The 230,686-nt window shown below is 50.9% G+C and carries 209 protein-coding genes, 1 tRNA gene, 1 other RNA gene, 1 pseudogene and 1 other annotated feature (2 of these 213 running past the window's edge); of the genes and pseudogenes, 34 read left to right on the top strand and 178 right to left on the bottom strand.

Going from position 1 to position 230,686, the window contains the following annotated elements; all coding sequences use genetic code 11:
• Positions 1 to 337: the 3' portion of a S8 family peptidase gene (locus DFP94_RS01885; protein WP_114494744.1), read on the top strand. Its footprint begins 1,541 nt before the window's first position; only the last 337 of its 1,878 coding nucleotides appear in the window; the start codon falls outside the window, past its left edge; it ends in the stop codon at positions 335 to 337.
• A gap of 100 nt (positions 338 to 437) precedes the next feature.
• Here DFP94_RS01885 and rnpB read toward each other — a convergent pair.
• The 34 genes from rnpB to DFP94_RS01720 all read right to left on the bottom strand — a co-directional run bounded on the left by rnpB (position 438) and on the right by DFP94_RS01720 (position 41,076).
• Positions 438 to 843, bottom strand: an RNA gene (gene rnpB / locus DFP94_RS01880) — RNase P RNA component class A.
• Positions 844 to 897: 54 nt separating this feature from the next.
• The gene (locus tag DFP94_RS01875) at positions 898 to 2,013 is read right to left on the bottom strand and encodes a Nif3-like dinuclear metal center hexameric protein (protein ID WP_114494743.1); all 1,116 of its coding nucleotides are present in this window, start codon (positions 2,011 to 2,013) and stop codon (positions 898 to 900) included.
• Complete coding sequence (locus tag DFP94_RS01870; RefSeq protein ID WP_114494742.1) at positions 1,989 to 2,750, bottom strand: tRNA (adenine(22)-N(1))-methyltransferase; 762 nt, start codon at positions 2,748 to 2,750, stop codon at positions 1,989 to 1,991. The genes DFP94_RS01875 and DFP94_RS01870 overlap by 25 nt, the downstream gene beginning before the upstream one ends.
• A complete protein-coding gene (locus DFP94_RS01865) occupies positions 2,747 to 3,571 on the bottom strand; it encodes a hypothetical protein (RefSeq protein WP_114494741.1) in 825 nt (274 codons plus the stop codon). Before DFP94_RS01865 ends, DFP94_RS01870 begins: the two co-directional genes overlap by 4 nt.
• A gap of 68 nt (positions 3,572 to 3,639) precedes the next feature.
• Entirely contained in the window at positions 3,640 to 4,770 is a 1,131-nt protein-coding gene (gene rpoD, locus DFP94_RS01860; protein ID WP_114494740.1) for an RNA polymerase sigma factor RpoD, read from the bottom strand.
• A gap of 82 nt (positions 4,771 to 4,852) precedes the next feature.
• The gene (gene dnaG / locus DFP94_RS01855) at positions 4,853 to 6,676 is read right to left on the bottom strand and encodes a DNA primase (RefSeq protein WP_114494739.1); all 1,824 of its coding nucleotides are present in this window, start codon (positions 6,674 to 6,676) and stop codon (positions 4,853 to 4,855) included.
• Positions 6,677 to 6,727: 51 nt separating this feature from the next.
• Positions 6,728 to 7,189 carry a YaiI/YqxD family protein gene (locus DFP94_RS01850; protein ID WP_114494738.1) on the bottom strand — a complete coding sequence of 154 codons (462 nt, stop codon included), beginning with the start codon at positions 7,187 to 7,189 and terminating at the stop codon, positions 6,728 to 6,730.
• A 424-nt stretch (positions 7,190 to 7,613) separates the two neighbouring features.
• The gene (glyS, locus tag DFP94_RS01845) at positions 7,614 to 9,692 is read right to left on the bottom strand and encodes a glycine--tRNA ligase subunit beta (protein WP_114494737.1); all 2,079 of its coding nucleotides are present in this window, start codon (positions 9,690 to 9,692) and stop codon (positions 7,614 to 7,616) included.
• Positions 9,685 to 10,572 (bottom strand): glycine--tRNA ligase subunit alpha, encoded by an 888-nt coding sequence (glyQ, locus tag DFP94_RS01840; RefSeq protein ID WP_114494736.1) that lies wholly within the window; start codon positions 10,570 to 10,572, stop codon positions 9,685 to 9,687. The genes glyS and glyQ overlap by 8 nt, the downstream gene beginning before the upstream one ends.
• Before the next feature lie 29 nt (positions 10,573 to 10,601).
• Positions 10,602 to 10,763 (bottom strand): hypothetical protein, encoded by a 162-nt coding sequence (locus DFP94_RS25320; RefSeq protein WP_181872991.1) that lies wholly within the window; start codon positions 10,761 to 10,763, stop codon positions 10,602 to 10,604.
• A gap of 165 nt (positions 10,764 to 10,928) precedes the next feature.
• Positions 10,929 to 11,678: a DNA repair protein RecO gene (gene recO / locus DFP94_RS01835; RefSeq protein WP_114494735.1), complete on the bottom strand. Its 750-nt coding sequence runs from the start codon at positions 11,676 to 11,678 to the stop codon at positions 10,929 to 10,931.
• 51 nt (positions 11,679 to 11,729) lie between these two features.
• Positions 11,730 to 11,870 (bottom strand): YqzL family protein, encoded by a 141-nt coding sequence (locus tag DFP94_RS01830; protein WP_114494734.1) that lies wholly within the window; start codon positions 11,868 to 11,870, stop codon positions 11,730 to 11,732.
• A gap of 139 nt (positions 11,871 to 12,009) precedes the next feature.
• On the bottom strand, positions 12,010 to 12,912 hold the full coding sequence (gene era / locus DFP94_RS01825) for a GTPase Era (RefSeq protein ID WP_114494733.1): 903 nt from the start codon (positions 12,910 to 12,912) through the stop codon (positions 12,010 to 12,012).
• Between the two features lie 41 nt (positions 12,913 to 12,953).
• A complete protein-coding gene (locus DFP94_RS01820) occupies positions 12,954 to 13,364 on the bottom strand; it encodes a cytidine deaminase (protein WP_114494732.1) in 411 nt (136 codons plus the stop codon).
• Positions 13,365 to 13,377: 13 nt separating this feature from the next.
• Positions 13,378 to 13,767: a diacylglycerol kinase family protein gene (locus tag DFP94_RS01815; RefSeq protein ID WP_114494731.1), complete on the bottom strand. Its 390-nt coding sequence runs from the start codon at positions 13,765 to 13,767 to the stop codon at positions 13,378 to 13,380.
• Positions 13,767 to 14,264, bottom strand: a complete 498-nt coding sequence (gene ybeY, locus DFP94_RS01810) for an rRNA maturation RNase YbeY (protein WP_114494730.1) — start codon at positions 14,262 to 14,264, stop codon at positions 13,767 to 13,769. The genes DFP94_RS01815 and ybeY overlap by 1 nt, the downstream gene beginning before the upstream one ends.
• A complete protein-coding gene (locus DFP94_RS01805; RefSeq protein ID WP_114494729.1) occupies positions 14,236 to 16,533 on the bottom strand; it encodes an HD family phosphohydrolase in 2,298 nt (765 codons plus the stop codon). The genes ybeY and DFP94_RS01805 overlap by 29 nt, the downstream gene beginning before the upstream one ends.
• Positions 16,534 to 16,653: 120 nt before the next feature.
• The gene (locus tag DFP94_RS01800; protein WP_114494728.1) at positions 16,654 to 17,625 is read right to left on the bottom strand and encodes a PhoH family protein; all 972 of its coding nucleotides are present in this window, start codon (positions 17,623 to 17,625) and stop codon (positions 16,654 to 16,656) included.
• 6 nt (positions 17,626 to 17,631) lie between these two features.
• Positions 17,632 to 18,813 carry a sporulation protein YqfD gene (gene yqfD / locus DFP94_RS01795; protein WP_114494727.1) on the bottom strand — a complete coding sequence of 394 codons (1,182 nt, stop codon included), beginning with the start codon at positions 18,811 to 18,813 and terminating at the stop codon, positions 17,632 to 17,634.
• Entirely contained in the window at positions 18,810 to 19,103 is a 294-nt protein-coding gene (gene yqfC / locus DFP94_RS01790; RefSeq protein WP_114494726.1) for a sporulation protein YqfC, read from the bottom strand. Before yqfC ends, yqfD begins: the two co-directional genes overlap by 4 nt.
• 110 nt (positions 19,104 to 19,213) lie before the next feature.
• Entirely contained in the window at positions 19,214 to 19,657 is a 444-nt protein-coding gene (locus tag DFP94_RS01785) for a GatB/YqeY domain-containing protein (protein WP_114494725.1), read from the bottom strand.
• A gap of 15 nt (positions 19,658 to 19,672) precedes the next feature.
• Complete coding sequence (rpsU, locus tag DFP94_RS01780) at positions 19,673 to 19,846, bottom strand: 30S ribosomal protein S21 (RefSeq protein WP_005547957.1); 174 nt, start codon at positions 19,844 to 19,846, stop codon at positions 19,673 to 19,675.
• Between the two features lie 132 nt (positions 19,847 to 19,978).
• A complete protein-coding gene (locus DFP94_RS01775) occupies positions 19,979 to 20,341 on the bottom strand; it encodes a histidine triad nucleotide-binding protein (RefSeq protein ID WP_114494724.1) in 363 nt (120 codons plus the stop codon).
• Positions 20,342 to 20,653: 312 nt separating this feature from the next.
• Positions 20,654 to 21,805: an ABC transporter permease gene (locus tag DFP94_RS01770; RefSeq protein ID WP_114494723.1), complete on the bottom strand. Its 1,152-nt coding sequence runs from the start codon at positions 21,803 to 21,805 to the stop codon at positions 20,654 to 20,656.
• A gap of 1 nt (position 21,806) precedes the next feature.
• Positions 21,807 to 22,943: an ABC transporter permease gene (locus DFP94_RS01765; protein WP_181872990.1), complete on the bottom strand. Its 1,137-nt coding sequence runs from the start codon at positions 22,941 to 22,943 to the stop codon at positions 21,807 to 21,809.
• A 59-nt stretch (positions 22,944 to 23,002) separates the two neighbouring features.
• Positions 23,003 to 23,938, bottom strand: coding sequence for an ABC transporter ATP-binding protein (locus DFP94_RS01760; protein WP_114494721.1), 936 nt, complete (start codon positions 23,936 to 23,938; stop codon positions 23,003 to 23,005).
• A 149-nt stretch (positions 23,939 to 24,087) separates the two neighbouring features.
• Entirely contained in the window at positions 24,088 to 25,200 is a 1,113-nt protein-coding gene (locus DFP94_RS01755) for a sensor histidine kinase (RefSeq protein ID WP_114494720.1), read from the bottom strand.
• Between the two features lie 4 nt (positions 25,201 to 25,204).
• Complete coding sequence (locus tag DFP94_RS01750; protein ID WP_114494719.1) at positions 25,205 to 25,846, bottom strand: response regulator transcription factor; 642 nt, start codon at positions 25,844 to 25,846, stop codon at positions 25,205 to 25,207.
• Between the two features lie 38 nt (positions 25,847 to 25,884).
• Positions 25,885 to 29,322: an AAA family ATPase gene (locus DFP94_RS01745; RefSeq protein WP_114494718.1), complete on the bottom strand. Its 3,438-nt coding sequence runs from the start codon at positions 29,320 to 29,322 to the stop codon at positions 25,885 to 25,887.
• Positions 29,319 to 30,500 carry an exonuclease SbcCD subunit D gene (locus DFP94_RS01740; RefSeq protein ID WP_114494717.1) on the bottom strand — a complete coding sequence of 394 codons (1,182 nt, stop codon included), beginning with the start codon at positions 30,498 to 30,500 and terminating at the stop codon, positions 29,319 to 29,321. The genes DFP94_RS01745 and DFP94_RS01740 overlap by 4 nt, the downstream gene beginning before the upstream one ends.
• Before the next feature lie 650 nt (positions 30,501 to 31,150).
• Positions 31,151 to 31,450 carry a hypothetical protein gene (locus tag DFP94_RS01735; RefSeq protein ID WP_114494716.1) on the bottom strand — a complete coding sequence of 100 codons (300 nt, stop codon included), beginning with the start codon at positions 31,448 to 31,450 and terminating at the stop codon, positions 31,151 to 31,153.
• A 130-nt stretch (positions 31,451 to 31,580) separates the two neighbouring features.
• Entirely contained in the window at positions 31,581 to 35,588 is a 4,008-nt protein-coding gene (gene addA / locus DFP94_RS01730) for a helicase-exonuclease AddAB subunit AddA (RefSeq protein WP_114494715.1), read from the bottom strand.
• Entirely contained in the window at positions 35,582 to 39,115 is a 3,534-nt protein-coding gene (gene addB, locus DFP94_RS01725; protein ID WP_114494714.1) for a helicase-exonuclease AddAB subunit AddB, read from the bottom strand. The genes addA and addB overlap by 7 nt, the downstream gene beginning before the upstream one ends.
• Positions 39,116 to 39,699: 584 nt before the next feature.
• Entirely contained in the window at positions 39,700 to 41,076 is a 1,377-nt protein-coding gene (locus DFP94_RS01720; RefSeq protein ID WP_114494713.1) for a class I SAM-dependent rRNA methyltransferase, read from the bottom strand.
• A 325-nt stretch (positions 41,077 to 41,401) separates the two neighbouring features.
• Here DFP94_RS01720 and DFP94_RS01715 point away from each other — a divergent pair, with 325 nt between their 5' ends.
• Positions 41,402 to 42,424, top strand: a complete 1,023-nt coding sequence (locus DFP94_RS01715) for a Na/Pi cotransporter family protein (protein WP_114494712.1) — start codon at positions 41,402 to 41,404, stop codon at positions 42,422 to 42,424.
• Here DFP94_RS01715 and DFP94_RS01710 read toward each other — a convergent pair.
• The 8 genes from DFP94_RS01710 to DFP94_RS01675 all read right to left on the bottom strand — a co-directional run bounded on the left by DFP94_RS01710 (position 42,421) and on the right by DFP94_RS01675 (position 48,146).
• Positions 42,421 to 42,852, bottom strand: a complete 432-nt coding sequence (locus DFP94_RS01710; protein ID WP_114494711.1) for an NUDIX hydrolase — start codon at positions 42,850 to 42,852, stop codon at positions 42,421 to 42,423. The two genes, DFP94_RS01715 and DFP94_RS01710, sit on opposite strands and share 4 nt — an antisense overlap.
• A gap of 130 nt (positions 42,853 to 42,982) precedes the next feature.
• Positions 42,983 to 44,323: a tRNA (N(6)-L-threonylcarbamoyladenosine(37)-C(2))-methylthiotransferase MtaB gene (gene mtaB / locus DFP94_RS01705; RefSeq protein WP_114494710.1), complete on the bottom strand. Its 1,341-nt coding sequence runs from the start codon at positions 44,321 to 44,323 to the stop codon at positions 42,983 to 42,985.
• Positions 44,324 to 44,325: 2 nt separating this feature from the next.
• On the bottom strand, positions 44,326 to 45,090 hold the full coding sequence (locus DFP94_RS01700) for a 16S rRNA (uracil(1498)-N(3))-methyltransferase (protein ID WP_114494709.1): 765 nt from the start codon (positions 45,088 to 45,090) through the stop codon (positions 44,326 to 44,328).
• A 122-nt stretch (positions 45,091 to 45,212) separates the two neighbouring features.
• Positions 45,213 to 45,899, bottom strand: a complete 687-nt coding sequence (locus tag DFP94_RS01695; protein ID WP_114494708.1) for a site-2 protease family protein — start codon at positions 45,897 to 45,899, stop codon at positions 45,213 to 45,215.
• Between the two features lie 4 nt (positions 45,900 to 45,903).
• Positions 45,904 to 46,872, bottom strand: coding sequence for a 50S ribosomal protein L11 methyltransferase (gene prmA, locus DFP94_RS01690; RefSeq protein WP_114494707.1), 969 nt, complete (start codon positions 46,870 to 46,872; stop codon positions 45,904 to 45,906).
• A gap of 205 nt (positions 46,873 to 47,077) precedes the next feature.
• Positions 47,078 to 47,407 (bottom strand): hypothetical protein, encoded by a 330-nt coding sequence (locus tag DFP94_RS01685; protein ID WP_181872989.1) that lies wholly within the window; start codon positions 47,405 to 47,407, stop codon positions 47,078 to 47,080.
• A gap of 148 nt (positions 47,408 to 47,555) precedes the next feature.
• Positions 47,556 to 47,735 carry a YfhD family protein gene (locus tag DFP94_RS01680; RefSeq protein ID WP_114494706.1) on the bottom strand — a complete coding sequence of 60 codons (180 nt, stop codon included), beginning with the start codon at positions 47,733 to 47,735 and terminating at the stop codon, positions 47,556 to 47,558.
• Positions 47,736 to 47,777: 42 nt separating this feature from the next.
• Entirely contained in the window at positions 47,778 to 48,146 is a 369-nt protein-coding gene (locus DFP94_RS01675; RefSeq protein ID WP_114494705.1) for a hypothetical protein, read from the bottom strand.
• 191 nt (positions 48,147 to 48,337) lie between these two features.
• Between DFP94_RS01675 and DFP94_RS01670 the strand changes: the two genes are divergently transcribed.
• The gene (locus DFP94_RS01670; protein ID WP_114494704.1) at positions 48,338 to 48,781 is read left to right on the top strand and encodes a hypothetical protein; all 444 of its coding nucleotides are present in this window, start codon (positions 48,338 to 48,340) and stop codon (positions 48,779 to 48,781) included.
• 3 nt (positions 48,782 to 48,784) lie between these two features.
• Positions 48,785 to 49,063, top strand: coding sequence for a DUF2653 family protein (locus DFP94_RS01665; protein ID WP_114494703.1), 279 nt, complete (start codon positions 48,785 to 48,787; stop codon positions 49,061 to 49,063).
• A 128-nt stretch (positions 49,064 to 49,191) separates the two neighbouring features.
• On the opposite strand, the gene DFP94_RS01660 is transcribed toward DFP94_RS01665, so the two are convergent.
• The 9 genes from DFP94_RS01660 to DFP94_RS01620 all read right to left on the bottom strand — a co-directional run bounded on the left by DFP94_RS01660 (position 49,192) and on the right by DFP94_RS01620 (position 60,158).
• Positions 49,192 to 50,550: an MFS transporter gene (locus DFP94_RS01660; protein ID WP_114494702.1), complete on the bottom strand. Its 1,359-nt coding sequence runs from the start codon at positions 50,548 to 50,550 to the stop codon at positions 49,192 to 49,194.
• A gap of 268 nt (positions 50,551 to 50,818) precedes the next feature.
• On the bottom strand, positions 50,819 to 51,943 hold the full coding sequence (gene dnaJ / locus DFP94_RS01655; RefSeq protein ID WP_114494701.1) for a molecular chaperone DnaJ: 1,125 nt from the start codon (positions 51,941 to 51,943) through the stop codon (positions 50,819 to 50,821).
• A 153-nt stretch (positions 51,944 to 52,096) separates the two neighbouring features.
• Positions 52,097 to 53,941: a molecular chaperone DnaK gene (gene dnaK, locus DFP94_RS01650; protein WP_114494700.1), complete on the bottom strand. Its 1,845-nt coding sequence runs from the start codon at positions 53,939 to 53,941 to the stop codon at positions 52,097 to 52,099.
• Positions 53,942 to 53,993: 52 nt separating this feature from the next.
• Entirely contained in the window at positions 53,994 to 54,593 is a 600-nt protein-coding gene (grpE, locus tag DFP94_RS01645; protein ID WP_114494699.1) for a nucleotide exchange factor GrpE, read from the bottom strand.
• Between the two features lie 120 nt (positions 54,594 to 54,713).
• Entirely contained in the window at positions 54,714 to 55,745 is a 1,032-nt protein-coding gene (gene hrcA, locus DFP94_RS01640) for a heat-inducible transcriptional repressor HrcA (RefSeq protein ID WP_114494698.1), read from the bottom strand.
• A 104-nt stretch (positions 55,746 to 55,849) separates the two neighbouring features.
• Entirely contained in the window at positions 55,850 to 56,317 is a 468-nt protein-coding gene (locus DFP94_RS01635) for an N-acetyltransferase (RefSeq protein ID WP_114494697.1), read from the bottom strand.
• Between the two features lie 112 nt (positions 56,318 to 56,429).
• Positions 56,430 to 57,608 carry a radical SAM family heme chaperone HemW gene (hemW, locus tag DFP94_RS01630; protein WP_114495734.1) on the bottom strand — a complete coding sequence of 393 codons (1,179 nt, stop codon included), beginning with the start codon at positions 57,606 to 57,608 and terminating at the stop codon, positions 56,430 to 56,432.
• 339 nt (positions 57,609 to 57,947) lie between these two features.
• Complete coding sequence (gene lepA / locus DFP94_RS01625; protein WP_114494696.1) at positions 57,948 to 59,765, bottom strand: translation elongation factor 4; 1,818 nt, start codon at positions 59,763 to 59,765, stop codon at positions 57,948 to 57,950.
• 168 nt (positions 59,766 to 59,933) lie between these two features.
• Entirely contained in the window at positions 59,934 to 60,158 is a 225-nt protein-coding gene (locus tag DFP94_RS01620; protein WP_245954415.1) for a substrate-binding domain-containing protein, read from the bottom strand.
• A 275-nt stretch (positions 60,159 to 60,433) separates the two neighbouring features.
• Between DFP94_RS01620 and DFP94_RS01615 the strand changes: the two genes are divergently transcribed.
• The 3 genes from DFP94_RS01615 (at position 60,434) to DFP94_RS01605 (ending at position 63,869) form a co-directional block, all read left to right on the top strand.
• Complete coding sequence (locus DFP94_RS01615) at positions 60,434 to 61,390, top strand: glycoside hydrolase family 113 (protein WP_114494694.1); 957 nt, start codon at positions 60,434 to 60,436, stop codon at positions 61,388 to 61,390.
• Positions 61,391 to 61,405: 15 nt separating this feature from the next.
• Complete coding sequence (locus DFP94_RS01610; protein ID WP_114494693.1) at positions 61,406 to 62,599, top strand: AGE family epimerase/isomerase; 1,194 nt, start codon at positions 61,406 to 61,408, stop codon at positions 62,597 to 62,599.
• Positions 62,600 to 62,699: 100 nt separating this feature from the next.
• A complete protein-coding gene (locus tag DFP94_RS01605; RefSeq protein WP_114494692.1) occupies positions 62,700 to 63,869 on the top strand; it encodes a glycoside hydrolase family 130 protein in 1,170 nt (389 codons plus the stop codon).
• Positions 63,870 to 64,322: 453 nt separating this feature from the next.
• On the opposite strand, the gene DFP94_RS01595 is transcribed toward DFP94_RS01605, so the two are convergent.
• From DFP94_RS01595 to gpr, 4 genes are all read right to left on the bottom strand, one after another.
• Positions 64,323 to 65,384, bottom strand: a complete 1,062-nt coding sequence (locus DFP94_RS01595) for a LacI family DNA-binding transcriptional regulator (protein ID WP_245954414.1) — start codon at positions 65,382 to 65,384, stop codon at positions 64,323 to 64,325.
• A gap of 104 nt (positions 65,385 to 65,488) precedes the next feature.
• Positions 65,489 to 66,031 carry a hypothetical protein gene (locus DFP94_RS01590; RefSeq protein WP_114494691.1) on the bottom strand — a complete coding sequence of 181 codons (543 nt, stop codon included), beginning with the start codon at positions 66,029 to 66,031 and terminating at the stop codon, positions 65,489 to 65,491.
• 44 nt (positions 66,032 to 66,075) lie between these two features.
• Complete coding sequence (locus DFP94_RS01585) at positions 66,076 to 67,398, bottom strand: stage II sporulation protein P (RefSeq protein ID WP_114494690.1); 1,323 nt, start codon at positions 67,396 to 67,398, stop codon at positions 66,076 to 66,078.
• Positions 67,399 to 67,552: 154 nt separating this feature from the next.
• Positions 67,553 to 68,569, bottom strand: a complete 1,017-nt coding sequence (gpr, locus tag DFP94_RS01580; RefSeq protein ID WP_114494689.1) for a GPR endopeptidase — start codon at positions 68,567 to 68,569, stop codon at positions 67,553 to 67,555.
• Positions 68,570 to 68,740: 171 nt separating this feature from the next.
• On the opposite strand from gpr, the gene rpsT reads away from it, so the two are divergent.
• Entirely contained in the window at positions 68,741 to 69,013 is a 273-nt protein-coding gene (gene rpsT / locus DFP94_RS01575) for a 30S ribosomal protein S20 (RefSeq protein WP_114494688.1), read from the top strand.
• 827 nt (positions 69,014 to 69,840) lie between these two features.
• On the opposite strand, the gene holA is transcribed toward rpsT, so the two are convergent.
• The 13 genes from holA to DFP94_RS01510 all read right to left on the bottom strand — a co-directional run bounded on the left by holA (position 69,841) and on the right by DFP94_RS01510 (position 83,948).
• Positions 69,841 to 70,860: a DNA polymerase III subunit delta gene (gene holA, locus DFP94_RS01570; RefSeq protein WP_114494687.1), complete on the bottom strand. Its 1,020-nt coding sequence runs from the start codon at positions 70,858 to 70,860 to the stop codon at positions 69,841 to 69,843.
• 320 nt (positions 70,861 to 71,180) lie between these two features.
• On the bottom strand, positions 71,181 to 72,386 hold the full coding sequence (locus DFP94_RS01565) for an anti-sigma factor family protein (protein ID WP_114494686.1): 1,206 nt from the start codon (positions 72,384 to 72,386) through the stop codon (positions 71,181 to 71,183).
• A complete protein-coding gene (locus DFP94_RS01560) occupies positions 72,383 to 72,931 on the bottom strand; it encodes an RNA polymerase sigma factor (protein ID WP_114494685.1) in 549 nt (182 codons plus the stop codon). The genes DFP94_RS01565 and DFP94_RS01560 overlap by 4 nt, the downstream gene beginning before the upstream one ends.
• Before the next feature lie 251 nt (positions 72,932 to 73,182).
• Positions 73,183 to 74,202 (bottom strand): LacI family DNA-binding transcriptional regulator, encoded by a 1,020-nt coding sequence (locus DFP94_RS01555; RefSeq protein WP_245954413.1) that lies wholly within the window; start codon positions 74,200 to 74,202, stop codon positions 73,183 to 73,185.
• Positions 74,203 to 74,275: 73 nt separating this feature from the next.
• Positions 74,276 to 74,974: an MgtC/SapB family protein gene (locus DFP94_RS01550; RefSeq protein WP_114494684.1), complete on the bottom strand. Its 699-nt coding sequence runs from the start codon at positions 74,972 to 74,974 to the stop codon at positions 74,276 to 74,278.
• A gap of 90 nt (positions 74,975 to 75,064) precedes the next feature.
• Positions 75,065 to 75,907: a sugar ABC transporter permease gene (locus tag DFP94_RS01545; RefSeq protein ID WP_114494683.1), complete on the bottom strand. Its 843-nt coding sequence runs from the start codon at positions 75,905 to 75,907 to the stop codon at positions 75,065 to 75,067.
• The gene (locus DFP94_RS01540; protein WP_281269461.1) at positions 75,904 to 77,202 is read right to left on the bottom strand and encodes a sugar ABC transporter permease; all 1,299 of its coding nucleotides are present in this window, start codon (positions 77,200 to 77,202) and stop codon (positions 75,904 to 75,906) included. Before DFP94_RS01540 ends, DFP94_RS01545 begins: the two co-directional genes overlap by 4 nt.
• Before the next feature lie 75 nt (positions 77,203 to 77,277).
• Positions 77,278 to 78,561 carry an extracellular solute-binding protein gene (locus DFP94_RS01535; RefSeq protein ID WP_114494682.1) on the bottom strand — a complete coding sequence of 428 codons (1,284 nt, stop codon included), beginning with the start codon at positions 78,559 to 78,561 and terminating at the stop codon, positions 77,278 to 77,280.
• A 22-nt stretch (positions 78,562 to 78,583) separates the two neighbouring features.
• Positions 78,584 to 79,207 carry a histidine phosphatase family protein gene (locus tag DFP94_RS01530; RefSeq protein ID WP_114494681.1) on the bottom strand — a complete coding sequence of 208 codons (624 nt, stop codon included), beginning with the start codon at positions 79,205 to 79,207 and terminating at the stop codon, positions 78,584 to 78,586.
• Between the two features lie 55 nt (positions 79,208 to 79,262).
• Complete coding sequence (locus DFP94_RS01525; RefSeq protein ID WP_114494680.1) at positions 79,263 to 79,868, bottom strand: histidine phosphatase family protein; 606 nt, start codon at positions 79,866 to 79,868, stop codon at positions 79,263 to 79,265.
• Positions 79,869 to 80,068: 200 nt separating this feature from the next.
• Positions 80,069 to 82,708 (bottom strand): DNA internalization-related competence protein ComEC/Rec2, encoded by a 2,640-nt coding sequence (locus tag DFP94_RS01520; protein WP_114494679.1) that lies wholly within the window; start codon positions 82,706 to 82,708, stop codon positions 80,069 to 80,071.
• Between the two features lie 99 nt (positions 82,709 to 82,807).
• Positions 82,808 to 83,326, bottom strand: coding sequence for a deoxycytidylate deaminase (locus DFP94_RS01515; protein WP_114494678.1), 519 nt, complete (start codon positions 83,324 to 83,326; stop codon positions 82,808 to 82,810).
• 19 nt (positions 83,327 to 83,345) lie between these two features.
• Positions 83,346 to 83,948 (bottom strand): ComEA family DNA-binding protein, encoded by a 603-nt coding sequence (locus tag DFP94_RS01510; RefSeq protein WP_245954412.1) that lies wholly within the window; start codon positions 83,946 to 83,948, stop codon positions 83,346 to 83,348.
• 119 nt (positions 83,949 to 84,067) lie between these two features.
• On the opposite strand from DFP94_RS01510, the gene comER reads away from it, so the two are divergent.
• On the top strand, positions 84,068 to 84,925 hold the full coding sequence (comER, locus tag DFP94_RS01505) for a late competence protein ComER (RefSeq protein ID WP_114494676.1): 858 nt from the start codon (positions 84,068 to 84,070) through the stop codon (positions 84,923 to 84,925).
• On the opposite strand, the gene leuS is transcribed toward comER, so the two are convergent.
• On the bottom strand, positions 84,922 to 87,363 hold the full coding sequence (leuS, locus tag DFP94_RS01500) for a leucine--tRNA ligase (RefSeq protein WP_114494675.1): 2,442 nt from the start codon (positions 87,361 to 87,363) through the stop codon (positions 84,922 to 84,924). The two genes, comER and leuS, sit on opposite strands and share 4 nt — an antisense overlap.
• A gap of 76 nt (positions 87,364 to 87,439) precedes the next feature.
• Positions 87,440 to 87,656, bottom strand: a binding site (T-box leader).
• Between the two features lie 156 nt (positions 87,657 to 87,812).
• Between leuS and DFP94_RS01495 the strand changes: the two genes are divergently transcribed.
• Positions 87,813 to 87,886: transfer RNA gene (locus DFP94_RS01495), tRNA-Pro, on the top strand.
• A 516-nt stretch (positions 87,887 to 88,402) separates the two neighbouring features.
• On the opposite strand, the gene DFP94_RS01480 is transcribed toward DFP94_RS01495, so the two are convergent.
• The 6 genes from DFP94_RS01480 to DFP94_RS01455 form a co-directional block, all read right to left on the bottom strand.
• Positions 88,403 to 89,527 (bottom strand): DUF4432 family protein, encoded by a 1,125-nt coding sequence (locus tag DFP94_RS01480; RefSeq protein WP_114494673.1) that lies wholly within the window; start codon positions 89,525 to 89,527, stop codon positions 88,403 to 88,405.
• Positions 89,517 to 90,224 (bottom strand): beta-phosphoglucomutase, encoded by a 708-nt coding sequence (gene pgmB / locus DFP94_RS01475; protein ID WP_181872988.1) that lies wholly within the window; start codon positions 90,222 to 90,224, stop codon positions 89,517 to 89,519. Before pgmB ends, DFP94_RS01480 begins: the two co-directional genes overlap by 11 nt.
• Positions 90,205 to 92,463, bottom strand: coding sequence for a glycoside hydrolase family 65 protein (locus tag DFP94_RS01470; protein ID WP_114495730.1), 2,259 nt, complete (start codon positions 92,461 to 92,463; stop codon positions 90,205 to 90,207). The genes pgmB and DFP94_RS01470 overlap by 20 nt, the downstream gene beginning before the upstream one ends.
• 52 nt (positions 92,464 to 92,515) lie before the next feature.
• On the bottom strand, positions 92,516 to 93,346 hold the full coding sequence (locus DFP94_RS01465) for a carbohydrate ABC transporter permease (protein ID WP_220270884.1): 831 nt from the start codon (positions 93,344 to 93,346) through the stop codon (positions 92,516 to 92,518).
• A gap of 14 nt (positions 93,347 to 93,360) precedes the next feature.
• Positions 93,361 to 94,236: a carbohydrate ABC transporter permease gene (locus DFP94_RS01460; RefSeq protein ID WP_114494671.1), complete on the bottom strand. Its 876-nt coding sequence runs from the start codon at positions 94,234 to 94,236 to the stop codon at positions 93,361 to 93,363.
• An 87-nt stretch (positions 94,237 to 94,323) separates the two neighbouring features.
• Positions 94,324 to 95,685, bottom strand: a complete 1,362-nt coding sequence (locus DFP94_RS01455; RefSeq protein ID WP_220270883.1) for an ABC transporter substrate-binding protein — start codon at positions 95,683 to 95,685, stop codon at positions 94,324 to 94,326.
• Positions 95,686 to 95,955: 270 nt separating this feature from the next.
• Between DFP94_RS01455 and DFP94_RS01450 the strand changes: the two genes are divergently transcribed.
• The 3 genes from DFP94_RS01450 (at position 95,956) to DFP94_RS01440 (ending at position 100,220) form a co-directional block, all read left to right on the top strand.
• Entirely contained in the window at positions 95,956 to 97,755 is a 1,800-nt protein-coding gene (locus tag DFP94_RS01450; RefSeq protein WP_114494669.1) for a sensor histidine kinase, read from the top strand.
• Complete coding sequence (locus tag DFP94_RS01445; protein WP_114494668.1) at positions 97,748 to 99,355, top strand: response regulator; 1,608 nt, start codon at positions 97,748 to 97,750, stop codon at positions 99,353 to 99,355. The genes DFP94_RS01450 and DFP94_RS01445 overlap by 8 nt, the downstream gene beginning before the upstream one ends.
• Before the next feature lie 487 nt (positions 99,356 to 99,842).
• Positions 99,843 to 100,220 (top strand): protease inhibitor I42 family protein, encoded by a 378-nt coding sequence (locus DFP94_RS01440; RefSeq protein WP_147273825.1) that lies wholly within the window; start codon positions 99,843 to 99,845, stop codon positions 100,218 to 100,220.
• A 70-nt stretch (positions 100,221 to 100,290) separates the two neighbouring features.
• Here DFP94_RS01440 and DFP94_RS25840 read toward each other — a convergent pair whose 3' ends face one another.
• Positions 100,291 to 101,085 carry a helix-turn-helix transcriptional regulator gene (locus tag DFP94_RS25840; protein WP_245954411.1) on the bottom strand — a complete coding sequence of 265 codons (795 nt, stop codon included), beginning with the start codon at positions 101,083 to 101,085 and terminating at the stop codon, positions 100,291 to 100,293.
• A gap of 144 nt (positions 101,086 to 101,229) precedes the next feature.
• Positions 101,230 to 101,739 carry a DinB family protein gene (locus DFP94_RS01430; RefSeq protein ID WP_147273824.1) on the bottom strand — a complete coding sequence of 170 codons (510 nt, stop codon included), beginning with the start codon at positions 101,737 to 101,739 and terminating at the stop codon, positions 101,230 to 101,232.
• Positions 101,740 to 102,010: 271 nt separating this feature from the next.
• Between DFP94_RS01430 and DFP94_RS01425 the strand changes: the two genes are divergently transcribed.
• Positions 102,011 to 102,244 carry a ferredoxin gene (locus tag DFP94_RS01425; RefSeq protein ID WP_114494664.1) on the top strand — a complete coding sequence of 78 codons (234 nt, stop codon included), beginning with the start codon at positions 102,011 to 102,013 and terminating at the stop codon, positions 102,242 to 102,244.
• 93 nt (positions 102,245 to 102,337) lie between these two features.
• Here the strand turns inward: DFP94_RS01425 and DFP94_RS01420 are convergent, their stop codons facing one another.
• The 4 genes from DFP94_RS01420 to DFP94_RS01405 all read right to left on the bottom strand — a co-directional run bounded on the left by DFP94_RS01420 (position 102,338) and on the right by DFP94_RS01405 (position 108,768).
• The gene (locus DFP94_RS01420; protein ID WP_114494663.1) at positions 102,338 to 103,495 is read right to left on the bottom strand and encodes a hypothetical protein; all 1,158 of its coding nucleotides are present in this window, start codon (positions 103,493 to 103,495) and stop codon (positions 102,338 to 102,340) included.
• Between the two features lie 181 nt (positions 103,496 to 103,676).
• Positions 103,677 to 104,930, bottom strand: coding sequence for a helix-turn-helix domain-containing protein (locus DFP94_RS01415; RefSeq protein WP_114494662.1), 1,254 nt, complete (start codon positions 104,928 to 104,930; stop codon positions 103,677 to 103,679).
• 15 nt (positions 104,931 to 104,945) lie between these two features.
• Positions 104,946 to 107,834, bottom strand: coding sequence for an excinuclease ABC subunit UvrA (gene uvrA, locus DFP94_RS01410; protein WP_114494661.1), 2,889 nt, complete (start codon positions 107,832 to 107,834; stop codon positions 104,946 to 104,948).
• A 19-nt stretch (positions 107,835 to 107,853) separates the two neighbouring features.
• The gene (locus tag DFP94_RS01405; RefSeq protein ID WP_114494660.1) at positions 107,854 to 108,768 is read right to left on the bottom strand and encodes a nucleotidyltransferase; all 915 of its coding nucleotides are present in this window, start codon (positions 108,766 to 108,768) and stop codon (positions 107,854 to 107,856) included.
• 133 nt (positions 108,769 to 108,901) lie between these two features.
• On the opposite strand from DFP94_RS01405, the gene DFP94_RS01400 reads away from it, so the two are divergent.
• The 3 genes from DFP94_RS01400 to DFP94_RS01390 all read left to right on the top strand — a co-directional run bounded on the left by DFP94_RS01400 (position 108,902) and on the right by DFP94_RS01390 (position 111,620).
• Positions 108,902 to 109,792, top strand: a complete 891-nt coding sequence (locus DFP94_RS01400; RefSeq protein WP_114494659.1) for a helix-turn-helix domain-containing protein — start codon at positions 108,902 to 108,904, stop codon at positions 109,790 to 109,792.
• Positions 109,793 to 109,888: 96 nt separating this feature from the next.
• Complete coding sequence (locus tag DFP94_RS01395) at positions 109,889 to 110,353, top strand: MarR family winged helix-turn-helix transcriptional regulator (protein WP_114494658.1); 465 nt, start codon at positions 109,889 to 109,891, stop codon at positions 110,351 to 110,353.
• Positions 110,354 to 110,540: 187 nt separating this feature from the next.
• The gene (locus DFP94_RS01390) at positions 110,541 to 111,620 is read left to right on the top strand and encodes a saccharopine dehydrogenase family protein (RefSeq protein WP_114494657.1); all 1,080 of its coding nucleotides are present in this window, start codon (positions 110,541 to 110,543) and stop codon (positions 111,618 to 111,620) included.
• Between the two features lie 104 nt (positions 111,621 to 111,724).
• On the opposite strand, the gene DFP94_RS01385 is transcribed toward DFP94_RS01390, so the two are convergent.
• Entirely contained in the window at positions 111,725 to 112,141 is a 417-nt protein-coding gene (locus DFP94_RS01385) for a hypothetical protein (RefSeq protein WP_114494656.1), read from the bottom strand.
• A 115-nt stretch (positions 112,142 to 112,256) separates the two neighbouring features.
• Positions 112,257 to 112,490 (bottom strand): hypothetical protein, encoded by a 234-nt coding sequence (locus DFP94_RS01380; RefSeq protein ID WP_114494655.1) that lies wholly within the window; start codon positions 112,488 to 112,490, stop codon positions 112,257 to 112,259.
• Positions 112,491 to 112,749: 259 nt separating this feature from the next.
• Between DFP94_RS01380 and DFP94_RS01375 the strand changes: the two genes are divergently transcribed.
• On the top strand, positions 112,750 to 113,124 hold the full coding sequence (locus tag DFP94_RS01375) for a VOC family protein (RefSeq protein ID WP_114494654.1): 375 nt from the start codon (positions 112,750 to 112,752) through the stop codon (positions 113,122 to 113,124).
• Between the two features lie 107 nt (positions 113,125 to 113,231).
• Here the strand turns inward: DFP94_RS01375 and ahbB are convergent, their stop codons facing one another.
• The 4 genes from ahbB to DFP94_RS01355 are packed head-to-tail and all read right to left on the bottom strand — an operon-like array spanning position 113,232 to position 116,391.
• On the bottom strand, positions 113,232 to 113,690 hold the full coding sequence (gene ahbB / locus DFP94_RS01370) for a siroheme decarboxylase subunit beta (protein ID WP_114494653.1): 459 nt from the start codon (positions 113,688 to 113,690) through the stop codon (positions 113,232 to 113,234).
• Positions 113,677 to 114,171 (bottom strand): siroheme decarboxylase subunit alpha, encoded by a 495-nt coding sequence (gene ahbA, locus DFP94_RS01365; protein ID WP_181872987.1) that lies wholly within the window; start codon positions 114,169 to 114,171, stop codon positions 113,677 to 113,679. The genes ahbB and ahbA overlap by 14 nt, the downstream gene beginning before the upstream one ends.
• A gap of 2 nt (positions 114,172 to 114,173) precedes the next feature.
• Positions 114,174 to 115,190 carry a radical SAM/SPASM domain-containing protein gene (locus tag DFP94_RS01360; RefSeq protein WP_114494651.1) on the bottom strand — a complete coding sequence of 339 codons (1,017 nt, stop codon included), beginning with the start codon at positions 115,188 to 115,190 and terminating at the stop codon, positions 114,174 to 114,176.
• Between the two features lie 25 nt (positions 115,191 to 115,215).
• Complete coding sequence (locus DFP94_RS01355) at positions 115,216 to 116,391, bottom strand: radical SAM/SPASM domain-containing protein (protein WP_114494650.1); 1,176 nt, start codon at positions 116,389 to 116,391, stop codon at positions 115,216 to 115,218.
• A gap of 147 nt (positions 116,392 to 116,538) precedes the next feature.
• Here DFP94_RS01355 and DFP94_RS01350 point away from each other — a divergent pair, with 147 nt between their 5' ends.
• Positions 116,539 to 117,555 (top strand): hypothetical protein, encoded by a 1,017-nt coding sequence (locus tag DFP94_RS01350; protein ID WP_114494649.1) that lies wholly within the window; start codon positions 116,539 to 116,541, stop codon positions 117,553 to 117,555.
• A gap of 31 nt (positions 117,556 to 117,586) precedes the next feature.
• Here DFP94_RS01350 and DFP94_RS01345 read toward each other — a convergent pair.
• Positions 117,587 to 117,745, bottom strand: a pseudogene (locus DFP94_RS01345) (VOC family protein); the annotation flags it as partial.
• Between the two features lie 108 nt (positions 117,746 to 117,853).
• Here DFP94_RS01345 and DFP94_RS26255 point away from each other — a divergent pair.
• Positions 117,854 to 117,943 carry a putative holin-like toxin gene (locus DFP94_RS26255; protein ID WP_281269460.1) on the top strand — a complete coding sequence of 30 codons (90 nt, stop codon included), beginning with the start codon at positions 117,854 to 117,856 and terminating at the stop codon, positions 117,941 to 117,943.
• 260 nt (positions 117,944 to 118,203) lie between these two features.
• Here the strand turns inward: DFP94_RS26255 and DFP94_RS01340 are convergent, their stop codons facing one another.
• From DFP94_RS01340 to DFP94_RS01320, 5 genes are all read right to left on the bottom strand, one after another.
• Complete coding sequence (locus DFP94_RS01340; protein ID WP_114494648.1) at positions 118,204 to 119,175, bottom strand: glycosyl hydrolase; 972 nt, start codon at positions 119,173 to 119,175, stop codon at positions 118,204 to 118,206.
• 262 nt (positions 119,176 to 119,437) lie between these two features.
• Entirely contained in the window at positions 119,438 to 120,475 is a 1,038-nt protein-coding gene (locus DFP94_RS01335; protein ID WP_114494647.1) for a LacI family DNA-binding transcriptional regulator, read from the bottom strand.
• Positions 120,476 to 120,588: 113 nt separating this feature from the next.
• Positions 120,589 to 121,410, bottom strand: coding sequence for an ABC transporter permease (locus tag DFP94_RS01330; RefSeq protein WP_114494646.1), 822 nt, complete (start codon positions 121,408 to 121,410; stop codon positions 120,589 to 120,591).
• Positions 121,411 to 121,414: 4 nt separating this feature from the next.
• On the bottom strand, positions 121,415 to 122,224 hold the full coding sequence (locus DFP94_RS01325; protein WP_114494645.1) for an ABC transporter permease: 810 nt from the start codon (positions 122,222 to 122,224) through the stop codon (positions 121,415 to 121,417).
• A gap of 4 nt (positions 122,225 to 122,228) precedes the next feature.
• Positions 122,229 to 123,314 carry an ABC transporter ATP-binding protein gene (locus tag DFP94_RS01320; protein ID WP_181872986.1) on the bottom strand — a complete coding sequence of 362 codons (1,086 nt, stop codon included), beginning with the start codon at positions 123,312 to 123,314 and terminating at the stop codon, positions 122,229 to 122,231.
• A 177-nt stretch (positions 123,315 to 123,491) separates the two neighbouring features.
• Between DFP94_RS01320 and DFP94_RS01315 the strand changes: the two genes are divergently transcribed.
• The 4 genes from DFP94_RS01315 to DFP94_RS01300 all read left to right on the top strand — a co-directional run bounded on the left by DFP94_RS01315 (position 123,492) and on the right by DFP94_RS01300 (position 127,533).
• Positions 123,492 to 124,319 (top strand): AraC family transcriptional regulator, encoded by an 828-nt coding sequence (locus DFP94_RS01315; protein WP_114494644.1) that lies wholly within the window; start codon positions 123,492 to 123,494, stop codon positions 124,317 to 124,319.
• 132 nt (positions 124,320 to 124,451) lie between these two features.
• Positions 124,452 to 125,618, top strand: a complete 1,167-nt coding sequence (locus DFP94_RS01310) for a Gfo/Idh/MocA family protein (protein WP_114494643.1) — start codon at positions 124,452 to 124,454, stop codon at positions 125,616 to 125,618.
• Between the two features lie 51 nt (positions 125,619 to 125,669).
• Positions 125,670 to 126,413: a ThuA domain-containing protein gene (locus DFP94_RS01305; protein ID WP_114494642.1), complete on the top strand. Its 744-nt coding sequence runs from the start codon at positions 125,670 to 125,672 to the stop codon at positions 126,411 to 126,413.
• Positions 126,414 to 126,429: 16 nt separating this feature from the next.
• Positions 126,430 to 127,533 carry a Gfo/Idh/MocA family protein gene (locus DFP94_RS01300; RefSeq protein WP_114495727.1) on the top strand — a complete coding sequence of 368 codons (1,104 nt, stop codon included), beginning with the start codon at positions 126,430 to 126,432 and terminating at the stop codon, positions 127,531 to 127,533.
• 125 nt (positions 127,534 to 127,658) lie between these two features.
• Here the strand turns inward: DFP94_RS01300 and DFP94_RS01295 are convergent, their stop codons facing one another.
• Complete coding sequence (locus DFP94_RS01295; RefSeq protein ID WP_114494641.1) at positions 127,659 to 128,336, bottom strand: bifunctional 2-keto-4-hydroxyglutarate aldolase/2-keto-3-deoxy-6-phosphogluconate aldolase; 678 nt, start codon at positions 128,334 to 128,336, stop codon at positions 127,659 to 127,661.
• A gap of 293 nt (positions 128,337 to 128,629) precedes the next feature.
• On the opposite strand from DFP94_RS01295, the gene kduI reads away from it, so the two are divergent.
• Genes kduI through kduD form a run of 3 tightly spaced genes read left to right on the top strand, consistent with a single transcriptional unit; the run spans position 128,630 to position 131,050 of the window.
• Positions 128,630 to 129,463, top strand: coding sequence for a 5-dehydro-4-deoxy-D-glucuronate isomerase (gene kduI / locus DFP94_RS01290; protein WP_114494640.1), 834 nt, complete (start codon positions 128,630 to 128,632; stop codon positions 129,461 to 129,463).
• A 34-nt stretch (positions 129,464 to 129,497) separates the two neighbouring features.
• On the top strand, positions 129,498 to 130,247 hold the full coding sequence (locus DFP94_RS01285) for a DeoR/GlpR family DNA-binding transcription regulator (protein ID WP_114494639.1): 750 nt from the start codon (positions 129,498 to 129,500) through the stop codon (positions 130,245 to 130,247).
• A 50-nt stretch (positions 130,248 to 130,297) separates the two neighbouring features.
• Positions 130,298 to 131,050: a 2-dehydro-3-deoxy-D-gluconate 5-dehydrogenase KduD gene (gene kduD, locus DFP94_RS01280; protein ID WP_114494638.1), complete on the top strand. Its 753-nt coding sequence runs from the start codon at positions 130,298 to 130,300 to the stop codon at positions 131,048 to 131,050.
• Positions 131,051 to 131,219: 169 nt separating this feature from the next.
• Here the strand turns inward: kduD and DFP94_RS01275 are convergent, their stop codons facing one another.
• From DFP94_RS01275 to spoVAC, 18 genes are all read right to left on the bottom strand, one after another.
• Positions 131,220 to 134,057, bottom strand: coding sequence for a starch-binding protein (locus tag DFP94_RS01275; protein ID WP_114494637.1), 2,838 nt, complete (start codon positions 134,055 to 134,057; stop codon positions 131,220 to 131,222).
• A gap of 655 nt (positions 134,058 to 134,712) precedes the next feature.
• On the bottom strand, positions 134,713 to 136,428 hold the full coding sequence (rnjA, locus tag DFP94_RS01270; RefSeq protein ID WP_114494636.1) for a ribonuclease J1: 1,716 nt from the start codon (positions 136,426 to 136,428) through the stop codon (positions 134,713 to 134,715).
• Positions 136,429 to 136,788: 360 nt separating this feature from the next.
• The gene (locus tag DFP94_RS01265; protein ID WP_114494635.1) at positions 136,789 to 137,436 is read right to left on the bottom strand and encodes an SGNH/GDSL hydrolase family protein; all 648 of its coding nucleotides are present in this window, start codon (positions 137,434 to 137,436) and stop codon (positions 136,789 to 136,791) included.
• Positions 137,437 to 137,996: 560 nt separating this feature from the next.
• Positions 137,997 to 138,770, bottom strand: coding sequence for a class I SAM-dependent DNA methyltransferase (locus DFP94_RS01260; protein ID WP_114494634.1), 774 nt, complete (start codon positions 138,768 to 138,770; stop codon positions 137,997 to 137,999).
• Between the two features lie 96 nt (positions 138,771 to 138,866).
• Complete coding sequence (locus tag DFP94_RS01255) at positions 138,867 to 139,775, bottom strand: CvfB family protein (RefSeq protein ID WP_114494633.1); 909 nt, start codon at positions 139,773 to 139,775, stop codon at positions 138,867 to 138,869.
• On the bottom strand, positions 139,772 to 140,119 hold the full coding sequence (rsfS, locus tag DFP94_RS01250; protein ID WP_114494632.1) for a ribosome silencing factor: 348 nt from the start codon (positions 140,117 to 140,119) through the stop codon (positions 139,772 to 139,774). Before rsfS ends, DFP94_RS01255 begins: the two co-directional genes overlap by 4 nt.
• Positions 140,120 to 140,153: 34 nt before the next feature.
• Positions 140,154 to 140,732 carry a bis(5'-nucleosyl)-tetraphosphatase (symmetrical) YqeK gene (yqeK, locus tag DFP94_RS01245; protein ID WP_114494631.1) on the bottom strand — a complete coding sequence of 193 codons (579 nt, stop codon included), beginning with the start codon at positions 140,730 to 140,732 and terminating at the stop codon, positions 140,154 to 140,156.
• A complete protein-coding gene (locus tag DFP94_RS01240) occupies positions 140,716 to 141,309 on the bottom strand; it encodes a nicotinate-nucleotide adenylyltransferase (protein ID WP_114494630.1) in 594 nt (197 codons plus the stop codon). Before DFP94_RS01240 ends, yqeK begins: the two co-directional genes overlap by 17 nt.
• A 21-nt stretch (positions 141,310 to 141,330) precedes the next feature.
• Positions 141,331 to 141,621, bottom strand: coding sequence for a ribosome assembly RNA-binding protein YhbY (yhbY, locus tag DFP94_RS01235; RefSeq protein ID WP_114494629.1), 291 nt, complete (start codon positions 141,619 to 141,621; stop codon positions 141,331 to 141,333).
• Between the two features lie 358 nt (positions 141,622 to 141,979).
• On the bottom strand, positions 141,980 to 142,846 hold the full coding sequence (aroE, locus tag DFP94_RS01230; RefSeq protein ID WP_114494628.1) for a shikimate dehydrogenase: 867 nt from the start codon (positions 142,844 to 142,846) through the stop codon (positions 141,980 to 141,982).
• A gap of 40 nt (positions 142,847 to 142,886) precedes the next feature.
• Positions 142,887 to 144,014, bottom strand: a complete 1,128-nt coding sequence (gene yqeH / locus DFP94_RS01225) for a ribosome biogenesis GTPase YqeH (protein ID WP_114494627.1) — start codon at positions 144,012 to 144,014, stop codon at positions 142,887 to 142,889.
• Complete coding sequence (locus DFP94_RS01220) at positions 144,011 to 144,538, bottom strand: YqeG family HAD IIIA-type phosphatase (protein ID WP_114494626.1); 528 nt, start codon at positions 144,536 to 144,538, stop codon at positions 144,011 to 144,013. The genes yqeH and DFP94_RS01220 overlap by 4 nt, the downstream gene beginning before the upstream one ends.
• Positions 144,539 to 144,656: 118 nt before the next feature.
• Complete coding sequence (locus DFP94_RS01215) at positions 144,657 to 146,924, bottom strand: DUF4129 domain-containing transglutaminase family protein (RefSeq protein WP_114494625.1); 2,268 nt, start codon at positions 146,922 to 146,924, stop codon at positions 144,657 to 144,659.
• Positions 146,921 to 148,168, bottom strand: a complete 1,248-nt coding sequence (locus DFP94_RS01210) for a DUF58 domain-containing protein (protein ID WP_114494624.1) — start codon at positions 148,166 to 148,168, stop codon at positions 146,921 to 146,923. Before DFP94_RS01210 ends, DFP94_RS01215 begins: the two co-directional genes overlap by 4 nt.
• A 3-nt stretch (positions 148,169 to 148,171) precedes the next feature.
• Positions 148,172 to 149,107 (bottom strand): AAA family ATPase, encoded by a 936-nt coding sequence (locus DFP94_RS01205; RefSeq protein ID WP_425459236.1) that lies wholly within the window; start codon positions 149,105 to 149,107, stop codon positions 148,172 to 148,174.
• Positions 149,108 to 149,361: 254 nt separating this feature from the next.
• Positions 149,362 to 149,712: a stage V sporulation protein AE gene (gene spoVAE / locus DFP94_RS01200; protein WP_114494622.1), complete on the bottom strand. Its 351-nt coding sequence runs from the start codon at positions 149,710 to 149,712 to the stop codon at positions 149,362 to 149,364.
• Entirely contained in the window at positions 149,709 to 150,734 is a 1,026-nt protein-coding gene (gene spoVAD / locus DFP94_RS01195) for a stage V sporulation protein AD (protein WP_114494621.1), read from the bottom strand. Before spoVAD ends, spoVAE begins: the two co-directional genes overlap by 4 nt.
• Entirely contained in the window at positions 150,734 to 151,234 is a 501-nt protein-coding gene (spoVAC, locus tag DFP94_RS01190; RefSeq protein WP_425459222.1) for a stage V sporulation protein AC, read from the bottom strand. Before spoVAC ends, spoVAD begins: the two co-directional genes overlap by 1 nt.
• Before the next feature lie 446 nt (positions 151,235 to 151,680).
• Between spoVAC and DFP94_RS01185 the strand changes: the two genes are divergently transcribed.
• Positions 151,681 to 152,754: a M42 family metallopeptidase gene (locus DFP94_RS01185; protein WP_114494620.1), complete on the top strand. Its 1,074-nt coding sequence runs from the start codon at positions 151,681 to 151,683 to the stop codon at positions 152,752 to 152,754.
• A gap of 108 nt (positions 152,755 to 152,862) precedes the next feature.
• On the opposite strand, the gene DFP94_RS01180 is transcribed toward DFP94_RS01185, so the two are convergent.
• Both DFP94_RS01180 and DFP94_RS01175 read right to left on the bottom strand, forming a co-directional pair.
• Positions 152,863 to 153,837, bottom strand: a complete 975-nt coding sequence (locus tag DFP94_RS01180) for a phosphotransferase family protein (RefSeq protein ID WP_181872985.1) — start codon at positions 153,835 to 153,837, stop codon at positions 152,863 to 152,865.
• A 107-nt stretch (positions 153,838 to 153,944) separates the two neighbouring features.
• Positions 153,945 to 155,978 carry a beta-galactosidase gene (locus tag DFP94_RS01175; protein ID WP_114494618.1) on the bottom strand — a complete coding sequence of 678 codons (2,034 nt, stop codon included), beginning with the start codon at positions 155,976 to 155,978 and terminating at the stop codon, positions 153,945 to 153,947.
• Between the two features lie 123 nt (positions 155,979 to 156,101).
• On the opposite strand from DFP94_RS01175, the gene DFP94_RS01170 reads away from it, so the two are divergent.
• The gene (locus DFP94_RS01170; protein WP_114494617.1) at positions 156,102 to 156,935 is read left to right on the top strand and encodes an AraC family transcriptional regulator; all 834 of its coding nucleotides are present in this window, start codon (positions 156,102 to 156,104) and stop codon (positions 156,933 to 156,935) included.
• A 123-nt stretch (positions 156,936 to 157,058) separates the two neighbouring features.
• On the opposite strand, the gene DFP94_RS01165 is transcribed toward DFP94_RS01170, so the two are convergent.
• From DFP94_RS01165 to yicI, 6 genes are all read right to left on the bottom strand, one after another.
• Entirely contained in the window at positions 157,059 to 159,434 is a 2,376-nt protein-coding gene (locus DFP94_RS01165) for a glycoside hydrolase family 95 protein (RefSeq protein ID WP_114494616.1), read from the bottom strand.
• Positions 159,435 to 159,528: 94 nt separating this feature from the next.
• Entirely contained in the window at positions 159,529 to 161,271 is a 1,743-nt protein-coding gene (locus DFP94_RS01160; protein ID WP_114494615.1) for an ABC transporter substrate-binding protein, read from the bottom strand.
• A 208-nt stretch (positions 161,272 to 161,479) separates the two neighbouring features.
• Positions 161,480 to 162,379 (bottom strand): carbohydrate ABC transporter permease, encoded by a 900-nt coding sequence (locus DFP94_RS01155; protein WP_114494614.1) that lies wholly within the window; start codon positions 162,377 to 162,379, stop codon positions 161,480 to 161,482.
• A 14-nt stretch (positions 162,380 to 162,393) separates the two neighbouring features.
• Entirely contained in the window at positions 162,394 to 163,374 is a 981-nt protein-coding gene (locus DFP94_RS01150; protein ID WP_114494613.1) for an ABC transporter permease, read from the bottom strand.
• A 93-nt stretch (positions 163,375 to 163,467) separates the two neighbouring features.
• Positions 163,468 to 165,246 (bottom strand): cache domain-containing sensor histidine kinase, encoded by a 1,779-nt coding sequence (locus tag DFP94_RS01145; RefSeq protein WP_114494612.1) that lies wholly within the window; start codon positions 165,244 to 165,246, stop codon positions 163,468 to 163,470.
• A gap of 160 nt (positions 165,247 to 165,406) precedes the next feature.
• On the bottom strand, positions 165,407 to 167,725 hold the full coding sequence (gene yicI, locus DFP94_RS01140; protein WP_114494611.1) for an alpha-xylosidase: 2,319 nt from the start codon (positions 167,723 to 167,725) through the stop codon (positions 165,407 to 165,409).
• A 156-nt stretch (positions 167,726 to 167,881) separates the two neighbouring features.
• Between yicI and DFP94_RS01135 the strand changes: the two genes are divergently transcribed.
• On the top strand, positions 167,882 to 168,784 hold the full coding sequence (locus DFP94_RS01135) for an AraC family transcriptional regulator (RefSeq protein ID WP_114494610.1): 903 nt from the start codon (positions 167,882 to 167,884) through the stop codon (positions 168,782 to 168,784).
• Between the two features lie 572 nt (positions 168,785 to 169,356).
• On the opposite strand, the gene DFP94_RS01130 is transcribed toward DFP94_RS01135, so the two are convergent.
• The 9 genes from DFP94_RS01130 to arfA form a co-directional block, all read right to left on the bottom strand.
• Positions 169,357 to 170,901: a response regulator transcription factor gene (locus tag DFP94_RS01130; RefSeq protein WP_114494609.1), complete on the bottom strand. Its 1,545-nt coding sequence runs from the start codon at positions 170,899 to 170,901 to the stop codon at positions 169,357 to 169,359.
• A gap of 292 nt (positions 170,902 to 171,193) precedes the next feature.
• Positions 171,194 to 173,092: an ABC transporter ATP-binding protein gene (locus tag DFP94_RS01120; protein WP_114494607.1), complete on the bottom strand. Its 1,899-nt coding sequence runs from the start codon at positions 173,090 to 173,092 to the stop codon at positions 171,194 to 171,196.
• Positions 173,089 to 174,903 (bottom strand): ABC transporter ATP-binding protein, encoded by a 1,815-nt coding sequence (locus DFP94_RS01115; RefSeq protein WP_114494606.1) that lies wholly within the window; start codon positions 174,901 to 174,903, stop codon positions 173,089 to 173,091. Before DFP94_RS01115 ends, DFP94_RS01120 begins: the two co-directional genes overlap by 4 nt.
• A gap of 55 nt (positions 174,904 to 174,958) precedes the next feature.
• The gene (locus tag DFP94_RS01110; protein WP_114494605.1) at positions 174,959 to 176,050 is read right to left on the bottom strand and encodes an ArsR/SmtB family transcription factor; all 1,092 of its coding nucleotides are present in this window, start codon (positions 176,048 to 176,050) and stop codon (positions 174,959 to 174,961) included.
• A 243-nt stretch (positions 176,051 to 176,293) separates the two neighbouring features.
• On the bottom strand, positions 176,294 to 177,262 hold the full coding sequence (locus tag DFP94_RS01105; protein ID WP_114494604.1) for a glycoside hydrolase family 43 protein: 969 nt from the start codon (positions 177,260 to 177,262) through the stop codon (positions 176,294 to 176,296).
• A 73-nt stretch (positions 177,263 to 177,335) separates the two neighbouring features.
• Positions 177,336 to 178,172 carry a carbohydrate ABC transporter permease gene (locus DFP94_RS01100; RefSeq protein WP_181872984.1) on the bottom strand — a complete coding sequence of 279 codons (837 nt, stop codon included), beginning with the start codon at positions 178,170 to 178,172 and terminating at the stop codon, positions 177,336 to 177,338.
• A complete protein-coding gene (locus tag DFP94_RS01095; protein WP_114494603.1) occupies positions 178,172 to 179,068 on the bottom strand; it encodes a carbohydrate ABC transporter permease in 897 nt (298 codons plus the stop codon). The genes DFP94_RS01100 and DFP94_RS01095 overlap by 1 nt, the downstream gene beginning before the upstream one ends.
• A gap of 69 nt (positions 179,069 to 179,137) precedes the next feature.
• The gene (locus tag DFP94_RS01090; protein ID WP_114494602.1) at positions 179,138 to 180,472 is read right to left on the bottom strand and encodes an ABC transporter substrate-binding protein; all 1,335 of its coding nucleotides are present in this window, start codon (positions 180,470 to 180,472) and stop codon (positions 179,138 to 179,140) included.
• A 32-nt stretch (positions 180,473 to 180,504) separates the two neighbouring features.
• Positions 180,505 to 181,992, bottom strand: a complete 1,488-nt coding sequence (arfA, locus tag DFP94_RS01085; RefSeq protein ID WP_114494601.1) for an arabinosylfuranosidase ArfA — start codon at positions 181,990 to 181,992, stop codon at positions 180,505 to 180,507.
• Positions 181,993 to 182,393: 401 nt separating this feature from the next.
• Here arfA and DFP94_RS01080 point away from each other — a divergent pair, with 401 nt between their 5' ends.
• The gene (locus DFP94_RS01080) at positions 182,394 to 183,308 is read left to right on the top strand and encodes an ArsR/SmtB family transcription factor (RefSeq protein ID WP_114494600.1); all 915 of its coding nucleotides are present in this window, start codon (positions 182,394 to 182,396) and stop codon (positions 183,306 to 183,308) included.
• 431 nt (positions 183,309 to 183,739) lie between these two features.
• On the opposite strand, the gene DFP94_RS01075 is transcribed toward DFP94_RS01080, so the two are convergent.
• From DFP94_RS01075 to DFP94_RS01005, 15 genes are all read right to left on the bottom strand, one after another.
• Positions 183,740 to 186,055, bottom strand: coding sequence for a glycoside hydrolase family 3 N-terminal domain-containing protein (locus tag DFP94_RS01075; RefSeq protein ID WP_114494599.1), 2,316 nt, complete (start codon positions 186,053 to 186,055; stop codon positions 183,740 to 183,742).
• Between the two features lie 39 nt (positions 186,056 to 186,094).
• Positions 186,095 to 187,690, bottom strand: a complete 1,596-nt coding sequence (locus tag DFP94_RS01070) for a response regulator (RefSeq protein WP_114495724.1) — start codon at positions 187,688 to 187,690, stop codon at positions 186,095 to 186,097.
• Positions 187,680 to 189,485 (bottom strand): cache domain-containing sensor histidine kinase, encoded by a 1,806-nt coding sequence (locus DFP94_RS01065; protein WP_114494598.1) that lies wholly within the window; start codon positions 189,483 to 189,485, stop codon positions 187,680 to 187,682. Before DFP94_RS01065 ends, DFP94_RS01070 begins: the two co-directional genes overlap by 11 nt.
• Before the next feature lie 32 nt (positions 189,486 to 189,517).
• Entirely contained in the window at positions 189,518 to 190,348 is an 831-nt protein-coding gene (locus DFP94_RS01060) for a carbohydrate ABC transporter permease (protein WP_114494597.1), read from the bottom strand.
• Between the two features lie 18 nt (positions 190,349 to 190,366).
• A complete protein-coding gene (locus DFP94_RS01055; RefSeq protein ID WP_114494596.1) occupies positions 190,367 to 191,242 on the bottom strand; it encodes a carbohydrate ABC transporter permease in 876 nt (291 codons plus the stop codon).
• A gap of 125 nt (positions 191,243 to 191,367) precedes the next feature.
• The gene (locus DFP94_RS01050) at positions 191,368 to 192,678 is read right to left on the bottom strand and encodes an extracellular solute-binding protein (protein WP_114494595.1); all 1,311 of its coding nucleotides are present in this window, start codon (positions 192,676 to 192,678) and stop codon (positions 191,368 to 191,370) included.
• 307 nt (positions 192,679 to 192,985) lie between these two features.
• Positions 192,986 to 194,005 (bottom strand): glycoside hydrolase family 130 protein, encoded by a 1,020-nt coding sequence (locus DFP94_RS01045; protein WP_114494594.1) that lies wholly within the window; start codon positions 194,003 to 194,005, stop codon positions 192,986 to 192,988.
• A gap of 1,078 nt (positions 194,006 to 195,083) precedes the next feature.
• Positions 195,084 to 195,800 (bottom strand): GntR family transcriptional regulator, encoded by a 717-nt coding sequence (locus tag DFP94_RS01040; RefSeq protein WP_114495723.1) that lies wholly within the window; start codon positions 195,798 to 195,800, stop codon positions 195,084 to 195,086.
• Positions 195,801 to 195,811: 11 nt separating this feature from the next.
• Positions 195,812 to 196,834: a sugar kinase gene (locus DFP94_RS01035; RefSeq protein ID WP_114494593.1), complete on the bottom strand. Its 1,023-nt coding sequence runs from the start codon at positions 196,832 to 196,834 to the stop codon at positions 195,812 to 195,814.
• Positions 196,827 to 197,582, bottom strand: a complete 756-nt coding sequence (gene dagF / locus DFP94_RS01030) for a 2-dehydro-3-deoxy-phosphogluconate aldolase (RefSeq protein WP_114494592.1) — start codon at positions 197,580 to 197,582, stop codon at positions 196,827 to 196,829. The genes DFP94_RS01035 and dagF overlap by 8 nt, the downstream gene beginning before the upstream one ends.
• A 1-nt stretch (position 197,583) precedes the next feature.
• Entirely contained in the window at positions 197,584 to 198,690 is a 1,107-nt protein-coding gene (locus DFP94_RS01025) for a DgaE family pyridoxal phosphate-dependent ammonia lyase (RefSeq protein ID WP_114494591.1), read from the bottom strand.
• The gene (locus tag DFP94_RS01020; RefSeq protein ID WP_114494590.1) at positions 198,656 to 199,768 is read right to left on the bottom strand and encodes an amidohydrolase/deacetylase family metallohydrolase; all 1,113 of its coding nucleotides are present in this window, start codon (positions 199,766 to 199,768) and stop codon (positions 198,656 to 198,658) included. The genes DFP94_RS01025 and DFP94_RS01020 overlap by 35 nt, the downstream gene beginning before the upstream one ends.
• A gap of 109 nt (positions 199,769 to 199,877) precedes the next feature.
• Positions 199,878 to 201,452 carry a DUF4127 family protein gene (locus DFP94_RS01015; RefSeq protein ID WP_114494589.1) on the bottom strand — a complete coding sequence of 525 codons (1,575 nt, stop codon included), beginning with the start codon at positions 201,450 to 201,452 and terminating at the stop codon, positions 199,878 to 199,880.
• A gap of 142 nt (positions 201,453 to 201,594) precedes the next feature.
• Positions 201,595 to 201,822 carry a hypothetical protein gene (locus DFP94_RS01010; protein ID WP_114494588.1) on the bottom strand — a complete coding sequence of 76 codons (228 nt, stop codon included), beginning with the start codon at positions 201,820 to 201,822 and terminating at the stop codon, positions 201,595 to 201,597.
• On the bottom strand, positions 201,812 to 202,024 hold the full coding sequence (locus tag DFP94_RS01005; RefSeq protein ID WP_425459235.1) for a hypothetical protein: 213 nt from the start codon (positions 202,022 to 202,024) through the stop codon (positions 201,812 to 201,814). The genes DFP94_RS01010 and DFP94_RS01005 overlap by 11 nt, the downstream gene beginning before the upstream one ends.
• Positions 202,025 to 202,365: 341 nt before the next feature.
• Here DFP94_RS01005 and DFP94_RS26250 point away from each other — a divergent pair, with 341 nt between their 5' ends.
• Positions 202,366 to 202,491: a hypothetical protein gene (locus DFP94_RS26250; protein ID WP_281269459.1), complete on the top strand. Its 126-nt coding sequence runs from the start codon at positions 202,366 to 202,368 to the stop codon at positions 202,489 to 202,491.
• Positions 202,492 to 202,576: 85 nt separating this feature from the next.
• On the opposite strand, the gene DFP94_RS01000 is transcribed toward DFP94_RS26250, so the two are convergent.
• The 34 genes from DFP94_RS01000 to DFP94_RS00835 form a co-directional block, all read right to left on the bottom strand.
• On the bottom strand, positions 202,577 to 203,416 hold the full coding sequence (locus tag DFP94_RS01000) for a glycoside hydrolase family 25 protein (protein ID WP_114494587.1): 840 nt from the start codon (positions 203,414 to 203,416) through the stop codon (positions 202,577 to 202,579).
• Positions 203,394 to 203,837 carry a phage holin family protein gene (locus DFP94_RS00995; protein WP_114494586.1) on the bottom strand — a complete coding sequence of 148 codons (444 nt, stop codon included), beginning with the start codon at positions 203,835 to 203,837 and terminating at the stop codon, positions 203,394 to 203,396. Before DFP94_RS00995 ends, DFP94_RS01000 begins: the two co-directional genes overlap by 23 nt.
• A 407-nt stretch (positions 203,838 to 204,244) precedes the next feature.
• Positions 204,245 to 205,276, bottom strand: a complete 1,032-nt coding sequence (locus DFP94_RS00990; protein WP_114494585.1) for a pyocin knob domain-containing protein — start codon at positions 205,274 to 205,276, stop codon at positions 204,245 to 204,247.
• Entirely contained in the window at positions 205,269 to 205,886 is a 618-nt protein-coding gene (locus DFP94_RS00985; protein WP_425459221.1) for a YmfQ family protein, read from the bottom strand. Before DFP94_RS00985 ends, DFP94_RS00990 begins: the two co-directional genes overlap by 8 nt.
• Entirely contained in the window at positions 205,879 to 206,997 is a 1,119-nt protein-coding gene (locus DFP94_RS00980; RefSeq protein WP_114494584.1) for a baseplate J/gp47 family protein, read from the bottom strand. Before DFP94_RS00980 ends, DFP94_RS00985 begins: the two co-directional genes overlap by 8 nt.
• Entirely contained in the window at positions 206,997 to 207,452 is a 456-nt protein-coding gene (locus DFP94_RS00975) for a DUF2634 domain-containing protein (RefSeq protein WP_114494583.1), read from the bottom strand. Before DFP94_RS00975 ends, DFP94_RS00980 begins: the two co-directional genes overlap by 1 nt.
• A complete protein-coding gene (locus DFP94_RS00970) occupies positions 207,445 to 207,846 on the bottom strand; it encodes a hypothetical protein (RefSeq protein WP_114494582.1) in 402 nt (133 codons plus the stop codon). The genes DFP94_RS00975 and DFP94_RS00970 overlap by 8 nt, the downstream gene beginning before the upstream one ends.
• Complete coding sequence (locus DFP94_RS00965; RefSeq protein WP_114494581.1) at positions 207,836 to 208,807, bottom strand: XkdQ/YqbQ family protein; 972 nt, start codon at positions 208,805 to 208,807, stop codon at positions 207,836 to 207,838. Before DFP94_RS00965 ends, DFP94_RS00970 begins: the two co-directional genes overlap by 11 nt.
• Positions 208,804 to 209,436 carry a LysM peptidoglycan-binding domain-containing protein gene (locus DFP94_RS00960; RefSeq protein ID WP_114494580.1) on the bottom strand — a complete coding sequence of 211 codons (633 nt, stop codon included), beginning with the start codon at positions 209,434 to 209,436 and terminating at the stop codon, positions 208,804 to 208,806. Before DFP94_RS00960 ends, DFP94_RS00965 begins: the two co-directional genes overlap by 4 nt.
• Positions 209,437 to 209,448: 12 nt before the next feature.
• Positions 209,449 to 211,137 carry a hypothetical protein gene (locus DFP94_RS00955; RefSeq protein ID WP_114494579.1) on the bottom strand — a complete coding sequence of 563 codons (1,689 nt, stop codon included), beginning with the start codon at positions 211,135 to 211,137 and terminating at the stop codon, positions 209,449 to 209,451.
• A gap of 202 nt (positions 211,138 to 211,339) precedes the next feature.
• Positions 211,340 to 211,798: a phage tail assembly chaperone gene (locus DFP94_RS00950; protein ID WP_114494578.1), complete on the bottom strand. Its 459-nt coding sequence runs from the start codon at positions 211,796 to 211,798 to the stop codon at positions 211,340 to 211,342.
• Positions 211,799 to 211,833: 35 nt separating this feature from the next.
• Complete coding sequence (locus tag DFP94_RS00945; protein ID WP_114494577.1) at positions 211,834 to 212,250, bottom strand: phage tail tube protein; 417 nt, start codon at positions 212,248 to 212,250, stop codon at positions 211,834 to 211,836.
• A gap of 19 nt (positions 212,251 to 212,269) precedes the next feature.
• Positions 212,270 to 213,733 (bottom strand): phage tail sheath family protein, encoded by a 1,464-nt coding sequence (locus DFP94_RS00940; protein ID WP_114494576.1) that lies wholly within the window; start codon positions 213,731 to 213,733, stop codon positions 212,270 to 212,272.
• 1 nt (position 213,734) lies between these two features.
• A complete protein-coding gene (locus DFP94_RS00935; protein ID WP_114494575.1) occupies positions 213,735 to 213,938 on the bottom strand; it encodes a YqzN/YkzM domain-containing protein in 204 nt (67 codons plus the stop codon).
• An 11-nt stretch (positions 213,939 to 213,949) separates the two neighbouring features.
• Complete coding sequence (locus DFP94_RS00930) at positions 213,950 to 214,774, bottom strand: hypothetical protein (protein WP_114494574.1); 825 nt, start codon at positions 214,772 to 214,774, stop codon at positions 213,950 to 213,952.
• A gap of 317 nt (positions 214,775 to 215,091) precedes the next feature.
• On the bottom strand, positions 215,092 to 215,229 hold the full coding sequence (locus DFP94_RS00925) for an XkdX family protein (RefSeq protein WP_114494573.1): 138 nt from the start codon (positions 215,227 to 215,229) through the stop codon (positions 215,092 to 215,094).
• On the bottom strand, positions 215,222 to 215,680 hold the full coding sequence (locus tag DFP94_RS00920) for a hypothetical protein (RefSeq protein ID WP_114494572.1): 459 nt from the start codon (positions 215,678 to 215,680) through the stop codon (positions 215,222 to 215,224). Before DFP94_RS00920 ends, DFP94_RS00925 begins: the two co-directional genes overlap by 8 nt.
• Before the next feature lie 16 nt (positions 215,681 to 215,696).
• Positions 215,697 to 218,429, bottom strand: a complete 2,733-nt coding sequence (locus DFP94_RS00915; RefSeq protein WP_114494571.1) for a hypothetical protein — start codon at positions 218,427 to 218,429, stop codon at positions 215,697 to 215,699.
• Positions 218,430 to 218,717 carry a ketopantoate hydroxymethyltransferase gene (locus tag DFP94_RS00910; RefSeq protein ID WP_114494570.1) on the bottom strand — a complete coding sequence of 96 codons (288 nt, stop codon included), beginning with the start codon at positions 218,715 to 218,717 and terminating at the stop codon, positions 218,430 to 218,432. It lies immediately after the preceding gene.
• Positions 218,714 to 219,298 carry a putative phage tail protein gene (locus DFP94_RS00905; protein ID WP_245954409.1) on the bottom strand — a complete coding sequence of 195 codons (585 nt, stop codon included), beginning with the start codon at positions 219,296 to 219,298 and terminating at the stop codon, positions 218,714 to 218,716. Before DFP94_RS00905 ends, DFP94_RS00910 begins: the two co-directional genes overlap by 4 nt.
• Positions 219,291 to 220,370, bottom strand: coding sequence for a baseplate J/gp47 family protein (locus tag DFP94_RS00900; protein WP_114494569.1), 1,080 nt, complete (start codon positions 220,368 to 220,370; stop codon positions 219,291 to 219,293). The genes DFP94_RS00905 and DFP94_RS00900 overlap by 8 nt, the downstream gene beginning before the upstream one ends.
• Positions 220,363 to 220,761, bottom strand: coding sequence for a DUF2634 domain-containing protein (locus DFP94_RS00895; RefSeq protein ID WP_114494568.1), 399 nt, complete (start codon positions 220,759 to 220,761; stop codon positions 220,363 to 220,365). Before DFP94_RS00895 ends, DFP94_RS00900 begins: the two co-directional genes overlap by 8 nt.
• Complete coding sequence (locus tag DFP94_RS00890) at positions 220,758 to 221,105, bottom strand: DUF2577 domain-containing protein (protein ID WP_114494567.1); 348 nt, start codon at positions 221,103 to 221,105, stop codon at positions 220,758 to 220,760. Before DFP94_RS00890 ends, DFP94_RS00895 begins: the two co-directional genes overlap by 4 nt.
• The gene (locus DFP94_RS00885) at positions 221,102 to 222,052 is read right to left on the bottom strand and encodes an XkdQ/YqbQ family protein (protein ID WP_114494566.1); all 951 of its coding nucleotides are present in this window, start codon (positions 222,050 to 222,052) and stop codon (positions 221,102 to 221,104) included. Before DFP94_RS00885 ends, DFP94_RS00890 begins: the two co-directional genes overlap by 4 nt.
• 15 nt (positions 222,053 to 222,067) lie before the next feature.
• The gene (locus DFP94_RS00880; protein WP_114494565.1) at positions 222,068 to 222,769 is read right to left on the bottom strand and encodes a LysM peptidoglycan-binding domain-containing protein; all 702 of its coding nucleotides are present in this window, start codon (positions 222,767 to 222,769) and stop codon (positions 222,068 to 222,070) included.
• The gene (locus DFP94_RS00875) at positions 222,766 to 224,889 is read right to left on the bottom strand and encodes a tape measure protein (protein WP_114494564.1); all 2,124 of its coding nucleotides are present in this window, start codon (positions 224,887 to 224,889) and stop codon (positions 222,766 to 222,768) included. Before DFP94_RS00875 ends, DFP94_RS00880 begins: the two co-directional genes overlap by 4 nt.
• 63 nt (positions 224,890 to 224,952) lie before the next feature.
• Positions 224,953 to 225,465: a hypothetical protein gene (locus tag DFP94_RS00870; RefSeq protein WP_114494563.1), complete on the bottom strand. Its 513-nt coding sequence runs from the start codon at positions 225,463 to 225,465 to the stop codon at positions 224,953 to 224,955.
• Between the two features lie 222 nt (positions 225,466 to 225,687).
• Positions 225,688 to 226,107 carry a phage tail assembly chaperone gene (locus DFP94_RS00865; protein WP_114494562.1) on the bottom strand — a complete coding sequence of 140 codons (420 nt, stop codon included), beginning with the start codon at positions 226,105 to 226,107 and terminating at the stop codon, positions 225,688 to 225,690.
• A gap of 18 nt (positions 226,108 to 226,125) precedes the next feature.
• On the bottom strand, positions 226,126 to 226,593 hold the full coding sequence (locus DFP94_RS00860) for a phage tail tube protein (protein WP_114494561.1): 468 nt from the start codon (positions 226,591 to 226,593) through the stop codon (positions 226,126 to 226,128).
• A 12-nt stretch (positions 226,594 to 226,605) separates the two neighbouring features.
• Positions 226,606 to 227,934, bottom strand: coding sequence for a phage tail sheath family protein (locus tag DFP94_RS00855; RefSeq protein WP_114494560.1), 1,329 nt, complete (start codon positions 227,932 to 227,934; stop codon positions 226,606 to 226,608).
• A 2-nt stretch (positions 227,935 to 227,936) separates the two neighbouring features.
• Positions 227,937 to 228,134, bottom strand: a complete 198-nt coding sequence (locus tag DFP94_RS00850; RefSeq protein ID WP_114494559.1) for a hypothetical protein — start codon at positions 228,132 to 228,134, stop codon at positions 227,937 to 227,939.
• Positions 228,124 to 228,573 (bottom strand): phage tail terminator family protein, encoded by a 450-nt coding sequence (locus DFP94_RS00845; protein ID WP_114494558.1) that lies wholly within the window; start codon positions 228,571 to 228,573, stop codon positions 228,124 to 228,126. The genes DFP94_RS00850 and DFP94_RS00845 overlap by 11 nt, the downstream gene beginning before the upstream one ends.
• Positions 228,570 to 228,752, bottom strand: a complete 183-nt coding sequence (locus tag DFP94_RS00840) for a hypothetical protein (protein WP_114494557.1) — start codon at positions 228,750 to 228,752, stop codon at positions 228,570 to 228,572. Before DFP94_RS00840 ends, DFP94_RS00845 begins: the two co-directional genes overlap by 4 nt.
• 251 nt (positions 228,753 to 229,003) lie before the next feature.
• Entirely contained in the window at positions 229,004 to 229,531 is a 528-nt protein-coding gene (locus DFP94_RS00835; RefSeq protein WP_181872983.1) for an ArpU family phage packaging/lysis transcriptional regulator, read from the bottom strand.
• A gap of 290 nt (positions 229,532 to 229,821) precedes the next feature.
• On the opposite strand from DFP94_RS00835, the gene DFP94_RS00830 reads away from it, so the two are divergent.
• The gene (locus tag DFP94_RS00830) at positions 229,822 to 230,178 is read left to right on the top strand and encodes a helix-turn-helix domain-containing protein (RefSeq protein ID WP_114494556.1); all 357 of its coding nucleotides are present in this window, start codon (positions 229,822 to 229,824) and stop codon (positions 230,176 to 230,178) included.
• A 146-nt stretch (positions 230,179 to 230,324) separates the two neighbouring features.
• Positions 230,325 to 230,686, top strand: the 5' portion of a protein-coding gene (locus tag DFP94_RS00825) for an ImmA/IrrE family metallo-endopeptidase (RefSeq protein ID WP_114494555.1). Its footprint extends 241 nt past the window's final position; the window shows 362 of its 603 coding nt (coding positions 1-362); it begins with the start codon at positions 230,325 to 230,327; its stop codon lies beyond the right edge, outside the window.

Genomic DNA, 230,686 nt, shown 5'->3' with positions numbered 1-230,686 from the left:
CGTCGACGTGATGGCGCCGGGCGAAAGTATCGCCAGCACCTATCCCGACAACCAGTATGCCGCCTTGTCCGGCACATCGATGGCAAGTCCCCATGTATCGGCCCTGGCGGCCCTAATCCGTTCAGTGAATCCGGACCTGAAAAATACGGAGGTCATGGATATTATCCGTTCCAACGTTATCGATCTCGGGGATTCGGGTCATGACAAATATTTCGGATACGGGCAAATCGACGTATTTTCGGCGCTGGAAGCCGCGAGAGGCAATCAAGCTCCGCTGCAATTCTGGCCCCAGGCCATGCAGCGTAAAATGAACGGGATTTTGGATAAAGCCAAATAAAAAAACGGTTGGATGGAGGAAAGTCCTCATCCAACCGTTTTTACGATTTCTCAAGAAATAACATTTCAAGGTTCATTGCAAACATGACAAAAGTTGCAGTGAAGAAAGTTTGCCGTAAGCCGGGTTCTGTACTCTTTGCGGTAATGACGGGAACTACCCTCCCGCTTTTGAGCGACAATCATCTATCTAGGCCGCACATTACTGGGCGGCTCCAGCGACCAACCCGGACGCGCCTCGGGCTAAGGCTGCTTCGCGAAGAAGCTGCGTCCCATTAGGTCTTGCTCCAGATGGGGTTTACCAGGAACGAAGTCACCAGCGTTCCTCGGGGTCTCTTACACCTCGGTTCCATCCTTGCCTGTGCACGCTTTGCAGCGGCCATCGGCGGTCCATTTCTGTGGCACTATCCTTCGGCTCGCGCCGACTGGACGTTATCCAGCACCCTGCCCTATGGAGCCCGGACTTTCCTCCCGCGGCATAAAGCCGCCGGCGATTGTCTGTCAAACTTTCGAAGGCAACACTTGATAGTATACAGCGATTAGCTCGTAATCACAAGTAGGAATCTACAGGAAGGTAAACGGCTCTGTGTGGACTTCGGAAGGAAAAACCTTCGTGTCGTACCTGCTTTCCTGGAGTTTTTCCCGGAGCCAGTCGGCCACGCGGGACTTCATGATTTTTTCGGCGTTGTGGCCGGGATCGATTAGTGTTAATCCCGCCATTTCTGCATCCTGGGCGGTATGGTAATCAATATCGCCAGTGACCAATACATCCGCCCCTTTGAACATAGCCGCTCTCCAGTAACCGCCTCCCGAGCCGCCGATCACCGCCGCCTTTTTGATCTGGCGGCTCAAATCCCCGACAACCCGCACGGCAGGCACATCAAGTTTTTCTTTCACTCGCTGCACGAACTGTTCAAGCGTAACAGACTCTTGCAGCTTACCCACTCTTCCCAATCCAAAGGTCCGGCCCTTCAGATCCATGGGGTACAAATCATAGGCTACCTCTTCATACGGATGGCTTTTTAGCATCGCCTGGATCACTTTGCTGCGAATACTTTGCGGTACGACCGTTTCGATCCGTATTTCTTCCGCTTTCTCCATCCGTCCTTCCTTTCCAATATATGGTTCAGTGCCTTCACCGGGAACGAAGGTGCCGTAGCCCTCGATATTAAAACTGCAATGGCTGTAGTTGCCGATAGCACCCGCCCCAGCATTCAAAACCGCGTCCAGCACACGCTGATGATGATCCTTCGGCACGAATACAACCAACTTGTACAAATTGTCGGTATGAATATCTTCCACAGGCGCACTGCTCTCGATCCCGAGCACTTCCGCCATCCAATCGTTCATTCCACCCTCGGTCACATCAAGATTCGTATGCGCCACATAGACAGCGATATCATGCTTGATCAGCTTTTCGTATACTTTGCCCATCGGCGAATCGCTTTGCAGATTCCGGAGCGGACGATAAATGATCGCATGGTGGGCGATAATGAGATTCGCCCCGCGGGCGATGGCCTCGTCGGCCACCTGCTCGTTCACGTCAAGCGCCGTCAGAACGCCCGTAATTTCTTTTTGCAAACTGCCGAGCTGAAGGCCGATCTTGTCATCCTCCATCGCTACATGCTTGGGGGCAAGCTGCTCCATGTACTGAATTACGGTTTGGCCTTTTGCAAGCATGCCAGCACCTCCTTATACTGATTGGAAAGATTAAATAGCACCTCTTCTTTTTCACGGGCTGCCTCTTGTTTGGAAGCCGCCACCGAAAATATGATCTTATCCAGTTTCTCGATCTCCGATTCCCATTTGGCAAACCATGCTTCATTTGGCTGTTGCGTCAAGCGGGGCCCCATCAGCAGGAGCAATTCCTTGGTAAAAGAATTCGTGCTGCCGGGAATGGGACGTTCTTCATACAGCTTATCGTTTAAATCGCTTGCGGACGGGCTTCTCTCCGCCGTCAGAATCTCGTAAATTTTACCGTCTTCCTCCAAAATGACTTCTTCCGTCAAATACCAGCCATTAGAAAACAGCCAGCGCCGCACGAGGTCTTCACCGACATTAGGCTGAAGCACCAGACGGGTAACTCCCTCCAATTTATCGATTCCAGCCGACAGGATGGAGACGATCAAAGCTCCGCCCATGCCGGCAATTGTGACGGCATCCACTTCTCCCGGCGCGATGACGGCGAGACCGTTCCCTTTTCGGACAGACACCCGCTTGCCCTCTCCCGCTTCGGCAACCTGCCGCTTCGCAGCCTCCAAAGGACCCTCGTTCACTTCGCCTGCCACGGCAAAGCAAGCCTGTCCGCTTTGTACTGCATATACGGGAAGTAAAGCATGATCGGAGCCGATATCCGCAAACCTGCACCCCGACGGAAGCCGGTCCGCTATATGCTGTAATCTAGCTGAAAGTTTCATGATGACAACCACACCACCCATTTTTTTCTAAGTAGAAACAATAATGCAAATGCTGCAATAATTTTCAGCAAAATCAACAGTTCCATCCCTTGCGCAGATTGCTGCCTCAATAGAAGTGCATCAGCCTCAGGCATAAACCACAGCGTAAGCGATGCCGCAAAACAAACTCTGGCCAGCCGTTTTAGTCGATGATGGCTTAGCCACGTCAACCAAAATAACCCGAGGCTTAGCGGCAACCAAAGCAACTGGAGCATCCCCCACGACGCCTGCGGATGCAAACGCCCAAAGAAAAAGGCATACAGTAAAATCACGCATGCAAAGCCGCAATAATCCAAAATGCCGAATTGGAGAAATACTCCCGACAATAACCAAATGGTACCGCACCCGGCAATCAGCAAGATAGTCGCCGCATCTCCCGTCCAGCCCTGCAGGTTTATAATCCAGCTTCCCATACCCAACAGCAGCAGGCTTCCCGCTCCTGCCATTACCAGAGAAAAAGTCGGTCGTTTATGGCGGTAATAGCCCGAAGCGGCATAACAGCTTGAAGTAACAAGCAGTGCCGTTCCCATTTGCAATGGCCAGGGAAAAAAGCTAAAATAAAAAACAATAAAGAAAAAGAAGGAAATTAATCCAAAAGAAAGAAGCCATACTTTCCAGCTTCCCTGCTGTAATGATCCCAGGGAGAATAAGCTGCGCGGGGGCTCGGCCTTTTCGTCCCGGTACAAATTTTCAAGGAAATCGCAGTAATGTTCCGGCAGCAGCCGGCTTCGCCGCCATTGGCCGATTTCTCGTAATATGATTTCCCTTTTGTCACGTTCCAAGGCTTCACCTTCTTTCTGTGAAAAAAAAGACCTTGCTGCTTGGCTGCAGAAGGTCGGGAGTCTTTCGCTTATTCGAGGAAGTCCTTCAGCCGTTTGCTGCGGCTCGGATGCCGTAACTTGCGGAGCGCCTTCGCCTCGATCTGGCGAATTCTCTCCCTCGTTACGCCGAACACCTTGCCGACTTCCTCCAGCGTCCTCGTTCGGCCGTCATCCAACCCGAAACGCAGGCGAAGCACATTCTCTTCGCGTTCCGTAAGCGTATCAAGGACATCCTCCAGTTGTTCTTTCAGAAGTTCGTACGCAGCAGCATCGGCAGGCGCCAAAGCTTCCTGGTCTTCGATAAAGTCGCCGAGGTGGGAGTCGTCTTCTTCCCCGATCGGAGTTTCAAGCGATACCGGCTCTTGAGCAATTTTCATAATTTCTCGTACTTTTTCAACGCTGAGTTCCATCTCCGCCGCAATTTCTTCCGGCGTCGGTTCGCGCCCCAACTCCTGCAGGAGCTGACGGGAAACCCGAATCAGCTTATTGATCGTTTCGACCATATGCACCGGAATCCGGATCGTTCTTGCCTGATCGGCAATGGCGCGCGTAATGGCTTGGCGAATCCACCAGGTGGCATAAGTACTGAATTTAAAGCCCTTTTTGTGGTCAAATTTCTCAACCGCTTTAATAAGGCCCATATTGCCTTCCTGAATCAAATCGAGAAACAGCATACCGCGGCCCACGTACCGTTTGGCAATGCTGACCACAAGGCGCAGATTCGCTTCGGCCAGACGGCGTTTGGCTTCCTCGTCCCCGTTCTCGATTCGTTTGGCCAGCTCCATTTCGTCATCAGCCGATAGCAATGGCACACGACCAATTTCCTTCAAATACATCCGAACCGGGTCATTGATTTTAATGCCGGGAGGCAGTGTGAGATCATCTTCAAATGTGAACTCATCGCCGCCTTCGCGCCCCTCCTCTTCATTATTCCGTCTCGTCAGCTCTTCATCACTGTCATTGGTGATGTCAATGCCCATATCAGCTAAATGTTCAAAAAACTCGTCCATCTGCTCTGGATCCTGCTCGAAAGGGGAGAGCTTCTCCATGATTTCTTTATAGGTTAATGAAGACCTCTTTTTTCCTTGCTCAATCAGACGATCCTTCACCTGATCCAGGGTTAGTTCCGATTCTAGTTCCGTATGCTGATCATTCGTCATTTCCTGGCTCCCTCCTCCCTAGAAACATCCGAAAGTCCATCCTTCTCGAGGTTGTTCAAAAGCAGCTTTTGAACACGCACTTCTACTGTCTCTCTAGGGCAATAATCTCACTTGCAATTTGTGCCGCACGCAAAAAATCCCCGGCCCGCTCAGCCGATACCATTTCTTCTTTCTTGCGTTTGATTTGAACTTGTAGCGGTACCTTTTGGATTTCCCGGATACAATCATCCAGCTCCTGCGTGCTCCACTCTACAGGCGTATCCATCATGGCGATGGAAATGACGGTTTGCTCCAACCGTTCATCCTGAAGCGATGAAATGAACCGGCTGGCATCCGGGTCTTTTCCCTGCGCATAATAGGCGTATAGATAAGCAGCAATCGCTGCATGTTCATCGATATTAAAGCTGTCCCCGAGACGATCGCCCACATACCGGGCGACTTCGTCATCTTGTAGCATAAAGGAAAGCAGCCTACGTTCCGCAACATGATAAGCGGGCAGCAGAACCGGCATGGACGCCTGCCCCTTTTTATGCCTACCATTATTCCACCTTTTGGCCGTATTATCCCCCATAGGTATGTTTTTTTGCATAGCCTGGCGCATTTCGTTGCATTCCTGCTTCAAGCTGTCAAAAGACACCTGAAGGTCGGCAGACATTTCCTTCAAATAAATCTCCCGCTCCGTTGGCGACGGCAAGGGTGCTATCACTTCGAGCGCATCTTTGATGTAAGCGACCTTTCCGTCTTCCTCTAGCAGTATATGGTTTTTTTTCAGATATATAAGCTTAAATTTGACGGATGAAACAGCCCCATCCAACACTTGATGCCTGAACCGTTCAGCTCCGTACTTCTGAATAAATTCATCCGGGTCCAGCCCTTCGCTTAGCAGGGCAATTTTGGTGTTAAAGCCGATGGATTCCAGAATCGGAATGCTCTTGAGAGCAGCGGCTTGTCCTGCATTATCCCCGTCGTAACAGACGATAATCTCGTCAGCGAGTCCCCTCATCATGGCCGCATGGCTTTCGGTCAATGCCGTCCCCATCGTGGCCACTCCGTTGTGAACGCCAGCTTCCCATGCGCTGATGACGTCTCCGTACCCTTCAAACAGAATAATCTGCCGGGATTTTCTGATCTCCGACTTTGCCTGATGAAGATTGTACAGCGTCCGGCTTTTGCTGAACAGCTTACTTTCGGGAGAATTCAAATACTTGGGTTGGCCTTCCCCGAGCACCCTTCCGGCCAAAGCGATGACCTTGCCGTTCCGATTGTGCAACGGAAATATCACCCGATCGCGGAAACGATCAACGTAGCCGGTACCATCCTGCTTTGCGGACAATAAACCGCCCTTCTCCATCGTTCCGAGATCAAAGGATCGCTTCTCCAAAAACTGAACGAGCGTATCCCATCGTGCCGGCGCATAGCCGATTTGGAACGTGTCGATGGCTTTGTCGGTAAACCCTCTGGATTTTAGATAGTCCATGGCCGGTTTGCCGTGTTCCGTATTTTTTAGCAGGAAATGATACAGCTTGGAAGTCCATTCGTGAGCCTGCAGCTGTTGTTCCAACTCCAGATTGCGCGGCGAGTCTCCCGAACTTCCCATACCGAAATCGTACGGGATATGCGCTTCTTCAGCCATCATTCTTACCGCTTCGGGAAAAGTAAGCCCCTCGATTTCCATCCGAAACTTAATGGCGTTTCCACCTTTGCCGCAGCCGTAACAATGAAAAATTTGCCGTTCGGGCGTCACCGTGAACGAAGGGGTCTTCTCCGAATGAAACGGACATAACCCTTTCATATATTTGCCCTGTTTAGTCAGATGAACGTGCTTGCCGACCGTGTCGACGATATCATGCTGCCGCAAGACTGCTTCGATGACTTCCTCCGGAATGCTTCCTCGTCCGGTACTCATCTAAACCACCTTCATCTTTCTTAAGACGCATTACACGTAAATAATAATTCGCTAAAATTGTACATTCTCCTGCATATCTCGCAAAAGTTTTAACAAGACTCCTGTAAAATGCAGCCGATCCTCGTCGGTAAAAGGCTTCGGGCCTTTGAAATATCGGCCCCCGCGCCGTGCCTTGGCATGATGATGGCGGCGTTCCAACAAATAATCAATATTCCCCGGGTGAAAGATTTCGCCCCGGGGAGACAAAGTTCTGCATGATTTGGCAATCGCCAATGCCGCAAGTCCATAATCCTGCGTGACGACAATGTCGCCCCTGGCGATATGATTGGCAATATACAGATCGGCGCTCTGCTGGCTCCTGTCCACTTGAACGATCTCTACCCCCTCGCTCCCGCGAAGGACATGATCGTACGATGAAACCATGAGGACCCCGACATCGTAACGACGAGCCGCTTCCATAATTTCCGTCTTAACGGGACAGGAGTCGCCGTCAACGACTATTCGCGAATTCAAGAGACTCCCACTCCCTTTCGCCGGACTCCCGGCTTTATAAGATGAACGACTCCCGCCGCTCTCTGCCTCATTAAATAACTGGAAAAGCTCCAGCTATTTCGGCCTTTTCCCCTCAACATCCCATATTAACTGGAAAACCTCCCGTTAATTCGAGCCCTAATGCCAAATTCCCGCCGAAAGAACAGAATTAGCTGGAGGTTTTCCATCAAATTGCTTCATGCGGCCATACAAGCTTGAATTAGCTGGAGGTTTTCCAGCTAATTCATTCATCCAGTTCCGTATTTAACGGCTGCTAACTACTTCGCGATCACAAATACGCTCCTCCGAATTACATTGCGATCAAACCCCGGATTTTGAACTACCTCATCTTAATTAGGTTTAAAAACCGGCTTTTCAGCACCGAGAAGGTGAACTTCCTCATATATTATGCCCAAACTAGTTTGCTGAAATCGGCGAATGCCTTCAAATCCTGATCGATCGCTGCCAGCAAGGCAAGACGATTCGTACGGATTTCCTCATCCTCAGCCATAACCATGACCGCATCAAAAAATACCGTGATGGTTTCTTTCAACTCACCAAGCTGCCGCAATGCCTCTGCCCCGTTCCGGCTATCCAGCAATTTCCGGTATTCATCCGCAACCCTGCGCCATGTATCATAAAGCACTCGTTCTGCCGGATCGCCGAGCAGATCGGACCGTACTTTGGCCGCTGAAGCCTTCGCCGCCAAATTGCTGACCCGTCCGAAAGATTCGACGGTCGTTTTGAAGTCGTCCCGCTCTTGGACAGCGGCCATCAAAGCGGCGCCGCGGTCTACAACGGAAACGACATCATCATAACCGGCAGCCATAACGGCATCGACTACGTCATAACGGAAACTGTCGGACAGTGTCTTTCGGACGCGCAGGCCAAAGAACTCCATCAAGTCTTTCATGATTTCTTCCTTGGTCCGTTTCAGCTCATGGAAATGCTGATGCGTATCTAGGGCAATAGCGAAAATATCGCTAAGCCGGACTGAAAGTTTATGTTCCAGAATAATCTGGGCAATACCGGCAGCCTGGCGGCGAAGTCCGTAAGGATCCTGCGAGCCGGTCGGAATAATACCGATGGAGAAGCAGCCCGCAATCGTATCGATTTTATCCGCGATGCTAACGATGGAGCCAACATCCGAGCTTGGTGCGTCATCTCCGGAGAAGCGAGGCTGGTAGTGTTCAAAGATCCCTTTTGCCACCGCCTCGGATTCTCCAGCTTTATGCGCATAATCTTCTCCCATGACGCCTTGCAGTTCAGGGAATTCATAAACCATTTGTGTAACCAGGTCGAATTTGCAAATTTCCGCGGTGCGGCTGATTGCTTCAGCAGTTCCCGTGTCAATGCGCAGCAGGTCGGACAATTTTTCCGCATTGCGGCGAATCCGGCGAACCTTGTCTCCGACGGTTCCAAGCTCTTCGTGGAACACGATGCTCTCCAGCTTCGAAAGCGCGTCCTTAATGGCCAGCTTCTGGTCTTCCTCATAGAAAAATTTAGCGTCGGACAGACGGGCGCGAAGCACCTTTTCATTTCCTCTGGCGATGACGTCGAGCGAATGCGCATCCCCGTTCCGTACGGTTACAAAGAATGGCAGTAAAGCACCTTGTTCGTTTAATACCGGGAAATAACGCTGATGCTCACGCATCGAGGTAATTAGCACTTCCTGGGGAATATTCAGGAACGACTCCTCGAATTTGCCGAACAACGCAGTAGGCGTTTCGACCAGGAACAGAACTTCTTCCAGCAAATCATCCTTAACCGCAATATTCCAGCCCTTTTCCTCGGCCAATGCTTTGATCTGTTCACTGATCATCCGTTCCCGTTCGTTAACGTCCGCGATTACATGCTGAGCACGCAAAGATTCCACATATGCCGATGGTTCGGAGATGGCCGTATCCTGGCCGAGAAAACGATGTCCTCTCGTCACGTTACCCGATTTTACACCGGCGACTTCCAGGTCGATGATTTGATCTCCGAACAGAGCCACCATCCAGCGGATCGGACGCACGAATTTAAAATCGTAGCTGCCCCAGCGCATATTCTTCGGAAAATTCATCGCATGCAGGATGTCTTGCAGTCCTTCTGCAATGATGGATTTCGTCTCAACGCCTGCATGGCTTTTGCTGACATAAATGTACTCCGTGCCAGCCAGTTCCCTGAACGTAAACAGTGCCGGATCGACTCCTTGGCTGCGCGCAAACCCAAGCGCGGCTTTGCTCCATTCCCCATTCTCGTCTAAAGCGATTTTGCGGGAGGGTCCTTTCACTTCCTCATGAACGTCTTCCTGTTTTTCCGCCACGTCTTTTACCAGTACAGCCAAACGGCGAGGCGTTGCGTAGCTCGCAACCGCACCATGCCGAATCACTGATTCCTCCAGCCATTTTTCCAGCCGCTGCTTCAATTGCTCCATGGCAGCGCGAATAAAGCGTGCCGGCATTTCTTCCATCCCGATTTCAAACAACAGATCCTTAGTCACGGACAGCACCTCCTTTCAGCAGCATCGGAAGTCCGAGCTTTTCGCGTTCTTCCAAATACGTAGCCGCCACCTGACGCGCCAAATTCCGCACCCGGGTAATGTAACCCGTCCGTTCCGTCACACTGATCGCCCCGCGGGCGTCAAGCAGGTTGAAGGTATGCGAACACTTCAGAACATAATCGTAAGCCGGGAAAACGAGATGCTGTTCCATTGCTTTGCCGGCTTCCTGCTCATACATATTGAACAGGGTAAACAGCATTTTTACATCGGAAATTTCAAATGTATATTTCGAATGTTCATACTCAGCCTGATGAAATACATCCCCATAACTTATACCTTCGACCCATTCCAGATCGAATACATTTTCTTTATCCTGAATATATGAAGCAAGGCGTTCCATTCCATAGGTAATTTCCACGGCGACCGGATGGGTCTCGATCCCGCCAACTTGCTGAAAATAGGTGAACTGCGTAATTTCCATCCCGTCGAGCCAAACTTCCCAACCCAATCCCCAGGCACCAAGCCCCGGATGTTCCCAGTTATCTTCGACAAAGCGGATGTCGTGCTCCAAAGGATTAATGCCAAGCCGCTTCAGGCTCTCAAGATAAATCTCCTGAATATTATCGGGCGACGGCTTTAAAATCACCTGAAACTGGTGATGCTGATACAGGCGGTTCGGGTTCTCCCCGTAACGGCCGTCCGCCGGACGGCGGGAAGGCTCCACATAAGCCACATTCCAAGGTTCAGGCCCGATCGAGCGCAAGAATGTCATCGGATTTAGCGTACCCGCGCCCTTCTCCACGTCATAAGGCTGAACCACGATGCAGTTTTGTTCCGCCCAGAACTGCTGCAGAGTCAAAATCATATTTTGAAAATTCATGAACCATATCTCCTTTACCGTTGTATGTGTCAGCTCAGCGAAAAGACGATACGAAGACACAAAAAAGCCCCGCCGCCTACGCCTGCTGCCAGACGTAGGGACGAGAGCGATGTCCCGCGGTTCCACCCTACTTGATTTGTTAAACACCGGTCAAGACCGGCATAAACGCAAATCCGCTTTTCACGATTCATTTTCCCACGCTCCCGAGGTGCCGTTTCATGTGTTCTTCACTCCGGGCTTCCACTTTCCCCGGATCGCTGAGTTTCGGTTAAGAACTCACTACTTTTCCCGTTCAACGCATGGGTCTCCTTGTAAGGAGAAATTATGATCTATGATAAATGAATTTAGGACGTTCGTCAAATCTCATACTTGTCCAGTTGGTCTAAAAATTGACGGGATTTAAGCTTAAGTCCAAGCTGCATATCTATAAAGGCGCGCATCACGGCTTTCAGTTCCCCCTTTGTGGCATCCTTCACTTCGATATTGCCCAGTCTTCTCAGATCCATTTTTTCAAAAAGGGTCAATAGTTTAAGACTTCCCGGCGAAAGTTGCAGCGCTGCGGGATCGTGATGCCGACAAGCTCGGCATAACCTGCCCCCCAAGCGGGGGCTGACTGCGCCCGAATCGTCTACCCGCCCGCAAGAGATACAGCTTTCAAATGAAGGTCCGTAGCCAGCCGCCTGCAGGATCTTCATTTCAAACAGATGAATGACAACCTGCGGATCTTTTCCGGCAGTCAGTCCCTCCAGGCAAGCCTTCAGTTGCGTGAACCAAAAGCTTCCTACCTCTTCATCCTGCAGCGTCTTGTCAAGCAACTCGCATGCATAGGAAGCATAGGCGGCCAGATACAGATCCTCACGTAAAGAAAAGTGAGATTCGATAATCTCACCTGAATTCAACGTACCCAGACCGCTGTTTTGACGAAAAAAAGCAAATTCCCCAAAAGTAAAAAGCTGGGTAAGCGCCGCATGACGGCTTTTCACTTTCTTCGCTCCGCGCACCAGCACCCCGATTTTCCCATGGGACTCCGTGCAAAGCGTAATGATTTTGTTGCCCTCGCCGTAGTCCATGCTGCGGATGACGATTCCCTCCACCCTGTATAGCATGTCTCTTCCCCCAAGCCTCGCCTATTTCATTCGAGGTATTTCATAAAATGCTCACTCCGCTTGCTCCTCCTGAATAAGCAGTTCTTCGGCCGCTGCGGCCTCTTCGTCGGAATTGCCGGCGGCTTCTTTGTACAACAAATAAGCATCGACATCTCCAGTCATTGCAAAATACTTCCACGAAAAATCTCGCATTCGTATTCACCCTTTCTTCGGAAATGACGCGTGCATCTTCAAAGAATAGGATGTGCGGGTGAACCCGAACTATGCGTTGCAATAACTCCCAGTATAAAAACGGCTGATCTTGCGATTCTTTCGCAGGCCCACACTCAAATCAGAAATCTTTGTGGAAACCCAAGTCCTTTAAAATCCGCTCTTGATTGCGCCAGTCTTTCTTTACTTTGACCCAAAGCTCCAGGAATATCTTGGAGCCCAGCAAATTTTCAATGTCATGTCTGGCCAGCTTCCCGATTTCTTTGAGCAGGGACCCCTGTTTTCCGATGATGATTCCTTTCTGCGAATCTCGCTCCACGAATATAACAGCCGATATATAAACGACTCCATTATCCTCCACCCGCATATCTTCGATGGTTACGGCAATGGAATGCGGTACTTCTTCCCGGGTCAGATGCAAAATTTTCTCGCGAATGAGCTCCGCGCAGACGAACTGCTCCGGATGATCCGTAACTTGATCTTCGGGGTAATATTGCGGGCCTTCCGGCAAATATTTGCCGATTTGTTCCAGCAGCGTATTCACGTTATTTCCCAGCTTTGCCGAAATCGGGACGATTTCCGCAAAGTCGTATAGTTTCCGGTACTCCTCGATAATCGGCAGCAATTCTTCCGGCTGAATGCGGTCGATTTTGTTCAGCACAAGAATTACGGGAGTACGAATATCCTTCAGCCGTTCGATAATAAAACGGTCGCCGCCGCCCAGCCCCTCTGCCGTATCCACCAAAAAGAGTACCGCTTCGACTTCTCCCAGCGTGTTGAATGCCGTTGTGTTCATGTAATCGCCGAGCTTGGACTGGCGTTTATGGATGCCTGGCGTATCCAGGAAAACTACCTGCATCTCCTCTGAGGTATATACGCCGTGAATTTTATTCCGCGTCGTTTGCGGTTTGTCCGACATAATCGCGATTTTCTGACCGATAATCTGATTCATCAAAGTGGATTTACCGACATTCGGCCGGCCGACGATCGCTACAAAGCCGGATTTAAATTTGTTTTTTGCCATGTTGTTAGTCCTTTCCGTACAGATGGTTTCTCCAGCCAATCTTATTTTTTCTCGTTTAAATTAGAGGAACTGAAATAATGAGGTAGCAGTTTCCCTACGGTCGTTTCAAGGATATCGCCCTTCAGATTGCCGAGAATAACCGGCATCTCCGGGCCGCACAATTCGAGCATTACCTGACGGCAAACGCCGCATGGTGCTATCGGCCCTTCCGTGTCGCCGACCACCGCCAACGCCTTGAAGGTTCCTGGCTGCAAGCCATCCGCAATCGCCCGGAACATCGCCGTCCGTTCGGCGCAGTTAGTCGGCGCATAAGCCGCATTTTCTATGTTGCAACCGTGATGCACATGCCCGTCCTGATCCAGCAAGGCTGCACCGACCCCAAAACCGGAATAAGGAATGTAGGCCGCCGCCCGGGCTTTAATTGCTTCCTGAAGCAAAACGCTATTTTCCATTTTATCATCTCCTCTAAAACTTCATAAACCTTTCCCAGCCCAGCCATGATAAGACCGGTCCGTAAAACAATAAAATCCCGATTAGAACGGCAAAAGCCGCGGCGATCAGAACAGCACCGGCTGCGGCATCCTTGGCGACTTTGGCCAGCCTGTGCCATTCCGGAGTCACAAGATCGACTGCAGCTTCAATAGCGGTATTCAACAATTCTGCCGTAATCACTAGAGATATAACGAGCAAGAGCAGCGCAATATCCCGGAACGGAAGACCAAAGAAGAACGCGGCCAGGAGAACGATTATGGCTGCCGCAACATGGATCCGCATATTTCGTTCGGTTTTCAGCGAATTCCATATCCCGTTCCAGGCATTTCGAAAAGTCGCACTCCAACTACGCCGGGATTCCATTATCGGACAAGCCCGACCTGGGCCAGAACGGCTTCCTGTTTTCCCATCATCACTTTCTCGCTTGCTACGTCCTGATGATCGTATCCAAGCAAATGCAAAAATCCGTGAACAAACAAAAAACCGATTTCGCGATTCAGCGAGTGTCCATATTCCTCCGCTTGAGCCTCGGCGCGTTCCACGGAAATAATGATATCCCCGAGCACATCGGTCAGTTCATCCAGTTCCTCATCCTCTTCGAGTTCATACACGATGTCCATTTCTTCGTCCAGCGACTCGTTCATGGCGAAAGACAATACATCTGTCGGCCGGTCGATGCCGCGATATTCCCGGTTTAATTCATGAATGGCATCATCGGTAACGAAGGTCAACGCCACTTCCCCTTCCGTAACGCCTTCAGCCTCGCCTGCCTTTTGAAGCAGCTTGTCCAGCAGTTCAATGAATTGTTCGTCAATATCCAGTTTATCCTGTTCATTGTTCCAAACCAGACTTAGACTCATTAACATCATGCCCCCTATCCTTTTCTTGCGTTGCTTTAGTCTTTTTGATCTGTTCCGGATATTCAATCCGTGAATGGAAGATTCCCATCACGGTTTCCTTTAACGTTTGGGCAATCAGATCAAGCTCGCGCATCGTCAAATCACATTCGTTGAACTGGTGATCATCCAGACGGCTCTTGATAATTTTCTCGATCATCGTCTCGACCTGTTCCACCGTCGGTTTGCGCAGCGAGCGAACCGCAGCTTCTACACTGTCCGCGATCCCTACCACCGCTGCCTCCTTGGACTGGGCTTTAGGGCCGTGATAGCGGAAATCCTCTTCCGTAAAATCCGGCTCCACGCCTTGTTCCTCAGCCAATGAGAGGGCCTTGTGATAGAAGTAATGCAGAAAGGTCGTTCCGTGGTGCTGCTCCGCAATGTCCCGGATCGGCTTGGGCAGTTTATATTCCTTCTGCATTTCAACCCCGTCACGGGCATGTGCAATAATAATCGACTTGCTCAATTTCGGATCGATGAAATCATGCGGGTTCTCCATATTGTTCTGATTCTCGATAAAGTAACTCGGACGTTTCGTTTTGCCGATGTCGTGATAATACGAACCGACACGGCATAACAGCCCGTCCGCTCCGATCGCTTCCGCTGCGGCCTCCGACAAATTGCCTACCATGACGCTGTGATGGTATGTTCCCGGTGTTTCGGTTAGCAATTTGCGAAGCAACGGATGATTCGGGTTGGATAATTCCACGAGCTTCAGCGCCGACAGGATTCCGAACGTGACTTCAAAGAACGGCATCAGTCCGATGACCAGGATCGTCGTCAACAAGCCGCCGGCAATGGCAAACCCGATCGCGTACAACGCGTTGGACTCCGTCCAGCCGTTATTGTTGATCACGATCAGCGTAAAGACGGCTGCGGAGCCGAACAGGCAGATCATGATGCCGGCCTTCAGGAGCGTAGACCTCTGGCTGGCACGGTGTATCGCAAAGATTGAAGCAAACGAGATCACGAACGCAAAAAATCCGAATTGAAAATCAAATATTTGTCCCTGATGGACATTTAGAATCACGCTTGCAAGTATACTAAACAGGATGGAACAAATATAAGCCAAAGAGAGGTCGATCAGCAGCGTAATCAACATGGCCCCGGTAGCCACAGGCGCCAGATAACCGATATAAGGACGCTGCTCGTTCTGCACGATGCCCGTAACATGCATGGAAATGATCGTAATCAAAATGATCATCAGCAGCATGACAAATTGAGAGTTGTTATATTTAAATCGGCTGACTCCTTCCGATTGGCGCATGAACATAATCAGTCCGAGCGCCAACAAGCATGACAGCAGCACCAGTCCGAACTGAGGCCAATAATTGACTTCGTCCTTAAGCAACCCGTTTTTTTCGAGTAGCGTATACATTTCCTGGGTAATTTTCTCGCCCTTTTCGACCAGAACATCCCCCTGCTTGATGAACACTGTCGGCGTATTCTCCCGGGCTTCCACCTTCGCCGTTTTCGTCGCTTCTTCGTCATAAAACTTGTTGGCGGTAATGGACAGCCGCGCCAGTTCTTGCACCACTTCGCGGGAAATCCGCTTGCTTAGCGAACTGGTGCTGACCATTTCCGCTACCTTTGCCCGTGCCGTTTGTGCGTCGATGATCTGATCGGTCATCAGACGGGCAACGATATCGGCGGCCACCGGCTTCATCTCATTGATATCCTCAGCCGTCAGTTTCGGAATCTTAATAAATGTTTCTTCCGAAATATGATATTGCTGTTCGTCTACCTTCTGCGTCACTTCCTGAAAAAGTGTCGATGAATAAGTACTCGAGCTACGATTATTCATAATGAAATTCTGGACGTGGTCCTTCAAGCGTTGCGGCAATTCTTCACGGTAAATATTAATCTTGTCTTCCGTCGCCACCTGATCATCCTGATTCAGCCGAAAAATCCGGTCAAGCAACTGCGAAACCAAAGCTTCGTTGCGAAGCGGCAGAATGGTATAGACTTGTCCCACCTTCTCTGCGGCTTCTTCCTGCGCCTTCAATGTTGCCTTCGTATTCGGAATTTCCATCGGAGCCAAGATCTCTTTATCGCTTGGCAACCCTACTGCAATATCATAAGTTTCAGGCAACAGTTTGGGAGACATGCTCACATAAAGCATAGCGATTAACAGCACATACAGTACGTAACGTACCGATGCGCTGTGTTTCCACCCTGCCGTTCTGGAATGAAATTTACTTTTTTCTTGGCGATACTTTGGGTTTGAGTCCATGGGGACAGCCCTCCTGAAAAATTTAAAGCCCTGCGAACCCTGTTACGCATTACTATAAACGCTGGAACGCGAATGTAATGCTAGATGAATCCTTTTCGGGAGGGTCCGGGGGCTGGATGATTAACCCTGATTTTCAGCAGCACGGTCATAAGCAACAATAATTTTCTGAACGAGCGAATGCCTTACGACATCCGACTCCGTAAAAAACACAAATCCGATTTCTTCAATGGATTCCAAAATCTTTTTGGCCTCGACCAATCCGGATTTTTTCCCTTTTGGCAAATCGATCTGCGTAACATCGCCGGTAATGACCATTTTTGAACCGAAACCGAGCCGGGTCAGAAACATCTTCATCTGCTCAGGCGTCGTATTCTGAGCCTCGTCCAAAATGATAAAAGAATCGTCAAGCGTCCGTCCGCGCATGTAGGCGAGCGGAGCAATTTCAATCAGTCCGCGTTCCAATGCCTTCGCCGTTTGGTCGGGACCCATAACATCGTATAAAGCGTCGTACAGCGGCCGCAGATACGGATCCACTTTTTCCTGCAAATCGCCCGGAAGAAATCCAAGGCTTTCGCCGGCTTCCACGGCAGGTCGGGTCAAAATGATTCGTTTTACCGCGCCTTCCTTCAAAGCCGTAATGGCCAAAACAACGGCCAGATAGGTCTTGCCCGTACCTGCCGGCCCGATTCCGAATACGATGTCACGCTTCCGGATCGTAGTTACGTAATGTTTCTGTCCGATCGTTTTGACTCTGAGCGGTTTCCCGCGATAGGTAACGGCAATTTCACCTTTATATAAATCAAGCAGTTGATCTGCGCGAAAATCCTTGGCGAGATCGATGGCATACTGTACATCTCTTTCGGTAAGGATATAGCCGTTGCGGACCAGTTCCAGCAACACCTCAAACAATTGTTGAACACGCTCTACTTCACGCTCTTCTCCGCGTATGGATATTTCGGACTCTCTTAAGACGATGCTTGCGTTCAGATGCTGCTCAACCAGTTTAAGGAATACATCCTGGGGCCCAAATAAGGACAATCCTTCCGCGGCGTTTTGAAGACTTATTTTCGCATTGTGTAGTTGTTCTGACAAATAGACTCATTCTCCTTGGTCGTATACTATCGGAAGTTCTTCCGCAATATTTTGTTCCACTTCAAAAAGCACTTTCATATAAACTTTACCATTGTCTGTCTTCTCATGCAAAATTTTTTGATTCAAAATAACGCTATTCGCCCCGTGCTTAGCCAAAATATCTCTTCTGGCGCGTTCGATCCCGTCATTCACGGCCTGGTTCTTGGACAGCTTGATTTCCAATTCGGTCGTTTCAAGTATTTTCTCACTCATCCAGCCGATCGGCAGCTTGATGGATCTCCAGGTCAATGGATTAAACTCCGTCAGCATTTGGGAGTGATCAAAGTTCACTTTGCCGTACCCGGAAAGCTGGATCGCCGTTTTTCCGAAAAAGAGATATCCGCGCTCCTTCTTTTCCCCGGTGTAGGCCTTTTGCCTCCGGAGTAGCGGTACCTCGATATTATACTCATGCCATACGTTGCCTTTAACCTCGCCTTTGGAAACAACCGCTTTACCGCCCTGAATACCGGATACAAGTATCTGCCCCTTCCGGACGCGGTCGTTCTTATTTACTTCAGGCTGGCCTTTTTCCGCATAAATGTATGTAATAATCGCATCAGCCTTGCTAACCAGGTGCCGCGGACTCGCGAGCCCTTGCTCCTTCGGCTGCGTCGCCTCGACGATCTGAATGGAAATTTTCGTGCCCGTACGGGATACTCCGACCCAAGAGGTTCCCGGCAGCTTCCGGTTCAGCTCAGCGGAAAGCTTGTCCTGCTCGGGCAAAGAGAAAATCCATTGAAAAGGATACAGTCTTTCCTCGCGGGCAACCTTCAGCACGTCTTCATCCAGTATTTTTACATTTCCTTTGATTTCAATATCCCATACTAGCTGGGACAAGCTGAAAACAACGGCCAAGAAGACGGCAAAACCGATACCGAACCATTTCCTTTGCCAGAGCCGGGCTAAAGTAAAGGGCAATCCGGAACGTTTCTTAATCCGTAAGCGGCAGCCTGTCCTTTTCAGAAGCGGACGCAAAGAAAAAAAGTCCGCCACCTGCAAATTCATTTCCATTTTACCGTCAGGTAATGCTACCAAATCCCAAATCCGGATGCCCTGCCGGTAGAGTTCGTTAATAAATGATTCAATTGCCTCGCCTCGCACGACCACGGTCACTGTTCCACGCCATTGGGAAAATACCGGTGATTTCACTTGGATTCCTCCGTTCCGCGATATTTAATACCAAAGATCCGCCCTTCGATCACAACTTCCTCAGGCATTATCTCTTTAATGACCAATCCGGCTCCTTCAACCTCCAACTTGCCATGGCTAAGTTCCAAATGTAACGATTCGGGGGTAAAATGCACCACGCCCCGATGGTTCTCTATGTAAAGCTGCTTATTTCCGATCAAGGTGAGCCTGGGTAAATCGAGTACGAGATCACCCGGCAGGCCGAGCGCGTCGACCGTCCATTTGCGGAATTTGCGGACAAACCGGCTCATATGAGGCAATCCTCCTTCCTCTACTTTACAAAGTATGCGGAAGAAACATCATTTATGAGAAACAGAAAAAACACCTCCTACAAAATGTAGAAGGTGTTGCTTTGTCTCACCTATTGCAAAAGCTGTTGAACTGCCTCATTGACAAGCTTGCCGTCTGCCCGGCCTTTGACCTTAGGCATAAGCGCACTCATCACTTTCCCGATATCGGCTTTCGAAGTAGCCCCGGTTTCCTGGATGGTCTGCTGTACAATAACTTTAATTTCTTCTTCGTTCAGCTGTTCGGGAAGGTATTCGGCAATAATCTCGGCTTCCGCTCTGACGTTTGCGGCAAGATCGTCTCGACCCGCTTTTTCAAATTCTTGGAGGGCATCTTTGCGCTGTTTGATTTCACGACTTAGGATATCAAGCACTTCATTATCGTTCAAAGGTCTTTTCAAATCTATCTCAAGATTCTTAATCGTAGCACGAACCATTCGAATGGTGGAGAGTTTGAACTTGTCTTGACTCTTCATCGCCTGCTTCATATCTTCGTTCAATCGCTCGCTAAGATTCATGGTAGCATAATCCTCCTAAAACTTTCTTTTACGAGCAGCCTCAGACTTTTTCTTGCGCTTTACGCTTGGCTTTTCATAATGCTTGCGTTTCTTCACCTCAGCCAATACGCCATCTTTAGCAATAGAGCGTTTAAAGCGACGAAGTGCAGCATCAATTGTCTCGTTTTTGCGAACTTTAGTTTCAGACACCAGTTTTCCCTCCCTCCGACCAGACCGTCCAAGAGCATAACACGGTTCATCAAACTTCATTATAGGGGAAAAATAAATAGGGTGTCAACCTGAGCACCCATTTTAATATATGGAAGACTTAAAATCCCCGGTTCAAGCATGGGAATCGGAATTCTGTACCAATGCGCCCAAAGGTGCCCCGCCAAGTAAATGGTAATGGATATGGTATACTGCTTGTCCGCTGTCTTTGCCGCAATTATTGATCAGTCTGTAGCCGCTCTCGGCTACTCCAAGCTTCTTGGCCGCTTCTTGGGCAATGCGGTGCATCTCCCCGATCAGGGCAAAATCTTCCGGACCGACGTCATTCATCGTAGCGATATGTTTCTTCGGAATGATCAGCACATGACTCGGTGCCGCCGGTTGAATATCATGAAATACGAGAAATTGCTCGTCTTCGTAAACTTTGTTCGATGGGATCGAACCTTCCGCAATTTTGCAAAACAAACAGTTTTCCACCTATAAACCCTCCTAAATTATCGCGAATAGAATACGTAACTTCGATTCATGCTCAAAAAATGTATATTTGAATAGCTTCTACATGTTATCATACCGGAAAAAAAGGGCAAAAAAAAGAAGCACCCTGCTCACTCAGCGAGTTCGCTTCTCGGACGAACGTATTGGACCGAAATACGATAATCAGATCTCTGTCCCAATACGTCCATCGGGGTGCTTCACAAAATTGATGTCGGCTAACTGTAGTATAACAGCCAGGTGATACTGTATCTGTGATCTGTGTCACGTTATAAATCAAATGAGAAAAAATGGTTTTTAAATAAACTTACGGGTGTCATTGTTATGTCCGAATTTATAAGCGGCGATCAAAAAGAACACGATGGCGAATACGAACAGGGTGGACAGATTGAGCCAAATGCCGCCGAATCCGCTGCCGTCCTGCAATTCCTCGACCGCTAGCAGCACCCAGCGCTGCGGCATAAAGTCAGCGATCCGTCGCACGGCAACAGGCATAATCTCAACCGGAAAGAAGCAGCCGGCAAGCAGGCAGGTCGGCGTGACGATCAGGTTTTGCAAAGAGTCGGATACGCCCCTGTTTTTGGAAAAGGCGACGATCACCAGTGAGATACCGACGGAAGCAAGGGCAAACAGTCCAAGCAGGCCCGCGAGTGCCGTGATCGGAATGCCGGGGTCCAGCTTAAATACGTACCGCAAAAAGAACAGCGTCACTATGATTTGCAGCAGCATCACGATCATATTGACGATTATATTGGAAATCACGTAGGCTCTGGAACTGACCGGCGAAGAGATAATCCTGTAGAACGTCCGGTCCTCTCTGTGTTTAAGAATCAGTTCCGTCAGATTAACCGAAGACATCATCATGAACAAGATCAGGAACCCGAGCGATTGATAGGTCATATCCTTCGTTACCGATTTATCGTTTACGGTTTCCGCTTGCAGCTTAAATACCGTATTCCTGTATTCCTCGAATAGCTCCTGATACCTTGCAGGGTCCCCCTCGGCTGCCCTGCCTAGCGCCGTCATATTATCGATATAGTTATACAGCAACGCTTTTAAATAAGCCGTAACCTCTGCGCCTTTGATGGACGAGATAACGATATGATCCGGCTGACCGGCAAGCACGCTTTGGGAATAACCTTCTTCCAGCACGACCCCGCTGTCCAACTTGCCCGCCGCAAGCAGAGTCGCTAATTCCTCTTCCGTTACATTCTCGGCCTTCACCTGACCCATTTCCGAGATAAACCGAACCGTCTCGGCGGCAACGGTTTCCGCCCCGTCCCCGTTGACCACACCGACCCGAAGTACGCTTTGTCCGGCATTCGCGTAGATAAATGTCGATATCAGAACACCTGCAAGCGGCAATCCGAAATAGATGAGAATGTTGCCGCGTTTGCGGAACTCCTTCCGCAGCGAGGATAAAACAAGCCACCATATATTTTTCCCCATATCAAATTCCCTCCTTTCGGCGCATTAACACGGCCGACGCCATCAGCATCAATACGGCCAGACCGATATTCAGTCCAATGACGGGCCACATGGCTGCCGTTTCACCGCTATAGACGATTTTGGTCAAAGCGACATTTCCCCAGCGGATCGGAGACAGCCCGGCGATCCAACCGACTACGCCCAAATCCCCGTCTACGCTCATCGGAAAGTATGCCCCGCCAAAGAAAGCCGCCAGTTGCGTTATGATCATAAGTACGTTGCGGCTTGCCGTTCCATTGAATAGATAACCAACCGCGAGGCCCAGGCTCACCGCCAGAATGACTTCGGTGAACAATACGGCAACCACGGCAAGCAGGTGATCGCCCCAATAGGCCTTGAACAGAAATTTGCTAATGATAATGATCAAGAATACGCAGAGCATGTTCGAGCCGATGCTGCCGAGTATTTTTCCGGCAAAAATGGATCCCTTTGAAACCGGAGCGGCCACGAGACGCATCGACGTCCCTTGCCTGACCTCGGAGGTGATCAACCGGCTTGCCGACCACGCCCCCCACAGGGCAACCATACAGGTCATAGCCAGGGCATAATAATCAACGGCTCCTGGTTTCCGGTCGGCGACGATAGAGGTCTCTTTTATATAGTTTGCTTCTTTCCCTTCCCCCGTGCCCTCCGCCTGCATGACAGCTGTATCCTTCCCCGCCTGGGCTAAGACGGAACCGGCTTTGTATTTATCCGTAAACGCGGCAAGCATGCCTTGAACGATCGAGCTTTCAATCGCGCTGCGGCTGCTGCCGTACAAGGAAATGCCGCTCTCGGTCAACTCGACATAGTCGTCGTACCGATGCTGCTCCACTTCCTTCCGCCCGTCCATCCCTTCACTCCAGGACTCGAACTTTACGCCGGACTCCTCCACCGCCTTCGCGAAGGCATCAAAACTTTGCGTTAAAGGTCCGCCCCCGGTCTTATCTTGGACCAGTACGCGGATTTCACCGAGCTCCGGGGTGCTCGAGAAGCTGTTGCTCAAAGCTACCCCTAATATCAGGATCAGCAAGATCGGAAAAACGAGCATAAAGATCAAGGTCCACCGATCGCGAATATCACGTTTAATTTCTTTTAGCGCTATATTCAAAAAATTCAATCCACTAACCTCCCGTCGCTTTGATCTATCCAAACGGATAGGTCTAGGCCGATTTTGACTTAATCTCTCAGGTTACGGCCCGTCAGCGTCAGAAACACCGTTTCCAAATTGGGTTCCTGCTCCTCCACGGACCTGATGTCAGCGCCGCTATCGATGAGAACCTTCAGGATTTGGCTCAAATTATCGACCGCCATGTCGCTGCTGATGCGGAGCATATTATCCTCCACGCTGACGTCTCTAACCCCGGGAATATTTTTTAACGAGAGGGCAAGATCGGGCTCGCCCCTCTTCAGTTCAATTCGAATATCCTTCAGATCCGTAATCGTCGCGATAAGCTGCTCCTTTGTGCCGTCGGCGATAATTTTGCCGTGATCGATGATTGCGATGCGCGAACAGATTTCCTCTACTTCCTCCATATAATGGCTGGTGTAAATGATGGTACAGCCCATCTCGTTCAATTTGCGCACCGACGCAAGGATGTAAATCCGCGATTGGGGGTCGATGCCGACGGTCGGCTCATCCATGATGATCAACTTGGGACGATGGGCGATGGCACAGGCGATATTCAGCCGCCGCTTCATGCCTCCGGAGAAATTTTTCGGGAAACTTTTCGCCTTGTCCTCCAGGCCAACAAACTTCAGCGCTTCTTCCGTTCTTTCCTTCAGTTCTTCACCCCGCAGGCCATATAACCCGGCAAAAAACTTCACATTCTCGAAAGCGGTCATATCTTCATAGATGGCTAAATCCTGCGGCACGATGCCGAGGTTCATTTTGGCAAAACGGCTATGCTTTGCGATATTCTTATCCAGGATATTAATTTCGCCGCTGCTCGGCCTTAGTAAGGAGGCGACAAGATTGATCGTCGTGCTCTTTCCCGCCCCATTAGAACCAAGAAAGCCGAAAATCTCGCCTTCGCCCACAGTCAGCGACATATTGTCAACCGCTATGAAATCGCCGAATTTTTTGCTTAATCCGCGAATATCCAATACGTTCATCCTATCCACTCCGTTCGGGTTTCTCATTTGATTCATAGATTCATTGTAAAAAAAAGGATGACCTTATGACAGTGCATAAGTTCATCCTTTGAACATGAAGATATTCACAACTATTCATAGCCTGAGTCAACTTAGAAGGATGAGATTTCTCATGCATCTTCAAGGGGCATCAGCGTCGTCACGCTGAATCCCCGGGTTCCGTCGGCGATAATCGTCCCGTTTACCGCGGCCGTCCGCTCCTCCATCCCCAACAGCCCGAGCCCTTTCACAATTTTCGCCTCTCCCCGCCCATCATCGGAAACCACGGCTTTAATCAGCTTGCCTAGCACCCTTACCTCCACGTGAACGGCGCTTGCCGAGGCGTATTTAGCCGTATTGGTCAGCGCTTCGGTCACGTTGTCCTGAATGATTTTCCACTGCAGGGGAGTGATCCGCTCCATTTCTCCGTCATGGACCACTGTGGTGCGCAGCCCGGATTTGCTGCCGAAAGCTTCGACACCTGCCTTCAACCGATGAATGCCCAACTGTTGCACCGGGGGTTTGATATTTTTGAGCGTGAGCCTGATCTGCTCGATCGCCTCTTTAGAGATGCCGATCGCATTTTGCAGCAGGGTCTCGGCCGCTCCGAGATCGGAACGAAGCATCACTTTCGCCGCCTCCATCTGGATGAGCGCCCCCGTCATGGAATGTCCTACGCCGTCATGCAGCACCTGAGACAGGCGATTGCGTTCTTCCAGCTTATACGTATATTCCGAAGCACGGATAAATTCCTGATTTTCATGCAGTCTTTTCGTCAGTTTTTCCTGATCGTTCCGCATCTTGTCGAGCTGCTGATCCTGACGCAGTATCTTATTCGTATACCGGTGGGCATAGTTTCCGTTAAAAAAAACCAGCAGCGCAATGAAAGCATATAAAGGGAACAGGTTTTGCTGATCAATAATCAGTAAGGGAACTGCCATAACGACCAATACGGGAATCCGTTTGCGAAAATAAGCCGAGGCCAGCTCATATAAGCTAAGCGCCAGAAGCAACACAAAATCCGACTGGACATAAAAAGTACAAAATAATAGATAAGCAATTAAGGTAATCACGGCAGCTCGTTTGAGATAGATCGGCTTTAAAAGCGGTTCAATCAGGTTCAGTGCTACGTAAATCAAAAAAAACACCACGAACCAAGGTGACGGATCGGCGGTTCTAAAATAGGCGGCTACCACAACAAATAACAACAGGATCAGCTTATTCCCCAGATTCCACAGCTCCATAGCTTCAGCGGGTCCTTCCCGTCAAATAATAAATGGCGATTTGCGTCCGGTGCTCCAGTGCCGTCTTGTTCAAAATCGAAGTGATATAATTGGCTACCGTTCCTTCGGAAATGAACAATTCTTTGGATATTTCCTTGTTGGACAGGCCTTTGGCGATCCGTGACATCACATCCAGCTCGCGCTCCGTAAATAAGGCTGCATTAATCGGCGGTGCAGGGGGAATCCGGCTTTCGCCGAGGCTGCTTTTAAGCTTGTCCAGTATGACATTTTGCAGCACGTTATGACCGTGGTATACACTTTTGATCGCATCGCAAATCCGCTCCGGATCGTTATTTTTCAGCAAATATCCTTTCGCACCGTAGCGGATGGCGTCCAAGATATATTCATCGTCGTCAAACGTGGTCAAGATCAGCGGCTTGGTCTTCGTCTCTTCCACCAGCAGCCGTGTAGCCTCCACGCCATTCATATTGGGCATGCGAACGTCCAGCAGGGCCACATCCACCTCGTGCTCCTTGCAGTAATCGACGGCCTCGCGGCCGTCTCCCACCGTCGCAAGCACTTCAAATTCTTCAAAAGTATTCAAAATGATGCGCATGCCTTCCCTGATAAAGGAATTGTCATCCGCGATCAACACCGAGATCTTCATCGTCAGCCTCATTTCCCCACATAGTCCAGCTTCCGTTGTTACATCCGCTCCAGCATCACTTTCGAGCCTTCGCCTCCGTTTTCCGCCGGAATCACGATGAGCTTGCGGGCCAAACGTTCACGCAGCTCCGCGACATGCGTAATAATCCCTACGGCAAGATGATCATGATGCAGATGCTCCAGCGAAGTAATAACTGTATCCAATAATTCCGGATCCAAGGTGCCAAATCCTTCGTCCAGGAAAAAGAATTGCAGCGGATACTGTCCCCGCAGTTGAATTTGTGCGGATAAAGCCAATGCCAACGCCAAGGAGGTCAGGAAGGTTTCGCCTCCCGACAGTGTGAAGACCGGCCGCTTCACGCCCCCGTTGGCATCGTCGCAAATGACGAAGCCCCCGCCCGAGTCCGTCTCCAGAGCATAACGCTGCTTGGTCAGGGAGCGTAGTCGCTGGGAAGCCGCATGGCTGACATTCATCAGTTGTTCTTCGGCGACATATTCCACGAAGGCATTGCCGCGCAGCGAGGACTGGAGTTTGCCCAGCAATCCCGATTGATGCTCCAGCTTTAGCCTTTCCGTCTCCAGTTCCTTCCAACGGACATGCCTTGCTTCCAGATCCTCCAGGTCGCGCTCCGCCCGGGCTTTGCCCTGAAGCGCAGCTTCATCCTGCGCCTTAGCCAGTTCCAGGGCTTGCCGGCAAGTCTCCCACTCCGCTTCCGTCACCATGTTTCCGCCCAGCTTGGCATCGAGCTCCTTCAGGTTGATCTCATGCTCGCGTTCCTGGTCTCGGTGATCTTTTACGGTTCTCGCATCATGTTCGCTTTGTTCAGGGTCCATAAAGGACTCCACCACCTCCGCCTCCGTATTAAACGGAGAGGAAACCAGCCCTTCTTCCCAGCGTACTAGGTATTCCTGCTCCTGCTCACGCGCGGATTGCAGCGCCTGCCGGGCTAAGGCATCCCCCTGCGCCGCTTCGCGGTTCGAGGCCTCGCATTCCGCAAGCTTCTTGCGGCTGTCCTCGGCGGTCTGGCGAAGTGCCTGTAACCGCCGCTCCGTCTCGGGCAGCAGTTCCTCCACGGCACCTTCGCCGATCCAGGCCGCAAGCCGTTCATGCTTCTCCCGGAGCAAGGAATCTTTACCCTGTTCCTGTACTTCCCATTGCAGCAGCAACTTGTCCAGTTCTACGGCTTTCTGGGTCAGCGTGGAAATACTCGCCGATTTCTCTTCGATAAACGGGATGCTTACTTTCAGCCGCTGCTTGATATCTTCCCCGTGCCGGTCCTTCTCATCGATATGCAGCTGCAGCCGTTCAACCTCATCGAGATTCAAATCGGGATATTCCGCGGTCCACTCGGCCTGTTTGGCGGAGAGCGCCAACCGGCAGTCGCGGTTCCGCTCTGCAGCCAGCTCCAACAAGCTTGCAACCGAGGCCGCTTCCGCCCGGACAGCGGCAAGCTCGGGAGTCAGCGCCGAGAGCGAGGCTTTCGCTTCCCGCGCGTGCCGCTGAAGCCGCTCCAGCTCCTGCCGGTACATTGCGGCCTGCTCCTCCAGCTTGGCTGTGTGATGCCGGAAAGTCTCGAGGTCATCTGATGATTTCACCGAAGAAATGTCGACTTCAGCTTTCGCATCCCCGGCAGCCGCCGTTTCCAATTGCGCGGACTGACGGCCGGCAAACTCCTCCCCATCCTTCGTGCCCAGCATATCAAGCAGGTCACGGCATCCATCGGCATAGCGAGGCACGCTGTATTTCAGTTCGCGTACCGAGGCCAGCAGGGTCGGCAATTCCTCCAACTCCGATTCGCTTCCGGCACCTTCCTCATGTAGCGAGGCTGCCCCGGGGTGATGCAGCGAACCGCAAACCGGACAGGGTTGACCATCTTGCAGTCGCTCTGCCAGAGTAAGCGACCAGAGCTGAGTCTCCTTATCCTTTATCATGGCGCGAAGCTCGGCTTCCCGCGATAACAAGGCATTTTCAAAGCCCGGAATTTCCTCTTGCAGCACATTCAGATGAAACAGCTGTTCCAGGACTGAAGCGGTAAGTTCCCGGCATTTTGCCTCCGCCGATTGTTCGCGGGCCCCGATCTCCCCCATCCTGCCGGCGGCCTGTTCCGCTTTTGCCTTCAAAGACGACTCTTCCACTCCGGCTTTATCCGCTTCCTCCCGCAATCGGAGAATTTCCTGCCTGCGGTTTACCGCGAGCTGAACCCGCTGCCGTTCGGACGGTTTCACTTCGCTCTCGGTCAGCAGCCGGTCCAGCTCCTGCTGGCGCTGCTTTGCTTTGGCGAGGAGCTGCTCTTCTTTCAGCAGCTCCTCGGTGAGGTTCCGGCGCTGCCGAGTCCCTTGCTCGAGGGAAGCCCTCAGCTCCCGCAGCCCGGCGGCCAGCTCGTCGCATTCACGCTGGAGCGCTCTTGCCTGCTCCAACTGATCCAGGCGCAGCAGCAGCGCCGGCTCCTCGCGGCTGAGCGCTTCTCCGGCCGCCCCGGCTTCGGCGGCTGCCTGAGCAGCGGCGGCCGCAGCATAGGCGGCCGCTTCACCGGCGCGGACGGCGGCGGCTTCGCGCTCCGCCGCCAGCTGGCGCGCCGCTTTCCAGGCCGTGAGCACCGGCCTGATGCCGGCTGCGGCGGCCGCCTTGGCAAGCCGCGCCTCCAGCTCGCGGATCGCGACGTCCTGCCCGCGCAGCGCTTCCAGGAACGCCGCCCGGCGCGTGCGCTCCTCGCTCAGTTCGCGCACCTTGGCGAGCGACTCCGCGCGCTGCTGCGCAGCGCCGAGCTCCCTGCGACGCGCCTCCGCCAGCTCCGCGACGGCCTTCAGCGCCGCCTCAGCTTCCCTTAGCGCCTCTTCGGAGGCGCTGCCGAGCCCTTGCTGTTCAGCGGCGAGCTCTTTGATCGTCTGCTCCGTTCCCTTCACCTTGCGGGCGAGTTTCTGCCCGAGCAAATCCCCGTATTTCTCCAAATGGAACAACCGCTGCAACATCTGTCTGCGATCTACGCCCTTCAGGGACAAGAATTCGGCGAATTTGCCCTGAGGCAGCACGACGGCCCGGGTGAAGTCGTCCATCTTCAGGCCGATCTTCTCCTCCACCTGGCGCGTTACTTCCGCCAGCTTGTCGGCAAGCACCTTTTCGCCCTCCGGAGAGATCTCAATGAACCGGCTGATCGTATTGCTCACCGACTGTTCGCCTTGCCGTTTGAAGCGGCGTTCCACCCTGTACCGTTCCGGTCCCTGCGCGGAAACCAGCTCAAACGTAAAGGCGACAAACAGGCTATCCTCGGAATGATTCATAATTCCTTGAGTACCATTCGTTGCGCGGCCTACTTTTCCGTACATAGCCAGGGTTATAGCATCCAGCAAGGTTGATTTCCCGCTGCCGGTCGGCCCGAAAATCCCGAACAAGCCCGTATCGCAAAGACTCGTAAAATCGATCTCCTGCGTCTCGCGATAGCTTTGAAGGCCGGATAGTTTAAGCGATACCGGTTTCATGCTTCCGCCTCCCCGTCTTTCGGCTCTTCCTCTTCGGATACCAGCGACATGAACAATTCGACCAATTCTTCCTCGGGTTCCGCCCCTCCGCTCTGCCGCTGGTAGAACTTGCGGAACAGCTCATGGACCGGCATTTGGGAGCGCGAGGAAACCAACTCCTCGGCATCCCGTCCGGGATAGACGGGACGGATATGTACGATACCCTCATGCGCCCTTCGCAGCCTCTGAATATCGCCAAGCGACATCGCTTCGCCAAGATGGATTTCCAAATCGATAAATGCGCTGCGGTCCCGGCCCTCGTCCAAATAGCGCCAGACCTCCTCCAGTCCGCCCCTGCAGCTCCAGCGTACAAGCGGTTTCCCGCTGGTCAAAAACAGCTCCTCTACCTGCGGAACCCCGCCCGGCGCCAGATCCAGCTGAATCACCGACTTGGCCTGCCCCGCTTCCGAGAAGCTGTAAGCTAGCGGCGACCCGCTGTACCGGATCATTCCGCTGCCTTTGACGGCCTGCGGCCGATGCAGATGCCCCAGCGCCGTGTACTGAGCTCCGATATCCAAGGCGGACGGGTCCACCGTATACGCCCCGCCGACCTGAATCGGCCGCTCCGAATCGCATTCCAACCCGCCGAGCACGTAAATATGACTCATGGCCAAATTTACGGTATCCGGGCGGAAAGCGCCGGCCAGTTGCCGCATTAATTTGCCCACCTTGGCGCTGTAGGCGGTGCGCAGTTCCAACTCGTCGCCGTCTCCAGCCAGCAGTTCGGCTAGCCGGGACTCCGAAGGATAAGGAAGCGCCGCAATCACGGCGGTCTCCCCGCTCCGGGGCACCTGCAATGTAACGCTCGCCGCCGTCGGCAGACCGATCAGCGAGATGCCGCGGCGCGAAACTAGCGGAGCCACGGCGGATACCCGCTCCGGCTGGTCATGGTTGCCGGAGATGACCACAAGCTGCCGCCCGTTCTCCGTCAGGCGGGCTGCCGCCTCGTAAAACAACGACTCCGCCGCAGCCGGCGGGTTGACGCTGTCATAGACGTCACCGGCCATAAGGATGACGTCCGCTCGCTGCTCATCCGCCATCCGGACGAGTTCGTCCATAAACTGGGCCTGTTCCGGCAACCGGCTTCTTCCTTCCAGCGTCCGGCCCAAATGCCAATCGCCCGTGTGTAATATCCGCATGTTTTTTCCTCCACATCTGATGCTCCGGTATTGAGCCCGGTGCTCTGTTGTCCGTCGGCTTTCCGCATTGCTATCGCAATCGGACGCGTACTCCCAAAGGAGCCCCGGTCCCATATCCTCCGCAAGGTAACTGATTAATGCCTTTCGCTCACTGATCGCGAGCGCAGTGCTTAACCCGTACCGCTGGGAACGCAGGATTTGCCCCCGGCGCTCTGTTGTCCGTCGGCTTTCCGTATTGCTACCGCAATCGAACGCGTACTCCCAAAGGAGCCCCGGTCCCATATCCTTCGCAAGGTAACTGATTAATGCCTTTCGCTCACTGATCGCGAGCGCAGTGCTTAACCCTTACGCTGGGGGCGCAGGCTATGCGCCCGGTGCTCTGTTGTCCGTCGGCTTTCCGTATTGCTACCGCAATCGGACGCGTACTCCCAAAGGAGCCCCGGTCTCATATCCTCCGCAAGGTAACTGATTAATGCCTTTCGCTCACTGATCGCGAGCGCAGTGCTTAACCCTTACGCTGGGGGCGCAGGCTATGCGCCCGGTGCTCTGTTGTCCGTCGGCTTTCCGTATTGCTACCGCAATCGGACGCGTACTCCCAAAGGAGCCCCGGTCTCATATCCTCCGCAAGGTAACTGATTAATGCCTTTCGCTCACTGATCGCGAGCGCAGTGCTTAACCCTTACGCTGGGGGCGCAGGCTATGCGCCCGGTGCTCTGTTGTCCGTCGCTTTCCGTATTGCTACCGCAATCGGACGCGTACTCCCAAAGGAGCCCCGGTCCCATATCCTCCGCAAGGTAACTGATTAATGCCTTTCGCTCACTGATCGCGAGCGCAGTGCTTAACCCGTACCGCTGGGGGCGCAGGCTATACGCCCGGTGCTCTGTTGTCCGTCGGCTTTCCGTATTGCTACCGCAATCGAACGCGTACTCCCAAAGGAGCCCCGGTCTCATATCCTCCGCAAGGGTACTGTTTGTTCCTATTCGCTCACGGGTTTGCGAGCCGCAGTGCTTGAGCCCTACCGTGGGGCGGAGGCACTATGCGCCTGGTGCTCTGTTGTCTAGCGAGCTTCGGATCAAGTTCTTATAACTTGACGGCATCGCCGCTGTCGAAGAAGTAAAGCCATTTTTCCTCGACGGGGGTGCCGGTAATTTGTTTCACTGCGGTGGCGTAAAGTTCGAGTTGGAAGCGGTAGGTTTCTCTCAGGGCAGGGACGCCGCCGCGATGAGGGAGTACCTTGTCGCTTTTGTAATCGAGCAAAATTTGTCTGCCGTCCACGTAGAACAGGCAGTCCACGACCCCCTGGATCAGCACGGTTTCCTGATCAAGAATTTGAGCGATCCGGATACCGGATACCTCGGCTTCCGCAAGGGGGCCGTTCACGGGCGGCGCCAGCAGCGGAAACGCGTCGGCTGCAGACAATCCGTAGCTGAACGGCATTTCCCGGCGAACCCAGTCCGCTTTTTGGAGCATCTGTCCCAATGGGCTGCTCAGGAAATCCGCAATTCTGGCCACATCCATTTCCGCGGTTTGTTCCGGCGTCATAATCTGACGTTCAACCAGCATGGTTAAAGTATCTTGTACCGTTTTCTCGCATGGTTCCTTGTGAAAAGGCAAATGCTGCATCACTGTATGATAAGCCGTCCCCCGCTCGGTAGGCGTCATTTTGGCCTGCTCCATAAATTTAGGGCGGCGGAGATGGAGCTTGAAATCAACTTGATCCGCCGACTGCTCCAACTCTCTCCGGAGTTCATTTGCCCCAAAAAGATCAATAGGTGGTTCCTCCTGATCGGACAGCAGCGATTTCATTTCGGTGACCGAGGTTTTTGCCGAGATCCGGGTCGATATTTCAAAAGGATAAGACCAGCTCAGTTTGAAATTCACCTGGTCCTCAAGTTCGTGGTCACGGTGTTCCAAAACACTTACAGGTCCTCCGGATAGGAGTGCCCTTAGCCGGGCAGGGTCTGCAGGGTCTGTTCCTGAATCCGGACTTCCTCCCTGTTCCGAGACATCAAGCTCCTGGGCTGCCGCAGCCGCGGCTGTCGCAGACAGAACGATCTCACGGGCGGGCATAAAGCCGATCATCCAATCCGAAGCGCTATCTCCGAAAATAGCCGGAGAAACCTCGGGAAGGCCTCCGAAACGGCGCAGTTCAGCCGCAGCGGGATGCCGGATAAGGGACGGTCCGATCCAATCGAGATAGGATCTTCCCCGGGCCAACAGATAGTCGGGGAGCTTTTCTTCCTCTGTTTCCAGCGCTCCACCCCAGGTCTCCACGGTCCCAGCCAAGTCTTTAACCGACGAAATCAGGATCAGCTTGTCTTTCGGACGGGTGAGCGCCACGTAAAGTACCCGCATTTCCTCCGCCAGTAGTTCCATTTGCGCCCGCCTCCGAATCGCCAGGTTCGGCAGCGTTGGATAGCTAACCCGCAAGGCGCCGTCGACGAATTTTGGCCCGAAGCCCATCTCCTTGTGCATGAGAAAATTGGCGTTCAAATCTTGACGGTTGAACACTTTGGACAAGCCCGCGACAAAGACGACCGGAAATTCCAAGCCTTTGCTTTTGTGGATTGTCATGATCTGCACCGCGTCTTCCTGCGCGCCGGCAGATGCTGCTGCGCCCAGGTCTCCGCCGTTTTCCCGGAGCCGGTTTACATACCGAAGAAAGCGGAACAGCCCTCTCGAAGAGGTTGTCAGTTCATATTGTCTGGCCCGGTCATGCAGGGCGCGCAGATTGCCTTGCCGTAAGGCGCCTCCCGGCAGTCCGCCAACCCAGTCGAGATAACCGGTATTCCGGTAAATTCCCCAGATCAGGGTGCTGAGTTCGCCTTCTCTGGCGAGATTCCGCCAGGCGTCCAACTGCTTCAGAAAAACTTGCAATTTGGATGCCAGAGAAGTCTGATCCTGAGAAACCGCGGAATCATTTCCGGACTCAGATTCGAACTCCGATTCATGTCCCCCTTCCGCAGCGGCCAAAAGCGCCTCAAAGAAACTGCCTGTCCCGGCAGCCAGACGGACTTCCGCCAATTCTTCCTCGGAAAGTCCGTACATGGGCGACCGCAGCACGGCGGCCAGCGGAATATCCTGAAGCGGGTTATCTATAATTTGCAGCAGCGACAGCATCGTTTCTACTTCCGAAGCCTGAAAATACCCTTTGCTGAGTTCGCCGAACGCCGGAATGCCTTCCATGCGAAGCTCCTCGATCATAACGGGGGCCCAGGACAGGGTCGAGCGAAGCAGGATGACCATATCCCGGTATTCCACGGGCCGGGTTTCTTTCAAATGCTTATCGAAAATCTCCAGCGGCGGTTTTCCGCTGTCTCCCGTCAACTCGCGAATCCGGGCCGCAATCCCCCGCGCTTCCAGTCGGACGGCCTCAAGTTCGGCCGCGGTCTCCTCGTCACTTCCCGGTTCACCTCCGACCTCTTCGGTCGAGACAGACTCCCCGCCGGAGACTGACGACGCATCCGCGCTGCGGTCAATCAACAATAATTCCGGGCGATAGTCGCTACCTTCGGACAATTCCGGGAAACCATCGCCATAAACGAGCTCGGCCCTGGAATCGTAGGCAATCTCGGCAACGCCTTCGTTCATGATCTGTCTGAACAAGAAGTTGACCGCATTGACAACCTCGCTTCGACTGCGGAAATTGCGGGCCAAATTGATTCTTAACCCGCCATTATCAAAGCTGTTGCCGTAACTGCGATATTTCTCCAGGAATAGTCCCGGCTCAGCCAATCGGAACCGGTAGATGCTTTGCTTGACGTCACCAACCATAAACCGGTTCCCCGGCTCCTGCCGGGAAATGAGGCGGACAATGTCCTCTTGAACGGTATTCGTATCCTGATACTCGTCGAGCAGGACTTCATCGTACTGTGCCTGATATTCCAGCGCGGCATCCGAAGGCACGGCCATTTCAGGGGTAGAATCGGTACGACGCAAAATCTGCAGGCAATAGTGCTCCAAATCGGAAAAATCAAGCCAACCCTTGGCTGTCTTTTCCGACTTGTAACGCTCGCCGAATTCGATAACCAATTCTGCCAGTTCTTCCATCAGCGGAGCCGCCAGATGAAGCTCGTTCAAGAACGCCTCCGCCGGACGGCCGAACAACTGATTCCGCAGGTCGGTAACCATTTTCTTGGCTTCTTCCCGCAAACTTTTAACCCGCTCCTGCACCGCCGGATCTGTCTGATCCTTTTTGCAAGGCTTTAATTTGCCGAATCCGGCAGTCTGAAATGTCTCATGCAACCCGGACCAAGCGTTCTCCAGTACGGCTGACTTCAAACCGAGAACCGTCCCCAAGTCCTCTTCCAATGTCACGGAATAAGGCTCGGGACCCCCAGGGGAAACTGCCAGCGTTTTCGCCTGGCGCAGCAATTCTGCGGCACCATCCAACGTAATCGACGTATCGGCTAAAATACTTGCCACCCATAAGCTGCCTTCCAGCGCCGTAGGGTCGGGAGCCCGGAAGGCGGATGCCGCCTGGCGCAGCCAATGTTCGGGCCAGGAATGGCTTCGGGAGAAATCATACAGTTTTTGAATGAGAACAAAAACCGCATCATCGCTCCGTTCGCCGCTAAACCAGTCGATAAGCGCCAAAAAGGAGCTCCCATCCTGCTCCGAAGCATACTTCTCCTCAAACAGGTCCTCCAGTACCTCTTGCCGAAGCAAAGAGGTCTCGCTCTCCGAGGCGATGCGGAATCCGGGATCGAGCGGAATCAATGTGTAATAGCGCTGGATGACCTCCATGCAAAAAGAATGCAGCGTCGTAATCGACGCCCGTCCCAGCATGGCGAGCTGCCTGGTAAGATGCTCGCTTTCGGGATCGCGGGCCAGTTCTTTTTCCAGCGCCTCGCGGATCCGCTGCCTCATTTCGGAGGCTGCCGCCTTGGTAAAGGTGGCGACAAGCAGCCTGTCCACGCTGAGTGGGGCTTCGGCGGAGGACAGCTTGCGAATGATCCGCTCCACCAGTACCGCCGTTTTGCCGGAACCCGCCGCAGCAGCCACAAGTATATCTCCGCCGGACAGCGATATTGCCTTCCACTGGTCATCGCTCCAATAGCTTCCCTCCGGCTTGGGTATTATCAACATGGCTCATCCTTCTTTCCTTCCGGTCTCTCCAGCAGTTCCCACAGACGTTCCTTGCCCGGCTTGTTCAGCACCTGATAGGCGCTGCCGTCAAGCGCTTCCTCGAACCGACACACCGGTTTATAGGCACAATGGGTACAGGCTGTCTCGGTTCCAAGACGGTAGGGCGCTATTTTTACGTCCCCATCCGTAATTCTTGTTCCGATGTCCACGATCGTACGGCGCACCGAGCCCAGCAACGTCTGCCACTGCTCGGGCGTCGCTACGGAAGCGCTGCTGTAAAAGCCTCCATCCGCTTTGACCGCTACCGGCAATATTTCCGAATATCCTTTTTCCAGCTCACCGTCCATTTTGGCTATGACATCCCTGTCCGCCAGCAGGAGGCCCTTCATTTTAAACCGTTTGAGCAGTTCAAGCCGGGCTTCTTCAGCTCCAAGTCCATTTGCGCTTTGAAGCAGCGGGTTATGCACATGAAAATACAGCGTGCCTGCCGGAAGGGCAAACTGACCCAGCCACGATTCCGCCGAGCGCAGCAGAACATCCAGATAAGTTAACATCTGAAGCGACAATCCGTAGTACACTTCATGCAGCTTTAAATCGGTTTGGCTTGATTTATAATCAATAACGCGCAGCAAAACGCCCTCTTCGCCTTCCGCCATGTCGACCCGGTCGATCCGGCCGACGATTTCCATGACGCAGCCGTTCGGAAGCTCGAAGGTCAACGGAGACAGCGGCCGACCCGGTCCGAAGTCCAGTTCAAGGCCGACCGGTTCAAAGCTTCCCCGCCGGGACTGTTCTCCCAGGATAACGGAAGCGCGGCCGACGATATTTTTCAGTTTGCGCGAGATGTATCCATACCGCTTCGTACTGAGCAGAATTTCCCCCTGGAGTTTCGGTGCGAGCTTATCCACCGCGGCGTCCGCTTCCCTAACGCACTCTTCCGGAGTCAGGCTGCCCCAACTGCGGTTCTGTTCCTTGAAGGTAACCGCCATCTGGCTCAGCGCCGCATGGAACAACTGGCCGATGTCCGGCGCCTTAAGCCGGTACAATTGGCGTTCCTTCAATTTGAGCCCATGCGAGGCGAAATGCGAAAAAGGACACGCCGAAAATTTCTCCATCCGCGAGACACTGGTGCGCAGCCGTTTGCCGTACAATTTGCGGCTGGTTGCCGGAGTTAGTCCGCTAACCCGGTTGCGGTAATCCAGCGAGCCCAGCAGCGAATCGACGCGAAGTTCCCATTGCGGCTGCTCTTTATACCATCCCAGCACGCTCCACCAAAGAGGAGATATGGCCTGCCCCGACTTCCAAGCCCGAAGCTGGCCAATCAGCCGCGGCAATGTAGGCTCCGGACGGCTGACGAATTCAAGCTGGTAGGCCAGGGGATCGGAAACTAACGGTGCTTCGCTGATCTGTTGTTCTTGCAGCATACCTGCAGGAAAAATCCGTTTCATATGCCGGATGACTTCGGATGGGAGCAAGCCTTTCCCGTCCTCATCCGCGGTCGGATAACTAAGCCACAACGAGCGGCTTGCCGCGGAGAGCGCTCCATAAATCAGGAACCTCTCGTCAAGCAGCCTGCGCGTAATGCCGGGTGCCAGTTCCAACCCGATCTCGTCCAAACGGAGGCGCTCCTGATCACTCAGCAATCCTTCCTCCTGAAGGTTTGCCGGCATAACCCCCTCATTGATGCCCAGCAGGAAGGCGTGTTTGACGTGACGGGTCCGCGTACGGTCCGTACTGCCGACCAGAACCTGGTCCATGGCCGGCGGAACGAGTCCCAGCTTCAAATCCTTAAGGCCCGTCTCCAGAATGCCGGCGAACAGTTCGGCGGAGAGTTTTTCTTCGCCCATCATTTCCACGATTTGATCCAGCAGGCCTAAGATCGAATTCCACAACTGCCGATGTTCCATCGCCTGCTGTGGTTGTCCGCCCTGCAAGACCCGGTGGGCCATAAGATCCAGGCGCTGCGGCGCTTCAATCTCTTCAAGCAGCCGATAAACGGCCGCACACATATCCTGGACCGTATTAGCCCGCTTCAGCCGCTTTTCAAATCCCGACAACGGTACGGTCACTGCCGCACGGCACCGCTCGAGCAGTTGGAGCCTTTCGCTATCGGTCCGGTTCCGCGAAGCCTCGTCGCCTTCCAGCGACAGGCTGGGCGTCCCCTTCCACGGGCGCCCGTCGGTCCACCGGTATCCTTGAATCCCGCTGGCCAACGCGTAATTTTCCAGCAAATCCATATTTGCTCGCGTCAGGCTTCCGTCCAGCGGAAGCAGAAACTCGCTCTTTACGCAGCGGAACACATCCTCGTACTTCCAATATCTCAGCGCGACGTCCAGCGCCCCGCGGATGAATTCGATTAGCGGGTGGTGAAGAACGCTTGCTTTCTGGTCCATAAAAACCGGGATCCCGTAATCCTCGAACACAGGCCGGATGATATGTTCATAGTCACCGAGATTCCGCACAAACAGCGCCATATCCCGAAAACGGGCACCTTGTTCGCGGGCCAGCCTCAGCATTTCTCTGGCAGCTCCCTCCACCTCGATCCGGCGGTTTCCCGCGGCATAAAGGGATAAAGACCCGGCTAGGTCAGCGGGAGGCAAGCTGCCTGCCCAAGGTGTCCGCCGTTCGTAGGCCGATTCTAGATAGGACAGCGTTTCGCTGTTTCCAAATCTCCGAAAGGGGCGGGCGTCCAGAAGCTTGTTCGGTTTCACTTCCACGCCGAGCGACTCGGCCAGCTCCTGCAGCTTTATATAAGTCATTGCCGTCGGATGGAACAGGTTTAGCTCATGCGGAGCCATCCCGCCGTCATAAGGACGGTCCAGCGTCAGCGCGACAGTAACGGAAGACGCTACTTGCATCAATACGCCCAGCGCTTTATACTCCTGCGGCGTGAACGTATGAAACCCGTCGATCCACAAGTCGGCTCCCCGCAGGTAGGACGAATCGGGGGCTCCTTCTGCCAGTTTGACAACATGGTCTTCCGCATCGATATAGAGACGGGCCAGTTCCGCGTCAAATTCCCGGTACAAAATATTCAAATCATGCAGCTTGTCTTTAAGCAGCGGGGATTCTCCTGATACGGCTTCCAGCGCTTGAAGCTGCTCGTCCAGCCGGGTAAAATCGGCATTGTACTTTTTCATTTCCGTATACAGCGCATTGAGCTCATCAATCAGTCCAAGCTGATCGCTGCCATGGCTGTACAGCTTCAAGTCCTCCTTATGCCGTCTGAGGATTTTGTACAGCAGCATTTTTTTGCCTTCTTCGCTGATCGGAACAAGGGCGGACCCGCCCGTTTCCTGCATAACGCGCAAAGCCAGCCGGCGGAAGCCGAGCACCTGAACGCGTACGGTCCCCCGCAGTCCTGGAGCACTGACGAGCGCCTGTTCGATCTGGAAGGTCCCCTGTTCCGGAGCCAGCAAAATCATCGGAGGGCCCAAGGGGTCTTCCTTAAGCTTCGAGGTGATCTGTTCCAGTACCAAACTGCTCTTGCCGCTTCCCGAGCGGCCGATAATAAATTGTAATGACATGAAGGTACCTCCTAACCGCGAAGGCATTCATCCCTCGCCAAATTGCGACATTTTTTCTCCAGTTCAACTTCAAGTTATTACCCAGTATACCATATCGAGTCGAAACAGGAATGTACGTTCCCAGCCTAACAACAAAAACAATCCCTTCCAAAACATCCGGAAAGGATTGTCAATTTCATAGTAATCATAAGGTTTGCTAGATACATACTTTCGGCTTGAAACCCGCTTGAAGCCCACCTGAAACCTAGAAATCTGCTAGGGATCTGCCCTGGGAGGCCGGCAAAAAGCACACCAACAGCAGCAGAAATCAATCTAGAATCGTAGTACTTGCTCATCCATCAGGCCTCATCATAATTAACGGGAAAACCTACAGTTAATTCTATCCATTTGCCAGGTCCACCACAATTAACTGGAAAACCTACAGTTAATTTAGCGCTTCATGCGCAGATCCGCTCAAACCGGGTGAATTAGATGGAGGTTTCCCAGTTATTTTCTCCAAGTAAGCCGATTTATGAAAATTAACTGTAGAAAATCCATCTACTCAGAATAGTGCCACTTGGTTATTTAACCAAAGGTCATGCTATTTAGAAGTTTTTGCTGCGGACTTCAAAAATCGCAAATTTCAAATAATGGCCTTCGTCTACGCCCAAGATTTGGGGATGATCCTTCCCGGCGGCGCGCCATTCGACGAGGCGGAGGATTTTCCCGGCATCGGCCGCGGCTTCCTGGATCGTCTCCAGGAAAAGGTCGGGGCGCATATGGTACGAACAACTGGCGGTTACCAGATACCCGCCTTCATTGACCAGCTTCATCCCGTGCAGATTGATGTCCTTGTACCCCCGGCATGCGCCCTTAACGGCGCTCCGGGTTTTGGCGAAAGCCGGCGGGTCCAGAATGACGACGTCCCAGGTCCGTCCGCCTCCGGCCGTCATCGGCACCGAGGTGTCGGTTTTGCCCTCGTTGCCCGCGGCCGCCCGGTTACTGCGCTCGGACAGCCCCTTGACCTGGCTGCGGAGATAATCGAAAGCATCGGCGACTACAAACTCAACGCGATCCTCAAAACCGTTCAACTCCACATTGCTTTTGGCACTCTCTATTGCATGCTCGGAAATGTCCAGGCAGGTGACTTTTTTGGCTCCGTATTGGCACGCATGAAGCGTAAAGCTGCCCGTATGGGAAAAACACTCCAACACAGTCGCCCCGTCCCAATACGGAAAAGTAACTTCCTTGCCTTTCCGGTTGACGGGAACCTGTCTGGTTCCTTCCCCCTCAACCTCAATTTCCTGCAGCTCGATGCCGCTTCTGTCTCCCCATCCGGTCATAAGCGGCTTGATCGAAGCCCGGTTTTCCCGCTGGTCGAAAAAATACCCTGTCTTCTGTCCTTGCTCGATATCGACCAATATTTTCAGCCCGTTCTCCGTTACGGTCACATGCCGCAGCGGGTTGCCGTACAGCGGACCCTTAACCTGCTCGAGCCCTTCCATCTCGCGGATCGAAACATCGCTGCGTTCATAAATGCCTGTCGGCTGCAGCACGGTAACCAACGCCTTGACGACGGCTTCCCTGCAAAGATCCATCCCGAGCGTCAGCAACTGGATCACCAGCACCTCGCCAAAACGGTCCACGATCAACCCCGGCAAGAAATCGGCCTCACCGTAAACGAAACGATAGGCGTCCTCCCGGACAAAGCGCTCGCGAAGCTTCAAGCATTCCCGGAAACGTTCCTCGAAAAAGGCGGCATCCATCTCTTCCAATTCCACGAAAGAAACGACCCGAACGGTAATTTGCGAAGCCGGATTATAGTAGCCCGTAGCGAGAAAGCGGCGCCGGTGATCGAAGATCTGAACCAGACTTCCCGGTGCCGGCTCCCCCTCTACACTTTCAATTTCACTTTTATAAACCCAAGGATGACCTTGTTCCAGCCGCTTCTTGCGGCTGCGCGATAATATAACGGATCCCACGATTGTTCAACTCCTAAAAGTTTGTGAGCATTGCTACTCCGTATTACTTCATACAAAACTGCTTCGTAAACTCAAGTCTTGTGTTGTGAACGTTACCCTATGTCCAAGCTTCGTACTAAACTTCTCCGTAAGTGTAATCCAGCTTAGTGGACGTAAGCATAATTCTCGCTTCCATCCTGTTCAGTGCAGCAGCCTTTTTCCGGGCATGGGCCATACCCCGCCTCACTTCCCGGGCTGTATTCCCCGTCCGCTGCTGACATGGACTCCGGACAGGAAGCATATATGTAACTTGTACACTTTGCAAAAAAAAGGAGGTCATTGCCCGATGATTCACGATATCCTGGTTCCTGTAACGTTCGGACTGGCCCTCTTTCTGTTCGGCATGAAGCTGATGGAGGCCTCGCTTCATGCCTGGGCCGGCCCCAAACTGATCCGGGTGCTGCATGCCACGACGCGGACGCCTTGGACCGGTCTGGTGTCCAGCACGGTCATTTCCGCGGCGCTCCAGAGCAGCACCGCCGTCACGGTGATGACGATCGGGCTGGTCAACGCCGGGCTGCTATCCTACGCCCGGACGCTGGGCGTCATTCTGGGCGGCAACATTGGGACCTGTTTGACGACGGAATTAATCGCTCTGGATATTTCAAGTATAGGCGTTCCTCTGCTCATTATATCCCTGCTCTTTTGGGCGGCTGCCGTAACGGCTCAGGAGATGATTCCCGGAAGGAGAAACTCCAAATGGTTCTCCTTGCTTACCCCGGTGCAATTCGGTTCCTTCGCCACGGCGGGGTTCAGCTTGATCATAATCGCCATCCGCTGGATGCAATCGATCGGCCCCGGTCTCAAAGCTTACGGCATCATCGACTGGCTGCTGGATCACGCCGGGGACAGTCTGCTCTGGGGAGCCGTCGCGGGAGCGATATTGACCGCGCTCGTTCACAGCAGCGCAGCTACTATCGCGATGACTATGGGGCTGGTCGCTACAGGAGCCTTGCCCGTCCACCTTGGCATCGCCGTGGTCATCGGCTCCAATGTCGGCACATGCGTCACCGCGCTGATCGCTTCCATCGGCGGAACCCGGGCCGGAGTCTTTGTCGCCTGGTCTCATGTTGCGCTGAATGTAATTGGGGCGGCGCTGTTTCTCCCGCTGACATCCCAGCTCGGAACCGTATCCGCCTGGCTGTCCTCCGACCTCTCCTCGCAAATCGCCCATGCGCAAAGCATTTTTAACATCGTTTGTTCACTTCTGGCTCTGCCATTATGCTATCTTCCGGTTTGGTCTCGATTGGAACGGCCTCCGGTAACCACCACCGGACCAGCCGCTTACATGCGCAGCCGAAAGAGCTAAAGCTCCAATCCCAGCATCAAAAGCCCTTTTTCCAAAATAAAATCATTATTGTCATACCCCGATTTGAGCTGTTTTTCCCAGGCATCCATTGGCTCATACCAGGCTACGCCGCGGATCTCCTCAAGCTGGGGCCGGAGTTGGCCGCCCCGGCTTTCCACCAGATAGTAATGGACCTCTTTATCAACAGGTCCGTGGACAGGATGATTATACGTATAGGCTATGATATCGATCAGCGCATCAATCTTGCCGGTAATCCCGGTCTCTTCCCGTATTTCCCGAAGCGCCGTTTCCTCCACCGTCTCCCCCGGCTCGCTTTTTCCCTTGGCAAAAGAAAGCCTGCCGTACCGGTCCGTAATGAGCTGTATCTGCAACTGCCCGCCCTCATTCCGGTAAACAACGCCTCCTGCGGATATTTCCTTGTCCGGCATGATTCTCGTCTCCTTACACCGTATTACCCCGATTCAAAACAAGGACTTCAGCCCCGGCGGAGTGAAATCCCTGTTCAGTCCAAACGTTTATAGTTCATTAGGTTAGCCCCAAAACAGGCCCTTCCAGAAATTACGCCAAAGCCTGTGCCGTGCCATCCATTACGCGGACCAATTGTCCTTCGCTTGTGTTGGCATCGGCCTTCGTCATTTTGACGCGGCATATTTTGCCCGCCATATCGTGAGAACCGTCGAACTTGATCTGCAGGTAGTTATCGCTAAATCCAGTGACGAAGCCATTGCCCCATACGCCTTTTTCATCGCGTTCAGGAATTACGTCCAGCACCTGGCCGACAAACTTCTCGGCATAAGCGAGCTGCATTTGCTCGGACAAGTCGATCAGTTCCTGCACTCTGGCATGTTTGATTTCCTCGTCGATCTGATCCTCCATGCGTGCGGCCGGAGTACCGGTCCGTTTGGAGTAAGGGAAAACGTGCATCTCCGAAAAGCCGATCCGTTTAATCGCTTCAAATCCCTCGCGGTATAGCTCATCGGTTTCTCCGGGGAATCCGACGATCAAGTCGGTCGTAATCGCCACGTCCGGCATAAATTCACGGATCATCTTGATTTTTCCTTCAAATTCTTCGATCGTGTATTTCCGTCTCATGCGCTTAAGCACTTCATTGCTACCGGCTTGGAGCGGAATATGAAAATGACGGCACATCTTCGAAGAGCCTTTCAGCACTTCAAGCATGCGGTCATCAATTTGGCTCGCCTCAATCGAACTAATCCGGATGCGGCCCAGCCCTTCCACCTTATCCAGCTCCCAAAGCAGGTCGGACAAGCGATAGTTCTCCAGGTCGTCCCCATAGCCGCCGGTGTGGATCCCGGTCAGCACGATTTCGTTATAACCTGCCGCCACCAATTGGCGCGCCTGGGCCACGACGCTCTGCGGTTCCCGGCTGCGGGAAAGTCCGCGGGACCAAGGAATGATGCAGAAGGTGCAGAAGTTGTTGCAGCCCTCCTGGATTTTGAGGAAAGCACGCGTATGGTCCGCAAAATCAGGAACGTCAAGTTCTTCAAATTGGCGGGTTTTCATAATATTCCGCACCGCATTGATCGGTTGGCGCTGTGCCTGAATTTCCTTAACATAAGGAATGATCTTCTCGCGGTCCTGCGTCCCGATCACCAGATCGACGCCGGGAATGTCCAAAATTTCCGCCGGAGAAGTTTGGGCATAACAGCCCGTCACCGCTACGATGGCGTCCGGATTGCGCCGAATGGCTCGCCGGATAATTTGCCGGCTCTTTTTATCGCCCGTATTGGTTACGGTGCAGGTATTAATCAGATACACATCAGCCGTCTGTTCGAAATCGACCTGTTCATATCCTTCATTTTTAAACAACTGCCAGATCGCTTCCGTATCATAAAAGTTCACTTTGCAGCCGAGCGTGTAAAATGCAACGGATGGCATCCTCACATTCCCCCCATTTCTCCAGATTCATACATGATGCAAGTCAGGGCGGCCATGGCGGCCGTCTCCGTCCGCAGTACGCGCCGTCCCAAGCCGACCGATAGAGCTCCGGCCATCTCGGCTTCCGATACTTCGCGCTCGGAAAAACCGCCTTCGGGACCGACGATCACAGCTACGCTGCAGGACTGACCCGCCGCGAGCCGGCTCACGAAAGGCTTAAGCACGTCGCGAAGCTGCTGGCCGTGTTCTTTTTCGTAACATAAGCATACCAGATCGAAAGCGGATAAACTTTCAAGCATCTCCCGCCAGGAGACGGGGGCTTCAACAACGGGAATCCGGCTGCGGTGCGCCTGCTCCGCGGCTTCTTTGGCGATCTTGCGCCAGCGGGCCGTGCGTTTCTCTTCTTTTTTGCCATCGTACTGAACCACCGTTCGTTCCGATAAGAAAGGCAAAAACGAAGCCGCTCCGATCTCCGTGCATTTCTGGATCACGGTCTCCATCTTGTCGCCCTTAGGCAGGCTCTGCGCCACCGTGACCTGAAGCCACGACTCGCCCGACGGCTCCAGAGTCTCTATGATTTCCGCAGTCACTTCCTGCGGATCTATGCTTACGATCTCTGCAAGCACTTCGCGGGATTCCCCGTCGCTGACGATCAGCTTATCCCCCGGTTTGGAACGCATGACTTTGCCGATATGGCGGGCGTCCTCACCGGTAATGACAACGGTCTCTTCCCCGAACTGCTCCTGATCAATAAAATAGCGCTGCATTCTCATCATTCCTTGCCCTAAAATCACCAAAGTACATCATACAACTTTTATTTTGAGCTTTCCAGTACCTGTTCATTGACACTATCCCGGTAAAGTCCGGAAAATCTATAATTTTCATTTCGTCAAGCTCCGAACAACACGCGGAAGAAGACCAGGAAATGCTGCGACAAAGAATGTGCAGCTCCATACAATGGCCCGATTGTGTAAGCCTGCAAGCCCGGAACGATCAGGATCACGAGAAAGATCAGAATCGACCATTGCTCAAATTGCTGAAGCTTTCCAAGCACCCGACGCGGAACGACATCCTCAAGAATCCGGTATCCGTCAAGTGGAGGAAGCGGGATCAAGTTGAATAAGCATAAGAAAAAGTTCATGACGATAAACAGGCTGAAGAAGATATGAATGGCTTGGGAAAGCTTATCTTCTCCCATATAAGGCGAAACGACGCCAAATTGCAGCAACGCCGCAAAAATGGCCGCCCCGGCGATAGCCAACAGCAGATTGCTTAAAGGACCGGCCACGGATACGATCACGCCCATCAGGCGGGGTTTGCTGAAATTATCCCGGTTGACCGGGACCGGCCGCGCCCAGCCAAACCCGGCGATCAACAGCAGAATAATCCCCAGCAGATCGAAATGAACCGTAGGATTAAGTGTGACTCGTCCGAGCAGCTTGGCGGTCGGGTCTCCGAATTTGTTCGCGAAATAAGCATGGGAAAACTCGTGAACCGTAAACGCGATGACCAGCGTAATTAAATAAAACGGCAACTGGCTTAACGGAACGCGCAGTATTTGGTCAAGAAAATCCATCGAATTACCTCTTTCTCGCTACGAAAGCGACCCAGTCTTCTTCCCGGGCCGTCTGTGCAATTTCAAATCCCGCGGCAGTTAATACTTCTTCTACGGCCTGTTCCTTATTCATATAAATTCCGGACGCGATATAATACCCTCCCGGCTGCAATGCCTCGTAAACATCTTCAATAAACAGCAAAATGATCTCGGCCAATATGTTAGCTACGACGACCCGAACCGGAAGCTGTACATTTACAGTGTCATCGGCTCCTTTTTTCAGCACCGATAGCAGATCGCTTTCCACCACTTGGATCTGCTCTTCCAACCGGTTCAACCTGGTGTTCTCCGTCGCGCTGGACACCGCAACCGGATCCAGATCAAGCGCCAACACGCGGGAGGCACCCAGGCGGCAAGCGCCGATCGCCAAAATGCCGGAACCGGTACCGACGTCGATTACTTCGTCTCCTTCTTGAATAATTCCTTCGAGAGTCCGAAGGCACAATGAAGTCGTCGGGTGCGTCCCTGTTCCGAAAGCCATGCCGGGATCCAGTTCAATAATGCGCTCCTCCGGGGATGCAGGGGCATATTCTTCCCAAGTCGGCTTAATCGTTAGACGCGGTGACACGCGCAAGGGCTTGAAGTACTGCTTCCAGTTATTCGCCCAATCATCCTCGCTAACGTCTCTTACCGTAATGACCGGATTTCCGGGATCAATGTCATACTCCCGAAGCTCTTCGGTTCGCTCCGTGACCTGCCGGATCACTTCCTCCATATCGATACCCTCGGGGAAATATCCGCTGATCTTCGCTTCGCCCTCGGGAATATCGTTCGGCGGAATTTCGAACCACTGTCCCAGAGAAGTGTCGCGTGGCTTGTCATTATCCACATGCTCATCAATGGTTACGCCCCCCGCTCCCGCTTCATGCAGGAAATTGGAGATCATTTCCACCGCTTCCTCAGTTGTATGTATAGTCAACTCTTTCCATATCATCGTAAGTTTTCCTCCTCGAATGAGTACATGAAATCTATTGTACTATAGAATGAAAAGAGTGACAAAAGCAACTCATTCACGCAGGGCTTATGCCATTCTTTTAATACTAAAATGCAAAAAACGATTGAGCCTGGATGCCATCCATGCCCAATCGCTTCCGAATAAAATTCTTTAGTTAACGCTTAATTTTCGGTAGCACAGTCCCTTAATCGACCAGCACCATCCGTAACATTTGCCCTTCACTGTTCATCATCGTATTTAAAGCGATCCGCGCGGTCGACAGCAGCGGAACCTGGCCTGACAAAGCGGCGATCCAATGATGCTGCGAAGAGGCATAGGCATCCGGATACGGACTTAGGCGCCGGTGGCGTAAGGCCGCCAGTTCGAGGGTTACCGTACAGTCCATGTCAAAGTCCGCGATCGTCGTATGGTAGCAGAACCGTTTGGGCTCCGGCTGGTGCAGATTGTTATGCAGGCAAACATCTAAGACAACTAAGTCTTCCTGCCCCAGCAATTCTCGAAAATCATTCAACATAATACGTTGCTTTTTGATGTCAAATTTCTTGTGTCGGTGTTTCTCTGCCTGTACGGTGCATTCCAAAAAAAAGCAAGCCGCCGGAATGGATCCGGCAGCCTGCCGATAATATTCTGCTACACGTAGGATTAGTGTTTCAGGTTTTTGACTACAACCTATGCTGTCCCTGCTGACGTGCATCTGCCCGTTCGCTTCGTTCCAAAGCTTCCCAATCTTCCTGATCGGCAAATTCCTCCGCAAATTCGATGTCCTTATTGTGCCCGATGTCCATCCCCGGCGTTTTTGAGAACTGTCTTTTCGTTACGCGGTCCGGATATGATTTACTCATTTGCTTTCTCCTTTCGCTTGTCCCAATTCAAAGGTTACCCTGTTATGTCAGCCCGCCGGCTTCCTCAACGATCCGCAAAGCCTGATGATGAATGCTTTCATCCACAACAGCCGTAAGCAATATATCATGGCCGGTTGGTCCGCCTTGACCGCCATGGCTCATTCCGCTGGCCGCCGGATCCGCCGCGGTCAAAATACCGGCCGAAGTATTGGTGATCGCCGCATCCTGCGTTATCGCCGATAAACTGCTTATTTTTCCGGCAACCGGATTCATCGGATCATAGCCTTCGCCGGCATACCGGCTAAACCGGTCCACCGATACTTCGAGCGCCCGCAGCGCATTCAGTTTTCTGGCTACGCCTTCGGCTTCCTCCGGGCTTTTGAAATACGCCAGTATATTTTTCTCACTCATTTCAGAACCCTGCCTTTCCCTAGTTGAAGCGTAAATAAGAAACCACTTTGAACGGTTCTTTCGATTAGAATGACATTTATCCTTCACGTTTATTCCGCAATCTTTAAAATTTGAAACGCTTTTATCGTTATCCCGTATTACCTGTATTGCATAAGAACATACTTTAAACCATAGGAGGGTATCTACTTCAAATGCTAAAGAAATTAACGATGATCGTGATGGCGTTTACGCTGATGTTCGCCTTCACAACTCCGGATTTGGCGGATGCCAAGCGCGGAGGGGGATTTAAATCCGGCCCTCGGTCTTATACGCCGGCGCCAAAAAAATCAACAAACAGCGATTATCAAAAATCGGGCGATACTTCGAACACCAGAAAATCTGGAGCAACTACAGGGACTAATACCGGCCGCGGTTTCTTTAGCGGCGGAGGCTTTATGAAAGGCTTGATGCTCGGCGGACTGGCCGGCATGCTCTTCGGCGGATTGTTCGGAGGAATGGGCTTTTTGGGCAACCTGCTCGGACTCGCAGTAAACCTGCTTGCGATATATGCAATCATAGCCGTCGTGGTCTGGCTGTTCCGCCGCTTCAAACGCCGACCGCAGCATGACGATTATCACCGCGGAGGAAAATACTAAGCGATGGTCCTCAGTATGGACGAAATCATTAACGCGATCTGTATTCATACGGCTGAACGGGCCGGTCTCCGTCCCACCGATGTACAGGTCGAGCTGAGTTGGGACGAAGAGACCGGTTATACCGGGGAGATTTGGGCAGGCGGCAGAAGCAGATATATCGTGGAGTCCAACATCATGGAAGCGATCATGCAGTACGTTTACAAGGAATACGGCATCCGGGCTTTCCGGGATGACATTACCCTGGATTTGGGCGAGGAAATCATCGCACATATCCGGTCGTGAAATTCAGCCATATAAAAAAGCAAGCACCGGGCGTAAGCCTACGTGCTTGTTTTTTTACATTAAATCATCTGACCAGGTAACGGGGTTCGCGAGACTTCGCTTTTTTTCTGTATCCAGTGCCCTTCTGCCTAGCGATCACGCTTATGCAGCATGACGAAGAGAAAGCCTCCAAATGCCACGAGCCCAATTAACATCAGCATCATATTGCTGTAACGCACTGCCGCTGGATTCGTTACTGTCCCCACAAGAGGAAAATCCAGCCACGGCTTCGTCAGCAGTCCGCCTACGCCAGCAATGCCAATCCCTTCCGCCAGAAAGCAGACGAAATTGAGCATTCCCATGCCAGAACCCGCTTCATCCGGTTCCAACGTACTGGCAACACTTGCGGAAACAACGGTTTTTACGAACGACAAGCCGCCAAACGTCAATATCATCGATCCCGTAACCAACCATGGCGTCCGGTCCGTATAAAGCAGGATGATTAGAAACCCCACAGCAATCATGCTTAATCCGGACAGCATCGCGGTAGTATGGCCCCGGCGGTCGGTCAGCATCCCGCCAAGCATCCCGAACAGGATAACGCTCAACGTGCCTGGAAACAGAATAGCGCCTCCGATAAGGCCCGTCAGCATATGGTACACAGCTCTCATCAGATAAGGCACCATGGATATAAAACCGGCGACTGTGCCAAGAAGCAAGCCGCCCAGGAACACGCCGGCCAGATACCTTTTCTTACGAAACAGGAATGGTTCCAGGAACGGCTCCCGGTGCCGCCGGAGATGAAAGGCCAGCAGCGCAAACAGAACCAGACTGGCAATCAGGCAAATCCAATGGTACAGCGTCGTAAATAGCGCAAACGACAAAATGCCCGCAGACAGTAACACCGCGCCAATCTTATCGAATGCTTTCCTTACTGTAGTTTCGTCGGGCAGCGTCCGAAGTACGAACGGCAGGGCCGGCAGCGACAAGAGTGGCAGCGCAAATAACACCGACCAATGCATATATCCGGAAACAGCTCCACCGATGACCGGACCGAGCCCCTCGCCAAATGCGACGACGGATCCGATCAGACCGAAAGCCTTCCCTTGTTTTCCCGGTTCGACAATCTTGACAATCATCACCATGATCAACGACGGAATGGCCGATGCTCCTGCCCCCTGCAACAAACGCGCAGCCAGCACGCCCGGATACCAGGCATGACCCAACAGACCGAGAACCGAACCGAAGCCGTAGGTCAACATACCGAATAACAACAGCTTTCTTAGGCCGGCATGTTCCAATATTTTGCCGTACACGGCTACGCCAATAGCAAATGAAAGAGAAAAGCAGGTACTGGTCCAATTGGCCGCCGACGGCGGAATATGGAAATAAGCGGCGATGTCCGGCAGCGAGACGGAAAACATCGTTTCGTTCATTACGCTGAAAAACGTCAAAACGCTGAGCCACAGGATGAAACGTGATGCCTGAACTTCATTTCGGTATTGCACTTGAATTTACCCCTTAGAATGAAGGGGAATCGCTGGTTATAGGGTCATTGATGCGCCTTCCCCTAAATGTTGTACCCTTACCACATTATTTTGCCGCATGATGGGCTACGCCTCCCAATTTTGAAATGGATGAATAATCCAACCCGATTATATCATAAACCCGGTAAAAGCCCGAGACAGGCAACAAAAAAAGGTGTCCCCGACCATTTTCCAATGATCTTAAGGACACCTCTTTTACGATCTGACCTATTCATTTGTATCAAAAATTTCAGTCTCCGCGGAAGGCCCGCTTCATCCGGTCGAAGAACGACTGCTCATGTTCATGCGTATGCTCGCCGTCAAGCGCCGCAAATTGCCGCATCAGTTCTTTTTGCTCGTCATTGAGCTTGCTCGGCGTCACGACTACGACTTTGATGTGCTGGTCGCCTTGGCCGATGCCGCGAAGCTTCGGCACCCCTTTGCCTTTCAACCGGAAATAAGTTCCGGTTTGCGTACCGGCAGGAATTTTTAGCTTTACTTTTTCCGTCAGGGTCGGGATTTCAATCTCATCGCCAAGCGCCGCTTGAGCAAACGTCAGAGGCACTTCGCAGTAAATATCGTCGCCTTCGCGCTCGAAGAAATCATGCGGCTTCACGCGGATAACGATATATAGGTCGCCCGCAGGTCCCCCGCGCAATCCGCCTTCTCCTTCGCCGGACATCCGGAGTTGTGCGCCGTCATCCACGCCGGCAGGAATGCGGACATGAATTTTCCGTTGTTTCTTCACTTTGCCGCTGCCTGAACAGGTCGGGCATTTTTCTTTGATGATTTGTCCTTTGCCGCCGCAATTGCTGCACGCACGGCGGTTTACCATCCGGCCGAACGGCGTGTTCTGCACGACTTCCTGTTGTCCGGAGCCGTGGCAGACGGAGCAGGTTTCCGGCTTGGTGCCAGGTTTGGCTCCCGATCCAAAGCAGGTATCGCAATTTTCGGTTCTCGGAATCGTAATATCCGTCTCTTTGCCGAATACCGCTTCCTTAAACTCAACCGTCATCGTATACTGCAAATCATTTCCCCGTTGCGGGGCATTCGGATCGCGTCGGCCACCGCCCCCGCCACCGAAGAACATATCGAAAATATCGCCGAAACCGCCGAAATCGCCGCCGTTAAATCCGCCGCCCATCCCTTGGTTTGGATCGACATGTCCATATTGATCATATCTGGCCCGTTTACCCGAATCGCTCAGGACATCATAAGCTTCCTTTACTTCCTTGAACTTATCCTCCGCATCCGACGCCTTGTTTACGTCTGGGTGATATTGACGCGCCAGCTTGCGGTAGGCCTTCTTAATTTCATCGTCAGAAGCGCTTTTGCCAAGGCCAAGCACCTCATAATAATCTCGTTTTTCAGCCATCCTTCCACCCCCGTTATGACTTGTTTGGCGTGCCGGAGGAAAGTACCCTTAATCCGGCAAAAGGAAAGTCAAAGTACGGAAATAGCCCGCACTTTGACCTTCCCAGTTCACCTAAGTCTATTCACCGATCAGCCAACCTGTGATTTGCTTAAGTTAGTCCTGCTTCTTGTCCTCATCGACAACTTCGTACTCGGCATCTACCACATTGTCCTTGCCGCCGGCCGACGATGCACCTTGCGCGCCCTCCGCTTGTTGTTGAGCTTGCGCGGCTTGTTCATAAAGCTTAACAGACAGCTGCTGAACGATCTCGGTCAATTTCTCGGAAGCCGATTTGATGTTTTCCAGATCGTCGCTTTCCAGCGCTTTTTTCAACTCTTCTTTTGCCGCATTAGCTTGTTCCGTTTCAGCCGCATCGACTTTATCGCCAAGCTCTTTCAGCGTCTTGTCAACGCTGTAGATCAATTGGTCGCCGTTGTTCTTCGCTTCAACCAGCTCTTTGCGTTTCTTGTCTTCCTCGGCGTGAAGCTCGGCATCCTTCATCATGCGCTCCACTTCATCGTCGCTAAGGCCGCTGGAGGAAGTGATCGTGATCTTTTGGCTCTTGCCTGTGCCTTTATCGGTTGCCGACACGTTGACGATCCCGTTGGCGTCGATATCGAAGCTGACTTCGATTTGCGGTACGCCGCGCGGAGCCAGAGGGATGTCGCCCAGCATAAAGCGGCCAAGCGTTTTGTTGCCTGCAGCCATCTCGCGTTCCCCTTGCAGCACGTGGATTTCAACGCTAGGCTGATTATCCGCATAAGTCGAGAAGACTTGCGATTTGCTCGTAGGAATAGTGGTGTTGCGTTCGATCATTTTGGTAAATACGCCGCCAGCGGTTTCAATCCCCAGCGACAGTGGAGTTACGTCAAGCAATACGACGTCTTTGACGTCGCCGGTCAACACGCCCGCTTGTACGGCCGCACCGAGAGCAACAACTTCATCCGGGTTAACGCCCTTATGAGGGTCCTTGCCGGTCAGTTTCTTAATCGCTTCTTGTACAGCCGGAATCCGGGTGGATCCGCCCACCAGAACGATTTTATGGATATCGGCCGGTGTCATGCCCGCATCGCTAAGCGCACGACGGGTTGGTCCCAAAGTCCGTTCTACCAGATCCGCGGACAGTTCTTCGAATTTGGCCCGAGTCAGGTTCAATTCCAAGTGCTGAGGCACGCCGTCAACGACGGTGATGAACGGAAGGGAAATGGTCGTAGTAAGTACGCCGGACAGTTCTTTCTTCGCTTTTTCAGCCGCGTCTTTCAAACGTTGTACTGCAGCTTTATCCTTGCTAAGGTCAATGCCTTGGTCTTTTTTGAATTCAGCTACCAGGTAGTCGATGATCACTTGGTCAAAGTCGTCGCCGCCGAGACGGTTGTCGCCGCTGGTCGCTTTTACTTCAAAGAATCCGTCGCCAAGTTCCAGGATCGATACGTCAAACGTACCGCCGCCAAGGTCATATACGAGAATCGTTTGATCTTCGGACTTCTCCATACCGTAGGCAAGCGCTGCTGCCGTAGGCTCGTTGACGATACGCAGGACTTCAAGACCGGCGATTTTACCGGCATCTTTCGTCGCTTGACGCTGGCTGTCATTGAAATAGGCGGGCACCGTAATTACCGCTTGAGTTACGGGTTGGCCAAGATAAGCTTCGGCATCCGATTTCAGTTTTTGCAAAATAACCGCGGAAATCTCTTGCGGCGTGAAGTCTTTGCCGTCAATGCTTTCCTTGTGGTTCGTACCCATATGTCTTTTGATCGAAATGATCGTGCGGTCCGGATTGGTGATGGCCTGGCGCTTTGCCGTTTCGCCTACGATCCGTTCTCCGTCTTTCTTAAAGCCTACAACCGAAGGGGTTGTACGCGCGCCTTCCGGATTCGGAATAACGACGGCTTCGCCGCCTTCCATAACCGCAACGCAAGAGTTCGTGGTTCCAAGGTCAATACCGATTACTTTACTCATAGGAAAGTATCCTCCTTAATTAGTTGCTGTTTCATGATTTCTGTTTCTTGCATTAACCGCTGACTTTAACCATTGCCGGACGAAGCACTTTGTCCTTCAGCAGGTAGCCCTTCTGTACTTCCTCCACAACGGTGCCTTCCTCGTATTCATCGCTTTCCACCTGCATGATCGCCTGGTGAAGGTCCGGATTAAAAGGTGTGCCCACGGATTCCATCGGAGTCAAGCCTTCTGCCTTCAAAATACCTTCCAACTGGCGAAAGATCATCTCCACGCCTTTGGTATAAGACGAAATCTCCGTATTGTCCGCAGCGGTGCTCAATGCCCGTTCAAAGTTATCAATGACCGGCAGCAGCTCGGTAATGAGTTTGGCGGATGCATACTTGCCAAGCTCCTCCTTCTCTTTTACCGTACGGCGGCGGAAATTATCGAAATCGGCCTGTGTGCGCAGCAGTCGCTGTTTGTGCTCCTCCGCTTCAGCCCGCAGTTGATCAAGGTCGGGTTGACCTTCCGTTGGAACCTCCGGTACATCCTCTACGGAAATTTCTTGCTCTTCCGCGGTCTGGTTCGGATCCTGGTTCCCTTTGCCATTCACATTCAATTCTTCTTCCACACCCGTCTCAATGTTGTCATGAATCGGTTGTTGTTCCTTCAAGATGTCACCTCCTTAGCAGTATATGTTGCCATGATCGGCTAGGCTTTGTTTTTTCTGCTATTTCGTGCTGCTTATGAAACAAAGCTGGTGTTGTACCGTGCTGGTATTTTGCATTCCTTGTTAATGCAGCCGGGATAAAAACTTGGTCAAGTCTTTAGATAATATATCCAAGATCCCGATCACCCGGGCATATTCCATACGGGTCGGTCCCAAAATGCCGATCGTCCCCACCGCTTCGCCCTCAATGGCATAGGTTGCCGTAATCAGGCTGCAGTTGGCAAAAGCCTGATGATCATTCTCGGTCCCGATCCTGACTTGAATCCCGGTGCCCGTCGACGCTGAAATCATCATTTTCATTAATGTCGGCGTTTCTTCGAACAGGTCGAGAATGCTCTTCACTTTATCAATGTCCCGGAATTCAGGCTGGTTCAGCATATTGGTCGTTCCGCTAAGGAACAGCCGCTGCCCTTCCTGGCCGCTTTCGAGCACTTCATCCATCACGTTCATTAGATCCTCGAAGTGTTCGACATGCCGCTGCATTTCCTGACCGATCTCATTGTAAAGAGCCGTCTTCAGCTTAAAAATTGGTACCCCGGCCAACTTGCGGTTAAGCAAATTCACGACCTTTTCCATCTCCGAAACAGAGAGCCCTGCCGGAATCGAAACCGTCTTGTTCTCAACCTGGCCCGTGCTGGTCACTATGATGGCTACCGCTGTGTTTTCATTCAACGGAAGCAGTTGAAAATGCCGCAGAGACGTATGAAAAACTTCCGGCCCAAGCAGGATGGAAGTGTAATTCGTCATATGGGATAATATCGTTCCGGCATGCTGAACGACCTGTTCGATGGCATTTAGTTTTTCCGCAAAAAAAGCTTTCATCATTTTAAACTCGTTGGGCGCTAACAGATTTAAGGGTGCCAGATGATCCACATAGTACCGGTAACCTTTGTGAGAAGGTATGCGGCCGGCAGACGTATGCGGCTGTTCCAGAAATCCGAGTTCCTCCAGATCGGCCATCTCGTTGCGAATGGTAGCGGGACTGTACCCGACGTCCCCGCGCTTGGAGATGCTTCGGGATCCCACAGGTTCCGCCGAACTAATATAGTCGTCCACAATAGCCGTCAGAATCATTCTTTGGCGTTCCGTCAACATGGAAATCCCTCCTGTAAAGGTATATTCAAAGCTCGTTAGCACTCTAGCCCGTTGAGTGCTAAACCATAATACAAAAATACCAAACCAACCTGACGATTGTCAAGTCAGTCCAGTATCCTGAGTACGGCTATTTCGTCGCAAGCATGCTGCTTGGCGCAATTTACACAATCCGTCCAAACCTTCTCCGGAAAAATCTCTTTCTCGACCACGGCAAATCCGTTTTTCAGAAAAAAAGAAACTTCGTAGGTCAGTGCCATCACCTTGGGGAGGGCACGCTTTTTCGCCTCATCGACAAGTTGCTCGACCAGCATGGAACCGAGCCCGCGCCCTTTATACCCTTCCGCGATGCCGAGCGAGCGGATCTCCACCAGTTCTTCCCCAAGCTTGCATAGCGATCCGCAACCGACGATCTTGTCGTCCATTTCGGCGACAACAAAATCAGCGATCTGCCGTTCCAGTACCGCGCGCGAACGCGGAAGCATAATCCCTTGGCGGGCGTAGTTTTCAATCATCAAAAAAAGCGGCTCTACATCATCCAGTTTTGCTTGTCTGCATACTGCAACGGCTTGCATGCTCTCTCTCCCCCTCAAAACCAACGTTCAAACTAATATGAATAAATATACACGATGACGTATAAAAGTTCAAGAGAGATACGAGGTGATTTTTTGCAATTGTAGCCGCAACTCAGGTGAGCGCGCCGACAAACTCGGCAAACACTTCATTCCCGAAAAGAATTCCTTTTTCACTGAGTCGATAACCGCCATGATCTTCATGCATCTCCAGCAAACCCGCCGAAGTCATTTTATGCAGTTGGGCTTGAAACGTTTCCTCCAGCGAAACCCCGAATTGGGCGGAAAAATTCCGTATCCGTATTCCTTCCAGCATCCGAAGACCGACCATGACGAAGTCCTCCATCGCTTCTTCCTTCGAAACCTCGAACTGTTCCAGTCGCGGGAGTTTCTGCTTGGCGGCCTCGACATAGGGATTGACGCCCTTGATATTCATATGGCGCTGACGCTTAACGTAGCCGTGGGCACCAGCCCCCAGACCGTAATAATCTTCATTCCGCCAATACGTAATGTTATGTCGGCTTTCATATCCCGGTTTGGCAAAATTGCTGATTTCATATTGCTTGTACCCCGCAGCCTTCATACGCTCCATGAGCAGAAGGTACATTTTCAGTTCATCTTCTTCACCGGGAAGCGGAAGCTGATTCTTTTGAAACAAGGTATGGAACAGCGTATTCTCTTCCACTTTGAGGCTATAAATCGAATAATGCGGCAACCCCAGTTCCAGCGCCCGGCCAACGCTGTACTCCAGCATCTCCACTGTCTGGTTCGGCAAACCGAACATCAGGTCGATCGACAAATTATGAAGCCCCGCTTCGCGGGCATTCTCCAGACTCCTGTAAACGTCGTCCGTATTGTGGATCCGTCCAATTCCGGAGAGCAGCTCATTCTGGAACGCCTGCACGCCAAAGCTGACCCGGTTGACGCCGCCCGCCTTCATGACGGCCAGCTTTTCAGGATCGGTTGTACCCGGGTTGGCTTCCATCGTAAACTCAATGTCTTCCGCCCAGTTAGGAAAGTGCTTGCGGACCGAGCTTAGGAAAAACTCCATTTCTTCCGGGTTCAGCACCGTCGGCGTTCCTCCACCGACAAATATAGTCTTGATTTCGCTTGGAAGCGTTTCCCGCACGGTTAGTTCCATCTCTCGGTCCAATGCCCGCAAATAATCCATCACCGGCTGATCCTTCAGCACATAAGAATTAAAGTCGCAATAAAAGCACTTGTTCGTACAAAAAGGAATGTGTATATAAACCGCCTGGGGAGCGGCGCTATGTTCTTGCCCGTTTTCAGGCATTCCCTGGCCCATCGGCCCTGCGATACGATTCATGGCAATGCCTCCTTTTCTGATGATTTAATATAGAAGCAACTCTCAAGATAAACATTTTAGCAACCAAACAACCAGTTGAGCAAAACTAGTCAAAAACCTGAGTAAGAGGAAGTCGAAAAGATCGGTGCAAAATTATATCTGTTTGCCTGGATTTTATCCAAGCAAGCAGAGTAACTAACGGGTTGAACAACCTTTCGTTGGAATTTGTCCAGGGAAAACATCTCGCAGCGATTTTACTCGCCGTAATAAGGAAAGGAAAGCCCGTAGGCTTTCCTTTATCAACGATAACACTGACGCGCATCGGTCCTATTTGTCGTCGATTTTCAATACCGCCATAAAAGCTTCCTGCGGCACTTCGACATTGCCGACCTGCTTCATGCGCTTCTTGCCCTCTTTTTGCTTCTCCAACAGCTTCCGCTTCCGCGAAATGTCGCCGCCGTAGCATTTGGCGAGGACGTTCTTGCGCATCGCCTTGACCGTTTCGCGGGCGATAACCTTCGTACCGATGGATGCCTGGATCGGCACCTCGAACATCTGCCGCGGAATCAGCTCTCGCAGCTTCTCGCAAATGATCCGGCCGCGGTGGTAAGCCCGCTCCCGGTGCACGATGAAGGACAGGGCATCGACCTGTTCGCCGTTGAGCATAATGTCCATCTTCACCAGGTTGGATTTACGGTAACCGGACAGCTCGTAATCGAACGAGGCGTATCCCTTTGTGCTGGATTTCAGTTGATCGAAGAAATCGTAAACGATTTCCGACAACGGAATCTGATAGGTGATCGTCACCCGGGTCGTGTCGAGGTATTCCATATTCACGAATTCGCCGCGTTTACCTTGGCAGAGTTCCATCACGGTCCCGACATAATCGTTAGGCACGATGATCCCCGCCTTAACATAAGGCTCCTCAACATAATCGATTTTGCCGACTTCCGGATAGTTGGACGGATTATCGATGGTGATTATTTCCCCGTTCGTCAGCGTGACATGATAGATAACGCTCGGTGCCGTCGTAATGAGCGGAATGTTGAATTCGCGCTCAATCCGCTCCTGAATGACGTCCATGTGCAGCAGGCCGAGGAATCCGCAGCGGAACCCGAAACCGAGCGCGCTCGAGGTTTCCGGTTCAAAGCTCAGCGAAGCATCATTGAGCTGCAGCTTCTCCAGGGCTTCCCGAAGGTCGTTGTAATCCGAAGTTTCGATCGGATAAAGGCCGCAGTAGACCATCGGATTGATTTTGCGGTAACCAGGCAGCGGTTCGGCGGTCGGATGCTTCGCGTCCGTCACCGTGTCCCCGACCCGGGTGTCGCCCACGGTTTTGATCCCGGCGACGATGAAGCCGACATCGCCGACGTTCAGCTCGTCCACAATCGTCATGCGCGGTTTGAACGCGCCGACTTCGATGACCTCGAATATTTTGTCCGTCGCCATCATCTTGATTTTCGAGCCGGCTTTGATTTGTCCGTCGATGACGCGCACATAAACGATAACGCCTTTGTACGGGTCATAGTGAGAATCGAAAATCAGCGCTTTGAGCGGCTGGTCCGGATTCCCTGTAGGTGCGGGAACCTTTTGGACGACCTGCTCCAAAATTTCCTTGATCCCGATGCCCGCTTTGGCGGAGGCATGCACCGCTTCGCTCGCGTCCAGCCCGATCACGTCCTCAATCTCCTGCTTGACCCGATCCGGATCTGCGCTCGGGAGATCGATTTTGTTAATGACGGGCAAAATTTCAAGATTGTTATCCAGCGCCAAATATACATTGGCGAGTGTCTGAGCTTCGATGCCCTGAGCCGCATCCACGACGAGCAGCGCCCCTTCGCAAGCCGCAAGGCTGCGGGAGACTTCGTACGTAAAATCGACGTGCCCCGGCGTGTCGATCAGATTGAGCAAGTACTCTTCTCCGTCATCCGCACGGTAAGACAGGCGCACGGCCTGCAGCTTGATCGTAATGCCGCGCTCGCGCTCCAGATCCATCTGGTCCAGCACCTGTTCCTGCATTTCCCGGGAAGTCAAAGCCCCGGTATACTCAAGAATTCGGTCGGCCAAAGTCGATTTTCCATGGTCTATATGTGCGATAATACTGAAATTCCGTATCTTTTCTTGTCTTGCCCTAATATCTGTCATCCTTACCCCCACCATAAATCCTTGAAGTACAATCAATTTATTATATCAGGTGCAAAGGACGGCATCAATTGGTGATCCCGTGGAATGCGCCATTTTATCCTATTTAAACCGTCATGCGGGTATACACCTTATCCGTAGCGCAATGCTACTGCTTCAAGCCGGGCGCAATCAGCGAGACTCCGGCGGAGGATCAATCGACTCCCGGTGCACGATCAAGGCTGACATATAAATCGTTTCCTTCGGAAATTCAGGCCGGTTCATATGATTGAACAGAACCTGTACCTCCCTTTTCCCCATCAGCTCTTTTTCCACGTTTACGGTCGTAAGCCGCGGTTCCGACAAAAAAGTGTCCTCGATATTGTCAAAACCGGTGACGGACACTTGGTCCGGCACGCCTATATTTCCGTGAAACAATTAGAACAAAATACGCTGTGACCAAATAACAAATCATTCTGTTATCACTTTATATTGCATAGCTATGAAAATCGTCGGAACTATCGACGGTTTTTTATTTTGTCAAAATCTAAAAAACTAACAAACCCAAAAATTAAAAGGTTGAATTTAGATGGCGTTTAGACTTATATTAAACATAAGGTAGCTAATTTGTTATTTAAAAATATAACAAACAATAACAAACCAACAAGATACCAGACAGCGAGGTGGTTGGAATGAAACAACTAGATCCATACGTTGCGGGGATGACTTGGGGATTTATGGGCGTCCGGGGAACCTGGGGCAACGAAGAAGCTTCCGTTTCTATGGAGACCATGGTTGATACAACCGGTGCCAATTGGATAGCGATCGCCTTTTCCGCGCTTCAGGCAACCGCTTTTTCTACAGAAATCCCTTATCGGAATGAGCCCACCGTAAGCGATGAGGAAGTCAGATGGGCGGTGAAAAAGTCAAAATCACTGGGACTTAAAGTCTGCCTGAAACCTATCGTCAACTGCGCCGATGGGACTTGGCGAGCTCACATTAATTTCTTTGACAAAGACGTTCCTTGTGAGCCTAAATGGCGTGACTGGTTCGCTTCGTACAACGATTATATTCTTCATTTTGCGAAAATCGCCGAGGAAACCGGCTGCGAGATGCTCTGTATCGGTTGTGAAATGGTACAGACCGACCGGCGCGAATCCGAATGGCGGAATTTGATCTCGGAGGTACGGAAAGTATATGGCGGCCTGGTTACCTACAATTGCGACAAATATCAGGAGGACAATATCGCTTGGTGGGATGCTCTTGATCTCATCAGCTCCAGCGGCTACTATCCGATCGATGATTGGGATGCCCAACTCGACCGGATTGAAAGCGTTGTAAAGCGGTACAACAAGCCTTTCTTCTTTATGGAAGCAGGTTGTCCGAGCCGTACCGGATCCGCTGCCATCCCCAACGACTGGACCCTTCAAGGGGAGGCTAATCAAGCGGAGCAAGCGGACTTTTACCGCGTCATGTTCCAAAAATGCGGCAAGCGCGACTGGGTTCGCGGATTTATGCTCTGGGATTGGCCGGCGAAGCTGTACGCCCGGGAGGAGGCAGCGAACAATGACGACTACTGCGTTTATGGCAAGGAAGCCGAGAAGGTTGTGTACGGTACTTACTCGACCATGCTACGCATTACAAAATAATGAGGAGGTCCCGACGTGGACAAACAACTGTGGAAAGAGCAGCTCCAGCAAGAATTGAACGATAATATTTTGCAGTTCTGGATCGGCAAAACGATTGATTCCCAGCATGGCGGTTTCGTCGGAGAAATCGATCAGCAGCTTCATGTCAAGCACGATGCCGACAAAGGCCTTGTGCTGAACGCCCGGATTCTGTGGACATTCTCCTCGGCGCACCGTATGAATCCGTCACCGGAATATCTGAATATGGCGGAACGTGCTTACGATTATCTAGTGAATCATTTTCTGGACCGCGAATACGGAGGTTTGTACTGGATGGTTGATTACTTGGGATGTCCTGTTCAGGACAAGAAACAAGTATACGGCCAAGCCTTCGTCATTTACGCCCTGGCGGAATATTTCCGCGCTACCGGTCAACAGAAAGCACTGGATCTGGCGATCGAAATCTATCACGTCCTGGAAAAATACAGCTATGATCCGGTTCATAAAGGTTACATCGAGGCATTATCCCGCGAGTGGACGCAAACCGGAGATCTCAGCCTGAGCGACAAGGACCTGAACGAGAAAAAATCGATGAATACCCATCTTCATGTGCTGGAGGCTTATACCAACCTGTACCGGGTGTGGAAATCGCCGGAGCTGAAACACAGCTTGAGCGAGCTTATCGAAGTGACGATAGATCATATTATCGACCCTAAGCGCGCCCACTTCCTTCTGTTCTTTGACGAGGCGTGGCAAGTGAAGAGCCATCATATCTCCTATGGCCATGATATCGAAGGCAGCTGGCTGCTTGTGGAAGCCGCCGAGGTACTTGACCATCCCGATCTACTGAAACGGGCCATCCAAACGGCGGTAGCGATGGCGGTAGCCGTTCATGCCGAGGGTGTGGACAAGGACGGCGGCATTTGGAACGAGGCCGACCAGAACGGTCTGACCGATACCAACAAAGACTGGTGGCCGCAAGCGGAAGCGATGGTCGGGTTCTATAACGCCTACCAAATGACCGGTGACGAAAAATTCAAAGTGGCGGCAGCCCATTCCTGGGAATTCATCCAAAACTTCATCGTAGACCGCACCGGCGGCGAATGGTATTGGAGCGTGGACCAATCCGGCACCCCTCTGCCTCACGACCCGAAGGTCAGTGCGTGGAAATGCCCTTATCATAACGGGCGGGCCTGCATGGAGATGCTTGAACGTCTCGAACTCCATTAAGCGCGTAGTCCCGGAGGTTTGGATCGTGAAATCGGGAATTAAGGTAAATCTGGCTTTATAACACTTCTATATAATTTAATAATCCTATTGGAGGGAAACCATGAGCTTATTCGAGGAAAGAAAACAACAGCTTACCGACCGTTACGAAAATTTGATCGACCGGCGCAATGAAAAGGCGCCATTCGGCAATGGTGTTTATAATCGCTACAAATATCCCGTTTTGACGGCCGAACACGCTCCATTGATCTGGAAATATGATTTCAATCCGGATACGAACCCGTATTTCTCCGAACGTATCGGGGTCAATGGCGTATTTAATCCCGGCGCGATTCAACTGAACGGCAAATACTATCTCGTTGCCCGCGTGGAGGGCATGGACCGCAAATCGTTCTTTGCGGTTGCCGAAAGTGATAACGGCGTTGACGGCTTCCGCTTCTGGGATCGCCCGGTCGTTCTGCCTGAGACGGATGAACCGGACACGAACGTCTACGACATGCGGGTTGTTCAGCATGAGGATGGTTGGATCTACGGCCTGTTCTGCACGGAACGCAAAGATCCTAACGCTCCGCATGGCGATCTCTCCAGCGCGGTTGCCCAGTGCGGCATTGCCCGGACGAAAGACCTGATCGCCTGGGAACGCCTGGCCGATCTGAAAACCCCGTCCCAACAACAGCGTAATGTCGTGCTTCATCCGGAATTCGTGGAGGGCAAATACGCTTTCTATACGCGGCCGCAGGACGGGTTTATCGATACCGGCTCCGGCGGCGGCATCGGCTGGGGGCTGTCCGAATGTATCGAGAACGCCGTGATCGATAAGGAAATCATTATTGATGAACGTTTCTATCACACGATCAAGGAAGTGAAGAACGGCCAAGGCCCGGCGCCGATCAAGACGGATCGCGGCTGGTTGCACATCGCCCACGGCGTCCGCAATACGGCGGCCGGACTGAGATACGTGCTTTACGCTTTCCTCTCCGACCTGGAGAAGCCTTATGAAGTCACGCACCGTCCCGGCGGTTATCTGATTGCGCCGGAAGGCGAAGAACGCGTCGGCGACGTCTCGAACGTCGTATTCTGCAACGGGGTCATCGCTACCGCCGAGGGCGACGTGTACATTTACTACGCTTCCTCCGATACGCGGGTTCACGTGGCGGGAACATCCGTAGACCGGCTGCTGGACTACGTGCTGAACACGCCGGAAGACGCCATGCGCTCTTTCGCTTCCGTGGAACAAAGAATCGGACTGATCGACCGGAACTTGTCGCTTTAACATAAAAGAGAGCTGTCCCCTGCGGTGTATGCGCGGGGGCAGCTCTTCATTTTATACTTACACTAGCTTAACGAATTAACCGTAAAACCTACAGCTATTTTCACGAAAAACAAACTTTAGAGGAATTTAACTGTAAAACCTACAGCTAAAATCAAGCATATGAGTCCAACCTATTAATTTGAAGGAAATTAAATGCATGTTTTACAGTTATTCTCTCCCCCGCGCTCATTTCTCCTTGAATAACTGTAGGAAATACAGCTATTGACGATCATCTTGGCCTCTCTGCCGGCTATTACGGTAGCCAAGCTCTCCTTGCTCTCCTGCTCTCCTGCTCTCCTTGCTCTCCTTGCTCTCCTTGCTCTCCTTGCTTACCTTGCTTACCTTGCTTACCTTGCTTACCTTGTTCCCCTTGCGTCTCTTGCCTGCTTATGTTCCATAATTACATTTCTTAATTCATGCTTCTAATGGAGCTGCGGTAGACTCGCGGTGGACCAGTTCGGCGGATACCAATACTTTTTCATGCACCTGTTCCGGGTTCTCGATCCGCTCAATCAGCTTTCTGACCGCTCTGCGTCCCATCGCTTCCTTCGGCACATGCACCGTGGTGATCGGCGGCTCGCTGCGGTAAGCATCGTCGATATTGTCAAAGCCCGTAACGGTGATCTGGCCGGGAACCTCGATATTGATTCTTTTCAATACCTCCTCCACTCGTATCGCGATGGAATCATTGGCGCACACAAGCGCAGTCGGCATTTGCCGGTTTTTCTTCCGGTTCAAAATCCATTCCTCAAAGACAGGCGCAAACTCCCCAGTATCCACCCCGTTTAAGTGCAGCATCGGATCATCGATTCTCGGCGTTTCAAGTCCGTTCTGCTCCAAAGCTTCCCTAAATCCGGACCAACGGTCGCGGAAGCTGCGCGAAAACTGGATATTCGCGATGAAATGGAGCCGGGTATGCCCCAGTCCAAATAAATGGTTGCATAGACGGGAGATGCTGTCCCCATTGTTGGCGAACACGGTGTCCGTCGGAATGAGCGCATCCTCATGGTCCACCAAAACCATGGGGATCCCAAGCCGATGTACTTCAAGCAGCAGGGAGGAATCGATTTGGCCCACGCCGATCATGCCCAAAATCCCTTCGGGATTCAGGACATGAATAAAGTGATCTACCCGGGATTCCGAAACGATCACCATGCCCAGTCCCCGCATTTCCAACTCTTCGGAAATTCCCTCGAGAATTTTCCCCCAATAAAGCGAGTCCTTCGTCTGAAAACGAATGTTGGGCATCAACACGATGACCGATTGCTTTCCGGTAAACGAAGCAGGTTGCTGGGTCAGAGTCTGATTTTTCATGTAGACATTTTTTTGAGCAAAATAACCGAGCTGGGAAGCCGCCTGAATCACCCGGTTTTTGGTAGTTTCATTCACTCCGCCCTTTCCCGAAAGCGCCTTGGAAACGACGAACTTGGACACTCCCAGATGGTCGGCTATTTGCTGCATCGTAATTTTCTTCAACTGGCGATACCCCCGCAAACCATGATAACAGTTTGTATAATGTACTCATTTCATTATAACAAAGTTAGCACCGGGGATGCATTCGATTTAGACAATTATCATAATTATTCCGTGGATGGGCCGAACAAGGAAGCAAACCAGTGAATGCTTTTGCGGGATGCCTGCTGAAGCAGGTTTGCGGCCTTATCCGCAAAGCGGTCCACGGCCGGAGCAGCCGGCTCCGGTAGTAGCAGGTCCCCCGGAGTCTGGAGCATATCGTAGCCGGATGTTTGCCAATTATATCCGCCTTGGGAAGTCCAATTCTGCGCAGTAGAGCCTTGCGAGGGGGATACGCCGCTCACTCCATCGGCAGACTGGTTGCCATTGTTATTCGGGTTACCGTTGCCTCCAATGTTATATTGGCCATTGTTGTACTGACCGTTGGCGTACGGGTTGACGTTACCCGCTTGCCCGGATTGGGTTTGATAGAAGGGTCCGTTTACGGCACCGTTAGAAGAAGAGGCCGCTTGCCAGCCATTGGCTGTCCAGATCCCATTTTGCTGGAACCCGTTCTGACCGGCTCCCGTTTCCGACATCTGCATCCCCAATGTAACGCCGGCAACCAGCAAAATACCGTAAAACATGCTCTTCCTCAACGTTTTCGCCATGGAGCGCACTCCTTTTCACTAATTTTTCACTACTACCTCTACTTCTATGACTTTTTATTGCTTGCACCGGCCTCCGCCTTTGCCTGTTTCGAGTCTTTTTCCTTTCCGTCGCCCTTCGTCAGAGAGCCTGCCTTCTCCGCCTCCTGGCCTTCCCAATAAAGATCGGCTATGATTCCGGCCAATACTTGTGAAGTGCGTTCCAGTTCTTCCTCCGAATTGTCTATTCCCCCGATTTCAATCAAAATGCTTTGCGGGGACAGCGACTGATTGTATTCTCCGTTTCCTTGGGAGCTAGTTTTGCCCCAAATGCCGCGTGAAATGCCGGGATACGATTTCTCCAGCCGGTCATGAATCGAATTCGCGAAAGCTTCATTCTTCCTCCAGTTTTCGTTCGCATGTCCAATTATGAAGTAGACCTGTGCGTAAGACTCCCCGTTAATTTGCGTAGTCGTTTTCTCATGGCGCTGCGAATCTCGGTGGATATCAATGAAATATTGAAGTTTGCCGTTCTCGGCCATGGCCGTTTTTACGGTTTCTCTTGAATATTTATATGAATAATTGTAATTGTAATTACTTACAGTGGCCGCATAGTTTTGAAAAGAATGCATCGCAGCTACGCCTTTGCGCTCCAGCTCTTTGGCGAGAAATTCTCCGACCAGACCGACGTTCTTCTTCTCCTCGGCCGAACTCGGGTTATCCCCGTTCGTTCCAAGCAGGGGATTGTACGATTCCTGCGGATGGGAATGATAAATCATCACGATATTTTTGTTGCCCGGTTTGATGGGAGCATCTCCGGTCTGACCCGGATCTCCGTTAGGAGGATTTCCCGGGGTTGTATCAGGCGGAGTCGTTCCGGGGTCATTCTCCGGCTGCGGATCGCCTGCATCCGGCTCAGGATGATCCGGGGCGGTACCGTCGGCCCCGGTACCCGGCCGGTAATCCTCCGGTGCCTGCACGGTCGTATTGCCTGAACCTGTGCGCAGCAGGATCGGGCTGTCCGAGCCAAGGCCAGGAACCTCCCTGGCGACCAGGCTTTTCGGATCTGCCGGATTTACGTCGGTTAGCAATTGAAACACAAATTGGGACATCTGTTTACCCGAAAAAGCAGGCGTCTGTTGTTCACTGACCGAATGCGGCAACTCCATGCCGACCATCTCGATAAAAAAACGGCTCGACAGAGATGCCGCCAACCCTTTCATGGATGAAACGGGCGACGTGTTCAAGTTTTTTTCGGCGATCCCGAACGTGCCAAGCAGAACGAAAAATACGACCGACAATACCGACATCAGCAGAAAAGTTTGCCCCATCGCCAGCACGTGCAGCAGATTCCGCTTTAATTTTCCGATGTTCCAAGCTCTGAATTTCATTTTGTCTTATCCTCCTCCAGCCGGTAAATCTTAAGGCTCCATCTCTTTTAATCCAAATCTATGAACCTAGCGCGCAGATTAGAACCTTGAATTCTCACAAAAAGAAAGAAGTCCGCTAGATTGCGAACTTCATAGGGAGGAGGAGTTGATGATTTTAATGGGTATAGGTAGCAACGTTATCCGGATTTACGGCCTCATGAAGGGCCAGGTTAAGGCCGCTAGCGATCACATTGGCAATGTCTTCGATAAATTCGTCGATTTCCTTAGGGGTCACGATCAGATCATGCCCGAGCGGCTCGAGAACTTCTTTTACGAGGCCCAGTCGTTCACCTTCGCTTAGCTCCGTCAGGAGCCCAAGAATCTGCTTAGTCTGACCCGGCTGCCCCTCGTCGCTTTCCTGGTCGAAATGGGTTTTCATCAAATCGAATACATTGTTCACGATCGTGGAGGCGTAACATACGGTCGGAACGCCGATCGCGATGCAGGGAACGCCCAATATTTCTTTGGTCAGGCCCCGGCGCTTGTTTCCGATGCCTGAACCCGGATGGATTCCGATATCGGCAATCTGAATGGTCGTGTTCACCCGCTCCAGCGATCTGGAAGCCAGCGCATCAATGGCGATGATCAAATCGGGCTTGGTCCGTTCCACGATCCCCTGCACCACTTCGCTCGATTCAATACCGGTAATCCCAAGCACCCCGGGTGCTATTGCGCTCACTTCCCTATATCCCGGGGACACTTGATCCGGAGCCAGCTCAAAATAATGGCGGGTGACCAGCGCATTTTCCACCACAAGGGGTCCAAGCGCATCTGGCGTTACGTTCCAGTTACCGAGTCCGACAATGAGCACTTTGGCATTCTCATGGACGCCAATCTTGTTCAGGAACAAGCCGAACTCTTTGGCAAAAGCAGCCGAAACTTTTTCCTGCAGATCGCTGTCCTGACTGCGGAGCCCGGGGACCTCGATAGTGATATAGTGTCCAACCATTTTGCCGATTTGCCGCGATGCCGCCTCATTCGTCACATCCAGCCGGGTAATTTTGATGCCGTCGTGTTCATCGATCTGTTCGTTCAGTCCCGGCACCGGCCCGCCGTAAGCGGTCTCCGCCATCTCTTTTGATTCCACGGCCAGATCGGTCCGGACGGAGTAGTCCCGCAAATCCAAATTCATGTCATGATGACCTCCTTTTCCTCGGTTGCCTATAGTTTGCGGGAGAGAGAATGACATTATGCACATGAGCTTTGTTTCTACGAATCGATTGCATTTTAGCGGGGGGCATGATAAAATATTTTAAGTTGTGAATCATCTGGGATGATATATGCTTTACAGGAGGTGAATGCAATGCCAAACATTAAATCCGCAATCAAACGTGTAAAAACAAACGACAAGCGCCGTGCTCTGAACGCTTCGCAAAAGTCCGCTTTGCGTACGGTTGTTAAAACTGCCGATACCGCTCTGGCGAACAACGAAGTAGAAGTAGCTAAAGCCGCTTTCGCTGCTGCAGCCAAAAAATTGGACAAAGCCGTTACTAAAGGTTTGATCCACAAAAATGCAGCATCCCGCAAGAAATCCCGCTTGGCTAAAAAATTGAACGCCCTTACGTCCCAAGCGTAAGCGTCGCTATTTATAAACTTAAGCTCAGAGAGACCTGGACGATTTCGTTCAGGTCTTTTTGATGTTCTGTGCTATGCAAGGAGTTCGGCAGCGGGTGAGCTGCCCGCGTGCGGCAGGGTAGAGCGGAGGGGGAGGATTACATTGCACTGGCGGTTTGGCGATTTAAGTTGCTTGGTTCAGCTGTGTGTTTAGGTGGGATAAGAGTTACTGGGCGCGTTGTGTTGGCCAGGGGAAAAATAGTTACTTTTGTTCGCGGAGTGACTTAGGCGGCATAGGTTACTTGGTGCGTTGTGGAGATATTGGCGGCATAAGTTACTTAGTGCGAACGCGGGAGCTTTGGGGCATAGGTTACTTGGTGCGTTGTGGTGACATTGGTGGCATAAGTAACTTTGTGCGAACGCGGGAACTTTGGCGGCATAGGCTACTTGGTGCGTTGTGGAGACATTGGTGGCATAAGTTACTTAGTGCGAACGCGGGAGCTTTGGCGGCATAGGTTACTTGGTGCGTTGTGGTGACATTGGTGGCATAAGTAACTTTGTGCGCTGCGGGGGCGGCGTTCTCAAAAAAATAACTGCATTTTATACATCTAAAATCCCTCATATAAGAAAGTTTCGTAAATTAACCGGATTTCCTACAGTTAATTTTGCAGGTTCCGCAGAATGCAACTGATTTCGGGCCAATTAACTGGAGGTTTTCCAGCTAATTAGCATAAAACCGAAAAAAGCCCCGAATTAACTGGAGGTTTTCCAGTTATTTGGGGTCAAATTTGACTTGGCGACCCAGGAGGCTATCGTCTAAGTCTGTGCCCGGGGGAGAATTTCGGCCGCCTACGCCCCCAGCTTCAACAGAAACAATTCCAGCCCCAATACTTTGTCGATGCCGCCGCTCTTCATTTGGTAATCGAGCTGGGCCAATTCGGACAGGATTCGCTTTAGCCGCGCATGCTCAAATTTCCGGGCTTGTTCACCGGCAATTTTAACGGCGTAGGGATGCAGCCCCAGTTGCGAGGCAATCTGTTGCTGGGAGTAGCTTTGACGCGCCATATCCTTGACCTGTAGCATGATCCGGAACTGGCGGGCGATCAAGGCCGCAATTTTGATCGGTTCCTCGCGCTGTTTGAGCAGTTCATAGAAGATATCCAGCGCCTGTTCCAGTTTGAGGCCGGCAATATGCTCGACCATCGCGAACACATTTTGTTCCGTGGTTTTCGCCACCAGTTGATCGATTGCCGCGGCATCGATCATGCCGCCCTCGCCGGCGTACAAGCACAGCTTGTCCACCTCCACCGCCAGCGCCGTCATCTGCACGCCGACAGCCGCGACCAGCGCCTCGGCGGCTTCCCGGCCGATCCGGCGCCCGCGTTTTTCCACTTCGCGCACGACCCATTGGGTCAATTCGCTGCCCCCCAGCGGCATAAACGACAACACCGTGCCCGCGGCCTTCATCGCTTTTACGATCTTTTTCCGCTCGTCGAGCTTCTCCCCATGAACTACAAAAACGATAACGCTATGCTCGGCAGGATTATCCATGTAGGCCGTCAGCGCTTCGAGCTTATGCTCGATTTTCCCGCCTTCTTTGCCTGCCGTAAATACTGAGGAATCCCGCACGACAATCAACTTGCGCTCCACAAGAAACGGAAGCGTCTCGGCTTCTTCGACGACCACTTCCATCGGAGTCTCGGCCAGATCAAATACCGCCATAGAAAAATCCTTCTGGTCCGGATCCACCACTTGCTCCTGCAGCAAACCGATAAACTCCTGGATTTGGTATTTTTCAGTTCCGTAGCACAAATATAATGGGGAGACCTGCCCTTGTTTCAATTGTTTGACCGCTGTTTTAACATCCATCCGGCATCTCTCTCCCCTCTTCACGATTTCAATCCGCTCTTCCTATGATACTGTGAATCGGCCAATTAGTCCAAGGGCATAGAAGAGCAAACAAAGGGACCTCTGCACGCGGCGCAAGGTCCCTTTGTCCCGGAGCATCTATATAAACGCGGGCTGAAAAGCTCTAGAAACTTTCCCGCCGGCGGTCATACGACGATCAGGGTCAATCCTGTCTCTATTTATCTATATAACCTATTCCATATCTCCCGAAAAGGTGACTGGGAGATAAGCCGTATTTTTTCCGAAAAAATATCTGTATGCCTGAGCCGACAGCATGTTACTTAAGGCTGATTTGCGGAAGAATTACCGTCGGCGCCCGTTTCCGATTGTACCGGCTGTACGGTATGCGCTGCCGAGGTCCCGTCCTTTTCCGTCTCATACGTAAATGTTTTGCCGTCTTGGGACCATTCTCCATTTACCCAATTGCCGTCCAAGGTCTGATCCACCAAAAGCGTGCGATCCTCGGCATCATTCCGGTATACGTACAAATGATTATCCCGCAGTTCAGCCGTATATTTTCCGTCCGGGGAAGGCCACTGATTTGTCGCCAGGAAATTGGCGATTCCCATCATACTGCTATCCGCAAGTCCGTCAACAGGCGCCTTTTCCGGAACCATGGTTTTTAAGCTGGCATCGCTATCCTCTGCTTCTGCCCCTCCCTCATTATTCAAGGGAGCACTTTCCTGCGGCGTCTTAGCGTTTTTGTCCCGATCCAATGTCGCCGGGCTTGACGTTCCGCTATTCCCGCCGTTGGCAGCCGGATTGGCCGCTTTGGGAGGCGCAGCGTCATTGCCTGAGCGATCCGGCGTAGTTGTTTCCTGGGATCCGCCGCTTCCGCCATTGGAGGAGTCACTTTTGCTCTCTCCGCCTGCACCGTTCCCGGACGACTTTAAGCTCTCATCGGCTGCAGGAGTGTTGTGATCTTCTTGCATAATGGGACCGGTCTCGCCGCCATCTTGCTTCGAAAAATTATCCGCACTCTCTTCCGTCTCCGACGAGGAAGATCTATCTGCCGTAGAGGAGTTACTGTCGAATGCAACCCGTGAAGCTATCTCCGCATCCGGCATCGTCTTAGGTTCGTACTGATATATAAACACGCCTAAAATCACTGCTGCCGCAAGGCCAAAGGCACCTGTCCGGTAAGCGCGGCTGCTGCGTCGCACTGGCCGTTCGCGCCGGCTACGGCTTAACTCATCCGTGCTCTCCGCAGCCACCATCGTGCCCGCAACATCTTCGGCCGCGCTGCCTTCTTCCCGCCGCGCCCGGTCAATGACATCCAGTTGAGGAAGAATCGAGTCGACCAGACTAAAACGAGGAGTCACCTTCGGAAGCTCTTCCAGCTTGGCCGACAGCTCATTCAGTATGGCGAATTTCTCGGAGCATTCCGGGCAATTTTGCATATGTTCAAACAGAACTGAACTTTCTTCCTCGTTCAGATCGTGATCGATATAACGATGCATCCATTCCACCGCCTCCGGGCATTTCATCCTGATACACCACCTTTCTGATAATCTTGGAGTAAGTGTTGAAGCTGCTGCCTGGCCCTGAATAAATAGGATTTCACCGTATTGAGCGGCAAATTCAGGCTATCAGCGATTTCGTTATAAGAGAAATCCTGCAGATACCTTAGAACGACGACCATCCGGTGATGTTCCGGTAACTGGTCGATAGCTTCGCGTATGTCATGTGCCAAATATCCGGACATAACTTCTCTTTCGACGCTCTCATTCCCTTGGAAAACCATGTCATGTTCGTCGATCGAAACGGTTGGTTTGCTCCTCCGGAATTTGTCGATACAGATATTTGTGACAATTCGCTGTACCCAGGTTTTGAACTGGGCTTTTTCTTCATAAGAATCGATTTTGGTATAAATCCGAATCAGCGCTTCCTGGGCTGCATCCATTGCATCCTGTTCATTGTTTAAAATGTAATAGGCCGTCCGGTACACGTGAGTCTCTATTTCTCGCAATAGGGTGATTAGAGCGTCGCGATCGCCCGTTTGAGCGGCTCTGATGAGACCTTGCTCCACCACAAAGGCTCCCCCTTCCATGCAACCTTACAGACGTGATCGTCCATCAATATGTTGCAATGTTGTTACTATTTTTTTGAGTAAATATTAGGAAAAAAGTCTGGATTTCTAGTGCCTCCGTCTTCAATCTCATCTTAGGATACCAAAAAAAAGAGAACGCGTCATCCGCGCAGTCCTCTTATCGCAGCAAGAAATAAAAAAAGCCGACGACGGCGGTGCGCCGATGCCAGCTAGCTGTGGGAAAGTCAAGTCCTTTAAGTAGATTGGCGCTCAATAATTTGCGACGGGAGCGTAATGCTTTTATTCACGAAAGAACTGGAGGGTTGTTCAATCAAGTCTAACAGCAATTTGAACGCCTCGTTCCCGAGCAAAATCGGATTCAGGTCAATGCAACTGATGGAAGGAGATACTTTATCCAGGTACGGCGCATTGTTGAAACATAAAATCCCCACATCTTCGGGGACTCTCTTCCCTTTAGCCTGACAATATTTCAGTGCGCTTAAGGACATAATACTCTCCGTAGTGATAATCGAATCAAAGGAGAGACCCTGTTTCTCCACCTGCTCCAACGCTTGGGTAACCTCATCTTCCTCGTCCCCGCAGTAAAGAATATATTCCGGAGATAAATTTAGGCCGCTTTCTTCAATCGCCCGCTGATATCCATGGATTCGATCGTAAATAACATCCTGCTTCAAGTTGGGCGTGAGGAACAAAATCCGGCTGTAGCCTTTGTCCACCAAATATTTCGTCGAAATGTAGCTATCCCTTACATTGTCATTATGTATGGATAGAGCACTGTGCGATAAACTGCTGCCGATCATCACAAAAGGAATGTGTTTCGCCTTGAGGCCTTTTAACAAAATATCTTTATCGGATGAACGGATGCTAGTAAAAATAAACCCATCCACCTGCTTTTGCCGATACAGCTTCACGCATTTTTCCATCTGCTCTTCGATCGTATGGAACAAGGCAAACTGCAGGTTGTAGTCCTGCAGTTTGGCCGCATCGGAAATTCCGCAAAGTACGTCGCTGAAAAATGAGTTTCCGAGTATTTCTTTCGGGTTTCGCGCAATCGAGAAACAAATGGTCCTGGACCTGTTGGAAGAAAGCGACTGCGCGTTAATGTTAGGAACATATTTCAGTTCTTCCATAGCCTCGAGCACACGTTTCTTTATTTCCTCTGTTGTATTTCCTTTATTCGTAACTACCCTGGATACCGTTGCCGGTGACACGCCGGCTACCCGGGCAACATCTTTGATCGTTGCGATTTTCACTCACCTCAAATGAATAGTAGAATCCGGACTTATAAATGTATATATTTTACTATAATTTCGGGACCATAGCCAGTTATCTTTCCATCTGCAAGGATGAAACATCCGGAAGAGCATGAAATTTCTCCAAAACTTGAATCAAGGAAGCATTCTTAGGTGCGGCGAACGTAATTTTAATCCGCTGAACTTCATTCCCGAGACTGCCATTTTCGTTTGCGATGCTAATCGTTTTGATATCCAGATGATAGGAGGTCATTACGGCATACATTTCCGCTAAGCTTGGTGATTCAGGAGGCAGAGAAATTCTAAGGGTATGAATTTTTCTGGAAGCCAAAAACCGATGTTCTACTTTATTTAACGCCTTAAGCGAAATAATTACAATGAGGCAAGTGATCACGGCCGGATAATAAAATCCGGCGCCCACCGCGAGGCCAATCGCCGCCATGACCCATAACGTTGCCGCAGTGGTCAGCCCTTTTATCGATGCGCCTTTCTGCATGATCGTTCCCGCACCCAAAAAGCCTATACCGCTAATAACCTGGGCGGCCAGCCTGGCGGGATCGGTCCGTACGGTCGGTTCATTCAGAAAATCCGTAAACCCGTAAATCGATAACAACATGATCAGGGTGGAGCCCACACAAACCAATATATTGGTTCTCAAACCGGCTGCATGGCGGTTTATCTCTCTCTCATATCCTATAATTCCTCCCAAAAAAAGTGAAAGCAGCAAACGCATAATCAATTCCGGCGTTCCAATATGCCAGGGACTTGCCATAAGCCATACTACACATCCTTTGTCGGTTGCAATTTACCTAGAACGCTTGAAGCCCGGCGTCTATAATCGCTACCGGGCTCCAGGCATGAATTAGCTTTTTGAAGCGCCGGCGGTCAGTCCGCTAATCAGATACCGCTGGAAATAAAGGAATACGGTCGCAATCGGTACGGCAATCAAGATGGAGCCCGCGGCAAAGCGCGTGAAGTTCTGTCCGAATTCCTGATTGACCAAGTTAAACAATCCGAGTGCCAGCGTATAGTTTTCCGGACTGCGGATCACGATGCGCGGTAATAAGAAATCCATAAAAGGCGCCATAAAATTAAATAAGGCGACTACCGCGACAATCGGAACGGCCAACGGCAAAATAATCTGGAAGAAAATACGGAAATGGCCGGCTCCATCGATTTTTGCCGCTTCATCCAAATCCCTCGGAATCGTATCAAAATAACCTTTAACCAAAAACGCATGCGTCGGAATTGAAGTCCCTACGTATACCAGGGTTAATCCTATTAGGGAATCGAGCAAGCCCACCAGATTGAGCAAAATGTAAATGGCAACCATCCCCATTAACACCGGAAAAATCTTGATCAACATAAGGACATAAAGCCCGTTTTTTCGCCCGACAAAATTGTACCGCGAGAATGCGTATGCTACAAAAAGCGTCACCGTCAGGGAAAGCACAGTCTTAGCGCTGGCTACGATCAACGTGTTTTTATACCAAAGCAAATAATTGCTATCCTGATTGGTAAACAGCCATCTATAATGCTCTAACGAAGCATTTTTAGGGATAATCGTCGCACTGTACATACTGGTACCCGGATTGAGCGAAATCCCGAACACCCACAATAATGGATAAATAATAACCAGAAACATAATGAAGATAATCAGATAAATTCCTGCGACTTCAAGCCGTGACTTTAATTTGGCGTTCAACCGTTAGTCCCCCCTTCTTTAAAAGAACGAGTCCGTCGGAATTGAAAAAAGGCAATGCTGGCGACAAACACGCCCAGAATGATCGAGATAACGGCGGCCATGTTATAGTTCAGCGTATCAAAGGTCAGCTTATACACCCAGGATATTACGATATCCGTAGATCCTGCGGTTTGGCCCCGGACCGGCGGTCCGCCTTGATTGAATAAATAAATCAGATTAAAGTTGTTAAAGTTGCCTGTATATTGCATGATCAATAACGGAGCGGACGCGAACAATACATGGGGAAGCGTGATATTGCGGAATTTCTGCCATTTGCTGGCCCCATCCACTTCCGCTGCTTCGTACCAGTCTGACGAAACGCTTTGCAATACCCCGGTAAATAAGGCGAATACATAAGCAAAACCAAGCCAGACCTCGACGAATATGATGGCAACCTTGGTCCATAAAGGATCCGTAAGCCAGGGAATGTTTATTCCGAGAGGGGCCAAGAGTTGATTATTGACCGCACCGAACTGGTCGTTAAACATGGCCGCAAAGGTCAATATCGACACGAAACCAGGGATCGCCCAGGGAAGAATCAAAAAGGTTCGAATGAATTTCTTGAATTTTATCCGTTTATCATTGACGATAATCGCCAAAAATAGCGCAAGGCCTACCTGCAAGGTCGTTGCCACAAGCGTCCAGATAATGGTCCATGACAGCACGGAGAAAAACGTATTGCGCCACATCGGAACGGAAAAGACATTGAAGAAATTCTTCACTCCTACCCAACTTAGCAAAAACTTAGGGGGAGAATTGTAAATGTTATAGTTTGTAAAGGCTAGCGCCACCATAAACATCAAGGGCAATATTAGCACAAAAATAATCATGAAGAATCCGGGAGCTACCAACGCGTATGGAAAACCCTTGTCCCATGCGTTTTTGAACCCTTCTCTCAAGGTGGTCACTTTCCAGCCTTCCTTGATTCGCTCGGCATCCTTTTTGGCATCGATCAAATTCAACCAATAAACGCCTAATGCGAAAACAGTAAGGATAACGGATACAATGCCCTGAATGAGCAGCATTCTGGAATCGTCCACCCCCTCCATGGTCCCCAAAGTGACCAATCCCCAGTAGCCGATATTCAAAAAGTTGCCGAATACGACAAGGAATGCAGCAATTAAAATGAAAAAGAGGATTCCTTTAAAATATCTTCGGTTATAAAACTGTCCCAATCCCGGTACGATCGAGAGCATCATAGCTCTTTTGGGGCTATGGGAACCCGCTTTGCGGTTCTCTTCTTCGTGCTCGCTCAATATAATAGACCTCCCTGATGGCGAGTGAGGACTAAGCAGATGAGGATACAGAGTATCCCCATCTGCCGTACCATATTATTTCGCTGATGAATTATTAATGCTTATCTGTTCTTTGATCTGGTCAACCGCTTCATCGAGCACTTCTTTGGCGTCATTGCCTTGCGACAAGAAGACAAAGGCGTTCTTCATCGGCTCCCAGGTTTGGGATATTTCCGGAATATTTGGCGTAGGCGTGGCGTATTTGCTTTGTTCCGCAACCGCTGAGAAATAGGGATCCTTGGTAATCAGATCACTGGTCAAAATCCCCAGCGTTGCCGGAACCTCCCCGGCTACTCTGAAATGACTCTCAAGTGAAGTTTGACTGGTCATGTAAAGCGCGAGCTTTGCGGCCCATTCTTTATTTTTGGAATAAGGAGACAGAACCCAGCCTTTAACTCCCAAAAATGAAGGTGAATGCTCGCCGTTGTCCAGCTTCGGAATTGGAGCGACTCCGAGGTCATCCCCCAGCGCGCCGGCATAATTCATCAAAGAAGAAGGTACGGACAAGACAGCTCCGACCTTTCCTTCTTTAAATAAACCATCCATTACGTCCCCGGTAATAGACTTCGGCAAATAGTTCTTGTCAAACCAGGATTGCACTAACTGGGCTCCCTTTACGGCCCCCTCGTTATTCAAGCCGATATCTCCCACATCGTACCCTTTATCCTTGTCATAGCCGAAAATGTAACCGCCATTTCCTTGCATGAACATATTCGTATAATAGAAGTTGGTTCCATCAATCAGAAAGCCGTATTTATTTTGCGAAGAATCGGTATAGGTAGATGCAAACTTCTCCAGATCGCTCCAGGATTCCGGTTGCTCCGGCAACAGCTTTTTGTTGTAGAACAGGACTGCTGTTTCAACAACCATGGGCAAATTGTAAATCTTGCCATCGATCGTAACCGCTTGAATGGCTTCTTCGGAGTAATTTTTCAACACTTCTTCATCCAGATCATAAGGTTCGGCCAAACCCTGGAGAACGTTCTTTCCCATGGAGTTATGGGTCGCCCACCAGAGATCGGGTCCGCGACCGGCAGGACCATCCAGAGAGAATGTTTTGGATTGTTCGCGTGCGTTTACGGGTACTACCTCGACTTCGATCCCGTTATCGGCCGTGAATCTGCTAGTGATTGTCCGAATCGATTCGAGCTCTTTCTCGGATTCATTGGCCCATACCATCAATTTTGCAGGTTTGGCCGCTTCCTCCTGAGCGGCACCGTTTGATGCCGGAGCCGGTGCGGCTTCACGTTTCGGACCGCAGGCTGTAAGCGCTAACACTAGTGTGCAAGCTGCGATGACACTGATTGTTTTTTTCAACATGGAAATCCCCCATTATCATAAATTAATCGGATACGTGCGGCCCCAGATGGCCGGTATGCACTTCAGCGGACAAGCACTTGCCCTCACCGTCCATTATAAATTCAACGATCCCTGCATTGTAAACGGGAATGATATCGCCAGGATTGGCGACTTGCTTCAAGTCTGCGGTGGATTGCCCATGCCCAAAGACGACAATGTGCTCATCCGTCCCTAAAAAGGGAGCGATCTCCGCATCAAAGAAAGATTGAACTCTCACCCGGACCTGAGGAAAAGTTTCAGGCCAAACAGGCCACCAGGATTGGGAAAGGTCGTGGGAATGCAGGAACTCCGTATTCGGGAAATCGCTTACAATTTGTTCGCAGCTTTCCCACGGATAATCGCGATAATCCGGCCAATCCCCGTTAAATACTTCCGACATTTGCGGAACCAAAATAATCGGCATATTTTTATGATTAGCCAGGGGTGTCGCGGTCAAGACTGCCCGTTTCAACGGACTACAGAATATGGCCTTGATTGGAATATCGTCGAAAAATTGGGGGATTTGCTCTGCCTGCCATAACCCGATTGGGGACAAGCCGCAGTTAGCTCCTCCTCCCATACCAATGTTCATTGTCGATTGAGAATGCCTGATTACGTATAAATGCAAGGATGGTTCATCTCCTCTCGCCAATAAAAGCGATGTTTCTAGTTTGATAAGAATTCTAATGGCAGCACAGATGTTCCGTTTGATTCAAGCTCAAAACCTTAACCTCGTTCTCGTTCAGATCAAAGCAGTTAATACAGGTATTGGCTTGAACAAAATGAATATTCGATCCATTCGAAAGCTGCAAAATTTCACGGATCAGGAAGTCGATCAACATGCCGTGAGCAAAAAGGGCGATGCTATCATCCGTAGAGAGGCGTAGCTGTTCGACTATCGATTTCGCGCGATTCTCGACAGTCTCCCGGTTTTCGTCACCCGGACAGCTCCAACCCGGCTCAAGGATTTCTTCCGGCAGCATGACATCCGGTACAAACTTCTGGATCTCTTTACGAGGCAGGCTATAAAAAGCTGGCCCCTCCCTGTATTCATACAGATTCATCCATATCTCTACCGGGATAGATAGCAGATCCGAGAGCGGCTTGGCCGTTTGCATGGCACGGATCAACGGACTGGATACAATCCTTGTCACCGACTTACGGCCGAGAAATGACGCAACCTTATCGGCCTGCAACAGACCTGTTGAAGTCAAGGGTGAATCCGGCAAGTCTTCATCCAGAAACAGATTGCCGATCGATTGACCATGACGAATTAAAAATAACTTCATTCTACCTCCATGAGTTAAGCTTTGTTGTTAAGCAGCTGCTGAAACAATTGGAAAAACTCCATGAAACGACATGAAACAAAATGCTGAAATTAATGATACCGGTTTCAGGTATATTAAATCACGTTTCATCAGTCGTGTAAAGTCATTTTTCGAAAATCCCCATTAAAAAGTGCCTCGTCGCATACGAGACTCTTGCTTAACTATTCCAATTTGCGACGTATCCACAGGGTTCCCGATTTCACCTTCACTTGAATTTCACCCTGCAGGTCTGTTCTGTATATAAAACTCTCCGCTCTTTCAAGCCGTTCCATAACTCCGGCATTCGGATGGCCGTAGCTATTCGAGGCTCCGACTGAAATGATGGACAGCTTCGGTTGCAGCCGCGCAAGCCACTCCGCGGAGGTAGATGTCTTGCTTCCATGGTGCGCCACCTTCAATACGTCAACGGGAGACGGTAGCAGTAGCCGTTTTCCCGATTCTAGCGCAAGCACTTTCCTTTCCGCCGATACATCCATGTCCCCAGTAAACAAAAATGAGGCTCCCTCCATTTCAAGCCGGAAAACCAGGGATCGGTGGTTTTGCTCTTCCACATAAGGAACGCCTGAAAAAACCGGTTCATCCGGAGGTGCCAGAAACTCAATCGTCGTGGCCTCGTCCGGCGTTAGTTTCATACCTTGGTGAGCCGCATACACCGGGATGTTTCCGGCATTGGCGGTCGCCATCAGCTTATTCATTGTCGCGGAGGCGGCAAGACTTCCGTTAAACAGGAGCGCCTCCACCGGGAATTGTTCGACAACCGCCTGCAGACCGCCGATGTGATCCTGGTCTCCGTGGGTCAGTATAACGGCATCCAAGCGGTGGATTCCTCTTTTTTTGAGCAGAGGAACTACCGTTTTGGCCCCTACTTCAAACGGCTCCTTCCGGTTGCGCCAAGCATCGCCGGGTTTACGAAACGACACGGTTCCTCCTCCATCCACCAAGATATTAATTCCTGTCGGCGTAGTTATTAAGGCGCAATCGCCCTGCCCGACGTCGATAAACTGGACATGGCCAACTCCCTTTGCATTGGCGGGTTGGTAGCCGGTAACAAGCAATCCCGCGAATCCTGCTATCAAAATGCATGATAAGCAAAGTTGCTTCCAGGATGATTTGAGCCGGGTAAGGGTCGCAACATGCGGAAGCTTCGCTCCCGGATAGGGTGGGAGCGGGACCGTGTCATCTACGGAAGCAGCAGAGAATGCTGAATATGGCTGGGCCGCCGTTTTGTGTGCTCCCCGGCGCAAGAGCCAGTAGGCGAGGCCGTAAAAGATGGTAATCCATAGCAGCGATGGTGACTTCCAATAGGTCATGAATCCGCTGCGGTCAGTCAGCCATGCCGTAGCGGTGAAAGTAAGCGAGTTCAACAAGCGTACGGGATAGGCAATCCATTGTCCGAGCGGGAGCCAGACTCCGCTGGCTAACAGAGCCGCCGTTCCGACCGGCAGCGCGATCAGGCTGACAAGCGGAACGATCACCATATTCGCTACCAACGAAAGCAATGAGAACTGGTTAAAGTAGTAGATCGTGACCGGAAAAGAAACGAGCTGGGCGGCCACCGTGATCGCGGCCGCTCCCCTCAGGCGCTCAGGCAACCAGCGGAAATAAGGCGACAGCAGCGGCACGAATACGATTAGCCCGGCCGTGACCACAAAAGAGAGCTGAAAGCTCACATTTAGCAGATAATACGGGTCCCACAGCAGCATGAGCAAAGCGGCAGCGGACAGGACGTTTAATCCGTCCTTCAGAAGACCACGGCGCAGGAGATAAAGACCCAGCATCGTCATGATCCCCGATCGGATAACCGAGGGAGAAAAACCTGTCAGCAGTACATAGACGGGAACAAATCCCAGTACGATCCATATCGCGGTCTCGCGGGTGATCCGGCACAGGCGGAGCAGACCAAACAGCAGGCCTACATTAATCGCGACATGGCTTCCCGAAATTGCCAGAATATGCGTCAGCCCCAGATTGGTGAACTGTGCGTACTTCTCGGGCTCCAGATCATCGGCTAGGCCGATGATCAATCCTTTCATATAACCGGCCTGCCAGCCCGGAAAGAGTTTTCCTACTGTAACCCCCAGCCGGTCCCTTAAACTGTCGACCTTTCCCAATACTGCAGTAAAACTGAAATGATTCGGCGATTCGCTTATGACGCCGGAAGCCCCTTTCGTCTTTAGCAGCCAGTGAATTCTCTGATTACGCAAGTAGTTGCGGTAATCAAAGCCGCCAAAATTCCGGGCGTCTCCAGGACGCTCCAAGGTACCGCCAATGACAAATATCTGACCTCGCTTCCATGACGCCGCGGTCGCCAGTTCGGATTGCGAAGATAATCTTAGTTGCACGGCGACCTTTTCTTTACTTTCGTGCCATGGCTCCTTCCGTTCCCTAGAAGCACGCTCACCATTGGACTCGCCAGTAAAAGAATATCCGCTGAGCCGTAGCGTAAACGCCGCACGATCCCCGTCGATATCCACGGTCGACACAATCCTCCCTTCCACTTGGACCGGGATCCCTTCCAATTCCATCATCCCACTATTCTCAGGGGATATATATTTCGACCGGGCTTCAATAGCGCTGACGTTGCTTCCGTCGTTATTAGCCCAATAGGCCGCTCCGAGCGAAAATAGTATCCACAGGACCAGAAGCCGCCTCCAAGGAAACCGGCCGACTGTTGAGAGCAGCGGTGCCATCAAAGAAATGCCGCCCCAGAGCAGCCAAAAGGTTATTCCGTCGTACAAACAAGACAAACCATTACCGAGAATCCAACAGCAGGCGATAGCCGCCAAAGGTCTGCGCTCCATCCCTACCCCTCCCCTTCTTCATATGCGAAACAAAAAGAACCTCATCTGCATCAAGCAGATGAGGTTCTTCCTTCATCTTGTAAGTATTTCCGGTCATGCTCAGTTCTCGATTTCCGTGGCCGTTTCCCGCGGCGGATCATAGGATTCCAGGCGCCGGAAAACGATGCCTTTCTGGCTCATCATCGCCGTCACCTTTCCGGTGTCCTTAGGATAAGGCCGGTGGTACACGATCTCCGTTATCCCGCTGTTCGCCAACATGTTGGCGCAAGTCCAGCAGGGTTCGTCCGTGACGTACACGCTGGAGCCTTCGCGGTCGATGCGGTCGGTAAACAGCAGCAGATTTTGTTCGGCATGGATCGTGCGGACGCAGCGCTGTTTTTTGATCATGATTTCCTGCCCGTTTTCGACGGCAAGCTCATAGTCTTCCGCGATCATGCAGCCGGCTTCGGAGCAATCGGGCACGCCCGAAGGGGCGCCGTTGTACGCCGTTCCCAGCAGCTTCTTGCCCTGGACCAGCACAGCGCCGACATGCCGGCGGCTGCACCGTGAGCGAGTGGATACCATATAAGCGATATCCATGAAATAAGTATCCCAATCCTTGCGTTGATCCGGATTCATCCTGACATGTCCCCCATCTTTACAGCCTGATATGAGGCTTCATCTTCTCCAGCATTTTATCTCCGATGCCCTTTATTTCAGTCAGTTCGTTCACAGACTTGAAGGGGCCGTGCGCATTCCGGTAATCGATGATCGCCTGCGCTTTCTTCTCCCCGATGCCGGGGATTTCCTGCAGTTCGGTCGTCCCGGCGGTGTTTATGCTAATCAACCCGCTTTGTTCCCGCTGCAGGTCTCCTTCCGTCGGGTTCGCGGACGTGCCGCTCGTCCCGGGGGCTGCCGGCGTCCCTGCCGTACCGTTCGCCCCAAGGGGGGCTACGGCCGTACCTGCAGCTTCGGAAGCTTCCTGCGTTCCAGGAGCCGCGCTTGACGGATTCCCCGCATCCGCAGCAACTGCAGATGCTGGAGTGTTCTCACCCGTCGCTTTGCCGCCTTGCGTTTTCGCCGGTTCAGCCTGAACTTCTGCCGCGCTCCCGTCCTTTGCAGACATTGCGGAGGCGACGCTTTCGTTTATCGGAACCCAGCCTTCGATTCCCCGGGGATGGCTTCCCCCTAAGGCCAGAAGCATAAGCCCGGCTCCGATAACGGCGGATACAATCGATGTAATGATATATTCCCTCTTCAACCCGAACGCCCCAATCTTTAAAGAATCTGTTCGTGATAGGTCATGAAGATCCATTCAAGATGCATACATATTTAAATAGATGGTTTGAAATCAGGTTACGCACGGAAGGGGGAACCGGGATGAAAGTAGCCTTCATCGGAACAGGATCGATGGGAAGCTTGCTGATCGAAGCTTTTCTGCGTTCCGGTGCGCTGCACCCGCATTACATCTGTGCCAGCAATCGCTCCCCGCAAAAAGCGGAGCTGCTGGCTAAACGGCATCCCGGACTTCGCGTTACCGGCAGCAATGCCGAAGCCGCGAACGGGAGCCAAATTATTTTTCTTTGCGTGAAGCCGCTTGACTACCTCGCCGTCATCGACGAACTCGCCGGAATTGTAGACGAGCGGCAAATCGTCGTGTCCATAACCAGTCCGGTGCAAATCCGTATGCTGGAAGAGCGGATTCCGTCGAAAATCGCCAAAATCATCCCCAGCATTACGCACTCGGCACTCTCCGGGGCATCGCTGTGCATTTACGGCAGCCGCATCCTGCCGGAAGACCGGCTCCTGCTGGAACAGCTCATATCTTCCATCAGCATTCCTATGTCCATCCGGGAGACGGAAACGCGCATCGCCTCCGACATCGCCAGCTGCGGACCGGCGTTTATCGCCTTCATTCTGCAGCAGTGGGCGGAAGCCGCCTCCCGGCTTACCGGCATAGGAAGAGCCGAAGCTATCTCCCTGGGAGCCGAAATGCTGTACGGCACCGGCAAATTACTGACCGAAGGCGGCTTCACACCCGAAGAACTGCAAAGGCGCGTAGCCGTTCCAGGCGGAGTTACGGCCGAAGGCATCGCCGTATTGGATTCCGGTTTAAGCCGCGTTTTCTCAAGTCTTATTGAAGCGACGCACCGGAAATATGACGAGGACCTTGTCAAACTCGACGGATTATTCAACCCTCCATCCGGCGGTACTGCCGACCGGGAGGAGCGTGCTTAACCGACGACGATGTTCACCAGTTTTCCAGGAACCGCGATCACTTTGCGGATCGTTTTTCCTTCTACAGCCTGTTTCACGTTGGGAAGGCCCAAGCTATGTTCCTGCATGGCCGCCTGATCCAGATCTTTGGAGATCTTCGTCCGGTCGACGATTTTACCGTTGACCTGGACGACGATTTCGACTTCGGCGTCCACCGTCCAAGCTTCGTCATAAGCAGGCCATGGCTCATAAGAAACCGTTTCTTTATGGCCAAGCCGTTCCCACAATTCTTCCGCCAAATGCGGCGCAAGCGGGGACAGCAATTGCACGAAGTTCTCCGCCGCAGCTCTTGGCACGGCATCGACTTTGTACGCTTCATTAATGAAGATCATCAACTGGCTGATCGCGGTGTTAAAACGAAGAGCTTCAAAATCTTCGGTCACTTTCTTGATCGTTTTGTGCCAAGTCCGTTTGAATTCGTCGCTGCCATCGCCGTCCACGATCTTCGAGTTCAGGCTGCCGTCTTCGGTTACTAACAAGCGCCATACGCGGGACAAGAAGCGATGCGTTCCTTCGACGCCATTCGCATTCCAAGGCTTCGTAGCTTCCAATGGTCCCATGAACATTTCGTAAACCCGCAAAGTATCCGCGCCGAATTCGTTTACGATTTCGTCCGGATTGATGACGTTGCCGCGGGATTTACTCATTTTTTCGTTGTTCGTTCCGAGAATCATCCCTTGGTTGACCAGCTTATGGAACGGTTCTTTAGTAGATACTACGCCGAGGTCGTAAAGCACCTTGTGCCAGAAACGGGCGTACAGCAAGTGCAGCACCGCATGCTCGGCACCGCCGATGTACAGATCGACCGGCAGCCATTCCTGCTGCTTTTCTTTGGAGCACAGCTCCTTATCGTTATGCGGATCGATATACCGCAGGTAATACCAGCAACTTCCCGCCCATTGCGGCATAGTGTTCGTTTCGCGGCGGGCCGGCAGCCCGGTTTCCGGATCGATCGTATTGACCCACTCGGTCACATTGGCCAGCGGCGATTCGCCCGTACCGGACGGCTTGATGGCATCGACATCCGGCAGGACAAGCGGAAGCTGGTCCTCAGGAACCGGCTTCATCGTGCCGTCTTTCAGGTGCAGAATCGGAATCGGTTCGCCCCAATAACGCTGGCGGCTGAACAGCCAGTCGCGCAAACGGTAGGTCACTTTGCCTTTACCTTTGCCGCTTTCCTCCAGCCAGGCGATCATTTTCTTGATCGCTTCTTCATTGCGAAGACCGTTAAGGAAATCGGAATTGACGTGAGCCCCGTCTCCGGCATAAGCTTCCTTGGCAATATCGCCGCCCTCCACGACTTCAATGATCGAAAGGTCGAACTGCTTCGCAAACTCATAGTCGCGCTCGTCATGACCCGGTACGGCCATAATCGCGCCTGTACCGTAACCGGCCAGCACGTAATCCGCGATCCAGATCGGCAGTTTCGCGCCGTTCACCGGATTCACCGCATAGGCGCCCGTGAACACGCCGGTCTTTTCTTTAGCCAGATCCGTCCGTTCCAAGTCACTCTTGCGTGCGGCCTGATCTTGATAAGCTTTGATGGCATCACGTTGAGCTTCCGTCGTAATCCCGGCAACAAGCTCATGCTCAGGAGCGAGCACGGCATAGCTTGCGCCGAACAGCGTATCCGGACGAGTCGTAAATACGGTCAAGGACTCTTCATGCCCGTCGATAGCAAATACAACCTCTGCTCCTTCGGACTTGCCGATCCAGTTGCGCTGCATATCCTTGATGCTCTCCGACCAATCGAGTTCCTCGAGGTCTTCCAACAGGCGTTCCGCATATTCCGTAATTTTCAACACCCATTGACGCATCGGCTTGCGGATGACCGGATGGCCGCCGCGTTCGCTCTTGCCGTCGATGACTTCCTCGTTCGCCAGCACCGTACCGAGCGCAGGACACCAGTTCACGGGAACTTCGGCAACGTAGGCGAGCCCTTTTTTGTAAAGTTGAATAAATATCCATTGGGTCCATTTATAATAATCCGGATCCGTCGTGCTGATCTCCCGGTCCCAGTCGTACGAGAAACCGAGCGACTTGATTTGGCGCCGGAAGTTGTTGATGTTCTTGACCGTAATGTCGCGCGGATGCTCGCCGGTATCCAAAGCATGCTGCTCCGCCGGCAGACCGAATGCGTCCCAGCCCATCGGGTGAAGCACGTTGTAACCGCGCATCCGTTTAAAACGCGATACGATATCGGTCGCCGTGTAGCCTTCCGGATGGCCTACATGAAGCCCGGCGCCCGAAGGATAAGGGAACATGTCAAGCGCATAAAACTTCGGCTTGCCATCATCCTCCCGGGTTTTAAAGGTTTGATTTTTGTCCCAGTATGCCTGCCATTTCGGTTCGATGTTCTGGGCCTGGTAAACGTCTTGCGGCACGTTTTTGTCTGCCATAGTATTGAATCCTCCCTAAACTCTCTTCAAAATCACTGCTAAAAAATAAAAACCTCCCGATCCATAGCGTATCATCGCTAGGGACGAGAGGAAGTTTCCCGTGGTACCACCCTAGTTAGCGTCGAACATGCTTTGTCCTCCGCTCACTTTACACCCTTAACGCGGGTAAAACGACGATGTTTGGCATCATAACTCCGAGGCGAGTTCATTGTCATTCTCCAACCGGCTTGCACCATTGCACCGGCTCTCTGGATGGCAGAATTCAAACTAATAATCCTCTTCAAAGTTTAAACATATCCAATTGAATCACCAAATATTATATAAAACTGAATCCTTGCCGTCAATGGGGATTCAAGAACGAACCGGTTCTGAAAATCCGCAAACAATCTCTTAACAGTATAGATGAAAGGAGTATAATTTATTAATGTTCCCACATATCTTTTAATTATCGAGACGTGGCTCAGCTTGGTAGAGCGCTTGCTTCGGGAGCAAGAGGTCGCAGGTTCAAATCCTGTCGTCTCGATCCGTAAAAGCCCTTGTGTATTAAGGGTTTTTGTTTTATTAAAATGTATAAAACAGATAATTGAATAGGCCATATATCTGATTTGGTGTCGAATTGGTGCCCTTCATTCAGCTAATGCGAATTAACTTCTCTTCAACCAACGCTTAAAAACCTCTTTATCAATTAGTAACTGTCTTCCAGGACGCACAACATGAAACTGCCCTGATTTTACTAATGCGTAGGCCTGAGAAAGCCGAAAAAAATATTATTCGATTCATCCGTGAAGAAGGAGATACCGGGAGATTTAATATCGACAGCCTCGCCATTGATAAATTCAGCGGCGGATATGTAAGTTCAAATGCCATGAAAATCATTCCGGAAGTGTTAAGCAGCCAGTCGCCGGGAATCCGCCGGTGACTGGTTATTTTAATGTGAAAAACACCTCCAGGGGTCTCTTCTGTCCTACGACAGGCTTCCGGCCTCTTGAAGGTGTTTTTGATTTGTCTCACGTTATGGGACGGTGGGCGTTTTCTGCTGCTACTTCGCAGCATTGCCGATCAAGCGCGCAAGGGTTGCAATCTCCTCGGGATCACGTGTCGCCCCAAAGATGATCCAGCCCGTGCAATCACCCTGGGGGCCAACATAGACAATTTCGCCGTCTATCGTCTTTTGCTTCATGGAATTGGGTCTCGTCTTGCAGGGCTCCAGAGCATACATCTTGTCCGTGATCGCCCGTTTGGCTATCAGGGAACGGGGATAGCATGCCAGCGAACGGATCACATAGGCTGCGGCGTCTTTGCTTGCGTTCACCAGCATCTCGGCCGTCAGTTCTTCACCAGCGCTGGCGGCCGCGCAGTAATCGCGAACCTGCGGCAGAGCGGATAGCCCCTCCACTGGCTCAGGAACATATTGATAACAGCGGATCGGGCACAGCCTGATCTCTGAACCGTAGACGGCCAACGGGTCCTCCTCCAAAGGGGCATCGTCGCGCAGCAGCATTTTTTTTGCCGCAACCGGCAGGACATAACTTCCGCCGTGCTCCATATACGTCCCCGACAGTTGAATGTGGTAACCATCATCCACAGGTTGCGGGATATCCGTCAAATTCCGCACAGTATCCTCCCGAAATAGCACGGCTTCCCCGTAACTCGTTACCATCCGGATGGTTTTCTCATAAACGGGCAACGCTCCGTACCCTCTCACCGGGACAATGCCCTCCAGGCAAATGTGCCGCTCATCCCAGGCCATGCGGATCGACTCCATCAGTGCCGGGGAATAGGACGCCGTCCCGTGGACGGTTCTCACCTCATCCGGCGTACCGAAAATTTCAGGACCGATGGCGGCGACAGCCGCATAGAAGCCTGCATCCCAACCTGAACGCTCATTGTCGTAAAGGTCTACGTTTTCGGGATGCAGCAAATACCGCGTATCGCGCTCCCAACTGAACTTCTCCGACTCAAGCCTGAGTTCCCCTATATCCATACCGCGTTCAAGGATTACGGTAAAAACAAGCCTGCCATTGGATACGGTCAACAGATGCAGGTGAGAGCCAAAACGGTCTGTAAACAGCTTCAGAGTAACGAACCCGCCGTCCGGCAGCACAAACGGAATATCCGGCTGCATTTGCGACAGCATCAACTCGCCTGTGGGTTTACTGTTCATATGGACTATCTCCCGTTACGCCGAGATCAGATACACCGATTCGGCTCAGCAAAAAAACAGGCTCAAGCTGTTCAAAGCTGGTGACGGTAAGATGGGCGCGGGCAAGCAGTTGCTCTTCTCCAACGCCAACCACTCGCATGCCTGCCCGGATCGCCCCCTCTACGCCAGCCGCCGCATCTTCAAATACATAGCATACGAACGGAGCCACACCAAGAAGCCGGGCTGCCTGTAGGAACACCTCCGGGTCCGGCTTTGCTTTGACAATGCTGTTCCCGTCCACCACCACATCTAACCATGATCCGATATTCACTTTGTCCAAAATCAGCGGTGCGTTTTTGCTGGCCGATGCAATCGCTGTTTTGATTCCGCTTGAGCGCAAGTGATGGAGAAAGCTGCGTACGCCGGGCAATACATCAGCGGGCGTAAGCGTGGTGAGATACTCCTTGTACCACTCATTTTTCCGGGAAGCCAACGTCTCCTTCCGCTTCGCTGTTAGATTCGTTATCCCTCCGGCCCGAAGCAGAAGATCAAGCGACTCCATGCGACTGACACCCTTCAGTTGCTCATTCTCTTTCTCGCTGAAAGCAAACCCCAATTCCTCAGCAAGACGCTTCCAGGCTTGATAGTGAAATTTGGCGGTATCGACAATGACGCCGTCCAAATCAAAGATGGCTGCCTCAAATGGTTTGACTTGCAACAGCTTCTCCCCCGTTCAGTTTGTTCACTTCATAAGCATCTGGACGAACCGTTACTCGGTAGCGCTCCCCCCGCCAAACGACCTGGAATCTTATCTCCTCCCAGCCCTCAGGCAGCCGGGGTTGCAAGTGAAGGTTCTCGCTCCACATCGCGCTCGCCATACCGGCAAAGCCGTAAACGATAAGCTGCCACAGGCCACCGCAATTGGCGATGTGGATCCCCTCGGCAGCCCCTTTTTTCTCCACAGAGAGATCGATCGCCATCACTCGCTGCAGCAATTTTTCCGCTTCCTCCTTGTGTTCCAGCCAAGAGGCCACAATACCATGAACCGCTGCGGATAAGGAGGAATCATGGGTTGTGATCGGCTCATAATACGCATAGGCCGCCTTCATCTGCTCCCGGGTGAACTCTTGGGGGAAGAGCAGCATTAATTCGAGCACATCCGCCTGCTTTAGCGCCTTGGAGCGATAATTACGCTCCTGGGAAATGAAATGACCAAACGGTCTGGAGCGGTCCGTCCAGAGTGTGTCAAATTCCAGGTCCGCATACTGGGCGAAATCGTCGGATTGTGGAACGATCTCGGTCTGGCTGTCGTACGGCAGCCTCAGCTTCTCCGCCGTGTGCCGGAAGAGCTCTCGTTCATCCGGGCGGATGTCCAAGCGCTCAACCACGGCCGCATAGCCATCCGGCTTGCTGTGTTGCAGGTTGTAGAGACAAGCAACGGTCTGCTCCAGACTGAATTTGACCATCCGGTTGGTAAAGGCATTGTTGCGGGTGAACGGCAGGTATTCATCCGGCCCCATCACGCCGAGCAGTTCGCCGTACCCCTCCGGGTTCCAATCCACTCGGTCACACCAATAGCGTGCCGTCTCCACCAGAATATCGATGCCGTAACGCCCCAGAAATTCATCGTCTCCTGTTGCATTCACGTAATGGTACAAGGCATATACAACATCCGCTGTAATGTGGATTTCGTGATCGGCATACTGCCAGTTGGCACATTGCTCTTCCCCGCTTAAAGAGGACTCCCAGGCATAACGTGCTCCCCGGTAGCCGTACTTCCGAGCATTGCGCCGCGCCCCCTCCAGCGTATGGTAACGGAAAAGAAGCAAATTACGGGCGGCCTGCGGGCTGGTGTGCAGGAAAAAGGGCAGCAGGTTGATCTCCGTATCCCAGAAGTATCTGCCGAAATAAGCCTCGCCGGCATAACCCTTTGCACAGATAGCTACCCGGTCATCCTGCTCCGCATTGGAACGGACCAAATGGTAGAGAGAAGCGCGGACGTTGACTTGCGCCGCATCATCTCCCTGGATACGGATATCCGCATCCTCCCACTTGCTCTTCCATTTAGCAGCATGCCGATGATAAAGCTCTTCCCAGCCCCAATCCCGGGCTTGACCCAGATGCATCAGCGCCCGGTCACGCACCGTTCCCTCCTCCAAATCCCGATCCGTCGTCACCGCAGTCAGCTTACAGACCGTTAACTGGTCTCCGGTATGTAACAGGCATTCGCCCCGGAGTGATGCTATCATCGCGGTATGTTCATCCTGCCAGGTTATCGCTTCCGAAACTTCCAGCACAGACTGCATGAAGATTTGATTGCCTTCCTCCGTCAGAATGTCGAGTGACAAGCTGCCTTCGGGCTCTGACGCAGGAACAACCCGGGCAAAATGATTCATGCCATTGGTGCGCACATTAGCCCGGAGTGTGGGCTTCACCTCCAGGCTCCCTTCACCTGACAAGGCTTGAACTTGCACGCGCTGAATGCAAAGATGGGAATCTGCCATACTGATGTACCGGTGATATGTACAGTACAGACGCATACCCTCTGCCGTTTCCCATATAAATGAACGATGAAGGCTTCCATCACGCAAATCCAGCCAACGTTTGTAGCTGCTAATCCGGCACCGGTCCATGTCCAAACTCTCGCCAGCGGATTTGAGCTCAAGCCCCAAATAGTAAGGAAGATTAACAATTTCCTCCTTCAGCAGCGGATGCTGGCCAACAATCCCCGGAATGAAGGTTCCCTGCTTGGATTTGGGATGCCGTGGCTTCTCAAGCGTTACATTATCGGGAAAGCGCAGATATTCCTCGTCCTGGGGCGCATCACTGTACCCCTCCTCAAAGCTTCCACGGACGTGCATATAGCCATTCCCTTGGGTAAAGAGTCCCTCATAATATTTGTGCCGTTCGGCGTGATAGCCGTCTTCCTTCAGGCACCACAGGTTTTCCTCATTCATCTGCAATCCCTCAATTTCTTTGGTCTTTTCCCTTCGGTTCTCTTCCGTCAGATCAACCCTTAACCGCACCCGCAGCAAGTCCGGACACCACTTGCTTCTGCAGCAGGATATACACCAGAATACTTGGTATGATCACGACCATCGTAGCCGCAAACATCACGCCGTAATCACTGGCGAACTGGCTCTTGAAATAATAAAGCGCCAGCGGCAGCGTCCGGCTTTGATTGCCCGTTGTCAGAATAATAGCAAACTGAAATTCGTTCCAGCAGAGCAGGAATTGCATGACACCGGCGGTGCCGAAACCCGGCTTCGAAATCGGCAAAATAATTTTGAAGAATGTCTTGATGAAGCTAGCACCGTCCAGATAAGCCGATTCCTCCATTTCCTTCGGGATCGTCAAGAAGTAGCTTGTTAGAATATAAAGCGAGACCGGCAAGCCGAAGCCAGCATAAACAATAATGAGTCCAATCAGCTTGTCATAAAGGCCCAATGTGTTCACCGTCAAATATAGCGGCTGCAGCATGGCAGCACCCGGAATTAACAGAGATAGGGAGAACGCTGCCATCAGCAGCTTCTTTCCCCGGAAATGAAAACGTGCCAGAGCATAAGCAGCCATTCCGAGCAGAAGCAAATTCAACAATGTCCCGAAGATCCCCACGATCACGCTGTTAATGTAAAATCGGGATATCGGCGCAATTTTAAAAGCCATTATATAATTGGAAAAACTGAAGCTGCTTGGCCAGCCGAGCGAATTGGTCAAAATCTCGGCATTTGTCTTGAAAGATGCCAGGAACACCCACAGGAACGGGCCAAGCGACAGCAATACAATCAGAAGCACAAACCCATATTTAAGCACACCCAAACCTATTTTCAATATTCTCACCCCAGTCGCTCCATTCAGTTATGGGAGCTACCTATTCTGAACAGATTTCGGCACAGCAGAACAAAAATCAAGCCAAAGCCGATGAGGAAGACACCCACCGAATTGGAATAACCAAAGTTATTATCCATAAGTGCGGTCTTGTATATATAAATGGGCAAATTCATAGTTTCATTGCCAGGTCCGCCACCGGTCGTCATCATAATAATATCCATCTTCTGCAGCATGCTGGTTCCGGCCAGAATAACGCAGGTGCCGATAATATTACGCAGCATAGGAATGAGGATATACAGATTGATCTTCATCTCGCTGGCCCCGTCGATACGCGCTGATTCAAACAAGCTTTCCGGAATAGCTGCGATTTCGGCCAGAATCAGAATCGTAACGACAGCCGCATAGGGCAGCCAGGTCATGGTAACCGAGAGAAAAGCCGTCGCGTAATCCATGAACCAGTTCTGTGCGTAATCCGCATTGCCGAACGAGCGGACAATGCTGTTCACAGCACCAAAATCAGGATTGAGCAAGCACAAGAACAGCATACCTACGGCTGCACCTGAGATGATGTTAGGGAACATATAAACCGTTCGCGCAAACTTCCAATAGAATTCCTTCAAATTGAGAATGATGGCGAATACCGTACCAATGGCGACGTGGATCGTGGACTGAAGGAACACCCAGATCACCGTATTCAGAAAGCTCTTGCGGAAATTGGAATCATCCGTAAATAGTTCAATATAGTTAGCGAGACCGATAAAAATCGGTTTGCGCCCGGCCGACCATTCGGTAAACGATGTGCCAAACAAAATGACCAGCGATACGGCATAGACGACAATAAACAGTGCAACCGTCGGCACCAAGAACAGCGTAATATACCTTCTATTTTTTCTTACCATGCATATGGTCCTCCCCAACCGGATCTCCGGCAGGCATGCCTGCCGGAGATCCAATCACATTTCGTACACTCAATCGTCAGCTTGTGTTTATTTACTTTTAGCGGCAATATCCGTTAGCTCTTGTGTGATATCCTCTGCCGCCGATCGGCCGAATACCAGCTTCGGATAAAGCGTCTTCCAAGCATCGGTGACGTTGGGATAGACAATAGCGTCAAAGTTCCGATAATGAACCTCTGTCTGCTGGGCTACTGCTATAGATTCAACAAACAGCGGATACTTCTGTCTAAGCTCTTCCGAAGGCTGTACTTCATCGGATACGGGCATGACATTGCCATATTCAAGCGCGATGGTCTGTCCCTCAATGCCGGTCTTGAAACGGATGAATTTTTCGGCTGCATCACGGGTTTCTTGCGTTTTGGCCCCAATCATATACCCCACTTCATAGGTCGAGACCATGCTGTTGTTTGGAAACGCCGCGACCCCTACTTTTTTATCAAAGCCTTCACTGCACTTGGTCGGATCGCTAAAGTCTCCGATCATCCACGGCCCATTGGCAATAATTGCTGCTTTGTTCTGGCAGAAGTTGTTCGCTGCATTGGCATATCCGGCGCCAAGCGCATCCTTGGTTGCATATTTCTCCAGCATCGTCTTCATCAGGTTGAGGGCTTCGATCATTTCAGGCGTATTGAAGTCGGTGGGGTGCAGGGTGTTCATAAATGAATTGCCCGCATCTCCGTTCGTACCCACGATCGCACCAAGAATCAGGTTGGTCGTCCAGGCGTTCTCCCCGGTCATCAACGAGAGGGGGATAAAACCTGCTGCCTTGAGCTTCTCATTGTTACTCATAAATTCATCCCACGTCTGCGCTGGCTTAATCCCTGCCTGCTCAAACATTTCCTTGTTGTAGAAATAGCCGATATTCTGCTTCTGATCACTGATGGACCAGACCTTGCCATCCCGTGTATTGGCCGTGATTGCCGCCTCACCAATTTCTGCTTTCCATTCCGGATCCTTGTCCAGATACTCATTGAAAGGGGTTGCAAGATTGCTTTTGATCAAAAGGTCGTTAATTCCGTTCTTGCCCATCACCACATCCGGAACATCCCCGGAGGCAGCCAGAATCTTCAATTTATCCTCATAGGCGGAATCACTTGGAATCTCTTCAACCACAACTTCCACTTCATTGCCATACTTGGCATTGAACTGTTTGATCTGTTCTTCCTCCATCTTGGCTGACGCATGAGTACCCACCCGGAAGGTAAGATAAGAAATTTTCACCGGTGCCTTGGTAACAGGAGCAGCGCTTGCCTGTTCCGACTCGGAAGGTGCAGAGTTTGCGGGAGCCCCGCTGTTCTCTGATGCACTCGGTGATCCGCATGCCGAAATGGACATGACCAACATGAGAGTGCTTGCTAGAATACAACTCGTTTTGTACAATGACTTTCTCAAATCAAATCCCCCTTTAGGATAATGCGATTTGTTACAGCCCCATTGTAGAACAAAGAAAAGGGCAAATGAATTGGTTTTTCGGTATGATCTTTTATAATATTTTGAGCAAATAGCGAAGATGGTCGGTCTGCTGAAAGGGCTTTCAGTTTTCTTTAACTCTTTGTTGATTTCTTTACCAAATGGCTAGAGATAGCCCTGTTCGGCTATTCGACACAAAGAAAAGATTATATAATAACTTTACTATAGCGTCATTGCCAAGGAGCAGATAGCATGTCCAATGAAAACATCAGTTTTATCTCCCGCATTCCGGTAAGGAATAAGATTGTTATTATCATTTTTTTGCTTATTCTGCTGCCCATGACCTTCGCCGGCTGCTATTTCTATTGGAGCATCTCCGGGATTCTGACCCGAAATGCCAATGATAATCTGTCGCTTCTAATCGGCCAGACCAACGACAATATCGAGAAATCCTTCCAGGTTACTGATAATACCTCACTGCATTTCCTTGCCAATAAAACGGTAAGAGCCTGGTCCATCGAGGATGTGTCTCTGGGAGACGACTACTACAAAATATTTATCAATAAGCTTGAAATGGAAGAGGACCTGAAATACAGCCTGATGTTCAATAACGCTTGGAATATCAGCCTGCTATCAACCGCTTATGTTTTCTTTGACGCGGACAATTATGTATCCGTTATAAAGTCGCAGCCTAACATCGAACAAATCAACAAGAACAATCTCGCCATCTATCATTCGGTTCATGATATGGAACGGGGCAAGGAAATTGTCCCGCCAAGTGATGAGGATCGTACGATCTATTTCACCCGAATTGTATCCAATATCAACCTTCCCCAGCACCGTCTTGTGCTGATCTTTGGTACGAAAGAGTCCGATTTAGCGGAAAAGTATGCTGAACTGCTAGCCTTCCCGGGCGCTATAGCCTACATCATCGATAACCAGGGGACCGTCTATTCCACGGCCGATAAGCAAGCGCTGGGTTCTATTGTTTCTCCCGCCGTCTATGCACTGAAAGATCATCATGAAGTAGGTGAGGTGAAGATCAATCAGGAGAGCTATCTGGCTGTTTCCCGCAGCATCGGTACAACCGGTCTGACCTTCGTCGCAGGTATTCCTAAGAAGCAAATACTGTCTACATTGTCCGAGAGTATGCGCAGATACATTTGGATTATCGCTCTGATTGCTTTCGTGTCCCTCGCAGCAGGCGTCCTGTTATCCCTTCGCTTTACACGAGTTGTCCGTGATTTGCTGCGGAGTTTCCGCAAGGTCAAGAAAGGCGATTATAACGCCAGAATGCCGGCCTACAAGGATGTAGAGCTCAATCAAGTAAGCAGCACCTTCAATAATATGACGGAAGAGATCAATTATCTGATCAAGGAAGTTTATGAGAAGCACCTGTTAGTCAAAGAATCTGAAATTAAATTTTTGCAAGCTCAGATGAATCCCCACTTTCTATTTAATACGTTGATTACCATCGGCTATAAAGCAAAGCTATCCAAAGATGAGACCGTTTACAAGATGGTCACGTCCCTGACGGAGCTGCTGCAGGCAAGCATTTATTCCAATAGCATGGCCAAGGTTCCCATTCGTCAGGAACTGGACTTCATCAATTTTTACCTTTATCTACAGAAAGAAAGATTCGAGGATAAAATCGAGTACACGATCCAGATTGAGGACGAGGCTATACTGGATTTGCTGCTTCCCAAGCTGAGCGTCGAACCCTTGGTAGAGAATGCTGTAGTTCACGGGGTGGAGAAAAAGCTGGGCAAAGGGATCATCCATATCCGCATTTATCGCAGCAATGACTCGATTTATTTTGAGATCACCGACAACGGTAGCGGGTTCGAATATGTTCCGCGGAATTGGAATGAATTCGAAAGCAGAGCCCGGCGCAAACAAGGCCACAACAACATTGGCTTGATCAACACGCAAAAACGGGTCAAGCTGATTTACGGCGAGCCTTATGGAATTGATGTCGAGAGCGAATTTGGAGCAGGGGCCAAAGTTACTCTACATATCCCTGCTGATCAGGGGGAACTATCGCATGTATAACGTCATGATCGTGGATAATGAGCCTGTTATCAAAAAAGGGCTGCAATGTTTTATTGATTGGGAAGCTTTACAATGTGAGGTGGTGTGCGAAGCTTGTAATGGCATGGAGGCTGTGGAAATGCTGGGTCATTATGATATCCATATTATCGTCACCGATATCCGTATGCCGGGTATGGACGGTCTGGCTTTATCGAATTATGTACACCGGAATTTCCCGCAAATTAAGGTTATCATCCTTACCGCCTTCGCCGACTTCTCCTATGCCCAAACGGCCATTCAGTATGAAGTAGTCGATTTTGTGGTCAAGATCAACCCCACGGAGAAAATTCCTGTTGCCATTGAGAAGGCCACGCGATTGCTGGAAAAGGAGAAAGAGCAAAGAGAGAAATTGAGGCAGCTAGAGAGCAAGATTAATGATCATCTCTCTGAAATCAGCGAAAAATTTCTGAAGGAAGCCGTAGAGGGCTTAATCAGTGATGAAGCAAGCTTGTTCAACCGCTCAAGAGAGCTTGGTTTGCAGCTAGAGAACTATTTCGCCGTCTATCTGGAGTTTGAGGATAAGCACAGTTTCCCATTAACTAATGAATATCAACGGTTCCTGGCTTCCATTCGTCAATTCCTTGCACTAGCATTCGAGGAACGTCCTTCTTATATAATGGCCATGGAGCAAAGCACCTTGCTTGCGATTGTCTCCATGGACGGCGGTAATGCAGCGGTCTCAACACAAGCCTTGCTCACAATTTGTAACGAGATTCTCACGATGGCAAAGAACTTTAGACGATACCATCTGAATATCGGGATCAGTTCGATGCACTGGGATGTGCTGACACTGTCAACGGCTTACCGCGAAGCCAAAGAAGCGCTGCAAGGCAACTTCTACAGCGATAATCATGTTGCTGTTTATAGGCCGCATGCCAACCAAACGCTCACTCCCGGAGCGCCTCCTCATCATGCCGCAGAGCAAATTGCCGAATATCTGCAACATAGACAAAGCGAGTTGGCAATCCATCAACTTGACCGGTTACTTGAAAGCTACAGAAGCACCAAAGAGCCGATTGAAAATGTAAAGGTCGCTTGTCTGCTTATCGGTTCTTACTGTTTCCGCTTGCTAAGCGCCAGTCAACCCTTTGCAGCGGAGCCCACTGAAAGCCAAACCACGGTGTATAAGCAAATCCAGGAGAGCAAAAACATACAGCAGTTGACAGACATTCTAAAGCGTTTGATTCAAAGCTGTTCAAGGGCTTTGGCGTTCAATGACAAACAACCCAATTACATCGTTATAGAATGCCAAAAATATATAAGAGAGCATTACAATCAGAACTTAAATCTGCAAATTATTGCGGATCATATCCATATCAACAGCAGCTATCTCAGCCGCCTCTACAAAAAAGTAACTGGTGAATCCATCATCGACGCAATCAATAAGTATCGAATTGAAAAAGCCAAGAAATTGCTCAGGAATCCGGCGAGCAAAGTATTTGAAGTCGCGGAAGCCGTCGGTATCGAGACACCTGCTTATTTCACCCATGTATTTTCCAAATATGCAGGAATGAGTCCCAAGGAATACAAGCTGAATTATTCCCAGACTGAATTGAGATAAAAGCACTCACTGCTTATTGATTTTCTGCTCGGCATGGAACCAATAATATGATGAAAATTTCGGCTCTCTTTTATTGCTCACTGATCATTTAGTGAATACAGCATATCCTCTTTTGCCCAAGATTTTTTACTCCAGAAATCAAAAATGACATTTCATCTTCAAATTATAAATCTTATATTTATGTTATTCCCACCTAAACGCGATGCTAAAACCATAAATTAAAATGATCTAAAAAAGCAAAAAAGCCCAAACCATTAAGGGCATGGGCGGTGACATTTTATATTCAAATGGTGACAAACTAATTACAGCAGACAACATAGAATTCCACCCTCTTTTTAACGAATCTGTGATGTATTAGCCTATTTTTATAAAAAAATTTAAGATCCTTGCAACAATATGGATCGCAACGTTGTGTATAGGGCATGAAACAAAAAAACAAAATGGAGGTAAACAAAATGAAAAAAGCAAACAAAAAAATCGTCGCTGCATGCCTGGTGAGCTGCCTTTCTGTCGGAAGCCTGAGTGTCGTGGGAGCAGCATTCGCAGACAACTTGAAAAATCCAATCCAAACGCCACGGTAGCTTCGCAGGAAAAACAGGATAAAACCCAATCGAAAAAGAACATTCAGGTGGCTGTCGGCGAAACGTTTGACATTACCCTTGAAGAAAACACGACTACAGGTTATGCTTGGTCCTACAATACCAGCAATGGACTCGAACTCGTAAATACGAAGGTCACCGGCGAAGATACGAGTATAATCGCGACTTCTCACCAGAAGACCTGGACGATCAAAGCGGAAAAAGCAGGTACGTATACGGTTGACTTCACGTATGGACAATCCTTCAACGACAAGCAGGCTCCCTAACAGAAAAAGAACGTAACTTCCCCGTCCGTTTCCCCCAGTAAATCAAAAATATCTTTCAAATTCTCATTATCTAATTAAACATCCCGATAATCCGCTCCGCCAGCGGCTTCCACAAATTTGGGTACTCTTGTTGTATCAACTGCCTCACCTGCTCGGCCCGGATGCTGCCGAAATCATCGTTTTGAATGGCGAGCGTATAGGCTCCGTTTACCGCATCGCCAATAGCGATATGTCCGCTAGCGTAACCTCCGATGGCAATATGCGAAGCGACGGCGCAGCCGCCTAGCGAGAACATGCCGATCGACAGCCCGCCGATCGTAAGAATTCCTAGCGCAAGCCCGCCAATAGCAACGATACCGGCCGCGATCCCCCCCGCTCCCAGCAGCAAGCCAATGGCCAGCGCTGCCAGACTGACAAGACCCGCAGCAAGCGCGCCGATGCTTAAGCCGCCTAGCGCAAGGATCCCGATCGAGAGAACACCGATCGAAATATTGCCGACGGCAATAATTCCTTTGGCGACATGAATACCGCGTCCGACATGAATATGAACGAGCGGGATTCCGAATAACGTTTTCTTGCTTTTGTACTCATAGTGAAAATAAGGGCGCCAACCTGCCTGGACAGGTCCAGGAATTTGGGGCCGGGCCTCTCTGTTGTCGCTGGGGGTGTCCTTGACCAGATGATCCACGGTTACGTGAAATAGTTCACTTATTGCGATCATCTTATCCATCTCGGGATACGACTGTCCCGATTCCCACTTGGATACGGCTTGCCGCGAAACGCCAACGACCTCCGCCAAATTTTCCTGGGACAATCCTTTTTGTTTTCTGTAGCTTTGCAATTTATCCGCAAAGTCCATCGTCATCACCTCACGCTCATCTTATAATAACGCCCTGTTTTCGACTATCAAGTAAGGCTGGCAATGTGTCAACTACAGGTTGCGGAGAGACCATGAAGCCGATTTCCGTGATGTTTCCGCTCGTCAAATGACCACCAAGCCTCTTTTGAATTAAATCCCGACAATTTGTTTAAGGTGATGATCAAGATGATCCAGGTAATGCTCGAGCAGCCATTTTAAAGTGACTTGGCTTCCATCTGTCCATAAACTCGACTTGCTTAATTCCAGCTCATTGAGGTTCCTTACTATAATCCGTATCTGTTTGTTCCGTTGTTTCCAAAGTTCAAGCAGCTCCGCTTTTGTATAACCGTTCTGATAATCGTGAATTTTCACCAATTCGTTCTGCTTGTATCCTTCCAAGGTAACCGGCTGATCCGCCAAAATGATCTTTATGAAGCGCTGATGATTTATTGCCGCCGAATCGCACAAGTGGCCCAGGATTTCCAGTTTTGACCACTTATCCGGTAAAGGTTTGTTCGTAAAAAGCTCTTCGTCGATCCCTTGAATGGTCTTTGGAACTTCTTCAAGCAACGCTTCCAGCCTTTGCAACAAATTCACCACTTCCCCTTCCATCGTACCTTTTTTCTGATTAAGCAGTTGAGCCAAAGCTCCGATGATCAAGATTATCAAGCCTTGACTAACGAATTGTCAATCGTAAAAAGAGGCCCCTAGTTGTCCGCGGGATGTCGTCCATTTCCAAAATCAAAAACTTTGTGTCTAAATTCACAATACAGAACGAATAAGGGGCTACCTGTTGTTTTTTCGCTTGATGAAGGGATTTGACGGATTGTAAAATGTCATCAGAATGTACTATCCCCTTGCAGATATTGAAATTTCATAGCGCTACTTCGGAGGGGTCGTGGATTCTAAAAAGTCCGGGGAGAGGAAATCTATGAACAATTTTGCGAGTGTCAGCCAGGAATCTTGTATTGCCTGCGGTGCATGCAACTCCGCAGCACCGGAAATTTTCGATTTGGACGATAACGGAATTGCCGAAGTGATCTATGGGGGCGATTCCAACCGGGGAATTACGGCTATTGCCAAGGAACTGCTGGAAGAGCTGCAGGAAGCGATTGAAAGCTGTCCGACGAATTGCATCCAGCTATCCGCAGTCCCATTCGCTTAATACCTGCCTGCTGCCGCGGAACCTCTCAAACTTTACCGCGGAATAAACGAAAACAGCATGGTTCCGGTTCCCCGGGACCATGCTGTTTGATTTTTATGGCTTTAGTATTAGCGGTACGAACACGGAGGCGCAGTTGGCCTGGCGGAAGCGGGCGATGACATGCCTGCTCCAATCGCGTTCATATCCGGGATGACGCGACAGGAACAGCTCCTCCAGGTGGTTAAAGGCCACGTCATACGGGATGGACGGATTGTCCCCGTTGAATTCGAGCTGGGTAATATGCAGATAAATTCCGCCGGGCAAGAGTATTTGATGAACGCTGTCAGGCATGCCGTCAAAGGAGCTAACCCGCGTCCCGAAGCAGCGGTTTACTTTTCCTTCCATATCGGAATTACTCGGAAAACCGTAATAATCATGAATATAGTATTTGGCGGCTTCCGTAGCGAACACCTGATGCTCCACTTCAAAATACTTGGTGATGACGAACTCCTCCGAATCCGGAGGCGTCATGCTGCAGGCGATTTTCATTTCCGGTAAAGACACGATCTTATAGCGGAGGGAATCAAACCGCTCCGACTCGTTTGCGGGTATTTTTACGGGTTCGTATTTGGTCAGCATCTCTCCGGATAAATCATAAGTATTTAAAGGATAGCTGTTCTGATCGTAAACATATTTCGTTTCGTGGCGGAATTCCTCGACAAAGTATACGTCGGCATGCATCCGCTCTTCATAACCGGTTCTGCCCTCTTTTTTATGTTCGTTAATCAACATTTTCGCAAATCGGCCTGCCGGTACAGTTAAAGTGATTGTATTCTCCGGCAGATATTCAGGTAAATGTTCCAGGCTATCCACCTCAATGCCCACGACCACCTTGTAGTTCCCGTCTCCGGCAATGTCGTACCTTGCGCTTACGATCTCCTTATCCGCCAGGTCAATCCCGATGATTTCGGCCAGAAAGTCGATATCTCCTTCAGAAATGACTTTACGGGCATAAATGGAATCCGTTAATGAACGAGATGAAAAATCATCCGTGGAGAAATTATAACCCCTGCTTTCATAGTTGATCGGCAATCCGAACCCGACGATGAGCGTTTCCGCCCGGTCAACGATACTGCAATTCACGTTCACCTGTTCAACGCAGATTTCCTTTTCGGTTCTCCGGCTCGCTTCCTCCATCATTTTCATGATCGGCGGCTTCGATCGGGGGCTGTAGTTTTCATTACCTTGGACTTTCTTTTTTGCGGCATTCATTGTGGAACCTCCTCGAAATAGGTGAAGGACATAAGCTGAGCTATTATTATAGATGTGGGGGCAAGCACGAAAAATGTTGCCTACATCGTATCTCATGAATGTTTAGTTCAGCTTATTTAAACAGATCAAGATATTTCTAATGTACACATAGAATCAGCTCTTGTATTATCCGTTTTTAACATCATTTCAGGCTGCAAAAAATATGGACCCTCGTACTCTCCCGATTTTGAATGCCGCCATATTCATAGATAGCAAAAACCGAGCCGCCCATTTCAAAGCCGTTGTCCCTGACCCACGAAAAAAGCAGTTTTTCATATACCGCACTCTCTACGCAGCCGTTTCCTTCAAGAATGGCGAATCTGCCGCGTTCTGAAGTCAATATTTCCACTTCGGCCTGTTCCGGGAGTTCCAATAATTTGTCTATGCGGATTCCGCACACATATTCGTCTTCGTGATTCGATACGTAAAATTGGGTCGCCTCTTTCGCAAGATCCGGGTAGCGGCCGATCAAAAAATCGATGACCGACCCGGAGGCTTGTTCCTCAGCATCCGGCCCTCGGCTTCGGGACACCAGAAACGTCATCTCTTCGCATTCGAGTATCCGGATTTTGTCGTAATCGTTCCGTTTTTTCACCGGGAGATACAGCATTAGCTTTTTGACGCGTCCGTTTCTGAGTATGTATTCTTCAAAGTAAGGCCTATCTTCCTGCTCGAACATGCTTGTTTTCAGCCAGTTTCCATATAAATAATCCCAGGCGGAGCCAATCTGCACTTCGTTGTTTTGAACCGATGCCATCGCGAAGGTCGCCGAAAAACCGGGGACTTTTTCTACTTTTACAAATCCGCCGTTTTGCAGCAAAATCTCATAATAAGGCTCCGCGCCGGATAAATACAGCACATAAATAAAATCGATTCCGGGTCGCGCTTCGTTCCTTCCGAAGATCCTTCCCTGGAACTCCGGAAGAACGGACTGCAGATACCGGATTGCGTGTTGCTCAATGCCTTGGAGCTGCTCATGATGGAACTCAACGCTGATCGTTTCCGGTATTTGTTTGGCGGCGACATGGATATGATGTTCGGCAGGCCCGTCGAACCGGGGAAAATAATAATACGATGCACTATGCTTGTATTCGAGCGGAGTTTGCCCGGTCGCCTCTTTGACGGCCTTGCTAAAGGCTTGCTGCGAACTGTATCCGCAGGCATAGGCAATATCCGCGATGCTCTTGTTCGAATGCTTCAACAAAGCCAGCGCATTGGACAAACGGCGTTTGCGGATATACTCCTTAACGGAATGTCCGGTCAGATTATAAAAGTCCCTGTATAACTGCATAGATGAAACCAGGCCCATCCGCGAGACGGTCTCAATATCCAGCGGATGGGCTAGCCGGTTTTCAATTTGCGCTATGGCTTCCCGAATGTGGGGTTTGGTATACATGGATGTTTCCACCTTCTATTTGCTCGTTTTCTGAGGCTCAAGCACGGTGCGGAGATACCGTCCCGTATAGGATTCCTCAATTCCGGCAACCTGTTCCGGGGTTCCTTCGGCCACGACGCTCCCCCCTTGATGTCCTCCTTCCGGTCCCATATCAATGATATAGTCGGCGGACTTCATCACATCCAGATGATGTTCGATAACGATGACGGAATGCCCCTGATCCACCAGCTTATTTAAAGAAAAGAGCAGCTTCTGAATGTCCGAGAGATGCAGTCCCGTAGTCGGTTCATCCAGAATGTACAGGTTATGGGCGCCTCGTTTGATTTTGGATAGCTCGTAAGCCAGCTTCACCCGCTGCGCCTCGCCGCCGGACAATGTCGTTGAGCTTTGACCGAGACACATATAACCGAGTCCCAACTCATTCATAATGTCGAGTTTATGCCGCAAATATTTGTTGTCCTTAAAAAATTCCGCGGCTTCCTCCACCGTCATTTCAAGCACGTCGGCAATGCTTTTCCCCTGAACCTTGATTTCGAGGCCTTCCTTGGAAAAGCGCATCCCTTTACAAACCGGGCAGACGGTTTCGATATCCGCCATAAACTGCAGGCTCGTCACGATGATCCCGTCGCCCGCGCAATGCTCGCATCTCGTCCCGCCCGCATGGGTCAGGCTGAAATCGATCGGCTGGTATCCCAGCTTGACCGCCTCCGGCTGCATCGCGAACAGATCGCGGATTTTATCGTAAATCCCGATATAGGTCGCCGGATTGGATTTGCTGTTTCTGCCGATCGGGGCCTGATCAATGTTGATCACATGGTTCACCAGATCCGCGCCGAACAGGAAATCGTGATCCCCGGCCACGATCCGCGCCCCTGTCTTCAATACCTTCAACTGCTTGTACAGAATCTCGTTAATCAGCGAGCTTTTCCCCGATCCCGACACACCGGTGATACAAATGAATACGCCCAGAGGGATGTCCAAATCCACGTTTTTCAAATTGTTCTCGCGGGCACCCTGTACGGACAAAAACGTATCCCCCAAATTCCGGCGCCGTTTGGGAACCGGAATTTCGGACTTACCGGACAAATACCGGCCTGTTGCGGAATCCGGGGCCTTCGCGATGTCGTCAATGCTCCCCGAAGCGACGATCGTGCCCCCGTGAATTCCCGGCCCCGGCCCGATTTCGATAATATGATCGGCGTTTCGGATCGTATCCAGATCATGCTCGACGACGATCACGGTATTGCCGCTATCCCGGAGCTTTTTCATCGTTTCGATGACCCGGCTGGAATCCCGCGGATGAAGGCCGATGCTCGGTTCATCCATCACGTACAGCATCCCCATCAGTTCGCTGCTGATTTGCGTGGACATTTTGATCCGTTGCATTTCGCCGCCCGAGATGCTGTCGCTTCTGCGGCCCAGGCTGATATAATGAAGCCCGATTTCAATTAACAGCGTGGTTCTCGCCTGGATCTCGCGGAGAATGGAGGTTGCCACTTCCCATATCTCTTCCTCAAAAGTTAAGGCTGTCAGAAAATCCATCAACTCCGGAAGCTGCATCCGGCTAAGCTGATCGATGTTTTTGCTCCCTACCGTCACCTGCAACCGCTGCTTTTTCAGCCTTGCACCATGACATTCCGGACATATTTTCTCGATCATGCATTCCTTGATGAAGTTCGGTTCGAAGGCCTCGGAAGTCGACGACTTGCGGATATAGTGTTTATACCAGCTCTCCATCTCATGGACGAAGCCCCAGAAAGGCCGGTCGCGTCCGATGATCCAGTTCTTTTTTTGCGAATTCGGCGGTTGCAGCATCGGAAGCACCTCGCCTTTGGTGCCGTAAAACAAAAGGTCGTGGATGTGCTTGGGCAGCTCGTTAAACGGGGTATCCAGGCTAAAGCCATACTTCTGCGACAGGCTGTACATCAATACGGACCGGTAACTGTCCTTGCCCGCAGGATTGAAGACCGTTTTCTTAAGCGCCCCTTTGTTGATGCTTCTCTCCGGGGCAACCACCAAAAACCGGGGCTCCACCACGAAAGAAAGACCTACCCCCAGGCAGGTATGACAGGCGCTAGCGGGAGAATTGAAGGAGAAATGGAACGGCTGCATTTCGCAAAGAAAAGTATGGTGCTCCGGGCACCCGTAAGCTGAGTAAAAACTGTTATCCACGCCCCCAATGACCTCCACCTTGATCATGATATCCTCGTCCAGGGACAGCATGGTCGCTTCGATGGTTTTCGCCAGTTGAATATAAGTGTCCTGCTTGAGCGTAAAGCGGTCGATGATCACCTCGATCCGGTACTCGGCAGTTTCATCCAGCTCGCGTTTATCCGACAATGAAAAAGGCTCGCCGTCAACGAGCAGATTCTTATAGCCTTTTTCCCGCAGTTGATGGAAGGTATAGCTGTAGTCCTCGCCATATATTTTATACACGGGGGCGCGCAGCTCTACTACCGCTCCTTGAGGAAGACTGGAGATATGCTCGGCGATCTGGGCCGCGGAGAGCTGTTTCAAGGTATGGCCGCAATCGGGACAGACGCCGGTTCCGGCGGTCGCATATAGCAGCCTTAAATAATCGTTGATATCCGTAACGGTGCCGACGGTAGAACGAGGGTTATTATTTCCCTTTTTCTGCTCGATGGCAACAACGGGGGACAAGCCCCGGACATAGTCGACATTGGCTTTCTTTAATTGGCTGATCCGGCTCTTCGCGAAAGTGGAGATGGAGTCCAGAAACCGGCGTTGACCCTCTCCGTAAATGACGTCAAAAGCGAGCGACGATTTGCCGGAGCCGGAAACCCCGGTAATGACCGTCAGCTTATCCCGCGGGATCTCAGTAGAAATGTTCTTCAAATTGTTCTGCTTCGCACCGGAAATTTCAATGGTTGTTCGGACAGACATGCTTCAGTTCTCCTCTCGGTTACGGAATGTACAGATAGCCGATTTCTTCGACGGCCGGCTTGCTTTTCGGCGTAAGGCGGATACTCTGCGATACCCTTTCGATGACGCCTTTATCGGCCAAATAGTCCAAGGTGCCGACGATGAATTCACTATAAACTTGAAAATGTTTGGAGATGAGAGTTACCGTTTTGATCTCTTGATCGGACATGAATTCCAGGAGAGGCTTTTGAATGATGCCCAGATGGGATTCCAGATAACGGTCGATCCTATCGATCGATTCCGCGATTTCCTCGGGGCTTAGTCGGCGGGACATCGCATCCTGATAAAAAGGGGCGAGCACCTCCGGTGCCGTGCGAAGAGCCTGCTGGATCGCCTCGCGCGAAATCGCCTCTCCGCGCAGACAGAGTTCCATATGCGCGATCGATTCGGCAGCTTTAAGCAAGTAGTATTGGGCGTATAACGGATCTCTTCGTGCTTTGAGCCATTTCTGCGCCTTTTCGTACACATGCACTAGCGAGCCCGCGATATGGAACGCCGAAAGGGCGATATCGTCGCTGCCTATCTCCTTGAGATCTTCAAAAAAGTCTACTAAACTATCATCCGTGGAATAGACCATAGTACCTTTGGAAAAGTACGATTGGGAGAAAGAACCTCCGATATTTCGCTCTAGCCCTCTCTTGAACGAACTTCTCAACATCAGGTGAACATTGATGACGATGCCGTCTTCCATGATGCAGTAATTATCATGCTTCAAAACCTGATCCCGGACGACCAGCGTCATGTCGATATCGCTTTTTTCCCAAACCACGTCATATGCAAGGCTTCCGCCGATAATGACGGCTATCACATTGGGATCGTCTCTCACCTTGTCGATGAAACTGTACGTTGCCGCCATATAGCGCTCTTTTAATTGTTCCTGCATTACGTCATCCATTGCGTACCACCCTTTCTCTTCTTTTCCGTCACGTGACGGATTCGATATTTTGCGGAGGGGTGAATCATGGTAAGATCATACTATACTGGTTTATTTTAAATACGACAAAAATTGCTATGTTAAGGAGAAACCGGTGGATCATCATTTACTTGAGACCATTAGCCAAACCACGGATTTTATCGAGAACCATCTGCTCGAGGAACTGAATCTGGATATCATCGCGGGCCGCGTCAACCTGTCCAAGTTTCACTTGCTGCGCATCTGGAAAGGGGCCACCTCGACGGGTCTCATGGAATATGTCCGGAGAAGGCGGATTGCGGAGTCGCTGGCGGATTTGTTAAACGATCGCAACACCATCGAATTCATCTCGTCCAAATATTCCTTCGGCTCCGAAAGGACTTACAGCCGGATCTTCAAGGAAGAATACCATATCAGCCCTGCCAGATGGCGCCGGAATCCAGCATCGCTGAATATCCTGGACCGGTTTAATCCCGATTTTCTGAACCGGGCCGGCGAAGGGCTTGTCTTCTTCCGCTCCATCACCGTATTGCCCTCCTTTTCGATCGCCGGGATCGAACATGCCGTGGATGTGGAGGACAACCTCAAACATCAGACCGCCAACCGGCTTGGCGTCGATTATTTCTACAACAGCCGTCCCAAAATCATCAATCCCGTCAAAAAAGATATCTATATCGGCTTTACGACCGTTCCGAGTAACTTTCAAGGCTACACTTTTTATCAGCCCTCAACGCAAATCGGCCTAAACAGCATCGTCCCCCCCGAATTGAAAGTCAGGCATATCGCGACCCATAAATACGGCGTATTTACTTATATGGGCCCTCATCGCCCGGAGGAAATCACCTCCGAATCGCTGCGTACCATTTGGGAGCATGTTACCGAGGTTTGGATGCCTACGGTCCAATTCGATTTGCAAGAAAACTTCCGGTTTGAACTGATCAATTATGAAAAGTGCAACAAGCAATACTGCGAGTGTGACCTGTACTATCCAATTTCGGAATTATGATGCAGAGAGCCTGCTCACCCTCTTCCGCCTATCATGCAAAATTGACGGCAAAAAACCGGACTTGACAATCATTTGTTTAGTTACTAAACTTTAGATATGAAAACCAACTCTAAAACACCCATCCCTGGATCATCCCAATCAAATACAGGCAGCCTTCGTTTAGGCCAGCTCATCCTGCAGCTCCGCAAACTGGAGAGTTCACCCAAGTTCTACGGTACGGAGACTGCATTAACGCCTAGCGAAATTCATATGATCGATGCGATCGGAGAGGACGGCGGCGTTCTGATGAAAGAGCTTGCCGCTCGGCTCGGCATTACAAAAGGGGCGGTCACGCAAATCGTGGACCGCCTGGAAGCCAAGGCATTCGTCAAGCGTTCCCCGCATCCTCATATTTCGAGAGGCATCCTTGTAACGCTTACCGAATCCGGAAAAGAGGCTTATCGCGCCCATGCTCGGATGCATCTGGCTTTCTATGACCAGCTTCGGAATTCCTTTACGGAAGAAGAAATCGACATTTTTGAAAAATGCGTTGCTAAATTAAGCGACATTTTGAGAGAGTAATTTTTTTTACCGTTTTAGTTTAGTAACTAAACAATAAAGCAACGGATTATAACCCCGTACAAGTAAAGGTGGTTTCGGCAATGGATACTTCAAACGGCGAACTTATCGACGATTCCTTGCTCGGGGGTATTCAGTTTCAATGTGTTCATATGCCAAATAAAGCAACATAGAGAGGAAGAAAACAACCATGCGTGATTCCATCTTAGTAATCGGCGGATACGGCCATGTCGGCAAACAGATCAGCCGCGAGCTCGCCCGGTTATATCCGGGTAAGGTGCTTGCGGCCGGAAGAAGCCTGGATAAGGCGGAGGCTTTCAGCCGGGAAAGCAACGGAAGCGTTCTTCCCATGGAGATCGATATCCGGGTAGAACCCGATCACGATATGCTGGCCCGCATAAAACTGGTAGTAATGTGCCTGGATCAGCAAGATACCGCCTTCGTCCACTCCTGTCTGTCTCAAGGAATCCATTACGTCGACGTTTCTGCCGACTACCGCTTTTTGTCCCAGGTGGAACTGCTTTGCTCAACGGCACAATCAAACCGCGCTACTGCAGTTCTCAGCGTAGGCCTCGTGCCGGGGTTAAGCAACTTGATGGCTTTGCGGACAAAACGGCTATTGGACGTTGCGGAGGAAATCAACATTTCCGTGATGCTTGGCCTTGGAGATTCCCACGGCAAAGCGGCCATCGAGTGGACCATCGATCAAATGAATTGCGATTTTGGGGTATTGGAGCGGGGAGAGCCGGTAAAAGCGTTCAGCTTCAGGGAAGGGCGGAAAACCGATTTCGGCAACGGTCTCGGCAAAAGAACCGCTTATCGCTTCAATTTCGCCGATCAGCATATATTGCCTCGTACGCTTCAGGTGCCGACCGTCTCGACGCGGCTTTGTTTCGACTCGGCTCTCGCCACCCGTATGGTATCCGCCTTAAAAGCAATGGGAGCGCTTCGGATTTTGAACCTAAAGCAGGTGCGGGATTTCGCGGTGAACCGTTTCGCTTCATTCAAAGCCGGAGAGCCGATCTTTGCCGTCAAAGTCGATGCCATCGGCAAAAAGCAGAAAGAGAGCACCCTCGCGGAATGCTTCTTGTATGGATTACGGGAAGCGGAGGCCACCGCCAAAACGGCAGCCGTCATCGCCAAGGCGCTTTATGCTTCCGACCACCCTCACGGCGTCTTTCATATTGAAGAGTTGTTCGAATTCGCGGCATTCGAAGAGGCCTTAACCGGGACGGCGGAGATGTCGGAGCGGCTGGTCAAACTGCCTTAATACTGCGCGGCATGCTCCACTTTTCCGGATGCCCAAGTCAAGACGAAAAGCCCCCGCCCTTGTTGCCAAGCTGAAGGGCTTTTTCGACACCGTTTCATAAAAAGTTATCTTTCGAAACTGTTCTCGTAGAAGTCGAAGAAAGAGGAGATTTCGGACGCTTTCTGTCTGAGGGATTCGTCATCGGTGATTAACTGCCAGCCATAAGTCAGATAAGGCTCCCAGTTAGTCTTGCTGATGGATGCAAGCTCAAATTGCTTCTTAACCTCAAGGATTGCATCTTCATAGTCATTGCAGAACTGTTTAAAAGCCTTATCGGTATCAACAAAGATAGGCATGTCTTTTTTATTGTATCCCATTTTGTAAGCTTCTTCGCCGTTTCCGAACGAAAACTGCGGATTTTGCGCATCCATCTCCTTTACTACGACGGACAGTTCGCTTGAAGACTTCACGCCATTGAAACATCCGCCCAATAAAAGAGCCAGGCAAAACAACGGAAGGAACCCGATATACGGTTTTCTCATAAGGCAATTTACACCTCCTAAAGGCATCTATCTTGTGATTCCCAAAAAAATAAATCCGAGACTTTGTCCAATAATTATAAAGACAAGTTCGGATTTTCTCCATGATGTAATTTACTTATTTAACTTCAATAGTTCCTTCCCTCATGACGAAATAGCCGTTTTTCACGAAGGATAGAATCCGGCTTACGCTGATCCCGGTTTGATTGGAAATGTCCAGCACAATCGTATCCGGCCGCGCTTCAACGACGCTGCGTATTTTTTGGTAGATCGTTTCGCAGCTTTGGCACATTCGGTTACTCGATCTTTCGTATAAATTGCCGCAAAAATCACAAATCCTATAGTTTCCCATGGTGTCTCCTTAAGTATTTGCTAATCTTTCGATTTTTTTCATACCATCTGCGATAAGTACTAGGAATATTATACTTGTATTTCATAAATTTAAACAATATTATCGTTACAAAAGAACCAAATGAGGAGTTTATATGTTTTCGCTAAGTGACATTTATCATCCGATCACGGCTCAACCTCCGAAAAATGTGACCCATGTAGAACCGTGCGCGGAACTCAAACCTGGAGCAAATCAAGAATCATCATGAAGGAGGGAAGCCATGTTAGTACCACAATTATATTTGAACGGGGATTGTTGCGACGCGATCGAGCTTTATAAGAAAACCTTTAACACCGATACGGATTCAATGATGCTCGATCCGGAAAAAGAACCTGAAAAATTCGTTATTCACGCGGAAATGCATATTCTTGGCCAAAGAGTGATGCTTAGCGACTTCGGCGGTGAGGCTCTGGGCTCATGCGATTCAGTCATGGAATTGGTTGCTATTTTCGAAACCGAAGAAGTTCTAAAAGAGGCGTATGAAATCATGAACGAGGAGAGCACGACGATTACGCCGATCGGGCCGGTATTCTTCAGTCCGTGCATGGTTCAATTTGTCGATAAATTCGGCGTACGCTGGTGCTTCATGATCTAAATGAGTTGAACCCGGCCTAAGAGAGAACCGTGAAGTAAAAGCCGGAGAAGTTCCGTGAATCGGAAACTGCCCGGCTTTTCTTGCGTTGGGGTACCGGTATAAACCGGTCAAAGCGAAAAACTACTCTTCTTCAACTCCTCGATACTGAACAGAGTATCGTAGATTTCGACGGCCTCATTCCGGACAAAATGGTCGACGATCTGGAGTACCTGTTCCTCCGACGTGCCGTGAATCATTGCGTACAGGTTGTAAGGCCAGTCCGGATATGGCCTCCGTCGGTAACAATGGCTGACTTCGCTGAACCCAGCCAGTCTTTGTCCGGCTTTATCGACATGCTTCTCCGGAAGGAGGCCAACGAACAGGCCGTTCGCGGAAAATCCGATGTTCCGGTGCTTCAGGACGGCCCCGACTCGTTTGAGTGCTCCGGTCTCCCTCATTCTTTGTAGCCGCAGAAGAACCTCATCCACCGTACATCCCTTTCTGCGGGCGATATCTCCGTAAGGATCGGGCGAAAACGGAAGCTCCCCTTGCAGCTCGCGGACAAGCAGCAAATCAATATCGTCCATAGTCTCCCTCCCCTACCCCTTGCTGTTCTTCCATATTTAAAAATACCTTCAGCTTGTACATCTGCTCCGCCGGAAATTCATATATTTTAGCCTTACCCGCAGCCTCCCGGATCGACTCCAGGATGCCTGCCCGTTCCTCCTCGGTCCGTGCCGATAACGTAAACCACATATTTAACCGGTTACGGCGGCGGTAATTATGCGTAACGCCCTTGAAGCTGTTCACTACGGCAGCGACATCATAGAAAAGCTCTTCTTTGACTTCCATTGCGTACAATCTTCCCGAAAACCCGAGTTTTGCCGGATTAAAAATCCCCCCGACCCGGCGGATCATTCCGTCCTGCTTTAACCTTCCCGCTCTTTGCAGCACCTCTTGCACCGGCATGTCCAGATCGTCGGCGATTTTCTCCCAGGGCAGCTTTACGAGCGGAAGCCCCTCCTGCAGCCGGTTAAGCAAGGCTCTGTCTTTAGCATCCAGATCCACGGTTATCCCTCCATAACTTTCTGTGCGGGCGGTCTTTTGTGGCACCACGGTTCTTCAGCCAGAAAATTACCGCCGCTATAGTAAAATGACCGGGCCCGACAGCCTCCGCAAGTCCGGACATCGGGGCAGGAGCCGCAGGCCCCTTCATATTTTTTAAAATTCCGCAAATCTTGAAAAATGGGACTGTCCCGCCAAATGTCTGCAAAGGGCGTTTCGCGGACATTCCCCACTTTCACCGGCAGATACGGGCAAATGTGCACGTCCCCGTCCGGCAGTATCGAGCAGTAAGCAACGCCGGCGAGACAGCCTCTTGTATAGCGCATCTCCATATTCATGTTTTTGGCGAGCGGCATGAATTGCGGAGCGCAAGTAGGCTTGATCTCAATTCGTGTACCCTGCTGTTTCAGCAGCACCTTTCGGAGCACCGAATAGTAACGTTCATGCTTGAGTGCTTCTTCTTCAATGTGAACGGCGCGACCTGTCGGAACGAGAAAAAAGGGATGCAGCGACGCTACGTTCAACTCCTCCGCCATCTGCGCCACCTGTTCGAAATCATCCACATTGTCTTCTTTCAGCGTCATGTTGATTTGCACCTTTAATCCGGCGGCCTGCGCATGCCGGATCCCTTCCACCGCCTTTTCCCATCCTTCCTCGGCATTCCTGAACCGGTTATGGGACGCGGGATCGGCGCTGTCGATGCTGATGGCGATGCCTCCGAGTCCGGCATCCCTCAGCTCCCGCGCTTTGGCGGCGGTCAACAGCGTACCGTTGCTGCCGATCGCCGGCTTCAGCCCGATCGAGGCTGCATAGGCGACCAGCTCCATCAGGTCGCCCCGGATCAGCGGTTCGCCGCCGCTAAAGATCAGGAGCCGGAATCCGGCCTCCTTGATCTGATCAATAAGTCGGCGTCCTTCCTCGGTCGTGAGCTGACCCTCGAGGGAGGCCTCCGGACCCGAATCGCGGTAACAGTGCTCGCAGTACAGATTGCATCTCTTGGTCACATTCCAGGATACAAGCATCCCCTGCCTCCTTTCTGACTTCTTCCTATACCATCCGGATTTCCCGGTCGCTTAAATAACAAGCCGGATCGGCGTCCCAGTAATCGCCTCTGACCGATGATGCACGGGCGCGGAAATTTCCGTTGCAGATATCGAGCCAACCGCAACTCTTGCAGCGTCCCTTCAGCAGCGGCGCCCTGTCCCTCAGGCCGGCAAGGACCGGATGGGACGCTTTGCTCCAAAGGTCGCTGAATTTCCGCTCCCGGATATTGCCGATTTCGACGTCCCGCATGAATTGATCGGGATAAACGCGCCCTTGCCAGTCGACGCAGCCGATCGCCAGGCCGGAGCGGTTGCCGCCGTTGCGGCGCAGCAGCTCAAGCAGCGTGGCGGCGCGTTCGGGATCGCGCTCTTTCATCCACTGGTACAAATATACGCCGTCCGCATGGTTGTCCACCGTAAGCAGCTCGACGGCCTTTCCTTTCCGATGAAGCTCCAGCGTCTTGGCGATGATCTTCTCCACCGCCTGCCGGGATTGCTCGCGGGTGACATCCTCCTTCCTCAAAGCGCTGCCGCGTCCGGAATAGACCAGATGATAAAAACAGGCGCGCGTAATATTTTCTTCCTCGATCAATTCAAGAATCCCGTCCAGATCGTCGTAGGTATTGCTACTGATCGTAAACCGCAGACCGACCTTCAAACCGGCGTTCTGGCAGTTGCGTATCCCGCTAAGCGCCCGCCCGAACGAACCACCGCGCCCCCGAAACCGGTCATGCTTGCCTTCCAGCCCGTCGAGGCTGATGCCCGCATATTTGACGCCCGCCTCTTTAAGCAGCTTGGCTTTGCCGCTCGTAATTAGCGTGCCGTTGGTCGATAATACCGGACGCAGTCCCTTGCTTGAGGCATAAGCGATCAGTTCAGGCAGATCTCTGCGCATCAGCGGTTCGCCGCCGGAGAACAGCAGCACAGGCACGCGGAATGCGGCCAGATCATCGATGAAATCCATCGCTTCCGTCGTGCTCAATTCCCCCTCTTCCTTGGAGGGGCAAGCATCGGCATAACAATGGCGGCAGCTCAGATTACAGGCGCGCGTGGCATTCCAGACGACGACCGGACCTTTTTCGGCCGTTGTCCCGATCGGCCTCGCCCCGGCCGGAAGCGAATACCGCAGATGATCGCCTTCTCCGTCCAAACCGGTGAGCAGTTTCGTTACATTGATCATGCCTGTTCCTCTTTTCGCGATGGATAGTATCTATTCTTTTCACTATTTGTGAAAAAATACACATTCGAGTGTTCGGAAACAATTTAGTGATGAATTCCTTTCCCGCAGCGTTTAATCTATAAAGATCAGAGAGGGGATAACCTGTATATGAAAAAATGGATCATAGCGGTCATGCTGACATCGCTGATCATGGGCTGTTCCAATAAGGGGGGCGACTCGGAGGCTCGTAAGAAAGAGGAAGCAAAGCCTTCTATGGAAACGCAGCAAGGGAATAACGGAACTGGCGCAAAAACGGATACAAATAAGAATGCAAATACAAACTTGAATACAGATGCAAGTACGAACGCTCCGGCTAAAACACCTGGTAATCACCTCGAAGGGGAAAAACATGTCGTGAACCCTAATAAATTAAGTAACTTATTCGGGTTCGCTAATGCAGATGGCAGCCAAATTATCGTGACCGGCCAGAAATCCGGACTGGAATCGTCCCTATTGGAATACGGAAATATGATCGGGGAAGGAGGAAAGACGTTCGAAGTGCGGTTTGTGAAGTGGCAAAAAAGCAGCGAGCAAAGCAACGGCCGGGACACCGCCAACAATTTCGCCAACCTGGAAGGTTATATTTTCGAGGTAATAGACGGAAAGGCTACTCCCAACGAGACCTACTATGTGGTGAATGAACAGGACTTTGACTTCGAATCATTGCTTGAGATTACTTCCCCGGCGCAGACGGAGAGGGCGACCAATGCAGAACTCGAAGCTGAGGAAACGCTCATGGAAAACATCTCCCTCATGAGAGACCATGATGTGTCACAAATTTGGACCCTTGCCGACGTCGGCTCCGAACGCAAGCTTTATCTTGTACGATTTGAAAACAAAGATAAGGACCGGCTTTTCAGCATCGTCCTGTTTAACGGAGAAGACTTCTTATATCGGGATTATCCGGCCGTAGCCAAAGACGATAATTCCGTCTGGCGCGTGGATGACGGCGGCGAGGTGTCGCCGGATATGTTCCAGCTCCTGCTGGCCGCCGAAACGGAGCAAGGTCTCTTGCTGGGATTGTCTTGGTGGGGAGCGGAAGGTATCAATTCCTTTTTCCTGCTAGAAGACGGCGAGAACTTCGAAGAGTTGGACATCGAGTATGGGCGGTATACGTTGCCGTGACGTGCGCTGCAGTTGACATCTACGATAAGAATCAATCGTTTAGCTCCCATGCGGGATTCCAAACAACTTCCCAAAGATGGCCATCCGGATCCATGAAATGGCCGGAATATCCTCCCCAGAAAACGTCGTGCGCCGGGTCGGTGATTTTCGCGCCTGCCTTTTGGGCCTGCGCCATGATTTCATCCACTTCCACTCAAAAAAAGAACACACGTTCCCTTTTCATAGGGAAAATATGCTATACTAGAAGAGCAATAGAAGGCTTGCAAGGGCGGCCGGCTAAACTCCCGGAAGGGAGGTGATGCCTGTGGAGGTCAAAGATGCGATATCCTTAATGTTCATGTTCGGCATGTTCATTTTGGCGCTATTAACTTACCTCAAAAAGAAATAGGCCGCCCTCTAACCAGGATCGCGGCCTATTTCTATCGGTAGTGCCTGTTTGGAAGCCGCCGCCCTTAAAAGCGGTCATTGCTCCTGGAGCCGTGTTGACGCACGGCTCCTTGGCGTATTGTACGTTTTTTCTATCCACAATATACCACGAATAAGATCAAAATAAAAGAATGGCACCTTAGCAGTTTCAAAATTGTCTTCCGGATTTGGCTGAATCTAGTACATTAAATCTCCCGAAATCGTAGACCTTGTAGCAGTCACCTAATAAAGCTTCGGCAACTTATCCAGCGTAATCGCGTAATCGTTATTATAAGCGTTATAAAGTTCTTCTTTCGTCGTGAAAAGCTCGGTTCTTCCGAAGTCATTGGACCAGGTCATGAACCACAGCCAAGGAATTCGGGACTCCGACAACCGGGCAATGCTCGGAATCGGTCCTATTTCGCCGAGAGCGACAAGTTTGCGGGTTGGCGTGATGGCAATCAGTTCCTCATATTCCGCACGCAAATCCGTATGCTGATGGGCCGGGGGATACAAATCCCGGGAGATGATGTCGGCAACCTCGTCTCCGACGTATCCTTCGGCCAGCGGGGAATTCCAAACCCAGATCAGGTTGTTCAGGTCATGAACGTTAGTATACCGGTCATACATAATGCGGTATAACTGTTTTGCCGCTTTCGGCCCCTTGCTGCCCCACCAGAACCAGGTCCCCTCCGATTCATGGAATGGTCGCCACAAAATCGGAATGTGCTTGTCGCGAAACTCTTTCAGAATCTCGGCCATGTAGTCCATGTCAGATATAAACGCCTTGTATTCAACCGTACCTTCGATAATCGCCTTGGTAGCGTCGAAATCCGTGTGCTCCGCATAAAAGCTCTTGTCCCGGCCGCCAAGCGGAGAGAACCAGTGCCACGTAAAGGTGATCAGGCCGATTTCCTTTTCCGCCCATTCCCAGGCTTTTTGCAGCGTATCCTTGTTCTCGGCGACTTCCAGCAGGCACGCTTCGCCGCTGTCTTCATAATTGATGTTAGGCGAATAGCCGAGCAGTTCGAAACCGAGCAGCGCCGGCGATTTTCCCGTCACTTCTCGGATGTAGTGAAGTTCATCCTGGGCTATGGTCTGTGTGTGCTGACCCGTTATAATGCCCTTGCCGGAAATTTCGCTTAAATAGTTCAGAACGGCTTTTACTTCATCGGATGCTTTAGGATTACATGGTATAGTATGGATCGTATGCATGAGATCTACCCTTTCGTTACGCTCAATGACTAATCTGAGACGTTGTTATTATATTTTTATAATACATTTTTGTTATTTTTGTTATTACATTTATCATTAATAACAAAATAAATATAACGCCATAATCATAACTCAGTCAACAAACCATTTTTCCGATAACCAATTTTAATAACAGGTACAATTTTAAACTAACTTGTACTATCGCATAAAAAGAAAGCTCTGGCGACGTCGTATCACCAGAGCTTTCTTACTATAAGCAAACCTATACTTCTTGTTCTTTATTCGTTACGACGCTACCGTCTCCCAGAATAACCTCTCCCCGAATCAACAGCCTCTCGAAGTTCGAATTGGGATTGGCCATGCGCCAAAAAAGCTTGTCAACGGCCCGCATGCCGAGAAGCGCCTTGTTAACGTCTATGGTAGCGAGGAGAGGCAGCGATTCATCGGTGTTATCAAATCCGGTAATTTTGACCTGGCCGGGAACATGTATTCCCAACTTTAGAAGAGCTTCCATAACAAACTGGGCCGTCGTGTCATTCGTGCAAACAAACACCTCTGGCAATTCATGAGCTGCCACTACCTTCGGTACGGCTTCGTGAATATAAGCGATTTCCGGACCGATCAACTCGGGAATCTGTTCCTGTTTCAGCTTATGATCCTCCAACGCCGACCTGAATCCCAGCCAGCGTTCGTAGAAGCTTTGAGCATACCCGATATGTCCGACAAACTGGAAGCTTTTATAGCCTTTGCTAACCAGTTTGACCATCATTTCTCTCATGCATTGGAAATTATCCGTAAACACCGCATCCGCCTGGAAGGCCGGATCCTGGTGATCTACCATGACAACGGGGATGTCCAGCTTTTGGATATCGAGCAAAACCTGCGTCGATACGGCCCCGATCGTTACAATACCCCCAATCGCATTGGGATTGAGCAAGGAAAACACTGACTCGCCGGAAGGCTCCGTGAGCGTAAGAATGTCCGCCCCTCTCTGATTCAGTCGTGCGGAGATTCCGTTGAAAACCGGGCCCCAATACAAAGAGTCCATATCCTGATAACGGACATTAGGGAACAAGACAAGGATAGCGCCGGGCCTGGTCTCTCCATCCATGTTGTCAGGAGGACTAAGAAGCGCAGGAGGCTTTCCGGCATCCTTGAAATATCCGAGCTGCCCTGCGGCCTTCAGAATCATCTCTCGCGTCTGGGCGCTGACCCCCGACTTTCCCGCGAGCGCACGTGACACGGCATACTTAGAAACCCCGGAGAAATCCGCGATTTCCTGGATCGTTACTTTTTTCATATTATCAGCCTACTTGACGAAAAATTTATTCACCCTGCTGCAGATGCGTTAGCTTATGTTAGGTTTATTACATAATAACACGGATGAATTATAAACAAAATACATAATTCACATCAATTTCCCGCGCTCTCATACCGTCTCAAGCCGATATGCAGAATAAGCAGGGCTAATCCGACGAAGAGAATGGCAACGAGCGGGCTGAACCAGCCCCAATAGCTCCACGGTTCTTTGCCGAACAAGGCGGCCGCCGGGAAAAAGCTGACGAACGCAAACGGCACGATGATCGAAATAAAAAGCTGCATGCCTTGCGAGAAGATCGTGATCGGGTATTTGGCGAATTCGCCTAAGTTGTGGATCATGATCGGAAAAGCGTTCCCGCTGCTGCGAATCCAGAAGGCGAAGCAGTTGGCCGCCAAATTTATGGCAACCCGGATCGTCATAGCGGAGAGCAACAATATGATCGCCAACAAGACGGTCTGCAGGCTCCAGGCGATATCGATATGGGACAAAGCCATCACAATAATGCTTCCGCCGATCAAAATATTTCCGAGTCCGTTCATGCCGATGCCCGTGCAGAAAATTTGCAGCACGATCGGAACCGGCCGCACAAGGTAACGATCCAGTTCCCCCATATTGACCAGCCGAAGCATCCGCCACGTCCCTTCGAAAAACAGGGATCCTACACCCTCCGACATATAAATCGCCGCATACATAAAGGCCACCTCCCATAAGCCCCAGCCCTGAATATCCGGAATACGGGAGAACACCACCCACAAAAACAAAAACCCGGTTATTTGCGTCAACGCGGCAGCGCCGATCATGATGTAAAAGTCGGCGGAATATTCCATCATTGCTTTTAGCTGCTGGCTGTATAACCGCCAGTATAAATACAAAATTCGCCGCGGCGAGTTTTTTGTCCTTATTTTGATTTCCATGCCGTTACCCTCCGTGAATCGTGATTTGCCGGACGGCCCGGGACCACATCCATTTTCCGAGCAGCCATAACAGGACGATCCATATCCATTGGATGGCGATCAGTTCCAGCGCTGCGGTTCCCGCCGTCATGCCAAGACCGATTGTAACCGGCGTATTCACGATGCCCTGAAACGGCAGCAGCATCGCTACCGACTGCAGCCAGCCCGGAAAAAAGGCCAGCGGTACGAGGGCGCCGGAGAGCAGGTTGGTAATGGAAGTCCGGGCCCAATAAATGCCGAAGCTGCTGGTGGTCCAGAAGCAGAGCAAGGCCGATAAATAGACGATGCAGAATTTGACCAAAATCGAAGAAACCATGCTTAACGCGAACAACAGCAAAGTTCCTGCATTATGCGGCAGGGAAATCCCGAGTGTGAAAATGGCTGCAAAGCCGATCAGGATGCAGCTCAGCAGCCCCTCCAGCACGCAGGAGCCCAGCGTTTCCGCGAGCCTGGCCTTTTGGAACTGGATCGGACGAAGGAGGTCCATCATAACGCTGCCGTCTATGATTTTGCTCGTAATGCTCGATTCCGAATAATATGACAGCATGGAGTTGACGAAAAACGACACCAGCAAGTAGGCCTGCATTTGGCTCCACGTAAATCCGGAGAGCGAAAGCTGGTCCTGCCCGGCGTATATGGCCTGCCATAAACAATACATGGCGATCAGTCCGATAAAATTAGCGATAAAATTCAATATAAAAGAGAGCCGGTACGCAAGCCTATTTTGCATAGAGCAAAGCGCCAGGGAGAAATATTTTTTAAAGGATCCGGCCATTGCTTCAAGCACTCCCTTTCCCGGCTGCGGACAGTGCGGCAGAATCCAGCTGCCCGTCATAAACGCGGCGGATGATCTGCTCGATGCCGGGCTCGTCAATACGAAAATCGACGACTTCCCCGTGGCTCATCAGCCGCTTTACGATTTCGCTGGCCGTGCAACTGAAGCGGTCAAACCGGATGGACAGCGTCAGTTGGTCGCATACAGCACCTGTAGCCCCTTTGGTCCTGCTATCATTCCCGGCAATGCCGGGCCGTTCAACGCTAACGTCCGGCAGATCGCGGAACAACTCTTCCGCCCCCGGAATCGGAATGCTTAATTGCGTATGTATCGTTCTTTCCCTGGCGAACGTATCCTTCACTTCCTGCAGTTTGCCATCGTAGATGATTTGGCCCTGGTCGATGATGACAAGCCGTTCGCATAAATCCTCGATATCTCCGAGATCGTGTGTGGTCAGCATCATCGTCGTTCCTTTCGACCGATTCATCTCCTTGATAAAATCGCGGATCCGGTGCTTTACAGCAACGTCGAGCCCGATCGTCGGCTCGTCGAGGTAGACGATCTTCGGATCGTGCAGCAGTGCTGCGGCCAGATCGGCCCGCATCCGTTGGCCGAGCGACAGCTTGCGTGCGGAGAGGTGCAGGAACGCCTCCATTCCCAGTAGTTCCGTAAAGATATCCATGTTTCTTTTGAATGTATCCGCAGGCACCTGATAAATATCCCTTAACAGGCTGAGCGATTCCCGGACCGGGATGTCCCACCACAGCTGGGTCCGTTGGCCGAATACGGCGCCGATCACCTGTGCGTTCTCCATTCTTTGCTTGTAAGGAACCAGTCCGTTCACCAGCACCTCGCCGCCGGAAGGCACCAGTACGCCGCTCAGCATTTTTATCGTTGTCGATTTTCCGGCTCCGTTAGGGCCGACATAAGCAACGGTCTCCCCTTCTTCAATTCTCAGGTCGATGCCTTCCACAGCATACTTGTCCTTATAACGCTGGGTAAATAAATGCTTTACCGCTCCGGCCAATCCGGGATCTTTTACCGCCTGCCGGAACACTTTCTGCAATCCCCTGGTCTCAATTAAGCTCAACCGACTTCTCTCCCCTTCCTAAACCATGTTCTTACTACTATATAGCAAATATTTCTGCTTCCTACCGTATTAATTAACATTTCAGCACCGAATTTCATCCCAATTTTGTCTGTTATTAGACAAAAATTGAACTTCCCGCTATGATGTGAGAAAAACCAGCAGTAAGGGAGCGGCTCCATGAAATCCTTTTATCAAAACTGGAAACTGGATCAGGATCTGCCCATGGTCGTCCATCAAAGCAGAGATCTCACGTTCTATCCTCATTTTCATGCCGAGGTCGAATTTATTTATGTGGATTCGGGCAGCATCGTCGTTGGCGTTAATGAAGACAAACGACTACTGCAGCAGGGCGAGATGGCCGTTTTCTGCAGTAATGACATCCATTACTTTGACAGCAAAGACCGTTCTTCCGAGATGACCATCGTCATTTTCCATCCTGAGTTGATTGGAAAAACGGTAAGCTGGCCAGGCGACTTCGCTTTCGAATCCCCGTTTATTACCGGAGGTCATCCGGAGCTTCAGCCCATTAATCTTCTATTAAAACGGATTATGCTGGAAAAAAACGACGCTAAGCCGGGGCACCGTCTGTTCATTCAAGCGTGTTTGCTGGAGCTGTGCGGACTGCTTCAACGCCATCTGCCCATTTATGCCGCAGAGCGCGGACCGCAAACGCGGATCGCCTCCAAACGGGCAAGAATCCAGCAAATCCTGTCGTTCATTGAAGAACATTACCAGGATGATCTTTCCGTCGATGTCATGTGTGGGCAATTCGGGATGGAACCGTCCTATTTTTGTCGTACCTTTAAAAAAGCAATCGGCATGAACTTTAAAACTTACCTCAATAGTATTCGCGTGCTCAATGCGATGAGAAAATTGGCCGACAGCGATGCCAACATTACTGAAATTGCTCTGGAATGCGGATTTGGCAGCGTTCGAACCTTTAACCGGGTGTACCGGGAGCTCCAGGGGGCTTCTCCTTCCGATCTCCGCAGGGAAAAAAACTAAAATAACAACCATGATTGAAAGTGCATTTTTTGACTGGTTCCCGGCATAAACTGGCGAGAGATTTCACCAGTTTGTTTTTATAATGAACATACGTTCATCATTTCAAATTTGAATCTGTGATGGAGGGATTATATGAACCAGCTTCGCGTCGGCATGATCGGTTACAAATTTATGGGAAAAGCCCACAGCAACGCCTACCGTACGCTGCCTATGTTTTTTCCTGAGGCGGTAAAACCGGAGATGGCGGTATTATGCGGCAGGGACGGCCAGGCCGTTCAAAGGGCGGCGGAGCAATTAGGCTGGAGACAATACGTCACCGACTGGAAAGAGCTTGTGGCCCGGGACGATATCGACCTGATCGATATCAACGCGCCCAGCGATGCCCACAAAGAAATTGCGTTGGCTGCTGCGAAGGCGGGAAAACACATTTTTTGCGAAAAACCGTTAGCGCTTACACTTAGCGATTCCCGCGAGATGCTTCAAGCAGCAGAGGAAGCGGGAGTATGCCATATGGTCGGCTTTAACTACCGGTTTTCCCCGGCGGTCAAGCTGGTCAAAAAGCTGGTCGAAAGCGGCCGGCTGGGACAGATTTATCATTTCAGAGCCTGGTTCCTGCAGGACTGGATTCTCGATCCGGAGTTCCCGCTCGTATGGCGGCTGCAAAAAGAGATCGCTGGTTCCGGCTCGCACGGGGACCTGGGGGCGCATCTTATCGATCTAGCCCATTACCTGGTCGGCGATATTTCCGAAGTGATCGGCATGAGCGAAACGTTTATCAAAGAGCGGCCGCTCGCGGATGAAATGACGGGACTAAGCGCTAAGAGCAGTAAAGGCAAGGACGCTCCCAAAGGCCCGGTTACCGTTGACGACGCGACCCTGTTTCTGGCACGATTTGAGAACGGGGCGCTGGGCAGCTTCGAGGCGACGCGTTTTGCGGCGGGACACCGCTCGACCAATGCGTTCGAAATCAACGGCAGCCTCGGCAGCGTCAAATTCGACTTTGAACGGATGAATGAGCTCGAAGTTTACTTTACTTCGGATGATGAGGATGTGCAGGGCTTCCGTCGCGTTGTGGCGACGGACCCCGCCCATGCTTATGCGGAGGCCTGGTGGCCGCCGGGGCATACGCTCGGCTTTGAGCACACCTTCATTCATGAAGTGCTGGAGCTTGGTGAAGCGATCTCGGCAAGCAGGCAGCCTGAACCTAATTTCCGGGACGGGGTCAAATGCCAGGCCGTCTTGGAAGCGGTCGAGCGTTCGGTGAGCGAGCGCCGCTGGGTGGATTTATCGGAGATGTAATCCTAGTTGTGATCATATGAAATCTGAAATATTGAAGGAGACCAGATCAGCATGAAAAAAGCGTTAATCGTATGGGGCGGTTGGGACGGTCACGAACCGGAGCCGGTTGCGGCGATATTTGCTGAGGTATTGCGGGAACATAGCTTTGAGGTCGAAGTAGCGGATACGTTGGAGGCTTTTGCCGATGCGGAAAAGCTGCTCGGCCTGGACTTAATCGTACCGGTATGGACGATGGGCGAAATTTCGCAGGAGCTTGTAAACAACGTGTCGGCCGCGGTCCAGGCCGGGACCGGACTCGCCGGATGCCATGGCGGCATGTGCGATTCGTTCCGTAACAATGTGGACTGGCAATTTATGACCGGCGGACAATGGGTGGCGCATCCGGGAAACGACGGCGTCGAGTACAACGTGGAGATCAAACAAAGCTCAAGTCCGCTGGTGGATGGCATCGATGATTTTGCCGTACGGACGGAACAGTATTATCTGCATGTCGACCCTGCCGTCGAGGTGCTGGCCACGACCCGTTTTCCTGTCGTAGACGGTCCGCACCGGTTCAATAAAGCGGTGGATATGCCGGTTGTTTGGACCAAACGCTGGGGGCACGGCCGGGTGTATTACAATTCGCTTGGTCATCATGCCGACATCGTTGCATTGCCAACGGTCAAGGAACTAATGACGCGGGGCATGCTTTGGGCCGCGGAAGGCAAACCACGGACGGCTTTCCAAGACGGGGATGGATTATCCGGCGGCGGTTTCGGCTACAGCGGAATGGGCGACAGCCAATATGACGCATAAAGGGATGGAACAAACTATGGATAAGATCAAAGTCGGCATCATCGGTTGCGGAAAAATCAGCAGCATCTATATGGAAAATTGCCCGAAATTCGAGGTGCTTGATCTGACGGCTTGCGCGGACCTGGATTTGAACCGGGCCAAGGAACAGGCTGCCGCCTACGGCATTCCCCGCGCCTGTTCCACCGAAGAACTGCTGGCCGATCCGGAAATTGACATCGTTATCAACCTGACCGTGCCTGCCGTGCACGCCGAGATCAGCTTGAAGGCGCTGAAAGCCGGCAAGCATGTTTACGTCGAAAAGCCGCTCACCGTCTCGCTCGAAGCGGGGAAGCTGGTTCTTGAAGAAGCTCAAGCCAGAGGCCTGATGGTGGGATGCGCACCGGAAACCTTTTTCGGTGCCGGCATCCAGACCGCGCTCGGGCTGATCGAAGAAGGCGTGATCGGACGACCGGTTTCGGCCACCGCGTTCATGATGAGCCGGGGCCATGAGCACTGGCATCCCGATCCGGAATTTTACTATGCGCCTGGGGGCGGACCCATGTTTGACATGGGTCCGTATTATCTGACGGCGCTAGTGCAGTTGCTTGGGCCGATCGCCCGAATCGCCGGAATCACCGGCAAGGCTTTGCCGGAGCGAATAATTACCAGCGAGAAGAAGCGCGGATCGGTCATCCCGGTGGAAGTTCCGACGCATATCGCCGGAACTCTGGAGTTCGAGGGCGGGGCCATCGCCAGCCTGATCACCAGCTTTGATATTTTCGGCGGCAGCAGCCTTCCGCCGATCGAGATCCACGGCACGGAAGGCTCCCTGCTGGTGCCGGATCCGAACACCTTCGGCGGCCCTGTGAAATATCGCCGCACCGGCGAGGAGGAATGGACCGAACAGCCGCTGGTGCCGGGATATGAGGGCAACAGCCGCGGAATCGGGCCCGCCGATATGGTGTATGCCCTTCTGAACGGCCGCCCGCACCGGGCGAACGGCGAGCTTGCCTATCACGTGCTCGAAGCGATGTGGGCCTTTCATCATTCTTCCGACTCCGGGCGTTACTATGAAATGACCAGCAACTGCGAGCGCCCCGCCGCGCTTCCGGCCGGCCTGAAGCCGTATACGCTGGATTAACGCCGTAAAGTGAAAGGACCTCCCGCATGCGCGGAGGTCCTTTCACTTTACAAAGCGGCGCCTCATCATCCCGATCAGGCAAATGACTAGCAAAAAGTAAAATTCAGCGAGCAACGTTCACCCTCTTATTTATTTTGAGATAACCCCTTGGCTTGCAGGAACGCTTCTTTATACGCCGCCGCTTTTTTCGCTACCAATGAATAGTCTTTATGCTTCAATGCGTCGTTCGTCAGATCCGAACCGATGCCCACAGCTACTGCGCCGGCCTTGATCCAATCGCCGAGATTGTCCAGCGATACTCCGCCAGTCGGCATGATGTTGGCTTGCGGCAACGGCCCCCTGATCGCCTTGATCATCGATGGATCGTACAGGTTGCCCGGGAACAACTTAACTATATCCGCGCCTAGCTCCAGCGCTTCCTGGATTTCCTTGATCGTCATCGCACCCGGCATAACCGGAATCCGGTACCGGTTGCACAACATCACGGTTTCCCGGTTCAGACAAGGCCCGACGACGAATTGGGCACCGCTTAAAATCGCCGCGCGCGCCGTTTCGGGATCAAGCACCGTTCCGACGCCGATGATGGCAAAACCGGAAGAGTCTTGCGAGTTCCATGAATATTTGCGGGACAAGGTTTCAATCGCCCGCAGCGCGAACGGCACGGTCATCGTCACCTCGATCACCTTGATGCCTCCGGCAATCGCCTGCTCGGCCATCTCCACTACCTGCTCCGGCGTGTCCCCGCGCAATACGGCAACGACGCCTTCATCCGCGATTTTTTGTATGAGCTGCAGTTTTTTCATGAGAATTCCTCTCTCTTTCCGTCCTGGGATTTTTTATAATAAACCAAGTTCAAAATCGATTCTCTTACCGTAGCTTTTTATAATCCCCTCCGCTTTCTTGTCCCTTCATCCTATCACGACCGCATAGATTCTGAAATCAGGGAATTTAAAGGCCTGACCTCATTAATTTGAGCACTCCTTCCCCTCAAATCTTCCAATTGTGAAGAGATTGCTTGCAAAACGAACCAAAAGAGATTAATGTAAACCTATATGAACATTATAAACCCAAACAAACGAAATGAGGAGGATTTTTTGTGGAAAGACGTTATGCTTCCCATCCCAATGAAGTGAAACAATTTGACACCGCCCGGCTGCGTCAGGAATTTCACATTCCAAAACTGTTTACGCCCGACAAATTGGAGCTTGTGCTTACGCATGAAGACCGGATGATTGTCGGCGGAGCGGCTCCGGTCCATCAAGAAGTGAAGCTGGAGATCGATTTGAAGGAACTGGGCGTGTCCTATTTCCTGGAGCGGCGTGAACTGGGAGCCATCAACGTAGGCGGGCCGGGCGTTATCATCGTTGACGGAACCGAGTATGAACTGGATACCAAGGATTGCTTATTCATTGGAATGGGTTCACACGAGGTTATCTTCAAGAGCAAAGAAGCCTCGAACCCTGCTAAATTTTATTTGAACTCGGCACCGGCACATCAACAATTCCCTACAGCAAAAACAACGCTGGCCGAAGCTGAATCCGGAGCACTGGGCTCGATTGAAAACTCCAACGACCGGACGATCCACCGTTTTATCCATGAGAACGGGATTCAAAGCGCCCAGCTTGTCATGGGAATGACCCAGCTCAAGACCGGCAACATGTGGAATACGATGCCTTCGCACGTCCATCCGCGCCGGATGGAAGCTTATATGTATTTCGATCTTCCGGAAGATGCCGTCGTATTCCATCTGATGGGCGAGCCGAGCGAAACGCGCCACATCGTCATGAGAAACGAACAGGCGGTCCTTTCGCCAAGCTGGTCGATTCACAGCGGGGTCGGTACAAGCAATTATACGTTTATCTGGGGTATGGCCGGAGATAACAAAGCATACGCGGATATGGACGCCGTTCCGATGAAAGATTTAAAATAAGAAGTAAATTTCAAACGGAAGCGTGGAAATAAAAATGAGCTCGATACGACGATACGAAAAAATTATGGAAGTTCTGCTGACAAGCAAAGAGGTAACCGTAGCGGAGCTGAGCGAAAAGTTGGGGGTTACGGGCAAAACGATCCGCGAGGATCTAACCCGGCTCGAGGAGCAGGGATTGATTGTACGCATTCATGGCGGTGCCGTGTTGGCTCAAGGAGACCAGTTTGGTATCCTTCCCTCCAAGGAGCCGCTAATCAAGCATGCCGACGAAAAGGCGGATATTGCCCGCAAAGCGCTATTGCATATCAAGCAAAACGATATCATCGCGCTTGACGGAGGCAGCACGACGTTGGAAATTGCCCGCCGGCTGGACAATCAGCCTCTTACCGTGATCACGAACGATGTGTACATCGTCAGCGAACTGGCCGTAAAAGACAATATCCGTCTCGTCGTCCCCGGCGGCTACCGCGTCCGCAACATGCTCGCAGGACCGGAGGCTACCTCCTACGTTAAGGAACTGAATATTCAAAAAGCGTTTATCTCCGCGACGGGGATCCATCCCGAACACGGGCTGTCCATTTATACCGGAGACCTGATCGAATTTAAACGCGCGCTGATCGAAACGGCCCGCGAAGTGATCGCGGTCGTCAATCATCATAAATTCGGACAAACGGCGCTCCGCACCTTTGCTTCATTGAACGAGCTGACGCGGATTATTACGGACGGCAAGCTTCCGGACGAGGTTGGCCGGTCCTATTCAGATGCTGGAATTATCATAGAGTGAAGTAACCCTGTTTCATTGTGCATCCAATAACTCTAAGGAGTGTTCAATTTATGAAATTATTCGATCTTACTGGAAAAACGGCCCTGATCACCGGCTCCGCAGCCGGTCTCGGTCAAGGCATCGCGGTAGGACTTGCGGAAGCCGGCGCCGATATCGTTTGCGCATCCATAAGTTCAAGCCAGGAAACCGTAGACCGGATTACGGCCCTGGGCAAAAAGACTTCCGGCATTGAGGTGGATCTCAGCGATCACGGCAAGCTTCAGGACACGTTTGACGAGGCGCTCAAACTGACGGGACATATCGATATCCTGGTCAACAACGCCGGCATTATCCGCCGTACGCCGGCTAAGGATCATAGTGCGAAGGATTGGTTCGACGTCATTGACATCAACCTCAATACCGTGTTCCTGCTATCGCAAATCGCCGGCCGACATATGATTGAACGAGGCAGCGGCAAAATCATTAACATCTGCTCGATGCTTTCTTACCAAGGGGGTATCAACGTTCCTGGATACACGGCTTCCAAACATGGGGTAGCCGGCTTGACCAAAGCCTTCGCTAACGAATGGGCGGCGAGCGGCATCCAAGTCAATGCGATCGCTCCGGGATATATGGCTACGGACAACACCGCACCGATACGCGCCAACGAGAACAGAACCGCCTCCATCACGGACCGCATTCCGGCCGCACGCTGGGGAACACCGGAAGACGTAAAAGGCCCTGCCGTCTTCCTGGCATCTTCCGCCGCCGATTATCTGAACGGTCACGTACTTTGCGTAGACGGCGGCTGGATGGCTAGATAGAATTACATTAAAAAACAAGCCTGCCCAACTTTCGGATAGGCTTGTTTTTTTGCAGAATCAACTCAATTCACATGAAGTTGACTGTGGTAACGTTTGCAATTTGTAAGAAAATATCCTTTTATTTTTCAGTTCAAATTGCCGTTCTAGAATACTAAGCGTCCAACACTAGCTAATTGTTAAAATAAAATTCGACGGCAGGATTACTGGCTGTCACGGTATAGCTGTGGTTTTGTCCACCTTCCCAGACAACCTGATTGCCATACTTCTTGATGGCTTTGAACTCAATCTTCTCCCCTTCCAGAAGGTCGACCGTAATGATCCAGTCCGGATAATTATGATTCTGTCCCGGTCCGACAGCGTTCTCGGGACGCCAGTTACCAAGTTCCGCTACGTTTCCCGTCAGATAGACGCCTTGTCCGTCAAAGGTGGTGGCATTTTTAATAATGAAGGTTACCGGAACTAATGTTTTAACCGGTTCCGGTTCGCGATCCGTAATTACTCCGTTCTTAATCCATGAGTCTCCGGATACCAAATAGCCTGGTTGTTCAGCTCCAGGTGCCTGTTTCCCGCCACTGTTAAATATAACTTTCGCTTGATTCCAGCCGGATATCGTATAAGAATACCACCCGTTCCCCTCGTTTTGCATGGCAGTACCAGGCCAAGGGGCATTTTCCTTCTTCGGTGTCAGTGTATCATCATAATAATAAATATTTGGAGCACCCCAATCCGCCGGATTGAAATAATGGACTGTAATATCTTTGTTTGTATTTTGTGTTTTGGTAAAAGTATAGGTTTTGATCGTGTTCTTATCCGCATTATTGGCGGTCACAACCAGCGTATACGTGGAACCGTAAGCATCCCCTGCACCGAATGTAACCTTCTGTCCGGAGGTAAAGGCGATCTGGCTGCTTCCGTTCAAAGAGTACGTGCCTGCGTTAGCATCTTTATAACTGAGCGTAACTTCCAGACTATCGCTGTAGAAGGCGCCCTCCGGTTTGTCGATCGATATCGTTGGTGCAGTTCCATCGGGATGATTAGAAGTAATTACGCCATTTTTAATCCACTTTTCTCCTTGCACAGCGTATCCCGGCGATTGAGGCCCCGGACTCTGATTCGCGCCTGAGTTAAAGATAACTTTCGCCTGATTCCAGCCCTGTGCATGGTATACATACCAGCCGTTACCTTCATCCTTCATGGCTGTTCCCGGCCATGCCGCGCCTTCCTTTACTGGAGTTACCGAATCATTGTAGTAATAAATGTTAGGGGTTCCCCAGCCGGAAGGTTTATAAAAATGGACAGTCAAACCTGCACGGGGGTCCTCTTTCGTAAATGTATAGGTTTTGACAATTTGACCTGCCGCGCTGTTAGCTACGATTTTCAGAACGAATGTTGAGCCTATAGCAGAGCCGGTCCCGATTTTAACGGTTGTTCCTGAAGAAAATGGCGTTTCCGGTCCGCCGTTTAACGTATACGAAGCGGAATTCGCATTGGAGTAGGTCATCTTAACGTCAATGGAATCGGTGTAGAACCCGCCTTCCGCCTTGTCGATAGAAATAGTAGGAGTTTGTGTCGCCGCCTTATATAGAACGGCAACTTTGCCCGCACCAATATTACCTGTGATTCTTCCGTTCGAAACCGTAAATGTGCCTCCACCGCTGGCCGAGTTCTCGTAAACCCCATCCATCAGTTTCGTCTCGGAATTAATTTGGGCGTTTCCGCCGACGTTGATGATTGTCATACCTTTTGTTCCGCGTTCGACGAACAGGATTTGATTGCCTTGGGTTCTCAGGTATTCCCCCTCGCCTACCATGGCATTGTGAAATTTATTAACGGCTACGATATCTGGATCTTGCCATAAAGTGTTCCCAGCATCACCGAGTCTTCCTGCAAACTTTCCGCCTCCTGTAGGTCTGTTAAAGAATAAGGAAGTCGTTTCCGCACGGGAAGCCACGATCGACCAGGCTAATTTAATTTGCTGATCACTCATGCCCGTCGATTCATTTTTATCGTTGGCATACGTATCATGCGATTCTACCCAGGTGACAAGTTTGGAAGGGCTTACATTATTGGCGTTGAAGGATTTTGCGCTATCGACGTTTTTACTGCCTCCAAAGCCTACAGCGCTTCTGACGTCGTGTCCATAATTCGATGTTGTGAGGTTCAGATAACTCGTGTATCCGGCAAAATTGTCGGCTCCGCCTTGCAGCACTTCTCCATAATTGAACAAATTAGCCTTGTTGTCGAGCGCCCCCAATACCCGCGGCCAGAAATTGGATCCCGCCGTCTCGTTGGGTAATTCGATATGTTTGGCGGCGTCAAATCTGAATCCATCCGCACCCAAAGCTATGGCATCATTTAGAAAACCGATAATTATGTTTTGCAATTCCTGATTGGACGTGTTCAAATCCGGCAAGCTGATTCCCCATTGCGTCACCTGCCATCTGTTGTCCCAATTCTCAACCCCTCTGGCTTCATGCCAGAAATATCCGTTATTCCTAATGGATGAGTCCACATTGTAGGCCGGGGTATACTGTAAATTTCCACCTCCCGCATTGGCCATATGATTAGCGACTACGTCAACGATGATACTGATGCCATGCTTTTCCGCTTCATCATTCATTTTCTTGAATTGATCTCTATTTCCGAGCTGCGTATTACCGATTTTAAAGTTGGTAGGTTGGTACAAGACCCACCACTTGCTGCCTTCCATCGAGTCTTCTTTGGTGCCTTGGATCGGGGAGGTTTGTACGGCTTTAAATCCTGCTTCGGCCAGGGCCGGAAGATTCTTGGTGATCGTATCGAAGGACCAGTTCCAAGCATGAAAAATAAGTCCGTCCTTCGTTTTTGCCGGAAGCCCGTAATCCGCAGCAGCAGAGATTTGTACGCTGGGATTGCTTAACTGCTGGGTATCGGTACTTGCCTGAGCTCCTGCAGTTAAGCCCATACTTTGCAGCAACAAAGCTACAAATAGAACTAAACTCCAAAACGGCCTTGCCTTTCTCTTCATAAAACACTCTCCTTGTTAAATATATTTTTACAACTAACCTCAGGTTAGGAGTAAACAAGTAACAGAGGACAATGAATCACTAAGGATGCATACGATTATAAAAAGAAAAAAGAGATAATGTATTGCTGATTTTATCTCGCTAAAAAAAACAAGAAAACGTTTGCATAAATGGAAATAATCCACTTCCATGGGTATTATGTCACTGCATTGATATATTGTCAATGATTGCGTTTAAATTATATATATTGCCACTAGATCCAGGATCGAACGATGTCCCTCGCACCCTAGAACCGGTTTTGCGATCGGAGCGAAGTAATCAATCAGAAGATTCATATTCCTTAAGTTGTTCTTGGATGCGTAAGTCCGATACTGCTCAAATAAAGGCACGATCTCATGAAGTGTTCCTTCCGTTATTAGATCCGGTTGACCGGTTGATTCCCGACCGGTTTGACAAGCTTTTCAAGGTGAACCCTTTGCTCTCAATTTAAGGTAAATCAAAGAACGAATCGCAGAAACGCTATTTATTTGGCCCCCTCTAAAAACCTACTTTTTTAAGCGTTATACGTAATTATGTAAAAGACGATCAATGAATTAAATACGTTAAAAAAATAAACTTCCCAGTTCGGGAAGTTTACTCCATACTCCATATGGTGATTTATACCTCTAAAATAGAAGGCATAATGTGAGGCGCTCGTCCAACTTCTTTCATAAAATACTTCCGCATGACCCGGTGAATCGTCCGAATCCAGATGGCCCGGTCATAGGCTTCTCGCTCAGCCTGTTTCGTCAGATTGCGCTTCAGTACCGCCTCTGCCCGTCTTAGTAAAGGCCTGGCATCCTGCATGTATACAAAGCCGCGGGTCACGATATCGGGTCCCGCCAAAATCTGTCCGGTCTTCCGGTCCAGGGTCATGACCACGATGACGATTCCTTCCTGAGACAATTCCAACCGCTCTTCCATCAATTCGTCTTCCCGCGCCCTCATCTCACCGTTGCTGATAAACACTTCTCCCGAAGGTATCGTTCTGCCGCGTTTGGCCCGGTTACGATAAATTGACAGTGTATCGCCAATGTTCAAGACAAATGACCGTTCCTCTGTCAGGCCGGTTTGAAGCGCCAGCTTCTTGTGACTCAACAGCATCCGGTATTCGCCGTGGATCGGAATGAAGAATTTGGGGCGGATGAAGCTTAGCATCAATTTCAGATCCTCGCGGTTTCCGTGGCCTGAAGTGTGAATGTCAAAAATGGAACCATAAATCACCTCAGCCCCCGCCCGCATCAGCATGTCGATGCTTCGGTTGACGTTCTGCGTATTGCCAGGAATGGGCGACGAAGAAAAGACGACGGTATCGCCGGGATAAATCTGCACCGAGCGATGCGCACCGGATGCGATCCGGCTAAGCGCGGCATTAGGTTCGCCTTGGCTGCCTGTACAAATAATCAGCACTTGACGGTCTTCATACCGGTCGATATGTTTGACGTCGATCAGCATGCCTTCCGGAACGCGGATATAGCCCAGATCCTGCCCAATCGCGAATACTTTTTCCATGCTGCGGCCAATGACGGCGATTTTCCGGTTGCACTGCATAGCCGCCTCGACGACCTGCTGCAGCCGGTGCACGTTCGACGCAAATGTGGCAAAAAGGATCCTTCCGTCGCACTGCCGGAAAGTTTCCAGAATGGCACCGCCTACCCTGCGTTCGGAAGGGGTAAAGCCATCCTTCTCGCTGTTCGTGCTGTCCGCCAAGAGCGCGAGCACGCCCTCGCCGCCGACGCTTGCCATTTTGAACAAGTCTGCGGGCCGGTCTTCCGGCGTAAAATCAAACTTGAAATCGCCCGTATGGACAACGGCCCCGTAAGGCGTATCCACAACGATCCCGAACGCATCGGGAATACTGTGGGTTGTCCGGAAAAAATGCACCGATAGCTGTTGGAAATCGAAACGGTCGTTTTCCTCGAATACATGCAGCTTCACTTCGCCCAGCATGCGGTATTCCTCCAGCTTGGCACGGACCAGGCCGATCGTCAGCGGACCGCCGTAAACGGGAACGGAGAGCTGGCGAAGCACAAAAGGGAGCGCCCCGATATGGTCCTCGTGCCCGTGCGTCAGAAACAAACCTTTGATTTTGTGACGGTTTTCGATCAAATAAGTGATATCCGGAATGATATAGTCAATTCCTGATAACCGGGAGTCCGGAAATTTTAACCCGGCATCAATAATAACGATCTCATTCTTGTATTCAATGCCGTACATGTTTTTACCGATTTCGCCGATTCCGCCCAGGGAATAAATCCGTACAGGTGGCGGCGACGATTTGGGCCGCCGGTTCGGCTTTGCCGTATTTGCTGGTTTAGTATTTGCTTCATTCATTATGCGGTTAATCCTCTCTAGAATAATGCAGACTGATCTATGCTTAATTATACTGAAATCTAATCGCAATAACTAATTAATTTTTAAATCAGGCTTAAACGGCTCCTCAAGCCATAAAAACAAGCCGACGACGAAAAATGCCGAACATCAGCTAATTAACATTCTATTTCAAGAAATTACCCTTTCAGCAAAGCCTTCAAACAGCCGCCTGCAAACTGCGAATCCCGCGCCATAACACAGAACCCTGACCCAGAACATAATTCGGACCAGAAGCTCTCAAATTGGATGATAACGAACCGCCAAACAAAAAAGGCTGACAGAAATTCTGCTCAGCCTTTTTTGTTTGTGTCCCGAATCTGTTTAATCCAGCAACCCGCTCCGGCCAACCACGTCAAGCCAGCGCTCGGCAATCAGATGATGGCCCGCTGCTGTAGGATGCACTCCATCCCACAACCAATACGCCGCATCCGTCGTCTTCTCAACGGCGTCAAAAGCATCCTGGAGCGGAACAAAAACGGCATCGAACCGATCCGCCAGCTCGCGAACCTTGGATTGATACTTCGACATCAATTCCGTCCAATGTCCCCAATTTTCCTGGGTTGCCCCCGTTTTCAGGGTGAATGGTTCGCATAATACCAGCTTCGATTCCGGCAACACTTCCCGAGTTTCAGCCAACAAATGGACGTAAGCCTTTTCAAATCGGTCTGTTGCCCCGCTCGGTTCTCCGGATACGATTCTCCAAGCATCATTCACACCGATTAATATGCTGATAAGGTCCGGCTTAAGGCTGATCGCATCTTCATTCCACCGTGCGTATAAATCGGAAACGCGGTCCCCGCTCACCCCGCGGTTCACGAACAGCGGTTTTTGCGCTGCATTTTCATGACCTAACTTCCCAGCGATCATATAAGCATAGCTATGCCCCAAAACATGGTTGAGATCGTTTCCGCGGTCGCGGTTTCCGTCAGTAATCGAATCTCCTTGGAATAAAATCACCTTATTATTCATCTAAACAATCTCCTTCTCTTGTATCATCGAAAATTCCCTTGTTTTGCTTCATCAGGCGGCAAAGTCAGTATGGTTCCAGGCCGAGATCGTACGCCACATTCTTCAGAGAAAACTCGCATTTATTTTGCCGTATGTACGTTTTGAAATTCTTTGTGCTCTTCCCCCGGCTTAAACTACCTGCAATAATCACGAAATAGTCCGATCATCAATATGGACAAGATGACGCCTTTCTTCATGAACAGCCTGTTGTCCGGATCGCTATGCCGCCACCCGCAATTTACAAGGCGTTGTTTAAATTATACCAAGTAAAACTGATGCCGCGAAGTATCGAAAAGGGATCCTTTTCGGTAGCAGGTCATTGATGCATGAATTGGAAGAAATCCAAGGAAACGGACGATTTTGCCTCGACCCGTCCGGAAATATGGTTTTTGATTGGATTTTATCCATTCCAGGGCTGCCTCGCCTCCCCATCAGGCAGAAAGACCCTGCTTAGGTATCCCATCCTAGGCAAGGCCTTTTCCCTACTCAGGAGAAAGCCTATAACGATGGTCTCCCGATCCCTATTTTACAGCAACATAAAACAGTCTGGCCGCATCCGCCGTCGCTTCCACCCACTCGAAGTCGGCATAGCAGGAGACATCCCGGAACCCGCACCGTAATAGTTGGCTCTTCATCCATTCCGGATCGTAAGACCGCTGCACGTGGTTTTCCTCGAAACGACGGTACAACCCGGGACCGCTCTCGTCTTCACGGGCAAAAATAGTCAGATGATGTTCAATTTCATCCCGTGCATCATCCCGCTCGCAAGTCCAGATGTAAGCCACGGAGGATTCGTTCCAAATGAACGGCTGCTCCTCTTCATACCGCCGCAACGTGTTCGGATGATGAACATCGAACAGAAAAGTACCGCCCGGCTTCAACCCTTCATAGGTTCTGCGGAATGTACGGACGATGTCCTCCTCTTCCAGCAAGTAATTCAGGCAATCGCAAAAAGAAATCACCGAATCGACCGGTTCAGGCATTTCCCATTCCGTCATATCCTGCTGGACCCAACGTACGCCGCCATTGTGGAACAGACGGGAGCCCTGCGGCGTCCCTTCCATTTTGCGCCGGGCTACCGCCAGCATATCCGCAGACAGATCAATCCCGGTCACTTCAAAACCGGCGTTTACAAGCGGAATGGTAATACTGCCCGTTCCGCAACCAAGATCCACGACCGTTTTCGGCATGCCGTGCTTTTCCCAGGCTTGACGGGCAAAACGTATCCAGTCGGGATAAGGCATATCTTCCATCAATTCATCGTAAACATAGGCAAACTTTCGGTAAGATACCATGGCTGTCACCGCACTTTCATTTCCGCACATCTGTCGTTGCAGGTACAGTTTATTTTGTAATCCATGTTTGAGAATCGCTCAGTGTAGCTCATCTGCTTATTCCGGTCTGGTTTCTTCCTTGTCCTTCAATACGGAAGCCAGGTAAGTCCAGTTCTCTCTCTGCGTGATCTTGCCTTCCTTCAACAGCTTACCGAGCGCACGCTTGAACGCCGATTTGCTAATGCCGAACCGCTGCTTGATCAGGTCGGGCGCGGTAGCGTCCGAGAATGGCATCCCTCCGCCGGGGCGGCTCTCCAGGTAAGCCAGAATGCGCTCGGCATCTTCGTCGCGGCCGATTTCCTTACGCGGCACCATCGACAGGTTGATCCGTCCGTCCTCGCGGATATGCGAAACACGAACCTTGACCCGCTCGCCTAAACGCAATAGCCGGCTACGCTCGGAGGAATGGATCATCCCGATCACTCCGAATCCGAGCACCCCTCCGTCTACGATGACGAACGTCCCCATCTGTAGCGGCTTATAAACGACAGCTTCCATCCACTGGTTGTTCCAGGTCGTCGGCGCGTGAAAAGCATACTGGGCCAATTCCTGCTCCCCGGCCAACTTAGCCTTCAGGCGTCCCTGCTTGTCGTGCTCCATCAGAACATAGACCCGGTCTCCCACTTGGGGATGGAGCTCGCGGAGTTCAGGCAGCTCCCGGATCGGCAGCAACAGTTGCCGGCCCAGTCCCATTTCAAGAAAGCAGCCGAGACGCGGATGCACATCGGCTACCTCCAGCAGTGCGAGCTCCCCTAACGTGAGAAACGGTTTTTTCATCGTTGCGGCCAGCCGGTCATCCGTATCATAGAACAAAAACACTTCGACGGTCTCGCCCGGCTGGACTTTACTCGTCAGCTCCGAGTAATGAAGCAGCACGTCCTGCGTGCCTCCGCTGAGAAAATAGCCGTAAGGCGACACTTCCCGATCAACGGGAAGAGAAATAATCGTTCCCGCTACAAGGCTCATACGTTCTCCACTACTTTAGCGTCCGACCACAGACGCTCGATATTATAAAACTCCCGCTCGTCCCGGTGGAATACATGAACTACGACATCCCCCAAGTCCATAAGCACCCAACGGGCGGAGTTCATTCCCTCAATACCGCGAATATTTACGCCAGCTTCCTGGGCGCGTTTGCGCACCTCCGTCACGATGGCCTGTACTTGCGTGTCCGAGTTACCGTGACAGATGACGAAATAGTCGGCAATCATGGAGATTTCTTTCAGGTCTAGCGCCACGAGATTCATCGCTTTTTTGTCTTCCGCGGCTGCCACCGCAATACTTAGCAATTCATTTGGTGATACCGGCATTCATTCAGCCTCCTAGTTAAATAGATGTTGTAGCTTATAAAATCGCTCTCGTTGCTTTGATGAGATCGTTTCGGGCCAAGACGGTTAGCGGAAAAATCGCCTTCCGCTTCTCCAACAGGAAGGAAATCGTCGAATCGAAACCGGCGATCAGCGCTTCCTCCAGATTGTGCTCAGCCAGTTCGCGAATCCGCTCGACGCCGGGAAACTCCCGCCCCGGCTCCATATAATCGGCCAGACAGACAATCTTGTCCAGATTCGTCATGCCTACTCGCCCGGATGTATGATACCGGATAGCATCCAGCACCTCCCGATCCTCGATGCCGTAGTCGCGCTGCGAGATAAAAGCACCGACTTCCGCGTGCAGAAGCTGTTTGTCATGCTCCAGCAGTTCCGAATTCAAGCCGTTGTCGCGGATGACGGCTTCCTGCCGATCGACCGGCCAAAATTTGGCCAAATCGTGCAGGAGCGCGGCTAAATCCGCTTTTTCGGGATCGCCGCCAAAACGCTTCGCCAAGATCACCGCCGTGTCCATAACGCCTTCGACATGCTTCCAACGTTTGGCCGGCATTTGTCCGGAGACGATCCCGATCAGTTGATCACGAGTGTATTCCATACAATCCGCTCCTTACGATATATTCATACACCGCTTCGGGCACCATGTAACGCACCGACAATCCGCTGGAGATTCTTTTGCGGATCAGGCTGGAAGAAATATCGACGAGCGGCATATCCGCAAGAAGCACCGCGTCTTGAATATACGGCGGCAGCGCATCAAGCTCAAGAAAACTTCCGGGACGCTGCAGACCGATAAACCGCAGCATGCCCGTCAATTCCTCGATCCCCTCCCATTTTGGAAGGTAATTGACCATGTCGGCCCCGATGATAAAATGCAATTTCAAGGCCGGATGCTGGCCGCGAAGCTCTTTTATCGTATCGACGGTATAGGATACCCCGCCGCGGCGCAGCTCGATATCGAGCGGTTTGAATGCCGGATGGCTCCTCGTCGCCGCTTCCACCATGGCGAGCCGCTGCTCCCCGCTGACACCGGCCTGGTGTTTGTGGGGAGGAATATGAGAAGGCATGAACCAGACCTCTTCGAGTCGATATTGTTCGCGCGCAGCTTCCGCAGCCAACAAATGTCCCAGATGGATCGGGTCAAAGGCTCCCCCCATAATGCCGACTCTCTTCATGTCCATATCCTCCTCTGCCGCTTAAGGAAGCTCAATCTGTTTATATTCGCGAGATTCCTTATACAATACAATCGTTCTTCCGATCAGTTGAACCAACTCGGCTTCCGCTCCGGAAGCCAGCTCTTCGGCAATTTCCTTGGGATCGTCCAGATTGTTGTTGAGCACGGAAACTTTGATCAATTCCCGGCGTTCCAGCGCTTCGGAAATATGCCGGATGATCTGATCGTTCGTGCCCCCCTTGCCAACCTGAAAAATCGGCTGAAGATGGTGAGCTTGGCTCCGCAAATAACGTTTTTGTTTTCCAGTAAGCATGTAATTTCAAAACTCCTCTAAATTTAAAATAGTTGATTGGAGATATATCGGGTAGGGATAACCATTAGCTCAGGATGATCCGATCAAAAGCGCATTAACTGGAAAATATACAGCTAAATCGAGCTTACCGTTTTAATCATCCCAATAAACTGGATAATCTCCAGTTAATTGGCCGCTCGACTCGAATTAAAGACGACTTCGGTCAAAATAGATGGAGGTTTTCCGGTTAAATTCCTTCGATCGCGTAAATCGATGGAATTAACTGGAGAATTTCCAGTTAATGAAGCCAGAAACGGCTGCGCCGTACGCCTCATACCCGAATGTTTTAAAACGGCGGCACAGCCAACTCGTTAGCCGCCTATGCCAAACTGCTTAACACCGCGGCCCGCATCGCTTCCACGGGAGCCGGCATGCCGGTCCAATATTCAAAGGCGTAGCTCCCTTGATAAACGAACATTCCGATTCCATTATGGACCGTACAGCCTTTCCGTTCCGCCTGAATGAGCAATTCCGTCCGCAGCGGATTATAAATGAGGTCGCTTACGACGATGCCGGAAGGCAACCCAGCCGCATCTAGCGGCATATGGCCGGGATGCGGATACATTCCGACGGAGGTTGTATTGATCAAAATATCAACTTCCGGCAGCAGGTTGCCGGCCTCTTCCATGCCGCACCCCTGAAGGTGACCGAGATGGCTCCATTCCCGGGCCAAATCCCGCGCCTTCTCCGCCGTGCGGTTCGCCACGATTACCCGGGCAGGCGCCTCCTGCAGCAGGGCATACACAATGCCGCGTGCCGCGCCGCCGGAACCGAGCACAAGTACCCGCTTTCCGGTCAAATCGGGCGCAGCCTCCTCTTTCAAAGAACGGATATAGCCGATGCCATCCGTATTATAGCCTTTCAACACTCCGCCGTCATTGAGTATCGTATTCACCGCGCCGATGGCACGGGCTCCTTCGTCGATTTCGTCCAAATATTTTATGATCTCGACTTTATGTGGAACCGTTACGTTAACACCGCGGAATCCAAGCGCGCGGATTCCTTGTACCGCCTGCTGCAAACGCTCTTCTTTTACGTGAAGCGGTACGTAACTTCCCTCGATACCCGCAGCTTCAAGCGCCGCCATGTGCATTGCCGGAGACTTGGACTGAATGATCGGATCCCCCATGACGCCGAGCAACAGCGGCAATGGATTTCCTCCCCGCTCTTTCTCTACGACATTCATAGTTTTCCCCCTTTGATCCTTTCCGTAAACGAGAAAGAGACTAGATCACTGAAGGCCGGACCATCACTTTAATGCCTTTGGGCACATGAACAGCCACAACCGCACCCGACTCATTATTCACCTTGATCCAGCCCAGACCCGAAATAAACAGGTCGGACCGGCTCCCTTTCGCAACGCGGAACTCATGCTGCGTCCATTCCGGAAGTTTCTCCAGGTTTTCCCGGGTTGGAGGGCTAAGCAGTTCACCCGCATGATCCGCAAACAATTCGTCCGCCCGATCCAGCTTGGTCCGGTGCAGGGGAACCCGCCCGCTTACGAAGCAGGTGAACGATTGACGTTCCCCCTGAATAAAGTCGAACCGGCCAAACCCGCCGAAGAAAATGGTTTGCCCTTCATTCAACTGGTACACCGTCGGCTTCAACGGCTTATCCGGCAAAAGGATGCCCAGATCCTCCGGGCTCACGATCTCGCTGTACCTGGAGGGATACATAATGCCCGGCGTATCGATAATCGCTCTCCCGTCGTCCAACGGAATATGCACCATATCCAGCGTCGTCCCCGGATATCTGGACACGGTCAGTTCCTGATCAAGATCGCTGTAATCGCGGATCAGCCGGTTGATGAGCGTCGATTTGCCGACATTCGTCGCACCGACCACATACACGTCCCGATCACCGCGGTATCTTGCCAGCGCTTCCAGCAGACGGTCGAAGCCGCTGTTTTGCTTCGCGCTGCAGAGCACGACATCCTCCACTTTCAGCCCGAGATCCTTCGCTTCTTTTTGTACCCAGTTTCGCAGCTTGTTCCAATTGGTTACTTTGGGCAGCAGATCGATTTTGTTAACGGCGAGCAACACCGGGTTATTGCCGATAAAACGCTGAAGCCCGGAAATCACGCTGCCGTGAAAATCAAAAATATCGACGATGTGAATGACCAGCGCCTCTTTTCCGCCGATTTGGCCGAGCAGCCGTAAGAACTCGTCCTGCTCCACCGTAACGGATGAGGATTCATTGTAGTTTTTGATCCGGAAGCACCGCTGGCAAATGACCGGCTCCCGTGTAAGTGCCTGCTTCGGGGTATACCCCGGTCGGTTCTGCTCTTCGCTCTGCAGTTTGATCCCGCAGCCGCTGCAGCGGAATTGTCGTTCTTCGCTCCGCTTGTCTGTCATTTTTGCTTTTCCTCCTCAAGCCATAATCCCGATTTCCCCAAACGATGCTTGACGATCCGCTCCAAACGTCGGTTAATGCGGGTGCCGAGGCCCTCGTCACCGGCCGATATCGGAAGCACCAAAACAGTAAACAGCCCCTGCCGGTTGCCTCCCAGAATATCGGTCATCATTTGATCGCCTACCACAATCGTCTCCTTCGGATCTAGGCCCATAATCTCCATTCCTTTCCGGAATGAGGAGCCCGCCGGTTTTCTCGCCTTATGCACGAACTCAATATTTAAGGGGGTGGCGAATACCGACACCCTGTCCAAATTATTGTTTGACACGATCACAAGTTTAAATCCGGCTTTCTTTACCTTTTCGAACCATTCCACCAACTCGGGCGTAGCCAAAGGAGCTTTGGCCCCGACCAGCGTATTGTCCAGGTCCGTGATGATTCCCCGGTACCCTTGTTGGTACAGACCTTGGAGGTCGATATCAAAAACGCTGTTAACCCGCAGTTTTGGCAAAAATCCTTCAAACAATGTACGTTCACCTCGGTTTCATACGACAAACTATACCATATTCTGTCCCTGCTTTATATTTATATTTTAAATAAGAAAACATCCCCGGCGCAAGCACCGGGGATTCATTAACTGACCGTCATATTCTGAAACGTTCCACAAAATGTTCACCGGTTCTTCTTCGGGTCATCCGGATCAGCTTGCGTGAGAGCTCCTGAACGATGTTCCATTGATTCGGCGAAAACGCCTGCCGGCTATAACTGGCCCGTTCAAATTCCCGCAGCAACGCGTCCAGGGACGCCGTCAGTTCCGGCTGTTTCTCTTTCCAGCGGCCAAAAGATTCCCTTAGCGTCTCGTCGCCGCTCCGCTCAAAGCCTCGCCACCGCAGTCTGCGGACTACGCGATGCGTCTCCAGAACAATCTTTTCTTCAATCGTCAAAGGCCGTCCCAAACGCAATCTGTAAAATCCAAAGTACAGAACGGACCGCAGTTGGTACACTACCCACGCCAGAACAATCGCAAGCGCAACCAGGAATACGTTCCGGATCGTCTTGGGGCTAATTTCATTCAAAAAGCCGGCATCTTGTTTGGCGGATTCACGATCCACCGATGCATCATCGGTAAGCGTCACTACGCTCCCGTCCTGTTCGTACAGTACCGGGGCGTCAAAACCGGGAGTCGCTTCGAACGGAATCCACCCGTATTCGCCAAAATACAGCTCAGCCCAGGAGTGCGCGTCGGCATTATTAACCCGGTATGCCATCCCCGTTTCGGGGAACCGCTGCAGGTACTCAGGGTTAGGCTGGTTGCCCGGAGCATACCCTTTGACCCATCGTGCCGGAATGCCAAGCGACCTGGCCATCATCACCATGGAGGTGGAATAATAATCGCAATACCCTTGCTTAATCTCGAATAAGAATGCATCCACGAAGTCTTTGCTTTTTTTCCGGGACAAGTCGGGTTTATTTGTGTATTCATAGTTTTGCCGGAGATAGGCCTGCAAGAGTTCCATCTTCCTATAAGGGGTGGAGCCTTCTGCGGTAACCTGTACGGCCAGTTCCCGAACCCGCTCCGGAAACTCCGAAGGTAATTGCAGATATCCTCTGTCTTGAGAACCCTGATACAGTTCCTCGAAAGTAGCCTGCTGTACTTCCTCAAGCGGAATGACCGGGATGTTGGCGACTACTTTATACTTTTTCGGGTAGAGGCGCTCCATGGGTTCCTGACTGCTTAACGCCTTCTTATACCCGCCCCAATGGAGTTCGGCTTCCTTGGACGCCCACATCATGGTACCCCCGGCTTGCTGCTCCTCATCCAGCAATTCCACGCTGCCCATGGAATAACCGCCGAACAATACGGGATAGACTTCCTCGTTTTGCATCGTGATCGTTTGCTCCACCTGCATGGTGCTTACCTTCGGAGCTATTTTCGTGACCGGCAGCTCTCCGGTAGAGCTTTCCTGGTAGATTTCGTAATCCCGCACCTCATCTTGAAGATCCGCCCATCCCTTGCCGGTATAGTTCCGGCGCGTCTCTCCGCGCCAGTAGGACCTAACGGACGTATCCACGGCCATCACCGGGCTGTAACTAAATTCAAAACCGCCCCCAAGCTCCGTGTCGTCCCGGCTATAGCCGGAGATGACTTCTTGCGGAGCAATAATCGTGACGGCTCCTGCCGCTGCGGAAGCCGGAATTGCGGCGCTCCCGCCCGCTCCGTTCTCCTTGTTTTTCCAGGCCGTATACGGATCGGTTAACACCGGAGATACCGACGGCATGCTGATACCGATCAAAAGAACGCAGGCAAAAATAACAAGAATGTTAGCTGCGATCTTGACCGGCTGGCTCCGAAGCCGGCTCCAGCCTTGCGGATATTTGAGCTGAAAAGAGCGGAAGTGCAGGCTGACCAGCCAACCGAGCCCTCCGAACACCGTCCAAGCTACGTTTTGCCATAAATAATAGGAAGTAAACGAGTCCAGGATGGCAAAAGCCACCAGATCAGCAGCCAAAAAGACCAGAATGCGTTTTTTTCCGGTCAGCAGTTCCAGCGCGAGTTCAAAAAACGCCCAAGCCCCCAAGGAGAACCAAATATAAGGCGTAAATTGCTGGGCCATCTCGCGAAACTGATCCGGAAACAATTTGCCGGCCGGGGTGTACACTTGATATGCGACCAATACGATCCGCCAAACGGACATTACCGCAAAGGCCTTAATCACCCAGCGCCAGGCCGCCCCCAAAGGAAGCATCTCGATCACGGCAACCGTCAATAGAGTCACAGTAACAAGCGCCGTTGTCTCCTTAAACCATAAAGGCTCCGTGTAATCAATCCATGGCATAGCGATCAGAAGCAGCCATAATACCGAGAATATACGGTACCAGGAAAATCTTCGGTCTTTGGAACGATTCATCATCGGCCACCCCCCAGAGCTGACGGAAGTTCGCTCAGCGAAGTGACTGAAATCCCTTTCATTCCTCTATCCTGAAGGGACGCTTTCCATTGCCCCTGACGACTTGCCCCGGTACCCGGACCCGCCGTATGAATGTGATACGGCGTCATATATCGCGATTTGGCCCAGCGCATAATGCCGAGCATTTTATCATCGGTCAGCGGACTGATCAGAATAAAGAACGCTCCGGACGGAAAATACTCCCGCTTGGCCTCCAACATATCCTTGTAGGCGCCGTAACCGTCCGCATTAATATCCACTAGATAATGCAGCATCTGCTGGCGCTCCAGATAACCTTCCGCCGGAAGAAATCCTCGGAAGCTTTTGCCCAATGTGCAAAGTCCCATGCTGATTCTCTCCCGTGCGCCGTATTCCAACAGCGATGCGGCTATTGATACCGCCAGTTCGAATTGGGAGGGCTGAACGTAGCTGATCGAATGCGCATCCAGCACCAAAATCGTCTTCGGCAACGATTCATGTTCAAACTCCTTCGATTTCCAGGTCCCCGTCTTCGCCGTTGCATTCCAGTGAATCCTGGAGATCCGGTCGCCGTAGATATAATCGCGGACTCCGTTGATTTGGGTCGTTTCCCTGCGGGACAGGGCTATGGCGGTTTCCGGTCCGGCCAGACGCGAATTGCGGCTCTGCAACCGCCAATGGGGAATAAAAACGGTGCGCGGAAGAATACGGAACTCCCCGCCGGTCTCGAATACTCCTTTATGCTTCATTAGTCCGAAAATATCTTCCGAATGGCACTCCGTACCGGCAAACACGTACTTTCCCCGTTCCAGCGGAGGCGTCTGATAAATGATGGTACTCTCTTTGCGAAAATGAGGAACAACACTGTCTTCGAACATCCAGGAGTCCCCGTTGTGCCGCTGCAAATGTTCTCTAACCACGATGTAAGGAAGCGGCATAAACTTCGGAGGCTGCACCTGAAGCTTGACATGAACCTGGTCCCCGGCCTTCAGCATTCCCGACCTGTCGCTTTCCTGCGACAAGGTGCGCGAGCCTTTCACGCGCTTAATGCCTCCCAACCCGCCGACCACCCAATATAAAGCCAACAGCGATACCATCGTGAACAGCATCAGCGACGTTTTGCCGCCTTGGAATAATACGTAAAACAAACATACCAGCCACAATGAGGCTATCTTCCAAAAGTTCAGCGAGGAGAGCCCGGATCTGAATGTTTCCAGTACCGCTCGCATAAACTACCGTCCCGCAGATATCGGCACCTGAACCTGCCGCAAAATCTGCTGCAACACTTGGCCCGAATTCATACTGTCCAACCGGGATTCGGGACGCAGCAAAATCCGGTGTCCAAGCACATAAGGGGCCAAAATTTTCAAATCGTCAGGCAAGACGTAAGAGCGTCCCTGCATAAATGCGAACGCTTTAGCCGCCGTCACAAAAGCGAGCGAAGCCCGGGGCGAAGCGCCCAGAAGTACGGCTTCATGTTCCCGGGTACGACGCACGATTTCCAGAAGATAATCCGTCAGCAGTTCGCCGATGTGCACATCGCGGATTTCGCGTTGAATAGCGGCGATTTGCTCCATATTGGTCACCGGCCGCAACTGGTCGACAGGTTGCCCCTTACTATGGGTGAAGAGCATGTTTTTTTCGGTGGCCGTATCGGGATACCCCATCCCGATTTTTAGCATAAACCGGTCCAGTTGGGCTTCAGGCAGCATATAAGTACCTTCAAAATCAATCGGGTTCTGCGTGGCGCAAAGCATAAAGGGATTCGGCAAGGGATAAGTGACGCCATCCGCAGTAACGCTGCGCTCTTCCATAACCTCCAGCAGCGCGGACTGGGTTTTGGTCGTAGCCCGGTTGATCTCGTCAGCCAGCAAAATATTACTCATCACCGGTCCGGGACGGAACACAAAACGTTCCTCGTGGGGGTGAAATACCGACACGCCGGTAATATCGCTCGGCAAAATATCCGGATTGCATTGAATACGCCGGTACTCGCCGTCCATTGACTTGGCAAGCGCCTTGATCAGTTGGGTCTTGCCTGTTCCGGGCACATCTTCGATCAGTACGTGGCCGCCGGCAAGCAGAGCGGTGAGCAGCAAGTTGATTTCAAAAGATTTTCCAAGAATGCATGATTCCAAATTGTCTTTTACGGCGGTCATTATTGTCATCGATTGCTCATTTACGGGCACTTCTATTCCCTCCAGACATTTGATCGTCCTCTCGCATCTATGTTGTCTATGCTTATTTCTTATTTCTTCCTATTGTACATGATGTAAGTCCAAGAAGTATACTTGATACCCTTCGGGAGTGATGTTGAATATTTTCGGACGGAGGAACCTCCCGAACCCATGACAAAAAACCTTCAGCAAACGGCTGAAGGTTTTGCTTTTTTAGGCAACTCCAGATGTACCGAATCTCCTGATCAGCCCTTCGGACGGAAGACGAGTGCGGCCAAAAACGAGAAGATGATCGCCGCGGAGATCCCTGCGCTGGTAACATCGAAGATCCCGGTAATGACCCCGATCCATCCGTCCCGTTCCAGTTCGGTCAACGCGCCGTGCACGAGTGAATTGCCGAAACTGGTGATCGGTACGGAAGCGCCGGCGCCGGCAAATTTGACGAGCGGATCGTACCACCCCACCGCATCCATGACTGCTCCGATCACCACCAAGGTACTCATCGTGTGAGCCGGAGTCAGCTTGAATATATCGAACATGATCTGGCCGACGACGCAAAACAATCCCCCTACGACGAATGCCCACAGAAATATCATCGTAATCCTTCCTCCCTTTCCAGAGCCACCGCATGGGCGATGCACGGAATACTCTCGCCCTGCTGATAAGACAGCGGAGACAACAGCGCTCCCGTAGCCACGACCAGCACCCGGTTCAGCTCGCCTTTTTTCATTTTTTTCAAAATATGTCCGTAAGTCACGACCGCTGAGCATCCGCATCCGCTTCCTCCCGCAATCACGAAAGGCTGCTTGTCCCGGTCGTAAATCATCAGCCCGCAGTCATTGAATATCGTCTTGTTCATGGATACGCCATCTTGCTCCAGGACATCCTTAACAATGGCGTGTCCAACCGCTGCCAGGTCGCCGGTCACGATTAAATCGTAATCCTCCGGTCCCCGGCCCGTATCGCGGAAATGCGCGACCAGCGTATCCGCCGCTGCCGGCGCCATCGCTTCTCCCATATTGAACGGATCCTTCACGCCAAGGTCCTGAACCCGTCCGATGGTTGCATGAGTAATGCGCGGCCCGGAACCTTGGGAGGAGACCACCGCGGCGCCGGAACCGGTAATCGTGTATTGTGCCGTCAGAGGTTTTTGCGATCCGTATTCCGTCGGATACCTGAACTGCTTCTCCACGGTACAGTTATGGCTGGCCGTCCCGGCGAGCGCATAATTTGCGCCTCCGGCATCCACGATCAAGGCGGCCAGCGCCAAGCTTTCCATTGAGGTTGAGCATGCTCCAAAGACGCCCAAATAGGGAGCTCCGATCTTTCTGGCTGCAAAAGTGGCGCTGATGATCTGATTCATCAGATCCCCGCCGATGAAAAATTGAAGTTCTTCCCGGGAAATGCCCGCATGTACCAGCGCCAGCGAGGAGGCGTGTTCGAGAAGTTTGCGTTCGGCTTTTTCCCAAGTCTTCTCGTCGATCTCCAGATTGTCGTACACGAAATCAAAATCGCCCGACAGCGGGCCTTGCCCTTCTTCCGGGCCGACTACGGTCGCCGCTCCGATAATAGCCGGTTTCGATTTGAATTCCCAGGACTGCAAGCCGGTCAGCATCATCAGTGCGAGCCTCCCAATCCGAAAATGACATGCACCACGCCAATCAAAAAGGCCGCGACGACGCCGAAAACGATAACGGAGCCCGCCAGTTTGAACATATTGGCCCCGACGCCCAAAACAAGGCCTTCCGCCTTGGATTCCAGCGCCGAAGAGCACATGGAATTGGCGAACCCGGTCACGGGCACCGCCGTTCCTGCACCTGCCCACTGGGCGATTTTGTCGTAAACGCCAAATGAGGTGAGAATGACGGAAATAATAATCAGCACGGCGACCGTCGGACTGCTTGCTTCTCTGGAAGTCATACCGCCGAATGTCATAAATAGCTGCTGAATGCATTGTCCGATCAGACAAATCAGTCCCCCGACAAGGAATGCCTTCAGGCAGTTCCCGAAAATATTACTTTTGGGTTTATGTTTTTTGGCAATTTCTTTGTAATCTTCTTCGGTCAGCGACATGGAATTCAGCTTCACCCGGGCACCGGATCTCGATTTGGCTGGCAATCGCCATCCCTCCTTCGTACATAATCTATTGCGGGTCCGAATAGCGGATCTTTTTTCTTACGCCGTACATTCATTATTTGTCAGCGGGACATTTGTTATGTTTGGTAAATCATCCATAGCCGGACGAAACAAAAAAACAGCGGATTTCCCGTACCGGAAACCGCTGCTTTACAGCCTTAGCCTATGATTAAAGATATTGAAGGATGATGACCAGCAGAATGAACAATAACAAGATCACCAGCCAGTCTTTGGAATACCGCTCCATCATGACTTGCCTCCCTGCCTTCTTAGGCTCTTTCGAAAAGAACTTTGCTGCAGTATATGAACCATCGGGTGCTCCGGTGCCACTTCGAAATGTGGATTTTGTATTTCGCGTTATTCCGGAACATAGACATTCCTTGAAAGCTGGTACATACTAAATAATGATGGAAAGGAGAGAACGTTAGATGAATGAAAAAACAAAGGAACTTTTTAAACAATTGACTCAGTTTCCCGCTGCTCCGGGATTTGAGAGAGAGCTTCGCATCTGGTTCAAAAATCAGTTGTCGGCTTATACCGAAGAATTCGTGCAAGACCGCCTGGGAAGCCTGTTCGGCGTCCTGCGCGGCGATGACCAAGGGCCCCGGGTCATGGTGGCAGGGCATCTCGACGAGGTAGGCTTTATGACTACAGGCATTACCGATAACGGCATGGTGCATTTTCAGCCGCTCGGCGGCTGGTGGAGCCAGGCCGTGTTGGCGCAGCGCCTGCAACTCATTACCCCGCAGGGCCGAATCGTGGGCGTCGTCGGCTCGACCCCGACCCACCTGCTGGATGAGGCTCAACGCAGCAAACCTGTCGATATCAAGACGATGTACCTGGATATCGGGGCAGACAGCCGCGAGGAAGCCGAAGCGGCCGGGGTTCGCCCGGGGCAACAAATTGTCCCGATCTGCGAATTTACGCCTATGGTCAACCCGAAGAAGATTATGGCCAAAGCGTGGGACAACCGCTACGGCGTAGGCCTCGCCATCGAGCTGATGGAGGCGCTGCACGGCGAGAAGCTGCCCAACACGCTGTACTGCGGGGCCACCGTACAAGAGGAGCTCGGCCTTCGCGGTGCGCGGACCGCGGCGAATCTGATCCAGCCGGATATTTTCTTCGGCCTTGACGCAAGCGCCGCGAACGACACCACCGGCGACAAGAAAGCCTTCGGCCAATTAGGTCAAGGCGCGTTGCTCCGGATTTATGATCCAACGATGCTGACACATCGCGGGATGGTGGAATATATCCAGGATACGGCAGATACCCATAAGATCAAATATCAGTATTTCGTATCCCCGGGGGGGACGGATGCCGGACAAGTTCACCTGAGCGGAATCGGAGTTCCTTCCACCGTCATCGGGATTTGCTCGCGCTATATCCATACCTCGTCCTCGATCATTCATACGGACGATTATGCCGCAGCCAAAGAACTGCTAACCAAGCTGGTCAAAGGCCTGGACCGCACCACATTGAACACGATCCTGGAGCGGAGTTAAGCCTTAACAAATAAATAGAACAATAAAGAGGAGCCATCCTCTCCGATCTGTTTCGACCTGGGAGGATAGCCCCTTTTTTTACCGCATGCCCGTTATTACGAGTATTGTTTATTTTGTTTTCCGCTCGCCGAATAATCCATCCCAGCACTGTTTTAAAAGCTCAGTCGCCCATTTGTGATGATTCGTATCACTGTATTGCCGATACATGCACTCGATGCGCAAAATCAAGGCGAGATACAAATCATAAAGCTGCAGCCGCTCTTTTTCGGCGTCAGTGAAGGATTCCTTGCCGTATCCGCTTAAAAAAGCGGAGTTATTATCCCCGAATAATCCGCGGAAATAGTACTCCATGAGGGGATCCCCCCATAGCGCTCGTTCACAATCGATCAATCCGGTAATGCGGCCCTCTTTGACGAACAAGTTGCCGTCCCACAAATCCCAATGGACGAGGCGCGGTTCAGTGACCTCATTAAGGCTTACCCTGCGCTCTTCGAGCAAGGACCTGAACTCCACTTCGCTTGCCGGCAACTCCACCTGGGCATCCTTGGCGTCGGCAAGCAGGCCGGCAACCATGTCGGTAAATACGTCCGCCCAATCCGTTCCCTGCTTTTCTTCCTGAGCATAGTAACCGAACCGCTTACCAGAGATCTCATTCAGGCGGCGGCTCAACCGGCCCAGTTCCGCTTCGATCACCTTTCGCTCCTCTGCGGTAAGATTTTCCTTCGCTTTGTTGTACGGTTCCCCTGAAAGAAACTCCATAAAGAAGAACTCGAAACCGCCCGGCTCTGCTTCGTAATAATAGACTTCCGGCACCGGGATACTCCCGGTTTCCTTCAGAAGGTGAAGTACATCCACCTCGGCTCTCATGACATCCCGCTCATAACGCATCATTCCGGCTTCCATCCGGGGCGCCACCTTCAGGACGGACCGGGTGCCGTCGCTGAAAGTCAAGGCATAAGCGGAATTGAACCAGCCGTCTTTCAACTCCAATGCTGAAGCAATCCTTTTCTCCCCGCCGAAAGCGCGGCCTACCAAAACATCTAAATCTTCTGCGCTCAATTGCCGCTTAATTGCATTGTCCATCCGACATTCCTCCGTCATCCACCACAAAGCGTAGGTCTATACTAAGAAGCCGTTCAGGTACTTTGCAGGGTCCCATTCATTTTCTCATTCAAACGATCAATAACATGTTAAGCTTTGGCGCGCTCCAAAATCAAGACGCCGCGTCCAGGTACCGTAACGATCCCCGACACCGTTTCTCCGCCGAGCAGTTCCTTTTTGGCATCCGCGCCCGTTTCCACCATGGCTGCATCGGCATTGTGGTTCAGCAGGAACAGATATTCCATGCCGTTCTTCACCCGGCGTGCCACTTCCACGCCCGCAGGAGCGTTTAGCAGCGGTTTGATTCCTTTCTCTTCGCACAGGTTAGCGAGGAATCCTTCAAGGAACGAGGCCTCCGGGCTGCTGGCCACATAATAGGCGCGTCCGTTTCCGAAGCGGTTCACCGTCAGGACAGGCATCCCTTTATAGAAATCCGAGCCGTACTCGGCCAACACTTCGGCACCTTCGGAATGAATCAGGTCACAGAGCAGGTCGCACTCGAATTGCCCATCAAGTTTCCCCCATGAATGCTTCATCACGATCTGATTCTTCTGGTCCGGGAACAGCGCGTCAATCTCTTCCGCCCAGATGCCCATCACGGACCGCAGTTCTCCCGGATATCCGCCGGTCGTCACAAGGTCGTTCTCATTCACAATGCCGCTGAAGAACGTGGTAACAAAGGTGCCTCCGTTCGAAACGAATTTCTCCACCTTTTCCGCAAAACCCGGTTTAACCATGTACATAACCGGAGCAATAACGATTTCGTATTTGCCGAAGTCTTCTTCGACGGATACCATATCGCTCTCTACATGCATCTTGAACAAAGCGTCGTAATATTTGTGAACCTCTTTTTCATAATTCAGAGATACGGTCGGACCACTCGACAGGTCGGTAGCCCAGCGGTTCTCCCAATCGTAAACGATCCCGATTTTGGCCTCCGTCCGGGCATCCAGCAGCGTATCGCCAAGCTGTTCCAGTTCCCGGCCGAGCTCGGCGCATTCCCGGAATACGCGGGTATGCTCGTGGCCGACATGCTCGATCACGGCACCATGATACTTCTCGCACGCGCCGATGGAACGGCGAAGCTGGAAGAACAACACCGTATCCGCGCCCCGGGCCACGGCCTGATAACTCCACAAGCGCATAACGCCCGGACGCTTCAACGAGTTGTAGGCTTGCCAGTTTTGCTGGCTCGGCGTTTGCTCCATCAGCATGAACGGATCTCCGCTCTTCAGTCCCCGCATCAGATCATGCGTCATGGCCGTGTGGCTGACCGGCGTATCCAGGGAAGGATAGTTGTCCCAAGACACGATATCCATATATTTAGCCCATTCGAAATAGTTCAATTCCGGATAAAAGCCCATCAGATTCGTCGTAACCGGAATGTTCGGCGTGTGTTTCTTGAGTTCCTCGTACTCCAATCTATAGCATTCCAGCAAACTGTAAGACATAAATCTGCGGTAGTCCAGCGAGATGCCCTGGAAGTTGGTCCGGTTGCCGTTCCATTCTTCGCTCAGCTCACTCGGCGGAACGATGTCTTCCCAATCGTAGAACGTATGGCCCCAGAAGCGGGTATTCCACGCCTTGTTCAACGCTTCCAGGCTTCCGTAGCGTTCCTGAAGCCATTTGCGGAAACCGGCAGCACAATTATCACAGTAGCAGTAGCCGCCGTATTCATTGGAAATATGCCAGATCAGCAGGCCGGGATGATCCTTGTATCTCTCCGCCAGCTTGCCGGCCATGCGAACGGAATACTTGCGGTAGGTCGGGGAATTCGGGCAGGAATTATGGCGTCCGCCAAACTTGCGCTTTCTGCCCTGCACGTCCACGCGGGTTACGTCAGGATATTTTCGTGCCATCCAGGCCGGATGTGCCCCCGTACTTGTTGCCAAACAAGTGTAAACACCGCTCTTGTACAAACGGTCCATCGTTTCGTCCAGTTGGGCAAAATCGTAAGTATCTTCATCAGGCTGGTTCAACGCCCAGGAGAACACATTGACGGTCGCTACATCGATGCCGGCGAGCTTGAACATGCGCTCGTCCTCTTGCCAAATCCCCGCATCCCATTGCTCCGGGTTGTAGTCCCCGCCATACCATATTTTCGGCAGCTTATCATTGATCACTGCGAACACATCCTTTATATGTGATATAATTATATTACCATTGTAAAATCAAAGCTTAGCCCTTGATATATAATAATTCTGAACTCGAATATAATAATATGGAACTGTTAGGAGGATCCTTTCATGCTAACGCCTGCGTACCGGCGATACGTCTTCTCCCCCTCCGGGAACCCTCATCTTCCTCTGCTTGTCGAAAGTATCGGCTATAACCCCAGTCAGGAAAAAGTTACCCGTCCCGAAGGTTATCCCTGCTATCACTGGATTCAAACCGAGGCCGGGGAAGGAAGGCTAACCTACGGCAACGAAACGGTCGTCCTTGAGCCTCACACCGGTCTTCTCCTGCCTCCTGGCATGCCGCATACTTATGAAACTTCCGATGGAAAAGTTTGGAGAACGCTCTATCTGACGTTCGGCGGGGAAGCAACAAGCCATATCCTTTCCGCATTCGCCATTTCCGAACCTGCCTTTTTCCACTGGGAACCGGATTCGCCCCTGGCCCCCCTGCTGGGATCAATGCTTGAACAGCTTGATACCGGGGATGACCTATTCGGCCTTGAAACCTCCACCCAGACTTACCGCTTCCTTGGACTATTGAGTAAATTCGGGCAAGCCAGCAGCATCTCCGTAACCCGAAATATGGAGAAGCTGAATCCCTTGCTTAAGTGGATGGAAAAGCATTACGGCAATCCCGATCTCGGACTGGATAGCTTGGCCGATGTGCTCGGCATATCCGGACGGCATTTAAGCAAGCTGTTCCAGCTTACCTTCGGCCTTTCCCCTTATGCTTACCTCGTTCAAATGCGCATTCACAAGGCGAAAGAGCGCCTGGCCGGAGATCCGGATCTCACCGTGGCGAGCATTGCCGGACTAACCGGTTTTCGCGACACCAGCCATTTTGTGGCTACGTTCCGCAAGCATACGGGCCTGACCCCGCAGCAGTTCCGCAAGCTACATTAATGATTCCGCTAAACTAGCCTAATTCACATATGTAACCGGTAACCAAATCGTCATCCAATAAAAAAACAAAACTGCCCTCACGGCCAACAATGGACCGATAGGACAGCCTTTCATAACTGCATGCTATTTCTTCATATCTATATAAATCCGGTATGTTTCGTCCGGTTCCGTCCAAAAACGAAGTTCTTTATCGGGCGCGCTAGTTCCGTCCGGCTTAGTAACGGTAATCGGCTCGTCATAACGGACCGTGCACCAGCCGCTGCGTGAAGCCGTGATACGAGCCTCCGACAGGCGCCCCCCTATCCACTCCGCACTGACCGAGTAGCCGCCTCTTGCCTTGAGTCCACTAACGCTTCCGGTAGGCCAGGCTTTCGGCAGTGCAGGCAGCAGATGTATTCCGTCCCGGTGGCTCTGAATCAGCATTTCGGCGATCCCTGCGGTTCCTCCGAAATTACCGTCAATTTGGAACGGCGGATGGTCATCGAACAGATTCGGATAGGTCGAGCGGGATAAAAGCGTATTAACAAAACGGTACGCCGCTTCTCCATCTCCGAGTCTGGCATACAGATTTATCAGCCAGGCACAGCTCCAGCCTGTATGTCCGCCTCCTTGGCTGATCCGGCTATCCAGCGATTTCCGCGCCGCTTCCGCCAACTCAGGCGTGTTTTCCGGCGTAATGGCAGCGCCCGGATACAACCCGTATAAATGCGAAACATGCCGGTGGCCGGGTTCAGCTTCCGCAAAGTCTTGGCTCCATTCGCGCAAACGCCCGTCGGGCCCGATTTCCGGCTTGGCCATTTTCTCCATCGCTTCTTCCAACCGGGAAATCCACTCTTGGTCGGCTTCAAGAATGGATGCCGCTTGAATGCAATGCGTGAACAGCTCCGAGATCAAAAACAGATCCATCGTTGATCCCGCGGATACGCTGCAAGGTTCTCCGTCCGCCGTCAGGAATTTATTTTCCGGTGACGTTGAAGGAGCCGTTACCAGTTGACCGTTCGGCCCGACGATAAGCCAGTCCAGACAAAATTCCGCGGCCCCTTTCATCAACGGATAGGCCGTGTCCCGCAAAAAGGCTTCGTCCCGTACGAAGTCATAATGTTCCCAAAGGTGGCGGCAAAGCCATATTCCGCTCATCGGCCAGAACGCCCAACTGGCATCCCCGTCGCTCGGCGTGGCTGCCCTCCACAAATCAACGTTATGGTGCGCGGTCCAGCCCTGGGAACCGTAATGAATTCGTGCGGTTCTCGCGCCGGTTTCGCTTAAATCCGAAATGAGGCCGAATAGAGGCTCATGGCATTCGCTCAAATTACAAACTTCCACAGGCCAATAGTTCATTTCCGTATTAATATTTGTCGTATAATTGCTGTTCCAAGGCGGCTGCATATGCGGATTCCATATTCCCTGCAAATGAGCGGGCTGCGTTCCCGGTCTCGAGCTCCCCATCAGCAGATAGCGTCCGTATTGGAAATAGAGAGCTTCCAAAGCCGGATCATTCATTCCTGCCTGGTAACGGGCAAGACGCTCGTCCGTCGGCAAGGCAGCGTTGTCCGTTGACCCTAAATCAAGCTGCAACCGCCCGAAAAGACTTCCGTGATCCCGGATATGTCTGCTGCGCAGTTCGTCATAACCCAACTTCGCGGCTGCCTTAAGCGCGGCATTACATTTTCCTGCAATCCGGTCTTCAGCACCGCTTCCCGGCATGATGTCATATCCGGCGAAGTTGGTTACCGCTGCGAGCAGTACGGTCACCGAAATTGCACCTTTCACTTTCACGACCCCGGATTCTCTGACAACGGCCCCGCCTTCATGCAAGATCAGAATCTGTGTCTCAAAGGAAAGCCCCAGACCTTCCTCGTATAGCACGGATTGAGGGTGGTCGCCCAAATAGTTGTCGGCAATATGACTCGGCGCCCGGCCGTTCATTTTCAACCCGTTGCTTTCCTGCGCATCGCTTATCGTGTGACGTAACGGCGAATCGAGGGAAATGGAAAGATCCAGCACATCTTGCGAAGGCGATGCATACCGGAGAGCCAGAATCTGATCTACCGCGCTGACAAATACCTCGCGAGTGTAGCGGGCGGTTCCGCGGGAATAACGCACCTCCGCTATTCCGGTTTCCAGTTCCAGGCCTCTATAATATTCACTGAATGCGGCTTCTCCGGAGTGTTCCACCTTTAAATTGCCCAAAGGTTGATAAGACTCGCTCCGACGGCCCAGCATTTTAGAGTTTATTAAGGATTCCGCCTCTTTATATTTCCCGGAAAATATCAGTTCCCTGGCGCGGCCTAAATGCCGAAGGGCATCGTAATTTTGAGTATCGCGGGGAAATCCGGACCATAAAGTATCCTCGTTTAACGCTATGACCTCCGAGCGCTCCCCGCCGTAAATCATGCCGCCAATCCGCCCGTTTCCGACTGGCAGAGCCTCTTCCCAGCGGGAAGCGGGCTGATTGTACCATAACCTCCACCCTGTTTTCCCATTGTTACTATCCGTCATTTCTCTTACCTCCACTCCGTAAAACTTAGAGAAAAGGCCCGAATACGCTTACGGGCCTTTTCTACATCATGCTATAAGATTTTTTAAAACACAATTATTTAATGTCTTTTCCTGTAAACAACGATACTCTCGCTTTTACAAGCTCTGTATATTCGGCTTCCATTTTTTCTGCGCCGGCTTTATCCAGTTCAGCCAGGAAACCGTCATAGATTTTATCGAAGTCAGCCGTTTTTGCAAGCACCGCTTCCGGAATACGCTTACGGATGATATCTTGTGACTTTTTGGAGATTACTTGATAATCGCCGTCTGTCGGAACTGGCATGTTGTACAACGCGCCCCATTCCTTAGCTTCGAAGTCGCTTTCTTGCGGGAACAAATCTTTCCATGTTGTAGCTTTATAAGCTGCCAACGATTCTTTCTCAGCATCGGAATAAAGTTCTACGATTTGTTCCGGGAAGTTGATTGTATAGTAGTTATCGGTGGAATCTTTGACTCCGTCCCCATAACGAGCACTCATAACGGCGTACAATCCGGCTGGATTGCCAAGACCTGTTTCTTTGGTAAAGTTAGCTGTATCGTTCATTCTTCTTTCGGTGACCTCAGCTGGAATTACACGTTTTCCGTTTTCAACAGTGTAGTGTTTGCCTTCGATACCCCAGTTTCTGAGGATTTGACCTTCATCGGATGCCAGCCAGTCCAGGAACTTGATGGCACGAACCGGATCTTTACAAGCTGTTGTGATCGCGATACCGTATCCGTCAACCCCAGCAGGTTGGAAGGAATGATCAACATAGTCTTTGCTCAACGTAACAGGAAAGTGAGCGTAAGTATATTCGTTTTTGCCTGCAGCTTTCAAGGCATTTTCCCCGTCCATATAGCCCCACTCTTGGTCAATCAAGCCAATTACGCGGCCGCTGGCGATTTTTGCTTTGTATTGGTCTTCTTTTTGTACAAAAGTATCCTTGTCGAGCAATCCTTCATTGTACATATGGTTCAACCAACGGAAATATTCTTTCTCTTCTGGACGTTTGTAATGGAGCTTCGCTTCATAAGTTGCCGGATCGACATAGTATTCTCCGTCATCCGGAGCACCGGTAGCGATGAAAGCCGGGTTGGTAACGGTGATCATGATTCTCCAGTCATCCGCACTTAAGGTCAAAGGAATCGTAGGTTGTCCGTCCGTAGTCGGATGCTTCGCATAGTATTCCTTCAAGACATTTTCATAATCTTGCAAAGTGCGGACTTCAGGATAACCAAGTTCCTTCAATACACGGTGCTGGATTTCAAAACCGCCTGTGGCATCGAAGTATTGGTTGTCGACGCCCATGTTACTTACGATGGAATAAATGGCTGGATCTTCATTGCTGTATTTCAAACGGTTCATGTTATCGCCGAAAATCTTTTTGATATTCGGGGCATGCTCTTCGATCAAGTCGGTCAAATCCAAGATGAGTCCGGCATCGATCAGTTTGGACAGCTCGCCTTTTGCGAAAATCAGATCAGGTACATCGCCACTTGCGGCCATCAAAGCAACTTTGCTCTCGCCGCCGCCAGCACCTACGTCAAATTCCGCTTCCAGGGTAACCCCGGTTTTCTCTGTAATCGCTTTACCTACTTCATCCTGCATACCGTTCCAGTTAGGGCTGGCATCCCCGCCGAAAAAGCTGAAGGAGACAGGGCTTGTGTCTTCCGCCGCTTGCGTATTTTGGTTGTTATTTGCTTTGTTGCCTGTGTTGTTGCTTGCCGCAGTGTCATTGCCGGAATTTCCGCAGCCGCCAACGAGCAAGGTGCTGGCTAGCAGAAGAGCAGCAAAGGTTTTTGGACTTTTCCACTTCATGTCTATTTTCCCCCTAGAAAATTATTGTAACGCTATATTGTATAACAGGCATTACCTGCGTCTACCTTACCTATATCCGGCTCTAGTCCGGCATCCAAGCAATCAAAGTAAGGGCTTTCATTTGAAGCCTTTTAAAATGACCTTGCTTGGTAATGGGGTTCGAGCGGGGCTGGTTAAAGCCCCGCGGAACCGAAATGCTACAAAGTGATTAAGCCTTTACGGCACCCAAAGTCATGCCGGATACGAAGTATCTTTGCAGGAACGGATAAACGATCAGAATCGGAACCGTTACGACAATCGTAATCGCCATTTTGATGGATTCCGGAGATACCTGGGCCATCTGATTGGCCAAGTCATTCGCGTTTGCCATTGAAGCACCTTGGTTCGTGCTGGCAAGTACCTTCATCAATTCATACTGCAATGTAGTGAGGTCAGGCTTGTTTCCGTTATACAGATAAGTATCGAACCAGGAGTTCCATTGCCCGACTGCCAAGAACAGCGCAATCGTCGCCAATACCGGCTTACAGAGCGGAAGAATGATTTTGTAGTAAATCTTGAAATCATTGGCACCGTCAAGTTTTGCCGATTCTTGCAAAGCGTAAGGCAATCCGTCGATGAAGGACCTGATGATGAACACATTGAATGCGCTGACCAACCCAGGAAGGATGTAAATCCAGAATGTCCCGATCAGATCAAGGTGACGCATCAGCATGTAAGTCGGAACCAACCCGCCGGAGAAATACATCGTCAGAGCCAAGAAGGTGGAAACGAATTTCCGCGATTTAAAGTCCGGACGGCTCAAAGTATAAGCAAGCATAGATGCGCTTATCAAGCCAAGAATCGTACCGGCAACTGTCCGAAACATCGTAATTTTGAAACCTTGCAATAAGCCGGTATAACCGAAGATCGTCTTGTAATTTTCCAGTGTAAACTCACGCGGCCAAATATAAATGCCGCCCCGAACGGTATCCGTTGAATCATTTAACGAAATCGCAAGTACGTTCAAGAAAGGATACAACGTAATGATCAGGATCACTGTCATTAAAATGACATTGCAAATATCGAAAATTTTCTCTGATTTTGTCGCATTGAATGCTTTTGCTGCCACGTTTGTCCCCTCCTTTACATAATGCTTTCTTTCGTCGTTTTCTTCATGATGCCGTTTGCCGTGAGCAACAGAATGATACTTACGACGGAGGTGAACATGCTGATGGCTGTACCGTACGAGAAGCGGCTGATATTAATACCGTATTTCAACGCATATATGTCCAAAACTTCGGAATAATCCGTTACCAGTGCATTCTGAAGCTGGAACTGTTTCTCGAAGCCGATACCGATCAAGTGACCGATCGACATAATCAAGAGTACGGAAATTGTAGTACGGATTCCCGGAAGCGTAATATTCCACATTTGTCTGAATCGGCCCGCTCCATCGACCCGAGCGGCTTCATAAAGTTCCTTGTCGATCCCGGTGATCGCAGCCAAGTAGATGATCGCGTTCCATCCTGTCTCCTTCCATATATCGGAAGCGGTTACAATCCCCCAGAACCATTTCCCCTGAGCCATGAACTGTATGGGCTCGTTAATAATATGCAAGGACATTAAAATCTCATTTATAATCCCGCCGTCGATCGAGAGCATCTTCGTAATGATCCCTGCAACAACGACCCAGGATACGAAGTGAGGCAAATATGATACCGTCTGAACGGTCCGTTTGAATATGCTGCCTTTCAATTCGTTCAGGAACACCGCGAAAAAGATCGGCACGATAAACGTGAAGATGATGCCCATAATACTCATCGCTAGCGTGTTTCTTAATACCAGGTAAAATCTTTCGTCCTGGAACAAGTCCACAAAGTTTTTCATGCCGACCCATTTTTGTTCCGAAAAAGATTTGGCCGGCTTATAGTTCTGGAATGCCATCGTCCAGCCCCAGATTGGTAAATAGTTAAACACAAACAGCCAAATTACAAATGGCAAGGACATTAGGTATAAATATTTCTGTTGGACTATACTTTGCCAGAATCCTTTTTTCCGTTTCTTCGACGGTTCAGGGGTTACGCTTACATTTCTAGTCCCGTTGCTCGCTGAGAGCGTTTCCATCTGTCCAATCCCCCCTTCTCTGCTATACCTTTATGATAAAGTAGATGGGAGATCGGAAATACCCGATAGATTTCAAAGAAAACCATATAAAAATTAGACATTGACCGGAATTGTGAAAACTATTTCAGTTCCTTTTCCATATTCGCTCACGATGTTGAGGCCATGCTCTTCTCCATACGATAATACGAGTCTTTGATGAACATTGCGCAGACCGATCCGGTTATTGCCCGATTCCTCGGGGTTTGAAATCGATTGCCTTACCTCGGCAAGCCGCCCAGGCATCATTCCGAGGCCGTTGTCGCTAACCCGGATTTCAACAACATCATCCTTCATTTGAACTGCCAACCTGACTTCCACACCCTCCGCTTTATCCTCTACTCCGTGGACTACCGCATTCTCGACAAGAGGCTGGATAATGAGAGGCAGAACCCGGATATCCGAAGCCTGAAGGTCCACGGCCAATTCATAAATCAGTCGATCCTCGTAACGGAATTTCTGAATTTCGAGATAAGAACGGACCATATCGATTTCTTCCTTCAGCGGTGTGCTTTCCCTTCCGACTTCCAGATTTTTGCGCATCAAACGACCAAGCAGCCGGACAACATTAGCGATTTCCTTCTCGCCTTTCAAATGGGCATTCATACGAATAGACTCCAGCGCATTAAAAAGAAAATGAGGATTGATCTGGCTGGCCATCATCTTTAATTTGATTTCCCGTTGGGCCAATTCCAGACTGTTATTCTGTTCGGTCTTCTCCACTACCTGCTCCATCAGCCGGTTGATGCTTTCCACCATATAGTTGAATTGGCGGGATAATTGCCCAACTTCGTCGTTTCCGTCAATCCGCGAAACCACATTTAAATCCCCTAACGCCAACCGGTTCAAATTCCTGCTAAGCCGCAGCAGACGATTGGTCGTAAGCAACGATACGATGTAAACGAAAGCAAGTGCGATTAGCAGAATCAACAAAATGATAACCAGTCCGTAGATACTAACCCGATTAGCATCCTTAACGATATCGTCCGTATTAAAGACGGACATGATCCTTAACCCGTTGGCACTCGATTCGGGGACCAACTCATCCACGATCAAATAGGACGCCTCACCGCGAATGTCCATTTTGTGGCTGCCTTTAGTTACTTGGTTGAGATCCACGCCATAGTCCAGGCCATCCAGCGTCTTACCGACAAGGCTATGGTCTTTGGCGGCTACGACATGTCCTTGATCGTCCGCAATCAGCGTTTCGAATTCTTCCTGGCTAAGCATGCGGTTCAACTCATTTTGGTCCAGCGAAACCATCAAGACCCCTTTTGCGCGGCGTTCGGGGAACGGCAATTGCCGAATCAAGCTGAGCTTCTTCACCGGAATAACTTCCGGATCGTCAATATAAGACCAACCAAGATTCTTCGATTCCATCGCCTGCTGATACCATTTCGTTTCCTCAACCTCTTTCGTGACGGGAATTAACTCCGTGTTGTTGATCAGCGTCGGGTTATCGTAATAAAATCGGATGCCGGCAACTTCCCTGTACACCCGGGAAAACTGGATAAAACCGTCATAAGCCAAATAAGCCTTCGTCAATTCTAGTGCATTATCGTAACGGGTCGTGACCACCCGTTCCAGATCTTTGTCCAATAGCAGTGTATCGGAGACGTCCACAGGAATGCGCAGCATGTTTCCAAGCTGAGATTTGATTTTCTCCACATTGTTAGTCGTCTGCTCGATCGCGCGGTCCATCGCTTCCGCTCGGAAATAACTTACCACAGTGATGCCAACGATCAGGACGGGAATCATGACGACCAAAATGTAAGAAATGATCAGCTTATGCTTGAGCTTCATATTATTCGTGATTTGTATCGCTTTTTTAATCATGTTCATCGGCCTCCTGGACTTCGGTAGCATGGGAACGATAAATTCGTGAAAAAAAACCGAATATCCCCGACTTTTTGACAAGCGGGGATATTTCGGGAGCGCCGGGACCACAGGCGCATTAGCTTAAAATTAATTTATTGTTCCACCAGGGGCAACAAGGTTATTTCAAGAAAATCTGCAATTCCGTCTTACCGGAGAAGGAAGTTACTTCAACAGTTCCTTCATTAGTAAGCTCCCCGCCTTGAACGGTTGTCGCTTCGCCCATGCCGTGGAGCGATACCTTGAATGCTTTACCGGCACCTTCCGCGCTGAGGGTTACTTTAGAGCCTTCACGAACCGCGGTCACCAGAAGCTCGGTTTCACCTTTCACATTGCGAACCGTGCGAGTCACTTGAACGCCTTCTTGCAGCTGATACAATCCGAGCTCTACGCCGTCCGCGAAATCATAATCCGGCCGGGTATTGTTGGCCCCCTTCGCCAAGATCGAATTCTGGCGGACGAACAACGGCAAGCCTAAGAAATCATAGGTTTCTTTTTGCCATTTGCCGCCTTCCACAGTTTTGCCCGTGAGCAGGTGAGTCCATGTACCTTCAGGCAGGAAGTAAGTAACTTCCCCGGTTTCGCTGAACACAGGAGCGACCAGCAAGGAATCGCCCAGCATATATTGACGATCCAGCGTCTCAGTCGCCGGGTCATTCGGGAATTCCAGGAACATGGCGCGCATTGTCGGAACGCCTTTTTCCGTTGCATAAACGGCCGTATCAAACAGGTATGGCATCAGACTGCATTTCAGCTTGGTGAAGAATCGGGTAACGTCAACCGCTTCATCATCATAAGCCCAAGGCACCCGGTACGAGCTGCTGCCGTGCAAACGGCTGTGGCTGGACATCAAACCGAATGCTAGCCAGCGCTTGAACACATGAACCGGAGCAGTATTCTCGAAACCGCCGATGTCATGGCTCCAGAAACCGAAGCCGGACAAACCGAGCGACAGGCCGCCGCGAAGGCTTTCCGCCATCGATTCATAATCCGCGTAGCAGTCTCCGCCCCAGTGAACCGGGAATTTCTGACCGCCGACAGTAGCCGAACGGGCAAACAACGCTGCTTCATTTTTGCCAAGTTTCTCTTCCAATACTTCAAATACCACTTTGTTATAAAGGTAAGGGTAGTAGTTATGCATTTTGACCGGATCGGAACCGTCGTGGTAAACGACATCGGTAGGAATTCGCTCGCCGAAGTCGGTCTTGAAGCTGTCGACGCCCATGTCGACGAGTTCACGCAGGTAACCGGCAAACCATTCGCATGCTTCCGGATTCGTAAAGTCAACCAGAGCCATCCCCGGCTGCCACAAATTCCATTGCCATACGTCGCCGTTCGGCTTTTTCACGAGGTAGCCGTTTTGCTTGCCTTCTTCAAACAAGCGGGAACGCTGACCGATGTAAGGGTTGATCCATACGCAAATTTTCAAGCCTTTTTCTTTCAAGCGTTTCAGCATGCCGACCGGATCAGGGAACACGCGCTCATCCCATTTGAAATCCGTCCAGTGGAACTCGCGCATCCAGAAGCAGTCGAAATGGAAGACATGCAACGGAAGGTCTCTTTCGGCCATGCCGTCCACGAACGAATTAACCGTAGCTTCGTCATAGTCGGTTGTAAACGAAGTGGTAAGCCACAGGCCGAACGACCATGCCGGCGGCAACGAAGGCTTGCCGGTCAATGCCGTATATTTATCGAGCACATCCTTCGGCTCCGGTCCGTCGATGACGAAATATTCGATCGATTCGCCCGGTACGCTAAATTGGACTTTTTTCACTTTTTCCGACGCTACCTCGAAGGACACGCCGCCCGGATCATTAACCAATACGCCGTAGCCTTTGTTCGTAACGTAGAACGGAATGTTCTTATACGATTGTTCGGAGCTAGTGCCGCCGTCCTTGTTCCAGATATCGACAATTTGCCCGTTCTTGATGAAGGATGTAAAACGTTCGCCCAAACCATAAACGAGTTCACCGACGCTTAAGTCGAGCTCTTCGCGCATGAACGTGTTCCCGCCGGCTTCGGTCACGTGTGCCATAGATTTGAAGGCACTCCCTGTAAGACGCTGAGTCCCGCGGTAGAAATCTACCGACCATTGCGCGCCTTTGGAAATACGAACACTCAGATTGCCGCTTTTGAGTTCGGCATACTCATCGTTTTCCGTAATTACTGCATGATCGCCGCCCTTAGCCAGTTCAAAAGAAGGTCCATGATCCACGGTACCGGCAAAATGCACAAGCTTCACGCCGATCACGCCAGGAAACGGGGAATGGAATTGCACCGTAAGGAGCGTTGTATTAATCATATCGCCGCGGCCGCGAAGCGGTGTCGTCGAAGCTGATGCTGTCAGTGTATGGTCCTGAACCATAAAATCGTAGGCTTGAACCGCAGTGGAAAGCGTGTAACCATCGCGAATCAGCCAGTTGCCATCGGTAAATTTCATTGGTAATATACCGCCTTTCGATTGACATTGTTTTTTGAGTTCTTGATTTTCAAAATGATGCTGTAAATTCACTTACACTTGCATTATACTGATTAAAAAAGAAACATTCTAACATAATTAAATAAAAATATAACACTATATTGATGAGGTGATGGTATGGATCAAGCTCTGCGCCGATCCCTGAAAGAAAGCCGGGCTCACGGCGACGAACATCAGCCATTCGGTACCTACTGGTTCCGCTATGGCGCCGGAGAGCATGTCATTGACTGCCACTGGCATGAGGAAGCCGAATTCTTCTACTGTGTGGAAGGCGAGACGCTGTTCCAGGTCGATACCGATTATTTCACCGTCCGTGCCGGGGAGGCCGTGTTTGTCGACGGAGGAGACATTCACGCCGCTCACGCCAGCGGTGAAGAAGGCTGCGCTTTTTTCTCGCTGGTGTTTGACACGAATTTGCTCGCCAGCGCTCACTACGATGCCGTTCAGGAAAATATGATCCTTCCCTTGCAGGAAAGAAAAGCAACATTTCCCAGACATCTCCGGCGTGTTGAAGATGTTGAAATCAGCCTGTTGAACCATATTGTCTCCATTATGAAAAGCTGCGGCGAAGGATCTTCCGGGTACGAAGGAGCCGTTAAAGGCCATCTTTACCTGATGCTCGCGGAGATTTTCTCCCAGGACAAAACCTGTAACCGGACCGCGAGCAACCGGAGCGAGTCTTCAAAAATCGAACGTTTGAAAACGATTATTCACTATATTCAGCAAAATTACGGTCAACCTATTCGCCTGTCCGAGCTAGCGTCGCTGATTCCGATGAGCGAAGGCCAGTTCTGCCGCTTCTTTAAATCCATGACCCGGCAAACCCCGATGGATTATATTAATTCCTACCGGATTCGCCAAGCCGTTGAATTGCTCCGGCAGCCTGAACGAAAAATTTCAGATATCGCCCTTGAGGTCGGTTACGATAATATCAGCTACTTTATCCGGGTGTTCCGAAAGACGATGAACTGCTCGCCTTCGGAATTCCGGAGAAGACTGCAAAGCCAGATCGAAGCCTAAGTTTGCCGGTCGGCCATAATGCCTTAAAGTAATATTCCTTTTATTCCGGGGATCCATACTTTTGGGGCAACCCATCCACTGCATTATAGTAGTCTTCACGTTCGGGCCCAAATCATGAAGCCGCATTTTATTTTCAAATCGCATTGAAAATAAAATGAATTACCCATTAAATCAAGTTCAAAAACCGGCTTTTCAGCACCGAGAAGGTGGGGCAAAGTCAGGGACTGAGGAGCGGAGCGTAGGGAAAGCCTACGTGAGCACCTCAAATGTTTCCGGAGGAAACATACTTCGAAAGCATACGCTTCGGCCCTGGCTGAACCCCAGATTCGACGCCGAATCTACTTCTCAGTAACCCCTTCGTGATCAAAAGCCGGTTTTTGAATTACCCATTAAATCAAGATTCAAAAACCGGCTTTTCAGCACCGAGAAGGTGGGGCAAAGTCAGGGACTGAGGAGCGGAGCGTAGGGAAAGCCTACGTGAGCACCGGAAGGCCCTGGCTGAACCCCAGATTCGACGCCGAATCCACTCCAACGTAACCCCTTCGTGATCAAAGGCCGGTTTTTGAATTACCTTACGCGTGGTTGGCGGTTTTGCGGTAGGCGGAGGGGGATGTCCCCACATACTTCCGGAATTTGCTGTGGAAGTAGTCCACATTCGTATAGCCGACCTTTTCGGCAACTTGATATACCTTCAATCCTTCTTCAAGAAGGGACTTGGCCTTCTCAATCCGCACCTTGTCCAGATACGTGTTGAAGTATTCCCCGGTAGCGTTCTTGAACAATTTCCCAAGATACGCGCTGTTATAATTAAAGATTCCCGAAAGAGTTTCCAGCTTCAAATTGTCGCTGAAATTGCGGTGAATCAAATCAAGCATAATTTTCACCTCACGGTGTTTTCCGCCTTCGCCCAGTCCGCTCATCATCTGTTCCAGGAAAAATTCTGTTTTTTCGTAAACGCCTTCCAACGTCCATACTTTATGAATTTCCGACAAATAATCCGAGAACTCCTTACTACGGCTCTGAAGTTCCGGAGATTGCTGGAGGCCCTTGCCGAGAATCGAAGCCAACATTTCCACGAAACGGCGCTTGATTTCCCCTTCGCTCAAGCCATCGGACACCAGACTTTGACCCGTGCGGCGAACCAGCGATCTCATCGTCTCCCGGTTGCCTACTTCCACTGTATAGTAAAGCTGCTCATGAAGGGGTTCGGTTGGCCATTCTCCGGATTCTTTCGTCGCCTGGCCCTCCTGAACGGTCTCCAGACTCAGAAGCTTGCCGTTACCATGAAAAAAATGATTCTTATTCAGTTCGCGGGCCGCCGCATAGGAACGGCATACTTCTTCCAGATTGAATACCTTCGGACCTAGAGCCGCCGTAAAATCCACTCCCGCACCGATACCTGCTTCTCTAATTTTATTGTAAGTCTCTTCCATTTCAACTCCGAGAATCGGAGTTTTCAAGAGTATACCGATTTGCGTATGATAACTGAACACATAACCACGGCCGATTTGCTCGAATAACTCGACTGCTTTTTTTCTCATGCGAGCCGTAATCTCCGTGTCCGAGTCATCCTCCATATGCAAATTGATCAGCAAAACCTGATAGCTTTTCCACAGGAGTCCCAGTTCCTCCGCCTTGTCCAGCGTCGGCTTTTCTTCCTCATTCTCATTCAACAGGGATCGGATAAATACTTCTCTGCCCCATTCCCTCGTCGTATGCTGCCAAAGCTCGGCGATTTTTTCGTCGCTGATCTGCTGCTTGATTTTTTGCAAATAATCTATTAATTCTTCTTCATCGACCGGCTTCAGCAAATACCCGTCAGTCCGGTGCGTAATAGCCTTTTTAGCATAATCGAAGTCCGCATACCCGCTCAAAATCAGAACATGCAGCATCGGATCCAGCACGCGAAGTTGCTGAATCAGTTGAAGTCCATCCATCCCAGGCATCCGGATGTCCGCAATCACCAAGTCAGGTCTGTAGATTTTGTATTTTTCCAATGCTTCGTTGCCGTTTGCCGCCGTGTCTACGACAATATAACCGTGAGCGAACCAATCGATGAATGTACGAAGTCCTTCTCTCAACTTAGGTTCATCATCCACAATAAGCACTTTAATCATAGTTAGTTTCCCCCTGCCGGAAAGATCTCATTATGGCCTTCCGTCCAGCAACTTTCAATAATAAGAAATAAAATTTTCGATATTTTGAAAACGCAAATAATATCCTTCCCCAGCAGGAAAGAAATAAAGCGGTTACATTTAATTATAAGGAAATTTGAAATTCTCTCAAACATAATTCTGTTCATTTGTTGCACTATTTTGATGTTTTGAAAAGAAACAAAAGAATCTTTCGATCCGCTTGCGCGATTCGAAAGATTCTTTCTGCTGTCACGGATTTCATAGTTTAGTAAGCTCAAACCGCCCGGGCTGCTTCCTCGCTTTCTTGAAACTGAATCCGGTACAATTTTGCATACAAGCCCTGTTGGGCCAATAAGGATTCATGGGTGCCTTCCTCAACGATCCGTCCCTGTTCCATCACCAGAATCCGGTCGGCATTCAGTATGGTAGAGAGCCTGTGGGCAATGACTAAAGTCGTACGGTTTTGCATCAATAAGTCAAGCGAACGCTGGACGAGACTTTCCGTTTCGTTATCAAGAGCCGAAGTAGCTTCATCCAGCAGCAGCAACGGAGCTTCCCGCAAAAAGGCCCTTGCAATCGCAAGGCGTTGCTTTTGCCCTCCGGAAAGCGATGCTCCATGCTCCCCAATCTGTGTTCCATATCCCTCCGGAAGCTTCGTTATGAAATCATCGGCCCCAGCCATTCGGGCGGCTGCCGTAATTTCTTCTTCCGTCTTTTCTTCGCTTCCAAAGGCGATATTATCCCTTATCGTTCCCGCAAAAAGATACGGAACCTGCGGCACATAAGTCGTAAGCATCCGTCCCCTTTGAAGCTGGTCTTGCAAAGGAATGCCATAGAGTGAAACGCTGCCTGCATTCGGCTGATAAAGTCCGCAGCAAAGGCGAACGAGCGTCGATTTTCCCGAACCGCTAGGCCCGACGATAGCGACGGTTTCCCCGGCTTGAATCTCAAGATTCAGGCCGTTGAAAAGACCTGTATTCTCCGTTTCCGCAGAGGATGCATGCGCATAATCCACTTCCCTGAGACAAATTGCCGGCTGCTCACATTTAGCTTCGAGCCCTTTAGAGACCATCGGGGCCAGGTTTGTTTCTCCATATGTCTTTGCAGCTAATTCGGTATTCGTGACAGAAGCCTGAAATTCCGTGCTGCTTTCCCGTTGTCGTTCCTCCCCATCGTCTTCCGTTCTTTTGTCGAGAATTTCAAAAATCCGGTCGGAAGCGCCCAGCGCCTCCTGAACCGATCCCCAAGTCTGGGACATATGGACAAAAGGCCACTGAACCCTGCCAATTAATAAGACGAATGCTAATACGCCCCCGGCAGTCATCCCGCCTCCTAGGGCTGAATAAGCTATTAGACCCGAACAGGTGATCATGACCGCGTTATTGACAAAGCCGGAGGTCTGCCACAGCAGGCCGATCAATACCGTTCTTTTCCGCTGCAACACCCCCAACTGAGCCCGCTCATCCACAAACCGTTTAAGCAAAGCATCTTCCATTCCGAAAGCCCGGACCACCGTCATTCCCTGAACTACTTCCTGAAGCAATGACCTGAGCCCCGCATCCCGGGCAAAAATTTCTACGGATAAACGACGCAGTTTCCGGTCAAAAAAACGGCTGCAGAAAAACACGACAGGTCCGGAACCGAGCGCAAGCAGCGCGATCCATACATCCGAGCGGGCCAGATAAATAAACGAAACCAGGGTGAGCATCAAGTTATATAAAAGCTCATACACGATGTTGCTGACCATGCTCATCGCCGAATTTGCATCTTTATTGTTACGCGAAGACAGGTCGCCGGAATGCATACCCTGAATCTCCTGAAAGGAAAGGCGGTTACTTTTGTCGAACAGCCGGGATCGCAAATCCCAGGTCATGCGGAATTGAACCGCAAAACGAAAATAATGCTGGAAGATCAGACAGACCAAGATAATGACGCAGGCGATTCCGCATAGAACCGTAATCCGGCGCAGGCCGTCCATGTCCGAATTGGTAATAGTGTCAATAAACAATTTTTGAACCGTAGCAAATCCTATATCTATAACCATTTTAGCGCCGAGCAAAAGAATGGCGGCCAGAAAACCGGCCCGGTACAGGCCAGCATAGCTTACTAATCGGCGAAACGCGGACCAGACGGTTAAGGGCGGATTACTTTCCGAATTGGTTTTGGCCGTCATAGGCTTCCTCCCTCCGCCAGGACGAGCGGAGCTTCCGGTGAATGCAATCCTTTTTCCACCAGCGCCCGGTACCTTCCGTCTTCCGCCATCAGCGATTCATGACTTCCGGTTTCCAGAATCGAACCCGCTTCCAAATAATAAATCACGTCCGCGTCCCTGATCGTAGACAGCCGGTGCGCGACAACGACCGTGGTTCTGCCCCGCATCAGTTCGCTCAGAGCCCGTTGAATGATCTCCTCATGCTGGCTGTCGAGCGCGGCGGTCGGTTCGTCAAGAAGCAGTATTTCCGGTTCGCGCACAAAAGCGCGGGCGATCGCAAGCCGCTGCCGTTCCCCTCCGGACAAGGTCAACCCTCGCTCCCCGATCACGGTTTCATAGCCTTGCGGCAACCCTTCGATAAATTGGTGAATCCCCGCCGCACGGGCCGCATCTTTAACTGCCGGCAAATCGGCGTCAGCCCGCCCCCAGGCGATATTTTCCCAAATACTTCCAGAGAAGAGATAAGGTTCCTGCGACACATAAGCCATTCTGCTTCGCCACTCGCCAGGAGGAATTTCTGCCATGGCTCCCATTTCGCATTCAACGCTTCCCTTCACCGGCTCATAGACGGCCATCAACAGGCTGAGAATCGTGCTTTTTCCGCTCCCGCTAGGCCCGGCGAAGGCGGTTACCTTTCCTTTTTCAATATCGAACGACAAGTCTCTGAGTACCGGATCATGGCTGCCATAACCGAAGGAAACCTCATGAAACGACACGGTACCCAGGTCGCCGCTGATCTTGGCATCGCTTTGTCTTCGGGTCTTCTCTTCCTCCAGATCGACGATTTCGAAGACCCTGTTGCCCTGAGCCAAAGCCGATTGCAGCTCCGTCCAGAGATTGGAAAGTCGGGAAACCGGCCTGGTAATGGAATCAAAGGTGATGAGAAAAGCCGCCACCGCCCCCACGTCCAGGCGCCCCTGAATAACCAGATATCCGCCGAAGGAGAGCACGTACAGCAGGCCGCCGAGGACCACCGCGAACGGCATATTGTATCCCACCGCTTCAAGACGGGTTACTTTTAAATGAAGCGAGGTAATTCGGTCCAACCGTTGCCGGAACTGTCTTCCGAGCCTCGGAGCGAGCGAAAAAGCGCGTACCACTTCAGCCCCCTGCAGCGCATCCTGGACAAAAGCCTGCTGCTCTGCCACAGCCTGTTCCCTCTGCAGATGCAAATTGCGCATCCGGCGGCTGAACGGGATCATTACAAGCGGCAGCAAGATGCAGATCAACAGGGTTCCCAAGGTCAAAATGTATTGCAGCGACAACAAATAAGACAACAGAAATACGATCTGAAGCAAATTTCCGAACAATGCAATCGACTTCTCGTTGATCCCGCTTTGGGCTGCAGGCGCCGCGTCCTGAATTCGGCTGATCAAATCGGCCGAGTGATACTTCTCCAGTTCCTTTGTTTTCGAGCGCAATAACTTTGACAAGATGCTTGCCTGCAGGCTTGCCGTTGACCTGATTTCCAGCGTACCGGACAAATACGAACTAATGAAATTACCTGCCGCATCCGTAACAACTACGATAACTGCAAATATTACGCCGGAAACGAGTCCGGATAAATCTTTATTGACAGCGGCGTTTATAATTTTGCGCAATCCTTCCGCCAGAAGTACCCCGCTCACCGCCAAAATACCGGCCAGAATACACAAAACAATATACCGCCCCAGATACGGCCTGCCGAGCGATATTAACCGCTTTAGTGCAACGCCGGCCCCCATACTTATTCCGGCCGTACCGGAATTCTCTTTAACTTCGTCGGTTCCCATTCCGCCTTCTCCCCTTCTCCCAACTGCTCAGTCGATATCGGTTCCCCCCTGCTGCTTATTCATCCAGCATGACTTTTGACGTCAACTCCAGAAGTTCGCGAAGTCTCTCCTTATTCAAGTGATAATACAACCGGTGATCGCTCCTCTTGAATTCCACGAGATCCAGAAAGAAAAAGAAGTTCGCGTGATAGATCACCGCGGCCGGCGTAATCCCCAATTCAGCCGCGAGTTCGCTGCCATAGCGAGGCCGTTCCCGAAGCAGCATAACGAGGTCCATTCTCCGCTTGTCCGAAAGCGCCTTGAAAAATAATTCCGCCTTTTCCCGTTCCGCCGCCGGGCCGAAAACCCGGTCGTTATGAACGCCGAAAATCACCCAGAAATACGGTTTGTTCAACGGCCACATGTGATAATTCCCAACCTGGGATACGAAACTCACATGGAAGGCAGACGGGGTGTGAAACAGGTCCGGATCGGATTTATGGATATCTCTGATAAACCGTTCGGGATCCCCTTGAAAAAACGTTTCGTACCGGATCATAGCCCGCTCGCATTCCTCCCGGATGACCTTGGACCAATCCGCAAACACCTCACGGTAAAATTGCGAGATCAACTGCAAATAACGCTGCTTGGTCTCTTCCGGATGGGCCAGGCATTCAAGAAGCGGCTGCTGCGCGGCCTTTACTTCCTCCAGCGGAGTTATAAGTCGCACCCGTTGAATCAATCCGGGCAGGTCCTCGTACATATCTTCCCATGGACGGTCCTGGAGAAGATCTTCCATTTTGTCGTAATAAACGCCATAGGCCATATTCACGACCATTCTTTCCGCCTCGGCATCCTTCAGGAGCAATATCCAAGCCTCTGCGCTCAAAGGCTCAGGCGAAGCGGCAATGGATTCATAAAACGCATAATCCAAAGCTTTATGGAAATATTCGTATTCGAAAAAAAACTGCATTTCCCGAAGCATGTGAGGTGACATTTTCCTTTTGGCATCCTCGTATATCGTCTCAAGCAGCGGATCCAGTTCAATTCTATACTCCTCGGCCGCTTGAGCCATCTGGCGCTCACAAGCGAACATGCCCATCGTTACGATCAGTTCAAACGCTTCATTGTACGCAAAACTGATATTCTTCTTGAGTGGGACTTTCAAATGAATCGCCTCCTTTTTAGAAGAACTTTAAATAATGGTATTTATCAATAAGATTTAATATTTACTTAATGTTAAATTAACCCTTTTCTTTGCTTTTGTCAATCTTTGGATTCCACCGAAAATCCAACGAAAAGACTTCGACTCCCCGGCGTGAAATCAAAGAAGATCATGCCGCCATCCCCAGCAGAGACAGAAACAATAAAGACCGCTTGGCCCATGGCCAAACGGTCTTTCGCTCAAATCTTAGCGGGGGTCGCCATCTTTCACGGGTACGCCAAAATTCGGAGTCCCGTCTTCGTTCCAATGGAACACCTGGGCCCGGGTATGGCGGTTCGGGTCATATAACGGGTCCCCTGTGATCTCTTTGTAATTTCGGGCATGATAGATGATCACATCATCCAGACCGTCCTCCGACACCGTAAAGCTGTTATGCCCCGGCCCATACTGCCCCGTAACTTCATTCGTTTGAAAAACGGGCTTCGGCGATTTCTTCCACGATTTCGGATCCAGCAGGTCAGCCGATTCATCAGCTGTCAGGAGGCCCATGCAATAATTGAAATCGGTGGCGCTGGCCGAATAGCCAATGAAGATTCGTCCGTTCCGCTTGAGCACGGCCGCTCCTTCATTGACGCGAAAGCCGATGATTTCCCACGGGTGCTCCGGAGTCGAAATCATTACTTGTTCACCGGTCAGCGTCCAAGGGTTGCTCATTTTGGAAATATATAAATTCGAGTTGCCTTCGATGTCAGGATCCTTTTGCGCCCATACGTAATACTGTTCACCCTGATGCTCGAACGTCGTGGCATCCAGGGCGAACGATTCCCAGCGGGTACGAACTTGACCTTTTTCTACCCAAGTACCCTCAAGCGGATTAACGGCATCGTTCTCAAGCACAAACATGCGGTGATCAAACAAGCCGTCTTGCGTTTCAGTCGTTCTTGCGGCGGCGAAATAGATATACCATTTCCCCTGAATATAATGAATTTCCGGTGCCCAAATGTTGGCGCTAAGCAGTCCGGTTTCATATTTCCGCCATACCACCGCAGGAATCGCATCCTTCAGTCCCTGAATGGTGGTCGAACGGCACACTTCGATCCGGTCATATTCCGGAACCGAGGCCGTAAAGTAGTAGTACCCATCACGGTGTTTATAAACCCACGGATCCGCTCTCCGCTCCACAACCGGATTGATATATTCTCTATTTGTGTCCATGCAGGTTTCTCCTTTTAGCTAGTAATCCAAAATGATTATTTGTCTCCACTCCGTCCCAATTCCATTTACATGATTATCCCTTCACCGCACCCGCCGTCATGCCGTCGATAAAGTACTTCTGGAACGCCATGAACAAAATAAAGATCGGAACGATTGAAAAGAAAGATCCTACAATAAGCAAATCATAATTATTCCCGTACGGCGTAAGCAGTGTTTTCAAGCCGATCGGCAACGTATATTTGTCTGAATTGCTAAGAACCATGAACGGCCACAGGAAGTTGTTCCAACTGTTCATCCCGTTCAAAATCGCCATTGCAGCAAAGGAAGGCTTCATGACGGGCAGAATCAAACGCATGTAAATCCCGTATTCCGATGCACCGTCCACACGGCCCGCGGCAATGATTTCTTTCGGAATCCCGCTTAAATATTGCCGGAAGAAGAAGATTGTCGCCGCGCTCGCAATTCCGGGCAGAACAATCGCGGAATAGGAATTCATAAGCCCGATATTGTTCGTAAGCGTATATAGCGGCAGAAGCAATATTTCAAAGGGAACCATCATAATCAGAAGCACGCAGATAAACAGAAAATTTTTCCCTTTAAATTCATAGGCCGAAAATCCATAAGCGACTGTGGCACTGACAATCAAGGTAAGTGCAACTTGAACGACCGTCAGAAACAACGAGTTGAAGAACCAAGTAAAGTAGGAATGATTGCCCGTAAACAAAAAGATAAAGTTATCAAAGCTCATCCGGGACAAATCGAAACTTAAATTCAGACCGTTTCTTACTAGGTCTTCGCCCGGTTTAAAAGAAGCGAGAGTAATCGCATAGAACGGAATCAACACTAACACGCAAAGAACCGTAAAGAATACGAAGAGGGAGATCTTGAACGCAAATTGCTTTTTCACCATTAATTCTCCTCCTTCTTAAACAGGCCGGTAAACGCCAATTGGGTCAGGTTGATGATCATCGTTATGGCGAGCAGAACGATTCCCACCGTAGCCGCGTAGCCCAGGTTATTCTTCTCGATCCCTTGTCGGTACAAATAACCGACGATCGTAAGACCGATATTTTTCGGCGAGTTGTTGCCGTTCCAAAGCATCATGCTCTCAATAAACATAGCCAGACCGGCATAAATACTGATCGTGAGCACGTAAACCGTCGTCGGCTTCAGGAGCGGCATCGTAATTTTCGTAAATTGCTGGAATTTGGAAGCTCCATCGATGGAGGCGGCTTCATAGTAATCGTCCGGGATATTTTTCAAACCCGATAAAAAGTACAGCATATTGACCCCCGTCCATCTCCAGGTAGCCAGCACCAGCAGTGCAATATAACCGGTTGCCTGGCCTTTCAGAAACTTAACCGGGTCAATCCCGAAAAAACCGAGTACGCTGTTAATCAGGGAAGTATCCATTTCACCGAACATCAGGCGAAAGATCGTGCCTGCCACCACTACCGAAGTAAGCGCCGGAAAGAAAAAGGAGGATTTAAAAAATTCCCTTCCCCACATTGACTTACTGTTAATCAGCACCGCGAACAACATCGGAAAAGGGATTAAAATGATCAAAGTAAAAATCATATAGATCGCGCTATTGGTAATTGCCTTTAGGAAAACTCCGTCGCCCATCAGCTTGGAATAGTTATCGAAGCCGATCCATTGCGTCTCCTGGCCGAGCGTCACCTTCTGAAAACTCATCGTAAACGAGCTTGCCAACGGGTATACCCAAAAAATGATAAAAACCGCGACAAACGGCAGCACAAACACATAAGGAGCGACCTTTTGCGAGTACAAGAACCTTTTTATCATAGCTTCCTACCCCTTTTAGAAGAGAGCTGCCCCGGTAAAAGAGCAGCCCTCAAGTCTTGATACCATAGCTTACTTCAATTCTTGTTCGATTTGGGCCTGAGCATCATCCAGCGCTTGCTTGATGTCTTTTCCGTCCTCAAAAATTTCGTTCAGCGTGACGGTACAGAGTATATTGTTGATGGTTGGGCTGGCAGGAGTCGATTTGATGAGCTGAATTTCATCTTTAATTTCATTCAAGACGTCAAACGGGTTATTAACAAAGTATTTAACGAACTGATTCTCCGGGTTATGAGTTACGTCTTTCATATCCCACACGTCCATGTTGATCGGGTCAAAACCAAGCGTATCCCAAATATCGATGTTGGCATCCAGAGAAAGTTTGGCGTAGGCGATAAACTCTTTCGCCAATTGTACGTCTTTAGCCGTTTTAGTCACTACGGTTGCCGTACCGCCGCCGCCGAAGGAGCGTGGCATGCCTTTTTCCATCACGGGCAAAGGAGCGATCGCGATTTTACCGGCAAGGTCGGACATATAGTTGGTATAACGGGACATTTGCCACAGCGGCATAAATGCGGTTGCGTAATTGCCGGCATTGAATTCGCCGTAAGCTTCTTCCGTATCGGGCTGTCCGCCTGCGATGGTAGCGATCACATTGTTGTCCTGCAGGTCTTTCATCATGGTCAACCCTTTGACCATTGCTTCACTATTCACAACCGGGTTGCCGGCATCATCTGTAAAGTCCGCTCCTTGCTGCGCGAGCAGCATGGACTCTTGCCAAGTAGCGCTTGTGTCGGCCGTTCCCATGTACTTGCCGGTTTTTTCGTATACTTGCATACCAGCTGTCTTGAAATCGTCCCAAGTGACGATGTTTTTATAATCAACGCCGGCCGCTTCAAGAATTTCCGTATTATAAAAAGCCACGGAAGCACCTACGTGCGTAGATAATCCATATACGGTGCCGTCTTTGCTGTAAAGGTCGAGCTGCGATTGGACGACAGTCCCTTTATAAGGTTCAATCACATCATCCAACGATTCCAATTGCGGGGTCCCTTTCATGAAGTCCGGGTATTTGCCAAGCTCTATATCCGCGATATCCGGAGCACCGACACCGGTTTGCACCGCGATGGACAGCTTGTTATGCATATCGTCATAAGGCATCACCGTTACATTCAGCTTGATTTGACGATCGGGGTTGGCTTCGTTCCATTTCTTCAACATGCTTTCAAAATGTTGGCCGTGCAGCTCCACGAAAGTCCACAAGGACAATTCGGTCGCATTCTCGCCGGCCCCGCCTTCCATGACGGATGTTTCCCCGCCGGCATTTCCGGAAGATTTGCCGCCGCATGCCCCCAACATTGTTGCCATTGCCAGCACCAAAAACATAATAAACCATTTCTTTTTCATACCTTTGACCCTCCCACATGATTGATTGCGGCCTAAGCCTTTTTCAAACGGATAACATTCCAGGAAGCTTTGGATAAGCGGGCATGTACGAAGCCGTCCCGGCACTCCGCCCCTCCGCCGGAATGAGGTTTGACTTTTTCCTCATCCGCCGTATTAACCGCTTTCAACTCCTCGTTTTCAAGCACGATATGCTCGACTACGCGGTAGTTCTCGAATCCCCGGATATCGCACTCCAGTTCGAGCGCTTCCTCCAGATGGCGGTTGACGGCGAAAATCGTAATTTCCTCGACGTCTTCGCGGTATACGACGGCGCTATCGAGATAAGGGACATCGGTGTAATCCTGCGCATCATATTTTGGCGAGTCAACGATCGGCAACAGCGAAACGCCGCGGCCATATCGGGAAGCGTGCAAGTAAGGGTAGAAAATCGTCTGTTTCCAGGCACGTCCCCCGTTTTCGGTCATAATCGGCGCTATAACATTGACTAACTGGGCCAGGCAAGCCATTTTGACCCGGTCGGCGTGGCGGAGCATCGTAATCAGCATACTGCCGACAAGCAAGGCATCTTCAAAGTTGTATACGTCTTCCAATTGCGGCGGGCCAACGGTCCAAGGATCGATTTTGGTGTCCGCTTCATTAGAGTGATACCATACATTCCATTCATCAAAGCTCAGATACATCGTTTTTTTGCTGCGTTTCTTCGCTTTGACGTAATCGCAGGTGGCGCTTACCGTCCGGATAAAATGTTCCATGTCCATCGATCTGGCCAAGAAATTGGCCGTATCATTATCCCGGTTGCCATAATACTGATGGAGTGAGACAAAATCGGCGACCTCATAGGTATGATCCAGCGTAATCGCTTCCCATTCCGGAAAAGAAGGCATCCCCGTGCTGGAGCTGCCGCACGAAACAAGCTCGATACTCGGGTCAACGAGGCGCATGGCCTTTGCTGTTTCATAAGCCAATCGACCATATTCCTGCGGGGTCTTCTGTCCGATTTGCCAAGGTCCGTCCATTTCATTGCCCAGGCACCAGGTTTTGATGCCGTGCGGCAGTTCATACCCATGCCTCTTTCGCAGATCACTCCAGTAACTGCCTCCCGGATGATTGCAATACTCCAGCAGATTTCTGGCCGCATCCACGCCCCGGGTTCCAAGGTTAACCGCCATCATGACATCCGACCCGATTTCTCGCGCCCAGCGGGTAAACTCATTCGTACCCACTTCGTTCGGCTCCACTGTCCTCCAGGCGAGATCCAGGCGTTTTGGCCGATCGTTTAACGGGCCGACACCATCCTCCCAGTTATATCCGGACACAAAGTTTCCTCCGGGATAGCGGATTATGGGAACATTCAATTCTTGAATCAGCTGTTTAACATCCTTGCGAAATCCGTTGCTGTCCGAAGCGGGGTGGGAAGATTCATAAATTCCTCCGTAGACCGCCCTTCCCAGGTGTTCGACAAAGGAGCCATAAATTCGAGGGTCGACTTCGGCGATCTTGAACGATTTGTCCACAATCATTTTTGCTCGGGGTGCTGTTGATGCTGACGACAAGTCTATCACCTTCCGTTTTATATAATCCTAAACCTTTTCGAAATAACTTGAATGAATCCGCTTACAGGTATAAAATAACACATAAGAAGTGTCATGTAAATACATAAACCTAAATCTTTTTATATTTATATAAACATAAATAGGATTATCTTTAAAAGTAACTAATATAATAGCTTTATATACGCAAATTTGTATTTTAATTTTATATTTATATAAACCAAACAAACATAATAGTACCATTTTTCGATAAATTATTAAATATTTTTACAATTATTGATTTAAAGCTTTATTAATCAACCGAATTAGTTTATAATTATCTAAAATAAATAGATTTTTAATTATTTCCTATTGGAAGAGGGTTATTTTAAATGATCTACATCAAGGATTTGATGAGCGGGATCGATATCTTCAAAGCTTTAAGTTCTGAGATCAGAATTCAAATCCTCGAACTGCTTGCCAAAAACCAAGCCTTGAATTTGAACGAACTCGCCACGAAGTTAAATCTCAGCAACGGCGCTATCACTATGCATATTAAAAAACTCGAAGAGAGCGGCCTGATCGAGATTAATACTTCCGTGGGAAAACACGGCATCCAGAAAATCTGCTACCTGAACAAAGACAAACTGATGGTCGATCTTAGAAGCAAAGATGTGGAAAACCTGTACGAAGTGGAGATCCAGGTGGGACATTACAGTAATTACCAGGCAGTTCCAACCTGTGGGCTGGCTACCAAGGACAGCATTATCGGCGACTTTGACGATCCCCGGTACTTCGCCGATCCGCAGCGGATCGATTCCGAGATCATCTGGCTCGCCGAGGGATTCCTGGAATACCGGATTCCGAATTATCTCAAGCCGAATCAAACGTTTCGGGAAGTTCAGTTTTCCATGGAACTCGGCTCCGAGGCTCCGGGATTTAACGACAACTATCCGTCGGACATTTATTTCTATGTTAACGGGATCGAAATCGGCTACTGGACCAGCCCGGGCGATTTCGGAGACGCCCGCGGGACGTTCAATCCCGACTGGTGGCCGCCTCACCTCAACCAATACGGGATGCTCAAACTGATCCGCATCAACAATGAAGGAAGCTTTATCGACGGTTGCCGGATTTCCGATGTAACGCTCGATCAAATACAGCTGAATTACAAAAGCGAGCTTACGTTCCGCATCGCCGTGACCGAAGGATCGGCCAACAAGCGCGGCCTCACGATCTTCGGCAGAAATTTCGGCAACTACAGCCAGGATCTGCTAGCCCGCGTGCTGTATAATGTAGTTGAGTAAAGTTCGGGCCAAGCGTTCAATGCGGTCCATAACAAAACGAGGAATGCTTCTCCAAGGGGGGCATTCCTCGTTTTATTAGTTTTCTATCAAAGCAGGTAAGAGGCATGCATTGCTTGGCGCAGCTTCCCTGCAGGGAGGTATATTTACTAGCCTGTCTCCGAATCCGGCCGCAACAAGCCGCTGCGGTGCCCGCTTGGAGGATGTTAAGATCGGCAAAAATCGCGATCGTCGGCCCGGCACGGCACGGTGATTTTGACGCCGCGGATAATGAGCGAAGCCCCCCGCCGACGTAAAACCGGCTCTACAGGGATATTTGGCACCTTGCAATGAAACAGGAACATAGAAAAACCTCACCCTGACGGGTGAGGTAACAGACATGAAAAGGCGAGTTACATCCAAAATCCGACCGAATGAGGTCGAAATCCCACGCTCTACCGGGCTGCCGTAATCGTCAGCTCTTTCCCGTGGGTATCCCTGGAGTTGCTTCCAACCAGCACGGAGACACGGCACGGTTCCACCGCGAACCTCATCTCCCGATTCCAGATCGCAAGCTCCTCCCAGCCCAGGGTAAAACTGACAACCCGTTCTTCACCGGGGAACAGCTCCAGCTTTTGAAAGGCTTTAAGCTCGGCCAAACGCCGGGTGATACCGGATTCGCGCGCACGGAGATACAATTGGACGGTTTCGGCCCCGGCGCGGGTCCCGACGTTTTTGAGCCGGACCGTTACCGTTACTCTGCGGCCCGCTTCCAGTTCGGCTGCGGTTATTTCTTGCCGTGACAAGCCTGCCTCCAAATATTCGAACTTCGTGTAGCTCAGCCCGTAGCCGAAAGGATACAGCGCCGCGGAAGGCATGTCGACATACACCCGCAGGCGTCCGGGATCTTTTTGATTGTAGTAAACGGGGAGCTGTCCGGAAGACCGGGGGAGCGATACCGGCAGCTTCCCGCTCGGGTTCGCCTTGCCGAACAGCAGCTCGCCGATCGCCCGGCCGCCCTCCGGTCCCGGATACCAGGCGCAAAGCACGGCACCGCAGTGCTCGTCGACCCCGGACAGGGCATGCGGCCGGCCCTGAATGATCACCGCCACCACCGGAGTCCCGGTGGCCGCTACTTCTTCGACCAGCCGCCGCTGTAAGCCGCCAAGCGAAAGATCCGCGAGGTCTACGCCCTCCCCGCAATCCATTTCCGACGGGTTGCCGTTCGACACAATGGCCTCGCCGTTGCTGTCAAACTCCCCGTCGAACCTGCGGGCGCTGCTGCCGCCCAGCACCAACACGCATACGTCCGCGTTCTTCGCGGCATCTACCGCTTCCGCCAGGCCTTCCGTGGACAGATCGCGGATGCCGCAGCCGTGGGCGTACACGATCTCCGCACCTGCCGGGGCTACCGACCGGATTCCCTGCAGCACCGTGGTTCCGCTGCCTTCGTGCTGGACGCTCGTATAATCGCCAAGCTGGTTATACAGCCGATCGGCGTTGGGACCGATCACCGCGATGCGTTTCCGCTCTGCCCCAAGCGGCAGCAGTCCGCCCTCATTCTTGAGCAGCACGGCCGATTCGCGGGCCAATTGCAAGTTCACTTCGCGGAACTCCGGCCTGCCGACCATGGAGATTGGTCGCATTTCGTTGACATACGGGTGGTCAAACAGTCCCAGCCTGAATTTCAGGCGCAACACCCGCCGCACCGCCCGGTCGATATCATCTTCGGTCACGAGCCCTTGCTTGACCGCTGCTTCCAGTGTCGAAAATGCCGTATCCCACAGGCTCAAATCGACGCCCGACTCCAGCGCGAGGGCCCCCGCGGATTCATGGCTGCCGGTCAGTGCCAGCAGCCGGTCTATCGCGCAGCCGTCGGCCATGACGATACCGTCAAAGCCCCATTCTTCGCGCAATATTCCCGTAAGCAGCGGCTTGTTCGCATGGCATGGCACGCCGTCGATCTCGTTATACGCCGCCATGAATCCGGCGGCGCCCGCCTCCTTCCCGGCCTGGGCCGCGGGAAGATGGATCTCGCGCAGCTCCCGCTCGCCGATCGGCGCGGGACCGGCATTTCGCCCGCCCTGAGCGGTGCCCTGGGCGCAAAGATGCTTGAGGACCACCGCAACTTTGCCGATATTGGCGAGGTCCTGCGAGTTGTCGCCCTGCATCCCCCGCACGGCGGCTTCCGTAAACCGCGCGGTCAGGTACGGATCCTCGCTGAAACATTCCTCGGACCGGCCCCAGCGCGGATCGTGGAGAATGTCCAGCGCGGACACCAATCCCACATGCGCTCCACGGCTGCGGATTTCGGCAGCCACATAGCCGTATGCCTCTTCCATCAGCGCCGGATTCCAGGTCGCCCCGACGGCGAGATTCACCGGAAGCATCGTACCGTCCAGCGCCTGATGTCCGTGGGGACATTCTTCCGTCAACAGCACGGGGATCCCTAGGCGGGTATGTTCCAACATGTACTGTTGGACCATATTAGCCGCTTTCGCGCTATCGGAGGCCGTAATTCCGTTGCTATAATTAACGCCGGACCAGGGGTCGCTGCGGAACAAGCCGTAAAGCGCCCCCATCCCGCCTCCCTGGGCGACTTCTTTTTTGAATTCTTCGGTCAGGACAAAACCGTCCACCCGTTTGACGTAAGCGTTCCATCCATACATGCGCTGGTTAAGCTGTCCAACCTTTTCCGCCAGCGTCATTCTTTCCAGCAGATCGCTGATCCGCTCTTCAACCGGCACATGCGCCGCTTTATATTTTTCCATCCCGCATCTCCCCCCGCTTCGTACTCATGATACGGGCTCTTAGGTTCTCTGGCTGCCCGCGTCCCTGGTTGCGCTTAGCCCGCGGTATTCCTTCGGCGTCATTCCCGTATACGATTTGAATACGGAAACGAAATACTTATACTCCTTGTATCCCACTTTATCCGCCACTTCAAAAACTTTATCATGCGTTGTGGCCAGCAGGGCTTTGGCCTGCTCCATCCGCATTTCGTTCATATATTCCGTAAAGCCTTTGCCCGTGCTCTGCTTGAAAATATAACTGAAATAGCTCGGCGTAATTTTCAGCCAGGTTGCCACCTCGGAAGCTTTCAGATCCGTACGGTAATGCTCGTTCATATATTTTTTGGCCTTCTCGATGATCCAGTACGATTTATCGATGCCATAGTGGTCAATTTGCCGCAGCAATTCCTGCATCTCTTCCCTCACCACTGTCTCCAGCGAGGTGTACGAGTTAAAAAGGTTCAAATCCGGGTTTGCTTTGTGACCGTAATCCAGCTCGGTCATGCCGCTTTTCCGCAGCCGCTGCCGGAGCAACGCCGACAATTCCTCATACGCAAGCAAAATATCCCCCGGCAAAAACACTTCTTTCCGAAAAAACTCAAACATCCTCTCTACCTGAGAGGCGACTTCATCATGATCTTGTTTGAACATGGCCGTCAGCAGGCTTTTCGCCATATCGGCGGCATCGAATGCGGGCAGATTCCGGTCCTGCTCAATAGAGTCTCGATATTCCGGCAATAGAAGGACTTCGTCCTCCACTACGTGATACGGAAGCAACCCGTTGGCCTCGGCGCAACGCCGGGCCGTCTCTTCCAGATCATCGTAAGGCTCGGAAGCTCCGCAGTAAAGATTGCCTTTCCGGAGTTCCGGCAATGCCTGTTCCAGGAGCCCGTCCCACGTTTTCTTATCCAGACGGATATCGGACACGGCTAACGTAACGAGGAGGTTTTCATGATCGAACACGGATATCACGCGGAGGAATGGATGCCCGAGTTCCGTATGCAGCCTTTGAATCCAATCGTTCTGGATTTCCCGGTAGCTCTCCGGCGACTGTTCCCCAAACCGCTCGACAAAGCGGTCCAACTGGGTAACCAGCACGCGAAACTGAGCGCCCCGCAGGGAGGCAGGGGCTTCTTTGCCGTAGGCGATGCCGTGGCGGGCCATATTCGACAGCCATAGCTTCGCCTCCTGAGCTCCCCCGACTCTCGCTTCGGCCCGTATGTCAGTGACGATTTTTTGAACAACCCGGATCAATTCCTCGATTTCAACCGGCTTGAGCAAATAATCGCTAACCCCCAGACGGATGGCTTGACGCGCATATTCAAAATCCTCGTAACCGCTGATCATGACGACGCGCACTTCCGGGAACCGCTCCTTGAGGCGCTCCGCTAACTGTAGCCCGTCCATGCCCTCCATCCGGATATCGGAAAGCACCACGTCCACCTCGTGTTCTTCGAGTAACCGTAGCGCTTCCCTACCCTCATAGGCTTCTCCCACGACTTGAATACCGAGCTCTTCCCAATTTATCGTGTGCCGCAAGCCTTCGCAGATAACGGGTTCGTCGTCCACGATCAGCATCTTGATCCAGTTGTCTTTACGCTCCAATTTACTGTTCATGCTGCTCACCACCATGATCCTGACTTTCTCCCGAAGGAATTCTCAGACGTATCCAGGTTCCTTGCGGAGAGGTACTGACAATTTCCAGACCGTAGCCCGTTCCGAAAAAGATCGAAAGACGCTCATGGATGTTAGCCATGGCCCCTCCTATGTTGTCGTCCTTGTTCCGGCCTTGAAGCAAGGCTTGGATTTCCTTTTTCCGTGCCGGGGTCATCCCTTTCCCGTTGTCGATCACATCGATCCATATTTCCTCGAAGGCGGCATAACCATTTACCAGGATTTCATTGACCGGTTTCGACCGGTCAAACCCGTGCTTGATGAAATTCTCCACCAACGGTTGGATCGTAGCTTTAAGGATCAAGGTATCCTCAAGACCGGGTTCCGTATTTAATCTATAGCTCAGCTTGTCCCCTAAACGGCGCTGCTGCAGATACAAATAAGATTGGACAAACTCCATTTCCCGGCGCAGCGTCGTCTCGTAGCTGCCGTTATTCACGCTGGAACGGAAAAATTTCGAAAGCATTTCGATCAACTGGCTCGATTTATCCGCCTTTTCCAATCGGGCCGTCCACCGGATCATATCCAGCGTATTATAGAGAAAATGCGGGTCCATCTGGTTCTGCATCAGCTTTAACTCGGATTCGCGTTCTCTCAGCTCCAATTTGTATTTATGTTCGATTAGCTGTTGGATCGTAGCGACCATTTCATTGAACTTATGGTTCAGTTCCGCGATTTCGTCCCGGGATTCAATCGGTACGCGTGCGTTAAAATCTCCGTGGGTAACCCGGTGCGTCTCTTTTTTCAACCGTAGAATCGGGGTGATGATCGTATAATGAAACCCGATTAGCGCCGTCAGGCCAAGCAGCAAAATCGCGGTCAGGATAAACACCATCAGCCATTTGACGCCGCGAAATTCATCGGCGACCGTCGCCTCGGGAATCATGGCGACGACATTCCAGCCGGTGTTATTGATCGGCTTGTACAGCGTCAAATACCGACTGTCTTTTACCGAGTAATTAAAAAATCCTTCCCGTCCGGTTGCCAGCTTTCCGAGCAGCATCTCGTCGGGCTTGAAATTCTCGCTCAACTTGTCCTTGGAGCCCAATATGATCTGACCTTGCGCCCCGATGATATATACGCTGCCCGCTCCGTCCTCAAATATGCCTTTTTCCAGCAGACGAAGGATGCCGGCTTCATCCATCCGGATCGTGAGCCTCCCGAGCGGCTTAGTGATATCGTTGTACGAATTCAGAATCCGAAACATCGAGATCAGTTGCACTTCATCATACCAATCGCTGTTCAAGCTATAACCCTCCGTCCAAATGATGCTGCCTTTGCCGGCTTCGGCCTGCCGCACCCATTTGGATTCGTCTCCGCTGAACGGTTCGCCCATCTCGATGGAACTGCCGTTATAACCGGACACTTCGATGGAGCGGATATAACTTCGCGACATAAGCTGGAAGGTCAGAAACTCCTCGATATTCTTTTTGAGGTTGGCTCTCTGATCAGTTTTTAAGGGCGGAGATGTCCTCAGGAAATTTCTCATATCAGGACTTAGAATGAGATAGTTCGCTATGTCCTCCACCATTTTCGTCTGTTCCCCAAGCTGGCTGGTCACGTTATCCAGATTGCGTTTGGTAGAATTGATGAATTGATCTCTTAATGCCTGATTGAATTTATATTGAACGACAACGCCGACGCCAAAGGTCGGCAAAATGACAAAGAGCAGGAAGATGAAGAGGGCTTTTCGCTTCAGTCCGAAATTTCCGAGATATTTTCTGTAGCGTATCTTCATGCCGTATCTTCCCCTCCTCACTTTCGCCCGGTTTAACCCTTAACCGCTCCCGCCGTCATCCCGTTAACGAGCTGCTTCTGCAGCAGCAGGTAGAATATCAGGATCGGGATCAGCGCAATCGTCAAGGCAGCCATCTGCAGGGTAAGGCTTGCCGTTTCGATGCCGACGAAATTGGCCAACCCGAGCGGCAGCGTCTTAAGTTCCGTCGAGGTGATCAGCACGAGCGCGAATAAGTACTCGTTCCAGTTGTAGATAAAGTTCAAGATAATGACCGTGGCCAGGGCCGGCCTTGTGATCGGCAAAATAATCGACCAGAAGATGCGGTATACCCCCGCACCGTCCATGACGCCGGATTCCTCCAAATCTTTCGGGAACCCCCGCATGAAGCCTTCCAGAATGAAGACGGTCAAAGATAAGTGAAATGCCGTATAAGGCAAAATCAGCGACCAGTACGTATCAAGCAAATGCAGTTTTTGCATGATCAAAAATATCGGAATCAGGGTAGCATGGATCGGAACCAGCATCCCCAGCAAAAATAATCCGTAGGTCATCCCCTGGAGTTTGAATTTGAACCGCGACAGGAAATAGGCAGCCAGCGCCCCCAGCAGCACGGTAACAAGCAGGGAAACAAACGTAACGATAAGGCTATTTAAAAAATATACGTTCATATTTGCTACTTCCCAAGCCTTGGCGTAGTTCGAAAACTGCAAGACTTTCGGAAACGAAAACGGATCTGCCGCATATTCCTGTTCTCTCTTGAAGGAGTTGACCACCATCCAAAAGAGAGGAACTACATTAATAATAGCGAACAGGCTTAAAAATGTGTATGCAAAAAACTGAAACAGCCCTGATTTTCTATTCATGGCGCATTCCTCCCTTCCTTAAGCATCTTTCTCCCGGCCAAACCGGTTGATTAGCGAGATGACGATTAAACTGAACAGCAATACCAGAATGGATACCGCACTGCCGTAGCCGTAGCGCATATTGATAAAAGCGCTATTGTACATGTAAATCGTCATGACTTCGGTCTGATGCGCAGGACCGCCGCCCGTCAATATCTGAATCAGGTCAAAGACGCGGAAGGAGTTGCTGATACTGTAAACTACGCCTACCATAATCGTTCCCCGAACCATAGGGATCGTAATCCGCAGGGTCCGTTTCAGGCCCGTGGCCCCGTCCAATTCGGCGGCCTCGTTGACTTCGTCCGGAATATTTTGCAGCGCGGCCAGGAAAATAACCATGTACAAGCCGCAGTTTTGCCAGATATACGCGATACTGATCGACAACATCGACCATTTCGAGTCACCAAGCCAGTTCTGTTTCCAGCCGTCCAGCCCTATCATTCCCAGCAGATTGTTCAGCATGCCGTATTCCGTGTTGTACACCATTCCCCAGATCAGGGAGACCATGACCGAAGAAATAACGACCGGCATGAATCCGATGGTCCGGAAAATTCCCGAGCCTTTCAACCCTCGGTTGAGCAGCAGCGCCAGCAGCAAGCCCAGCGGGATTTGGCCGATCAGCCCGGTTACCATGATGATGACATTATTTTTTACCGACAGCCAAAAGGTGTCGTCGCCCAAAATTTTTACATAGTTATCGAGACCGGCAAAGGTCATGGAGCCGATTCCGTTCCAATTCATTAGAGAGTAGTACAAGGACAACCCGATCGGAACGATGGCAATACCCAGATAGATGATCAGCGCCGGAAACAAACCGAGGAAAATGGCAAATTTAGTCCCTCTTAGCGTTTGCATCGGGGATTCCTCCTTTTCTTCACACCCTTGGCCTCAAGCCCGATGAAAGAAGAAAACCCGGAAAGAACGGGTTTTCTTGTCGTCATCGGATTCAAAAGTCTAAGGTGATGGATATGTCAGCAGGTTTAGTTCATGTTGTCGAAAGCTTCTTGTACTTCCTTCGCAAGGTCTTCAGGCGTACCGTGTTTTACCGTCAACGCCTGAAGACCGTTTTGCAGGACGTCGACGACCTGAGTCGGAATGACGCTGTCAAATACCGGCGCCGTGCCGTTGCCCGTCAATTCCAGCATCTCTTTCAGATACTTGCTCGCGTCTTCCGGCACGTCCACCTTCGCAGGCACGACTACACCGTTACGAATCAATTCTTTATACAAGTCTTCGCTCACGAAAAATTTCAAAAATTCTTCGGCTGCTGCCCGCTTTTTCTCGTCCAGTCCGCTCTTGATGGAAATCCCGTATTGAACGACGCCCGCACTCTTGGTCGGTTCGCCCTTACCGCCTTCTACACTCGGGAACAGGGCAATTCCGAACTTGTCACCTTCGTCGTTATTGATCCGCACTCTGCCGTCAACGGTAGAGGAAGAGATGTGCATTGCCGCTTTGCCTTGGATAAAATAATCCTGGCCCTGTACGGAATCCATGTTATTGGCATCGGTATTAAACGCATCCAGTTTGGTCAACTCGTCGATGACCGACAGCGCCTTGACGAATTCCGGATCGGTGAATTTCGCTTTTTTCTCCAGAACGGCCGGCAGGAAATCGCTGCCCGTAAACCGGTCCCCGATGATCGAAATATACGAAGATTGCAGCGGCCATTGCTCCTTGTTGCCGAGAGAAATCGGCGTAATGCCTGCCGCTTTCAACTTTTTGACCGCGTCGATGAATTTGTCGTAGGTGTCCGGGAACGTATCGTAACCTACTTGCGCAAACATTTCTTTGTTGTAGTAAATAATATCCACGAAGGTTTGCTTAGTCGGCACCGCATATTGCTTGCCGTCGACGTTAAATCCGGTCAGTGCGCTCTCCGGCAAAATCGAGTTCCAATTCTCCATCAGGTCGTTGATCGGCTCCAGCAAATTACCTGCAACAAGCGGATCCAGATCGGCGCCTGGCCATACCACGTTGATGTCCGACAGGTTATTCCCCGCGGCGAGCGTGCGGAGCTTCGTTTTGTACTGGGCGGCAGGTACGCCGTCCTGTTTGATCACAATGTTCGGATGCTGCTTCTCGAATTCGGCGATTCGCGCCTTGTACACTTCGTTATCGACGTTCGGTGACGTCCAAGGATGCATCATGTTCAATGTGATGGTCTCCGTTTCCGAGCCGCCGCCATTAGAGGAAGCATTGTTGCCCTTGCCGCATGCTGCCGTGAAAATCGCCAGCAACGCAACCAGTCCGAGAAGTACCGCCTTTTTGCCTTTGTTTGTTTTGTTCATAACCAACCCTCTTTTCTCAATAATGAAATTCGGTTAAAAACCTAACAAATCATGATCTATTTATTATCTTGATTCGTTATATTCTTATTATAAATGGTCTTTTGTTCACGCTATATCCCATGAATCTTTGATTATATCCAAATATTTAAGGTGAATGCGGGTATTTATGCGATCCAAGAACGATTGTGCGTTATATAATGTAACACATATTGTAATAATCATGAAAGTAATCCGCATTACCGTAAGCGTTTTCAAATCAATTTCAGGAATAACCGCTTGTCGCGGTCGTCCCTGCTTACTTTTTCTCTTAGTTTTCCGGCTCGTTGAGAATATAATCCACGAGTTCCTCAAGCGGCACTGTCGCCAGAGCGATCGCCGTATCGGTAACTCCATAGTAGATATAAAGCAAGCCGTCTTTTACCACGTTTCCTGTCGGAAAAATCACGTTAGGAATCTGGAAACCAAACTTCTCGTAGTATGTCTCCGGCTCCATGATAAAATTCCGCGTCCGTGCGATGATTTTCTCGGGATTGTCCAGATCGAGCAGCATCGCTCCAACACGGTATACGATCTCATCATCCACCCCGTGATACAGCACCAGCCATCCGCGGTCCGTCTTCACCGGAGGCGTCGACCCGCCGATTTTACGGCATTCCCAAGCCGGATTTTCACCTTTGGCGAGCAGCTTAGGCTCTTCCCAATGAATGAGGTCGTCGGAATAAGTGATCCACATGCCCGCTTTTTCCGTGCCGTACGCTTCGCCCACATATTCCTCCGGCCGGCGCAGCAGCACGTATTTGCCGTTAATTTTTTCAGGGAACAAAATGTTGTCCCGGTCGTTGATTTCAAGCGGCGTCGTATCGGTCAGGAACTCCCAGTCTACCAGGTTTTTGGAGGTGAGAATCGAGGAACGGGTCAGCCAATGGCCTTCCTGCTCGCCCCAGCCGTCCGGATATTCCGGAATCGAACGCTCGGGTACGCCTCTACCTGTCGGATAGTAATTCATGGCGCAAGGACGCAGCGCGTAGTTCAAATAAAACGTATCTTCGATCTTGACGATGCGCGGATCCTGCACGCTCCCGTAAGGGAAACCGAGCATGTCCGGCGTAACGATCGGCTCGTCCTTCACATGCTTGAAATGCACGCCGTCTTCGCTTTCCAGCAAACCCAGAAAGTTTTTGCATGGCGTCAGCGATCCGGCAGTCCGCTCGATCATATAGAACTTTCCGTTATCAATAATGACCGCAGGGTTGAAAACGGTTACCTTTCTCCATTCATAACCCCCCGGTACCACAATCGGATTGTCCGGATGTCTCTCAATCTTCATCTGTATGCCTCCTCATGTAAACCTAAAAAGTTCTATGGGCCAAACCGTTGCGGCGCCCGACGGAAAGGTCGGTTATCGGCACCGCGAGAGTTTAAGCAATGTCTTATAGGGTTATTATAGAACGCTTTCTTTATGCAAAATATCCTGTGAACTTTAGAAATCATCTGAATAATAGGGCTGGTTTTCGTGCGTGCCGAACCAATGGAAAAATGGCGGCCAAAAGCGAGGAAAACTAAAGGAACTTTGGCGGAGGGACCTGACACCGGCTCAAGCCGGGCGCAACGAGATAGGGATATGAAGTGACAATAGATGATGTAATTGGGAGGTTGGAGATGAAGTGATAAAAATTGAGAGGTTGAGAGAGCAAGGTATATTAACATTAAAATAAGATAGGCGAGGATTCGGAAAGCCGTTTTGGTACAAAAGAGGACATAATTGACATGGGCCATTAATTTACGTGGTGTGGCAGGCGCGTCGGTGGTTCCGAGATAAATTTGGATGTATGCGGATACCGAAAATATACCCGGCACGAATGAACTTATGACCGCGAACCTGTTTTCAGTAATTTTCCAAGCTCAATTCAACCAGCACCAACAAGCAGACTGCCGTTTTAACTCCCCCTTCGTTCCTCTCACCAGGTCACAACGGTACATCATGTCGGTCAGGCCGAGCCAATCCGGTCCACGATCACCCTGGCATTCCGGCCTCGAAGATCATGTTGGTCACGTCGTCACGCCGGTCCATGTCGGTCACGCCGGCCACGTCGGTCACGTCGGTCGCGCAGATTTTAACGGACACAGGAGACCTTATTGAGATAAAAAACGGGGCTTTTACCGGCTAACGGACACAGAAGCCCTTAAGGAGCGTTTTTCGCGGAAAAATAGGGGGATCGTACCCATTTAAGGGCTCTGGTGTCCATTAAAATTCTAAATCGGCGATTTTCCGGAGTTTAACGGCTCTCATGGCCGTTAGAAATCAAAACAACCGGGGCGAGAGGCAATATGCCATCCCATCCCGGCTGTCAGACGGTGTATTCTAGAGTCCCCGAGCAGAGACTCGAAATTCCCCTTATCGTGAACTATGCGTCATAATTTACGATATAGTTTTGCAGCTCGGTGTTATAGTAGCCGATGCTGTATTCGATGATGTTCCCTTGCTCGTCGCGCGAGTAACGGCTGCGCTTGAGCAGTGGCGCTCCTTCGGACAAGCCCAAAATTCCCGCGGTTTCCCGGGAAGCTGCTGCCACACCGAACTCGTCCCGGAGCTTGTCGAGGGACAAGCCCTGCTCTTCAAGCAGCTCGTAGAGCGATTGGTCACTTAGGTCGGCTAATGTCAGACCATCTTTCATATCGCTACTCACGAAATGCACATAGTAGATGTAAGGGACGTCATCCAGATAGTAAACGCGCTCCAGCTTCAGGCAGCTCTCGCCAAACAATCGGTGCGGTTCGGTATCCGGCACGGTCTGCTCTTTCTCCGCCCGTAGCCATTGCTTCTTGATCCGGTGGCCGGACTCCACCAGAATCTCCGTGAAATGTTTCCACTTCGACAGCTTGGAAGCCGCTTTGTTTCGGATTACCTTTGTGCCCTTGCCGCTGCCTTTTTCCAGATAACCTTCCTGGACGAGCTCCTGGATCGCGCTGCGAACAGTAATTTTGCTGACGGCGAATTCCCGCTCCAAGAGAGGCTCCGACGGAATGTTACTCCCCAAAGGATATACGCCGTGCAAAATCCGGTCCTTCAAAATTTGTTTGATCTGCAAATATAACGGCCGGTCTTTTCGGGACAAGCTCACTTTAAACTCCACTACCTTTCCACATCGCCTATAGAGTTTTCCATAGCCCGGATAACGTCCCCCTCCGAGGCCATCGGCGTATCGCCGGCTACCGTATGGGCCAGCATGCCCGCCACCGCCGCAAAATTCACCGTCCGCTCCGGCTCGAATTGCTCCAGCTCCCCATGAATAATGCCGCTGGCGAAGGCATCTCCTGCCCCTATTCTATCATAGACGGAAAATCTCAGTCTCTCCGAATGCGTAAAGTGCCCTTCCTTGAACAAAAAGCCGCGCAGAGAGTGGGAGTTATCGCCATGGATATCCCGGTGCGTGCCGGCAATCGTCGAGATTTCGTATTGTTTCGCCACCGCAGGAATCAACTCGGCCAGCCGCTCCTCCCGCCCTTCTGCGGATGTACCCATTCCCAAGGTAAACATGGCGTCCTTTTCATTCATGAATACGATATCAGCCAGTTCCAGCATCTCTTCGTAATGCGGCTTGGCGGCGTTATGTCCCTTTTCTCCCCAGAGGGAGGGACGGAAATTGCAGTCGAAAATGACCTTGCCTCCTAGACTCTTGACGGCATTGGCCAGGTTTTTCATATGACTGCGGACCCCGTCGTTCATCGCGAGCGTAATGCCGCAGAAGTGCACCGCATCGACCGATGCCGCAATACGGTCAAAATCGTATGTGCCCTCCGGCGCCGTATTGAAGCTACTTTCCAGCCGGTTGGTATAGGTTACCCGGCTCGGACGAGCCCCGAAGCCGTTCTCCAAAAAATATAGCCCCAAGTAGTTTCCCCCGCGGAGAACGAAATCCGCTTCCGCTTCAATGCCCAGCTTCCGCAAATATGCCGCAGCCGCATCGCCTAGCGGACCCACGGGCAAGCGGGTTACCAAAGCCCCCGTATGTCCGAAACGGGCCAGTGCCGAAGCGACGTTAACGCCGGTTCCTGAAAAGGAATAGTTTAAAGTACTGGCCTGCGTCAGCAGATCATAACCCGGAACCTGCAGCCGCATCATGACCTCGCCAAATGCCGCGATGGTTTTAGGCATACGTATCCGCCAGCTTTTTCATGATGCCGAGCAAATCCCGCACATCCTGAACATTGGTATTTCCGGATTCCTTATCTATGATGGATGAATAAACGTGAGGAATGACTTGCTGCACTCCCGCCTCCAGGGCGATCCGCAGAATCGGCTCGAAATTGTCCATGTCGATGCCGCCCGTCGGCTCCAGCGCAAAACCTGCCTCGGCACATGCCGCCGCAACGGCACGATATTCGTCTTCCCGGCTTAGGCCTTGCATCGGAAAATATTTCAGCGCGTTCCCGCCCATGTCGCGCACCAGCGCAATCGCCGACGCCACCGGAACGATTGCCGCCTCGCTTTGCGCCGCGCTGATTGGCCCCGTAGAGATGTTCACGTATCCGACGCGACCTGTTGGGGATACGAGGCTGTTGATCCAGCTGTTCTTATCGCCGAGATTGGCGCGGGTCGCTCCCACGGCCGGAAACACCTGGTTGATATGACTGCCCGGATAATGCTTCGCGATCTCGGCCACCACCGCGGCCTGACGGTTATCGCCGGCGCCAAGCCCGATCGACACCGCTTCGTCGATTTCCCTGCCGTAGGCTTTCATGGCGTTAACGGCTTCGTCCACCGTAGGATAAGCCTTGGACAGAACGCCTACCAGAACATGTCCCTCCGCCGCTTCAAATACTTCTTTGGCATTGGCGATATCCTTCGCCAACACGTTCAAGGCTACACGCTCCTTGTAAAAACGTTTTGCAATCTGTGACATGTTAATTTCCCCCCGTCAATAATTTCCGTAACTGAGCCTCGATCACCTGAATGTCATCCCCAAGCAGCGGACGCGGGTCAATGTCGAAATAGCCTTGACGAACCCCGTAGTCCCGCGTATAAATCGCGATTTCACCGTGCTGGAGCCCCGCCGCGACTTCTTTGGCGGTCGTTCCCGCCTGCTGCGGATCGATATGAATACGTCCCCGGTAGATCGCTCGGCCCGCTTCGTCCTGAACGATCGTCACCTTTACGCCGGGGATGTCGTTCAATGGAGACAACGCCTCGAGGGAGGCTTTTTCCTGCTCGCTATTATCCACTTTGACCAGATATTCATCGAGGGCCTGGAGCAGGCCGAAACTCGTTTCCTTGCCTACCTTCATGCTTCTGCCGATGGCGTGCAATTGGACCTTCAGCCAATCGATATAGGTACGTTTTCCCGCTACGATTCCGGATGTCGGCCCTTCAATCGCTTTGGAACCGCTGTAGATCGCGAGATCCGAGCAGGTCACGTATTTGTGCAAATCCTCTTCGGCCGCCGCGTCCACGATGAGCGGAATACCGTTCTTCTGCGCAACGCCCCAGGCCTCCTCGACGGAAATCATGTTTTTTTGGACCGCATGATGCGATTTCACATACAAAATCGCCGCCGTTCTCTCCGAGATGGCATCCTCGATATGCTCGGCCCGGCCTTCGTTGGCGTAGCCGGCTTCCAGCAGCCGCCCGCCGCCCAAATAGACCATCGTTTCTACCGGTGCGCCGTACTGTACGTTATGGCCTTTCAAAATGATGATCTCATTGCGGTGAATGATCTCTTGATGTAGCCGCTCGCTGAGCCGCCGGTTTCCCCGCGTCACGACAGCCGCCACGGACAACGCAATCCCGCTGGAAGCGGAATTGACAATGACGGCCGCCTCGGAACCAAGCGCCTTCGAGATATGATCGCCCGCTTTGTCGACCAGATCGGCGATTTCGACGTAGCTTTGTCCGCCCTGCTTCATCGCTTCCATCACCGTATCGCTCGGCGCGGACACACCCAAAATGCTCATGCGCCCGCTGGCATTGATCACGCGCTTAAGCCCGTATTTCGCATTCAATGAGTTCCCCATTTGCCACAACTCCTTTTGCTTGAATTACTTGCTCCGCTACCCGCCGTTCTCCTTCCGAATCGGTCAACACTAAAGGACCGTTCTCCAGACTGAACAGCGTCAGATTTGCGTTATCCCCTGCCTGGATGCGTCCCAGTTCCGGTTTGCCCAGCCAAGCCGCCGCATGGGCGGTCACCATGGCGATGATTTCTTGGAGGGAATATCCGAGAAGAAGGAACTTGGACAGCACGTTCGCCATGCTGTACACCGGACCGTCCAGCCGATTGCCGCGGTAGATGTCCGTACTGATCGTATCCGGCTCGATGTCTTGGCGTTTGGCCGCTTCGGCCACCCGGAACGAAAAGCTTGCCGTGCCGTGCCCCACGTCCAAATGAACACCGCGCGCCACCGCATCGGTAAGCACCTGGAGCGGATGGCCTTCGGCATCGAACAGGTTATTCGGCTTTCCGTTGAGATAATGCGTTATGATATCTTTTCGCGCCAAAAGCGGAATTACCTCCCGGATGTCCGGCGGCGCCGAACCGATATGAACCATGAGCGGCAGCCCCGTCTCTTCGGACAGCTCCCGCGCTATGCGAAGCGGTTCGATTCCGCTCTCGCCGACCACGCTCCGGCTGATGCGCGCTTTTAAGCCGACGATGGAATCGCCGAATTTGGCGATGGCATGTTTGGCCCGTTCCCGATCGATCCACGCCATTTGCGACAATTCGTCGATGCGAAGCAAGCCGATGCGCGAAATGTTCAGAAACGCCAGCACTTTAGTCTTGGCTTGTTCCCCACTTCGGATCAAGTCCGCAATTCGGTCCGCCCCGCAGCTTCCGGCATCGACGATCGTCGTTACGCCCTGTCGGACGCCGATCTCATCGATCTCGTCCCCGTAAGGATGAAACTCCGGAAACGCATGGACATGCATATCGATCCAGCCGCTGGACACGTACGTGCCGCTGCCGTCATATATCTGCGAAGCGACTCCCTCTCCGGGCGCCGTAATCGCTGCGATGACGCCGTTCTCGATCACGATATCGATCTCTTCCCCGCTCACGCGCTTGACGCGGCGTAAGACAAATGAATCTTTCATGATCTTCACCCTTTTTGGTATAACGTTATAATGTTTACAATAGCACTTCCCTTGTGAGAAGTAAATATAACGTTATAATGTTTGTAGTTTGAATAGACTAGCTCAGGGTCTACCCGGTAGTGATGGATTCCGTCTCGACTTCAAGCTCAAACCCGATTTCAAACATGCGTTTCCATGGAAAATGGAGCCGTTGCAGCCTGATCCGCCCTTCCGAAATGCCCTCGAAATACTGCTCGGCGGCACGGTTCATTTTTTCCTCTAAAATTCCATGCACTTCGTCCAAACAATGTCCGATCACGTAATAGCTTGCGTCCAGGCCGGGTAAATCATTCTTCAGCATATCCTGACGAACTAGGGATTGATAAATGAAATCCTCGACCAGGCGCTCGTAGTAAAATTTCCGGCTCTCCCGGACAATCTCAGGAAAAATCGCTTCGTCCGGACGTTCCAGATAATACGAAACAATCACGAAATGGGCGATCACCGTGCCGAGCGCATTGCCTGATGTATTCCACCCGGCATAAGCGGTCAGACGATCCAGCAGTCCTCTTTGCTTCAAAAGATTCATCAACACCGGATCGCCGCCGTTGCACGTCGCCACGTCGCCCAATGCTACATGCTTGCCCTTGCGCAAATAAGCATCCATCGCTTCGACGATCTCCCGGTAATGAATCTCGGAAAAATAGGAACGATGCCGCTCCTTAAACGGAATCTGCTCCGCCATGCCCGCCTGATCGACAGCCGGGGAATGCACGATCAGCACCAGCGGAGTATCGCCGGAATGATCACCCAGCACGGCCCCGGAGGCGGTCAAATGGGATTTGACGCTTTCGTTCAAGCTCCGATCCTCATACTTCGGCTTGATCAGCGGCCCTTTGGTCGAAGAATAGCGTACGAAAACCTCAGGTTTATACTGTTTCAATCCGCAAAAAATATGCGCGAACATCGTGCAGCCGATCTCGTCGGCTCCAGGATAGATCATCACGCGGTCCATGATGCGCAGTTCCTCGACCCGGCCTATCATCATTTGCTGCTCTTTCGACGAAAATCCATACTCCGAGTTATCATCAAGCGGAATAACCAGGTGGTCGATAATCCCTTCCTGTGCCAGCATCAAATTGTAGTGATTCACCAACTGATTGACTCCCCGGCGCCCGACGAAATCGTCCAGGTAAACCTCCGGAATCAGCGTTTTTAACTCCTCCAGTTCCTGACTCTCATCATTGCTCAACCGGTCGCGTTCCGCTTTGTCGGTCAAATAGCTGTATTTGAAAATCTGGCCGCCATGAAATTTATAGTAATCCGGCTCTTCCTCATCCTTATTGTTGTTCGGCACCCGCATGATCAGATTGAAGGCGTGAATCCGGATTCCCGGATGGCGCTTCTTGATTTCGGCCAGTACGGACAAACGTTCCAAGCATTCCTCAAACGTCAGATGATGCAAGCGGGAAGGCACGATGCCACCGTAAACCAGCAAATCAATAGATACGAGCAAATAGTCCGCTCCCTCGGCTTCGTTCAAAAGCCACTCCCGGACCGCCGCCGTATCGGCCGGCTGTTTTTTTCGGCCCAAAAGCCGGATGTCAGGTACTGCGAGTTCCAGATCGGTCATTTCGGCGAGCCGCTGCGGAAACAAGTAGTTACATGGTCTTTCGTCAAGCGGCAAGTAGACCACTTTTGACATGATAGATTGCTCTCTCCCTCCGGTGGGTTTATTAAGCGCTTTCAATTTTACCTCTACGCTTACTGTAATCTTAGCTCTCTCCGGGTGAAAGAAATATCCCATGAAATTACGATAATATCCGAAAAAAACAGATCGGGGTCCATTAATGAATTCCCCGATCCCATGCCTCCAGCACGAGGATATCCTGCAATTGCGGCGGATCCGGCCAATGAATATATTGCTCTCGCTCCAGCGCTCGCAGCCCTTCGAGAATATCCTCCTTTCTTCTGCCGGTCATGCGTTCCAGTTCGCCCATCATCGGCATCCGCCGCCGCTGGATGGAGAAGTTGAACAAAATCCGCAGCAGCTTGCGGTCGAGATCAGGAAGCATGGCTGCCACGGCCTTTCACAGGCACGAAAGCCAAAATATTGGACTTGCGGAAAGCCCTCGGCTCCCCGGTTTTCAGGCAGGTGGCCCGCACCAGGTCTCCTTTCACCGCATGAACTTCGATCCGCCGCTGCGACACTCGCCCAGCCCGGTCGATGTAAATGATTTCGAGGATTTTTCCAATGTATTTTTCCACCAATACCATCTCCATATAAGAACGTTTGTTTGTATTATATGCGAACATTCGTTCTTTATTCAACAAGAAAAATTTCCGTTTTCAGGGGAGGTATGGAAGCCAAAGCAAGTTTAACAGGGAATTAAATGCGAATGGATGGAATTCCCTTTTCGATGAGGTCGTTTAAAAGAGGAGATATTAACTTAAGTTATATATATGCTGTACAGAAAAATATAAGCTGCGCGGATGAAGCGAGGCAAAACATATGACAAATAAACCCAGGGCGCCAGTGATCCGTACCTGGTCCAAAGTTGCCCCGCCGTAACTAATTGCCGTTTATTCAATTTCCTACAGGAAGGGGTCGAACTTAGATGTGGAGACAAAGAGACCGTTACCGGAGTTGGGGAAAAGGCGTGCTGTGGATCAGCGCGTTTGCCATCCTGCTCGCCTGCGGATATGTGATATATACTTTGTTTTCGGTGTATTGGGGAAAGTAGGCTCGGGATTTCGTGATTTTTCGCTGCCGCGTAATCGGGTTCAGCGCCGACTCATCGTCCCTTGCGCACTTTTCTGCGATCACAGTCAGGATGTCTTAAGCGTGGTTAAAATGTTTTTTTGCAGCCGGTTGAATGCAATCGCCGCTTCCTCGCGGGTTAGAGGCGCTCCCGGACGCGTGCCGTCAAACAAGCCTCCGGCTTTAGCCTCGGCCCAGTCTTTGGCCGCCCATTCGCTGACCTGGTGAATATCCCGTTCCGTCATGTTATGTTCCTCCTTTTCGTGTTGATTGGCCGGGTTGAGATAGTTCGCCTTCATGTCATCCAAGCTCCCCTTGTACTCGTTCAAATCGACGTTTCCCGCGATCCCGGCCACCTTGCCGCTGTCGCTGTACTGCCAGAAGTCCCATCGGTTCCAGGCGGGCACGTCATAGGGAACATTGGAACTGTACCGCGCGACCCAGAGCGGATATTGGCCCAACGAAGGTTGGAATTGCTGAGCGAACGCATTTCCCGTATAGATGATCGGAACGATGCCGGTCAGTTTCTGAACCTCTTTCAAAAAGGCGTCCGCCACAGCATTGATTTGGGATTTGCTTAAACCTGCCGGATTATTTTCGTAGTCCATGACAGGCGGCAGATCGAAGCGAATGCCTGAGGCCTGGATCGTTTTCGCAAAATGCCGCGCCTGTTGTTTGGCGGATTCCAGTATTGCCGCATCCATGAAGTGATACGCGCCGATCAAGAGACCGGCGGCCTTGGCGCCGGAGGCGTTTACTTTAAACTGCGGGTCTACCCAAGCTGTTCCTTGCGTCGCTTTGATAAAAGCAAAAGATATCCCGTCCGCCTTGACTTTAGGCCAGTTGATGCTGCCCTGCCAGCGGGATACGTCGATTCCTTTTGCGTTACGGCTGTTTCGTGCCTGCATCCTCATTTTCCTCCTCGCTGTCTCCGCTTTTGGATTGAAAAATCTTCACCGCGTTCCGCAGCACCCCCGGCATCGGGATGCCCATCCGCCCGACGTTTTCAATGATCGACAAAAGCTCTGTCGCCAGATAAAAAAAGATCACCGCATCCCGGATATAATGACCTTCGCCCAAAATCCCGTCGATCAGATGCGCGATCGATACAAGTATAAATATCGTGACCTTGCGGATAATCCCCTCATGCCCGATCCGGCTACGCAGCTCGCCGTTCATCCACGCCGCCACCCACCCGGTAACCCAGTCCGCAATCACGAAAACGAGCAGCACTTGGAGGAGGATGGAAAAACCGCCTACAGCGTAGCCCAGCACCGCTCCGAAAATAGAGGCCGTGTTGGTGATGATGTTATTGATCTGATCATTCATGTCGGTTGCCTCCTTGTTGATAATTGTATGAAAAATGCCCCCAGGGTTCGGGGGCGCGAAAGTAATGTATAATGTAACTCAATTCTAATATTGGTTTGTGCGCTTTTCGTCCTATAATGTTAAAGAAACCACTATAGAAGAGAATATTGAGATGTTTGTAGATTTAAAACGGTATGTTTCTTAGTCTGTTGGTTGTATAAAATTGAAACCTGTCCATTATTTTCGAGACTTCGCCGAATGTAATGATTATAGATTAATCCAGATACATTGATACTTGAATTTAGTTATCCTGACCCTAATGACCTGGTTTTCACTGGAGCCAGTTTACCGCTAGATTCCCATTGGGTATTTACGTCTTATTGTTAGTAAATTTTTGCCCCCAAAGCACTCATAAGCATTCTCCTTCCTTAGTCATAAGCCCACCAAAAAAAACTGGTGCTAATTAAGTTACCAGGCACGGGTAAACTAAAACCTGAAGAAGTAACAACTAGCGGTCCATCAAATTTATAATCAATTACTGAGTTATTAGTGAATACTAGAATGTCCGCTGCAAAGTTTCCCCCATAATTTATATCACTAGAATAGATGATAATTGTTGATCCGCTTGTCAGAAAAATAACCCTGGGCATAAAAGTTAAACCGATGTAAGTGACAACTGATACCGATGATTGGGTTGAATTCGGCCTTTCTACTATAATAGTGTCAGCAGAACTAATAATTGTCCCTTTTGCAAAACGACCAGATACAGAGATTTGCCCGATCTTAGCTGCTATTGAAGACCAAGTGTCATTTGCGGATGCAGGTACTCCCTTGGCGTTAACCGCATCCGCAATGCTGATTTTAGCATTAACGCCAGATTGAAAAAGATCAGGTGACCATGCGCCCCAAGCACCTGCGTATCTCATACGCATATAAAGCGTAGGTATAGAGTTTTCCAGAACTGTAACTCTTTGCATGCAGAAATTTGTATTAAGGTAACCAAAAACTTCCACATAAAACCAGTTACCTACAACAGGCGTATTATATAATGATGTTCCGAAGTATTGTCCGTTAGTGAACAGACTGTCTAGATCAGTTCCTGATATATCAACGCCTCTTCCTGAATCATCAGTCAGTTTGTGCTTTTGCCAGGGTTTAGCATCTACATATGTTTTTGAGGCTTTATCCGCCAATTGCACAGCAACTTTTCCCATAGCTAACTCCGTAGCTGCAACATTCTCCCGCGTTCCATTCGTCTCATTCGAAAGCTGTACAATCCCCGGAACTGTTAAAGATGCATACGGAATCTCAATAGCATGTAACTCCTCCCGTACCTCGCCCACCGCAGCATCAATCTTATCCCAGTTGTCATTCAGCATCGTCTGGATGTTGAATGTATCGTTCCCGTCCGTGACGGGGTCTTTTTTCAATAAGTTAAGGTTAGGTGTATTGCTAGCCAATGTGACCACCTCCTGCAAATTTGGATAAAGAGATCCGCTCCATGTCCTTGAGCAATAAAACTCCGTGAAGATCTTTGATCAGCAAGTAGCTGAACTCATACTCCACCGCCAGATGCGCCGGTTTGATCTCTTCGATGACCGCTTTCAGGTCGTCCAGATTCGGCGGAACGCCGATCGTATCGACGAACTTGATCGTAAAGCTCCATTCGGCGGGTTGAAAAGTTACGTCGACGGTGCCTCCGTCGTACGCTTCGGCGACGTTCTTGACGAGTCGGCCCGAGAATTGGCCGGCCCCGCGGAGCTTGGATTCGACCAGGGAGCGGCGCTGTTCCAGCGGCTTGGCCCGGTCCGTCGCGATCCCCAACTCGGATTCCCACCGATCCAATCCCCAGGTCGCCGTCCGGACAAAAAACTGATCCAGCGTCTCGTTAAGCGCGTCGTAAAGCGCATCCAGCTCCGCACCCTTGGCGGCCATGTCATATTTTATAATCCGTGAGTTTTCATAGAATCCGGGCAAGTAAGAAAACATCTCGCGTCCGATCGGACTTTCCATGTCATATAAACCCGTCTTCGTCACAACCGGATTCGTCATCATGCCCGCACTACCCATGGATATCCACCGTCCCTAACACGGCGACCTGCCCGGATAAAATCTCGATATTGGCATCGCTTCTGCCGTTTACGGTCAAGTCGGCATAATCCACGATAGGTGGAATATCCAGCAACACCGCCGCGATCCGAGTAAAACGCACAAGCGGATCGGCAAAAGCCAGCGTCTTCAAATAAGCGAGAATCCCGAATTCAATGCTTTTTTGGACCTCATCTCTCGTAGCTCCGGCAGCCAATGTCAAACGAACCGAGAGATGAATAGGCACCTCTTCGGCCGCCATCACCTTCACGACCGGTCCAGCCGGAGCCATCCCTTCCCCTTGTCCGTCCATCGTCGGATCGATGTACTCCTGGACCGCGGTCACGATCTCGGCATTCGCCGCCCGTTTCTCGGCGTCGAGCAGATAGATCCCCACGGTTCCCGGACCGTTCCAGAGCGGCCGCACCTGAACGCCGCCCACACCCGGCACTTCTCCCGCCCACTTCAAATACTGGGCTTTGTTGCCGCTGGTCCCCTGATTGCGAACCTGGGCATAAAAACGCTCCAAGAGCAGTTCATCCGACTCCGTATCGGCTCCTCCGCGGGTTTCCTTCGGGTTCGTTACAGCCGTAATCCCGCCAACCGGCGAGGACATGACCGTAATGACTCCTGCCGGGACGATTCCCATGCGACCAGTCATCGAAGCCCGGATCGATGCAACGCCTAGCCCATCGGCTCCCAAAGCGACGGACTCCGTCGTCTCGAATTCAATCGAAGCTTCGGCCGTAATTTCGTCGGCCGGAGTAGCCACCACGGTACCGGCGGGCACGACCGCCCCCGGCACGCCGGTGAACCGGACAGCTCCAGTCGCCGCAACGGCTGCCCTCCTTGTAATCCCGTGTTCGGCCGCCCTCAGGTTGAGATATTCTCCGTAGGCCGTACCCGCGAACCCCCGCTGCAACACCTGCTGGGCCCAGCCCGCCGCTTCTGCCAGCACGAAGGCCACCGGGGCCTGGGCATCCCAAATAAAAGAACCCTCGGATTTATCGATATCCGAAGGTACCCGCTCCAGCATCCGCTGCATGATCATTTCTTCATTTTTTTCCTGCAAAAAAAGCGGCAGCTCCGCCATCAGCTCACGCTCCCTTCCAAAGTCAATTCTTCATCGTGTATATTCGCAACCCGGCAAGTAAAGGAACACCGTTCCCCCTGCCATTCAAAAACAAAACCCTCCACGCTTGCCGTACGAGGGTCAATCAACAACGTTTCTCTGGCGATCCGCTGGATTTCGCTCTCCTGAACGGCCCGGCTGTAGCCTCTGCCAATGAGTTCCTCGAATTCTTGCCCATAGTCCCGCGAATAAATGAGATGTCTGTAACGCGGCGTGCGGATTGCCTTTTGGCACCACAGGATCCAGGCTTCCGTGCCTTCGGCTCCGGCTATTTTTCGCGTAGGCGTCATAACGAATTCTCCTGCATCAAAATCAAAACGCCAGCTTCTCCCAAAGCGCACGCCCTCATCCTGAACTTCGGACAACTGGTCCGCTCCCCAGGACTGTTCCGTATTTTCCGGAAAAAGATTAGCCACCTCTGCTCACCACCTTGCAAATCACGATTGCGTCATGCCCTCCGTTCAACGGGATCACAAGGACCCGGTCGCCGGGCTTATACTGCAATTTTAGAGACGATTCCTTTGTTTCGGAGGCTTCAAAAGAGTAATTCGCTTTTCCTTGAATGCCGCCTCCTCCGCTATCCTTAAGTCCCGTAACGGTTCCAGCCAATTTCAACTCAGGTAGCTTCAAGGTTCCGGGAAATTCGGCCACATAATAATCCCCGATTTCATGCTTGAACCGATCCAGCTTCAAACCGGAGGATTTAATCGTGCCAAGCTCGACGGCTACGCCGGAGAGAACTTCCTTGGTCTTGTTTACGGCATTGTCCCGTAGAGTAACCGCGAGCGCGGTGAATGGATCAACCGTCAAGAAAATACCTCCTTTTCACGTCCTCGAAAGAAGACAATTCCAGAGTCATATGCCCAGGATCGCCAAGTTGGTGGGTTACCGAGGTAACGATCAATCCCAGCCCGTTAAAATTCACCTTATCGCCGGCTCGAACCGTGTTAAGGTCCGTACAAGATACGGAATAGGAGACTCCTTTTCCCGTAAGCATCGATTCCGCCAGTTTTTTTGCGGCTTCCGTGGTTTTGACGTCGTCATCCTGAACGATTCGCTGAAGTACGCCGAACTTGGCCGTCTCTCCCGAAGCAATAGCGAGGACCTTGGCCGGGGCATCCTCTCCGCTCTCCGTCCCCAGTACCTTGACTCGGGTCACCGTTTCTTCCAGCGTACGGCTCTGCGTCGCCTCTTCGATGCCTTCCAATCGCCAGACGGTTTTGTTGCCGCCGATTTTGAACAGTTCCAGCCCGGAAGCTGTCATCCGCGGGATATACATGTCGCCGCCGGATTTCACTGTCTCCTTCAGGTCGGACATGATCATGCTATAAATCGTTTGGGCGCGATACACCGATTTCTTTAGCCTGGTTTTCGTATCCGGAAGGGACCCCAGCTTGATTTTCCAATCGGTCGCATACTTTTTCAGTCGCTGAGAAGCCGTTCCGCCCGCCGCAAAAAGACACTCATCCTCCGATTTCGCCAGATAGATCGTACAGTCGTAAACCGTAAGGGTCATCTTCTTGATCAGACTGGCCGTGCTGCTGCACTCCCAAACCACGCCGGGATGCAGCAGAGGTACCTGTTTGGTTGCACCGAACGGCACGCCGCTGATCCGGATTTCCTGACCGGGTTCGATCCCCGGAAAATCTCCCGGAATGTTCAAGGTGATGGAGGCCTGATAGGCGATCTGATCCAGCGATTCGGTCAGCGAGATACTCTCGATCAACTCGCGGAGATAATACTTGTTTTGCAGCACCACCTCGTAACTCATGACGGCATCACCAGCTTTTGCCCCGGTTTGATCTTGCCCGGATCTTTGCCGATGATTTTGACATTCGCATTGTAAATGGCCTGCCATTTGGCACTGCTCCCGAGCTCCAGCTTGGCGATTTTGTACAGCGTATCACCGGATTTGACCGTGTAGGTTTTGGCTTTCGGCTTGGTGTCCGGCCGTGATCCTTGTGTTTTCGGAGCAGCTGACGTGTTCGTATGGAACTTCATGTCCCGCCAAGTGCGTGCCGTCACTTCAAAATACACATCCCCCGGCTCTCCGCCTTTAAACGTCGTGTTATGCGCGGAGATCATCACCAGCACGTTGACCGCGGTTTCAGTGATCATCAGCCGAACCGGCGTCTTGCTGTTCATCATCCGGGTGAGCTGATTCATCGCCTCCTGCGGGTCGGGAAGATTCTTGTACTTGCAGTACCCTTTGTCATACGACACCGGAAAAAAAGAAGAGAAGGCGATTTCCTTCACCTTCTCTCCCGCAGGGAATTCGTATTCCCCGAGCGATAAAATATTGACCGTCTCCAACGATTTCCCTCTGGAGATCGTAATTTCTTCGGGATTGACCGGAAAATGAAAATCATTTCCCGCCCCGTCCCTCAAGTGAATATCCACGCACTTCCCTCCTTATCCCATATTCTGCAACTTTAATCGCATTTGATTGGCCATTAACTGGGCAGTAATTATGCTAAGTTCTTCAATGTTGAGTTCGTCTTTGTTGGAGTTAAGCTTAATGGCCCCCTCTGCAAAAGAAACGTTGATAGAAACTTCTTTTTTGCCAGTAGCTTCACTATCAGGTGGTTGTACGCCTATCGGGAAACCAAAGGTGTCATTCCTGAATTTTTCAAATTGTTCCATAGGACTCTCATATTTTTTTGGTTCATATAAATCCAGATAACTTTGAAACGGATCTATCATAAGACTCGGAATTTGAACTTTTGGTGAAGTTATCTTCTTTTCTACAACTGGATCAGGAACAGGAGTTCCCATAATATAACGCTGCGGCTTTTCTGGCCTTGTAACTCCTTGCACGCCAGGGGCCATAACTCGGTCAGAATATACAGTTGGCTCGTGCTCTGAAGTAAATACATCATACAGTCCTCCGCCGATCAATTCTCCGGCACGATCCCCTGCTACACTTAGTGCTAATCCTAATAAAACATTCCCGACTCCTGGAAGTCCAGAACCAAAAAAGACTCCAAGTCCCCCTCCTACCGCACCACCAATCATTCCTCCAATCTTTTCAGCTCTTTCTCTATCTGTTTTAGCAGTAGCAAATTCTGCAATATCAATAGGTGTACTTAAATACCCAAACTTAAGTTTTTTTATCAACTTAGAACCATTATTCTTCAAAAATGGCCATGCAGATCCTTTAACCCAACCTGTAGCAGGTTCAAGATATTTCCATATCTCACTTGGCTTTTTCTTGATATTTTCCCAATAATCCTTAACTGTATTAGTGAATTGTGGTATTTTTTCTTTAAGGATTTTATCCCCTTTACCTTTTATAGCCTCAAAAGACATATCATCCAAAAAACCAGCTATCCACTTTTGCACACTGGATATCTTCTCCGGGATTGATTTAATCCCATTCTTTTTCTCTCCCGTAACTCCGCCCAAGCCCTTCTGGCTACCTTCTAGATTAGCTACCCATCTTAAGTTAATCCTTTGCATAATCTGATTAGGATCTAATATCTCAAGAAAAGCTTGAAAAAAGCTCTCCCCCGCTTTCCTTCCAGCCTCAGCATAAGGCGATTCTTCCTTATCCATCAGTAGCTTTCGATCTTCTTCAGCGAAGTCGATTCTCCGTTTAGGGACCATTTCTTTCGGTGATTCGGCTAGTCCCAATGCTCCCATCATCACATCCTTCAACCCGCTGCCAAGGGCAGTACCGATGGAAGAAGAGATCTTCTGCAAGGTGCCTTGACCTTCTGCGCTTATCCAGTTGTCAAAAGAACCGCCAACCACCCCATCCCAATCCACTGCCTCCACCGAAACCCGCCATGGCCGCATACTGAGGCCGATCAGCGAGCCTTTGATTCTTGCGGCGGCTGCGGTTACGTTGTCCACAAGATGAACCATGGGCCGGACCTTGGTCCGTTGAATTTGCGTAAGAGTTCGCTTCACTTTTTCGGCGGCGGAAGTAAAGCGGTCATCTAACGTGATTTTCGGAGCAATCTTGGTTTTACCTAAAACAGCGGCCCGTCGCTGAGTTTGTTGAAGGAGCTTATCCAAGCTGCGAAGCTTTTTGTCCGTCTTGTCGACCTCATCGCTGTCGACTTCGATTTCCAATCCCAAAATTTCTTTTTTAGCCATATGCCACCTCCTTTCTCCGTACAGCGCTATCTACTTCAAGAGCCTCAAGGCGAAGGAGGCAGAGACATCATCTCCAGCTCCCTCTCCGAAAAAGCTCGAAGCAGCAGGCGCTCTCCTTTGGGAAGAGACCAGAACGCCCCGGGGCGAAGATGATGCCGCGTCCACAAATGGAACAGCAGCGTCGTCATGCCGCCGGAGTCAATCAGTTTTTTACGTCGTCGATGTCCACCCCAAAGCCGGAAATTTCAAGCACCTTGTCGCCCACGGCATCCAGTTCCCCGGCCAACAACAATCGGCGGACGGCTTCTTCGCCGCCGGACAGCTTCAAGCGGCTAATGAGCCGTTCGTCACCCCAACCGCTGAGTTTCACGCTTTGCTCCCCGCCTTGCTCCAGCTTTTTGACGACCTCCAAAGCCGCGGTCGCTTCCTTGATCAAAGCCGCGTTAAACAGCTCGCTGTCGATTTTTTCCGAAACCTGGCCTTTCGTGGTCTTGCGAACCGTGCAACGTTCACGAATCGAATCGACTTTGCTGGAGGTCAGACCCCGCAAGGTGATCCGTAAGCTTAGACGTCCAATAAAAACGGTCTCTTCCGGCAAATTCACTGCCGTCTCGAAGAGACCGTCCAAAATATCCTGTTCATTCAGTTGTTCCGTACTCATTGAATATGTCCTCCTTATTTTGGCTCTCCGTGGAATTAAGACACGACGATAGGATCCAGCAATTCGTACGACTCGAAAGTAAAGGCAGTTTCTTCCGCTACTTCCTCACCTGCGGTCCAGTTGGCGAGCTGGATTTTATCCACCATGCAGTTGTTCAACTGAATACGCTCAAAGCCGTAAGCCTCCGGATCGTCGAGCTTATGGATAATCGAAAACTTCTGGAATTCCCGCGTAATCATATCGGATGAAACTTTGTAGCCGCTCATCGTACCGGTTCCTTTTTTGCGACCCAATTTAAAGACGGTGTAGTCCGTGCCGACAAGATTCAATTCGCGTTTCTCCGCCTCAACGTTAGCTTCCAGATGATTCAGGTTCGACTGCCAAACTCCATCGATAAAAATCTGGCCGAACGTTCCCATGATGATGCGTCCCGGATCAAGATATTGTGCCATTTGCTATTCCCCCTCAAAATTATTGCACGTAAAACGTGCCGAAAATTTGTTCCATCACATCGGTGTCATCCGCCGTCCACGACAGGAATACCTGATCGTCTTCCGGTTGGAATTGCGGCGCGCTGCCGTAAAAACGCGGATCCAGCGTCACATCGAATCCGGTGGACTCGATGACGTTTTCAAGCGCAAGGGTTTGCAAATACTGCTTCCCGGCACTGATCAAGGCAAGTCGTCCCTCTTCGGTGTTGTTCACCTTGCCGATATAATTGTCCTCGGCGGTACGCTGCAAATCAGCGTTGATCTGGTCCAGCACCCGGATTTTGCGAATCTTCTTCCAGCCTTTGTTCTGGCCTTCCCGCAGCGTAACCAGACTGTTCACACCCCGCAACACCTTCACTTTACGCCCGTCATGTACCAGCAAAAAAACACCGTTCTGTACGCCGGACTCCTGCTCGGACCGGGTCCAGCGGCGGGTCACGTCCTCAAAAGGAGCGGCCGCGTAGGTTGAAGATTCCTTCAGGGACTGGCCTGCAATCAGCCCGGCAACCCAAGCCGCCACCTGGGCCGAGGAATAGGACTTGCCGTTCATTTTGGCGCCTGTACCGACGTTTACGATACCTTCATAATCGATGGCCGTACTGCGGGTGACCGCCTTATTAACGGCATCAGCCCCGGTATCTTCGGCCACTGTACCGCCAAGCGTCGCGATTATACCTTTCCCCTCGTTACGGACGCGCTTCAACCAGGCTACAATGCTGGTCCGGAGTGCAGCATCAGTCACGCCGTCAAGCGTAAGCACATGGAAATCCTGCGTCTCGAACGCTTCAGTCGCTTTCACGTAATCACCGTTCGTAATGCCGGAAATACCACTCTCCCCGCGGAAAAATGCCTCGCCGGATACATCCGCGAGCACGCCGTCGGCGATTTTTACCGCTGTGATCCACTTGTTTGCCGCATCGCTGTTAATAGCCTCGACAGCCGTGGTGGCTTCCCCGTCACCGATCGCAATCGTACGAAGCAACGTTCCGTCCTCGTAGAGCTTCAGCTCTTTGGCGTTCGCTACGGACAGGCTCGGTTGAATCGTTATTTTAAAGCCATTGCCCCGTTTGCCCGGGTAAATGGCCTTCAGCACGACGCTGTTCTCGGCTGTTGCCGCCGTATTTTTCAGCGTCAATTCCGCTGCAGCCGCCGAACTGTCGGCGATCCGATAAGCGAGTAGTTTTTTCGGCCCGCCCAGCAAAGCAAAATACAAGGTCGTTAAAGCGGATGCCCCGTCAGACTCATCGTCCGAAAACAGTTCCTTGATCGCGGCTTCATTCGCCACCTCGACAAATTGATTGACTGGCCCCCAATGGGATTTTACCGGGGCAACCACGACGCCGCGCGCGCCCGGCTGAATCGCCGATCCCGCCGCGCTCACGAAATTCATGTACAGGCCGGGAAGCACCGGCTGATTCGTCAAACTCCAATTTCCTCCTGCCATCTTACAGCACCTTCCTTTTCAAAAATTGTTGGACTAGCTGTTTTGCCTCTTGCACGCCGAAGGACTCTTGATGAGCCCCGTGGAGTGCTCCTGTCAGCACTTCGGACTTTACGCCCAAGAGAGACTGGCTATTTTCCGCTAATTCATTAAGCGAATAAACCGGAGTCGTCTTGGATTTGGAAGATTCCTTTTGGGTAGCTTTCAAAGTTTCTCACCTCAAATATGGGATTCATAATGGACGAACTGCATAAGCGGCGGCGCCGCCTCATCGGCCAAAGAAGTCACTCTCCGGCTTAAAGTTACGGTAAGCGGCCCTTCGCCGGTTGCGGCATAACCATCCGCGCTCGCGTTGGTTCTGGTATTCACCTGTGGGGTGATCACCCTTACAAATTTCCGGTCACCCGCCCCAATCGGGATCTTTACCGCCGCCGCCAAGCCCTCAACCAACTGCAATAAAGCTACATGCTCCTGGTTGGAATCTTTGGCTTGGATAAAGGCCGTTGCTTTCTTTTGCAGCTCATAGGCCGACGACCCTCTCGGGGTTGCATCCATTTCGGTAATCCGCCACAGGATCGAAGGAGTCTTCGGCTCTGGCGGCCAGTTGCCGCCGTATACGGACCAATCCGCCTCTAATGCTTGCCGTGTCCAAGCCGCGAGCGCCGTTAGCCACGGATCGCTGGTGATTGGAGTGAGCTCAGCCAAAGGCTTTGGAGATAGCACTGAAAGTTGCAAATTCCGTTGGATCGTATCGCGTTCATCATCGACGATGTCCGTACCGACTTGCCCTTGATAGAATGCAACCCGACTGCTTGTCGCTTCATCTCCTAGTAACTGCTTGTCCAAAGAATTGGCGATGGACGTGGTCAAAAAATCCAGTTCACTGGTAGGAGCATTGATCTTGGAAACGTAAAGGCGGATCTGAAAAAGATACCTCAGCCCCTTCCAAGGATTGCTCCCGCTGTCGCCCTCAAGGGACAGAACTGCATAGGGTTTGACGGGATTGACTCCTTCCGGAACTACCAGATAATAAACCTCTTTCAACTCCGGAATCGACTCGAGCAGTTTGGTTCGAATGACAGTAAGCGTTTGGTCTAGAATGATGTTTCACCTCCTTTCACGGGATGTGGCGAGGTTGTGAGAAATCCTTTTGACCGCTCCATTCAACAAAAAAAAGCCGCCATTAAATCGGCGACTTTGTCTTATTGAGCAGTTTCATCAAATCATGCGTCTCTCACTTGTTTTCCACAATATAAATTTAACACATCATAAGACAGATAGATGGACAGGCATCGGGCCGAAAACGGACAAGAGAGCGGCCATCCATAGGCTAAATGACAACCTAATAGCCTAGCAGAGAATTAGTAGGAAATACCCGTGATAAGTTCAAACTCTCCGGGAGTAATTACTCCGAACGAAACATATTGCCGGAGTTGAGGTTCCTTGGCCCATTTTTTCTCATAGTAGTACTTCAAACGCTCAAAATCGTTTTCAAACATTCGTCGTCCCTCCTTGATTTTCTACGCTCAATAAACGCAGTTCCAAACCAACAATCTGCGCTCCGAGCGCTTCGTTCTGAAGTATAAGCTCTAATGCTTCAAGCTCACGGGCCACCAACTCGGCACCCATGCGATCAAGTTCAGTCGGCCCTTGGGGAAGCGGTCTGGTTAGCTCCTCGATTTCTTCGGGCGAGAGACCTTCTTTCCAATACGTTGAAGGGTTTTGGGCCTCATCTTGCTCTCGTTTCTCCCAAGCTGCCAGATCAAATCGCGGGTGAAAAAGACCGGGTGGAACCGGAATCCCGACGATGTAGCCGACGGGTTGATGGGCTACTTTCTCTTCAATTTTTTCAAATTGGGAATAAAAAGGGACGACACCGGAGAAGGCATCGTCCATGATTGTGTCCTCTATAAAGAGGCCTTCTGAATCTACTTTACTTACTGCTTTCAACGTTATCCCTCCCTTATTACTCTACCAAGAACATGACGCCTTCAAAACTGACGTAATCCGGACCAAAATTAGCAACATTAACATTGCCATTCGGATATACATCAACATATGCAGGTACGATTTGGCCTACATTTGACGACAGTGTGATAAACCGACAAACATTGGCAGGTCGATACCCGACTGGAAGTTTAAAGACAGTAGATACGGCTTTAGCAACGAAAATCCCAGTAACTACGACCATCGAATTTGTATTTTTTTTATAGCGGACAGGATCCGAACCTTGCCCCGCTCCATTTAACAACGTCGGCGTGATCCACCCAGGCGAATCCTTCTCCGCCTTTTTCTGCTCCACCACGCTTACCCGCAGTAAAGCTTCGGCTACTCCAGCAGTCAAGTCACTAATCTGCGCATTTTCATTCGTGGCCAGTGTGCCAGTAAACGGCTGAATCGGTGATTTATCGAGCTTAAGGTAAGTAACGGAATATGTTGCATTTTGATCGAATTCTGTCCATGGTCTGTCTAAATATTCCTTTCCAAATGAGTAAACATCAGTCTTCATATGGCGGAAATCATTTGTTTTTTGATTTTCATTATATACTGTAATAAAGGAATCAACAGAGAAATTTAATTTTGAGCTTAGTGTTGGTTTATGATTAATAACTGCCCACAGATTCTGATTACTTACATTGCTAGGATTTGCCTTCTCACGCAACACAATCCCTGTGCTGACTTCGACAAGGTTATCCCCTTCGAGCAGCGTCAGGCAGCCTTCCGAAACGACTGGTTCGACGGTTTCCTTTGCGAGACGGTATAGGATCTGATAGGGTGTCCACCTAGAATTAATTACGGTTGTCGGCAAAATATAGCCAGAATTTCCAGAACCAGCCTCAAAAACACCTATCTTTGAGGTAGTAATAGGAGTTCCAATTCCGACATAGCGTTTAAGCCATCCCTTGGTTCCGATCCCGCTATATTGTTCATAGGTTGTATTCCAAGTTTCCTGAGATGTCATCACCCACCCGTTAAAATATGCCTTAATCTCGTCCTCTATCGGCACATACGAGATTTTGTAATTAACGACGAGTTTCTTCCCCGAGGCCGGAGCTGCCGCGACTGTAAATTCCCGCTCGTTGACGGATGTTACACTAACGGGAGTGTTGTCGACTCTCGCTGTCACAGTTTCCGACATAACCCAAAGCCCCGTTGGTGGTGCTGGCAACATAAATTTTACCGTGGAACCATCTCCGTTGAACTCATAGACTGCATCTGCTTCACCCCATCCGCTATCCGAGTTACTCACGGACAAATAAAGATAATTGTCAAATACAATAGCGAGGTCGCCGGAAATCCAGTTGTCAGGAAGAGTGTTCTTCAAGGGGGCGCCATTGTACTTTACGACAGTTTGAGAATAGGTTTTCGCATTTGGCAGGGGACAGGCGAAAACTTTATATCCCGGTCGAGCTTGCGCCGACAGCCATCCGGAGAAATTATTTAAAGTTTTCTTGCCCCACTTTGCCAATCTGAAATATTGCCCCTCTTTCTCGAACAATACGTCGGGATCACTCCCGTCGACTGGACTCGCGTGTAATTCAGTGTGGAATGCGAGCATTGTGTCCCAGCGTGGTTTGAACGGCTTACTATTGGATCCGATAACGAGCATCGGATTATTAAACTTGACGACATTAGGTGATGTATCAGTATTCACATAAACACGTAAATACTTTGTTCCGGATGGCGTTGTAAAAGTATTCATTAAGTAATCAGGAACAACAGCTATTTTTGCCTCGTTGATTGCGATCGCATACAATTTATTGGACTCACTATTCTCTCCGGATAATGAATAGGTTTCCTTCTCAACAGCTGGGATATCGACCTCGAACCAGAATCCCGCTCCCTGCTCCCCCTGCGTTTCAAGTGAGTAGGGGCCTGTGATTTTCGATCTTCCCTCGGTATTTGCATTCCGCCACTCATAAAACGGCGGCAGCAAATTTTCCCCGTATCGGATTGCGTACGGATTATCAACACCGATCATACCGGTCGATATATACGGGTACTTCGCGGCGACTTGCTCAGGAGTCATCCCGTCAAGTGCGGCATATTCGCTCGACGATATTTCGTATATCCTTAATGCATCAGCATTTCCTGCGTACCCCGACGGACCTACGAATACAGCTCCGAAATATACTGCCGTAGCTCCGGGAACTGCGTTCCGTGGCACTCGAAAAAATACAGTTTTAAACTTGTCTCCCGTTGAACTTTGTATAATTTCCGAGGTTATTTCCTTCCCTAACTCAGCCACTCTAATTCGGGCCTGGATACCGCTAGGTACTTTTAATGCCCCTACTGCAACGTAACATTTACCCGGATCATATTCTACTCTTTGATAAAGGTCGGCGTACGGATCTCCTTGAGATATCGTCACCTTAATACTGGAATTCCCTTCAACCTTGCTGGTCGTATCGAGCGAAAACCTTCCGTCGTTAGGCCACGATTGAAGTGATTCACATCCTCCCCAAGAAAGAAGATTAATCAAAGTCCGCCCCTTAATCTCCCCCAGCCGAAAGCGGGAATCCCTCTTGGCGTTGATCACCTGCAGCCCGGGCTGCAAGGTGATGTCTTCATATTCGGCGATATTTAGACGGTCCTCCAACATCGAAATTTCCGTGCCCTGGCTATTGATTTCGCTTCCCAGCGCGTTCATGTCCTGCGGCTGTACGGTGTCGTGCAGGTTCCAATCGGTTTTTGCCATTTAGGAAGCAACCTCCTTTACTTGAATGGTGTGGAGCAGCAAGGTGTCCGAGGCGATCGGCACATAGACTTCGTTCGTGCTGAGCGGTTGCCCCGAGGCATCGGCCAGCTCGATTTTGGTCACGAGCTCGACTCGTGAAGCGGAAATCATGTACTGCATCCCGATGGTGGACTCGTTCACCTGCTTGACCGTGAAATCGGTGATTTCCACGGTATCGTTCAATATCACTTTGGCTATTTTTGCGTTAGTATAATTTGCGATTTCGTTGAGAAAAGAACTGTTCATCATTTTACCGTCACCTCCGGACCCAGCTCGGTAAAGGCTTTGTCGCCCAATCTCCAAGTCCCGTCCAATTTGTAGACCCAATTAATCGGCCGTGCGGAGATTTCTTCTTGGAAAGCAATGACATCGCCAAGCGAAGTCTTCTGCCGGTAGATCAGATTCGCCGGCTTAATGACGCTTACGGTTCGTTCCACTTCCTTGAACACATCCGCGTTGTCGATATTCGCCGTAACCGTCAACACATAGTTGGCGTGATCGACGCCGACCAAAGTCATCCCGCTGCCCACCAAAAAATCCAGCCGTTGCTGCAAATAACGCATCGTAAACGGCGGCTTGGTGGAGTAACGGTTAATCAGGCGTTTTCGCCGGAATTCAAGACTTTCCGTTTGGGGATCAGCCTGAATGCCGAGCATTTTCTCGCGGCGCTTGATGGCCTGTTCGGAGGCAGACAACACGAACTGATCGTCCAGCAGCCGGTCCATAGCTTCCTGGACTTCAATCAATTCCTGCGATTCCACCTGAGTCAATTCCACTAGGTCCACTATATCGTGATAAAATTCCGGCAAATATTCCATCAGTCTATTCACTAAGTACGACCTCCCCGAGAACAGGGATTTGCTCGCTCCCCAAGACCAGATTGCCGGAAGAGCCGTTCAGCGTCGTTTTGGAAACATCGACTACACCGGGGACGGTCAACATCCGTGCCTCCAACTGGGCGACACGTACAACAAGCGCCGACTCGGCCGCCCAATTTTGCCGGAGCTGGAGCAGGTAAGAAGCCATAGAAGCTTCGATGTCGCTGCGTACCTGCCCGATGGTTGTCCCGGCGGCCAGCGTAACCACAGCCGAAACCGCAACGGCCACCCCTCCGGCCCCGGTGATCGTGACCCGGTGCCCGATCGGCGCCAGCCCGATGCCTTGGCCTCCGTTTACTTCCGGGTCGATCCGGGTCTGTACTTCAGCGATCAATGCCGCGGACGGCGGTGCATAATCGGTGGTAATGATGGTGGCTTTAACGGTGCCTCCGCCGTCCCATGCCGGAAATATTTTGACGCCGCCCACCCCGTCGATCGCATTCAGCTTTTGCTTGTAATCCGCGACATTGCCGCCAAACGGCTGCTCATTCACATATTCCAGATAGCGCTGGCGCAAAGCTTCATCGGTTTCGGCATCCTCTCCGGGCACCAGCAATTCGGAAAGCTCCGCGCGAGCCAGTCCTTCCACGTAGTCGACCGGCAGCAGCGTACCGTAATCACGGTTACCCAACGTGCCGGCCGTTTCGCATTCCAGCATCCATTCCGCAGACGATATTTTACCGATCACCGTATAATTCACCTCATTCAATGAAAAGCGGGTGCCGATCGGCACATCCAAGGGAATGCTCCCCGATGCGAAAAAAAGACCTTTTCGCTTAGACGTTGTAGCCGCTTCCCGCTGGATTCCGAACTCCTGCGTGCGGCGATCCAAAAATTCGCCGGTAGCCGTATCGGCAAAAGATAGATTTTGATTGCTTTCCAGTTCAATATACATTTGCGCCAATTCCGCGGCAGCGGGAGCCAATGCATCATAGATAATACTGCCGGGGCGTCTGTCTATCGAGTCCGGAACCCTCCCGAGCATGCGGGACAGAATCGCTTCAAAAGATTCATGTTCAACCATGGGCGTTCACCTCCGTTCTAAAGTCGCCAAAAATCGTATGCACCGTGAAGCCGGCGACGGCTTCATCCCCAGTGATGGCGATTTCAAAGTCCAAAACCTCGGATATCCGATCATCCTGAAGCAGAGCTTCGGTAATCCGCCGCTTGAGCTCGGCCCGAACATAACCTGACGGTCGTCCGATCAAGCCCCAGCTTTCGAATCCGTAATTGCTGTCATAAATAATATGGGCGAACCTCTCCGTTTGAAAGATTTTAAGACACGCTTGCTTAACCGCATCCAGGCCATCGGTGAATCCGGCGATCTTTTTGCGCTGAAGATCTAAATGATAGGTCCGGCTGGTTTCCCGGACAATTTGCATCTCGCCGGTCAAACTGCTGCCGATCGGAATCATGGCTTCACCACCTTGTCCCATACGACGTATTTTTGACCGCCTTGGACGCGAAGCAGCAGCACGACATCCCCTTTTTGCAAACCGGCCCGGATCACGATCTTATCGGTCAATGCCTCCTTCGTCGCTTCACTGCCGGGAAGAAGATGAGTGTGCTTCAAGTCCAGTTCATACCTTTGCAGAGATTCCGTTAAAATCAAAAAATCCTCATCAAACGTGAACCGTTGATCCACGTTCACTTCGAGAGGATGAGCGCGGGTTACCGTCCCGAACAGGACGGCCACCGGATTGCCGGCGCCAACCGCTTCACTGCCAAGCTTTCGTATTTTATCGCCAAGCGCCATCATATCACCTTCAATTCCATGCTAATCGTGTACTCTTCGCCGCTAAAACTGTGCGAGCATTCGTCCACCAAAAAATACTGGTCGATGCCTAATGCCGCGATATGAACGGCGATATAGGAACCAGCGCGAACCGTAGGATTTCCCAGTGCATCCAGCTTCAGTTTTTTAGTTTCCCGGTTTTTCAACTGGCTGAGCGTGTCGAGCAATTGCGCAATCTGTGCCTCGTTTTTGTTGGCATCTATTTTTTGCAGCAGTTGCAGCCGTCCCCATTTGGCAATATTGTCGCTGTCCTGGGATACATAAATGTCCTTGCCGCCGGTTTCCTGATTTTCCCGAACCAGCTTGATGCGGTTATACGTGTCGTTATCGATGCTTTTTTCGTAAGAATACCCGTACATCAGACTTTCCTCGCCGATGACAAGATCCAGTCGCATCTCCTTTGCATCCCGCAAGGCCAAAGCGCCAAAATCGTCATAAAAATTATAAATAATGCCCGTGTTGACGACCGTATGGTCCAATGCTTTACAGATCGTATCGATCAATTTCTGATCCTCGATCAGGGATTCAATCTTGTATTTCGTATCGGCAATATGGCCCCATTTCAGGCCAAAATCGTCGGCGATCCGTTTTATGACCGCGGCGGCGGTAATGTTTTTAAGCACATACGTTTCGCTGGAGGACAAGTACCGGATCTGGTCGTAGCATTTCACGCTGATCTGCTCTTCTTGACTGCTGCCTATCGTAAATACATATCCGTAAAAAATCGGCGCCCCGTCCCATTTGGAACGGACCACATCCCCGTTTTCGATCTTCAGGTTGTCGTCGGCAATCAGCGAAAAATCAAAACTGCCCGGCTTGCCGATCCGGGATGTTTTCCAGGAGGCATCGCTGACGAGCTCGGAGATGTCCCATACGGTTCCGTCTTTGTTGTCGAGCAAAACTTCAAGCATATGAATCTCCCCTTATCACGGCAGTTTGATAACTTTGCCTACCGGCAGCTTTTTGAGCTCGCTGTCTTTAATCCCGTTAAGACTTTGAATCTGCTTGTATTTGGAGCCGTCTCCCAAAAATCGCTTGGCTACCTTCCATAATGAATCTCCGGCAACCAAGGTATAGGTTTTCGGCGGTATCCGGGTATCCGGACGTGGAGGAGCACTGTTAGCCGTATTGGCTGGAGCCGTGTTCCCCGTTCCTCCGGCTTGCTGTTTATCAGGTTCGGAAACCTGCACTTTTTTGGCCGAATAAGGGCGGTATTCCTTTAATGAGATCTGGTATTGGATATCTCCGACTGCCCCGCCGCTTTCCGACCAGGTGAATTTTTCAATGCTCACATGCAAGCTGATTTCCATGCCGGACAAATTGACGACAAGCTTGACAGGCAGCTTCCGGCGGCGCCATTTCTGAATCGTGATGAGATAGTGGGAAGGCGAGAACCAGGTTTTGTTCCGAGGCACGTTTGCTCCGGGAAACCAGCTAGCAGGGAGCAGCCCTTCGAAGGAAATCTCCATCAGCTTCATGTTTTTAATGACATTGATTTCCCCCAGGCCGGAGATTTCATAGGTTTTGCCGTTGCCGGATTCGGAAAATTCGATTTTTTCCGGGAGCACAGGAAGCAGGATTTCTTCCGCGTCTTGGTTAACGGACAACGTCAATGAATACTCACTCATGCATACACCCCCGCGGCCGATGAAGAGATTTCTTCATCCAGCGATTGCTCGATTTTCGCCACGATCGTATCGATGTCCGCTCCATTAGTAACCGGCCCCGTCGTCACTTGGACGGTAGGCGTCAAGGACACGAAATTCTGGATCGATTTCATCTCGGCCAGTTCCCGCATCATTTTCAAATCCTCGCTGCTTATCGCGACTTCTTCATCCACGCCCCCGACCCGGTCTACCTTCCCGACATTCGGGATATTGGACGCTGAGCCGGCGCCGAAAGAATTGCCCGCAAACGGACTTGCGCTCACGTCGAGCTCGCCAGCCGGATTTTTGAATTTATCGCCGATTTTTCCTGCACCATTTTTCAGCTGGTCTGAAAATTTTAAACCACCCGAATAACCTTTTTTTGAGAATTCATTGATATTTTTATATTCCATCCGCTTTAGACTAACGATACTTTTATCGCTAACCGGCGCTTCAACGTCCATCATGCCTTTAAATTTATCGCTTAACGCATGAATATTGGTTTCATCCAGCAATTGAGCAGTGGCAAAATCGGTTCCAAAAATTCCGTTCACCTTTTCGACCAGCCAGTTAAAACCCTTCAACGCGCCGTTAATTCCAGCAAGGATAGTCTTCATAAACCCCCCGGCAAAGTCCTCGGCGGAGCGCAGCATATTATACATGAAGTTTCCAAACGTCATTACCAGATCGTAAAACAGCTTTTTAATGGCATATACCGGGTCAATGAACAAATTAATCAAGAACTCGGCATAGGAAGCAAACAAGTTATACAGTAAAGCGATAATATTGTAAATATTTGCATAAAGGGCATAAAACACCGCGAATACGACCCCAACTACTTCCTGCGCAGAAACGCCGAAATACATCAAGGCTGCGACCAGTATCCCAATTAGTGCCGCAATAAGCAAAATCGGCCAATTTATGGCAAGCCAAGTAATAGCCTGTGTAATGAGTGGCGGAATCATGTTCCACAACCCGATTATTAAATTAGGAATCTGTCGCATGGCCAATCCAATTAAAAATGCCGATATCCCGGACAACAGTCCCCACACAATCGGCAAATTATTTTGCAGCACCCCAGCAAACTGTTCCGCTCCCGCAATTAACGGATCGAATAATGAGAATACCATATTCAACCCGGTTTGCAGCCCCGTCATAAACGAAGCGACCGCGGGACTGTTCAAAATCTCGCTAACCTTGCTAATGATCGGATCAAGGTTGCGAATGGCCGTATTCTTCAGGCTCGTAAAATGATCGCTAAACGTCTTAGGCACCTGAGAGAACTTACCGTTGATCTCATCGGTCGCGGAAAACATGGCGTTCTTGATTACGTCCGAAGACAGAGCACCGCTGCCAGATAAAGCTTGAAGCTCCTGCTTGGTTTTTCCGGTATATTTGGATACCGCATCGGCCAGCATCGGGGCATACTCCGTCATGGAGCTAAAATCGCTGCCTTGAAATTTCCCTGCGGCCATGACTTGGGTCAGCTTGCCTGTTCCGCTTTTTTGGTCGGATTCGCTTTTCCCTTCGACTTTGTACGATTTGTTCAATAGCTCCTGAAAAGCAATCATTTCATCATTGGTTTTAAAGGCTTTGGGAGCCGCCTTTCCCATCTCGGCCACGCTGGAAGCCATGCTCATGTAATCGCCCCTGCTTCTCTGGGCAGCAGCAAACACCTTATCATGAAGTTGCTTTGAGGTTTGCAACTTATCGTTCACGGAATCCAGTCGGTAAAAGGTATTCACGTAGGCATCGCTAAAATCCATGGCGGGCTTCAACTGATCGACGGCCGATTTGGCCTTTTTAAATACATCGACTACGTTGGTCCCCATTTTCTTGATCCGGTCACCGAAACTGCTTTGAGCCTCTTCAGCTCCTTCCGTGCTTTTTTGAATCTCTGTCTGCGCCGCCGCTACCTGCATTTGAATAGGCACAATAGCCAGGAAAAGCTGGGCTGTTCGCGTAACGCTTCCATTGATCAACGACGACGCCTGACTCACTTCTCGGGAATAACTCTGGACCCTACTGGACAACCCGTCATACATTTGTAGCGCAGTGGACGTTCCGTCATACAATTGGAGCGCAGTAGACATTGTTGTCATTAGGTTATCAGCCTCCTTTCCGGGAAAATAAAAAACACCCTCTGCTCAGAGGGTGCTTTGATCCTATAGAATGGTTTCCTTATGTTTAGGGTCTTGCATTTGCTGATAAAACATTAAAACTTCACGGCTTTTTGGGATTGTTCGCTGCTTCTTTACCAGTTTCTTGTTAAATTTATGTGCAACGTCAAACATCATAAAAGTTGTTGAAAATTTGATGAATCCGACTTCCCCAATGGAATTAATATAAGAGATATTGTATTCTCTCGATAATGCCGTTTTCTTTTTTACATCTTTGCTGGTTTTCGTTACGGCATAAGGACGGACGATACCTTCATAAAATACCGTTCTCTCCGTTCCTTGTTCCACATAATAATGTGCAAAGTCTATTTCGGTAGAAGAAGCAATCATATTTATATGAGGGATTTTAAATACATTGTCTACTATCCATTTAAATCCTGCGTAATGTTTTTCGGTAATGATCAAAAACTCATCATCAAACGTCAGTTCAAGCAACGCTTCGGGATCTCTTAGCGGCAGCCCCGACACCAATTTTACAAAAGCCTTCGGCTTAAACATGCTCAGCCTCCTCAAGCAACGTGTATTACTTCCAATTATACACATTAGAAGAGAGGCTGTCCTACTTTTTCGCCGCTTTCTTCTCGGCTTGGATTCGCACCTGAATCATGGCGATCAATGCCGCTTTTTTCCTTGGATCCAGTTCTACGAAATCCCAAGGCATGAGATGGAATTTATGGAGGGCGTAGTAGGCAACGTTCGCCTCCCCGTCGCCCTCTTGGATCAGTTTTTTACTTCATTCGCCAGTTCGTTGACGTCCTTGTCAAAACCGTTAATCTCCTGCACTTTTTGCATCAAGGTCGCGTATTCGCCGGGCAGGAGCATTTTCCGCAGCAATTGGTCGGCGCCAAGCACCCCGTACGATTTTTGCAGCTCGGCATCTTTTAAGTCGGGAAACACCACGCTGGCGACGACCAGTTTGGTCAAATATTCATCCGAATTCGTGTCGAGCGTAACGATTCCTTTTTCCTTGATTTTGCGTTGGGAGGATTTCCGAATGACTTCGTTTTCCTCCTCCGTCATGCTCCGCAGCTTCCAAGGAATCGGTTTGCCCTTCTCATCCTTGAAACGGGCGGAAATGATCGCCTCATCCGTAATTTCCGACACGACGTTTTGCGCAAAAAACAGGCTCAAATTACTCATAATGATTCTTCTCTCCTTTTATACGCCCTGAATCGAGCTGAATGGCTCCAGAATGTCATAATCTTCAAACGTAAACGGCATTTCCTCATCCAGCATGTCGTCGCTGGTAGCATCAAATTTCGCCGCGATGACGCTGTCGAGATTGCAGTTCTTAAGAATGACGGTTTGTTTCCCGGCCGTACTGCCGGGCTGCTCGTTCACGATTTGCAGATCGAACCAGAAATCGGTGCCGGTCTGGATGTATTTGCGCATCAATTGCCGGAACGCCGAAGAAACGTAATAAATCGTCAAAGTGCCGCTACCTTTCCAACCGGCGGAACGCTGCGGCGTGTTCGTTTTCCCCAGCACGGGAACATCAACCTTGTTTTTCTCGATCGTGGCTTCGACCGTTTTGGCGTAAAACAATTCCTCGTTGCGGCCGTCAATAATGACGTACGCTTTGCCCTGTTTGCCGCTGATGGCGTCTTGCTTATTAAAATATCCCATGGATTTCCCTCCTTATTTTACCGTTACGTTCATGTAGATTTTTTCCGGACTGTCTACCGGCTGAACCGCAAGCGAAATCATGACTGCATCCACATCATCCCCAGGAAGAACCTGAAGGTCGGTTTGAGAATCGAAGTTTTGGATCGCGCCGAGCCCCTGTAGGCGTTCCAGATACGCGATAACCTCGCCCTTCAACAGGTTCCGTCCGTCCGCGTTGTTATCGATTTTGCCGATATAACTTTTGCTGAAAATCTTGCGGATATCGTTTGCCGTCGCATCCAGCACGCGAACCACCCGGTTTTTGCTGAACTTCTTGTCCTTTTGCGGCGTAAAAGACTTCAACGTGTTAACGTCCTGTTCGATCACCGCCTGACCGTTCGATGCGCTAAGCACCATTTCCCCGTTGCTCAAGGCCCGGACGATTTCGGAATGCGTATATTTAGGAGAGACGTCAACGGCATTCGGAATGGCCGCATAGGTCAGGGATTCGTTCACATCAGCCGCAGCTTCCATCGCCGCAATCTCCCAAAGCAAATGCACCGGATCGACGGTCATGCCGTCCGAGGTAATTACGCTGTTCTTCAAACTGATTACGCCCTCGTAATCGGCTCCCGGGTAATCGTGAAGCACGGTTTGAATTTTGTTCCCTTCTTCTTCGCGAAGCCGCTTCGTAAAGGCCACGGCAAGCTGCTTGATGGCCGAATCCGTGACGGGCACGCCCAGCACGTTAAACTCCTCCGCTTCAAAAGCGACGAATGCATCGGCATATTCTCCAGCCGTACCGGTCCCGTCCGTTCCGCCTTCCAGCAGCAGTCCCGCCGTTTCGGCAATCGTACCCGTTCCTTTGAAATCGATAAAGCCGTTTGCAGCTAATTCTTCCGCCTGGGTTACAGTCTGAAGATCTACCTCTTCGCCGTCCAGCAACGTTTGTACATCAAAAGCTCCCGGCTGATCCATGTTCGGTTGTACTACAACCTGCAAATCGTTGCCCCGGGTACCGGCATATTTCGCGGTTGCCGTTAGATTGCCAACCGTTCCGGCCGCTTTTTTGCCTCCGGCGGCTCCGATCCGGTAAATCAGCAGCTTGCTCGCGTGAGCCATCGCCGCCGTGATATGACGAATGCGGCTATCGGTAGGCCGGAAGCCGATTTGGGACAGAGCCTGTTCCATGTAAGTTCCCGATTCAAGCACCGTGATGCCGTTCTTTCCCCAAGGCAGCGGAGCCGGAAAAGCCGCAATCCCCCGTTCCCCAAGATTCCCGAGAGGCTTCGCCTCCGATTTGAAATTAATATAAACGCCGGGTCTTACCTTGTTTTGTACAGTAAAAGTACCACCTGCCATAATTACTTCACTCTCCTTGTCATGAATTGTTGAATTTGTTGTTCCGCTTCCTCCGGGGTATACGTCTGTCCTTCATCCAGTAGAATCGACAATACGTCCTTTTCCCTTTCGGAGAAACGACTGGACGTTAAAAATTGGGCCTTCGAAAACCTCGGATCATTCCGACTCTCCCGTGGCTTGAACATTTTTTTAATTGCCATGCTTGATATGGCCCTCCTCTTCCAAAGATTGCATTTTGGGACCTTCCGGAGCCGGTTGCCAGACCAAAAAATGAAAGCTGAAGAAAAAATGCAGACTCTTTTCAACGATTTCATATTTCATCTTGCTCCCAAAATATCTGGTCTCGTCGATTACGGCTTCCCGGAACAATTCAAACAGCGACTCTGCGGTTTCATGCAGGGATGCCCCCCGTTGGGCGGCTTCGGGAATATATTGAATAAGAAAAGACAGCGTTCGGTTATATCGCCTTCCGAGTTCCTGTTCCTGCGATGCCGTCAGCAGCTTGAGCAAAAAACAGGGACTTTGCGGAGTCTGTCCGTCCTGCGTTTGCTCTCCTCCATATACTCCGATGTCGGGAAACCGTGCAGTCAGCAGAGTCATAACTCCTTCACGAATGCGGTTTACGGTAACCTCGTTCATGGCACCATTACCTTCCCGGGCCCATGCCCCTCCAACACGCACCTAGGCAAGCTGCAAAACTGCCTGCTTCCTTCGAAACGTCCCCAGATGCAGCCGATACAGCATTTGGGCTGACTCCAATCCCCTTCGTCATCAAGGATTCCGGCCGGCGGATTTTTGTTGTTTTTTCGCGTGCTCAAATTCAGCTTCCCTCCCAAAAAGAAAAACCGCTGAATATTCAGCGGCTTTCGCGTATATTGTTGTGGTCTCACTTCATTTCCACAATACAAATTTATCACGTTGGAAGTCGAACAAATGGACAAGCATCGGGCAAATACCGGACAAAAACAGGAACTGATGTTCGTATTTTTGTCATCGAATGGATGATGGTTTACGGAGCGCCTCACTCAAGCTTGTATTCCACCAATAAAAAAAGCCGGCGATTAGCCGACTACAAATGATTGACCACCACTACTTCCCTCTTTCCTTGACACTGACTCCCCCTAACCTCCCGACCGTCGTTCTCTTCGTAAACTTCCAGCATCATGGCTACGGCCAGTATCCGAATGGCATCAGCCTTGATGCGCCGGTAGGTCCGGTCGCTAACGCCCATTTCGCCGCAGCTGATAAAATCATACTCTCCTTCGTCGTCCAAGTAACTGCGCTCGATCACTTCACGCTGCGTTTTTGTCAGCCCGTTCATCGCCTTGTCCAACAGTTCGGATTTGCGGATGAGCTCCGCTTCCCGGTCCACATTCCGGATCGCTGTTTGTTCCGCAGGCTTGCCGATCGCGTTTGTCGTACCATGATATCTGGGCTCGTAATTAACGGTAATTCCCGCTTCCTGGCGAATAAACCCGACTTGCCGATACTGCCGGACCTCTTCCAACCGTTTCTCTACGGCCGCCCGCGTAGCTGCGTAATCAATTGGCATCGTTTCAAATACGGTTAAGAAAATGTTGCTGCGTTTTCTTCCCACGGCGATCCCTCCCAGGATGATGATTTCTGTTTATGAAGTTACCATTTTGGTAACCAATAAGATACTCCTCAAATTCATGATACTACTTACATGTTTTCCTTTTAAATTAGATTACTGAATAAAAAACCCGATTGTTTCTGTCTTTTTTACCGATTCGGTAACTATAATCCCATTATAAATTACCGAAATGGTAATGTCAATTGATTTCCAGTTCAAGTTTTTACAACTATTAGTTTACCATTTTGGTAATATCGTGTTATACTATCCTAAACGGAAAAAGAGGGGTTTCTATGCAAAGTCTTGGGGATCGAATCAAATTCCTTAGGGAAAAACTGCAGATGACGCAAAAAGACCTCGCGGCTAAAGCGGGGCTGACCATAGTTCAGTTGTCCCGGTATGAGACGAGTGACCGCAAGCCGGATCCGGAGTCGCTCCGCAGCATCGTCGATGCCCTGGACACGAACGGAGACTACTTACTCGGACGGACCGAGGACACATCTCCTTCCTATGAGAAGGGGATGAGCATGTCTTTTTACGGCGGACCCGAGGCTTACACGGCAGACGAGATTGCTATGATGGAAGCAGCCTTGAAAGCGTACCGCGAACAGAAAAAGAAATTGCTTACCGGCGATAAAGAAAAAAATTAAAGGATTTCGGACAGCAACGTCGAATAATATATTTAAGGCTAAGCAATAACAATTAAGCAGATTCGTAGATGAGTATACTGGCCCTTTCAAAGGGCCCTTCTTTTCCGATACATACCGAACATACATTCTCTTTTTGGGGTGATTTTATGTTATTCTCCTACTACCGGGAGACCGAGTTGGAGCAGTGGATCAGCGGGAAATACTTAAAACACGGAATCGTGAGCAACGCTGAGCATGACATTGAACATATAGCCCGCGCTTTTGGGGTTGAATTGGTTTACGAAGAATGCCCTTCATTCTCCGACAATGAAGAGCAGGTGATTTTCCTTAACAAGCATGCGGACGATGTGACAGCGAGGGTGATCTTTTTCCATGAATTATGCCATGTTCTAAGACATGCCGGGGACCAGAGAAGAATGCCCGTTCTATTCAAAAATGCCCAGGAATCCGAGGCCGAGCAGTTCGTGCTGTATGCAGCTATTCCTTTTTATATGTTTGCGAAGCTCCC

Origin of the sequence: Fontibacillus phaseoli, assembly GCF_003337355.1 — a bacterium.
GTDB classification, from domain to species: domain Bacteria; phylum Bacillota; class Bacilli; order Paenibacillales; family Paenibacillaceae; genus Fontibacillus; species Fontibacillus phaseoli.
The sequence above is the reverse complement of the archived record's forward strand: the minus strand, read 5'-3'. Positions and strand labels throughout refer to the sequence as shown.

Bases quoted from the DNA above. Each gene is read 5' to 3' on its own strand.
- DFP94_RS01875 (WP_114494743.1), bottom strand. From the start codon at position 2,013: ATGCTTGCAAAAGGCCAAACCGTAATTCAGTACATGGAGCAGCTTGCC.
- DFP94_RS01870 (WP_114494742.1), bottom strand. From the start codon at position 2,750: ATGAAACTTTCAGCTAGATTACAGCATATAGCGGACCGGCTTCCGTCG.
- rpoD (WP_114494740.1), bottom strand. From the start codon at position 4,770: ATGACGAATGATCAGCATACGGAACTAGAATCGGAACTAACCCTGGAT.
- dnaG (WP_114494739.1), bottom strand. From the start codon at position 6,676: ATGAGTACCGGACGAGGAAGCATTCCGGAGGAAGTCATCGAAGCAGTC.
- glyQ (WP_114494736.1), bottom strand. From the start codon at position 10,572: ATGAATTTTCAAAATATGATTTTGACTCTGCAGCAGTTCTGGGCGGAA.
- DFP94_RS25320 (WP_181872991.1), bottom strand. From the start codon at position 10,763: ATGAATCGTGAAAAGCGGATTTGCGTTTATGCCGGTCTTGACCGGTGT.
- recO (WP_114494735.1), bottom strand. From the start codon at position 11,678: ATGCTATACAGGGTGGAGGGAATCGTCATCCGCAGCATGGACTACGGC.
- DFP94_RS01830 (WP_114494734.1), bottom strand. From the start codon at position 11,870: ATGCGAGATTTTTCGTGGAAGTATTTTGCAATGACTGGAGATGTCGAT.
- era (WP_114494733.1), bottom strand. From the start codon at position 12,912: ATGGCAAAAAACAAATTTAAATCCGGCTTTGTAGCGATCGTCGGCCGG.
- DFP94_RS01820 (WP_114494732.1), bottom strand. From the start codon at position 13,364: ATGGAAAATAGCGTTTTGCTTCAGGAAGCAATTAAAGCCCGGGCGGCG.
- DFP94_RS01815 (WP_114494731.1), bottom strand. From the start codon at position 13,767: ATGGAATCCCGGCGTAGTTGGAGTGCGACTTTTCGAAATGCCTGGAAC.
- ybeY (WP_114494730.1), bottom strand. From the start codon at position 14,264: ATGAGTCTAAGTCTGGTTTGGAACAATGAACAGGATAAACTGGATATT.
- DFP94_RS01805 (WP_114494729.1), bottom strand. From the start codon at position 16,533: ATGGACTCAAACCCAAAGTATCGCCAAGAAAAAAGTAAATTTCATTCC.
- yqfC (WP_114494726.1), bottom strand. From the start codon at position 19,103: ATGAGCCGGTTTGTCCGCAAATTCCGCAAATGGACGGTCGACGCGCTC.
- DFP94_RS01785 (WP_114494725.1), bottom strand. From the start codon at position 19,657: ATGAATCTTAGCGAGCGATTGAACGAAGATATGAAGCAGGCGATGAAG.
- DFP94_RS01770 (WP_114494723.1), bottom strand. From the start codon at position 21,805: ATGGGGAAAAATATATGGTGGCTTGTTTTATCCTCGCTGCGGAAGGAG.
- DFP94_RS01760 (WP_114494721.1), bottom strand. From the start codon at position 23,938: ATGAACGTATTGGATATTCGCGGATTAAGCAAAAAATTCGGCGATTTC.
- DFP94_RS01755 (WP_114494720.1), bottom strand. From the start codon at position 25,200: ATGGAGCTGTGGAATCTGGGGAATAAGCTGATCCTGTTGTTATTTGTT.
- DFP94_RS01750 (WP_114494719.1), bottom strand. From the start codon at position 25,846: ATGAAGATCTCGGTGTTGATCGCGGATGACAATTCCTTTATCAGGGAA.
- DFP94_RS01745 (WP_114494718.1), bottom strand. From the start codon at position 29,322: ATGAAACCGGTATCGCTTAAACTATCCGGCCTTCAAAGCTATCGCGAG.
- DFP94_RS01740 (WP_114494717.1), bottom strand. From the start codon at position 30,500: ATGCGGATATTACACACGGGCGATTGGCATTTGGGCCGGACGCTGGAA.
- DFP94_RS01735 (WP_114494716.1), bottom strand. From the start codon at position 31,450: ATGAGACCGGGGCTCCTTTGGGAGTACGCGTTCGATTGCGGTAGCAAT.
- addA (WP_114494715.1), bottom strand. From the start codon at position 35,588: ATGTTGATAATACCCAAGCCGGAGGGAAGCTATTGGAGCGATGACCAG.
- addB (WP_114494714.1), bottom strand. From the start codon at position 39,115: ATGTCATTACAATTTATTATCGGCCGCTCGGGAAGCGGCAAGAGCAGT.
- DFP94_RS01715 (WP_114494712.1), top strand. From the start codon at position 41,402: ATGATTCACGATATCCTGGTTCCTGTAACGTTCGGACTGGCCCTCTTT.
- DFP94_RS01710 (WP_114494711.1), bottom strand. From the start codon at position 42,852: ATGCCGGACAAGGAAATATCCGCAGGAGGCGTTGTTTACCGGAATGAG.
- mtaB (WP_114494710.1), bottom strand. From the start codon at position 44,323: ATGCCATCCGTTGCATTTTACACGCTCGGCTGCAAAGTGAACTTTTAT.
- DFP94_RS01700 (WP_114494709.1), bottom strand. From the start codon at position 45,090: ATGCAGCGCTATTTTATTGATCAGGAGCAGTTCGGGGAAGAGACCGTT.
- DFP94_RS01695 (WP_114494708.1), bottom strand. From the start codon at position 45,899: ATGGATTTTCTTGACCAAATACTGCGCGTTCCGTTAAGCCAGTTGCCG.
- prmA (WP_114494707.1), bottom strand. From the start codon at position 46,872: ATGATATGGAAAGAGTTGACTATACATACAACTGAGGAAGCGGTGGAA.
- DFP94_RS01685 (WP_181872989.1), bottom strand. From the start codon at position 47,407: ATGTTGAATGATTTTCGAGAATTGCTGGGGCAGGAAGACTTAGTTGTC.
- DFP94_RS01680 (WP_114494706.1), bottom strand. From the start codon at position 47,735: ATGAGTAAATCATATCCGGACCGCGTAACGAAAAGACAGTTCTCAAAA.
- DFP94_RS01675 (WP_114494705.1), bottom strand. From the start codon at position 48,146: ATGAGTGAGAAAAATATACTGGCGTATTTCAAAAGCCCGGAGGAAGCC.
- DFP94_RS01670 (WP_114494704.1), top strand. From the start codon at position 48,338: ATGCTAAAGAAATTAACGATGATCGTGATGGCGTTTACGCTGATGTTC.
- DFP94_RS01665 (WP_114494703.1), top strand. From the start codon at position 48,785: ATGGTCCTCAGTATGGACGAAATCATTAACGCGATCTGTATTCATACG.
- dnaJ (WP_114494701.1), bottom strand. From the start codon at position 51,943: ATGGCTGAAAAACGAGATTATTATGAGGTGCTTGGCCTTGGCAAAAGC.
- dnaK (WP_114494700.1), bottom strand. From the start codon at position 53,941: ATGAGTAAAGTAATCGGTATTGACCTTGGAACCACGAACTCTTGCGTT.
- hrcA (WP_114494698.1), bottom strand. From the start codon at position 55,745: ATGTTGACGGAACGCCAAAGAATGATTCTGACGGCTATTGTGGACGAC.
- DFP94_RS01635 (WP_114494697.1), bottom strand. From the start codon at position 56,317: ATGCAAGCCGTTGCAGTATGCAGACAAGCAAAACTGGATGATGTAGAG.
- hemW (WP_114495734.1), bottom strand. From the start codon at position 57,608: ATGCCTGAAAACGGGCAAGAACATAGCGCCGCTCCCCAGGCGGTTTAT.
- lepA (WP_114494696.1), bottom strand. From the start codon at position 59,765: ATGACAGATATTAGGGCAAGACAAGAAAAGATACGGAATTTCAGTATT.
- DFP94_RS01615 (WP_114494694.1), top strand. From the start codon at position 60,434: ATGAAACAACTAGATCCATACGTTGCGGGGATGACTTGGGGATTTATG.
- DFP94_RS01605 (WP_114494692.1), top strand. From the start codon at position 62,700: ATGAGCTTATTCGAGGAAAGAAAACAACAGCTTACCGACCGTTACGAA.
- DFP94_RS01590 (WP_114494691.1), bottom strand. From the start codon at position 66,031: ATGGCGAAAACGTTGAGGAAGAGCATGTTTTACGGTATTTTGCTGGTT.
- DFP94_RS01585 (WP_114494690.1), bottom strand. From the start codon at position 67,398: ATGAAATTCAGAGCTTGGAACATCGGAAAATTAAAGCGGAATCTGCTG.
- gpr (WP_114494689.1), bottom strand. From the start codon at position 68,569: ATGAATTTGGATTTGCGGGACTACTCCGTCCGGACCGATCTGGCCGTG.
- rpsT (WP_114494688.1), top strand. From the start codon at position 68,741: ATGCCAAACATTAAATCCGCAATCAAACGTGTAAAAACAAACGACAAG.
- holA (WP_114494687.1), bottom strand. From the start codon at position 70,860: ATGGATGTTAAAACAGCGGTCAAACAATTGAAACAAGGGCAGGTCTCC.
- DFP94_RS01565 (WP_114494686.1), bottom strand. From the start codon at position 72,386: ATGAAATGCCCGGAGGCGGTGGAATGGATGCATCGTTATATCGATCAC.
- DFP94_RS01550 (WP_114494684.1), bottom strand. From the start codon at position 74,974: ATGGCAAGTCCCTGGCATATTGGAACGCCGGAATTGATTATGCGTTTG.
- DFP94_RS01535 (WP_114494682.1), bottom strand. From the start codon at position 78,561: ATGTTGAAAAAAACAATCAGTGTCATCGCAGCTTGCACACTAGTGTTA.
- DFP94_RS01525 (WP_114494680.1), bottom strand. From the start codon at position 79,868: ATGAAGTTATTTTTAATTCGTCATGGTCAATCGATCGGCAATCTGTTT.
- DFP94_RS01520 (WP_114494679.1), bottom strand. From the start codon at position 82,708: ATGGAGCGCAGACCTTTGGCGGCTATCGCCTGCTGTTGGATTCTCGGT.
- DFP94_RS01515 (WP_114494678.1), bottom strand. From the start codon at position 83,326: ATGAATCCGGATCAACGCAAGGATTGGGATACTTATTTCATGGATATC.
- comER (WP_114494676.1), top strand. From the start codon at position 84,068: ATGAAAGTAGCCTTCATCGGAACAGGATCGATGGGAAGCTTGCTGATC.
- leuS (WP_114494675.1), bottom strand. From the start codon at position 87,363: ATGGCAGACAAAAACGTGCCGCAAGACGTTTACCAGGCCCAGAACATC.
- DFP94_RS01480 (WP_114494673.1), bottom strand. From the start codon at position 89,527: ATGAACAGTAAACCCACAGGCGAGTTGATGCTGTCGCAAATGCAGCCG.
- DFP94_RS01470 (WP_114495730.1), bottom strand. From the start codon at position 92,463: ATGAATGAGGAAAACCTGTGGTGCCTGAAGGAAGACGGCTATCACGCC.
- DFP94_RS01460 (WP_114494671.1), bottom strand. From the start codon at position 94,236: ATGGTAAGAAAAAATAGAAGGTATATTACGCTGTTCTTGGTGCCGACG.
- DFP94_RS01450 (WP_114494669.1), top strand. From the start codon at position 95,956: ATGTCCAATGAAAACATCAGTTTTATCTCCCGCATTCCGGTAAGGAAT.
- DFP94_RS01445 (WP_114494668.1), top strand. From the start codon at position 97,748: ATGTATAACGTCATGATCGTGGATAATGAGCCTGTTATCAAAAAAGGG.
- DFP94_RS01440 (WP_147273825.1), top strand. From the start codon at position 99,843: ATGCCTGGTGAGCTGCCTTTCTGTCGGAAGCCTGAGTGTCGTGGGAGC.
- DFP94_RS25840 (WP_245954411.1), bottom strand. From the start codon at position 101,085: ATGACGATGGACTTTGCGGATAAATTGCAAAGCTACAGAAAACAAAAA.
- DFP94_RS01425 (WP_114494664.1), top strand. From the start codon at position 102,011: ATGAACAATTTTGCGAGTGTCAGCCAGGAATCTTGTATTGCCTGCGGT.
- DFP94_RS01420 (WP_114494663.1), bottom strand. From the start codon at position 103,495: ATGAATGCCGCAAAAAAGAAAGTCCAAGGTAATGAAAACTACAGCCCC.
- DFP94_RS01415 (WP_114494662.1), bottom strand. From the start codon at position 104,930: ATGTATACCAAACCCCACATTCGGGAAGCCATAGCGCAAATTGAAAAC.
- uvrA (WP_114494661.1), bottom strand. From the start codon at position 107,834: ATGTCTGTCCGAACAACCATTGAAATTTCCGGTGCGAAGCAGAACAAT.
- DFP94_RS01405 (WP_114494660.1), bottom strand. From the start codon at position 108,768: ATGGATGACGTAATGCAGGAACAATTAAAAGAGCGCTATATGGCGGCA.
- DFP94_RS01395 (WP_114494658.1), top strand. From the start codon at position 109,889: ATGAAAACCAACTCTAAAACACCCATCCCTGGATCATCCCAATCAAAT.
- DFP94_RS01390 (WP_114494657.1), top strand. From the start codon at position 110,541: ATGCGTGATTCCATCTTAGTAATCGGCGGATACGGCCATGTCGGCAAA.
- DFP94_RS01385 (WP_114494656.1), bottom strand. From the start codon at position 112,141: ATGAGAAAACCGTATATCGGGTTCCTTCCGTTGTTTTGCCTGGCTCTT.
- DFP94_RS01380 (WP_114494655.1), bottom strand. From the start codon at position 112,490: ATGGGAAACTATAGGATTTGTGATTTTTGCGGCAATTTATACGAAAGA.
- DFP94_RS01375 (WP_114494654.1), top strand. From the start codon at position 112,750: ATGTTAGTACCACAATTATATTTGAACGGGGATTGTTGCGACGCGATC.
- ahbB (WP_114494653.1), bottom strand. From the start codon at position 113,690: ATGGACGATATTGATTTGCTGCTTGTCCGCGAGCTGCAAGGGGAGCTT.
- DFP94_RS01360 (WP_114494651.1), bottom strand. From the start codon at position 115,190: ATGCTTGTATCCTGGAATGTGACCAAGAGATGCAATCTGTACTGCGAG.
- DFP94_RS01355 (WP_114494650.1), bottom strand. From the start codon at position 116,391: ATGATCAATGTAACGAAACTGCTCACCGGTTTGGACGGAGAAGGCGAT.
- DFP94_RS01350 (WP_114494649.1), top strand. From the start codon at position 116,539: ATGAAAAAATGGATCATAGCGGTCATGCTGACATCGCTGATCATGGGC.
- DFP94_RS26255 (WP_281269460.1), top strand. From the start codon at position 117,854: ATGCCTGTGGAGGTCAAAGATGCGATATCCTTAATGTTCATGTTCGGC.
- DFP94_RS01340 (WP_114494648.1), bottom strand. From the start codon at position 119,175: ATGCATACGATCCATACTATACCATGTAATCCTAAAGCATCCGATGAA.
- DFP94_RS01335 (WP_114494647.1), bottom strand. From the start codon at position 120,475: ATGAAAAAAGTAACGATCCAGGAAATCGCGGATTTCTCCGGGGTTTCT.
- DFP94_RS01330 (WP_114494646.1), bottom strand. From the start codon at position 121,410: ATGGAAATCAAAATAAGGACAAAAAACTCGCCGCGGCGAATTTTGTAT.
- DFP94_RS01325 (WP_114494645.1), bottom strand. From the start codon at position 122,224: ATGGCCGGATCCTTTAAAAAATATTTCTCCCTGGCGCTTTGCTCTATG.
- DFP94_RS01315 (WP_114494644.1), top strand. From the start codon at position 123,492: ATGAAATCCTTTTATCAAAACTGGAAACTGGATCAGGATCTGCCCATG.
- DFP94_RS01310 (WP_114494643.1), top strand. From the start codon at position 124,452: ATGAACCAGCTTCGCGTCGGCATGATCGGTTACAAATTTATGGGAAAA.
- DFP94_RS01305 (WP_114494642.1), top strand. From the start codon at position 125,670: ATGAAAAAAGCGTTAATCGTATGGGGCGGTTGGGACGGTCACGAACCG.
- DFP94_RS01300 (WP_114495727.1), top strand. From the start codon at position 126,430: ATGGATAAGATCAAAGTCGGCATCATCGGTTGCGGAAAAATCAGCAGC.
- DFP94_RS01295 (WP_114494641.1), bottom strand. From the start codon at position 128,336: ATGAAAAAACTGCAGCTCATACAAAAAATCGCGGATGAAGGCGTCGTT.
- DFP94_RS01285 (WP_114494639.1), top strand. From the start codon at position 129,498: ATGAGCTCGATACGACGATACGAAAAAATTATGGAAGTTCTGCTGACA.
- kduD (WP_114494638.1), top strand. From the start codon at position 130,298: ATGAAATTATTCGATCTTACTGGAAAAACGGCCCTGATCACCGGCTCC.
- DFP94_RS01275 (WP_114494637.1), bottom strand. From the start codon at position 134,057: ATGAAGAGAAAGGCAAGGCCGTTTTGGAGTTTAGTTCTATTTGTAGCT.
- rnjA (WP_114494636.1), bottom strand. From the start codon at position 136,428: ATGAATGAAGCAAATACTAAACCAGCAAATACGGCAAAGCCGAACCGG.
- DFP94_RS01265 (WP_114494635.1), bottom strand. From the start codon at position 137,436: ATGAATAATAAGGTGATTTTATTCCAAGGAGATTCGATTACTGACGGA.
- DFP94_RS01260 (WP_114494634.1), bottom strand. From the start codon at position 138,770: ATGGTATCTTACCGAAAGTTTGCCTATGTTTACGATGAATTGATGGAA.
- DFP94_RS01255 (WP_114494633.1), bottom strand. From the start codon at position 139,775: ATGAGCCTTGTAGCGGGAACGATTATTTCTCTTCCCGTTGATCGGGAA.
- rsfS (WP_114494632.1), bottom strand. From the start codon at position 140,119: ATGCCGGTATCACCAAATGAATTGCTAAGTATTGCGGTGGCAGCCGCG.
- yqeK (WP_114494631.1), bottom strand. From the start codon at position 140,732: ATGGAATACACTCGTGATCAACTGATCGGGATCGTCTCCGGACAAATG.
- DFP94_RS01240 (WP_114494630.1), bottom strand. From the start codon at position 141,309: ATGAAGAGAGTCGGCATTATGGGGGGAGCCTTTGACCCGATCCATCTG.
- yhbY (WP_114494629.1), bottom strand. From the start codon at position 141,621: ATGCTTACTGGAAAACAAAAACGTTATTTGCGGAGCCAAGCTCACCAT.
- aroE (WP_114494628.1), bottom strand. From the start codon at position 142,846: ATGAATGTCGTAGAGAAAGAGCGGGGAGGAAATCCATTGCCGCTGTTG.
- yqeH (WP_114494627.1), bottom strand. From the start codon at position 144,014: ATGACAGACAAGCGGAGCGAAGAACGACAATTCCGCTGCAGCGGCTGC.
- DFP94_RS01215 (WP_114494625.1), bottom strand. From the start codon at position 146,924: ATGATGAATCGTTCCAAAGACCGAAGATTTTCCTGGTACCGTATATTC.
- DFP94_RS01210 (WP_114494624.1), bottom strand. From the start codon at position 148,168: ATGCGAGCGGTACTGGAAACATTCAGATCCGGGCTCTCCTCGCTGAAC.
- DFP94_RS01205 (WP_425459236.1), bottom strand. From the start codon at position 149,107: ATGACAATAATGACCGCCGTAAAAGACAATTTGGAATCATGCATTCTT.
- spoVAE (WP_114494622.1), bottom strand. From the start codon at position 149,712: ATGATATTTCTGTGGGCATTCGTCGTAGGGGGATTGTTTTGCGTCGTC.
- spoVAD (WP_114494621.1), bottom strand. From the start codon at position 150,734: ATGATGCTGACCGGCTTGCAGTCCTGGGAATTCAAATCGAAACCGGCT.
- DFP94_RS01185 (WP_114494620.1), top strand. From the start codon at position 151,681: ATGAATGAAAAAACAAAGGAACTTTTTAAACAATTGACTCAGTTTCCC.
- DFP94_RS01180 (WP_181872985.1), bottom strand. From the start codon at position 153,837: ATGGACAATGCAATTAAGCGGCAATTGAGCGCAGAAGATTTAGATGTT.
- DFP94_RS01170 (WP_114494617.1), top strand. From the start codon at position 156,102: ATGCTAACGCCTGCGTACCGGCGATACGTCTTCTCCCCCTCCGGGAAC.
- DFP94_RS01165 (WP_114494616.1), bottom strand. From the start codon at position 159,434: ATGACGGATAGTAACAATGGGAAAACAGGGTGGAGGTTATGGTACAAT.
- DFP94_RS01160 (WP_114494615.1), bottom strand. From the start codon at position 161,271: ATGAAGTGGAAAAGTCCAAAAACCTTTGCTGCTCTTCTGCTAGCCAGC.
- DFP94_RS01150 (WP_114494613.1), bottom strand. From the start codon at position 163,374: ATGGAAACGCTCTCAGCGAGCAACGGGACTAGAAATGTAAGCGTAACC.
- DFP94_RS01145 (WP_114494612.1), bottom strand. From the start codon at position 165,246: ATGATTAAAAAAGCGATACAAATCACGAATAATATGAAGCTCAAGCAT.
- yicI (WP_114494611.1), bottom strand. From the start codon at position 167,725: ATGAAATTTACCGATGGCAACTGGCTGATTCGCGATGGTTACACGCTT.
- DFP94_RS01135 (WP_114494610.1), top strand. From the start codon at position 167,882: ATGGATCAAGCTCTGCGCCGATCCCTGAAAGAAAGCCGGGCTCACGGC.
- DFP94_RS01130 (WP_114494609.1), bottom strand. From the start codon at position 170,901: ATGATTAAAGTGCTTATTGTGGATGATGAACCTAAGTTGAGAGAAGGA.
- DFP94_RS01120 (WP_114494607.1), bottom strand. From the start codon at position 173,092: ATGACGGCCAAAACCAATTCGGAAAGTAATCCGCCCTTAACCGTCTGG.
- DFP94_RS01115 (WP_114494606.1), bottom strand. From the start codon at position 174,903: ATGGGAACCGACGAAGTTAAAGAGAATTCCGGTACGGCCGGAATAAGT.
- DFP94_RS01105 (WP_114494604.1), bottom strand. From the start codon at position 177,262: ATGGACACAAATAGAGAATATATCAATCCGGTTGTGGAGCGGAGAGCG.
- DFP94_RS01100 (WP_181872984.1), bottom strand. From the start codon at position 178,172: ATGGTGAAAAAGCAATTTGCGTTCAAGATCTCCCTCTTCGTATTCTTT.
- DFP94_RS01095 (WP_114494603.1), bottom strand. From the start codon at position 179,068: ATGATAAAAAGGTTCTTGTACTCGCAAAAGGTCGCTCCTTATGTGTTT.
- DFP94_RS01090 (WP_114494602.1), bottom strand. From the start codon at position 180,472: ATGAAAAAGAAATGGTTTATTATGTTTTTGGTGCTGGCAATGGCAACA.
- arfA (WP_114494601.1), bottom strand. From the start codon at position 181,992: ATGATTGTGGACAAATCGTTCAAGATCGCCGAAGTCGACCCTCGAATT.
- DFP94_RS01080 (WP_114494600.1), top strand. From the start codon at position 182,394: ATGATCTACATCAAGGATTTGATGAGCGGGATCGATATCTTCAAAGCT.
- DFP94_RS01075 (WP_114494599.1), bottom strand. From the start codon at position 186,055: ATGGAAAAATATAAAGCGGCGCATGTGCCGGTTGAAGAGCGGATCAGC.
- DFP94_RS01070 (WP_114495724.1), bottom strand. From the start codon at position 187,690: ATGAACAGTAAATTGGAGCGTAAAGACAACTGGATCAAGATGCTGATC.
- DFP94_RS01065 (WP_114494598.1), bottom strand. From the start codon at position 189,485: ATGAAGATACGCTACAGAAAATATCTCGGAAATTTCGGACTGAAGCGA.
- DFP94_RS01060 (WP_114494597.1), bottom strand. From the start codon at position 190,348: ATGAATAGAAAATCAGGGCTGTTTCAGTTTTTTGCATACACATTTTTA.
- DFP94_RS01055 (WP_114494596.1), bottom strand. From the start codon at position 191,242: ATGCAAACGCTAAGAGGGACTAAATTTGCCATTTTCCTCGGTTTGTTT.
- DFP94_RS01050 (WP_114494595.1), bottom strand. From the start codon at position 192,678: ATGAACAAAACAAACAAAGGCAAAAAGGCGGTACTTCTCGGACTGGTT.
- DFP94_RS01045 (WP_114494594.1), bottom strand. From the start codon at position 194,005: ATGAAGATTGAGAGACATCCGGACAATCCGATTGTGGTACCGGGGGGT.
- DFP94_RS01035 (WP_114494593.1), bottom strand. From the start codon at position 196,834: ATGCCTAAAACCATCGCGGCATTTGGCGAGGTCATGATGCGGCTGCAG.
- dagF (WP_114494592.1), bottom strand. From the start codon at position 197,582: ATGTCACAGATTGCAAAACGTTTTTACAAGGAGCGTGTAGCCTTGAAC.
- DFP94_RS01025 (WP_114494591.1), bottom strand. From the start codon at position 198,690: ATGGGGAACTCATTGAATGCGAAATACGGGCTTAAGCGCGTGATCAAT.
- DFP94_RS01020 (WP_114494590.1), bottom strand. From the start codon at position 199,768: ATGAAAGATTCATTTGTCTTACGCCGCGTCAAGCGCGTGAGCGGGGAA.
- DFP94_RS01015 (WP_114494589.1), bottom strand. From the start codon at position 201,452: ATGTCAAAAGTGGTCTACTTGCCGCTTGACGAAAGACCATGTAACTAC.
- DFP94_RS01010 (WP_114494588.1), bottom strand. From the start codon at position 201,822: ATGCTTCCTGATCTCGACCGCAAGCTGCTGCGGATTTTGTTCAACTTC.
- DFP94_RS01005 (WP_425459235.1), bottom strand. From the start codon at position 202,024: ATGGTATTGGTGGAAAAATACATTGGAAAAATCCTCGAAATCATTTAC.
- DFP94_RS26250 (WP_281269459.1), top strand. From the start codon at position 202,366: ATGTGGAGACAAAGAGACCGTTACCGGAGTTGGGGAAAAGGCGTGCTG.
- DFP94_RS01000 (WP_114494587.1), bottom strand. From the start codon at position 203,416: ATGCAGGCACGAAACAGCCGTAACGCAAAAGGAATCGACGTATCCCGC.
- DFP94_RS00995 (WP_114494586.1), bottom strand. From the start codon at position 203,837: ATGAATGATCAGATCAATAACATCATCACCAACACGGCCTCTATTTTC.
- DFP94_RS00985 (WP_425459221.1), bottom strand. From the start codon at position 205,886: ATGGGTAGTGCGGGCATGATGACGAATCCGGTTGTGACGAAGACGGGT.
- DFP94_RS00980 (WP_114494584.1), bottom strand. From the start codon at position 206,997: ATGGCGGAGCTGCCGCTTTTTTTGCAGGAAAAAAATGAAGAAATGATC.
- DFP94_RS00965 (WP_114494581.1), bottom strand. From the start codon at position 208,807: ATGAGTTACGAGGTGGTGCTGCAAAACAAGTATTATCTCCGCGAGTTG.
- DFP94_RS00955 (WP_114494579.1), bottom strand. From the start codon at position 211,137: ATGGCTAAAAAAGAAATTTTGGGATTGGAAATCGAAGTCGACAGCGAT.
- DFP94_RS00950 (WP_114494578.1), bottom strand. From the start codon at position 211,798: ATGAGTACGGAACAACTGAATGAACAGGATATTTTGGACGGTCTCTTC.
- DFP94_RS00945 (WP_114494577.1), bottom strand. From the start codon at position 212,250: ATGGCACAATATCTTGATCCGGGACGCATCATCATGGGAACGTTCGGC.
- DFP94_RS00940 (WP_114494576.1), bottom strand. From the start codon at position 213,733: ATGGCAGGAGGAAATTGGAGTTTGACGAATCAGCCGGTGCTTCCCGGC.
- DFP94_RS00925 (WP_114494573.1), bottom strand. From the start codon at position 215,229: ATGTTTGAAAACGATTTTGAGCGTTTGAAGTACTACTATGAGAAAAAA.
- DFP94_RS00915 (WP_114494571.1), bottom strand. From the start codon at position 218,429: ATGGCAAAAACCGATTGGAACCTGCACGACACCGTACAGCCGCAGGAC.
- DFP94_RS00910 (WP_114494570.1), bottom strand. From the start codon at position 218,717: ATGATGAACAGTTCTTTTCTCAACGAAATCGCAAATTATACTAACGCA.
- DFP94_RS00900 (WP_114494569.1), bottom strand. From the start codon at position 220,370: ATGGTTGAACATGAATCTTTTGAAGCGATTCTGTCCCGCATGCTCGGG.
- DFP94_RS00895 (WP_114494568.1), bottom strand. From the start codon at position 220,761: ATGATTCCGATCGGCAGCAGTTTGACCGGCGAGATGCAAATTGTCCGG.
- DFP94_RS00890 (WP_114494567.1), bottom strand. From the start codon at position 221,105: ATGATGGCGCTTGGCGATAAAATACGAAAGCTTGGCAGTGAAGCGGTT.
- DFP94_RS00885 (WP_114494566.1), bottom strand. From the start codon at position 222,052: ATGCTTGAAGTTTTGCTCGACAACAAAGACGGAACCGTATGGGACATC.
- DFP94_RS00880 (WP_114494565.1), bottom strand. From the start codon at position 222,769: ATGAGTGAGTATTCATTGACGTTGTCCGTTAACCAAGACGCGGAAGAA.
- DFP94_RS00875 (WP_114494564.1), bottom strand. From the start codon at position 224,889: ATGACAACAATGTCTACTGCGCTCCAATTGTATGACGGAACGTCCACT.
- DFP94_RS00870 (WP_114494563.1), bottom strand. From the start codon at position 225,465: ATGTTTAAGCCGAAGGCTTTTGTAAAATTGGTGTCGGGGCTGCCGCTA.
- DFP94_RS00865 (WP_114494562.1), bottom strand. From the start codon at position 226,107: ATGAGTAATTTGAGCCTGTTTTTTGCGCAAAACGTCGTGTCGGAAATT.
- DFP94_RS00860 (WP_114494561.1), bottom strand. From the start codon at position 226,593: ATGGGATATTTTAATAAGCAAGACGCCATCAGCGGCAAACAGGGCAAA.
- DFP94_RS00855 (WP_114494560.1), bottom strand. From the start codon at position 227,934: ATGGCAGGTGGTACTTTTACTGTACAAAACAAGGTAAGACCCGGCGTT.
- DFP94_RS00850 (WP_114494559.1), bottom strand. From the start codon at position 228,134: ATGGCAATTAAAAAAATGTTCAAGCCACGGGAGAGTCGGAATGATCCG.
- DFP94_RS00845 (WP_114494558.1), bottom strand. From the start codon at position 228,573: ATGAACGAGGTTACCGTAAACCGCATTCGTGAAGGAGTTATGACTCTG.
- DFP94_RS00830 (WP_114494556.1), top strand. From the start codon at position 229,822: ATGCAAAGTCTTGGGGATCGAATCAAATTCCTTAGGGAAAAACTGCAG.